Origin of the sequence: Paraburkholderia nemoris (assembly GCF_905221015.1) — a bacterium.
GTDB lineage: Bacteria > Pseudomonadota > Gammaproteobacteria > Burkholderiales > Burkholderiaceae > Paraburkholderia > Paraburkholderia nemoris.
In genome coordinates this window covers 112,425-340,073 of the sequence record NZ_CAJNBO010000003.1, presented here as the reverse complement: position 1 = coordinate 340,073, position 227,649 = coordinate 112,425, and the positions used below count along the sequence as shown (strand labels likewise).

Genomic DNA, 227,649 nt, shown 5'->3' with positions numbered 1-227,649 from the left:
GCGGCGATCGCGCCCATTGAATAGAGCAGCATGCAGCCGGCGACGTAGCGCCGGTAACCGAAACGCTCGACCCACCATTGCTGCTGCAGGATGCCGAGCACGGCCGCCACCGCGTAGGCGCTCGACGCCCATACCAGTTCATCCGGCGACGCATTGATGCCGCCCGCGATGTAGCTGGTGAAAAACGAAAAGATCGCGTTGTCGAAATAGTCGAGGCCGGTGACGACGGCCAGCACCCACGGGAAAAAATCGCCGCGCAGTTTCGCGGCACTAAACAGCGGTACGCGAGAGGACGTGGCGCTCATGCGGATTTGTCTGGCTCTGCGGCGCCGGGTGCTGCTTCATCTTGGGTCTTCCGGCGTTTCGCGGACGGACCCGCCGCCGCTGCGGCGCGTGCGTTGCGTCGTTGCTCGAGCAGAACGTCGGCGTTTTCTCCCGCGAGGCGGCGCTCTAGATAGTCGAGATCGGGCGCCAACTCGGTCCGCAGCTTCTGTGCTTCCTTGAGTTCGCGGCGCATCGCTTCGATGCGCGTGTCGAGGGCGCTGACCTGTTGCGCGAGGGCGTCACGAATCTGCTGCAGCGATTCCTGCGAGTAACGGTGGCCGCCCTCGACTGCTTCGAGTGGGCGTTTGAGCATCTCGGTGACGCCATGCAGCGAGAATCCGAGTGAGCGCAAACGCAAAATGCGGCCGAAGCGTTTGAGATCTTCTTCGTCGTACAGCCGGTAACGGCCTTCGCTCCGGCTAGGCGAAACGAGGCCTCGCTCCTCGTAGTATTTCAGCGTGCGCGGCGTGACGCCGAGGCGCTCGGCGGCGTCTCGCACGGTCAGCAGAGTGGGCGAGTCCTTTGACATAGGAGTTGGCGGGTTGGATAGATTAACCGCATTATAGTGCAACGTGTACGTTCACGTTTAGGTTGGCAGGGCCGCTTGCATTTGAATGAGCGCGGTGCTTGTATGTCATTGCAGGTGCTACAGACGAAAAAAAACCGCTCGTTTGCGGCGAGCGGCTTTCTTGTGCGGTGCGGTTGCTTGCTTCTGGTGCAGCCTTGGGGCTTAAGCCTTAGCTGCCGCCGCCACGGCGCATCATGTCGAAGAACTCGGAGTTGCTCTTCGTCTGGCGAATCTTGTCGAGCAGGAATTCCATCGACTCGACTTCGTCCATGTCGTGAATGAACTTGCGCAGCACCCAGATCTTTTGCAGCACTTCGGGCTTGATCAGCAGTTCTTCACGGCGCGTGCCGGACTTGTTGAGGTTGATCGACGGATAGACGCGCTTTTCAGCAAGGCGACGCTCCAGGTGCACTTCCATATTGCCGGTGCCCTTGAACTCTTCGTAGATCACGTCGTCCATGCGGCTGCCGGTTTCGATCAGCGCCGTACCGATGATGGTGAGCGAACCGCCTTCCTCGATATTGCGCGCCGCGCCGAAGAAGCGCTTCGGACGTTGCAGCGCGTTGGCGTCGACACCACCCGTCAGCACCTTGCCCGAGGCCGGCACGACGGTGTTGTACGCACGCGCGAGACGCGTGATCGAGTCGAGCAGAATCACCACGTCGTTCTTCATTTCGACGAGGCGCTTGGCTTTTTCGATCACCATTTCGGCGACTTGCACGTGACGCGCAGCCGGTTCGTCGAACGTGGAGGCGATCACTTCGCCGGCCACCGAACGCTGCATTTCGGTCACTTCTTCCGGGCGTTCGTCGATCAACAGCACGAACAGCACGACATCCGGGTGGTTCTGCTTGATGGCGTGCGCGATGTGCTGCAGCATCACCGTCTTACCGGACTTCGGCGATGCAACCAGCAGGCCGCGCTGGCCCTTACCGATCGGCGCGATCATGTCGATGATTCGGCCCGTGACGTTTTCTTCGCCACGCATTTCACGTTCGAGCAGCAGCACCTTGTTCGGGTGCAGCGGCGTCAGGTTTTCGAACATGATCTTGTGCTTCGAGGCTTCCGGCGGCTGGCCATTGACCTTGTCCACCTTGACCAGCGCGAAATAGCGTTCGCCGTCTTTCGGCGTGCGCACTTCGCCTTCGATCGTATCGCCCGTGTGCAGGTTGAAGCGGCGGATTTGCGACGGGCTGATGTAAATATCGTCCGTGCTGGCGAGATATGAGGTTTCCGGCGAACGCAGGAAGCCGAAGCCGTCCGGCAGCACTTCGAGCGTGCCGTCGCCGAAGATCGTGTCGCCCGTTTTGGCTCGTTTTTTTAGAATGGCAAACATCAATTCCTGCTTGCGCAGGCGGTTTGCACTTTCGATCTCGAGGCCATTGGCCATCTCGATCAATTCGGACACGTGCAGAGTCTTAAGCTCGGATAAATGCATACGGAGAACCCGCAGGAGAAGGTGCGACGAAATGAAATCTGGGAGGAGAGTGAGCGGAACCGCTCAAGGACTTACACGTCTTTTCGACGTTTTGCGGATTCTAGCATAGCACACGCCAAATTCCGTCAGTACGACGGTTTGGCATCTTTCTTATTAGGCGTGTTGTCGCTGGACAACACGCCTATAGCAGCGCACCTGAAGGTCCCGAGGGCATCACGCGCGCCAAGGCGACCGTTTTACAGGTTGCCGTCGAGGAACGCGGTGAGTTGCGACTTCGACAAAGCGCCGACCTTCTGCGCGGCGACAGCGCCGTTCTTGAAGAGGATCAGCGTAGGGATGCCGCGCACGCCGAACTTGACCGGCGTCGATTGATGTTCGTCGACATTGATCTTGGCGATTTGCAGGCGATCGGCGTAATCCTTCGCGACTTCGTCGAGGATCGGCGCGATCATCTTGCACGGACCGCACCATTCAGCCCAGAAATCGAGCAGCACGGGTTTATCGGATTTCACGACGTCCTGTTCGAACGATGCGTCGCTAATATGCTTGATTGATTCGCTCATTGTATGAATACCTCTATCGGTTCGAGGCCCGCCTGAATTGCTCGCCACGATACGTCAAAATCTAGGGAAACTTCCGTTCGCTTTGCCGCAATCGGAGCCTTACCTGCACACGCCTGAAATGGTCCAAAGACCCATTCCGGAATGCGCGGAAAGCTCGCGTCTGCGGGTCATCCGTACCGGAGTTTAGCTTAATTCGCTATGCGTTGCCGGTGGTGATAGTACTCATCAAGGGCAGTGGGGCCAACGGCTGCCGGTGAAGCACCGCTACGTTCTGATAACCGCGACGCAGCTTATCTGGTGGCGGGCAGCGCAAACTCAAGTGACCCGGACGCGTCATTCGAGGGGATTGTCTATATGGTACGAAGCGCCTGATTCGGCGCGTCGATGTCGGTTTGGTCGTATTAACAGTCGCGCGACGGGCCAAGCGGTGATAGAATGTTTCGTGACGGGCCTCCTCGCATGGAGGGATGGTCAACCTGGTCAGGTCGGGAACGAAGCAGCCACAGCCGTTTTCCACCAGTGCCGAGGGTCAGGCTCGTCACCTTCCTTTTTTCTGTTTTTCCTCTGCCGTACGCCCCATCTTCTGTTTACCCCAAGCGCTCTCTCACAGACGCCGCGGTGGCATTTCTCGCGCGCTTCATCTATTTTTTCTATCGGTCCGTTAGCCTGTTTCAATGAAGCGGCAACACGCGTTCGCGCGCCGTCTCGATTCGGTTTTGCGCGCCATCGTTACTGATACAATTTCCGGATGACCTATCAAGTTCTCGCACGCAAATGGCGGCCGAAGGATTTCGCTTCGCTCGTCGGACAGGAGCACGTGGTGCGCGCGCTCACGCACGCGCTCGACGGTGGCCGTCTGCATCATGCCTATCTGTTTACCGGCACTCGCGGCGTCGGCAAAACCACGCTGTCGCGCATCTTCGCCAAGGCGCTGAATTGCGAAACCGGCGTGACCTCCACGCCGTGCGGCGTGTGCCGCGCGTGCCGCGAGATCGATGAGGGCCGTTTTGTCGATTATGTCGAGATGGACGCGGCGAGTAACCGCGGTGTCGACGAAATGGCGGCGCTGCTGGAGCGTGCGGTTTACGCGCCGGTCGACGCGCGCTTCAAGGTCTACATGATCGACGAAGTGCACATGCTGACCAACCACGCTTTCAACGCGATGTTGAAGACGCTGGAAGAGCCGCCTTCGCACGTCAAATTCATTCTTGCTACCACCGATCCGCAGAAGATTCCGGTCACGGTGCTGTCGCGCTGTCTGCAGTTCAATCTGAAGCAGATGCCGGCCGGGCACATCGTGTCGCATCTCGAGCACATTCTTGGCGAAGAGAAGGTGCCGTTCGACGCCCAGGCATTGCGCCTGCTCGCGCGCGCGGCCGACGGCTCGATGCGCGACGCGCTCTCGCTGACCGACCAGGCGATTGCCTATTCGGCCAATCAGGTGAATGAAGAAGCGGTGCGCGGCATGCTCGGCGCGCTCGATCAAAGCTATCTGATTCGCCTGCTCGACGCGCTTGCCGATGGCGACGGCGCCGCCGTGCTGTCGGTCGCGGACGAGATGGCGTTGCGCAGCCTGTCGTTTTCGACGGCGTTGCAGGATCTGGCGAGCCTGTTGCACCGAATCGCGTGGGCGCAGTTTGCGCCGTCGTCGGTGTTGGACGAGTGGCCGGAAGCGGGTGATCTGCGTCGTTTTGCGGAAGCGCTGAGCGCCGAGCAGGTGCAGTTGTTCTATCAGATTGCGACCATCGGCCGAAGCGAACTGGGTCTCGCGCCTGACGAATACGCCGGTTTCACGATGACGCTGTTGCGCATGCTGGCGTTCGAGCCCGCGCCCACTGGTGGTGGGGGCGGCGCGGCTGCGGCGCGAGCGGCAGGGCCGGCGGGGGCGGGTGGCGCTAAACGCACCGGCTCGCCGGCAGTCGCTGCGCAACAGGCGGTGGCGTCGTCGCGTGCGGTTGACGCGGCCGCCGCCGTGCCGGTGCGTTCGGCAAATCCCGTGGCGGAAGCGAAGCCTGCGATGCCGGATACGCAGCACGTGGCGTCGGCGGAGCCTGGTGAAAGTGTTGACGCGCTGAAACCAGCTATTGGTGAGGCGCCGATTGTTTCCAAGTCTGTATCCTCGCCAGCTTCTGGCGAAGCGAGCACGGCGCCTGACGTCACCGCCGCATCGGCTTTAGCGCCGTGGCAGGAAGAAGCGCCCGCCGAACCGGTTCTGAGCGATTCGGCACCTGCACCTGCGGACACGAGCGTGCCCCAAGCGGCACCGATGCCCGAAGCGATGTCCTCGGCACCGGCGGCCGAAGCGACGGAAATTATCACAGCAACAAAAGTAGCGGCTGTGCCGGTGACCGAAGCGGCCGAATCGACCGCAGCAACGAAAGCAGCAACGAAAGCAGCAAATGCACCGGCCTTGGCACCGTGGGACGACGCGCCCACCGAGCCAGCCTGGAACGAAGCACCCGCTGCCGCCGTGCCTCAGGAATCGGCGCCCGCGTCTCCGCTCACTGCCCCGGCCGCTGCCGCGTCCGCGCGGGCAGAAGAGGCCGCACCCGCGAGAACATCGCAAGAATCGCAGCCCGCAGCCGATATCCCGCCGCGCCGCGCAGGCGGCGCGAGCGACGCGCTCAATGTATTGCGCAGCGCCGGCCTGAAAGTGTCGTCGGACCGTGGCCGCGCTACATCAGCAGCCTCCACCGCCAAACCCGCAGCAGCCCCAGCCACGCCTAAGCCCGCCGCCCCCCGCGTGGTCGTCAATGTGCCGACACCGGGCGCCCCGCGCCGCGCGCCGCAACAGGACGCCGCTCCGGCGGCACGTGCGCCGTCGCCGCAAGCCCAGGAGCAGAACGGCTCGTCGAGCGCACCGTGGGACGACATGCCGCCGGATGAATACATGCCGCTCACGGCCGCGGACGAAGGCTATTACGGCCTGCCGGACGACAACTACATGCCGGTGTTCGACAGCGGACCCGACGACGTTCGCGTGAACGCCACGCCTGCGTCGGCCCCCGCACCTGTAGTCGACAAGCGGCCGTTGCCGCCCGCCGTGCCGCTCGATCCGCTGGGTTTCCAGGGCGACTGGCCCGCGCTCGCCGTCGACCTGCCGCTCAAGGGTATTTCGTATCAGCTCGCCTTCAACAGCGAACTGATGGCGCTCGAAGGCAGCACGCTGAAACTGAACGTGCCTGTGCCGCAATACGCGGAAGCCTCGCAGGTCGCTAAACTGAAAGTCGCGCTCGCGGAAAAGCTCGGCCAGAACGTCGACGTCCTGGTCGAAGTCGGCCCGGCGCGCCGCACCGCGGCCGCGCACGACGCAGCCATGCGCGCCCAGCGTCAGCAGGAAGCCGAGCGCGAAATCGGCGCCGATCCGTTCGTGCAGTCGCTGATCCGCGAGTTCGGCGCGAGCATCGTGCCCGGCTCGATCCGCCCGATTACGCAGGACGCCGGCCCGAACGGCGCGCCGTCCGCTCACTGATTCGCCGCGCCGTGCGGCGCACCCGATTTTTCGGATTTCACGCTTTCAAGAAGGAGCATGTCCATGATGAAAGGCCAACTCGCCGGGCTGATGAAGCAGGCCCAGCAGATGCAGGAAAACATGAAGAAGATGCAGGAGCAGCTTGCATTGATCGAAGTCGAAGGACAGTCGGGCGCCGGTCTCGTCAAGGTGACGATGACCTGCAAGAACGACGTGCGCCGCGTATCGATCGATCCGAGCCTGCTCGCCGACGACAAGGACATGCTGGAAGACCTGGTCGCCGCTGCGTTCAACGACGCCGTGCGCAAGGCCGAAGCCACCGCTCAGGAAAAGATGGGCGGCATGACCTCGGGTCTGCCGCTGCCGCCGGGCTTCAAGCTGCCGTTCTGAGCGTCGGCGCTGCAAGAAGGGGCTCATGCCGCGGCTTTGAGCGCGGCATGAGTTGAATACGCGAGCCGGGCTCGTTCCAATACCTGCTCGGTTCGCAGTTCCCGGTGCGTGCAAGTTTCGCATCGGTGCAGTTCAGGTCGGTCACCGAGCTGATAGCAATAACCAGAAACAACCGCATCGCCACCCGCATACCGGGCCATACCGGGCAACACCCACTTCGACACCGCCGATCCGCATGAAACAACCTTCCGCCTTGTCGGCGCTCGTCGAAGCGCTGCGCGTGCTCCCCGGTGTCGGGCCTAAATCCGCGCAACGCATGGCGTATCACCTGATGCAGCACGATCGCGACGGCGCCGAGAAGCTCGGCCGTTCGTTGCTGTTCGCGACTGAACATCTGCAGCACTGCGAGAAGTGCAACACCTTTACCGAAGCGCAGATCTGCGAGGTCTGCCTTGATGAGGAACGCGATCCCGCGTTGTTGTGCGTCGTCGAGACGCCCGCCGACCAGATCATGCTCGAACAGACGATGACCTATCGCGGCCTCTATTTCGTGCTGATGGGGCGGCTCAGCCCGCTCGACGGCATCGGCCCGAAGGAGATCCATTTCGACCGCCTGGTCAAGCGCGCGTCGGATGGCATCGTCAAGGAAGTCGTGCTCGCAACTAATTTCACGAACGAAGGCGAGGCCACCGCGCATTACCTGGGGCAGACGCTCAAGGCGCGCGGTCTTGCCGTGACGCGCCTCGCGCGCGGCGTGCCGGTGGGCGGCGAACTCGAGTATGTCGACGCCGGCACGATTGCCCGCGCGATGCTCGACCGCCGCTCGATGTAGCACGACGTGACCGGCAGCGGCATGCCGCGGCGCCTGCAATACCTGAACGCGCCGGGCTGGACCGCTCCGCGGTGCGTCCAGCCGTGCCGCGCCAAGGCAAGCACAGAACACAGAGGAGACACATGAGCGTCAATCCCGATCCCAACGCCACCGCCACGCCGAAAGGCCCGCTCGCCGGCGTCAAGGTACTCGAGCTCGGCACGCTGATCGCCGGCCCGTTCGCCGCGCGCTTTCTCGGCGAGTTCGGCGCCGACGTCATCAAGATCGAAGATCCCAAAGGCGGCGATCCGCTGCGCAAATGGCGCAAGCTTTATCCGGAAGTCGGCGGCACGTCGCTTTGGTGGGCCGTTCAGGCGCGCAACAAGAAATCCGTCACGATCAATCTGAAAGCCGAAGAGGGCAAGGAGATCGTGCGGCGTCTGGCGAAAGAAGCCGATATCGTCGTCGAAAATTTCCGGCCGGGTTTGCTGGAGAAGCTCGGGCTCGGTTATGACGTTCTGTCGGCGGAAAACCCCGGGCTCGTGATGGTGCGTCTGTCCGGCTACGGCCAGACCGGACCTTATCGCGACCGGCCAGGATTCGGCGCGATCGCCGAATCGATGGGCGGCTTGCGCCATATCACCGGCTATCCGGATTTGCCGCCGCCGCGCATCGGCATTTCGATCGGCGATTCGATTGCCGCGCTGCACGGCGTGATCGGCGCGTTGATGGCGCTGCATCACAAGCAGGTGAATGGCGGCAAGGGGCAGGTCGTCGACGTCGCGTTGTACGAAGCGGTTTTCAACATGATGGAGAGCGTGGTGCCGGAGTACGGCGTGTACGGCATGGTGCGCGAGCGCACCGGCGCGTCGCTGCCGGGGATCGTGCCGTCGAACACCTATCCGTGCCGCGACGGCAGCATCGTCATCGGTGGCAATAGCGATCCGATCTTCAAGCGCCTGATGATCGCTATCGAACGCGAAGATCTGGCGAACGATCCGGCTCTCGCGCACAACGACGGCCGCGTGCCGCGTACCCAGGAAATCGACGGCGCGATCGCCGCGTGGCTCGCGACGCGCACCATCGACGAAGCGCTCGCCGTGCTGAACGCCGCCGACGTGCCGGTCGGCCGGATTTACAGCGTCGCGGACATGTTCACCGATCCGCAATACATGGCGCGCCAGATGATCCAGCGCTTCAAATGGCAGGACGGTCAGGAGATCACGCTGCCGTCGGTGACGCCGAAACTCTCGGAAACCCCCGGCGAGACGCGCTGGTTAGGCCCGGAACTGGGTGAACATACCGATGAAGTCCTTCAATCACTGGGTTATGATTCTGACCACATTGCAAGGTTGCATGCGCAACAGATTGTGTAAGTGAGCGCGCGGCAAAAAGACAACAAAAGTTCGGAGACTAGGGACCATGCAACGCAGAACCTTCCTCGCCGGTGGCGCGGCGCTCGCGGGCGCCACGTTCGCCGCCACGCCGTTCGCTTTCGCACAGGGCAAGCCCGAAACCACCAAGGTGGCGATCGCAGTCGGCGGCAAAAACCTGTTTTATTACTTGCCGCTCACGATTGCCGAGCGCCGCAATTACTTCAAGGACGAAGGGCTCGACGTCGAAATCTCGGATTTCGCCGGCGGCTCGCAAGCGCTGAAGGCGGCGGTGGGTGGCAGTGCGGATGTGGTCTCCGGCGCGTTCGAACACACCTTGCTGTTGCAGGCGCAAAAGCAGTCGTTCCGCGAATTCGTGCTGCAAGGGCGTGCCCCGCAGATCGTGCTCGCGGTGTCGAAGAAGGCGATGCCGAACTACAAGTCGATCGCCGATCTGAAAGGCAAAAAAATCGGCGTGACCGCGCCGGGTTCGTCGACCTCGATCATGGCGAGTTTCGTGCTGGCGAAAGCCGGGTTGACCGCGAAAGACGTTTCGTTCATCGGCGTGGGTGCAGGGGCTGGCGCGATTGCCGCGCTGCAGTCGGGCCAGATTGACGCCATCGCCAATCTCGACCCGGTGATGACCAAGCTCGAACGCACCGGCGAGATTCGCGTTGTGTCGGACACGCGCACGTTGGCCGATACGCGCAGCGTGTTCGGCGGCGACATGCCGGCGGGGTGTCTGTACGCGTCGCAGAGCTTCATCACGAAGAATCCGAACACCACGCAGGCGCTGACCAATGCAATGGTGCGCGCACTCAAGTGGCTGCAAACGGCGACCGGCAGCGAGCTGATCAATACCGTGCCGGAAGGCTATCTGCTCGGCGACCGCGCGGTGTATCTGGACGCGTGGCAGCACGTGAAGGAAGCCATGTCGCCGGACGGTCTGATGCCCGCCGATGGCCCGGCCACGTCCCTGAAAACCCTGCAGGCGTTCGACCCGAACGTGCAGGGCAAGCCGATCGATCTGTCGAAGACGTGGACCAACGACTTCGTCAAGAAAGCGCTGACGACGGTCAAGGCCTGAGTGCTGTCAGTCACTATGGGGCGAAAGACAGCACGTGCCGCATTCGCCTCGACCACCGTCGTCATGACGACGTGACAAACCGAAATCGATCTTCGAAGCGAGTCGAACGATGACCGTTGCCGCCCTGGCGCTCGACAACATCACCTGCACCTTCGCTGCGCGGGACAACCGCGCGCAGCGCTATACAGCGGTCAAGGACACGACCTTGCGCATCGCGCCGGGCGAATTCGTCTCGGTGGTCGGTCCGACCGGTTGTGGCAAATCCACTTTGCTGAACGTCGGCGCGGGTTTGCTGGAGCCGTCGTCGGGAACGGTCAGTGTGTTCGGCGAACCGCTCAAGGGCATCAACCGGCGAGCCGGCTATATGTTCCAGGCCGACGCGCTGATGCCGTGGCGCTCGGCTATCGACAACGTGATGGCCGGGCTCTCGTTTCGCGGCGTGCCGCCGGCCGAAGCGCGCAGCAAAGCCGACGAGTGGTTAAAGCGCGTGGGACTCGGCGGTTTCGGCGATCGCTATCCGCATCAACTGTCGGGCGGCATGCGCAAGCGCGTCGCGATGGCGCAGACGCTGATCCTCGATCCGGACATCATCCTGATGGACGAGCCGTTTTCCGCGCTCGATATCCAGACACGTCAGCTGATGGAAAATGAGTTGCTCGACCTGTGGGCCGCCAAACGCAAAGCGGTGCTGTTCATCACGCACGATCTCGACGAAGCGATCTCGATGTCCGACCGCGTGGTGGTGCTGTCGGCGGGGCCGGGCACGCATCCGATCGGCGAATTCACAATCGACCTGCCGCGTCCGCGCGACGTCGCCGAAATTCGTGCGCATCCGCGTTTCGTCGAGTTGCATGCACAGATCTGGAGCGTGCTGCGCGATGAGGTGCTCAAGGGTTATCAGCAGCAACTCACGGCTGTTTAAGCAGGGCGCGTAGTTGCGTTGCGTACTTGCGTTACGAAGTGACGGCACGTACGAATATCCGTAGTTAAGTCCTGTTTGTTGCGTCCAGTATTGGCGTCGATCAATCGTCTAAGGCAAACCGAGTCATGTGGAAGACGTTGCGCCCGAACCGGGCGAACCTGGTGATCTGGCAGTGGCTGCTGCTCGTGCTGTGCTTCGTGCTCTGGTACGTGCTGACCAGTCCGACCTTGCTGCCGGCGTTCTATTTCGACGATCCGAACAAGGCCGCGTTCTTCTTCGGCGAGCCGCAGAAGGTGCTGCAGCGCATCTGGGAGTGGTTCACGGGCGGCGAAATCTATCTGCACCTGTGGATCACGCTGGTCGAAACGGTGCTCGCGTTCGTGCTCGGCACTGCGCTCGGGCTCGGCGTCGGTCTGTGGCTTGCACTGTCGCCGCTCGCGAGCGCGCTGTTCGATCCGTACATCAAGGCCGCTAACTCGATGCCGCGCGTGATTCTCGCGCCGATCTTCAGCGTGTGGTTTGGCCTCGGCATCTGGTCGAAGGTGGCGCTGGGCGTCACGCTGGTGTTCTTTATCGTGTTCTTCAACGTCTACCAGGGCGTGAAGGAAGTGAGCCCGGTCGTGCTTGCCAACGCGCGCATGCTCGGCGCGAATCGCAAACAGTTGCTGCGTTTTGTGTACCTGCCTAGTGCGATGAGTTGGGTGTTTTCGAGCCTGCACACGTCGGTGGGCCTCGCGTTCGTCGGTTCGGTGGTGGGGGAATATCTTGGCTCAGCGCGCGGCGTCGGCTACCTGATTCTGCAAGCCGAAGGCACTTTCGATATCAATACGGTGTTCGCCGGGATTCTGGTGTTGACCGCGTTCGCGCTGATTCTCGACGCCATCGTCGGGATTGGCGAGCGGCGGCTGATGAAGTGGCAGCCGAAGTCGGGTGATACGGAAAAGCTGTAGCCCCACATTCCTGAAGGCTCAACAAAAACGGCGTGCGGTTTAGAACCGCACGCCGTTTTCCGTTTTCTTGCCGCTCGAGGGAGCGGCTGCGTCACCGCATGGTGCCTAAGGCGTAATCACTATCTTCCCGATTACTCGGCGCTCCGCCATATCGCGCAACGCGCGGCCAGTGTCTTCGAGCGAATAACGTTCCGACACATAGGGCTTGAGCTTGCCCGCGCCGATCCAGCCGGTCATCTGCTCGAACGCGGCGTGATTATGTTGCGGCTCGCGTTTCGCAAAGTCGCCCCAGAACACGCCGACCAGACTCGCGCCTTTGAGCAGCGTCAAGTTGAGCGGCAACTTCGGGATCTCGCCGTTCGCAAAGCCAACCACCAGATAACGCCCGCGCCAGCCGATGCTGCGAAACGCCGGTTCCGCATACACACCGCCGACCGGATCGTAGATCACGTCCGGACCCTTGCCGTCGGTCAACGCCTTGATACGTTCGCGCAGGTCTTCGGTGCTGTAGTTGATGGTGGCGTCGGCGCCGTGCTTCACGCAGGTGGCGAGCTTCTCGTCGGTCGACGCCGCCGCGATCACGCGTGCGCCGAGCGCCTTGCCGATTTCGACCGCGGCGAGTCCGACGCCACCCGCCGCACCCAACACCAGCATCGTCTCGCCGGCCTTCAATTGCCCGCGATCGACCACCGCGTGATGCGACGTGCCATAGGCCAGTGTGAACGCGGCGGCCAACTCGAAGTCGACGCCGTCTGCCAGCGGCACGCACGCCGTGACCGGCGCCAGCGCCTGCTCGGCAAAGCCGCCCGAGCCGGTGAACGCGACCACGCGTGAGCCCGGCTTGAACTGCGTTACACCGGCGCCGACTGCGCGCACGACGCCCGCGACTTCCGAGCCGGGCGTAAAGGGCAGGGGCGGTTTGAACTGGTATTTGTTCTCGATGATCAGCACATCGGGAAAGTTGACGGCCGCGGCCTTGACGTCGATCACGACGTGGCCGGGCGGCGGCTCGAGGTCAGGCAGATTTTCGACGACCAGGCTCTCCGGCGGCCCATACTGATTACAGCGAATCGCGCGCATCGTGTCTCCATATCGATCAGGGGTTCGCAACTATTCTGAGTGTAAAACAATCCGCACGACCGTGCGTTTTTATTGTTCGAAGCCGGTTCGTGCGCGATCGATACCCATCGGCGCGGGGCCCGGCGCGTGCGCTTTGCATGGGATGCGCGCATGGCCTGCCGTGTCGTTCGCGTGCCTTCTTTCCTCGGTTACAATCGCCGGATGCGAATCCTACTCAGCAATGACGACGGTTATCTGGCGCCCGGCCTTGCCGCGCTTTACGAAGCGCTCAAGCCGATCGCGGACGTCACCGTGATGGCCCCCGAGCAGAACTGCAGCGGCGCGTCCAATTCCTTGACGCTGTCGCGTCCGCTTTCGGTGCTGCGCTCGGCGAACGGTTTCTACTATGTGAACGGCACGCCAACCGACTCGGTGCACATCGCGCTGACCGGCATGCTGGACCACACGCCGGACCTGGTTGTCTCGGGCATCAACAACGGCCAGAACATGGGCGAGGACACGCTCTATTCAGGCACCGTCGCAGCCGCCACCGAAGGCATCATGTTCGGCGTGCCGGCCATCGCTTTCTCGCTGGTCGACAAAGACTGGGTGCATCTCGAAGACGCTGCGCGCGTGGCCGCCGAGATCGTCGCGCACTACCTCAAGCAGCCGTTGCCGGGGCATCCGCTCCTGAACGTCAATATTCCGAACCTGCCGTATGAGCAACTCGACGGCTGGCATATCACGCGTCTTGGCAAGCGGCATCCGTCGCAGCCGGTGATCCGCCAGACCAACCCGCGCGGCGAACCGATCTACTGGATCGGCCCGTCGGGCAGCGCGCGTGACGCGAGCGAAGGCACCGATTTCCACGCTGTCGCCAACGGCCAGGTGTCGATCACGCCGTTGCAGCTCGACCTGACCCACACGCAAATGCTGCCCGCAGCGCGCGACTGGGCGCGCGCCGGTAGCGGCGCTTCATGACGAGCGAGCGCGCAAAGCGCTTTCCGCTGGGTCTCGAGGACCTGGTGCGCGAGCCGCGCCGGCCCGAAGGGCGTCCGGGCGAAGTGCGCGCAGCGGCACTTGCCGCGAGCGCGGCGCTGAACGCACGCCAGCAACCGGCGAAGAACTCGCCGCTTGGCTCTGCGGGGAAGACTCCGGCGAAGTCGCCGGCGAGAGCGCAGACCCAACCGCAAGCGACATCGCAAGCAAAGGCGAAGGCGCCGATCAAGGCGCCGGTGAACCCGACGCTGAAACCGGCTGTCAGCACCCAGGCCAAGCCGCAAGCCAAACCACACGCAACAACCGTCGCGCAAGGGTCGCCTGCGCGCGCCGCGCCAAAACCGGCGCCGGTGAACAAACCCGCCGCCAAACTCAACGAGCGCGCCTCCGTGCCGAACGTCGCATTGAACGGCGCTTTGGCACTGACTTCGGAACGGGTTCGCGAACGGATGGTCGAACGCCTGCGTGCGAATGGCGTAACCGATCAGCGCGTGTTGAATGCGATGTCGGTGGTGCCGCGCCACATGTTCGTCGATCCGGGCCTCGCGGCCCAGGCCTACGAAGATGCCGCGCTGCCGATCGGCCATCACCAGACGATCTCCAAGCCCTCCGTGGTCGCGCGGATGATCGAGCTGGCGGCCGCCGGCCGCGCGTTGAACACCGTGCTCGAAATCGGTACCGGTTGCGGCTATCAGGCGGCGGTGCTGAGCCAGGTCGCGCGCGATGTTTACTCGATCGAACGCATCAAGCCGCTGTCCGAACGCGCGAAGACAAACTTGCGTCCGCTGCGCATTCCGAACATCCGGCTGCACTACGGCGACGGTCGCCTGGGGTTGCCGTCGGCGGCGCCGTTCGACGCGATCGTGATCGCCGCAGCAGGACTCGATGTACCGCAAGCATTACTTGAACAACTCGCGATCGGCGGCCGTCTGGTCGCGCCGGTCGGCTCGCAGGAAGGCCAGAACCAGGTGCTGACTCTGGTCGAACGCCTCGGACCCGCGCAGTGGCGCGAGTCGCGGCTTGATCGCGTTTTCTTTGTACCCTTAAAATCCGGAGTGATTTGACACCGATGAGTATGTTGCGCGCGATGCAAAGAACCAGACTGACTATCCCTATGACCGTAACCCAGCGTAGCGTGTGCGTGCTCGCCTTGTCCCTGTTGATGTCGGCCTGTGCGACCCGCCTCGATCAGGCGCCGGTCGTCGACCGTTCCGGCAGCGGTGCGCTCGGCACGCAAGCCGCGCAACAGCCGGCCGTGCCGCTCGGACCGCCGCCGCCGGGCTACTACCGCGTGAAGCCGGGCGATACGCTGTATCGGATCGCGTTGGAGAACGGCCAGAACTACCGCGACATTTCGACGTGGAACAATCTCACTAACCCGAATCAGATCGAAGTCGATCAGTTGCTGCGCGTCGTGCCGCCAGGCGCGAACACCGCCGCGCTGACGCCGGGCGTGTCGACGGCGCCGATTGGCGGCGGTGGCGCGGTGCAGAGCGCACCGCTTGGCAGCACGCCGCCGACGGCAGGCGTCGCGGCGCCGCCGATTTATGGTTCGGGTGCGAACAACGCCTCGCTGACGCCGCCGGCCAACCCGGGCGCAGCGAGCGACTCGAGCGCCGGCGCGTCAGGCAACGTGGCGTTCTCATGGCCGGTGCGTGGACCGATGCTCGGCACATTCAACGATTCGACCAACAAGGGTATTAATATCGGCGGCGCGGCTGGCGACCCGGTTAAGGCTTCTGCGGATGGGCGCGTGGTTTATGCCGGAAATGGGCTGCGTGGTTACGGCAATCTCATTATCATCAAGCATGATGCAACTTATCTCACGGCGTATGCACACAACCGCGCTTTGATGGTAAAAGAGGGAGATGCGGTAACCAAAGGGCAGAAGATCGCCGAGATGGGCAATAGCGATTCCGACCGCGTGATGTTGCATTTCGAAGTTCGCCGCCAGGGTAAACCTGTCGACCCACTGAAGTATTTGCCGCCGCAATAAGCGATACGACCATGCCGAAATCGAAGCGCCGCCTGCCGCAAGCCGAGTCTGAGACGATTAGCCGCGTCACGCCCGCTTCGGTGGAGGAAAGCGGCGCTTCGGAAGTTGAAGAAGAGATCGCAGAGGAGCGCGACCTCGACGAACGTCAGGGCGGCGCGGAAGAACCCAGCGAGGCCCGCGAAGTCCCTGCCGACGCAGACGACTTCCGCGCGCTGCTGCAAGCCGAGCTGACGGCCGACACGATTCAGCACTACCTGAATCGTATCAGCGTCAAGCCGCTCCTGACGGTCGAGGAAGAGCAGAAGTATTCGCGTCTGGCGAAGGCGGGCGAGTTCGAAGCGCGGCAAGTGATGATCGAGCGCAATCTGCGGCTCGTCGTCAGCATCGCAAAGGGTTACCTGAACCGCGGCGTGCCGCTGCTCGATCTGATCGAAGAGGGCAATCTCGGCCTGATGCACGCCATCGAGAAATTCGATCCCACGCGCGGCTTCCGTTTCTCGACCTATGCCACATGGTGGATTCGCCAAAGCATCGAACGCGCGATCATGAACCAGGCGCGCACGGTGCGTTTGCCGGTGCACGTGATCCGTGAGCTCAATCAGGTGCTGCGCGCGAAGCGCCATTTGGAAAAGAATTCGATGAATTCCGGCGAGGCCGCCGAGCGCCGCGACGCCAGCATCGACGACATTGCCTATCTGACCGGCAAGACCACAGACGAAGTTACCGACATTCTCGCGCTGAACGAGCACACCGCGTCGCTTGACGCGCCGCTCGATCTCGACCCGGCGAGCAGCTTGCTCGACCTGCTGTCCGACGACCAAAGCCAGTCGCCGGATGCCGAAGTGCAGCACCGGGAGCTGGAAACGCTTACACGAGCGTGGCTCGCGCGGCTGTCGGACAAGCATCGTCATGTGATCGAGCGTCGCTTCGGGCTGAATCACATCGAGCCCGCCACGCTCGAAGAGCTGGCTGATGAAATGGGCCTCACGCGCGAGCGTGTGCGCCAGATCCAACAGGAAGCGCTGGTGCGGCTGAAGCGCTTCTTTGCCTCCAACGGTGTTCGGAAGGACGCCGTTCTATAACCTGATGACACCGATTCTTGTTTTCGACATCGAGACGATTCCCGATGTCGCCGGCATTCGCCGCCTCGAAGATCTGCCCGCCACGCTAAGCGACGCCGAAGTCGCCGAGCACGCTTTTGCCGCGCGCCGCGAAAAGACCGGCAGCGATTTCCTGCCGCACCACCTGCAGCGGATCGCCGCCATTTCCTGCGTGTTCCGCGACAACAACGGTTTCCGTGTGCGCTCGCTCGGCACGCTGGAAGACGGCGAAGCCGCGCTCGTACAGTCGTTTTATCGCGTGATCGAAAAATACACGCCGCAGCTCGTGTCGTGGAACGGCGGTGGGTTCGACCTGCCAGTCCTGAACTATCGCGCGCTGGTCAACGGCATTCCCGCCTCCCGTTTTTGGGACCTCGGCGAGGACGACCGCGAGTTCAAGTGGAACAACTACATCAGCCGCTATCACTCGCGTCACACCGATCTGATGGACGTGCTGGCGATGTATCAGGCGCGCGCCAATGCGCCGCTCGACGCGCTCGCGAAGATGTGCGGCTTCCCCGGCAAGATGGGCATGGACGGCAGCCAGGTATGGAACGCTTACCAGGAAGGCCGCATCGAGGAAATTCGCAACTATTGCGAGACGGACGTCGTCAATACGTACCTGCTGTATTGCCGCTTCCAGCTGATCCGCGGCGCGTTTTCGGCCGAAGAGTATGCTGACGAGATCAACCTGGTCAAGAATGCGCTGGCGCTGGAGGCGGCGCCGCAATGGGCCGAGTATCTGGCCGCATTCGATCAGTAAGCGGTTTGCTCATCAGTCTCGTTGTAGCGAAACCGTTCGCCGCACACTAACGCGGTTGAGCGTCTGACGGCAGCCGCCTTAGTGTGAAGTCGGGCGCAAGCGCCAGGGTTCGCCGTATGCTAATCGTGATCGAAGCGATCGGTGTGCGCGGCGCTTCGTCTACAATCTCGCCTTTCCCCAAGTTTGTCAGGAAGTCGCAGGTGTCCCGAACTGCCCCCCAACGCCGCTCGCCGAAGCGCCAGAAGGCGCCCGCTCCGGCGAAAGCGCACGTCATTACCGGCAATGAGCCGATCATCGAAATCGTTTCGCTCGACATGGAAGCGCGCGGCGTGGGCCGCATCGAGAGCGAAGACGGCACGCCCGGCAAGGTGATTTTTGTCGAAGGCGCGTTACCCGGCGAGCGTGTCAGCTACTCGACGCATCGCAGCAAGCCGAAATTCGAGCAGGCTGAGGTCGTCCAGGTGTTCCGCGAAAGCGTGCTGCGCACCAAGCCGAAATGCACCTACTTCGATATCTGCGGCGGCTGTTCGATGCAGCATCTCGACATCCGCGCCCAGATCGCCGTCAAGCAGCGCGTGCTCGAAGACAACTTCCAGCATCTGGCGAAGCTGCGCCCGGAGACCGTGTTCCGGCCGATTCACGGGCCGGCCTGGGGATACCGCTACCGCGCGCGCTTGGCTGTGCGCTACCTGCCGGAAAAGGGCGGCATGCGCATCGGCTTCTACGAGAAGAAGAGCAGCTACATCTCGGACATGAAGACCTGCGAGATACTGCCGCCGCACATCTCGGCGATGCTGATGCCGCTGCGGTTCATGGTCCGCAAGCTGTCGATTTACGATCGTATGCCGCAGATCGAGCTCGCGGTCGGCTCGTCGGTCACCGCGCTGGTGCTGCGCAATCTCGCACCGATCACCGCCGCCGACGAGCAGGTACTGCGCGATTTTGCCGACGAACACAAGATCCAGTGGTGGTTGCAGCCGGGCGGTCCTGACACGGTTGCGCCGTTCTATCCGCTCGACGCGCAGCTCGACTACACGCTGCCCGAATACAACATCCGGATGCCGTTCAAGCCGACCGACTTCACCCAGGTGAATCACGCGATCAATCGCGTGCTGGTGAGTCGTGCGCTGCGTCTGCTGGCCCCGTCCAGCACGGACCGGGTGCTCGACCTGTTCTGCGGAATCGGCAACTTCACGCTGCCGCTCGCGCGGATTTCGAAAGAAGTGATGGGGATCGAAGGCAGCGAAGTGCTGACTTCGCGCGCGCTTGCCAATGCCGAGCTGAACGGTGTGGCGGGCCATACGTCGTTCGCTTGCCGCAACCTGTTCGAAGTCACCGCCGACGACATTCGCGCGCTCGGCCATTTCGACAAAATCCTGATCGACCCGCCGCGCGAAGGTGCGCTGGCTGTCGCCAAGGCGCTCGCGGAGATTGCGCAGAGCGGCAATGGGCCGTTGCCCAAGCGTATTGTCTACGTGTCGTGCGCGCCCGCCACGCTCGCTCGCGATGCGGGCCTGCTGGTGCATGAGGCCGGCTATCGGCTGGTGGGCGCGGGTGTGGTGAACATGTTCCCGCACACCTCGCACGTGGAGTCGATTGCGTTGTTCGAGCGGGACTGAGGGCGCGGGTTGCCGGCTGGTGCTGCACAGGCTGACGGCGACTGCGGAAACAAAAACGCCACGACCGAAGTCGTGGCGTTTTTGTTTAAGGCAGCTAGTCGAGGCTTAGAACTGCCACCACGACTTTTCCTTACCGGGCCTTGCGTGACCCGTGATATACGGGCTGTCAGGGAAGGTGCCGGCCAGAATGCGCTTCGTGTCGTCAGCCAGTTGCGGCTGGTTCAGCTTCTCATACGACAGCATCATGATGTGCAGTGCGTCTTCGATAGCCGGTGCGTTCTTGTATTCCTTCAACGCCAGTTGCGCGCGGTTGATCGCGGCGACATACGCGCCACGGCGGTAGTAATAATCCGCCGCGTGGACTTCGTGCGACGCCAGCGCGTTCACGATATAGCGCATGCGTTGCGCGGCGTCCGGCGCATACTTGCTGTTCGGGTACTTGTCGACCACGACCTTGAACGCGTCATACGACTCGCGCAGCGACTTCGGATCGCGCTCGCTCATGTCCTGGCCGGAGAAGCGGCCGAACAGACCGAGGTCGTCGTTGAAGTGGATCATGCCCTTCAGGTAGTACGCGTACGCGATGTCCGGGTGATCCGGGTGCAGCTGGATGAAGCGGTCGATCGCCTGGTCGGCGGCGGCGTTTTCGTTATCCTTCCAGTTGCAATACGCGACGTTGATCTGCGCTTGCTGGGCAAAGTGGCCGAACGGATCGCGGCCTTCGAGCATCTCGAAATACTTGGCGCACTTGCCGAAATCACCACCGGTCAGAGCGTCGTTCGCCTCCGTATATAATTTGTTGTTGTTCCACGTAGCCGTCTCGTCGGTCTTTTCCGGCAGGCCGTGGCAAGCCGCAACAACGGCGACGGCTGCGGCGCACGCAATGTATCCGGCCACTTTCCGGGCCATCTTCTTGATGACCGCCAAATTGATCGCCGCTTTAGTGATGGTGTTCAAGGCTCGCATTTTCCAGTCTAGCTTTACGTCCAGGTGACCCAGACTCAATGACCCGCTCAAATACTCCAGGCGCCGCAACCGGTGCCGGGAATAGCAACAAAGATTATAGCGTAAGCGCTGACCCCTCCGACGCGTTGGGCGTCGATTCACTCGACGACGATCTCGGCAGCGACGCGCTTGCGGCCGCCGGCCCGGACAGGGTGCCAACCGTGGCGAGCCCCGTGGCGGACGAGTCGCCGCGCAGCGTCGTCGTGCCCGACGAACTGGCCGGCGAACGCCTCGACAAGGTGCTCGCCCGAATCTTTCCGGAGTTTTCACGTAACCGGCTGCAAAGCTGGATCGAATCGGAGCGGGTGCGCATCGACGGCAAACCGGCCAAAATCCGTCAGCCGGTGCCGCTTGGGGCCACCATCGAGCTCGTGCCCGATCTGCTGCCTGAGCAACTCGCGTTCACGCCCGAGCCGGTGCCGCTCGAGATCGTCTACGAGGACGACACGCTGGTGGTCATCAACAAGCCGGCCGGCATGGTCGTGCATCCGGCGGCCGGCAACTGGAGCGGCACCGTTCTCAACGGCCTGCTGTACCGCTATGGCGACGCCGCGGCAGGCCTGCCGCGCGCCGGTATCGTGCATCGGCTCGACAAGGAGACGTCCGGTCTGATGGTGGTGGCGCGCACGCTCGAGGCGCAGACGGATCTGGTGCGCCAGCTGCAGGCACGCACGGTGAAGCGCCGCTATCTCGCGCTGGTGTGGGGCAACATGCCTGAAGAGGGCACGATCGACGCGCCGATCGGCCGCGATCCGCGCGAACGCACGCGCATGGCGGTGGTGACGAGCGCATCGGGCAAAGCGGCGCGCACGCATTTCCGGCGCGTGGACACGGCGATCTGGCAGCGTCAGCCGGTCACCGCGATTCATTGCGATCTGGAAACCGGCCGCACCCATCAGATTCGCGTGCATTGCGCGCATATCGGCCATCCGTTGCTCGGCGATCCAGTTTATGGGCGTGCACGCGGCAAGCGCTCGGTGACGCCGCTGCCGGACGGTTTCGCGCGTCAGGCGCTGCATGCATGGCGTCTCGGTCTGATCCACCCGAAAACCGGCCGGACCATGCAATGGCGCGCCGATGCACCGGAAGACATGCAGGTGCTGTCGGCGGCGCTTGGCCTTGGGCGTGACGATGCGGGCGAGTTTGACGAGACGTACTACGAGGAAGACGACTACGACGCTTCGCTGGACGACGACGTCGATGAAGACGGCGATCACGACGAAGACCAGGATCACGACGACGAACACGACGAGGACGATCACGCATGAGCTTGCCCGAGCTGAGCTTTGCCGATGTTGTGCAACCCGCATGGAACGTGTCGCCACGTGTGCGCGCGCTCGTCACCACGCGCAACGGCGGCGTGAGCGAGCCGCCGTTCGGCCGCTGGCAGGATGGAGCAGACCAACCCGGCGGGCTGAATCTGGGGATGAAAAGCGGTGACGATCCCGCCGCGGTCGCAAGCAATCGCGCACGCTTGCTGAGTCTGGCAGGCGTAGGCGAGGCCGCGTGGCTCGAACAGATTCACGGCGCCGGCATCGTGCGCGCGGAAGATGCACTCGCGCAGACTCAGGCAAGCGGTACGCCGACACGCGCGGACGCCAGCGTCACCGATCGGCCCGGCACGGTGTGTGTCGTGATGGTCGCCGATTGCATGCCGGTGCTGTTGTGCGACGAAGCGGGACGCGCGGTCGGCGCGGCCCATGCTGGCTGGCGCGGTCTGGCAGCGGGTATCGTCGAACAGACCGCGCAGCGCGTCGCCAGTCTCGCCGGTGTGGAGTCCGCATCGTTGCATGCCTACCTGGGTCCGGCGATCGGACCGGGTGCATTCGAGGTAGGTGCAGATGTGCGTGACGCCTTCATGAACGGCGTGGACGGCGCACAACGCGAAGCCACCGCGAATGCATTCATTACGCATCCGCAAAACCCCGGCAAATATCTCGCCGATCTCGCGGCGCTGGCGCGCTTGCGCTTGCAACGGATTGGTGTGACTCGCATTGTCGGCGGCGATCTGTGTACGGTCACGCAACGTGAACGTTTCTATTCCTATCGCCGTGATCGCGAGACAGGGCGCATGGCCGCGCTGATCTGGCTGGACGATCAGGCCACGCGTTAGTCATTCACTCAATCATCCACGCACGGCCGCATGATGGCGCTTTGTTTTGTCAGCGCAATCATGCGGCCGTGGCGCTTCTCGCTGTTGCCTCGGCCGGCGCGACGTTTTCCTGCGAGCATCCGTATGAGGGTTTATTCGGAGGTGCGTTGCGTGCTTTTGCTGCGCTGCCGGAATTTGTCGCGCGTGCGTTAATCTGCCGCTAAAAGTGCGCGCGAGTGAACGGATAAATGCGCATAAATATGCATAAGGCCATGCAATATGGGAGCTTTCTTTGCTTATGCCGGCACTTATCAACCCATGTTCCAAAAGCGCGATCTGCTATACAGGGAAAACGATAATTAAAAAACTATCGCACTGCGGCAAAATCGGGAACAAGCATTGACATGCCTTGCGATGGGGAGCAAGAATGTTCCTCACAGCTCCTCGTACATGGGACAGGGCGTGACGAGGTCGCGAGCAATCGCCCACGTGCGCATGAACCTGCCTCTCAACCCGTCCGCAAGGACTCACCGGTCAAAAGCAGGTATGGCAGCATCACATTCCTCAGCTTCTCCCAGCACGGACTCCTCGACGGAGCACACGCAGCAGGCCGGTACGAGCGGCGCATCACCAGCCGCAGGCATGCAGCAGTTATTGGACGCCTGGATGAACGCATGGCGTTCGCTGGGCACGCCGCCCGGCGGCAGTGGCATGCCTTTCCAGATGCCGCAGGTGCCCCAGATGCCGTCAATGGGCTTGCCGCAGATACCGTCGTTCCCCGGCATGCCTGACTTCAGCAAACTGGCTGCGGGATCGCTGCCGTCAATGCCGTCATTCGCCGGACTCAACATTCCGAGCGCCGCGATTCCATCGGAGCGTCTGCAAAAGCTGCAAGCCGATTATTCGCGCGAGGCGATGGAACTGATCCAGCAGGCAACGACCTCCACGACGAAAGCCCCCGAACTCAAGGACCGCCGCTTCAGTTCCGACGCGTGGAGCGCGACGCCGGCCTATGCATTTACCGCTGCGTGGTATCTGTTGAACGCGCGCTATCTGCAGGAAATGGTCGACGCGCTCGAAACGGAACCGAAGATGCGCGAGCGCGTCCGGTTCGCGGTTCAGCAATGGACCGCAGCCGCATCGCCGAGCAACTTCTTCGCGTTGAATCCGGAAGCGCAAAAGACCTTGCTCGATAGCAAAGGTGAGAGCTTGCGCCAGGGCGTGATGAATCTGCTGGGCGATATGCAGCGCGGCAAGATTTCGCAGACGGACGAATCGCGTTTCGTGGTCGGCGAAAATCTCGCGAACACCGAAGGCTCGGTGGTGTTCGAGAACGACCTCATTCAGTTGATCCAGTACAAGCCGCGCACGGCCACCGTGCGTGAGCGACCGCTGCTGATCGTGCCGCCTTGCATCAACAAGTTCTACATTCTCGATCTGCAGCCGGAGAATTCGCTGGTCGCGCACGGACTCGATTCGGGTCATCAGGTGTTTCTGATTTCGTGGCGCAACGCGGACGCATCGATCGCAGGCAAGACGTGGGACGACTACGTCAGCGAAGGCGTCCTCAAGGCGATCGAAACGGTCAGCAAGATCAGCGGCCGCGAGCAGATCAACACGCTGGGTTTCTGCGTGGGCGGCACCATGCTCGCTACGGCGCTGGCGGTGGCGGCCGCGCGCGGCGAGCATCCGGCTGCGTCGATGACCTTGCTCACCGCGATGCTCGATTTTTCGGACACGGGCGTGCTCGACGTATTCGTCGACGAGGCGCATGTGCAGATGCGCGAGCAGACCATCGGCGGCAAGAACGGCGGCAAGCCAGGCTTGATGCGCGGCATCGAATTCGCCAACACGTTCTCGTTCCTGCGGCCGAACGATCTGGTGTGGAACTACGTCGTCGACAATTACCTCAAAGGGCGCACGCCGGTGCCGTTCGATCTGCTGTACTGGAACAGCGATTCGACGAGTCTGCCGGGCCCGATGTATGTCTGGTATCTGCGCAACACGTATCTCGAGAATCGTCTGCGCGAGCCGGGCGCGGTGACCACCTGCGGCGAGCCGGTCGACCTCTCGAAGATCGATGTGCCCACCTTCATCTACGGTTCACGTGAAGACCATATCGTGCCGTGGCAAACCGCCTATGCGTCGGTGCCGCTGCTCGCCGGACCGCTGAAGTTCGTGCTCGGCGCGTCGGGTCATATCGCTGGCGTGATCAATCCGCCGGCGAAGAAAAAGCGCAATTACTGGGCGCTGGAAGGCGATGTCAAGACGTTGCCGGAAAGCCCGGACGAATGGCTCGACCAGGCGACCGAAGTGCCCGGCAGCTGGTGGCCCGAATGGACCACGTGGCTCGATCAGTATGGCGGCAAGAAAGTGAAGCCGCGCGCCACGGCCGGCTCCGCCGAATTCCCGGTGATCGAACCGGCGCCGGGGCGTTATGTGCGGCAACGGGAGTAGGCTTCAGCGCGCCTGAGGGCGCGGTGGTGTGGCGGTATGAGTGCGCGTCCTGTTATATGCAAGGGCGCATTGGCAACAAGATTTTTAACTTGACGGGCAGCGGCGTATTTAGCCGATGTCCCGGAGGATATGGAAATGACTGATGTTGTGATCGTATCGGCCGCCCGTACGGCAGTTGGCAAATTCGGTGGGTCGCTGGCGAAGATCGCTGCGCCCGAACTCGGCGCTACTGTGATTCGCGCCGTGCTCGAACGGTCTGGTCTGAAGCCTGAGCAGGTCAGCGAAGTCATTCTGGGGCAGGTGCTGACGGCAGGCTCGGGGCAGAACCCGGCGCGTCAGTCGCTGATCAAGGCGGGGCTGCCCACCGCGGTGCCCGGCATGACGATCAACGTGGTGTGCGGCTCGGGCCTGAAGTCCGTGATGCTGGCGGCCAACGCGATCATCGCGGGCGACGCAGACATCGTGATCGCCGGCGGTCAGGAAAACATGAGCGCCGCGCCGCACGTGCTGCCGGGCTCGCGCGACGGTTTCCGCATGGGCGACGCCAAGCTGATCGACTCGATGATCGTCGACGGCCTGTGGGACGTCTACAACCAGTACCACATGGGCGTGACAGCAGAAAACGTCGCCAAGGAATACGGCATCACGCGCGAGCAGCAGGATGCGTTCGCGGCGCTGTCGCAGAACAAGGCGGAAGCCGCGCAGAAGGCGGGCCGTTTCAACGACGAAATCGTGCCGGTCGAAATTCCGCAACGCAAGGGTGAGCCGCTGCGTTTCGCAACGGACGAGTTCGTGCGTCACGGCGTGACGGCTGAATCGCTGGCGGGTCTGAAGCCGGCATTCTCGAAGGAAGGCTCGGTGACAGCGGCCAATGCGTCGGGTCTGAACGACGGCGCGGCGGCGGTGCTGGTGATGTCGGCGAAGAAGGCCGAGGCTCTCGGCCTCACGCCGCTCGCGCGCATCAAGGCTTACGCCACCTCGGGTCTGGATCCGAAGGTAATGGGCATGGGCCCGGTGCCGGCCTCGCGCCGTTGTCTCGAACGCGCGGGCTGGACGCCGGCCGATCTGGACCTGATGGAAATCAACGAAGCGTTTGCCGCACAGGCGTGCGCCGTGAATCAGCAAATGGGCTGGGACACGTCGAAGATCAACGTGAACGGCGGCGCGATCGCGATCGGCCATCCGATCGGTGCGTCCGGCGCCCGGATTCTCGTCACGCTGATCCATGAAATGCAGAAGCGCGATGCGAAGAAGGGTCTGGCGTCGCTGTGTATCGGCGGCGGCATGGGTGTGGCGCTGGCGCTCGAACGCGCTTGATGGACCTTCAGGTCTTGAGGTCTCAAGCAGATTCAGACAGGTTTTAGCAGGCGGTAAGCAGGGTTGCCGCGCGCCACATTGCAGCAGGTAGCGCGCGGTGAGCAATGGCCTCGTCGGCCGGTCGCCCGGCGGCAGCGGAGATGAAGCACAGGCGAGGGAAGAGGTAGCCGGTCGGCACCTCGAAAACGAAAAACGGAGTGTAGTTTATGACACAGCGAATTGCGTACGTAACGGGCGGGATGGGTGGCATCGGCACAAGCATTTGCCAGCGTCTGCACAAAGAGGGCTTCAAGGTGGTCGCCGGCTGCGGCCCGAACTCGCCGCGCCGCGTGAAGTGGCTCGAAGAGCAGAAGGCACTCGGCTACGATTTCATTGCGTCCGAAGGCAATGTCGGCGATTGGGAATCGACCAAGGCGGCGTTCGACAAGGTCAAGGCCGAAGTCGGCGAGATCGACGTGCTGGTGAACAATGCCGGTATCACGCGCGACGTCGTGTTCCGCAAGATGACGCACGAAGACTGGACGGCGGTGATCGACACCAACCTGACCAGCCTCTTCAACGTCACGAAGCAGGTGATCGACGGGATGGTCGAGCGCGGCTTCGGGCGGGTCATCAACATTTCGTCGGTGAACGGCCAGAAGGGGCAGTTCGGCCAGACCAACTACTCGACCGCGAAGGCCGGCATTCACGGCTTTACGATGTCGCTGGCGCAGGAAGTGGCCACCAAGGGCGTGACGGTCAACACCGTGTCGCCTGGCTACATCGGCACCGATATGGTCAAGTCGATCCGCCCGGACGTACTGGAAAAGATCGTTGCGACGATCCCGGTGCGCCGTCTCGGTCAGCCGCAGGAAATCGGCTCGATCGTGGCATGGCTCGCCTCGGACGAATCGGGTTTCTCCACGGGCGCGGATTTTTCGCTGAACGGTGGTTTGCATATGGGCTGAGTCACCGGCGCGCCGCTCACAAGGCAGCGCGCTTCGACTCAGATGGTTCCGGCGGCGTCCCGGTTGCACAATTGCCCGATTGTGCGCCGGCATGACGCCGTTTCCGCGCTCAACTCGCGCTCAAAGGCGTTACATGACCACTACTACAAAGAAAACAGCCGAACGATTGATCAAGAAGTATCCGAATCGCCGGCTCTACGATACCGAGACAAGCACGTACATCACGCTGACGGACGTTAAGCAGCTCGTGCTGGATCAGGAGGATTTCAAGGTCATCGATGCGAAGAGCAACGAGGACCTGACGCGCGCCATCCTGTTGCAGATCATTCTCGAAGAGGAGAGCGGCGGCCTGCCGATGTTCTCGTCCTCGATGCTGTCGCAGATCATCCGTTTCTACGGCCATGCCATGCAGGGCATGATGGGCACGTATCTGGAGAAGAACATCCAGGCCTTCATCGACATTCAGGCGAAGCTCGCCGACCAGTCGAAGAATCTGTACGAAGGCAAGGCGATGAACCCCGAGGTCTGGTCGCAATTCATGAATATGCAGGCGCCCATGATGCAGGGCATGATGACCAGTTACATCGAACAGTCGAAGAACATGTTCGTGCAGATGCAGGAGCAGATGCAGAACCAGGCGAAATCGATGTTCGCCACCTTCCCGTTCACGCCGGGTGGTCCGGTGAATGCGGCAGGCGGACCGGCCACGCCGGCTACGCCGCAAACCAATCCGGAGCCGGAGAAGAAGTAACGGCGCGACGCTGCGCGGTGGGCGCGTCTTTACGCGTCGGCCCCATGGCCAAACGGCGCAGGAGTGGTGTGCCCGTCGCGTGATGGAGCGGCGGGTGGACCACGGCGTCCTGCGCGCCGGGTGCAAGCGGAGGGGCACGGTACAATCACGGGTTGCTTGCGCTGGCTTGGTTGCGGGGCGTGGTCCTCGTGATCGTTTTGGTCCCGTTACCCCTCAGGCCGAGTCGCAGCGTTCCATTTGTCGCCGTCGCTACCGCTGTATCCCAGCCCCATCTATGTCGCAGACCCGTTTCCCTACTGCCCCCACACTTTCGATTCCGAAGACCGGATTTGTCAGCTTTGGCTGACCGTAAGATTCGCAGAAACAGCTTGGGCGTCGTTCCCACATGAGCCAGCTGTTTCTTGCGCCCATGGAAGGGCTCGCGGACTACGTATTGCGCGACGTGCTGACCAGCACGGGCGGATTCGACGGGTGCGTGTCCGAATTCGTCCGGGTGACGGGCTCGGTGCTTCCCGAACGTGTCTACGAGAGGGATACACCCGAAGTCCTCCACGGAGGACGCACACCCGGCGGCACGCCGATGGTGATCCAATTGCTTGGCAGCGATCCTGAATGGATGGCGCTGAATGCGGCCCAGGCAGCCAGTTTGTCGCCGCATGGACTCGATCTGAACTTCGGCTGTCCCGCCAAAGTCGTCAACCGGCACGGCGGCGGTGCGATGCTGCTCGCGCACCCTGAACAACTGAACCGGATTGTTTCTGCCGTTCGCGCCGCGGTGCCTGCCGGCATCGCCGTGACAGCAAAAATGCGGCTCGGCGTGTCCGATACGTCGCTTGCGATCGACTGCGCCACGGCATTGGCGGAGGGCGGCGCGGCCTCGCTCGTCGTGCATGCCAGAACGCGCGACCATGGCTACCGGCCGCCGGCCCACTGGGAGTGGATCGCGCGTATCGACGACGCGGTGGATGTGCCGGTCACAGCCAACGGAGAAGTCTGGACGGTGGCTGACTGGGAACGGTGCCGGGCGGTCAGCGGCTGTGCGGACGTAATGATCGGGCGGGGCGCCGTGTCCGACCCTTTCCTGGCTTTGCGTATACGCGGACTGATGGAGCAGACGGCTTCCGGCGAGGAATGGCCGGCCGTGCTGGGTTTGCTCGCCGACTATCTGAGAAAGTTGCAAGCCCGCGTCGCGGCCCGCCATGAGCACGGGCGCGTCAAGATGTGGCTCAGCTATCTGAAGCGGACCTGGCCGCAGGCTGCCGAGCTGCATACGGCCATCCGGCGCCTGCATGATTCGCGCGACATTCTTGACGTGATCGAGCGCGCCCAGGCACTCAATGGCTTGATCCCGATGCCGGCGCATCAATACGCGGCCCATGACCTGGCCGATCCGGCAACGCCCCGCTACCTGGCCGACTGCACGGTCGCCGGCGCGGTACAATAAAGGGTTGCGTGCGCGGGACGTTGTCCGGGCTGTGGTCTGACTGACCATCGGCCCTTGGCCTTGCCGCACCGTCCCCATTTGTCGCCATCGTCACCGCTATACGCCGGACCCATCCTATGTCGCAGACCATTTCCCCCGCCGTGCCGACCCCTTCGACTCCGAAGGTCGGATTCGTCAGCCTCGGCTGTCCTAAAGCGCTTGTCGATTCCGAGCAGATCATCACGCAGCTGCGTGCCGAGGGCTACGAGATCTCCGGCACGTACGACGGCGCGGACCTCGTCGTCGTCAACACGTGCGGCTTCATCGACGAAGCGGTGCAGGAAAGCCTCGACGCGATCGGCGAAGCGCTCAGCGAAAACGGCAAGGTGATCGTCACGGGTTGCCTCGGCGCCAAGCAGAGCGCGAGCGGCTCGAATCTGATCGAAGAAGTGCATCCGAAGGTCCTGGCCGTGACCGGCCCGCACGCGCTGGGCGAAGTGATGCAGGCGGTGCACAATCATCTGCCGAAGCCGCACGATCCGTTCATTGATCTGGTGCCGGCTGCCGGCGTGAAGCTCACGCCGCGTCACTACGCTTACCTCAAGATTTCCGAAGGCTGCAACCACCGCTGCACGTTCTGCATCATCCCGTCGATGCGCGGCGACCTCGTGTCGCGCCCGGTCGCCGACGTGATGCTCGAGGCGGAGAACCTGTTCAAGTCCGGCGTGAAGGAATTGCTCGTGATTTCGCAGGACACGAGCGCATACGGCGTCGACGTGAAATACCGCACTGGCTTCTGGAACGGCAAGCCGATCAAGACGCGCATGACCGATCTGGTCGGCGCGCTCGGCGAACTCGCGGCGCAATACGGCGCATGGGTACGTCTGCACTACGTCTATCCGTATCCGAGCGTCGACGAAGTCATCCCGATGATGGCAGAAGGTCCGTTCAAGGGCCACGTGCTGCCGTATCTGGATGTGCCGTTCCAGCACGCGCATCCGGAAGTACTCAAGCGCATGAAGCGCCCGGCCAACGCCGAGAAAGTGATGGAGCGCGTGAAGGCGTGGCGTGAAATGTGCCCCGATCTGACGATCCGCAGTACGTTCATCGCCGGTTTCCCGGGCGAGACTGAAGAGCAATTCCAGACGCTGCTCGATTTCATCCGCGAGGCGGAACTGGATCGGGTCGGCTGCTTTGCCTATTCGCCGGTCGAAGGCGCAAGCGCCAACGAACTCGACGGTGCGTTGCCCGACGAAGTGCGTGAAGAACGCCGCGCGCGTTTCATGGAAGTGGCCGAAGAAGTGTCGGCCAAACGGATTGCGAAGAAGGTCGGCAAAACGCTGAAAGTTCTGGTGGACGAGATCAATGCCGACGGCGGCATCGGCCGCACCGCGGCAGATGCGCCCGAGATCGACGGTGTCGTGTATATCGCACCGGCCACCAAGGCCTCCAAGCGTTATAAGGTCGGCGATTTTGTCTCGGTGAAAATCACCGGCGCCGACGGTCACGATCTGTGGGGCGAGGTCTAAGCCATGACGGTGAGCACGGCCGGCACGCCGGAAGGCCGGACCCCGGCAACCCAGCGCCTGGAGAGCCGGCATCCGGAGATCCTCGCGCTCGGCGAGGCGATGATCGAATTCAATCAGTCGGCTAAAGATCAGCCGAACTATCTGCAAGGCTTCGGCGGCGATACGTCGAACTTCTGCATTGCGGCAGCACGGCAGGGCGCGAAGACGGGTTTCGTGTCGGCGGTGGGCAGCGACCATTTCGGGCGTCTGCTGATCGATCTGTGGGAACGCGAGCAGGTTGAGACGTCGCTCGTGCGCATCGATTCGCACGCGCCCACCGGCGTCTATTTTGTCTCGCACGGTCCCGCAGGTCACGCGTTCGACTATCTGCGCGCGGGTTCGGCCGCGAGCCGCTACGCGCCGCACGATTTGCCGCTCGATGCGATCGCCGCGGCCAAAGTCATCCATTTGTCTGGCATTAGTCTCGCGATCAGCTTAAGCGCCTGCGACGCCGCATTGGCGGCGATCGAACATGCGCGCGCGAACGGCGCACGCGTGAGTTTCGACACCAATCTGCGTCTGAAGCTCTGGCCGCTCGCAAGAGCGCGCGCGGTGATGCTCGAAGCCATTCGTCACACCGACATTTGCCTGCCGAGCTGGGACGACGTCACCGAGCTTACCGGCTTGACCGGCCGCGACGAGATCGTCGACTTTCTGCTGTCGCACGGTCCGCGCGTCGTAGCGCTCAAGCTCGGCAAGGAAGGTTCGTATATCGCCACGCCAGATGAGCGGCGCGTCGTGCCGGGTCACGTCGTCAACGCGGTCGATGCAACCGGCGCGGGGGACTGCTTCGGCGGCGCGTTTATCGCGCGAATCGTCGCGGGTGACGATCCTTTTCAGGCGGCGCGTTATGCGAACGTCGCCGCGGCGCTGTCCACGCAAGGTTACGGCGCGGTCGCGCCGATCCCTTCGCGCGCGACGGTCGAACACATCCTGGCCGGCTGACAGTAACGCGCTGCGAGGCGCGCCCCGCAGTCCGCCAGGACAAGATTATCTTGAGACACTAAACAGGAGCGAGCGATGCAACGAGACGTAGTGGTGGTAAGCGGCGTGCGTACGGCGATCGGCGGTTTTGGCGGCAGTCTGAAGGATTTTCCGCCGACCGATCTGGGCGCACGCGTCGTGCGTGAAGCGCTGGCGCGCGCGAGCGTGTCGGGCGACGAAGTCGGTCACGTGGTGTTCGGCAACGTCGTGCATACCGAACCGAAAGACATGTATCTGGCCCGCGTTGCCGCGATCAATGGCGGCGTCGCGCAACATGCGCCCGCGTTGACGGTCAACCGCCTGTGCGGTTCGGGTTTGCAGGCCATCGTCTCGGCCGCGCAAAGCGTGCTGCTCGGCGACGCCGACATCGCGATCGGCGGCGGCGCGGAAAACATGAGCCGCGCGCCGTACTCCATGCCGGCTGCGCGCTTCGGTCAGCGCATGGGCGATGCGCGCCTCGTCGACATGATGGTCGGCGCGCTGAACGACCCATTCCAGTCCATCCATATGGGCGTGACCGCTGAGAACGTCGCCCGCAAGTACGACATCTCGCGCGAAACGCAGGATGCACTCGCGCTCGAATCGCATCGCCGAGCGGCCAACGCGATTACGAACGGCTACTTCAAGGACCAGATCCTGCCGATCACGATCCCGTCGAAAAAGGGCGACGTCGTGTTCGATACGGATGAACACACGCGTATGGACGCGACGGCCGAAGACTTCTCCAAGTTGAAGCCGGTGTTCGCCAAGGAAAACGGCACGGTGACGGCCGGCAACGCCTCGGGCATCAATGACGCCGCCGCGGCGGTCGTGCTGATGGAGCGCAGCGTCGCCGAAAAGCGCGGGATCAAGCCGTTGGCACGGCTGGTTTCGTACGCGCATGCGGGCGTCGATCCGGCCTACATGGGCATCGGCCCGGTGCCCGCAACCCGCAAGGCGCTCGAGCGCGCCGGTCTGACGGTCGCTGATCTCGATGTGATCGAAGCGAACGAAGCGTTTGCCGCTCAGGCGTGCGCGGTCAGCAAGGAACTCGGTCTTGATCCGGCCAAGGTCAATCCGAACGGCTCGGGTATTTCGCTCGGCCATCCGATCGGCGCGACTGGCGCTCTGATCACCGTCAAGGCGTTGTATGAGTTGCAGCGGATTGGCGGCCGCTATGCGCTGGTGACGATGTGTATCGGCGGCGGGCAGGGCATCGCGGCGATCTTCGAACGGATCTGAAGCTGAGGCTGAGGCTGAGGCTGAGGCGGGATAACGTGACGCCATGCGAGGCGTCACGTTATCCCCGTCGAACTGAGCCCGGTCGCAAGCGGGTAGCGAACCAGTATCGAGCAGTATCAGGCAACAAGGAAAGAACGAATGCAGGGATCGAAAGCGATGAAGGGTGCGATGCATCGGCGCGGTTGGGCAGTCCTCCAGGGGCACGTCCTGCGGGGCGTAGTGAGCGCGGCCGCATTGCTGTGTGTCGGCGCCGGGGCTGTGCTGCCCGCGCAGGCATGGGCGGAAAGCGACGCGGTGAAGGCGTTGGCGGCGCCCCCGCCGATTCAGTTGCCGCTCAAGCCGAACCCCGAATTCGCGAAGTTTCCGCGCTACGCCGGCATGCTGGGCTCGCGTCAGATCGTGTTGCGTCTCGGCGCGAAAACCGACGATCCGGCCGGCGTGCACGGCGAGTATCAGTACACCGACACCGGCGAGGTGATCCTGATCGCGGGTGACCGCGACGGCGACACGCTCGAAGTCGAGGAATCGAACGACGGCACGCATATCACCGGCAACTGGGTGGGCAAGTTTGCCGCCGACGGTTCGGTGGCGGGCGACCGGATGAACGTCGACGATTCCGACCCGCAGCCGTTCGATCTGAAACCGCTGGCAGCGGGGCAGGCTGTACCGGCTGCATCAGCGAGTGCAGGTGCGGCCGCCAACAAGGCTGCGGCCGCGCCGCAGCCGTCCGCCGGCGGCGCAACGGTGCCCGCCTCGGCGGCAGGGGGTGGTCACGCCGTTGGCGGGGTGAGCAACCTGCAAACCGGCGAATAAAGTCTACCTACACCATGACCCAATCCAAACTCAAACGCGGCCTGCAAACTAGCATCGTGCGTCACGAAGACCAGCTTACGCCGGGCTTCGAATCCTTCTCGATGCCGGTGACGCGCGCCTCGACCGTCGTGTTCCCCGATCTCGCGACGATGCGCGCGCTCGACTGGAAAAACGACGCGCAATGGCGCTATGGCCTGCACGCCACACCGACTTCGCTCGCGCTGGCGCAGCGGCTTGCCACCATCGAAGGCGGTAATCACGCGTTATTGCAGCCGTCGGGTTTGTCGTCGATTTCGAACGTGTACTTCGGCCTCGTGAAGGCCGGCGACGACGTGCTGATTCCCGATAACGTCTACTCGCCGAATCGCGATCACGGCGACTGGCTGGCGCACGATTTCGGCATCACCGCGCGCTACTACGATCCGATGATCGGCGCGGGTATCGCGGATCTGATCCAGCCGAATACGCGTCTGATCTGGCTCGAAGCCCCCGGTTCGGTCACGATGGAAGTGCCTGACGTGCCGGCCATCACCGCGGTGGCCCGTGCGCGCAACGTCGTTACGGCAATCGACAATACGTGGTCCGCAGGGCTCGGTTTCCGGCCGTTTGACCATGGCGTCGATATCTCGGTGCAGGCGTTGACCAAGTACCAGTCCGGCGGTGGCGATGTGCTGATGGGCGCGACGATCACGGTCGATCGCGAACTGCATCTGAAGCTGAAGGCCGCGCGCATGCGCACGGGTATCGGTGTGTCGGTGGATGACTGTTCGCTGATTCTGCGCAGTCTGCCGAGCATGCGGCTGCGTTTCGAACAGCATGACCGTGCAGCACTCGGCCTCGCCAACTGGCTAAAAACGCGTCCGGAAATCGCCGCGGTCCTGCACCCGGCGTTGCCCGACTGTCCCGGGCATGAGTTTTACAAGCGCGACTTTACGGGGGCGGGCGGACTGTTCTCAGTGGTGTTCGACGCACGCTACAGCGCGGCGCAAATCGACACGTTCTGCGAGTCGCTCGAGCTGTTTTCGCTCGGCTGGAGCTGGGGCGGTGCGCACAGTCTCGCGATGCCGTACGACGTCGCCTCGATGCGCACGGAAGGCCAATGGCCGTATCGCGGTACGCTGGTACGGTTCTATATCGGCCTGGAAGAAGAGGCCGATTTGCGCGCGGATATCGAACAGTGTCTGGCAGCGCTGGGCTAAGCGTCTGAGCGCTGGTTGCTGATTACCGACGATTGCTGAAGGTCGAGAAAGCCCATTGTGACGCGTTCATGATGGGCTTTTTGTTTTGTCAAGATAGCCAGTAAACCTAACCATTCGGCCGAATGGCCGACGCCGGATCTCGACGCTACGATGGTGCGCACTTTACTAACGGTAGCCGCACTATGGTGAGTTCCGATGAATCTATTTTTCTGGATGTTACTGAATCTTGGCGTGCCGATTGTCGGCCCGATCTTTACGCTAGCGCTCGTCGCACCCACGCACGGCTGGCGCGTCGCGAAGGCGTTGATCGCCGCATCAGTGAAAGACGGCCAACTGTTCTGGTGTGCGATCGGGCTGTGCGCGGCCGCGGTTTATGAGGCGGTGACTGCGCTGGAGCGGGGAAGTGGCGTAGAGCCTATGCTGGAGGGCGCCATTGCTGGATTCTGCATCCTGGCATTCGCCTGTTCGAATATCGTGATGTCGTCTTTGGTCAGTACACGCCATGATCAGGCGGCTACATGCATTCGTGACGGGCAGAAACGGTTTGCTACGGGGGCATTGTCGCGTGTGGCAATTGCGTTTTCGATTCTTGCAACATCTCTTGCAGCTACTCTGTTTGTAATCCTACACGTGCGTATGATTTAGATTTTTTAGATAACGCAGCTCTTATACTGATCTCCTTTTAGGAGGCGCTCATGCATAAACTATTCACATTTCTGGAATCTGAAGAAAACTACGCCCGTTTTCTGAAGTGGAATGGCGTCGTGATCGGAGTCACTGGAATCTCCATGTTGGGCATGTTCCTGATTGCTTACCTCACCAAACAATTCTCGTACCGGCGCTGGCCGCCAATGCATCGGCCAGCGCAAGCCAGGTTTCAGAACAGGCGCAGCAAGCCGTCCAGGCCAACGTGGTTGAACGCCACACTGGCTGCTTCGCGCACCACCGGCTTCGCACGGAACGCTACGGAAAGTCCGGCAGCCGCCATCATTTTCAGATCGTTCGACCCGTCGCCCATCGCAATCGCGCGGGTCGGCTCGATGCCCAGTTGGGCGCATGTCTCGCGCAACGTGCGTGCCTTCACGTCGGCGTTGACGATCTCGCCGATTACGTTGCCGGTCAACTTTCCATCCACGATTTCGAGCGTGTTCGCGTGCGTGAAATCGAGGCCGAGCCGGGCCTTCAGTTTTTCGGTAAAGAAGGTGAATCCGCCTGACACCAGCAGCGTTTTCAATCCCGCCGCTTTTGCGCCGGCCAGCATTCGCTCGGCGCCCGGCGAGAGTTGCAGCCGCTCTTCATAAACGCGTTCGAGCGCACCGGCATCGAGCCCCTTGAGCAGTGCCACGCGGCGCGTCAGGCTCTCGTTGAAGTCCTTGATTTCGCCGCGCATCGACGCTTCGGTGATCGCGGCGACTTCTGCTTTCAACCCGCAGAAGTCGGCGATTTCGTCGATGCATTCGATCGTGATCAGCGTCGAATCCATGTCCATCGCGACGAGGCCGAAGTCACGCAACTGGCGGCCGGGTTCGACAAACGCGTAGTCCAGTTCATGCGTGCTGCAATAGACCTCAAGGTCGCCGCGCTGCGCAACGTTCGCGTCGGCGATACGAATCGCGTTTGCGTCGATGACAGCGGCGTGTGAGCCGCGCGCAAGCGCGACGAGCGTTTTGTGGTGGTCGGCGGAAAGAGGCTCGGTGCTTTGGATAACGAGGTTCATGGACGACGCATTGACGCGGAAAAGGGCGCGCGCGAGGCGCGCGGAAAATTCCGTCATTGTAACGGTTCGGCGGCATGCGGCCCGCAGGGGCCGCCGACAACGGGCAACAGGGATCCCCGAGTGGCATCAAGCGGACGGGCAGCAATTGGCCAATAGACAAACAAACGACCCGCCAGGAAGCCCATCGCCTGGCGCATCGCTATACATTCGGGCAATCCACCGTGCAACGATCAGGCGCCCGCGTCATACTGGCGCTTCGAACGACGCCCCGCAGACTATCGAACCCGCCGAGCCCATCGCGTCCAAAAGCCGCGCAGCGCACCCGCACGTGGCACGCATCGGCGAGGTATCGGCACCCATGACGAGGCGCGCCACTACGGAGACAAGCAATGCCCTCTGCGACAGTCAGCGACGCGCCCACCCTCGCACGCGATTTCGATCTGCGCCAGCTGAGTCCCGCGTTCTACGCCGACCCATACCCGGTCTACCACGCGCTGCGCACCTATGAACCGGTCAAACGCATGCCGGACGGCTCGCTGTTTTTGACGCGTTTTCGCGACGTGCAGGCGGTCTACCGCGACCCGAAAACTTTCAGTTCCGACAAGACCGTCGAATTCAAACCGAAGTACGGCGACTCGCCGCTCTACGCCCACCACACCACCAGTCTCGTCTTCAACGATCCGCCGCGTCACACGCGGGTGCGCAAACTGATCGCCGGCGCGCTGACGGCGCGCGCGATCGCGGCCATGGAGCCGGGGCTGATCCGCCTCGTCGATGGTTTGCTCCATGCAGCCGCCGCGCGTGGCCGGATCGATCTGATCGGCGAGTTCGCGTCGGCGATTCCGGTGGAGATCATCGGCAATCTGCTGGATGTGCCGCACGCTGAACGCGAGCCGTTGCGCGACTGGTCGCTGGCGATACTCGGCGCGCTGGAGCCGTCGCTGAACGAGGTGCAACTCGAACGGGGCAACCGGGCGGTCACGGAGTTTGTCGAGTATTTGCGCGATCTGGTGGCACGGCGCCGGCGCGAGCCCGGCGATCCGCAACACGACGTGCTGACGCGCCTGATTCAGGGCGAACAAGGCGAACAGGGCGGCGAGAAGTTGTCGGAAGCGGAACTGCTGCAAAACTGCATCTTCATTCTGAACGCCGGTCATGAGACCACCACGAATCTGATCGGCAACGGTCTCGTTACGCTCACCGCCTGGCCGGAACAGCGCGCGGCGTTGCTGCGCGAACCATCGCGCGTCGAGTCGGCGGTCGAAGAGTGTTTGCGGTTCGAGAGCTCGAATCAGTTAGGCAACCGGATGGCCACCGTCGACACGGAGATCGGCGGCGTCGCGGTGGCGAGCGGTACGCCGGTCACGCTGTGCATCGGCGCGGCCAATCGCGACCCCGAGCAGTTCGCGGAACCGGACCGCTTCGACATCCGCCGCGATCCGAACCGGCATCTGGCGTTCGGCTTCGGCATTCACCAATGCGCGGGGTTGTCGCTCGCGCGACTCGAGGCGCGGATCGCCATCGGACGCTTCGTGCAGCGCTTTCCCACGTATCGGCTCGACGGCGAGCCAACGCGTGGCGGACGGGTGCGGTTTCGCGGCTTCGCCGCGGTGCCGATCGAACTCGAACCGGCGAGCGGCGGTTGAAGATCGGCGCTTGCCGAACACCATTGGACGAGCCCGCAAGCGCCGTATCTTTTGCCGACATGTCGCAAGACTTACAGCCGATGCCCTTGGCAAGCGGCCCGGCCCCACGGCGGCAATAATGGCCAAAACCGTGGCAGCCACCGCCGCACGGAGCCGGGAATAGCGCGCAAAACCGTGGCACGCTTGCTGCTTCACCGAAGGTCTCAGGCCTTGGGGAGCGCACAATGGCACACATGATCTGGAAGGGCGCAATCAGCTTTGGCCTCGTCCACGTTCCGGTGCAGTTGTATCCGGCGACGCAATCGGAGAAAGTTGGCTTCAATCTGCTGGACAAGCGCTCGATCGATCCGATCGGCTACAAGCAGATCAACAAGCGCACCGGCAAGGAGGTGGCGCGCGAGAACATCGTGCGCGGCTTCGAGTACGAAAAGGACAAGTACGTCGTCCTCTCGGACGACGAGATTCGCGCGGCCAATCCCGAGTCGACGCAGACGGTCGATATCCTCGCCTTCATTGACGCACCCGACATCTCGTTTCTCTATCTCGACACCCCGTATTTCCTGACGCCTGACCGCAAGGGCGAAAAGGTGTACGCGCTGCTGCGCGAAGCGATGAAAGCGTCGGGCAAGATCGGCGTGGCGAGTGTCGTGCTGCACAACAAGCAGCATCTCGCGGCGCTGATTCCAGTTGGGCCGATGCTGGCGTTGAACACTCTGCGCTGGGCCGCCGAGGTGCGCGATTTCGACGAATTCAAACTCCCGCCGGAGGGGATGAAAGCGGCCGGCGTGACCACGCGTGAACTCGACATGGCGAAAAAGCTGATCAACGACATGAGCGACAAGTGGGATCCATCGCAGTATCACGACACGTTCCACGACGACATCATGGCGCTGGTCGACCGAAAGATTCGCGCGGGCAAGACCGAGGAAATAACCGAGGTCGAGGCGCCGCGCGAATCGCGTCAATCTGCCGACATCCTCGATCTGTCCGATCTGCTCAAGCGCAGCCTCGGCCGCGGCAAAGGCAAGCCGGCGACGGGCGCGCGCAAGCATGCCGCGGACGATGACGAGGAGGGCGACGATGCCGACTCCGGAACAGCCGCGCCAGCCCGCAAGAAGCCGCGTGCGGCGCGCTCTGCGGCAACGAGCCGCAGCGGTGGCAAGACCAGTGGCGCCAGCGCCAAGTCAGCCCCGGCTGCTCGCAAACGGCGTGCGGCCGCCTGATCGCTCGCTTGATCGATAGCACCGCACCAGCTCGATCCACGACGAGTTCATCTCCATGAACGACAGGCTCGATCTCTACAGTCGCAAGCGCCGCTTCGACGAAACACCGGAGCCATTGGGCACAGCTGCGCGGAAGAAAGCTGGCCGCAAGAGCGCCGCGCGCGTATCGAACGAGGCGCTGTCGTATGTGATTCAGGAGCACGACGCGCGGCGCTTGCATTACGACTTCCGCCTCGAACTGAACGGCACGTTACTGTCGTGGGCGGTGCCCAAGGGGCCGAGCCTCGACCCGTCGGTGAAACGGCTCGCGGTGCATGTCGAAGATCATCCTGTCGAATATGGCTCTTTCGAAGGTGAGATCCCGCCTGGCAACTACGGCGCGGGGACTGTGATCGTGTGGGATCGCGGGACGTGGGAGCCGGTCGGCGGCGCGGCGGAGGCGGAGGGATCGTACAAGGCGGGCAAGCTTAAATTCCGGCTTTTTGGTGAAAAGCTGCACGGTGGCTGGACGCTGGTGCGCAGTCATATGCGCGGCAGTGGCGACAAGGAGCAGTGGCTGCTGATCAAGGAGCGCGACGCGGAAGCACGCGATCAGAACAACTACGACGTCCTGAAGGAGTGCCCTGGCAGCGTACTCGAGGGCAGCGGGTCGGCGGGCAAGCGCGCAAAGGCCACGAGAACCGCGACAAAAACGGCTGCGAGCGAGTCGACACGCCAGAGCGCAAGCAAGACCGGAGCGAGGACTGCAATCAAGGCCGCCAGGACTGCAATCAAGACCGCCAGTGCCAAAGAAACAGCATCGAACTCGAACATCACTGGCAGGAACCGCGCGAAAGCCAGCTCTTCAAGCCGTCCCGACCCGAAAAAAACCGACATCGTGTCGACCCGCAGCACGCAGTCACTGCGCGAGCTTGCCGCATCGCCCTCGATTGAAGGCGCGGTCAAGGCCGCGTTGCCCGCCACCTTCAAGCCGCAACTGGCGACGCTCGTCGACGCCGCGCCACCCGGCGATGAATGGGCATACGAAATCAAGTTCGACGGCTATCGCGTGTTGACCCGCATCGATCGAAACGCAAAGACCCGTACGCTCAAGGTGTTCACGCGCGCAGGCAACGACTGGACCGCGAAGTTCGGCAAGCAGGTGAAGGCGTTCGAACGACTCGACATCGAAAGCGCCTGGCTCGACGGCGAAGCGGTGGTGCTAGACGACAACGGCGTACCGAGTTTTCAGGCGCTGCAAAACGCGTTCGATACGGACCGCCCGCAGGACATCGTCATCTATCTGTTCGACGTGCCGTTCCTGAACGGCTACGACTTGCGGGACGTGCCACTTGAACAACGCCGCGCGATTCTGCGTGCGTTGTTGGAAGGGGTGGATGGGCATGATGACAGCGTACTGCGCTTCTCGAACGACTTCGCGTTCAGCGCCGACGATCTGCTGAAGAGCGCGTGCGACATGGCGCTCGAAGGCATCATCGGCAAACGGCGCGATAGCGGTTACACCTCGGGGCGTTCGTCCGCATGGATCAAATTGAAATGCCGACGCCGCCAGGAATTCGTGATCGGCGGCTATTCGGAGCCGGCGGGTAGCCGTGCGGCCTTCGGTGCGTTGTTGCTTGGCGTCTACGACGACAAAGGCAAACTGCAATACGCCGGCCGTGTCGGCACGGGTTTCGACGCGGCGTTGCTGCGCTCGCTCAAGAAGGAACTCGACGCGCACGCCACCAGCCGCATGCCTTTCGCCAGCACGCCGCGCGAGCGCAGTCGCACGCCGGTGCATTGGGTCGAACCGGTGCTTGTCTGCGAATGCAATTTCGCTGAATGGACGAGCGAGGGCATTGTGCGGCAGGCGTCGTTCGTGAGTCTGCGCGATGACAAACCGGCGCGGCAGATCGTCAGGGAAGCATCCCGTAAAGGAGCCGATGTGCAGGAGCAAACCGATACCGCATCCGACACCGTGGCGAAGAAGCGCACGACGAAAACGCCAGCAACCAAAACCGCCACAACGAAATCTAAACCCGCTACAACACCAGCCGAAGTCGCCGGCGTTCGCGTATCCCATCCCGACCGCGTCATCGACAAAAGCACCGGCACCCGCAAAATTGATCTCGTGCGCTACTACGAATCGGTCGCCGACTGGATGCTGCCGCATCTTCAGGACAGGCCGGTGTCATTGGTGCGCGCGCCCGAGGACATCGGCGGCGAGCTGTTTTTCCAGAAGCATAGCCAGAAGCTGTCGATCCCCAACGTCACACAGCATCCCGGACTCGATCCTGGTCATCCACCGCTGATTACCGTCGATACGCTCAAGGCGCTGGTCGGCGCCGCACAGATGGGCACGATCGAATTTCACACGTGGAATGCCGTAGTGTCGAACATCGAAAAACCCGATCGCATGGTGTTCGATCTCGACCCGGACGCATCGCTCGGTTGGGAGCGGATGATCGAGGCCGCGCAACTGACGCGCTCGCTGCTCGAAGAACTCGGTCTGACCTCGTTCTGCAAGACGAGTGGCGGCAAGGGGTTCCATGTGGTGGTGCCGCTCGCTAAACATGCCGGCTGGGACGAGGTGAAGACCTTTTCGCAAGCCGTCGCGCAGCATATGGCGACGACGTTGCCGAAGTACTTCAGCGCGAAGATGGGCGCCCAGAATCGAAAGCAGAAGATCTTTGTCGATTACCTGCGCAACAACCGCGGCTCGAGTACGGTGGCCGCATTCTCGGCACGCGCCCGACCGGGGCTGGGCGTTTCAGTGCCGCTCTCGTGGGACGAAGTCGCCACCACCACGAGCGGCGATCAATGGACCATCGAAAACGTACATGAGCGTCTTGCAGACCTCAAGCGCGACCCGTGGGCGGACTACGCAAAGACACGTCAACGCATCACCGCAGCTATGAGAAAGCGTCTGGATGAAGCGGAGTGACCGCGACCCAGCCGGCCTGATTCAACTTGAAAAAGGAGCAAACCATGAAGACCTCAGCGCAATCGTCCGACGGCGAGAAGCAGGCCGACCCGCATGCAAAGAAGTCTCCGCGTTCACGCGAGGAGGCGTCGGCGCCGCTGCCGCATGAAACCGATCAGGACCCGGAATCGCAACACGAAGACGCTCCGCGTCGTGTCGGCAAACAGGCGCATCGCGACATCGAGCGCGGACTGAAGGACACGGACCGCCGCGGCGGTGACGAGTATCAGCAAAAGACGCAGAACGATGCTCACGTGGACGTCAACTCCGATGGCAAAGCAAGTGGTGGCAGGCCCGGCAAGCGCTGATGTTAGGTGCGCGCCGATCCGCGTAAAAGGTTGCGTTGTGCTGGTCCGGCGTGTCCGCAAATGAGCCGTCGCGGCCGCACTTTGAACCGGATCCTATGCGCTCGCACCGAGGCCATCGGTGATCACTCAGCGCCTTGGTGCGGCCCAGCGTTTGGCCCACCGGCTCACCCCGGCTCCACATCCCAGTAAGGCGGATCGCCAAAATGCGCGACAAGGAACTCAATAAACGCGACCGTCTTCGGCGGCACGAACGCACGGCTTGGATAGACCGCCCAGATCGCCACTTGCTCCGCGAGCGGATAGGTGTCGAGCACGCTGACCAGTTCGCCGCTGCGCAAATACGGCGCCACGTCCCAGGTCGACTTGAGCGCGATGCCGAAACCGGCCAGCAGGGCGTCGCGAATGACTTCGCCGTTATCGACGACGAGGCGTCCGCTCACGCGCACCGTAAGCGGTCCGGCCGGCGTCACGAATGCCCAGTCGCGCTGGTCTGACAGGATGATGCATTCGTGCTGGGCGAGGTCCGAAGGATGGTGCGGCGCCCCACGCGCGGCGAGGTAAGCGGGCGCGGCGCATAGCACGCGGCGGTTGACGGCGAGGCGCCGCGCCACCAGCGACGAATCCTTGAGCACGCCGACACGGATCGCCACGTCGATACCCGCGTCGACCAGATCGACCATCTGATCCGTCAGACGCAGATCGACGCTCACGCCGGGATAGCGGCGCAGAAATTCGCTGATTACTGGCGATACGTGCTGCCGCCCGAACGACGACGGCATCGACACCCGCAAGCGCCCCTGCGGTTCGGCCTGCGCGCGGCCCACCGAGGCGCGCGCGGCATCGGCTGCGTCGAGCAGCGCCTGAGCGCGTGTCATGAACACTTCGCCGTCCTGCGTGAGACTGATGCGACGGGTGGTCCGATGCAGCAGCCGCGCGCCGAGGAGCCTTTCCAACTGCGCGATACGCGAACTCGCCACCGCCGCCGACAGGCCGAATTCGCGGCCGGCCGCCGACACGTTGGCGAGCAGGGCGGCCCGCACGAACAGGGCGACGTCTAGCAGATCGAGTCGTTCCCGTTCGCCGGATGAGGACTTGACGGCGGGTTCCACGGGGTCGGCAGGATGGTCCATTCTTCTGAAATTCAAAAAGATGTTTCAGTCATTATGATGCTTTTATGAGAATAAGAACCGCCTTAGGATGACGGCAATGCGATCGACTAGTCCCGCACAGCGCGAGGCGCCGCCGGCACCGATCGCCGGTTTCTCAACCTCATCAGAAAGAACAGGAGCTGTGATGAAAGCCGTAGGTCTCTATCGTTACTTGCCGATCGATCAAGCCGAGTCGCTGGTCGACGTCGAAATTCCCAAACCCGAAGCCACGGGCCGCGACCTGCTGGTGAAGGTGGAAGCCATCTCGGTCAATCCGGTCGACGCCAAGGTGCGCGCCCCGAAAGACACCGTCGAGAAAGCACCGCGGGTGCTCGGCTGGGACGCCGCCGGCACGGTGGTGGCGGTTGGCCCCGACGTCACGCTGTTCAAGGTCGGCGACCCGGTTTTCTATGCGGGCAGCATCACCCGGCCGGGTGCGAATAGCGAGTTCCATCTGGTCGACGAACGCATTGCCGGGCGCAAGCCGGCGTCGCTTGATTTCACACACGCGGCTGCTTTGCCGTTGACCGCGATCACCGCCTGGGAAGCACTCTTCGACCGCCTCGGTGTGTCGCCGCAAGGCGCGGATGAAGGCCGCACGGTACTGATCATCGGCGGCGCGGGCGGCGTCGGTTCGATCGGCATTCAGCTGGCCAAGCAACTCGCGAAACTCAAAGTGATCGCGACCGCCTCCCGCCCTGAATCGGCGAAGTGGGCGACGGAGTTGGGCGCGGATCATATCGTCGATCACTTCGACCATATGCCCGCGCAGTTGAAAAAGCTTGGCATCGACCAGGTCGATTACGTGTTGATCTTCAACGATACCGACAAGAATTTCCCGGCAGCCGCTGAATTGGTCAAGCCGCAGGGCGGCATCTGCACGATCGTCGAAAACAGCCAGCCGGTGCCTGTCGAACTGCTGAAGGCGAAAAGCGCCGCGTTCCACTGGGAGTTCATGTTCACGCGTTCGATGTTCAGCACGCCGGACATGATCGAGCAGCACAAGCTGCTCACCGAGGTGGCGCGTCTCGTCGATGCGGGCACGTTGCGCACGACGGTCGGCCAGAATCTCGGCACGATCAACGCCGACAATCTGCGCCGTGCGCATCGGCTGCTCGAAGAGGGGCGCGCGATCGGCAAGCTGGTGCTGACGGGCTTCTAGACTGCGCGGAGTTTGGCATTCCTGTCACGTCGCACGCGCAGAAAACGCCTCAACGCAAGCGGGGTAACACCCGATTCGTATGAAGCGCGCACGGCGCCGCTTGGCGGTAGACTGGTGGGGCATCATGCTAAAACAGTTGCGCGTCTCGCGGCTCGTCTGGCAGGGCCTCAGCCAGGTGTTTACCAGGTGCTACCAGGTATTCACCAGGCGTGAACTTGGCTCCAGTCAGACGGTGCATTGGCAGTAGCGCTTGAGCGGGCGCGCAGCGGTACAACAACGAGGTGACAGTATGAGCTCCAGCTTCAAACTCTCCGCCGTTTCAGTTGTTGCTTCTCTCGCATGCGCGCTCGCGCCCGGCATGCTCGTGACGCCAGTTCACGCAGCCACGCCGATCACGGTGACATCGCAGTCCGCCCTCGACGGTCCGATCCGCTATACGGTCCGCGTCACGTCGAAACAGTTCGGCAATTCACAGGAAACGCGTACGATCCGCTCCGGCGAATCAGACGACTTCACGTGGAAGACGGTGCCGCCAGGTGGCCCTGTGCCCGCGACGGATAGCTGCCCGAATTACTCGTCGCTGCCAACCGATACCAACGGCGCGATGATTCGCCAGACGCAGATCCGTTTTGCGCCGGTCGTCGCCGGAGACGGCACGGCGTCAGTGCAATTGAGCTTCCAGGCGCAGACGCCGCATGGCGTCAAGACGGTGACGAGCGGTGGCAAAACGCTCAAGTGTCCGAACAGCGTGGCCGTCAGCCAGATTCTGCGTTTTACGATGCCGACCAACGGCAGCACGAAAACGCTGACGCTTAGTGACGGCACCGAAGTGGCGGTCACCGCGAAACGCTGAAGGCCACGCGTGAAGTCTGCGCGCGGCCGATGAGACTAACCGCGAACGGGCGACGCCAGCCGCGTCGCCCCGTGCATGCTGTTTGCCCCATCAACGCTGCGCCGCGGGCCGCTCCACCAGCCGCGCCGACAGAAAACGGTGTTCCGCCGAGAAGAGCCGCCGATATGTGAGCAACACCGCACCCACCGTCCCCAAGGCGGAGGCGGCCGCGATCAGGAACATGATCACGATCTGATAACGCACTGCCTGCAACGGCGACTGACCGGCCAGCACCTGCCCGGTCATCATGCCGGGCAAACTCACCACACCGACCACGGCCATCTGATTCAAGGTGGGCATCATGCCCGCGCGCACCGCCTGGCGCGCCGGCGCCTGCGCCGCTTCCCAACGGGTTGCGCCGAGCGCGAGCGCCATATCCACACGGTCGCGTCGCGCGGTCAGTTCCTCGGTCATCCGTTCGATGCCGAGCGACACGCCGGTGAGCGTATTGCCGAGGATCATGCCGAGAATCGGAATCGCGTACTGCGGCTCGTACCATGGGTGAATGCGGATCACGACGAAGAGTCCGACCGCGGCCACCAGCCACGAACTGACCCAGATCGCAAGCACACTGTCCGCACGCTGCCCGGCATAGGTGCGGCTGCCGCGCTGCGCCCCCGCGAAGCCGGCGATCAGCGTCATCACGATCATCAAGGGCAGCACCACGAACCAGTGGTCATAGCGAAACACCCAGCCGAGCACATAGCCGATCGCCAGCAATTGCACGACGGTGCGTACCGCCGCCCACGCGAGCTTGCGTTCCAGATCGAGCTTGAGCGCCACCGACACCACGCCATTCACCACGATCAGCAACGCGGCGATCGCGACGTCCCAGAGACTCAGGTTTTGCAAGGTCATTGGCCGAGCCCCTGATGCGCGGGCGTCACTGAGGATTCGTCGAGCACGCCGGCGCGCATCGTGAGGTGCCGCTCGCTCATGCGCGCCGCTTGCGCCGGATCGTGCGACACCCACATCGACGCATGCCGGCCGGGTTCGGCCGCGAACCACGCATGCACCAAAGCCTCGATCGCATGCGACGACTCCGGGTCGAGCGAAGCGGTGGGTTCATCCAGCAGCAGCACTTCGGGTGCGAGTTGCAGAACGCGAATCAGCGCGGTGATCTGCGCTTCTCCGCCGGACAACTCGCTCGCACGTTTGTCGAGAAAATCGTCACCGCGGCCGGCCTGAGCGGCGAGGCTTGCCGCGCGTGCGCGATCGAAGCGCACGTCGCGGTAGGTCCGCAATTCGAACGGGTAGCGCAGGTTGTCTTCGACGCTGCCGTCGAGCAGCGCGGGCCGCTGCCGGATATACGCGACGTTGCGCCGGTAACGCGGAATGGCGGCGCGCTCGACCGCCGCGCCGTGCCACATGATGCGTCCGGCATCGAGCGGATCGAGCAGGGCGAGGGCGCGCAGAAACACGCTCTTGCCCGAACCCGACGGCCCGGTGACCGCGACGCGGTCGCCCGCGCAGAGGGCGAAGGTGGTCGGCTGCAGCAGCGTTTGCCCGCGCAATGCATCGCGCCGGGCGATACCGTCGGCGAGGACGAAAGGAACATCTGGCATGAGTTCGGTCGTGGTGGATTTTTGCGTGGATGCGGGGGCCGCCATGACATTTCCTTACGTTTTTATGGCTGGGAAATCTGTGCCGGAGTGGTGCGGCATGATAAAACGACCCCTATTAAACAATACTACCAGGCACGATACGTGCTGGCCCCATGCACAACGAAGAACAAAGGCGGAGCTTTTCAATGGCAGTGTCGAGCACGATTGGAAGACGGATAGGAAAAATCATCGCATGGCTGCTGGCGATCATCGTCATTCTGATTGTCGCCCTGGCAATCTTCATCCTGACCTTTGACTGGAACCGGGCGCGCCCCTACATCGACGACAAGGTGACGCAGGCGATCGGCCGGCCGTTCGCGATCAACGGCGATCTGAAAGTAGGCTGGCAGCATCCGGTCGGCGAAACCGGCTGGCGTGGCTGGGTGCCCTGGCCGCGTTTTTCGGCGGCCAATATCACGGTCGGCAATCCCGACTGGGCTAAACAGCCGCACTTCGCGACGCTGGACGAAATCGACTTCCAGGTCAAGGTGCTGCCGCTGCTCGCGCACGACATCGTGATCCCCGCGATCAACCTCGTGAATCCTTCCGTCGACCTCGAACGACTGCTCGACGGGCGCGACAACTGGACCTTCAAACTGGCGTCTTCGAGCGGACCTTCCGAATGGAAGCTCGATCTGCACGACATCGCCTTTGCCAAAGGCAATATCGCACTGTCGGATCAGCAGAAGAAGGTCGAGATGCAGATGGCCATAGATACGCTCGGCCAGCCAATTCCGATCGGCGAGGTGATGAAGCAGCAGGAGACGGCGTCGCGCAGCGCATCGGCGGAGGCGGTCGGTAAAGCGGGGGCGAGCAAGCTGACGGCACAGGCTAACGCGCAGGCGGCATCGGAAGCGGCGGCAGCGTCCGCGGCGGCGGCTTCTGGCGCTTCGTCGACGGATATCACCGCGTCCGGCGCGACGGCAGCGAATGGCGTGTCGGGTGCGCTGGTTGCCGGCGGGGCGAACGGCGCGAGCGAGGGTGCAAGCGGCGCCGCGGTAGCCTCGGCGTCGAACGCCAGCGAGGCAGCCACGGCGAACGGCGCAAAGCCGGCGATCCCGCCGTACGCGATCGCCTGGACCGTCAAGGGCACCTACAACAAGACGCCGGTATCCGGCAGCGGCAAGGTAGGCGGCGTGCTGGCGTTACAGGACGCAAACCGCCCGTTCCCAGTGCAGGCAGACGTGAAGGCCGGCGATCTGCGCGTCGGCCTCGTGGGCACGATCACCGATCCGGCGCATCTTGCCGCGGTCGATCTGCGTCTCTGGCTGCAAGGCAACAGTCTGGCGCGGCTATATTCGCTGACGGGCGTCACCTTGCCCGACACGCCGCCGTATGCAACCGAGGGGCGTCTGGTCGGCCAGTTCAAGCCCGGTGCCAACGTCTTCAAGTATGAAAATTTTACAGGCCGGGTGGGCGGCAGCGATCTGAATGGCTCGCTGACCTACACGGCACGTGAACCGCGTCCGCTGTTGCAGGGCGAACTCGTATCGCATCTGCTGCAATTCGCCGATCTGGCGCCGGTCATCGGCGCGGACTCTAATGCCAGCAAGGCCAAGCGCGGCGATGCGACCGCGCAGCCCGCCAACAAGGTCCTGCCGGTCGAAGAATTCCGCACCGACCGTTGGAATGCGATCGACGCCGACGTGAAGTTCACCGGCCGCCGTATCGTCAAGGACACCAATCTGCCGATTACCGACCTGTACACGCACGTCGTGATGACCGACGGCGTGCTGTCGCTCGAGCCGCTGAAGTTCGGCGTGGCGGGCGGCTCGCTGTCATCGGATATTCATCTGGACGGCAGCACGACGCCGCTGAAGGGCCGCTTCGCGACCTCAGCACGGCATCTGAAGCTCAAGCAACTGTTTCCGAACTTCAAGACGATGCAGAACGCGCTCGGCGAAATCAACGGCGACGCCGCGCTGACCGCGACCGGCAACTCGCCGGCGGCATTGGCGGCAACGTCGAACGGCGAGGTGAAGGCCTTGATCACCGACGGCACGGTAAGCCGCCTGCTGATGGAAGCCGCGGGCCTGAACGTGGCGAACGTGGTCTATGAAAAGCTGTTCGGCAATCGCGACGTGAAGATCAACTGCGCGGCGGCGGATTTTGTCGCGACGAACGGTGTGCTGGATTCGCGTGTGTTCGCGCTCGACACGGACGACGCGGTCATCAATATCGACGGCAACGTGAATCTGCGCGACGAATCGATGGATCTCGGCGTGCATCCGCATACCAAGGGCTTCCGGGTGTTTTCGCTGCGCTCGCCGCTGTATGTGAAGGGGACGTTCAAGGACCCGCACGTCGGCGTGAACGCGACAGCGCTGGCGTTGCGAGGCGGCGCCGTTATCGGACTCGGGTTGATCAATCCGTTTGCGGCGCTGATTCCGCTGCTCGCGCCTAGCAATAACAAACCGCTGCCGTGCGGGGAGTTGCTGGCACAGGTTCGTCAGGCGCCGACCGCGCCGGCGCCGGGTATGAAGCAACAGCCCAAGCCGGCCATTTCCCTCGACGGTGTGCCGGTGAACAAGTCTTCCGCGGGCGCTTCCTCACCGGCTGCGGCCGACAAAAAGCCTGCGGTCATGTCGCCGCCCACGGGAGCTGAATACAAGGGGAGTTAATGTTTTCTGCCGCGTCTGCAGACTGGTGGAGCTGGCTCTTCGGGTCCGGCCTTGCCTTTATTTTCTTGTGGCTGATTAGCGTTCCCCCAATACGGGGCGAACACTAATCAGTCGCGACAGGCAAAGGAAAGAAAAGAACTACCGTAGCGAGCGCGGAGCGGCATCTCCCGCCGCATCCTGCCTGCGAACGCCGCGCCGGGCGCCGCCAACGCGGGTGGCGCCAAACTCCGTCAGAATCTTGCCTCGGGCCCGGCTGGCAAAGACCAGGAACCCGAATCCGTCGGCTTCATACCAATACCCGCCGTTCTCGAGACCATCGAGCGGCTGTTCCAATGCATTGGTAATGGATTCGATACAACGCCGCCGCAATTCGGCGGGCGCGGGATAGGGCGGCTGGGCGCCGCGTACGCTGCACAGGAGAACGTCGAGCCCGGGCAGCACATGTGCATAGAGTACCGGCTCGTCCTGCGCGCGAGCGCGCGCAATTTTGGTGTCGAGCTGACCGAACGGCTTGAAATGCCGTAGTACCGCGAGGAACGACTCATCGCCGTCCACCTTCGCGCGTCTACGCTTTTTCGGGAAGGACATAAAAATTCGCCTGAAAAAGAATTGCAAGAAACGCAGCGTCCTCATGCGACAACTCCCGGCTTCGCGCGCCGCACGTCGATCTTTTATAGCATACGACAAGGCCGGATTCACGATGATTCGGCTTCTACGCCGTTCTCACCGCCTCCCGCACGAATCATGCCGAACCGCCTCGCCGCGCGCTTTCGCTTCCCAGCACATCTGTCTCCATCATAGACGCACGCGCCGCCGAAAAAACAACTCGTATCAATAAAAAAGTCATTTTTATGTGGGCGAGCGCATCTAGCCGCTACGTTGAAATATCTCACATTCACGTCGATAATGGCCCGTCCGGCTGCACCGCGGCGTGCTGGCCAGTCCTGCACCGCAACGGCCCGCCCGCATGCCGAGGCGAGGCGCGTGGTCCGTGCGTACCGCTGCGGCTTGAACGACCCTTCGGGCGAACATGAAACTATTCACCAAGGGTCTGCTGCTGATTGCAGTGCCGAGCGTGGTCGAGCTGGCGCTTCTGGGCGTCGTCTTCGATACCCAGGAGCAAACAGCACAGGCCGCGCGGTGGGTCAGCAACAGCAAGCAGATCCTTTATCAGTCGTCGGCCATTGTCGATCCGCTGCTGCGTCAGGCCGCGCGGGTCCGCACGGGCATGGCCGTCGGCGATCCGTCGTTTGTCGACCGCCACACCGTATGGGTCGATCTCGGCGACCGGCTGTCGAATCTGGAAGCGCTGGTGGCCGATACGCCGCAACAGGTCGCGCGGGTGCGCAAGATGCAACAGGCGATCGACGCGTATCGCCTGCAGGCCACCGCGATCTCGCAGGCGCTGCGCGCTGGGCACAACCTGAACCCGTTTGCCGCGCTGGACACGGGCGCGCTGCCCCAGCAGATCGCACTGTTTCGCGATCAGCTCGCCGAGTTCAGCAATGAGGCCTCGCGGCTCGACGCCGAGCGCGGCGCGGCTCTCGCACGGCGCCGCGAACGCCAGCAATATGCGCTGATCGCCGCGGTGTTGGGCTCGATGCTGATCTGGGCGGCCACTGCTGTCGTGTTCGCGCGCAGCATCGGCCGGCGGCTGGAAGTGTTGACCGGCAATGCCGAGCGCCTGGGCAGCGGGCGGCAGCTTGCGGCGCCGCTCTCCGGCAGCGACGAAATTGCCGCGCTCGACGCGGTGCTGCATCAGACGGGCGAACGCCTGCGCGAGGCCGAAGGCGAGCAGGCCAAGCTGAAAGTGCGGCTCGAAGCGCGCGCGCGGGAACTGGCCGGCGTCAACGAGGAGCTGCGCCAGGAGACGCAAGACAACGAAATGTTCATCTACAGCGTGTCGCACGATCTGCGCTCGCCGCTGGTGAATCTGCAAGGCTTTTCGAAAGAATTGCAGGTGTCGTGCGACGAACTGGACAGCCTCGTCGAGGCGGCGAAACTGCCGGAAGCCGAACATCGGCGTATGACGCATATTCTTGACGGCGACGTGCGCGAGTCTCTGCAATATCTACGCACGGCGGTAACGCGGGCGGCGGCGATCATCGACGCGCTGTTGCGGATTTCACGCGCCGGGCGGCTCGAATATCAGTGGCAGCGGGTGAGCGTCGGGCGGGTGGTGGGCAAAGTGGTCGATGCGCTGCAAGGCGCCATCAGCCAGCGCGGGACGGTGGTGACCGTGCGCGAGTTGCCGCCTGCATGGGGCGACCCGGGTGCGATCGAGCAGATTTTCGGCAACCTGATCGGCAACGCGCTCAATTATCTCGACCCGGCGCGCAACGGGCGCATCGAGATCGGCGCGCTGGAGCCGGAACCGGTCGACGAAACAGAGCCGCGCGCGTTGCGTACGCGTACCTACTATGTGCGCGACAACGGACTCGGAATTCCGGCGGCGTATATGTCGAAGGTGTTCCGGGCGTTTCAGCGCCTGCACGGCGACGTTGCGAACGGAGACGGCATCGGCCTCGCGGTGGTGCGGCGTATGGTAGAACGGCATGGCGGCCGCGTTTGGGTCGAGTCGGCGGAAGGCGCGGGATCGACTTTTTTTGTCGTGTTACCAGAACAGCCTGCGCGCAATTGAACCGCGACCGGCGCGAGAGAAAACGGTGGGGATAGTTAAAAGCATGATGCAAAAATGGATTGTCAGTACGGAGGGCATATGAGTCACGGGGAAACGGTCAGTATCGTGCTGATCGAAGATGACGACGGCCACGCCACGCTGGTCGAGCGCAATCTGCGCCGCGCCGGTATTTCGAACGGTTTCGTGCGCTTTCGCGACGGCCAGCAGGCCCTCGATTACTTCTTCGGTCCGGCGCCGGCGGACCCCGCTGCCAGTCCTTACCCGCCTCGCGAAGATCTGACGAATTTCGTCGTGCTGCTCGATCTGAAAATGCCGCGCGTGGATGGCTTCGAGGTGCTGCGGCGCCTGAAGGATTCGCCGCAGACAGCCGCGGTGCCCGTGATCGTGCTGACCACGACCGACGATCCGCGCGAAATCGCGCGTTGTTACGAACTCGGCTGTAACGTCTATATCACCAAGCCGGTCGAATACGACGCGTTCATCGAAGCGGTGCGCCGCCTCGGCTTCTTCCTGCAGGTGGTGAAACTGCCGTCGGGCCACCGGCTGGCCGCGCCGTGACAGACGATTCATATGAAGGCGCTCCGAAAGCGACCCATGACAAGATAACCACACCAGACCTAGCCAGAGAAGACTCCGCATGACCGAAGACGTGTCCACGCAGCCCGCCGCGTATGTGCTGGTCGTCGATGACGACGAAGGCATCCTGCGGCTCGCGCGCAAGTCGCTCGAACGCGCCGGCTGCCGGGTTGCAATCTGCGCGCAGGTCGAAGCGGCCCGCGCGCGCCTCGCTGCGGGCGCACCCGATCTGCTCGTGCTCGACTACCAGCTCAGCGGGCCGGAGACCGGCCTCGACTTCTTTCGCCGCTTGCGCGCGGAAGGCGTGCGGATCCCCGCCATCCTCGTGACCGGTTTTACTGACGAATCCCGGGTGATCGAAGCCTTGCGCGCAGGCGTGTCCGACGTGGTGCCGAAGTCCGGCGACTACCTCGATTACCTGCCCGAGGCGGTGGAGCGGGTGCTCTCCCAGGTACGTTTGCAGAAGGCTTCGGACGAAGCCTTGTTGCTACGCGATCGCGAACAGCATTACCGAACCTTGTCAGAGGCGTTGCCGCATCTCGTGCTGACCTGCAACGCCGCGGGAGATTGCGATTTCCTCTCGAAGCAGTGGTTCGACTACACCGGGCTGGCGGAAAGCAGTTCGTATGGTCTCGCGTGGCTCGAAGCGGTGCATCCCGACGATCGCGAAGAGATTCGCCGCACCTGGCTCAAGGCGGTGACGGGGGGCGCCGGTGACTACCGGCACGAACTGCGGATTCGCCGCCATGATGGCGCCTATCGCTGGTTCGATATCCGCGCGGTCGCCATGCGCGATGCTGAAGGCAATGTCAGCAAATGGTTCGGCAGTTGCACGGACATTCATCCGCAGCGCGAGGCCATCGAGGAACGCGAACGGCTGCTTGCCTCGGAGCAGGCCGCCCGCCAGATCGCTGAGGAAGCCAATCGTGCGAAAGACCGCTTCCTCGCCATGCTGTCGCACGAATTGCGCACACCGCTCACGCCTGTTCTGGCAGGGGCTAGCGTGCTGGAGATGATCCCGGGTCTGCCCGATCAGGCGCGTGCGAGCGTGCGCATGATTCGCCGCAACGTCGAACTCGAAGCGCGCCTGATCGACGACCTGCTCGATCTCACGCGCGTGGCGAACGGCAAGCTGCGTTTGTCGCTCGAAACCGTCGACGTGCACGAGGTGATCGACAGCGTGCTCGAACTCTTTCGCAGCGAGATCCAGGTCAAGCAGCAGGACGTGCACGTCTGCACGAATGCGCAGCACCATTACGTGCTCGCCGACCGCGCACGGCTGCAACAGATGCTATGGAACCTGATTCGCAACGCCGCCAAGTTCACGCCGGACGGCGGCCATATCTACGTGCGCACGCACGACGAACGTATGCATGTGCAGATCTCGGTCGAGGATACGGGCATCGGCATCGAGCCCGAGCAGATCGGCAAACTGTTCAACGCGTTCGAGCAGGGCAACCAGAACATGACGCGGCAATTCGGCGGCCTGGGTCTCGGTCTCGCGATCACCAAGGCCCTGACCGATGTGCACGGCGGCACGGTGGTCGCACAGAGCCCGGGCGCGCACTGCGGCGCGACTTTCACGATCACGCTGCCGACCGCCGCCGCGCCTGAGGAGCTCACGCCCGTTGCAGCGCCTGATGAGGTGCGTCATCACGCCCAGCTGACCATTCTGCTGATCGAAGACCACGTGGATACCGCCGAGGTGATGGCGCAGCTGATTCGCAGCCTGGGTCACGACGTGACCATGGTGGGCCGTGTGGACGATGCGCTCGCCGCCACCCAGTCGCAGACATTCGATCTCGTGATCAGCGACGTGGGCTTGCCCGACGGCACAGGCCTCGATTTCGTCAAAGCGTTCCGCGAGCGTTCGGATGCGCCGGCGGTCGCGTTGACCGGCTTCGGCACCGATGACGATGTGCGCCGTTGCCTGAGCGCCGGCTTTACTTCGCATCTGACCAAGCCTGTCAATTTCGGACAGCTCGAGACGATGATCGAAAGCGCGGTGAATCTGAAGGCAGGGAAGGACGAGGGGAACGAAGGGGACGAAAAGAACGCTTAGTGTGTCCGCCACGTCGACTCGACTCGGGCGACGTAATCTGCACGCGGTATGAAAAAGGCCTGTGGCGATTTCCTCGCGACAGGCCTTATTTATTTGCGCCGCTTAATGTGTCGACGCGAATGTTTAACGTGATTCAGATTGACCCAACCTGGGTGACTTAACCCGGCCGGCTCAGCGCGGCGACGAGCTCTTCAGCGAATCGCGGATTTCACGCAGCAGCACGACCTCTTCCGGCGTTGGCGCCGGTTCTGCCGGCGCGGCTTCAGCCGGCTTACGCAGATTATTGATGAACTTGACCATCAGGAAAATGATGAACGCGAGGATCACGAAGTTGATGGCGACGGTGATAAACGAACCATAACCGAACACTGCCACGCCTGCCGTCTGCAAGTCTTTATACGACTCGGGACTGCCTTTGAAGCTGGCGGGAATATCGCCCAAGCGAACGAACTTGTTGGAGAAATCGAGGCCGCCGGTGGCAACGCCGACAACCGGCATGATCAGGTCTTTAACAATTGAATTGACGATGGTGGAAAATGCGCCGCCGATAATCACCCCGACGGCGAGATCCATTACGTTGCCTTTGAGGGCAAATTCCTTGAATTCCTTGATCATGCTCATATACGTTCCTCCCAGAAGTCGATTATCGAATCATACCAATCTGAGAAGGATAGGCTAGTCTTTTGGCACGGCAAAGGCGGATTGCTTTTATTCTGGAAACTGTGACTGGCTATGACGCGCCTGTTCGATATGCGCAGCAAAGCTGACCGGATCGGTGTTGGTGCCGCACAGCAGCACGCCCACGCGTTTGCCTTGCAGTTTTTCGCGCAGCGGTCCGAGCAATGCTGCCGTAGCGGCGGCGCAGGCGGGCTCGACAGCTAGCTTCAGTTGTCCGAACAAGGTCAGCATCGCCGCGCGCAACTGGTCGTCGGATACCGTGACGAGCTGGTCGATATGGCGACGGCACAACTCGTAGCTGTATTCCTCGGTATGCGGCGATGCCAATGAGTCGGCGATGGTGTGCATATGGCCCATCTTGACCGTGTGATTGGCGGCAAAGCTTTTGCCCATCACATCCGAACCTTCCGGTTCGACGCCGTAGATGTGCACCCGCGGATTCGCGAGCCGCATGGCGGTGGCCACGCCGGCAGCGAGACCGCCGCCGCCGATCGGCACGATCACCGCTTCGAGGTCGGGCGTTTGCGTGGCCCATTCATAGCCGAGCGTGGCTGAGCCGAGCACGGTGCGATAGCCGTTGAACGGATGCACGAAATAACGGCCTTCCTCCGCCTCGATACGGCGCACAAGCTCGAAGGCTTCGGCAATGTTTTCCGCGAAGACGATGTCGGCGTGATATTGCCGGCACAAGGCGACGCGTGCCGGATTGGCGGCGCGAAACAGCACGACCTTCGCGCTAACGCCAAGACGCATGGCGGCGTACGCGACCGCCACCGCATGATTGCCGCCCGACACGCAGGTGACGCCCGCGCTGCGTTGCGCTTCGTCGAGCGCGAGCAGGTTAGTGAACGCGCCGCGCGCCTTGAAGCTGCCACCCGCCTGCAGCAACTCGAACTTGAAGTTCACCACCGTGCCTTCCAGCGACGGAAAGTCGAGCCGGTCGAACACCGGCGTTCTCGTCACCCACGGCGTCAACGCAAAATGCTGCGTGGCGATGTTGTCGAGAGTGGGGATCGGCTCGCCGTTGATCGTATGGTCGGTGTGCTGCGGTGTGGCGGTTGACATGGCGTGGGCGTGTTTTTCCTCGATATGGCTAAGACCGTTTTTATCGCGCTCAGTTTCAGTGCGCGTGCGCTTCCACCGACATGCTGTGGATGAATTTTTGCAGGAAGCGCTCGCATGCCACGAGCTGATCCAGCGCGACGAATTCGTTGGCTTTGTGTGCCTGCTGGATGTCGCCGGGACCGCACACGATGCTCGGAATGCCCGCCAGCGAGAACAGCCCCGCCTCCGTGCCGTACGCGACCTTGCGCTTGTCCTGGTCCGCGGTCAGCGCACGCACGAGTTGCGTGATCGCGGCTTGTTCAGACGAATCGAGGCCGGGCGCCGCGGCGATCTTCGTGATCTCGATGGCGGCAGATGGATGCTCGCGCAACATTTTCGGCAGCAGCGTTTCGCGTGCGTATTGATCGATGCGCTCGAAGATCGGTTCGGGATCGAGCGTGGGCAGATTGCGGAATTCGAACTGGAACTTGCATTCGGCCGGTACGGTATTGATCGCATTGCCGCCGATGATCGTGCTGGTTTGCGCGGTGGTGAAGGGCACGTCGTACAGTTCGTCGAACGGGCCTTGTGCGCGGAATTGATCGGCCATATCGCGGATGTAGCAGATCAGACGCGCGGCGTATTCGATCGCGTTCAAGCCCTTCGGAGTGAGCGACGAATGCGCCGCCTGGCCGCGCACGCAGCACTGATACGCGTTGATGCCTTTGTGCGCCACGATCGGGCGCATGCTGGTCGGCTCGCCGACGATGCAGCCGTCCGGCTTCACACCACGCTTCATCAGATCGGCAATCAGGAGCGGTGCGCCGGCACACCCCACTTCCTCGTCAAACGACAACGCGAAGTGAATCGGCCTCGCGAGCCTGGTGCGCTGCATCTCGGGCACGAGTGCAAGCGCCGCGCCGATGAAGCCTTTCATGTCGCAGGTGCCGCGGCCGTACAGTTTGTCACCGCGAATTTCCGGTTTGAACGGATCGCTGTCCCATTGCTGACCGTCTACGGGCACGACATCCGTATGGCCCGACAGCACGACGCCGCCGTTGGTCTCACCGTCGTGTGCGGGAATCGTTGCGAACAGATTCGCCCATTTGCCGCTTTCGTCGTGAGTGAGCGTGGCTTCGATGCCGACTGCGCGCAATTCGTCGCGTACGGTTTCGATCAGACCGAGATTCGGATTGCGGCTCACCGTGTCCATCGACACGAGACGGGTCACCCACGGAAGCGAGGCAGGCAGCGATGCTGGTGAGGAAGAATTCGATTCAGAGGCGGGCGTTTGCGAGGACTGCGCTGTTTCAGCGACGTGAGACATGACAAGACTCCGGCATTTGAGTCTTTCGATCATACCCAAAAAAAACGCACCCGTATGCTGCGGCGCGCGTTTGCGCACCGCAGCATAAACAAAAAACGGCTAGACGTACTCCGTTTTTTTAATGGCGCCGCCACGACACCGGCGCGCGAGCACGCAACGGTGCGCCGTGTTAGCGCGCGGCAGCCGTGGCCGCCGTGCCGCGGCTGGGGGTGCCGAGTGCGCGCAAGGTTTCTTTCACCGTCGCTACACGCACGGCCAGATCCGGGCTGCGCGTTTCAATGCGCAGCTTGTCCTGGCCCGCGAGCTTGATGTGTTTGTGTTTCTGCACCATCTCGATGATCCGCATCGCGTCGATGGGCGGATTGGGGATGAACTGCAAGCCGATCACCGTTTCGCCTGCATCGATCTTCGAAATGCCCAAGGGTTTCGCCGCCAACCGCAGGCGATGCGTCTCGACAAGCGCATGCGCTTGCGGCGGCAACTTGCCGAAGCGGTCGATCAACTCTTCCTGAATGCTGTCGATCGAATCGTTGTGTTCGCAATTAGCGAGGCGCTTGTAGAGCGACAGGCGTTCCTGCACGTCGCCGCAATAGTCCGCCGGCAGAATCGCGGGGGCGTGCAGATTGATCTCGGTGGTCGCCGCGAGCGGTGCGGTGAGGTCCGGTTCCTTGCCTTCCTTGAGCGCCTTCACGGCGTCGTTCAGCATATCGGTGTAAAGCTGGAATCCGATCTCCTGAATCTCGCCCGATTGCTTGTCGCCGAGCACTTCACCCGTACCGCGAATTTCGAGGTCGTGCATCGCGAGATAGAAGCCCGAACCGAGTTCCTCCATTTGCTGGATCGCTTCGAGACGGCGCTGCGCCTGCTTGGTCAGTCCTTGCGGGTCATGCACCAGCAGATACGAATACGCCTGATGATGCGAGCGGCCCACGCGGCCACGCAGCTGATGCAATTGCGCGAGGCCGAACTTGTCGGAGCGGTGAATCAGGATCGTGTTGGCGCTCGGCACGTCGATACCGGTTTCGATAATCGTCGTGCACAGCAGAACGTTCGCGCGTTGCGCAACGAAGTCACGCATCACGCGTTCGAGTTCGCGCTCATGCATCTGTCCATGGGCAACGGCGATACGTGCTTCCGGCACGAGCGCTTCAAGCATCTGCCGGCGATTCTCAATCGTTTCGACTTCGTTGTGCAGGAAGTACACCTGGCCGCCACGTTTCAACTCGCGCAACATCGCTTCGCGTATCACGCTGTCTTCTTCGCGGCGCACGAAGGTTTTGATCGCGAGGCGTTTTTGCGGCGCCGTGGCGATCACGGAGAAATCGCGCAAGCCTTCGAGCGCCATGCCAAGCGTACGGGGGATCGGCGTCGCAGTGAGCGTGAGCACGTCGACTTCGGCGCGCAATGCTTTCAACGCCTCTTTCTGACGCACGCCGAAACGGTGCTCCTCGTCGATGATTACGAGCCCCAGCCGCTTGAACTGCACATCCGACGACAGCAGCTTGTGCGTGCCGATCACGATATCGACCGTACCTTCGTTGATCTGCTGGATCGCCGCGTTGACTTCCTTGGTCGACTTGAAGCGCGACAATTCGGCGATCCGCACCGGCCAGTCGGAGAAGCGATCGCTAAAGGTTTGCGTGTGCTGTTCGGCGAGCAGCGTGGTGGGCGAGAGCAGCGCAACCTGCTTGCCGCCCATCACCGCGATGAATGCCGCACGCAACGCCACTTCGGTCTTGCCGAAGCCGACGTCGCCGCACACGAGGCGATCCATCGGTTTGCCGCTCGTCATGTCGCCGATCACGGCAGCAATCGCCGCGGCCTGGTCCGGCGTTTCTTCGAAGCCGAAGCTCTCGGCGAACTTCACATAGTCTCTCGGTTCGAGCGCGAATGCATGGCCTTCGCGCAGGGCGCGCCGGGCGTACAGGTTCAGCAACTCGGCCGCGGTGTCGCGGATCTGCTGCGCGGCTCTGCGCTTGGCCTTTTCCCACTGGCCCGAGCCGAGCGAATGCAAGGGCGCGCTTTCCGGATCCGCACCGCTGTAACGCGAGATCACGTGCAATTGCGCGACCGGCACGTAGAGCTTGCTGTCGCCCGCGTATTCGAGGTGCAGGAACTCAGTTTCGCCTTCGCCGAGATCCATCGTGACGAGGCCCATATAGCGGCCGATGCCGTGCTGCGAATGCACGACCGGATCGCCGAGCTTCAGCTCGGACAGATCCCGCACCATCGAATCGACGTTGCTCGCCTGCTCCTGGCGCCGCCGCCCCGTGCGACGCGCGAGCGGGCCGTAAAGTTCGGTCTCGGTGATGATCGCGATGCCGTCGACAGGCACCGCAAAGCCGTTCGCCAAAGGCGCGACGCCTAGCGAAAAACGTTCGTCGCTCGTGAGCCAGTCCTGGAAGCTGTCGCTCGAGACAGGCCGGAGGTGATTGTCGGCCAGCAGTTGCAACAGCGTTTCACGACGGCCTGCCGATTCTGTCGCGAACAGCACGCGGTTCGGCGTGGTCTCGAGATAGGTACGCAAGGCCGAGACCGGATCTTCCGCGTGACGGTCGATCGCCAGATCCGGCAGCGGGGTCGACCAGCCGCCGCCCGCGTTGGCGGGCAAGGCGAGCCGCGCGAACGGCTTGGCGAACGCAAAGAAATCCTCGTCCGAGAGGAACAGACGCTGCGGCTCCAGAATCGGCCGGTCGCGATCGTGCGAGAGGAAGTTGTAGCGCTGTTTGGTGTCGTTGGTGAAGCGCCGGATCGCTGCGTCCAGATCGCCGACGAACGCCAGTTGCGCACCTTCGGGCAGGTAGTGGAACAGCGTCGCCGTTTCTTCGAAGAAGAGCGGCAAATAATATTCGATGCCCGCCGACGGCACGCCGTTGCCGATGTCCTTGTAAATCGACGCACGGCTCGGATCGCCCTCGAAGGTCTCGCGCCAGCGGCTGCGGAAAGCCGTGCGCGCCGCTTCGTCGAAGGGGAATTCGCGGCCGGGCAACAGACGCACGTCCTTTACCGGATAGAGGCTGCGCTGGGTGTCCGGGTCGAATGCACGGATCGAGTCGACCTGGTCGTCGAACAGGTCGATCCGGTACGGCAGGGGCGAGCCCATCGGGTAGAGGTCGAGCAGCGAGCCGCGCACGCAGTATTCGCCCGGACGCACCACCTGGCTCACGTGCTCGTAGCCGGCGAGCGTCAACTGCGCTTTGAGCTTGGCCTCGTCGAGGCGTTCGCCTTGTGAGAAGGAGAACGTGTAGCCCGCCATGAATGAGGCGGGCGGCATCCGGTACAACGCGGTGGTGGCCGGTACCAGCAGGATGTCGCAGCGGCCTTCGCCCAGATCGTGCAGCGTGGCGAGGCGCTCGGAGACCAGATCCTGGTGGGGCGAAAAGGTATCGTAAGGCAGCGTTTCCCAGTCGGGCAGCAAACGCACGCGTGCCTCGGGCGCGAAAAAGCTGATTTCCTGCGCCAGCCGCTGCGCGTCGACGGCGCTTTCGCAGACGACCGCCAGCAGCGGCACCTTCTCGCGGTAGGCGAGATGGTAGCGGGCGATCAGCAGCGCGTCGGACGAGCCGTGCGTGCCGTCGAAGGCGAAACGCTGGCCGGCCTTGACGAGCGCGACGGGCGGGGAGTACTGCGATGATGCGGCGATGTCTGGCATAGAAGAGAAAAAGCGGCCTCGGGCTCACACGTGATCGGCAAGTTTACGCGTGTCGGGGCGTAGATGCGAAGGACCTATTATAAAATCCGTCCTTTACTTTGACCTCGCGGCATCCGCACTCGTGACTTCCCGTCTATTTGCCCTGATTCCGTGCGCTGGCACCGGCAGCCGTTCCGGCGCCGCGATGCCCAAACAATATCGCACTGTAGCCGGTCGCGACATGTTGCATTACTCGCTGGCGGCGTTCGACGCCTGCAGCGAATTCGCGCAAACCCTTGTCGTGATTGCCCCCGACGACCAGCACTTCGACGCGCGCCGCTTCAGCGGCCTGCGTTTCGCCGTGCGCCGCGCCGGTGGGGCGTCGCGCCAGGCGTCGGTGCTGAACGGGCTACACGCGCTGGCCGAGTTCGGCGCGCGCGACGACGACTGGGTGCTGGTGCACGACGCCGCGCGGCCGGGCATCACGCCTGGCTTGATCCGCACGCTGATCGGCGCGCTGAAGGACGACCCGGTGGGCGGCATCATGGCCTTGCCGGTGGCGGATACCTTGAAGCGGATCGACTCGGCCTCGTCGGACGGGCGGATTGCCCGCACCGAGGCGCGCGATGGCCTGTGGCAAGCGCAAACGCCGCAGATGTTCCGCATCGGCATGTTGCGCGAGGCGATTTTGCGAGCGCAGGCGGACGGCCACGATTTGACCGACGAAGCGAGCGCGATCGAGTGGCTGGGGCACGCGCCCCGCCTGGTGCAGGGGAGTTTGCGTAACTTCAAGGTCACTTATCCGGAAGACTTCGATCTGGCCGAGGCGATTTTGTGCCGGCCTGCGGCTTCCTGAATGGATAAATCAGATTTTAATCAATGGGCTTGAGGACTTGACGCATATGGATTTCAGAATTGGGCAGGGTTATGACGTGCATGCGCTGGTGCCGGGACGTCCGTTGATTATCGGCGGCGTGACGATTCCTTATGAGCGCGGGCTGCTCGGGCATTCGGATGCGGACGTGCTGTTGCATGCGATTACCGATGCTATTTTCGGCGCTGCCGCGATGGGTGATATTGGGCGGCATTTCTCCGATACGGATGCGAAGTTCGCCGGCGCGGATAGCCGGGTTTTATTGCGCGAGTGTTTTGCTCGCGTTAAAGCTGCCGGGTTTTCCATTGCCAATGTGGATAGCAGCGTGGTGGCTCAGGCGCCCAAGCTGGCGCCGCATATCGAAGGGATGCGGGCTAATATCGCTGCGGATCTTGATCTGCCGGTCGAGCGGGTTAATGTTAAGGCCAAGACCAATGAGAAGTTGGGCTACCTCGGGCGAGGCGAGGGCATTGAAGCGCAGGCAGCGGTTTTGTTGATCAAGAATTGATATTGGGTTTTTGTGTTTGCGGTGCATTCACAAAAACCATGAGCGCGCAGCGAAAAAAACTTAATCCCGCTGCGCGCGGAAAACCCCTGTTCACCTTCAGCAGCAATACACGGCTTACAGCGTTGTGCCGCCAATCGGGCGGTTGCACGGGCACTCTTCGTCCGTTTGCAGAGCGTCGAGAATACGCAGCACTTCTGTCGGGTTGCGGCCGACGTTAAGGTTGTTCACCGAAACGTGTTGAATCGTATTGTCCGGATCGACGATGAACGTTGCGCGCAGCGCCACGCCGGCTTCCTGGTCGCGCACACCGAGCTGGTCGATCAACTCGCCCTTCACGTCACCAAACGAATAGTGATTTAGCCTGCTCAGGTCCTTTTGCTCGCGGCGCCAGGCCAGCTTGACGAATTCGTTGTCCACACTGCCGCCGAGCAACACCGCGTCGCGCTCTTCGAAATCCTTGACCAGCTTGTCGAACTCGATGATTTCAGTCGGGCACACGAACGTAAAGTCCTTTGGATAGAAGTAGATGATTTTCCACTTACCCGGAAACGACTGCTCCGTGATCTCTTCGAACGCGGACACACCGTTTTCTTCATGGTTGTTGAAGCCCGGCTTGGCCGCAGTGACGGTGAACGCTTCGACTTTATCGCCAACGGTTTTCATGCAAGAGCTCCTTCGTGAGATGGGAAAGCAGCATGTTTGACGCTATCAGCTCGTCGTAACAGGCACGTTGCATGTTTTCGAGTATGGTCCTATGAAGGTATCCGCTCAATAGTCTTTGGCTAGTGCCTTGGAACGATATGACTGAACGCGGCCGACGTCCGCACGGCCGACGCAACGCGCCGGCCGGTCAAGCGCCTTTTGCCAGCGGAAACTCGATCGTGACCTCGAGGCCCGGACCTGGTGTGCGATTGCGCAGACGCAGCGCGCCGCGATAACGGCCTACCAGCCGCTGCACAATGGCCATGCCGAGGCCCGTGCCGTTCGCTTGGGTGCGCGCGGAATTCACACGATAGAAAGGTCGCGTGACAAGCGCCAATTGGTCTTCAGGAATTCCAGGCCCTTCATCGACCACGGACAATTCGACCCGCGAGTGCGATACCCGTGTTTCCAGAATCACGTGCGGGATGCCGTCGCCGTCGCTCAAACCGTACTTGCGCGCGTTCTCCAGCAGATTGCCGACCACGCGCCGCATGTCGGTCTCATCCGCCTCGATCACCGCCGACGGCGCGAGGCGCGTGATCAGCCGCATGCTGTCCTCGCTTTGCATCCGCGCGGCAAGCTCGCCTGCGATCACCGACAGGTCGACGGGCTCCGGTACCCGTTGCACCGGACGCGCGTAATCGAGGAACCGGCCGATGATCATGTCCATCTGCTCGATGTCGTCGACCATCGCGTCTTTCGTGGCCTGGTCGGACGGGCTCATTTCGGTTTCGAGCCGCAGCCGCGCGAGCGGCGTGCGCAGATCGTGCGAGATACCGGCGAGCATCAGCGCGCGGTCGGCCTCGAGTTGTTCGAGGTCCTGCACCATCTGGTTGAAACTGCGATTGGTCTCGGCGGCCACGCCCATGCCGCGCTCGGGCAAGGGCTCGGGCGACTGGCCTGAGCCGACCTTGCGCGCGGCCATGGCGAGCCGGGCGAACGGACGGTTCACGAGACTGGTGATGAAGGCCGCGCCGAACAGTGAAAGCGCCAGCGCGAACACGCCCCAGCCGGCCCATTGCAGGCCCGTCGCGTTGTCGAGTTGATCGCGGTCGAGCGCCACCCAGTAATCGTCGTCGTCGATCTTGAAGCTGATCCAGACGCCGGGGATGTCGTTGACGCTCTGCGCAATCACCGTGTCGTCGCCGAGGCGGCCGCGAATGTCGTGTTCGATCAGCCGGTTCAGGGATTCGTCGGGCTGGAGCTTGTACTTGTCGGTGGTTTCGCGCGGGTACACGCGCACCCCTTCATTGCTCTCCAGATCCTGCAGCAGAGCGCGCCGCAGGTCAGGATCGGAATAGAGGAGTGCGGTACGCGTGAGCTTGACGATGGCGACCAGTTGCAACGCCACGCGCTGCGCGCGCGGCTCGCGTTCGATCACCCGAAAGCTCTGGAACCACGCGGCGAGACTGACTGCGATCAACAGCGCGATCAACAGAAAGGTCCGCCAGAAAAGGCCGCCGAACGCGAGCGTCAGGAGGCGCCGGTCGATCCGCATGGGCCCTTCTTATCTGGAACTAGCTTGTATGGGACCGGAGTAGTCGCGCTGGCGCGCGAACTCTGGTCGACCGCTTTGCATGGGACCAGAGATAAGGCGCTAAAGCGCCAACTCTGGTCGACACTGGGGTGTGAGAGCAAACTCAGGCTGCACCGTCAGGAATGAACACGTAGCCGAGGCCCCAGACGGTTTGGATGAAACGCGGGCTGCCCGGATCCGGTTCGATCAGCTTGCGCAGACGCGAAATCTGCACGTCGAGACTGCGGTCGAACACTTCGTATTCACGGCCGCGCGCCAGTTCCATCAGCTTTTCACGCGACAGCGGCTGACGCGGATGACGCGCAAATACCTTCAGCACCGAGAACTCGCCGGTGGTGAGCGGTATTTCCTGGCCGGCCTTGGTGAGTGTGCGGGTGGCGAGATTCAGCGCGAACTCGCCGAACTCGAACACCTCGGTGGTTTCGGACGGCGCCCCAGGCAACTCCGACGGCGATTGCCGGCGCAGCACCGCGTGAATCCGTGCGACCAGTTCGCGCGGGTTGAACGGCTTGGGCAGATAGTCGTCGGCGCCCATTTCGAGGCCGACGATACGATCGACGTCTTCACCCTTGGCCGTCAGCATGATGATCGGCGTGCGGTCGTTGCTGCCGCGCAGGCGGCGGCAGATCGACAGGCCGTCTTCGCCTGGCAGCATCAGATCGAGCACCAGCAAGTCGAAGCGCTCACGCACCCAGAGCTTGTTCATGGACGGCGCGTTCTCGGCAACGTAGACATTGAAGCCCTGTTCACCGAGGTAGCGGCGCAGCAGATCGCGCAGGCGCGGATCGTCGTCGACGACGAGGATTTTCGAAGGGTTTTTGGTTTCCATGGTCGGCATCTTAGCGCGATTAGAAAGTAGCGCGCGGTTGCATCATTTATCGGGTTACAGTCAGTTACAAAATTTACCCGCACTGTGGCACGACGTAAAGCACGGGCAGGTAGACTCCTTTACTGAATGCGGCTGTTCGGTGGATACTTCACTCGACTAAAACTCTCGCACCCGGCTCGCTACCGGGGTTTGTATACGCATTTGAGGTAGCCGGTTGCCGCGCCACGAAGGGAACAACATGAAGGGAGGGGTTTGGCCGAATGTGCGCCTGAGCGTAATTGCACTGGCGATTGCCGGTACGCTTGCAGGCACACTAGGACCAACGCTCGCCCACGCCCAGCCTTCGGCGGACAGAGCTGCGAGCGAACGCGCGCCCAAGCCGCCAAATCCCAAAGCGAGTCGCCACAACGCCAACGTCACTAACGACCGCGCTGCGTCAGACGTGATGTTGCGCACTGCAGTTCCCCCCGATCTCGATCAACGCCGTCGTGATGGTCATATGACGCCCGACGAACGGCGTCTGTTACGGCAGCACATCGAAGACGCTGTCCGCGAGCTCTATAAACGGTAGCTATTTTCGTGCCTGCTCCAGGGCACGCTGGTCGCCGATCCCCGGCGCGTGAAAGATTTCGTTGCACTTCCCCCGTCAACTTTCCCGTTCCATCTGCCGTTGAGTTGCCAGAGCACAGCGCGTGCATAGAGCGTTTTTCCATGCGCGAATGCCTTTCCGTGACGCCCCGCAACCGGATGACCGATGATGAAAGTGCTGACAGGCGATAAAGGTGGGCGCTGGCTGACAGTCACAGTCACGGCCTTAGCGGCCGTGACGTGGTGTGCACCGGCGCCAGCCGTGCAGCAGCAGGGCGCCTCTACCTCTCATGCTCCCCACAACAAGCATCGCGCGCCGTCTGCCGCGCCTGCCGTTTCCGCGGCCGACCAGGACATCCTCGACGCCGACGACGCCCGCTTCTTCCTGACGCGCGTCGGCTTTGCGCCCGATAGTGGCGAGGTCGCGCAATACGTCGGCCTCACACGCGAGCAGGCAGTGGACAAGGTGCTCGCGACAGCCCGAACCGAATCCGTCACGCCGCTGCCGGACTGGGTGCTCGAACCCATCCCGACGCGCGACATTCGCAAGACATGGACGGACGATCAACGTCGCGACGAGCAGCGGTTGCGCGGCCAGCGTTACGAACTATTACGCGCATGGTGGGTGCGCGAGATGTTGAGCACGCCGTCGCCGCTGACCGAACGCATGACGCTCTTCTGGCACAACCATTTCACTTCCGGCCAGGACAAGGTGCAGTATCCGCAGCAGATGGCGCAGCAGAACATGCTGTTGCGCCGCGACGCGCTCGGCAACTTCGGCGAACTGTTGCACGACGTCGCGAAAGATCCGGCGATGCTGCAATACCTCGATGGCGCGAGCAATCGTAAGGGCAAGCCCAATGAAAACTTCGCGCGTGAAGTGATGGAGCTGTTCACGCTGGGCGAAGGGCACTACACGCAGCGCGACGTGTCGGAAGCCGCGCGTGCCTACACAGGGTGGAGCCTCGACCCCGACACCCAGGCGTACGTGTGGCGCGCCAACCAGCACGATGATGGCGACAAGACCGTGCTCGGTCAAACCGGTCCGTTCGACGGCGATCAGGTGCTCGATATCCTGCTTGCGCGACCGGAAACCGCGACCTTCGTCACGACCAAGCTGTGGCGCGAGTTTGTCTCCGATACACCGGACCCCGCTCGCATCGCCCCGATCGCCGCCCAATTCCGCGCAAGTCATTACGATATCAAGGTCGCGCTGCGCGGCCTTTTCATGAGCGACGCGCTCTGGGACGACGGCGATCGCGGCGTGCTAGTGAAATCGCCGGTGGAATTCGTGGTCGGGACACTGCGTGCGTTCGACATCGGCTACGACAACACGGCGCCGTTCGCCGCGCAGATCCGCACGCTTGGCGAGAACCTGTTCTACCCGCCCAACGTCAAAGGATGGCCGGGCGGTACGATATGGATCAATAGCTCGACGCTGCTGGCGCGCAAGCAATTCGTCGAGCAACTGTTTCGCGCGACTGAAACTGCCCGTCCGCAGCGGATGAACAATCCGGTGGGCGCAAAGATCGCGGCGAGTGGCGCACCTGGCAATATGCAGGCGAGTCCGCCGATGCAGCGCGCGATGGCGCGCGTCGGCCCGGCCGGCCAGGGTGGCGTACGCTTTGACATCGACACGTGGCTTGCGCATTACAACACCGCGCCGACGGCGAAGCCGGGGCTGTCGGCGGAGCTTCAGTTGCAGCATGCGGTCTTGCCGCTCACACCGGTCGACGCGATAGAAACCGATTCGACCGCCAGCGCTTATCTGGAGGCGTTGCTGATGGACCCGGCGTATCAATTGAAGTGAGGAAGTGAGCAGTGCGGGCAGGCGACGGAATTGCGCCGCTCGACCGTGTAACGCCGATGAGCAGCGCAAATGAACGATCCGTCGACGGCGGCACGACACGCGCCGTGACAATCGAACGAGGTGCAGGATGAAAAGACGCAGCTTTCTCTCGATGGGCGCCGCCGCCGGCGCGACGCTCTGGTTGCCACGCGCGTTCGCTGCGCAGACGGCAGAAGTGGGTGGCTCAACGAATCGAGGCTACGGCAACCTGCTGATCCTCGTCGAACTGAAGGGCGGCAATGACGGTTTGAATACCGTGATTCCGTTTGCCGATCCCACCTACTATCAGCTACGTAAAAACATCGGCATCAAACGCGAGCAGGCGATCCAGCTCGACGAGCGCACCGCGCTGCATCCGTCGTTACAACCGCTGATGCCGCTTTGGCAGAGCCAGCAACTGGCGATCGTGCAGGGCGTTAGCTACGCGCAACCGAACCTGTCGCATTTCCGCTCGATCGAGATCTGGGACACCGCCTCGCGTGCGGATCAATATCTGCGCGAGGGCTGGCTCACACGTGCGTTCGCGCAGGCGCCGGTGCCAGCCGGTTTTGCCGCCGACGGCGTGGTGATCGGCAGCGCCGAAATGGGACCCCTCGCCAACGGCGCACGCGCGATCGCGTTGGTCAATCCGGCGCAGTTCGTCAAGGCTTCCCGCCTCGTCACGCCGGTGTCGCTGCACGAGCGCAATCCGGAATTGGCGCACATTCTCGACGTCGAGAACGACATCGTGAAAGCCGCCGATCGTCTGCGTCCCACACAAGGTCAGGCGCAATTGAAGACGGTGTTTCCCGGCGGCGCATTCGGCGGTTCGATCAAGACGGCGATGCAGGTGCTCGCGGCTGGAAATACGCCGCAAGGTCAGCCGAAGAGCGGGCAGGGTGTCGCGGTGATCCGTTTGACGCTGAACGGTTTCGATACGCACCAGAATCAGCCGGGCCAACAGGCGGCGCTGCTCAAGCAACTGGCCGATGGGTTTGCGTCGATGAAATCGGCGCTGGTGGAACTCGGCCGCTGGAACGAGACGCTGGTGATGACCTATGCCGAGTTCGGCCGGCGCCCGCGTGAGAATCAAAGCAACGGCACCGACCATGGCACCGTGGCGCCGCATTTCGTCATGGGCGGGCGAGTGCGGGGCGGTTTGTACGGCGTGCCGCCGGTGCTCGCGCGGCTCGACGGCAATGGCAACTTGCCGGTCGGCGTCGATTTTCAGCAACTCTACGCGACCGTGCTCGGGCCGTGGTGGGGGCTCGACGCGTCCGCGATCCTGCAGCAGCGGTTCGAGCCGCTGCCCTTACTACGCGTCTGATGTCGGACGGCGTTGCCTCATCAGCATGAGGTGGCGGCCGTTGCGTCGCGCGCTTACTTCGCGCGCCACGCGATCCAGAGTTTGCGGATCGGCGTCAACGCAATGCGCTGATGCAGCACGTGATAGCCGTCACGTTCGATTTCATCCAGCAGCGCCAGGGCGAGCGCTGCCTGCGCCACCAGCGTGCGCTGTGAGCGGCGCTCATTCGCGGGCATGGCGGCGAGCGCTGCTCGCACCGCGTCGCGTGCCCGCTTGGTCTCGAAGCGCATCAGCTCGGTAAACGCATCGGAGTATTTACGATTGATCAGATCCGCAGCGGTGACGTTAAAGCGCTGCATTTCATCGATCGGAATATAGATGCGGCCGTGGCGCGCATCATTGCCGGCTTCGGCGACGAACTGCGCAAGCTGCAGCGCCTCGCCGAGCGACGCGGACCAGTTCGACGCCTGCGCGCTGTCCTTCGCCGAAGCACGCGCGACCAGCGACGCGAAGGTGCCGCCGACGCCCTGCACATAGCGTCGCAGATTCGGGTAGTCGAGATAGCGCGCCTGGTCGAGGTCCATTTCGAAACCGGCGAGCAAAGCCTGCAACGCGGGGTATTCGGCTTCTACGTTCGGCAGATAAGCCGCCAGCGCCTTGGAAACCGGATGTGACGGTGAGCCCGAAGCCAGCGCGGCGAGCTCGTTTTGCCACCACGCGAGTTTGGTGCGGCCGATGGCCGGATCGCTGGTTTCCTTAACGGTTTCCTCGAACTCGCGACGCAGCGCGAACAGCGCGGTCAGGAGCGGTTGGCTTGCCGCGGGCGCCTGCCGAAGCGCATAGTAAGTGCCCGATCCGGGCGGCGCCGCTTTCTGCTGGCAGTATTCGTCGAAATTCACGGGATAGGAATGTGGGAAGGGCAGGCAAACAGGGGCACGTCGTGCGTGCGGTTAGCCAAAAATTGTAGCATCGACGCCCCGTGAGCCGATGCACGAGCAAATGCAGACAAGTGCGAATCAATCGGTTAGAATCTCGCGCTTACGCTTTCGGGCGCGGGTTTTAACGCGGCCGTAGGCATGCAGGACATCGGGCAGAACGCACAGCGCTTTGCCCGGCTGCGAGGGTGGCGAAATTGGTAGACGCACCAGGTTTAGGTCCTGACGCCCGCAAGGGTGTAGGGGTTCGAGTCCCCTCCCTCGCACCAACAAATTTGTAGCAGAGAACCCCGTTAAGTCTTTGGACTAACGGGGTTTTTTGTTTTTCGTGTGACCTGGCGGGCAGCGCCTTGCGTGCCCGGCAACACTCAGGCATCCGGTGCCGGCGGTTGCGGTTCGGTTTGTGTGCCCGGCAACTCGGCTTGCACGGCGCCTTCGAGAAAGCGGCGGGTCGATTCGAACGCCTGCAGCATCGGATCGGGCCACGGCGTTTGCAACATGACTGCCTGGTGGTTTTCGAACGCCGACGACAACAGTTTTGCCAGCTCAGGCGAGCGCAGATGACGCAGCACCACGCTGACGGCGATCGCCGTCGCCTGGCTCGCGCCGGCGGTTTGAAGTTCCGAGGCGGTGAGGGCCGCCACCTGTTTGTTGATGTCCACTGAAGCTTCCCTGGATGAAATGGGGGTGACTGAAGGCCTGTTGGCCGATCCCGAATTTTGACATGGTTGGCGGGTTGTCGCGAACGCGGCTGCCTCGCTGGGTCTGCTGTGTTCGAAGCGGGACGATGGTTTTCAGCGCACTCAGGCTATTAAGCAATATCGAGTTGGATACCGCTGCTGGATTTGTTCTGGACGGTCTGCGCATTGGCTATGATGATCTGGGCAACGCGCCAGGCGAGCCGGATATTCTGGTTCATCGGCGGCGGCCTGCTGGCGGCAACCGTCGTCAAGCTGTTCCTGTTCGATTTGTCGCACGTGACGGGTATCGAACGGATTGTGTCGTTCATCGGTATCGGTCTGATGCTCCTGCTGATAGGTTACTTTTCGCCGTTGCCGCCCAAAGCGGCCGTTCTGGAAACTGAGCAATGAAGCGTGTCCTGATAGCGACGGGGTGGTGTCTTGCGATCTCGTCTGTGTGGGTATCGACGGCGGCCGTTGCGGCCGATCGTTTTGCCCAGCGTTTTGCGCTCGAACTCGAAAGCGGCGCCGCCTATTACAGCGTGCCGCTGCCGGCTGCCGTCTATGCTGCCAGCCAGCGCAACGATCTCGGCGATGTGCGCGTATTCAATGGCGCCGGCGAACCCGTGCCTTATTCGCTCGACGCGCCACGTGAGTCGGTCCGCGCGCCGGCCACATTGCGGCCGGTGCGCTGGTTTCCCTTGCCGCCCGCCGCTGCCGGCGGAACTGGTGCACCACTCGGCGTGACGATTGCCGCTGACGGATCGCTGCGGGCAACCTCGGCGCCGCCCGACCGTTCACAACATGACACCGACCTGATCGACGTCACGCGCGAGGCGCGGGGCGAAGCTCGGGTCGATGCGTTGGTCGTGCATGTGCGTGACGACAATTACCAGGGGCGCGTCAGCGTCGAGTCGAGTGACGATCTGCGCAACTGGCAACCCGCAGGCGAGGCGCAACTGCTCAAGGTCAGCTACAACGGCAGCACGCTGAGCCAGGATCGCATCGAGCTCAACGGGATGCGCGCGCGTTATCTGCGTTTGCACTGGCTCGACGGTGCTCCGTATGTCGAATCGATCGACGCTCAGGTGCAGGTGGCCAGCGTCGGCGCGGCGCAGCGCGCGGATATGCAACGGCAATGGCGCGAAGGGATCGTCGCCCATCCGGGGCCGAAAGCCGGCGAGTATTTCTTCGAAACCGGTGGACCTTATCCGATCGATCGTTTACGCCTGAATCTCCCGCAGCCGAATACGGTGGCGCCGGCCGTCGTCTATTCGCGCTCGGGTCTGGAGGCGGCGTGGCGGGAGGTCTCGAGCGCGACATTGTTCCGCTTGCATAACGGCACGGTGGAGCAGAGCAATCCATCGCTTGAAATGGCGCCCGACACGGACCGCCACTGGCGTGTGGTAGTCGACACGCGCAATGGCGGTTTGGGAAGCGGTGCGTTGATTGTCGCCGCGGGCTGGCGTCCGGCGACGCTCACTTTCGTCGCGCGCGGCGCTGCGCCGTTCACGTTGGCGGTGGGGAGTGCGGCTGCGGTGTCGTCGGCGCTGAGCCGGGCGGATCTGCTGATGGGCGCTTCGTCGGTTGCCGTGGCGGCGCGGGTGGGTGAGGAATTGCCCGTTGGGCAGGAGGCTGATGCGCAGTCATCGGGCAAAGACCCCGATGCGATGCGGCGCTATATGTTGTGGGCCGCTTTGTTGCTGGCCGTCGGCTCGCTCGGTGCGATCGCCTGGCGGCTTGTGCGTGGCGCTCAGAGCCAGGCTCAGGCTGGGGGAGTGGCCGACGGTGGCGGTGGAGCGGCCGGCGCTGGTGGATTGGCGGGCGATGCGCTCGGCGGGTCAGGCGCGGCGAGCGCTACAACTAAGGACGCAGGCACCGCCAGCGCTGACGGTCAAAGCACCGAAAAGAAGTAACTTCAACGCGGGCGTATTTCGGCGTAGAGGTTTGCAGGAATCCGTGGAGTTGGAACGTGCCGAAGGTACGCACTGCAACCGCGCGATCGCTCCGCACAGAGTGATCGCGCGACGCCAGGGGATTGCACGACGCGCGTACCTCGCGGCAGCACGCCGTTACTTACTCCTCCCGCTCCGACATCGTATTGATGATCTTGTCCAGCGCTTCGCCGAACGCGAGTTTTTCCTGTTCGTCGAGGCAGTCGAACATATCCCCGTTCCACTTGCGCGCAATCGGCATCACCTTGCGATAAAGCGCGCGGCCTTCAGGGGTCAGTGACACCAGCACGACGCGGCCGTCTTCGGCGCTCGGCTCGCGCTTCACAAGTCCTTGCTTGATCAACGCCTCAGCCGCGCGGCTCGCCTGACTCTTGTCGAGGTTGGCGTGCCGCGCCAGTTCCATGATCGAAAACGGTCCGAACGAGCCCACCGACGCCACCACCCTTGCTTCAGGCAAGGTCACGCCCAGTTTGTCCTGATAACGCTCGCTGATGCCACGCTCGGCGAGTTTGTTCAGGACGTGCAGACGGTAAGTGAGGAACTGTTCGAGTCCGGTTCTGGCGGATGCCTTCATTGTCTTCCCGTGGTGAGTGGGTGCGGTCGTGGCGCTGTGATTGTTGCCGCAACCGTTCCGCCGGTCAACGCGCGCCGTATTTCAGGCGCGTCAACTGTTCGGCCGCGTCCGCCAGCAAACGCGCCGCGTCGCGAATCGCAACCTCGAGCGTGATCGGCCCTGGAGCCGGAGAGAAGCAGCCACTGAAGTATTCGGCGAGACGCGGTAGCGCGGCGGAGTCGACCGCGCCGGAAAGCAGCGTGGCCGGTACGCCCGCCGCTTGCGCATGACGGCAGGCAATGAACGGCGCCTTGCCGTGCAGCGTTTGTACGTCCGAGCGGCCTTCGCCGGTGATCAGCCAGTTCGCGCCCTCGAGCGCAGCGTCCAGACCGATCTGGCGCGCGACGGTTTCCGCGCCCGGCTCGAACTGCGCGCCGAGCATGTGCAGCGCAAAGCCGAGGCCGCCGGCCGCACCCGCGCCGGGTTGGTCGCGTGCCGTGCGCCCGAGCGCTGCCTCGAGCAGATCGGCGAAGCGGGCGAGGGCGGCGTCGATCGCAGCAACCTGTTCCGGCTTCACACCCTTTTGCGGACCGAACACCGCGGTTGCACCGTGATCGCCGGTCAGGGGGTTATCCACGTCCGACATGCCGACGAATTGTGTGTCCGCGAGGCGCGCATCAAGTTGCGACACGTCGAGGCGCGCCACGCGCGCGAGTTGTTCGGGTGTGGCGTCGAGTTCTTTGTCTTGTGCGTCGAAAAGTTTCAGCCCGAGGCCGGCCAGCAGGCCGGCGCCGCCGTCGTTCGTGCTGCTGCCGCCGAGCGCGACGAAAAAGCGCCGCACGCCGGCATCGAGCAGCGCGCGAATCGCTTCGCCCATGCCGCGCGTGCTGCGCGCCTCGACCGGTACACCCATCCCGACCGGATCGGTAATGCCGACGATTTCCGCAGTTTCGATGATCGCACTGCCGTCTGCCAGCAGGCCCGTGAGTGCCTCGCGCATCGGACCGGCCGCGCCGCGCACGCTCAGCTTGCGGCGTTCGCCGCCGCTCGTGAGCATGGCGTCGAGCGTGCCTTCCCCGCCGTCGGCCATCGGACAGATACGCACGCTGGCGTCCGGCCGGGCGCGCTGGATGCCGGACGCAATCGCCTGCGCGACCTGTTCCGCGCTGAGCGAACCTTTGAAGGAATCGGGAGCAATGACGACGACAGGCGAGGACGGCAAATTCGGCATGGTGTCTCTGAATGGTTGGAGTCGTTGCGAGGGCGGGTGAATTGACCAGATGCGTGCGCAGCCCCGAGCGCGTCCGTAAGCTTATCAGCATGGGCGCGCCGACTGAATATGTCGAACGGCATAGCCGGGATTGTCCGTGGAGGGGCGTGCGGAATCCATCCGTGTGAACGCGGGCGGCGGGCTCGCCGCATATCGGTTATGCGGGCGCTTCCGACGCAAGCGTGGCAGGGAAATGGGTCGTTAAAATGCCGTAAGTGGGCTGAAAACTGGCAGGGGATGGGCCTGAAGCGGCCAACGAACAGCCGCCAGGCAACCTGCAAACAAGCGAAAAACAGCGCGGAAAACGGCTCGAACGCCGATAAAAGCGCGCGCAATCATCGAATCCCGGCTAAGCGCTCAAATAGTTTGCTAAAATATTCGGCTCTTTGGACCCAACCGTGCTGCCGGTGGCCTGCAAGCCCGCGGCGCAGGCGCGCAATCGATGCCAGACGACGCAAATGCGACATCGGCGACATCGAAAAGCGGCACGGAGAAGATAACTGATTCGCTCGAATAATTTTAGGACGATTGAAGCCATGGCTAACGTTGTTGAAAACCTCGGCAAGCTCGAACGCCGCGTAACGATTTCCCTGCCGAAGGACGCCGTGCAGAAGGAAGTGGACTCGCGTATCCGCCAACTGGCAAAGAACGTGCGCATGCCGGGTTTCCGCCCGGGCAAGGTGCCGCTCAAGATGGTGACGCAACAGTATTCGGGCCAGGTTGAAGCTGAAGTGCTGAGCGACAAGGTCGGCAAGGAATTTTTCGACATCAGCCGCGCCGAGAACCTGCGCGTTGCCGGTCAGCCGAGCTTCGCGCCGAAGGCCGACGCTGCTGAAGGCGATTACGCGTTCGACGCGACGTTCGAGGTGTATCCGGAAGTGAAGCTGGGCGACGTCGCCACGGCTGAAATCGAACGCACCACGACCACCATCAGCGAAGCGGAAATCGACCGCACGCTGGACATCCTGCGCAAGCAGCGCGTGCACTTCCACGCTCGCGGCGAAGCCGGCGAGCACGGCGACGGCGGCGCGGACACGGCGGCTAAAGACGGCGATCGCGTGACGGTCGACTTCGTCGGCAAGATCGACGGTGAAGTGTTCCAGGGCGGCAGCGCTGAAGATTTCGCTTTCGTGCTGGGCGAAGGCCGCATGCTGCCGGAATTCGAAAAAGCAGCGCTGGGCCTCGCGGTCGGCGCATCGAAGGAATTCGACCTGGCTTTCCCGGCTGACTATCACGGCAAGGATGTCGCTGGTAAGACTGCGCAATTCACGATCACGATGAAGAAGATCGAGTGGCCGCATCTGCCGGAAATCGACGCCGAATTCGCCAAGTCGCTCGGTATCGAAGACGGCGATCTGGTCAAGATGCGCGCTGAGATCAAAGACAATCTCGAACGCGAAGCGAAGCGCCGCACGCAAGCCATCGTCAAGAATCAGGTGATGGACGCGCTCTTGAAGATTTCGGAACTCGACGTGCCGAGCGCCTTGATCGCACAAGATCAGGAACGCCTCGTCGGCATGGCGCGTCAGGACCTCGAGCAACGTGGCGTGCCGAACGCCGCCGACGCACCGATCCCGGCTGAAATGTTCAAGGAGCAGGCTGAGCGTCGCGTCAAGCTGGGCCTCGTGCTGGCCGAGCTGGTTAAGGCCAACGAACTGCAAGCCAAGCCGGAGCAGATTCGTGCCGAAGTTGACGAATTCGCGAAAAGCTACGAAGACCCGAAGGAAGTCGTCCGCTGGTATTATTCCAATCAGCAACGTCTTGCAGAAATGGAAGCGTACGTCGTTGAAGCCAACGTCGTCGATTTCGTCCTCAGCAAGGCCAAGGTGACGGACAAGGAAGTAAGCTTCGAAGAACTGGCAAGCGCAACGGCGCAAGCGTAAGCGTCGCTGCAACGGCGTGCCGGCTGTCGGAGCGACGGCCCGCACGCCGTTTTTTTGTGCTGTGAAAGTGCAGTGCGTTTTGCATGGCGTGTTTCACACTGCGTCGCACGCCGCGCTCGCATTGATCGGGCACTTGAATACGGGCTCGCCGGCCACACCTGTCTAGCATCTAATATTTAGAATATTTCCAGACAAGGATCCATTGCATGACCTTTCGCGCCCAAATGCTGGACACGTTGACCTCCCAGTCGTCCCGGGATCTCGAAGCGCAGGCGCTCGGACTGGTGCCGATCGTCGTGGAAACGAGCGGCCGGGGCGAGCGCTCGTATGACATCTATTCGCGTCTGCTGAAGGAACGAATCGTGTTCCTGGTCGGCGAAGTGAACGACCAAACGGCCAACCTCGTCGTCGCGCAGATGTTGTTCCTGGAAAGTGAAAACCCGGACAAGGACATCAGTTTCTACATCAACAGCCCGGGCGGTTCGGTTTCGGCCGGGATGGCGATCTACGACACGATGCAGTTCATCAAGCCGGACGTGTCGACGCTGTGCATGGGTCTCGCGGCCAGTATGGGCGCGTTCCTGCTGGCGGCGGGCGCGAAGGGCAAGCGCTTTGCGCTGCCGAATTCACGTGTGATGATTCACCAGCCGCTGGGCGGGGCGCGCGGCCAGGCGTCGGACATCGAAATTCAGGCGCGTGAAATTCTGTACCTGAAGGAACGTCTGAATCACCTGCTCGCGCACCACACCGGCCAGCCGGTCGAGCGTATTGCACGCGACACCGACCGCGACAATTTCATGTCCGGCGATGACGCGCAAGCTTACGGTCTGGTTGATCAGGTGGCGCACAAGCGTCCTTGAAGTGTCCTTGAAACGCCGGTGCGGTCTTGCCCCAAAATGGGGCGAGACTGTCGTCGGATCGGTTGTGAAATAATCAAGACTCGTCCGAGTGCCTGCGGCAAACGCCGTCACCTTGGCTCAAGCCCTGCCGCGCCCAAACTGCGAGGCCGGGGCAAACGGCGTATCATGTAATCGAGTGTCCGGAGGCTCACACATCTATGGCGGACAAGAAAGGTTCTAACAGCGAAAAGCTGTTGTATTGCTCGTTCTGCGGCAAGAGCCAGCATGAAGTCAAAAAACTGATTGCCGGCCCGTCGGTGTTCATCTGTGATGAATGTATCGACCTGTGCAACGAAATCATCCGCGATGAGGCTGCAGGTGCGGGCATCGAGGCGGGCTTGTCCAAGTCCGATCTGCCGAGTCCGCAGGAAATCCGTGAAATCCTCGACCAGTACGTGATCGGTCAGGAACGCGCGAAGAAGATTCTCGCGGTCGCGGTGTACAACCACTATAAGCGCCTCAAGCACCTCGACAAGAAGGACGAGATCGAGCTGTCCAAGAGCAACATTCTGCTGATCGGCCCGACCGGTTCCGGCAAGACCTTGCTCGCGCAGACGCTCGCGCGCCTTCTGAACGTCCCGTTCGTCATTGCCGATGCAACGACGCTGACGGAAGCCGGCTATGTCGGCGAAGACGTCGAGAACATCATTCAGAAGCTGTTGCAGAATTGCAATTACGAAGTCGACAAGGCTCAGCGCGGCATTGTCTACATCGACGAAATCGACAAGATCAGCCGCAAGTCCGACAACCCGTCGATCACCCGCGACGTATCGGGCGAAGGCGTGCAACAGGCCCTGCTGAAACTGGTTGAAGGCACGATGGCGTCGGTGCCGCCGCAAGGTGGCCGTAAGCATCCGAATCAGGACTTCATCCAGGTCGACACCACCAATATTCTGTTCATTTGCGGTGGCGCATTCGACGGCCTCGAGAAAGTCATCGTCGACCGTACCGAGAAAACCGGTATCGGCTTCGGCGCAAGCGTGAAGAGCAAGCAGGACCGCGACGCCGGCGAAGTGCTGCGCGAAGTGGAGCCGGAAGATCTGATCAAGTTCGGCCTGATTCCTGAACTGATCGGCCGTCTGCCGGTGGTGGCTACGCTCGGCAAGCTCGACGAAGTCGCGTTGATGAAGATCCTCGTCGAACCGAAGAATGCTCTGGTGAAGCAATACCACAAGCTGTTCAATATGGAACGCGTCGAGCTCGAAATTCGCCCGGCTGCGTTGCAGGCTGTTGCACGCAAGGCGATCCGTCGCAAGACGGGCGCTCGCGGTCTGCGCTCCATCCTGGAACAGGCGTTGCTTGATGTCATGTACGATTTGCCGCAGATGAAAGGTGTTAGCAAGGTCATCATCGACGACAACGTGATTGACGGCGACGGGAAACCCCTACTGATCTACGAAGACGCGCCCAAAGTGGCGGGTTCGAACTGATCGGCTTTCGGGTTCTGCAAAAAAAGCCGTTCATGGCAACGTGAACGGCTTTTTTCGTTTATCGTGTGGTCAGGATGGTTGTTTTCACTATGGAGTCACTGAACCTTCGGAGTCACTGAACTTTTCCCACACGCGGAGGCTTGCAATCTTTTCTGCTGGCCTCACCTATCGAACGAACTGATTCCACTCATGGGGAAATGAAATGTCAGGAACCCAACTCCTTCCGCCGGAACGCATTACGCTCCCGCTGCTCCCGCTGCGTGACGTAGTCGTCTTCCCGCACATGGTGATTCCGCTCTTCGTAGGCCGCCCGAAGTCGATCAAGGCTCTCGAAGCAGCGATGGAAGGCGGCAAGCACATCATGCTCGTCGCCCAGAAAACGGCTGCGAAAGATGAGCCGACCGAAAAGGACATGTACGAAGTAGGGTGTATCGCCAACATCCTGCAAATGCTGAAGCTGCCCGATGGCACCGTTAAGGTGCTCGTCGAAGGCTTGCAGCGCGCGAAAACGCTTTCCATCGAAGAACAGGAAACGCAGTTCTCGTGCGAAGTCATGCCGCTCGAACCCGACCACGCCGACAGCGCTGAAACTGAAGCGCTGCGCCGCGCGATCGTGTCGCAGTTCGACCAGTATGTGAAGCTGAACAAGAAGATCCCGCCGGAGATCCTGACATCGCTGTCGGGCATCGACGAGGCTGGCCGCCTGGCTGACACGATCGCGGCGCATCTGCCGCTCAAGCTCGACCAGAAGCAGCACATCCTCGAAATGTTCCCGGTCATCGAGCGCCTCGAGCATCTGCTCGCGCAACTCGAAGCCGAGATCGACATCCTGCAGGTCGAAAAGCGCATCCGTGGGCGTGTGAAGCGCCAGATGGAGAAGAGCCAGCGCGAGTACTACCTGAACGAACAGGTCAAGGCGATCCAGAAGGAACTGGGCGAAGGCGAAGAAGGTGCGGATCTCGAAGAACTCGAGAAGCGCATCACGGCTGCCCGCATGCCGAAGGAAGCCAAGAAGAAGGCCGACGCCGAGCTGAAGAAGCTCAAGCTGATGTCGCCGATGTCGGCTGAAGCGACCGTCGTGCGCAACTATATCGATACGCTGATCGGCTTGCCGTGGCGCAAGAAGAGCAAGGTCAACAACGACCTCTCGAATGCGGAACGCGTGCTCGACGAAGACCACTTCGGTCTCGAGAAAGTGAAGGAACGCATTCTCGAGTATCTCGCGGTCCAGCAACGTGTCGACAAGGTGAAAGCGCCGATCCTGTGCCTCGTTGGGCCTCCGGGTGTTGGTAAGACGTCGCTGGGTCAGTCGATCGCTCGCGCTACGAACCGCAAGTTCGTGCGTATGGCGCTCGGCGGCGTGCGCGATGAAGCCGAGATTCGCGGTCACCGTCGTACGTACATCGGTTCGATGCCCGGCAAGATTCTGCAAAGCCTGACCAAGGTCGGCGTGCGCAATCCGCTCTTCCTGCTCGACGAAGTCGACAAGATGGGCCAGGATTTCCGCGGCGATCCGTCCTCGGCTCTGCTGGAAGTGCTCGATCCGGAACAGAACCATACGTTCGCCGATCACTACGTCGAAGTCGACTTCGATCTGTCGGACGTGATGTTCGTGGCAACGTCGAACTCGCTGAACATTCCGCCGCCGCTGCTCGACCGGATGGAAGTGATCCGTCTGTCGGGTTACACGGAAGACGAGAAGGTCAGCATCGCGCAACGTTATCTTTTGCCCAAGCAGAAGAAGAACAACGGCCTCAAGGATGGCGAGGTCGATGTGACGGAAACCGCGATCCGCGACATCATTCGTTACTACACGCGTGAAGCGGGCGTCCGTTCGCTCGAGCGTGAAATTTCGAAGATCTGCCGCAAGGTCGTGAAGATGCTTCTGCTGAAGAAGGCGGAAGGCGCGGTAACGGTCGACGGCAGCAATATCGACACGTTCCTCGGCGTGCGCAAGTACGACTTCGGTCTGGCCGCGAAGGAAAATCAGGTTGGTCAGGTCACGGGTCTTGCGTGGACGGAAGTGGGCGGCGATCTGTTGACCATCGAAGCCGCGGTGATGCCGGGTAAGGGCAATGTGATCCGCACGGGTTCGCTTGGCGACGTGATGAAGGAATCCGTCGAAGCTGCGCGCTCGGTGGTCCGCTCGCGTTCGCGCCGTCTGGGTATCAAGGACGAAGCGTTCGAGAAGCAGGATATTCACATTCACGTGCCGGAAGGCGCGACGCCGAAGGACGGTCCGTCGGCCGGTATCGCGATGACGACCGCGCTGGTGTCGGTGTTGACCGGTATCCCGGTTCGTGCCGATGTCGCGATGACGGGCGAAATCACGTTGCGTGGTGAAGTCCTGCCGATCGGCGGCCTGAAGGAAAAACTGCTGGCGGCGCATCGCGGCGGTATCAAGCTGGTGCTGATTCCGGAAGAAAACGTCAAGGACTTGACGGAGATTCCGGACAACGTGAAGAACGCCATCGAAATCATGCCGGTCCGCTGGATCGACAGGGTGCTCGAACTGGCGCTCGAGCGTGTGCCGCAGGCGTTGCCGGACGAAGAGCCCAAGCCTGCTGCGCCTGTCGCGGCGGCTGAACCGGGCAAAGACGCTGGTGCAACGGAAGTCGTGAAGCACTAAGCTGGTCAGTAGCGAAAGCTGTTTGCTGTATAAAAACCCGCGGCCTAGGTCGCGGGTTTTTTATTGCCTGCGAGATGCATGAAATCACGCCTGGAACGCACTCAATCCCACTTTTTGAGTAAAGGACGTTCTGAGCCGGCGACTGGTTGTGCGCGCATCGATCTGTAGCAAGATTTGGTGACAGAGGGCACTACCCAGAAGTGCTTAAATCAGGCTCAACCCCGCTTGACACAAGGGTTTCGGCCAATTCTAATGAGTCGGCTCGGCGTTACCCGCCGGCCGCGTGATGCCAGGCGCTACAGAGCGCCGTCACGGTTGCCACAAACATTCTCGGGGGTTGGAATGAATAAAACGGAATTGATCGATCACATTGCACAGCAAGCCGATATTTCGAAGGCGGCGGCAGGTCGTGCACTCGACGCGGTGATCGGTGGGGTCAAGGGTACGTTGAAGAAGGGCGGTTCGGTGACGCTGGTGGGTTTCGGTACCTTTGCCGTGGGCAAGCGCACCGCGCGTACGGGGCGCAATCCGCGCACCGGCGCCGCCATCAAGATCAAGGCAGCGAAGGTCCCTAAATTTAGGCCTGGCAAAGCTCTGAAGGATGCGCTAAACTGATGGGCTTGCTGCTTGAGGAATTGCAGATTCGTTAGAAAGAAGTGCAACGAATTCTGCGTGATCTATGTGACTTGACGTCGCACTAGTTGATACGCAAGTTGATCAATCAGGCAGCAAAAGCAGGAGCACGCTGAATCGCGAAACGGGTGCTTAGCTCAGTTGGTAGAGCGGCGCCCTTACAAGGCGTAGGTCGGGAGTTCGAGCCTCTCAGCACCCACCAGTTTCAGATTCGGCATAGTGGTTCTGTTTAGTACAAGTGCAGTATAAGGAGTGGTAGTTCAGTCGGTTAGAATACCGGCCTGTCACGCCGGGGGTCGCGGGTTCGAGTCCCGTCCACTCCGCCAGTATCCACGAAAGGCGAACTCCGGTTCGCCTTTTTTATTGCCCGCTGTTGTAAGATCGGGCGTTCTGTTTTTGGCACTCCCTCACGCATGCTCGATTTTTTCCGCAATCACAAACGCCTGATGATGTTCATGCTCATCCTCGTCATTGTGCCGGGGTTGGGTTTTGTGGGTATTCAAGGCTTCCGCGGCTTCTTTGACGAAAGTGCAAACGTCGCCAGCGTCAACGGCCACAAGATTACTCGCGCAGAGTATGACAACGCGATGCGTCAGCAGCTCGACCGCGCCCGTCAAATGCTCGGTGCGCAGTTCGATATGAAGTCGTTCGATACGCCTGCGCGTCGTAGCGAAATGCTCGACGGTCTGATCGAGCAGCGCGTGCTGGCCGACGAAACACAGCGCCTGCATCTGACTGCATCAGACGACGCCGTGCGCCGTGTGCTGCTGAACGATCCGGTGATCTCGTCGCTGAAGAATCCTGACGGCTCGATCGACGTCGATCGCTACAAGCAGTTGCTCGCGATGCAAGGCATGACGCCCGATCAATACGACGAACGCGTGCGTTACAGCATTGCCACGCAGCAGTTGCCGGCAAGCATTCAAGGCAGCGCCTTCACGTCGAAGACGCTCGCACAGCATCTCACTGAGCTCGCCGAACAGCAGCGCGAAGTGCAGGGTATTGCGTTCCATCCGCGCGACTATGCAGCGAAGGTGCAGCCTACGGACGCGCAACTTCAGGCGTATTACGACGCGCATCGCAACGACTTCGCCACGCCCGCCACGGCAACGATCCAGTACCTTGTGATGTCGCCGGCAACGTTGTCTGCCGCCGTGCAGCCGAGTGATGCTGATCTGAAAAAGTACTACGACGACAACATCGCGCATTACCGCACGGATGGTCAGGTGCGCGCGAGCCACATCCTGATCGCCGCGCCGAAAGATGCAAGCGCGGCCGACAAGGCCAAGGCAAAGCAGAAGGCCGATGAGGTGCTCGCACAGGTCAAGGCACATCCGGACCAGTTCGCGCAGATCGCGCAGCAGAATTCGCAGGATCCGGGTTCGGCGTCGAAGGGTGGTGATCTGGGTTACTTCGGTCGCGGCATGATCGCTGGTGGCCAGGCCTTCGACGATGCCGTGTTCGGTCTCAAGAAAGACGAAGTCAGCGGCATCGTGCAGACTGACTTCGGCTATCACATCGTCAAGGTCACGGACGTGAAGCCGGCCGTCACCAAGCCGTTCGAAGAAGTGAAAGATCAGATCGCAAAAGACCTGAAAACGCAGTTGGCGAGCAAGGCATTCAGCGACGACTCGGAAGGCTTCACGTCGATCGTTTACGAGAAGGCGAAGAGCCTGCAGCCCACTGCCGACAAGTACAAGCTGCAACTGCAAACGGCCACGGTCACGCCGCAGCCGGATCCGAAGCTGCCGCCTGACAGCCCGCTGAACAACGCGAAGTTCCTGGCTGCCGTGTTCGCAAGCGACGCAGTCACCGCGCGCAACAACACGCAAGCGATCGACGTTGGCGGTAACGCACTGATCGCAGCGCGCGTGACGGATTACAAGGCTGCTGCCGTGCCGGCGCTCGACGCTGTCAAGGACGCAGTGCGTCAGAAAGTGATCGCGGCTCAGTCGAACGAGGCCGCTCACAAGGAAGGCATTGCGAAGCTGGCGGAGCTCGACAAGTCGAAGGCCACGACGGGCTTCTCGTCGCCGCTGAAGGTTTCGCGCAACGACGCGCAAGGCGTGCCGCCGGTTGCATTGAGTGCAATCTACAAGGCAGACGCGCAAAAGTTACCTGCGTACGTCGGTGTGGACCTCGGCGACGACGGTTATGCGATCTATCGCGTGAACGCGGTGGTTGCAAGCGCACCGATCGATCCGCAGCGTCTGGCTGCTGCGCAGCAGCAGATTGCCCAAGTCGATGCGCAATCCGATGCCGAGGCTTACGTCGAATCGCTGCGTGCCCGTTCGAAGGTGAAGTTCTACAGCTCGCTCGACAGCGGCAATGCTCAGGCGAGCGGCGAATAAGCGCAGGCGCAAGCGCGCAAGCAGGTAAAGCTCTCAGCCACAAAAAAGCCCCGCAATTGCGGGGCTTTTTCATTTGGCGCGTGCAAGCGCGTCAAACGGTCTGCGCTGGGAGCGCGGCTTGTTATGCCGTCAGCCGCCTACAGGCAAGCGCTGATCGAACTGGTGGCATCGCTGCCCGCAGCGCCATTGGGGCGGAAGCCGACCCACGATCCCGGGCCACTGTACGAGGGGCGTACGACGGCGGCTGCGCCGCTAGGCGGCTGTTGACCCGGCACATAGACATCCATTGCCTGATCGTTAGCCATGACGTCTTGCGACACGACTTGTTGTTGCGAGCTATCGGCCCACTTGTGCGCGATGCACGCAGCGACGGCCTTGGGCGGCTGCTGGCTTTGGCCCACGGATTGGACACCTGCCGGCGGTTGAGCGGCGCATGCAGAAATTGCCACGGTCAAAGCGATTAACGGTAAATATTTCACGTTATCTCCTCAGAAGTCGCTCAGAATCGAGCCGGGTTGCGCGGGATTACGAAAGTTGGAGCGATCTTGCCGATCCGCGCTCCCCAATTACCGGAAACAAGTTGTTAGCGAGCTTTTCAGTGCGGCGAACTTGTGCGAAGGAGTGGCTTGATAGCCGGCCACACGTTGTTGAGTAGCACTGGCTGTGCCTGCTGCGTGGGATGGATCTGATCCGCCTGAAACATTTCCGGTTTGTCGGCGATGCCGGCCAGCAGGAAAGGCACCAGCGGCACGCGCAATTGCTTCGAGAGTTCGCCATACAGGCCGTGGAACTTTTGCGTGTAGTCGGGGCCGTAATTGGGTGGTACGTACATGCCGACCAGCACGACCTTCGCGTGGCCTTGTTGAGCCTGTTCGATGATCGTGCGCAGGTTGTCTTCGGTGGTGGCGAGCGGCACGCCGCGCAACGCATCGTTGGCGCCGAGCTCGACGATCACGATACTCGGCTTGAGCCGCTGCAGGAGCGCCGGCAAGCGGGCCCGGCCACCGCTCGTGGTGTCGCCGCTGATGCTCGCATTGGCGACGCTATAATCGATTCGCTCATCGGTGAGGCGCTGGCGCATCAAGGCAACCCAGCCGGTGTCGCGGGGCAAGCCGTACTCGGCCGAGATGCTGTCGCCGAGCACGACGATCACCGGCTTGGCCTGTTCGGGCGGGTTGGCCGCATAGGCCGGGAAGGGCAACGAAAACAGGGTTGCGGCCAGCACGGCCGGGCCGAACGCAGTAGTCAGCGCCGTCGCTACGGCGCGCACTTTCAACCTACGCTTCACCATGCTAAACAAAACTGATCCAGTCATTGAAGTGCGGGGTTTGTGCAAGAAGGTTAAGGATGCAACAGGTGAACTGACGATTCTCGAGGACATCGATCTTGCTATCGATGCCGGCAGCAGTGTGGCGATCGTCGGTGCATCCGGGTCGGGCAAGTCTACGCTGCTCGGCTTGCTCGCAGGATTGGACAGCGCGAGCTCGGGCTCGGTTCGACTGCTCGGGCGCGAGCTCACCGAACTGAACGAAGACGAGCGCGCCGCGTTGCGCAGCGGCTCGGTCGGTTTCGTGTTCCAGTCGTTTCAACTGATGCCGCATTTGACGGCGCTCGAAAACGTCACCCTTCCGCTCGAACTGCAAGGCGGCATCGGTACGCGTGAGGCCGCGGCGCGTGCGCGCGGATTGCTGGAGCAGGTGGGACTCGCCAAACGGACAGCGCATTATCCGAAGCTGCTGTCGGGTGGCGAACAGCAGCGGGTCGCGCTCGCGCGAGCCTTTGTCACCCATCCGGCGATTCTGTTCGCCGACGAGCCGACCGGCAGTCTCGATGCAGCCACTGGTCACGCGGTGATCGATTTGATGTTCGAGATGAACCGCGCGAACGGCGCCACGTTGATTCTCGTCACGCACGACATCGAGCTGGCGCGCCGCTGCGATACGACGGTGACCATCGAAGCGGGACGTCTGGCCTGAGAAGCGTGCCAGCCACGCGTCACTCGTTCTCGGTCGTATAAAGCAAAGCGGGCCACAAGGGCCCGCTTTGCTTTTCATCTCACGCAACTCGACAACGCAACGTCGCTAACCACGCGTGCGTGAGCAATCAGCGCATGCGGCACGAGCAAGCGCGCCGCTCACGCTCATCGCTTCAAGGCAGCACGCGCCCGCGCGATCAACGCCGACGTCGACGAGTCATGCTTCTTCTCATCGACGCTTGCCGACGTCAGATCCGCCTCGACCACCTTGCCGAGGATCTTGCCCAACTCGACGCCCCATTGATCGAACGGATTGATGTCCCATACCGATGCCTGCACCAGCACTTTGTGCTCGTACAGCGCGATCAATGCGCCGAGCGAACGCGCGGTGAGTGCATCGACCAGCAATGTGCTCGTCGGACGGTTGCCCGGAAACACCAGATGCGGCGCCAGTTCCGGCTTGTCCGCGCCGGCCACCTTCTTCGCTTCTTCGAGCGTGCGGCCGAGCATCAGCGCTTCGCTTTGCGCGAAACAGTTCGCCAGCAGCTTCGGATGATGGCTGACGAGCGGATGCTCCGGCGTCAACACGGCGATGAAGTCGATCGGCACGATCGTTGGGCCTTGATGCAGCATCTGGAAGAACGCATGCTGACCGTTCGTGCCTGGTTCGCCCCAGGTCACGGCGGCGGTCGGATAGTCGACCATCACGCCATCCAGCCGCGCCGACTTGCCGTTGCTCTCCATTTCGAGCTGTTGCAGATACGACGGCAGGAAATGCAGCGCTTCCGAATACGGCGCGACCAGATAGCTTTGCGAGCCGAAGAAGTTGCGATACCAGATGCCGATCATGCCGAGCAGCACCGGCAGATTCTTCTCAAGCGGCGCGTCGCGGAAATGCTGGTCCATCTCGTTGGCGCCGGCCAGCAGTTCGTCGAACTGTTTCGGGCCGATCGCGATCATGATCGAGAGACCCACTGCCGACCACAGCGAATAACGCCCGCCGACCCAGTCCCACATCTCGAACACATTCTCTTTCGCGATGCCGAACCTGACCACCTCGGAAGGATTGGCCGACACGCCGACGAAGTGCTTCGCCAACGCACTCTCCGGGCAGCCTTTCTCGATGAACCAGTCGCGCAGCGAGCGCGCATTGGTCATCGTTTCGAGCGTCGTGAACGTCTTGGAGACGATGATCGCGAGCGTCTCTTCGGGATCGATCTGCTGCATCACGTTGTACAGATCCGCGCCGTCCACGTTCGAGACGAAGTGCGTGGTGATCTCCGGCGTGGCCAGGTGATGCAGCGCGTGCACAACCATCTTGGGCCCGAGGTCCGAGCCGCCGATACCGATGTTCACGACGTAGCGAATCCGTTTGCCGGTATAGCCGGTCCACTCGCCGCTGCGGACCTTGTCGGCGAACGCGGCCATCTTGGCGCGCTCCGCCTGGATTTCCGCATGGAACGGTGCCTTCGGATCAGTGGCGCGCAGCGCGGTGTGCAACGCGGCGCGGCCTTCGGTCGGGTTGACGACTTCGCCCGCGAACATCGCGTCGCGGCGTTTCTCGACGCCGGCTTCGCGCGCGAGTTGCACCAGCAGTTTCAGGGTTTCGTCGGTGATGCGGTTCTTCGAAAAATCGGCCGCGAGACCGCCGCCCGCGAACGCAAAGCGCTCAGCACGGGTAGGGGCGGGGTCGTTCTCGGGGGCGAACCAGTCGCGCATGTGCGCATCGCGAATCTTCTCGTAATGCGTTTGCAGCGAGGACCAGGAGGGGAGCGAGTTCTGCGTCATAGCGTCCGTCTAACGAAGGGGCACGAAGAATGGCACGCGCGTGAAGCGCTGCCGAGGATGATGCAACGATGCTGTTAGAGCGATGCCGCGCGGTGGGGTTCGTAGTGGGTTGCGGGGAAACTTTGCGAGTCCGCCCGGAGATCGAACGGTCCACCGAAATTTCGCCGTAACCCGCGATGAATCCGACGGGCGGCGCAGTCAACCAGTATAACGGCCTTGTGTGACGGGTGGCAGCGGTTTGGGCGTCCCGTGCAAACTGTGGGATGAGGCGTCACGTTCAGGACACCGCGGTTGATGCGCTGCATGGGGCGCTTCATTCACCCGCTGATTCATACACCGGTTGCCGGATAGAACATGCGGTTGAGCAAAGTCCGCACCATCGGGGCAAGTTCTCCCGCCGTCAAACCGGCTGGGCCGTGGCCTTGCGCGCTCAGCGTGTCGGCGGCGAGGCCGTGCAGGTAGACGCCTGCCAGCGCGGCTTCGTAACGCGGCAGATGCTGGGCAAGCAGTGCGCCGATGATGCCGCCGAGCACGTCGCCGGTGCCGCCCGTAGCAAGTGCGGCGTTGCCGGTCGGATTGATCGCGACGCGGCCGTCCGGCGCGGCGATAACCGTGCCCGTGCCTTTCAGCACGACTACCGCGGCAAAGCGCGCAGCCAATGCCCGCGCTGCGGCGAGGCGGTCGCGTTGCACGCCGCGCGCATCCGTGCCGAGCAGGCGCGCGGCTTCCAACGGATGCGGCGTGAGCACGCAAGGATCGCCTTGTCCGCCGCGCGCGGTGACTTCGGCCGCGAGCGACGGGTCTGTCGAAATCAGATTGAGCGCGTCGGCGTCGAACAGTTTGGGTACATCGAGTTGCAGCACGTCGTGCATGACGCGTGTGGCGATGTCGCGCTGACCCATGCCGCAACCGACGGCGAGCGCGTCCATTTTGTCGAGTGGCAGATCGTCGACTGCATGCAGCATCAGTTCGGGATGTGGCGGATCGTAGGGCGGGGCGCCGTCGCCGAGCAGGGCAACGTGTACTTTGCCCGCACCGGTGTAGAGCGCCGCGCGCGAGGCGAGGATCGGCGCGCCGCACATGCCGGTGTCACCACCAACCACGGCGAGGCTGCCGAAGGTGCCCTTGTTGGTGGCAAAGTCGCGCGGCGGCAGGAAGTCGGCAAACAGCGCCGGCGCGTTGAGTTGCACGGCCGTGCGGGAGGTGCTGTCAACGCCGATCGGCGCCACCGTTACCGTACCGGCAAGATCACGGCCCTGCGCCGTGAAGAGGCCGGGCTTGGCGCCGATGAAGGTGATCGTGTGGGTGGCGTGAACTGCGACATCGTCGTTCTGGCCTGCGGCTTGGTCCAGTTTTTCGCCGACGACCGTCCCGGTGTCGCTGTCGAGGCCGCTCGGCGTATCGAGCGCCAGGACGCCGCCTCGTCTGGACTTTGCTTTCGTGCGTTGTGAAAGCTGGCGGGCGATGGTGGCAAAGACGCCTTCCAGAGGACGGGTCAGCCCGATGCCGAACATGCCGTCCACCAGCCATGTGTAGCTTTCCAGCGAAGCCGGCGGTGTCGATGTGATGGCCACGCCTGCCGCACGGGCGGTGTCGAGCGCCCAGCGGGCGTCGTCCGGCTTGACTTCAAGCGGCATGCAAAGGTCCACGGCGATACCTGCCTGGTGGAGCTCCGCGGCCACGATCAATGCGTCGCCGCCGTTGTTGCCCGGGCCGGCTACGACCCATACCTTGTGCTTCGATTTTTCGATCGAGGTATCGCGGGTGATCAGCTCTTGCAGGTAGCTCGCGGCTGCTTTGCCGGCGCGAGACATCAGGGTGTGCTGAGGCAGTGCCGCCGCGGCCTGGGTTTCAAGGATGCGCAGGTCGGTGAGCGAGAGCAGCGGCAACGCCCGGTTATGCGGGCTGATTAGCGTCGGGAGCGAGGATTCGGGCACTGTCATGGCGAGGCTTGGAGTTCACCTTGGGCAAGGTGAGGAAGCGTTGGGAGCCACTATGGTAGTGCCGATACGCTCCCGCCGCGCCAATTACTGAAAGCGGTCCGCGCGCAGTGCCGCCAGCGTGTCCGCGGGGACGTCAGGGGTCTTGTCCGAGATCAGGTCGGCGATCAGTTTGCCCGCCCCGCACGCCAGGCCCCAACCGGCCGGCCCGTGGCCGGCGTTCACAAACAGGCGCGGATGAAGCGCATTGCCGATGACCGGCAAACCGTCCGGCGACAGCAGTTTGACGCCTTCCCACGGCAAAGCCGCGGAGATCCGGGCCGCGCCCGGAATCCAGTCGTGGGTTGCCTGGCCCAGCAGCGCCAGCGCTTCCTTCGTCAATGTTTCGCCAAGCGGTTTGTCGATCTGCCCGGCGCTCTGCAAAACCGCGCCACCTGCAATCCGCAGGCGATGATTCATGCGGCTGACGGTAATCCGTTTGACCGCGTCGACAATCGCGACGTGCGGCGCGCATTCCTCGTGCGCAATCGGCGCCACCAGGTTATGCAGACGCAGCGGATGCAGCGGTAGCCGCAGTCCCAGGCGTTCGAGCAGCGGCAGACTGCCGTAACCGGCAGCAACGACGATCGCGTCGGCGTTGATCACGTCGACTTCGCGTGAACGCGATGCCATGCCGGGCCGCGGCGCCAGTTCTACCGCCGGGCGCTGACCGTCGAGGCGGATTGCCGAGACTTCGCAGCCCAGCATGAATTGCACGCCGCCTTGCGTATCGAGGGTCTGCTTGATCAGTTTCGCGAAAAGCGGGCAATTGGCCGTGCGTTCGTGGTCGAACAGCACGCCGCCGGCGAATTCCGGCTCGGTCCGCACGGAATGCTCGAACGCGGCGCATTCGGCCGACGTGAGCACATGGTGCGGGACTTCGTATTGGCGCAGCAGCTCGAGCGCGGTCTGGGTCTGCTGCCACTCCTGCTCGGAACGCACCAGATAGAGCAGGCCGCTCGCCTGTTCGAATTCCAGCCCGAAGCGCGCTTCGACGTCGGCCATCGCCTCGCGCGATGCTTCGATCAACGGACGCAGCCGCGCGTACTGGCGGCTGAACGCCTCCGGCTCCTGCAAAGCGGCCAGTTGCTTGACGAACTGGCGCGCCGGCCCGTTAAAGCCGGTCTTGCTGATCACGCCGTTTTTGGCGGCCTGGCGGCTCGCCATGAAAGTCGGGCCGAACCAGACGTCGAGCGGCGTTGGCAGCACGGTGCCGCCGTGCCCATAGGTCGCGCCTTGCGCGACCGTTGCGTGACGCTCGACGACGCATACCCGGTGACCGGCCGCGCGCAGTTGATAAGCGGTGGCGACGCCCACAATCCCGCCGCCAATGACGATGACATCCATGATCTGATTCGATTTGCCGGCGGGACGCCGAAACGCCGCGTTCCCGTTAAGCGTGGCATGCGGCGCACTGCCCGGGATTGCTCAGGCTGCGCGCGCCGATCTGGTGAAAGGGCGAATGATAGCAGTCAAAACGGCAGACCGGCCACGCAAACCCCGCCAAAACCCTGGTGCGACGCCCGTTGGAGGGCCGTTCCCGGGGTATAATCTCGGACTTCCTTTCCGCCTCACGTCGCCTTCACGCGCGACTCATCGGCATCATTAGCGACGCAACGTCAAGTCCATGGCCCACTTCTCGTGTTTCCCCGGCGCTTCGGCCCTTTCCGATTTCCGTCAAACCCGCCTGCTCGAGACGCTTACGCGCATCGACGCCAACATCACCGGCGTGCGCGGGCAGTATCTGCACTTCGTCAATGCGCAAAATCCGCTGTCCGCGGAAGACAACGCGAAGATCGAAGCGCTGATGCACTACGGCGATCCGCTCGAAGAAACCAAAGAGCGCGGCGCGGCCGAAACCTTCCTCGTGGTGCCGCGCTTCGGCACGGTGTCGCCGTGGGCCAGCAAGGCAACCGATATTGCCCACCTCTGCGGTCTCACGCAGGTGCGCCGTATCGAGCGCGGCGTCGAATACACGGTCACGCTGAAAAGCGGTCTGCTGGGCGGCAAGAAGGCGCTCTCCGACGAAGCCCGCGCGGCCGTTGCCGCAGCGCTGCACGACCGCATGACCGAAAGCGTGGCGCCCTCGCGTGACCACGCGCTGCATCTGTTCGACGAACTGCCGGCCAAGCCGCTGCAAACCGTCGACGTGTTGAGCAACGGCCGTGGCGCGCTGGAAGTGGCGAATACGGAACTGGGTCTTGCGCTCGCCGACGACGAAATCGACTATCTCGTCGACGCCTTCACGAAACTCGGCCGCAACCCGACTGACGTGGAACTGATGATGTTCGCGCAGGCCAACAGCGAACATTGCCGCCACAAGATCTTCAACGCGGACTGGACGATCGACGGCGAGAAGCAGGACATCTCGCTGTTCAATATGATCCGGAACACGGAGAAGCTGAACCCGCAAGGCACGATCGTCGCGTATTCGGACAACTCGGCGATCATGGCGGGCGGCGTGGCTGAGCGCTGGTTCCCGCGCACGCCGGCTGAACCCGGCGCGCTGCCCGAACACTACCGCCGCAACGTCGAACTGACGCACACCTTGATGAAGGTGGAGACGCACAACCACCCGACCGCGATCTCGCCGTTCCCGGGCGCCTCGACCGGCGCGGGCGGTGAAATCCGCGACGAAGGCGCGACGGGTCGCGGTGCGCGTCCGAAGGCGGGTCTGGCGGGCTTCACGGTGTCGAATCTGGAATTGCCGGACGGCGTCGAAGCCTGGGAAAACGCCCGTGACGCCGCGCAGCCGCTAGCGCACCGGAACCCGGACGACAAGCACGAAGCGTATGGCCGTCCTGACCGCATCGCGTCGCCGCTGCAAATCATGATCGACGGCCCGCTCGGCGGCGCCGCGTTCAACAACGAATTCGGCCGGCCGAATTTGGGTGGCTATTTCCGGGCGTACGAGCAGAACGTTGCGGGTCTGGTGCGCGGTTATCACAAGCCGATCATGATCGCCGGCGGCATCGGTAATATTTCGGATCAACATACGCACAAGCACGATCTGCCGGAAGGCTCGCTCCTGATCCAGATCGGTGGCCCGGGTATGCGCATCGGCATGGGCGGCGGCGCTGCCAGCTCGATGGCGACCGGCACCAACACGGCCGAACTCGACTTCGACTCGGTCCAGCGCGGCAACCCGGAAATCGAGCGCCGCGCGCAGGAAGTGATTAACGCGTGCTGGCAACTCGGCGAGAAGAACCCGATTCTGAGCATTCACGATGTGGGCGCAGGTGGTCTGTCGAACGCGTTCCCGGAAGTCGTGGACGGCGCCGGCAAGGGCGCGATCTTCGATCTGCGCAAGATCCAGTTGGAAGAGAGCGGTTTGTCGCCGCGCGAAATCTGGTCGAACGAAGCGCAGGAGCGTTACGTTCTGGCGATTGCGCCGGCCGATCTGCCGGCCTTCGAGGCCATGTGCGAGCGCGAGCGCTGCCCGTTCGCGGTGGTCGGCACGGCTACGGCCGAACGTCAGTTGAAGGTGATCGATTCCGAATCGAACGAGGACGCGGCGCACGAGCCGGTCGACATGCCGATGGAAGTGCTGCTCGGCAAAGCGCCGCGCATGCATCGCGACGTCAAGCGCGTCGAGCAGAAACTCGAGCCGGTGGATGTCACCGGCATCGCCGTGTCGGAAGTGGCGGTCAGCGTGCTGCGTCACCCGACGGTTGCCAGCAAGTCGTTCCTGATCACGATCGGCGACCGCTCGGTGGGCGGCACGACCGCGCGCGACCAGATGGTCGGCCCGTGGCAAGTGCCGGTGGCCGACGTCGCAATTACGACGATGGACTACGCCGGCTTCCGCGGCGAAGCGATGACCATGGCCGAGCGTACGCCGCTCGCCGTGATCAACGCGCCGGCATCGGGCCGCATGGCGGTCGGCGAGGCGGTCACCAACATCGCGGCGGCGCCGATTGCGTCGCTCGATAAGCTCAAGCTGTCGGCCAACTGGATGGCCGCATGCGGCGCAGCGGGCGAAGACGCCGCGCTGTACGACACGGTCAAAGCCATCGGCATGGAGTTGTGCCCGGCGCTCGGCATCAGCATTCCGGTGGGCAAGGATTCGCTGTCCATGCGCACCAAGTGGGAAGACCGTGGCGTCGCGAAGGAAGTCGTCGCGCCGGTCTCGCTGATCATCTCAGCATTCGCGCCGGTCGAAGATGTGCGCAAGCACCTCACGCCGCAACTGCGCAGCGCGAGCGAGGTGGGCGACTCCGTGCTGATCGCGATCGACCTCGGCCGCGCCAAGCATCGTCTGGGCGGCAGTATCCTCGCGCAAGTCACGCAGCAGGTAGGCGACACGGTGCCGGACGTCGACGACCCGGAAGATCTGAAGCGTTTCTTCACCGCGATCCAGGCGCTCAATAGCGACGGCAAGCTGCTCGCGTACCACGACCGTTCGGACGGCGGCCTGTGGGCGACCGTTTGCGAAATGGCGTTTGCGGGTCACGTCGGCGTGTCGCTGAATGTCGACATGCTGGTGCTCGATCCGAACCATGAATCCGACTACGGCGACGCGAAAGACTGGGCAAAGCAGACCAGCGGCCGTCGTGAAGACCGCACGATCCGCGCGCTCTTCACCGAGGAACTCGGCGCCGTGATTCAGGTGCGCGCAGCGGACCGCGACGCGGTGCTGGGCGCGTTGCGCGAACACGGTCTGTCGGCATGCTCGCACGTGATCGGCAAGATCAACGATCGTGACACGATCGAAATCTATCGCGACGCGAAGAAGATCTACGACGCACCGCGTACCGAATTGCATCGCGCGTGGAGCGAAGTGAGCTGGCGTATTTCGCGTCTGCGCGACAACCCGGCCTGTGCCGATGCCGAATACGACGCGCTCTCAGATGCCGCCGATCCGGGCATCTCGCCGGTCCTCACGTTCGATCCCACGGAAGACGTCGCCGCGCCGTTCATCGGCAAGGGCGCACGTCCGCGTGTCGCGATCCTGCGTGAGCAAGGCGTGAACTCGCACCTCGAAACGGCTTATGCATTCGACCGCGCCGGCTTCGACGCGCACGACGTGCACATGAGCGACCTGCTGGCCGGCCGCGCCAACCTGGCGGATTTCGCCGGCGCGGTGGCGTGCGGCGGCTTTTCATACGGTGACACGCTGGGCGCCGGTGAAGGCTGGGCGAAGGCGATCCGTTTCAACTCGCAACTCGCCGATATGTTCGCTGCGTTCTTCGGTCGCGAAGACACGTTCGCGCTGGGCATCTGCAATGGCTGCCAGATGATGAGCAGCCTCGCGTCGATGATCCCGGGTGCTGAAGCCTGGCCCAAGTTCACGCGCAACAAGTCGGAGAAATTCGAAGCGCGCTTCTCGCTGGTGGAAGTGCAGGCTTCGCCGTCGATCTTCTTCGCCGGCATGGAAGGCTCGCGTATTCCGGTTGCGATCGCGCACGGCGAAGGTTACGCGGACTTCTCGCAGCAAGGCGATGCGTCGAAGGTGGCGGTGGCGATGCGTTACGTGGATCACCGTGGCCAGGCAACGGAGCAGTATCCGTTTAACCCGAACGGTTCGCCGGACGGCATTACGTCGGTCACGACGCCTGATGGCCGCTTCAGCGTGCTGATGCCGCACACCGAGCGCGTGCATCGCGCGGTGCAAATGAGCTGGCATCCGGAAGGCTGGGGCGAGGGCAGCACGGACGCGAGTCCGTGGCTGCGCGTGTTCCAGAACGCACGCCGCTGGCTGGGTTGAGGGTGAGACGGGGACCGCCGCTCGTCGCGGTGCTCCCTTGCTGTAGCGGAAGCGAAAGAAAGCCGACCCCGCAGAAACAAAAAAACCGCCCAAAGGCGGTTTTTTTATTCCAACGCAGCAGCGCAAAAACCGCTTACTGAATCTTCGCGTTCTTACGCAGGCCTTCTTCGAACGCCTGCAGCTTTTCCTGCTGGATCTGCTGCACGATCTGCGGACGCACTTGCTCGAGCGGCGGCGGCGTGATGTTGCGCACGTCGTCGACACGGATAATGTGCCAGCCGAATTGCGTATGCACCGGCGTGTCGGTCATCTGACCTTTCTGCAGATGCGTGGCCGCGTCCGCGAATTCAGGCACGTAAGCCTTCGGGTCCGACCAGTCCAGGTCGCCGCCGTTCTTGCCCGATCCCGGGTCCTTCGAGAATTGCTTGGCGAGGTCTTCGAAGCTTGCGCCGGCCTTGATCTTGGCGATCAGATCCTTCGCTTGCTGTTCGTTGTCGACCAGGATGTGGTGCAGGTGATATTCCTTGCCGCCCGCGTCCTTGATCAGCGCGTTGTAACGCGCGGTGACTTCGGCGTCAGTCGGCGTGTTGTTCTTCACGAAGTCTTCGATCAGCGCGCGCAGCACGACGGTTTGTTGCGCGACGGCGATTTGCGCCTTGATGTCCGGACGATTCGGCAGGCCGCGGCGCAGCGCTTCCTGCATCAGGATTTCGCGGTTCACCAGCTCTTCGCGCACGGCCATTTGCAGTTGCGGCGTGTTTTGCTGGCCTTGATGAACCAGTTGATCGATCAGCGCGTCGGCGCGTGCTTTCGGAATCGGCGTGCCGTTCACGACGGCGATGTTCTGTGCGAATGCAGGTGCGGCCGCAAATGCAGCCAGCAATACCCAAAGGCGGGTTTTCTTCAAGGTCATCGAAAGGTTTCCTAGCGGGGCAACAAAGCAAATTCTTCGGGCGTATACGCCGTGATTGCAAGGGCGTGAATGCCGCGCTGCATGGCATCGGCCAGCGCATCATACACCATGCGATGCCGCGCCACGCGGGCTTTCCCGGCGAATGCGGCAGCCACGATCGTGACAGAGAAATGACCGCCGGCGGACGCACCGGCGTGGCCCGCGTGCTGCGCGCTGTCATCCGTGATCCGGATCGAGGCGACCGGCGCGAGCGCCGCGGTAAGACGCGCCTCGATCAGCGCGGCGCGCTCGGCGGTCGTGGCGTGCATGAACACATCGCTCGTCATGTCATTCTTCCTTCATATACTTCGACAGCCACAAACTCTGTCCGACGATGAATACCACCAGGCACCCGGTGGCGCCGAACAGCTTGAAATTGACCCACTGGTCGGTCGTGTAGTTGTACGCGACGAACAGGTTCACCAGCCCCAGCAGCACGAAGAAAATCGCCCAGACGATATTCAGCTTGCCCCAGATCGCGTGCGGCAGCGTGATCTGCTTGCCCATCATCGCTTCGATCAGGTTCTTGTTGAAGGCCAGTTGCGAGACGATCAGCGCGACCGAAAATGCCCAGTACAGCACGGTCGGCTTCCATTTGATAAACGTGTCGTTGTGCAGCACGAGCGTCGCACCGCCGAACACGGTGACGACGCCGAGGCTCACCCACAGCATCGGATCGACCTTGCGGTGGCGGAATGCCACCCACGCGATCTGCACCAGCGTGGCGACGATCGCCACTGCCGTCGCCGTAAAAATGCCCCAGATCTTGAAGGCGACGAAGAACAGGATGATCGGGAACAGATCGAACAGGAATTTCATTATCTGGTCGGGAATTCGGAGAGTGGGTTGGAGAGTTGGAGAATTGGGGACGCGGCGCGCCCGGTGGCAGGGATGCTGCTTGAAACCCGCCGCGGCAGCCGGGGACGGCGCATTGCGCTGTTCGTAGCATGATTGCCGCGCCGGGTCGACCGCCGGGTGACCGCCGGGGTGGCCGGATTGCAAGCCGGATGAAGGGTGTCGCGGCCGGCGCGCGCCTGATGACAGACGCTGGCCGCGCATCATTCAACGGGCGCCGGACTCCGCGCTGCGTTACTTGGGCTCGAATTGTAACGCAGCCGAATTGATGCAGTAACGCAGACCGGTCGGCGCCGGTCCGTCTTCGAACACGTGGCCAAGATGCGCGCCACAGTTCTTGCACTGCACTTCGATGCGCAGCATGCCGTGCGTGCGGTCGGTTTTCTCGGCGATCACTTCGCCGTTGATCGGCTTGAAGTAGCTCGGCCAGCCGCAGCCGGCGTCGAACTTGGTGTCCGATTCGAACAGCGGCGTGCCGCAGCAGACGCAGTCATAGATGCCGCGGTCCCAGTGGTCGTGATAGCGGCCGGTGAAGGGGCGTTCGGTGGCCGCGTGGCGCGTCACCTGGTATTCAATGTCGGAGAGCTGATTGCGCCACTCGGCGTCGTCTTTCTGCACGGCGGGGGCGGCGGTGTTCAGGTCGTCGGGCTTGTTCATGGTCGGGGTTCCTGTCTCAAGATTGTTCTGGGGGCTCGTCACGAAGAGCAACTCACTTCCAGCGAGCTCGCCCAATCCGGCGGCAGCCCCGCATACGCTTCGTTTTCCGGTTGCTCGTCGAACGGACGGCGCAGGACGGCTGCCAAATGTTCCACTTCGGAGAAGTCCTTCTCTTTCGCTCGGCGGATCGCTGTTTCTGCCAGATGATTACGAAGTACGAATTTGGGGTTCACACGGTTCATTGCAATGGCGCGCGCGGCGTCGTCGCGTGTTTCTTCGGACAGTCGCGCGCGGTAGTCGTTCACCCACGCGTCGAATGCGGCGCGGTCGAGGAACAGGTCGCGCACCGGCGCGTCGCCGCTCGCATCGTGCTTCGAAATACGCGCCAGATTGCGGAAGGTGAGCGTGAAATCCGCACGGTTGGCGTGCATCACTTCGAACAGACGGTTGATCAAGGTATCGTCGCCGTCGCGCTCGCTTTCGAGGCCGAGCTTGGCGCGCATGCGTTTTTCCAGCGCCGGCGCGAACCGCTCCTTGAAGCCGCCGAGCACGCGCTGCGCGTCTTCGATCGCCTTATCGCCGCGCACGCTTTCTTCATGCTGGACGCCCAACAGCGGCAGCAGCCCTTGTGCGAGGCAAAACAGGTTCCAGTACGCAATCTGCGGCTGCATCTTGTACGCGTAGCGGCCTTGCGAGTCCGAGTGATTGCAGATGTAGCCGGCGTCGAAGCCGTCCATGAAACCGAACGGGCCGTAGTCGATCGTGAGACCGAGAATCGACATGTTGTCGGTATTCATCACGCCGTGGCAGAAGCCCACGGCTTGCCATTCGACCATCAGATCGGCGGTCGAATTCACGGCTTCGTTCAGCAGCGCGAGATACGGATCGTCGGCTTCGCGGCAATGCGGATAGAAGCGTTCGATCACGTGATCGGCGAGCGCGCGCAGTGCATCGACGCGATCGTTCGAATAAAAATGTTCGAAGTGCCCAAAGCGCACGAAGCTCGGCGCCACGCGTGTGACGACCGCCGCGGTCTCGACTTCCTCGCGGCGCACCGGCTGGTCGGAGCCGATCACGCACAGCGCGCGCGTGGTCGGAATGCCGAGGTGATGCATGGCTTCCGAACACAGATATTCGCGGATCGACGAACGCAGCACCGCGCGGCCGTCGCCCATGCGCGAATAGGGTGTGCGGCCCGCGCCTTTGAGCTGCAGCTCGAAGCGCTGGCCATTGTGTTCGACCTCGCCGAGACCGAGCGCGCGGCCGTCGCCGAGCTGGCCCGCCCACACGCCGAACTGATGCCCCGAATACACCGACGCATACGGCAGCGCTTCGGAAGGCCATTCACGCGTGGCGTTGCCCGAGAACAGTTCGGCGAAGCCCGGATCATTCTGGAGCCCGGGCTCTAAACCGAGCAACGCGGCGGTCTCTGCGGAGAACCCGACCACGTATGGCGCACTCAGCGGCGCCGCGGGCAGCCGCGTCAGAAACACGCTGCCGAGCCGCGCGAATGCGCTTTCGGGCGAGGTGATCAGTGCGTCGGAAAGAGCCGCTAAAGGCCCGGATAACCCTGCAATGCTTGGGGAAAACGACATGTTGAGCGCCTCTGGATTAACCGATATTGTAAGTCCGCGCCCGCGGCGGTGCTGGCCGGCTGTTAGTCCGAGGTTTGGCCAGACATGCGCCTGCGTGCCGGACGTCTCCTGACGGAGCGCTTGCGCGCCGTTTCAGAGCACGCATGGCGAGCGGCCGGAGCGTCCCTTGCGGACCCACCGAAGCGTCGCGCGCGACGCAGCGGAGTGCGCGCGGCCCCCGAGCTACAACCCCAACGACGCAAACAAGGCGAGGAGACCATTCTTTATGACGACGCCGCTGCTTGGCCAGATGATGGACGTGCCGCTCACCGTGTCCTCGTTGCTCGCGCATGCCGCGCGGCATTTCGGCGACACCGAGATCGTGTCGCGGCGCATCGAAGGCGACGTGCATCGCTACACCTACCGCGACTGCGAAAAGCGCGCGAAGCAGCTGGCGCAGGCGCTGATCGCGCTCGGCGTCGAACCCGGCGAGCGGGTGGCCACGCTGGCCTGGAACGGCTACCGGCATCTGGAAGCGTATTACGGCACGACGGGCTTCGGCGCCGTGTGCCACACGATCAATCCGCGGCTCTTCCCCGATCAGATCGCCTACATCATCAATCACGCCGACGACGCCTACGTGCTGTTCGACACCACGTTCGCACCGCTCGTCGATGCGCTCGCGCCGCAGTGTCCCAAAGTGCGCGGCTGGATTGCACTGGCCGACGAAGCGCATCTGCCGGCGATGCAAACGCCGGTGTTGAGCTACGAAACCTTGGTGGAAGCGCAGGACGGGCATTACGACTGGCCGGCCATCGACGAACGGCAGGCATCCTACCTTTGCTATACATCCGGCACCACCGGCAATCCGAAAGGCGCGCTGTATTCGCATCGCTCGACCGTGCTGCACGCATTCGGTGCAGCGCTGCCCGACGCAATGAGTCTGTCCGCGCGCGATTCCGTGCTGCCAGTCGTGCCGATGTTCCATGTGAACGCCTGGGGCATTCCGCATTCCGCGCCGCTGACGGGGGCGAAGCTGGTTTTTCCCGGCAAGGATCTCGACGGTAAATCGCTGTATGAATTGATGGAAAACGAGCGCGTCACGTATTCGGCCGGCGTGCCGACCGTGTGGCTCGGCTTGCTCAACTACCTGCGGGAAGCCAAGGTGCGTTTCTCTTCGCTCAATCGCACGGTGATTGGCGGCTCGGCTTGTCCGCCGGCCATGCTGCGAGCCTTCGAGGACGAATACGGCGTACAGGTGATTCATGCATGGGGCATGACGGAAATGTCGCCGCTCGGCACCTTGTCGAAACTGACGTGGGAACAGAGTCAGCGACCCCTGGCAGAGCAGCGCAAATTGCTCGAAAAGCAGGGTCATGTGCTGTATGGCGTCGATATGAAGATCGTCGGCGAAGACGGGCGCGATCTGCCGTGGGACGGGGTGGCGTTCGGCGATCTGCATGTGCGTGGGCCCTGGGTGATCGACCGCTATTTCCGCAAGGACGATTCGCCGCTGGTGGACGGCTGGTTCCCGACTGGCGACGTTGCCACCATCGACCGCGACAGCTTCCTGCACATCACGGATCGCTCGAAAGACGTGATCAAGTCGGGCGGCGAGTGGATCAGTTCGATCGATATCGAGAACGTCGCGATCGCGCACCCGGCGGTGGCCGAAGCCGCGTGCATAGCCTGCGCGCATCCGAAATGGACCGAGCGGCCGTTGCTGGTGATCGTCAAGCGGGCGGGTTTCGACGTGACACGCGAGGAACTGCTAGCGTTCTACGACGGCAAGGTCGCCAAATGGTGGATTCCCGACGACGTCGTCTTCGTCGACGAACTTCCGCATACGGCCACCGGCAAGCTGCAGAAACTCAAACTGCGCGACATTTTCCGCGACCACATTCTGCCGTCCGCGCTCGAAGACGAGAAGGATTGCCCTCTGACTCCGCTTGCCAGGGGAAACCCCGTCTAACGATAAATTGAACGAGCGTGCTTTTTTGTGTATTCTGCCTGCTGACCCCGGGGAAATCGGCGCTAAAGTCGGACAATGAGCCGACTCGATCAACCGGACAGGCGGCGCGCCATGCGCCGCCTCATCGCACGGAGGCAGGCAGATGGCAGTGGACTACACAACTCATGACGGCGTGGCCGTCATCACGCTGAACAATCCCCCCGTAAACGGGCTCGGCCTCTCGACTCGAGCCGGCATCGTCGAAGGGATCGAGCGCGCGCAGAACGATCCGGCCATCAAGGCGATCGTGCTGACGGGCGCCGGCAAAGCCTTCTCGGGCGGCGCCGACATCACCGAATTCAATACGCCGAAGGCGACCCAGGAGCCGACGCTCCATACGGTTATCAAGGCCGTCGAGGGCAGCGCCAAGCCGGTTATCGCCGCGATTCACAGCGTCGCGATGGGTGGCGGGCTGGAACTGGCGCTCGGCGCGCACTACCGCATCGCCGCACCCGGCGCGCAGATCGCGCTGCCGGAAGTGAAGCTCGGCATCCTGCCGGGCGCGGGCGGCACGCAGCGTCTGCCGCGCGCAATCGGCCTCGAAGCCGCACTCAACATGATCGTCTCCGGCGCGCCGGTGCTGTCGGAAAAGCTCGCCGATTCGGGCCTGTTCGACGAAGTCGTGGAAGGCGATCTGGCGGAAGCCGCGCTCGCGTTTGCCCGCAAGGTCGGCGCGAAAACGGGCCCGCATCCGAAGGTGCGCGACCGCAAGATCGAACATCCGAATGCCGCCGGTTTCATCCAGTTCACGCGCAATACCGTCGGGGCGATGGCGAAGAATTTCCCGGCGCCGCTGAAGTGCATCGACGCGGTGGAAGCGGGCGTCCAGAACGGTTTCGACAAGGGCCTCGCGTTCGAACGCGAATGCTTCGTCGCGCTTGTGCAGACGCCGGAAAGCCATGCGCTGCGTCATGCGTTCTTCGGCGAACGCGCTGCGAGCAAGATCCCTGACGTGCCGTCGGACACGCCGGTGCGCGACATCAAGCAGGTGGCCGTGATCGGCGCCGGCACGATGGGCGGCGGCATCGCGATGAACTTCATCAACGCGGGCATTCCGGTCACGCTGCTGGAAACCAAGCAGGAAGCGCTGGATCGCGGCCTTGCCACGATCCGTAAGAACTACGAAGCCACCGTCAAGAAAGGCAAGCTCAAGCCCGAAGCGTTGGAACAGCGCATGGCCTTGATCACGCCGACGCTCTCCTACGACGACCTGAAAAACGCCGACCTGATCGTCGAAGCGGTGTTCGAAGAACTCGGCGTCAAGGAGCAGGTGTTCAAGCGTCTCGACGAAGTGGCGAAGCCCGGCGCAATCCTGGCCTCGAACACGTCGACGCTGGATGTCGACAAGATCGCCGCTTTCACGAAGCGTCCGCAAGACGTGGTCGGCATGCACTTCTTCAGCCCGGCCAACGTGATGAAGCTGCTCGAAGTGGTGCGCGGCAAGGACACGGCGAAAGACGTGCTCGCCACCGTCATGAAACTCGCCAAGAAGATCAAGAAGACCGCGGTGGTTTCGGGTGTGTGCGACGGCTTCATCGGCAACCGGATGATCGAGCAGTACGTCCGCCAGGCGCTCTTCATGCTCGAAGAAGGCGCATTGCCCGCGCAAGTGGACAAAGCGATCGAGAAGTTCGGCTTCGCGATGGGCCCGTTCCGCATGAGCGACCTGGCCGGTAACGACATCGGCTGGGCGATCCGCAAACGCCGCTATCAGGAACATCCTGATATGCACTACTCGAAGATCGCCGATCGTCTGTGCGAGACGGGGCGTTTCGGGCAGAAGACCGGTGGCGGCTGGTACGACTACAAGGCGGGTGACCGTACTGCGTATCCGTCGAAAGTGGTCGACGAGATGATCACGTCGTTCTCTAAGGAAGCCAACGCCGAGCGCCGCAAGATCAGCGACGAGGAAATCGTCGAGCGCCTCGTGTTCGCGCTCGTCAATGAAGGCGCGAAGATTCTCGAGGAAGGCATTGCATCGAAGGCGTCGGATATCGACATGGTCTATCTGACCGGCTACGGCTTCCCGCTCTATCGCGGCGGTCCGATGCTGTATGCGGATACGGTCGGCCTCTATAACGTCGAACGCGCGATTCGCCGCTATGCATCGCGCCCGAATGGCGATGCGTGGCAATTGGCGCCGAGCATCGCGGAGCTCGCGGCGAAGGGCCGTGGGTTCAACGGCTGATTGGCCGCCACTTCGGCGACATAAGCGAAATGAATGAAGTGGGGCGACTGAGCGATCCGCCAGCGCACCCACCATCACCATCTGGAAGGACCAGCCAACTGGCATGGGACCCGAGTAAGAGCTTTGCATGGGACCCGAGTAAGCGCTAAAGCGCCAACTCGGGTCGACAGCTAAAGCGCCAACTCGGGTCGACCGCTTTGCATGGGACCCGAGTAAGCGCTAAAGCGCTAACTCGGGTCGACATAGGAGAGATGTATGACTGATGCCGTAATCGTATCGACCGCCCGTACGGGCCTCGCCAAATCATGGCGCGGCGGTTTCAACATGACGCACGGCGCGACGCTAGGCGGCCATGCGACACAGGCCGCTGTCGAGCGCGCGAAGCTGGATCCGGCGCGCATTGAAGACGTGATCATGGGTTGCGCGAATCCGGAAGGCGCGACGGGCATGAACATCGCGCGCCAGATCGCACTGCGCGCCGGTTTGCCGGTTAGCGTGCCGGGCATGACGGTGAACCGTTTCTGTTCGTCCGGTTTGCAAACCATCGCACTGGCCGCGCAACGCGTGATTGCCGGTGAGGGCGACGTGTTCGTCGCGGGTGGCGTGGAATCGATCTCGTGCGTGCAGAACGAGATGAACCGCCACATGGTGACCGAAGGCTGGCTCAGCCAGAACAAGCCGGAAATCTACTGGTCGATGTTGCAGACCGCCGAGAACGTCGCGAAGCGCTACTCGATCTCGAAGGAGCGTCAGGACGAATACGGCGTGCGCTCGCAACAGCGTGCCGCAGCCGCACTCGAAGCCGGCAAGTTCAAGGACGAGATCGTGCCGCTGACGGTGCTGGCCGGCGTCGCCGACAAAGCGAGCGGGCGTCTCTTCACGAAGGAAGTCACGGTCAGCGCCGATGAAGGCATTCGTGCCGACACGACGCTCGAAGGCGTGTCGAAGATTCGTACCGCGATGCCGGGCGGCGTGATCACCGCGGGCAACGCGAGCCAGTTCTCGGACGGCGCGTCGGCTTGCGTCGTGATGAACGCGAAGGTCGCGGAGCGCGAAGGACTGCAACCGCTCGGTATTTTCCGCGGCTTTGCGGTGGCCGGTTGCGAGCCGGACGAGATGGGTATCGGTCCGGTGTTCGCGGTGCCGAAGCTGCTCAAGCAGGCGGGCCTGAAAGTCGAAGACATCGACCTGTGGGAGCTGAACGAAGCGTTCGCGGTGCAGGTGCTGTATTGCGCGGACAAGCTCGGCATTCCGCAAGACCGTCTGAACGTGAACGGCGGCGCGATTGCGGTGGGCCATCCCTATGGCGTGTCGGGGGCGCGTTTGACCGGCCATGCGCTGATCGAAGGCAAGCGGCGCGGGGCGAAGCTGGTCGTCGTGACGATGTGTATCGGCGGCGGCCAGGGGGCGGCGGGCTTGTTCGAAGTGGTGTGATCAGGCGCGAAAGCGGGCTTGATTAAAAGCGGGTGTCGTGTGGTTCGGTGCGATGTGACGTGCAGGCATTGAATCCACGGCACCCGTTTTTTATATGTGTGGGTCGGGCTTGTTTAGGTTTCCGGCGTGCATCACGAGCACAGCGACTGGCGGCGCGAACCGGGCCAGATCAGGGCAACGCCATACCGAGCGCCGGCAGGCTCAACGTACCCTGATCGACGAAGCGTGTCGTGCTTGTCAGGCCGCCCGCAAGCTTGCCGCGCAAGATGTACGGTATCTGTCCCGACTGCGCGGCGCCTGCGAAGGCGAATGCCTGACGAACCGCGGCGAAGGCGGGCACCGTCAGCGGTACGTTGACGACCGTTTCGCCGAAGCGCGGCACGGTGCCGCTCTGATCGCTGACACCGCTGGCGAACGGCTTGCCGTTCAGTTCGAGCGCAAGCGACACGCCGTCGAAGTTGACAGCGGATTCATTGGGGTTCTGTACGCGTAGTTTGACGTTGAAGCGCATCTCCAGGCCCTGACCGTCGACTGGCTCGATGCCGGCCACGCTCACACGCAAAGGGTCGCCGCCGAACAGACCGGCGCAGCCGTTGAGCGTCAGCGTGATGACGGCGAGGATCGCGGCCAGACGGGCATAACGGGCATCAGGGCGGGACAGCAGTACGCGGAAAAAGGGCATGACCGGCACCTCGAAGGAAACGGCTTGGGTCATGCATTGTAGCGGGCCGTTGTGCGCCGGTAGCGACGTTTCAGGTAGCGCGCTGCAGCCGCGTTTTCACGAGGCTTGTCAGCTTGCGTACGGCTTGACCGATGAAAATGGAGCGTTGCCATTCGCGTTCAGCGCGCCATGGCTCGACGACGAACACGGCGGATTTCGCATGCGCTGTGCTGATCGACACGACGCTGCGCTGCGGCGTGACATAGCGTTCGCCTTCATGCAGCGTGACCGACGTGACCGGCACGGCGTCTCCGAGCCACGCAAGAGAATGATCGCGGAAGGCCAACTGCAGATCGCCTTCGACGGCTGCGATCGAAGTTCGTGCGCACAGATCGTGCACGGCCATCTGACCGGTGGCAACGCGTGAGGTGGTGGCATCGTGAGGCAAACCGGCGCGAGGTTGAGTGATGGGCATGACCGATTCCTTTAAACCGTTTTCATGCCACACAGCTTATTGAGTCCGTCCAGGTGAAAACAGGCGCAATAATGGACAATGTGAACCGGTACAAGGCGAGGTTTAAACATGCTGTATCGGTTGGAATCTCGCGGATGTGTATCTGTCGCCACGCCCTAACTATCCGCACCATCGGCTTATGAGCACTTCTACCTCGATACCCGACGCACAAGCGGCAACGTGCACGGAAGCGCCACCCGCCGACTGCCGCCCCCTCTACCGCCAACTGGCCGACCAATACCGCCGCGCGATCGATAACGGCGTGTTGCGTCCCGGCGACCGCATGCCATCGATGCGCGCCTTCATGCAGCGGCACGGCGTGAGCCTCGCAACCGCGACCGAGAGCTATCGAACCCTGGAACGCGCCGCGCTGATCGACGCCCGGCCACGTGCCGGCTTTTTCGTGCGCGCCCGTCAAACGGCGGCGCTGCCCGCGGCAACCGAGCCCGACCTTGCGGTCGTGCCCGGCGCCGCGCAGTTCGTCGGCATCCATTCGGCGATTTCGGCAATCGTGTCGAAATTCCAGCGCTATCCCGACGCGCTGAATCTCGGCGGCGCGACTGGATCGCCCGATCTTTATCCCACCGACGCTTTGCAAAAAGCCGCGCTGCGCGCTTTGCGCCGACGGCCGACCTTGCTGACCGCGGCCGGACCCGATCAGGGCGATCCTGAGCTGCGCGCCATCATCGCGCGCCGTGCGCTCGACGCCGGCATCCAGATCGGCATGGACGATGTGATCATGACCCACGGCGGCATCGAGGCCGTGAACCTGGCCTTGCGCGCGGTCACGCAGCCTGGCGACACGGTCGCGGTGGAATCGCCGTGCTTCTTCGGCTTGCTGCAGGTGCTCGAAAGCCTCGGTCTGCGCGCGCTCGAAATTCCGGCCAGTCCGACCACCGGCATTGCCATCGAAGCGCTGGCGTTCGCGCTGCAAACGCATCCCGACATCAAGGCGGTCGTGGTCGTGCCGAATTTGCAGAACCCGCTCGGCAGCGTGATGCCCGACACGCACAAAGCACAGCTCGTCGAACTCTGCGCGCGAGCGGGCATTCCGTTGATCGAAGACGATCCCTACCGCGAACTCGCCGACGCCGCGCAGCCGCCCCGATCGTTGAAGGCCTGGGACACCGACGGCACGGTGATCCATTGCACGTCGTTCAACAAGACACTCGCACCCGGCATGCGGGTCGGCTGGATCAACGGCGGACGCTGGCATCCGCGCATCGGCATGCTCAAGTTCGCGCAGTCGCGCCATAACGAGCAGTTGTCGCAGGTCGTGCTTGCCGAATTTCTGGAAACGAATGCGTATGAACGGCATCTGCGGCGTTTGCGCGACCGTCTGCGGATTCAGCGCGAACGGATGGCTGCAGCAATCGCCGCTTCGTTTCCCGAGGGCACGCGCTTTACGCCGCCGGGCGGGGGCATGTTTTTCTGGATCGAGCTGCCGCGTGACGCGTCATCGGCTGCTTTTTTCGATGCGGCTCTGGATGAAGGCATTCGCGTCATGCCGGGCACGGTGTTTTCGAACGCTGGGCGCTTCGATCATTTCATTCGTCTGAGTTGCCCGAGTACGGATCTCGATCAGGCCGACGACGCGGTGCGCAGGTTAGGGCGTCTGGCGGCACGGAGGGCGGCGCATGCGTGAACGCCCTAGCGGTTATGATTTCCTGCTGTGCCAAGTCCCGGTCCAACGAAACGAATCGAAGAAGGTGATCCCGTGATCCGTCATATTGTGATGTGGAAACTCAAAGAACACGCCGAAGGTGCCTCGCGCCCCGAAAACGTCCTGAAGCTGAAGGAAAAACTCGAAGGCTGCCGCGACATTGTTCCGGGCATGCTCAAGCTCGAAGTCGGCATCGCGGCGCCGGGCCTCGAATCGACTTACGACATCGTGATGGTGTCGGACTTCACCGACAAAGCCGCGCTCGACGCCTACCAGGTCCATCCGAAGCACCAGGCGCTGAAGGGCTTCACCGGTGCGGTGCGCGAATCGCGTGAATGTGTCGACTACGAAATCTGAAATCCGCAATGACAGACTCATCCTCATCTAAAGCGAGCAGCGCGACGCTGCCCGAAAGCCCGTTCGTCGACCGGCTCGGCGCGCAGTTGTTGTCGGCGGCGGACGGCGCCAGCGAAGTCGTGTTGCCGCTGCAACCCGATCACATGAACACCTGGGACGTCGCGCACGGCGGCGTGACCATGACACTCGCTGACGTCGCGCTCGCGATGGCCGCGCGCAGTCTGGCCGGCGATGGCGTCGGCGTGGTCACCGTCGAGATGAAGGTCAACTTCATGCAGCCAGGCCGCGGCGAATTGCGCGCCACCGGCCGCGTGCTGCACCGCTCGACCACCATGGCCTATTGCGAAGGCGAGATCCGCGACAGCGAAGGCCACTTCGTCGCCAAAGCACTCGGCACGTTCAAATATATGCGGCGCCTCGCCGTGGGCCGCGACGTGACGCAACAGCGTCTGCGCAGCGATCCTTCGGCGAAACCCGGCCCAAGCGACGGTTAATCGCCGGATGAATAGCGCGCGTGTCGAGCGTCGCGCGCGCTGACTCCTCTTTAGCAGACGCTGTTGGTTCGAACTATTCGCCGATCACATCGGTAACTCATGGAGACGATCGTCATGCCCCAGATCAACCGTCAACTCGTGCTGGCTTCGCGTCCGCAAGGCGCTGTTACGCCCGATAACTTCAAGCTTGTCGAAACGCCGCTGGCGCCGCTTGCCGATGGCGAATTCCGCGTGCGCAATCACTTCCTGTCGCTCGACCCGTACATGCGCGGCCGGATGAACGACAGCAAGTCGTACGCAGCGCCACAGCCGCTGAACGAAGTGATGATCGGCGGCACGGTGGGCGAAGTGGTGGAGTCGAAGAATCCGAAGTTCGCGGTCGGCGATAAGGTTGTCGCGATGTTCGGCTGGCAGGAGTACGGCACCTCGAATGGTGCGGGCGTACAGAAGGTCGACGATACGCATGTGCCGCTGTCGGCCTATCTCGGCCCGGTCGGCATGCCGGGCGTGACGGCCTGGTACGGCCTGAACAAGATTATCGTGCCGAAGGCGGGTGATACGGTGGTGGTCAGCGCCGCGAGTGGCGCCGTGGGCAGCGTGGTCGGGCAACTGGCGAAACTGGCCGGTGCGCGCGCGGTCGGTATCGCGGGCGGCGCGGATAAGTGCCGCTATGTGGTCGAGACACTCGGCTTCGACGCCTGCGTCGACTACAAGGCCGGCAATCTGTATCAGGAGCTGAAAGCGGTGACGCCGGACGGCGTAGATGGCTACTTCGAGAACGTCGGCGGCGAAGTGCTCGACGTGACGCTTGCGCGCATGAATGCGTTCGGCCGCATCGCGTTGTGCGGGTTCATTGCGGGCTATGACGGCCAGCCGATGCCGCTCAAGCATCCGTCGCTGATGCTCACGCAGCGGTTGCTCGTACAGGGCTTCATTGTCAGCGAGCACATGGACGTGTGGCCTGAAGCGCTCAAGCAGCTCGGCACGCTGGTGGCGCAGAAGAAGCTGCAATATCGCGAGACCATCGCGCAAGGGCTCGATGCGGCGCCCGAGGCGTTTATCGGCCTTCTGAAGGGCAAGAACTTCGGCAAGCAGCTCGTCAAGCTGATCTAATCTCGGCGGTTGTCGAGCCGCGCATGCAGGGGATGTCGCTGGGGTTCAGCCGATAGACATATCGGCTGAGACGGTTCCCAGCAGATAATCCCCGACCGCTAAATCCAGGAGAGGAAGGATGTTCGAATTTGAAGGCAAGGTGGCGGTGATCACCGGTGCGGCAAGCGGTTTCGGCCGGGCGTTCGCGGAGAAGGGCGCGTCGCTCGGCATGAAGCTCGTGCTGGCCGATGTGAATCCCGAGGCGCTCGCGCAAGCCGTCGACGCATTGCGCGCGGGCGGTGCGGAGGCGATTGGCGTGCCGACCGACGTGTCCGACGCCGCCCAGGTCGAAGCGCTCGCGCAAGCGGCGCTCGACGCCTTCGGTAAAGTCCATCTGCTCTTTAACAACGCGGGCGTGGGCTCGGGCGGCTTCCTCTGGGAAAGCTCGGCGAACGACTGGGCGTGGGTGTTCAACGTCAACGTGATGGGTGTCGCGCACGGCGTGCGCGCCTTCACGCCGATCATGCTGCGGCAGAACGAACCCGCGCATATCGTCAACACGGCGTCTGTGGCGGGCTTGTTGTCGCCGCCCGCGATGGGTATCTACAACGCATCGAAGCATGCCGTCGTGTCGTTGACGGAGACGCTTTATCACGACCTGCAGTTGGCGCAAGCCGGGCAAACGGAGGGCGGCGCAGTAGGCTGTTCATTGTTGTGCCCGGCCTTCGTGCCGACCGGCATCGCCGACGCAGAACGCGCGCGGCCGGCGGATTTGCGCAACGATAGCCGGCCGACCCGCTCGCAGATCGCCGCCGGCAAGCAACTGCAGCGCGCGGTGCAATCGGGCAAGCTGACCGCGGCCGACGTCGCCGAGATCACGTTCGAAGCGATTGCGGCGCGGCGTTTCTACATCGTCACGCATCCGGGCATCATGGCGACGGTGAAGCTGCGTCATGAGGACATCGAGCAGTTGCGCAACCCGACTGATCCGATGTCGTTGAAGCCCGAAGTGAAGAACGCCAGCTAGGCGCTGTTTCCCCACTTTTGATCCACTAACTTGACCCACTAACCTTCGCCGCCCACGCGCCACTCGACGCCCAATGCCGCTGAACCCGAAAATCGAGCAGGTGCTCGACATGATCGCGCGCGCGAAACGCCCGCAACTTCACGAGTTGACTCCGCAACAGGCGCGCGCGTCCTACGAAAAAAGCGCGCCGATTCTGGAGATCGCGAGTGCGCCAATGTTCACGGTCGAAGACCTGCACGTGCCGACGCGCGACGGCGCGACGATTCGCGCGCGTCTTTATCAGCCTGTTGAACCGAGTTGGGCCGAGCCTGCGCCGGCGCTGGTGTATTACCACGGTGGCGGTTTCACGGTCGGCAGTGTCGATACGCACGATGCTTTGTGCCGGATGCTCGCGCGCGATGGCAAGTGCACGGTGCTGTCGGTCGATTACCGGCTCGCGCCCGAGTACAAATTCCCAACCGCGGTTGAAGACGCGTTCGATGCGTTGACCTGGCTGCACGCGCACGCTGCTGAGTACGGCATCGATGCGGAGCGGCTGGCCGTGGGTGGCGATAGCGCGGGCGGCACGCTGGCAACGGTGTGCGCGGTGTTGGCACGCGACGCGGGTATCAAGCTTGCGCTGCAATTGTTGATCTATCCGGGTACCACGGGCTATCAGCAAACCGATTCGCACTCGCGGCTCGCCAACGGCTTCCTGCTGTCGGGCGACACGATTCAATGGTTTTTCGATCAATACGTGCGCGATAAAAGCGACCGCGACGACTGGCGTTTCGCGCCGCTCGACGGGACGCGCGGCGCGCCGGATTTCGGCGGCCTTGCGCCGGCATGGATCGCGACCGCCGAATATGATCCTTTAAGCGATGAAGGCGATGCGTATGCGGAGAAACTGCGTGCAGCGGGAAATCGGGTCACGCTGAAACGTTACCCGGGCATGATTCACGAGTTCTTCAAGATGGGTGGCTACGTGCCTGACGTCGCAGAGGCGCATGCGGATGCCGCCGCGGCATTGCGGGCGGCGTTCGGCGTGGAGTAGTCTGCGCTCTGTATAGGCCGTCTGGGAGATCGTGCGATTGATCACCGACTGCACCATGGCGAGGCGGTCATTAAGTGATCGTCAGGCAGTGAATGGCCGGGCTAGTGGCCAAACGTTCGTCAGGCAATGTCGCGCTCGACATTGAACGCGAAGCTGCGCTCGAAATCGCCGGGTCGCACGATCCGATGCGAGCCGTTGTCATCGCTGCGTTCGGCGGCCGCTACGCTGATCACCTCGCCATTCGCGACCACGCGCACCGCGGTCGTGCCGCGCGTGCCGTACTCCGGCGTCTCGATAAACGCCGCCGACAACGCCCGCTCCCGTTCGAGCGGAATACCGGTAGACGGCAATTCGTCATCGCGCGCGAGGTGCGGATCGCGCATCAGATCGATCAGGCGCTCAAGCGGCGGCATCGCATCACGGGCGAGCATGGCGCCCAGTTCCGCACGCTTTTTAACCAGCTTCGGCCAGGCGGTATCGAGCACCGCGTTCGAGATACCGTGCGTGCCGGACTCGAGCAGTGTGGGCGCGGTGTTCGACCGGTTGCAGTACCAGCCGAGCTCGCGGCGCGTCCAGTCGCCGACGAGCAGATTGAAGCCGTTGTAGATGTCACCGGTTTGCGCGACGCGTTGCAGATAGTCGAGCGGGGTTTCGTGCGTCCCGTTGTCCGAGCCGTTTGCGGCGCCACTGAGCCAGTCGCTGACAAGCGTGCCGCGGGTCGGCGCATCGGCGCGCATTTCGTGCGGCGCGCGGTAATTGGTCAGCGCGGCGAAGCGGCCGTCGCGCGACATGCCGAGCCACGTGCCGCCGCCCACCAGATCGCGTCCGGCCAGTACGGTCGGCGCGTCATGCCACCAGCTGATCGGCTCCGCGGTGCGGCGAAAAAATTCGTCGCGATTCGCGGTGAGCGTGAAGAGCGGTCCGTCGACCGCATCGGGCCGCCAGTCGAAAACGATCAGGCACATCGGCGGGAGTCTCCCGGTGGGGACGGTGGAGGAACAGAGGCAGATGCCATGAAAAAGCGGCGCTCGATTGCGCCGCTCTGGTTCGGGAGCTTAAACCTCAGTCGGCAACCCATACGGCAACGCCAGGAACGTCAGCACCGGACCCTCCGCCGCGCCCAGATGCACCGTGCCGCCTTCGAGCGCCGCCAGCTTGATCTCCACCAGCACATCGACACCGCCCTCCGGCGCCGACGCCGCATTCACCACCATACCGCACGGTTGGCCGGGATCGGCTGAGTGGAACAGTTCGGCACCGGCCTTGACCGTTTCAAGTTCGCCCGTCACGTTCGCGAGCGAGGTGCGCCGCTTGATCGTGCCGCGATACTGGCTGCGCGCCACCACTTCCTGACCCGGATAGCAGCCTTTGCGGAAATTGACTGCGCCGAGCACGTCGAAGTTGACCATCTGCGGCACGAACTGCTCGACCACCGGTTGCGTGATGCGTGGTTCGCCCGCGCGAATGTCGAGCCAATCCCACACTGCCGGCGACACGCGCTTGAGCTTTTCATCGAGCAAGGGCAGGCGTGCCTCGACCGCCGCCTTCGGGCCGACCCACAGATAGCGCAACCGGCCGAGCGCGTCCGGAACGCGAATCAGCGACCCCGCCGTGCTGTCCACCTGGACGTGCACGCCGTCGGGCAACGCATCGAACACGCCGGAAAGCGCTTTGCGCACGTCGCCCGCGAGGCCCACCACCGCCAGTTCGCCGCTCGCATCAACCAGCTTGGCCTTGGCGCGCAGAACGAACATGGAGAGTCGTTTCTGCACGGCGGCCTGCACGTCCTTCGACACCAGCAAGCGAATCGTCTCGCCGGTGCGCCACGTCAGGAACGACGCCAGCAGCCGGCCCTTGGCCGAGCAATAGCCCGCAAGCCGCGCGTTGGCGGCGTCGAGGTGCTGGGTGTCGTTGGTCAACTGGCCGTGCAGGAAGCTCGCCGCGTCGTCACCGGTTGCGTCGATCACGCCGAACTGCGTCAGCGGCATGTAGGCGCCTTGCCCGATGACTGCGTCGAATTCGTCAGCGGCGGGGCGCGGCAAGACTGGAAGTCCGACGGGCGCGGAAGCCTGTGCCGTGGCAGCGGTGCCCGTGTGAGCAACTGCGGGCGCAACTGAAGGCGTGCCTGAAGCGGTAGCGAGCGGTGTGTTCATGGATTCCGGGAACAGTCAATTCTGACTTTAGCTAAGGCAAACAAGTATTATATGAGGTCCAACCCAGCCCAGTTTCGCATGACCCTGGTGAAATAAGGCTTTCGCAGAGCCTTATGCCGCAAGGGTTTGCACGTTTCCTGCATCCGGTTGTGCCCATATTGTGACCATGTTGGCGTGCTCTGCCAGATGATCCGGTGCAAGGTGGGCATACCGGAGAACGTGCTCATACTTCGCCCATCCTCCCAACTCCATCAGCCGGTTTAACGGCGTCCCTGCCTGCACGTGCCAGCTTGCCCACGTGTGGCGCACATCGTGGAACCGGAAGTTCTCGATTCCGGCGCGAGCGCATTGTCTGTCCCATTGCGCGCTGCACCAACTGGTCACCGGGATCGGTTTTTTGTTCCGCACGAATACAAACCGCTCATGTTGGCCGATCCATCGACGAATCGCTTCCACCGCATCATCGTTCAATGGCACGCCAATGGGCTTGCGCGCCTTGGCCTGGTCCGGATGTATCCATGCCCGCCGACTCACTAGATCGATCTGCGACCACTCCAGACCAAGGAGGTTGGCGCGGCGCAGCCCGGTGGAAAACCCGAGAATCGCCACATCCCGCATCCAGTCGGCCCGGATGGTGCTGATCAGCCGCTGTGCTTCCGTCTTCGTGATCCAACGGATGCGCCGGTTCGCCAGCTTCAGATCTTCCAGCTTTGGAGCCCGATCGATCCATTCCCATTTGTCGGCTGCCAGTTTCAGCATGATCCGCATGGTCGCGAGGTATTTGTTTTTCGTCGCACGCGAGACGGGTTTCTGCTCGGTCTTGCACCGCTGATCCCATTCCGGCAGCGCCGCGACGATTTCATCGCGGGTTATCGATGAGAGTTCGCGGCCTGTGAAGAACTTCCGGAAGTGCCGTAGGTGGATAGCCCGATTGTCGCAGTCCGCGAGGTCCGCGCTTTCCTTCAACATCCTGACGGCAGCATCATTCCATGTGTGCGCCGGCCGCTCTCCCATCCTCTCGATTCGCCAAAGCTCATGCTTCAGCTTGTCGTGATACTCCTGAGCCTCCTTTCTGTTGGCCGTTCCAGTAGTCTGTCTAATTCGTTTTCCACCCGGTGTGCGGATGTCGACGTGCCAAAGGTCCGAGCCTTCGCGCTTACGGATTGACATTTTGTGTTCTCCTGTTCCGTCCGCGCCGGTCGGTTGGAATTGTACTCTGTGGCTGATTTCAGACTGCCAGGCCAGATGCGCCACTGATTTCCGATCTGGAAGAAACCCATTTCTTCCTTGTGGGCGTAGACCGTCGAGTAGGAGACGCCGAGCAGCGCGGCAGCCTCCTTGAGGGAGAGAGCCTTTTCGCTCATCCCACCCTCCGCAACGTCATGCAAAGCTGTTGCCGCCGCGCAATCTCCGCGTCATAGCCTGATAGCAGGCCAGTCAGCACCGCATAGGTCCGCGGCTGCGCGACCGTCTCCGGGTCGATCTGCGGCTTCGGGCCGGCCTGTTTGCGCATGTGCTCGGTGCCAGCCATGATAAAGCTGACGCGCTTGTGCGGCTGCGTGACCCTCAACGTTCCGCATGCGACCATATCGAGCAGCATCTTTTTGACTTCCGCTGACGGCCATCTGATCAGGCGTGCGAGGTTGTGCGGTGCGTAGACCTGACCTGGCTTCATCAACTCGAGCAGAATTTCCGGCGTAGGCGCTTTCATTGCGTGTGGCATTGTCACATCTCCATTCTGAGCGGCCGGCGTTCGTCGGTAAGGCCGCATAGCCAGTCCAGCGAAACGTTCAATGCACGTGCGAGCTCGCACAGGTTCCAGAAGCTCGGTAGCGTGCCGGTCTCGTATTGGGATATCTCGCTCTTGCATTTCTTGATGCGCGCGGCGACTTCTTTCTGCGTCAGGCCCAGTTCCTTGCGGGCTTTGCGAAGGCGTTGGGCGAATGACTCGTAAGGCTCGGCGGGAGCTGGCGAATAGGTAATGAGTTCGGGCGTCATCATTTGGCTCCGGTTGCTGACTGCGCAGCGGTCAGATGGGATATCGTCTCTTCGACTAAGGCCAGATACCTCTGTCGAGTGGCGTCTGACTTGTCCTGTTGCCTATACGAATCGCTATCGGCCTGTTGCCAGTATGTCTGGCCGAGTTGCCATGCTTGCGACATGGCTTTGCGCAGAGCCGATTCCGTCAGCGCCACCCGTGTCTGTGCTGGCGGGGCGGCGTAGAGCAACGTTCCAATCGGCAGACTGTCCCAAGGCACTTTTGCTTCCATGTGGAAACCATGGATGTTGTCGCGCTGAATGTTCCCTACCGGCTCCGACGATTGCGCTGGCGCGGCATCTACCAACTTTCCCGGCGTCAACTTGCCAAGTAGCCGCTTTGCGTCCTCACGCACCGCTGCAACCTGTTCTTTCGTCCAATACTCTGCTGAGGGCACTACCCCCAACATCGCGTTGTACCCGGCGTTCAGCCGCTCGAAGTCGCCGCGCTGCGAATTGGCTTCGAACGCATCGTAGAATGCGCGCATCATTGCATCAGTAAGACCGGCGCGGCCTTCGTGCTTAGCGGGAGCCAACTTCCACCCTTCGGGCGCGACAGGCTTGCATGCAGATAGCAGGGACTCGACGAACGTAAGCAGTTCGGCATCCATCGTCTCGAAGTCGAGTCCGCTTGCGAGCGCGATCTGTTTGATTTGGTTGGGTGTCATAGTGTGGTCTCGAAAAGGTCGCCGATCGCTTTGCGCGTTCATACGAATCTCCAAAGCTCGCCATTACGATTCGATGCTGGGCGCGTATTCATCCACCGTCTTGCCGAATGACCAGGCAGCGCCGGCATGTGCAGTGCGCGTATCAGGCGGCACTCGAAGAAAGTACTCCTTGAACAACGGCTCATCCGGGACCGCTACGCCGATCGCGCGCATGGTGTTTAGCCGACGCATTACCGCATCCTCGCCGAACGCTTCTGCGGCCTGTGCGCGCGTCAGCTTGCCATCCGGTTCCGGCGTGCTATTGAGCACGCGGATCATCACGATCGGTTCATCGCCAGCCAGTTCCTTTCGATAGAGAATGCCGTAATCGTCCCGCTGGACCTGATGCGCGCCGGAATCGAGCAGATAGCGTGCGGCGTCGTATCGCTCGATCATCACGCGGCGCACCTCCGCGTTTGTCTCTTTGCCAATGCGCTCAACCGTTACCGATTCCGGATTCTCGATGATGTCGGCCGGCACGTTCACGCCGTGCACGTAGTAGAGCTTCCAGCCATCGCGATATGCGATCGCGGGACCATCTTCGCAGTGCAGCCGATGGCGTGCGTCGCGATTGATGATCGCGGGACGGTCCGAAATCGCCAGCACGTTTTCATGCCACCATACCCACCCGCACGATTCGGCCAGATCCTGCTCAATGCTGAATTTCGCGTCGACGGTCACGCCGACCACATCACGCATGAACGTTGCGAATGCAATCCATCCGGCGTGATAAAGCTGACCGCCGTATTCATTCCACCGTCCATCGCGAGCAAGGCGAGTGATTTCGTTTTCCTGAGCCCTGACCTGATCCCCGACCTGATCCCAGACCTGATCCCAGACCTGATCCCAGACCTGATCCCTGACCTGATCCCTGACCTGATCCCTGACCTGATCCCTGACCTGAGCCCTGACCTGATCCCTGACCTGATCCCTGACCTGATCCCTGACCTGAGCCCTGACCTGATCCCCGACCTGATCCCCGACCTGAGCCCAGACCTGATTCCCGACCTGAGCCTCGACCTGATCCCAGACCTGAGCCCCGACCTGAGCCCCGACCTGAGCCTCGACCTGATCCCAGACCTGAGCCCCGACCTGAGCCCTGACCTGAGCCCTGACCTGAGCCCTGACCTGAGCCCAGACCTGATCCCAGACCTGATCCCAGACCTGATCCCTGACCTGAGCCCTGACCTGAGCCCTGACCTGAGCCCCCAAGTCTGGTGCCTTCATGTTTTTCAGCATCCAGAAGGCGAGTGCGCCGCCGAAGGTTGCCGCGTATGGACTTCCCATGCGCAATATCACCATCGGCTTTTTCAGATTGAGCAGTTCATAGGCGCGCAGCGCTGCGGCATTGGCTTTCTCGAAGTCAGCCGACTCGGTGCTAAGGCCGATCTTCAGATAACGCTCAACCCATTCGCCGAAACGCGCCTGTTGCTCTGCGGTCAGGGATTCGATCTTTTTCATAGTGTCTCTCGGGGCGGTGATTTGGGGTTCTGGTCAGTCGGCGACGCTGCGAATTTCTTCGGGTGAATATTCACGCTGCGTACCAGCGCCGAATTTCGAGATTCGATAGACGCCAGGTGTGAGCGGAATCGCACCGTGTTCTTGATGTTGCAAGGTGGTCTTCTGCATAACCTGAAGAAAGCGCTCTGCGCCCACATCCCAGAGTTTTGCGGGGATCACGCCGGCCTCTGCAAAAATTGAATGATGATGACCAGTTGCCTCACCCAATGCGAGCGTGATTCGGTCCCCGGTCGGATCAACCTCTTTGGCATCCGAAGGGATAACGAATCCTTCAATGAGTTCGCAAAAAACGTCGCCTTGCCGTACTTGTCCTGCTTTCATTTGCTTCTCCTTTGCTCTACGTACACGCTCACGGGCCGCGTGTTTGGCCTTAGAAATCGGGTTCTTCTTAATCTTCTTTTGTGTGGCTCGTTCACAGGTTCTGCATCTGCGTCGACCATCACGCCTTACGAACAAATTCTCTCCAAATAGCGGATGCCCTTTATGGCAATGCGTTTTACGCCAGTTCTCGCGAACAATCGTTTCTCCGCGCAACACATTCACGCGACCTGTCACCGGTTCAACGTGGGAAGGATTTACACAACACCGGACCCGGCATAAATGGTCGAGTTCAAGTTCCGGCTCCACTGGTCCGGCGATCTCTTCATAAATCGCCCGGTGCGCAACTTGATCTTTACCGTCGCGTTTGACTCGCGCATATCCGCTGTTTTCGAATAACGCCCCAATCCATATCCAACAGCCGCACTCTGGGATGCGCTCGACTCTGGATTCGATCAACTCGTCAAGCGAAATGCGACGCGACATTGCTGTTCCTGCGAATAAAAAGAGAGCGCTATGCGAGCCGCCCTTAAACACGCCGCGCGGGAGACCACCGCGCAGGCTCCGGGGTTAGTCACTTGCTTCGGTCTGAGCTAAGTCAGATCCTTCGAACGGATCGCGCTCGTCGTTCTGCTCATCCGGTTGTCCATCAAACAGCGTCGGGATGTGATCCGGCGGCGTCAGGTCGATGAAGATTTCCTGCTGGAGACGCGTGGCAATCTTGCCGTGGTCGACCTCATCCTTCGGATGCGCCGTCACCTTGAAGCCGATGCCGACTGAGCCGCCTTCCTGCGCGACGAAGCGGATGTCTTTCAGGCCGCATTCCGCGAGCAGCACGTCTTCTGCGCCGGTAGCACCGATGCGGAAACGCAGTGTGTACCCGGCATACTTACGCGACCATGCAAAATCACGCATGAACGGGAAGCGCAGTTCCGTGAGGTCGGTATGATCCATAGGCAGTTCGCCAGGTGTCGGCTGAGGACGACGCCAGATCATCGGCGCCAGCGCGATATCAAAATCGTCAAGCAGCCATTGGGAGCCGACCAGATAGAGGCCAATCGAAAGAGCTGCGACGCGCTCTTTACCGTGCTTCTCGGCGACGTTCGTGCATGACACAATCTTGCAAAGCTGGTTCTGAAGCGTGAACATGGGTTCTCCTTGGGTTAGGCGAAGTGCTTGCTATGCAGCCGGTCGAGCGTTTCTACTTGGCACTCAGTGAGAGCGGTTACCTGACCTTCAGCCAGCCGCCGCTGCAATGACTGGACGAAGCCGGTTTCCCACTCAGACAGATCGGCGGTGCCGAGCATGCCGACTAGCCGCTCTATCATCGAAGAAGTGCTGACGTGGCGCATTACGCAGCCCTCTCCTGAAGTCGTTTGATCATCGCCTGCACCTCAGCCTCAAACTGCAACAGGCCGGGCAGCAAAACGCCGTTGATATACGCGTCGTCACGTGCGATGCGCTGGGTATAGAGCCGATACGGATCAGGCACGCGCGGATCGTAGGAGGCAAACAGCCACCACTTGCGGCCAGTGACCAGCATCCCGCCTTGCACCTGCGGGATATGGTCATCAGGCATGCCGGTGAGCAGCGTGTTGATGTGCACCGCCTCATCCATCGGACACTTGGACTCGTAGCCGCCGTCTGCTGCAATCAGGCCGTCAGGTGAGGCGCCAATGAACGCATAGCGGTCATGCGTCACGAAGTGGCCCGGCATGATGATCAGGCCCGTCTCCAGCTCGGCAGCATCCTTTGCGTACGACTCGATATCGGTTCCCCATTGCGTCGCGCGGCCACCGACTTCATGGCGCGGCGTGTCGGCGAGGCGTTCGAACACGATCTCGCGCATGTACTTCTCACGCGCGGCCGTTGGTGTGCGCGGCTTGGGATTGCCTTTCTTCGGACCGCTCTTGTACACGTCGCCGGGCTCGCCGCCAGAGAAGGCGATCGCATCACCGAATCGGCTTGCCGTGAGCTTTCCCGCTCGCGCCGCGCGCCATTCTTCGGTGCGCTGTTCGATGGCGTCACTCATCGTCTGCCCCCGGTTGGCGCTCCGCTTCTTCCGTCACCGGCTCGGCTTCCTGCTCAACCTCTGCCGCTTGCGTCTCGCCAACTGCGGCAATCTGCTTAAGGCGCGTCAGTTCAGCCGGGCCGATCGCCTTGCGATCTTCCTTCGTGAGCTTCGCCCATGATTCGGCAAGAGCTTCAGAACCGTAATTTCCGGCGACCGCTTCGAGGCCGAGAATCAGGCCCGTATGATGATCGGTAAGCGCCGGCCGCGCGTTGTCGGCAGCGGCCTGTGCGATTTGTACGGGCGTTTGCTTGGTCGGAGTAATGTCCTTTTCAGGCGGAATATCCATCACTTCTTCCGCGATCTGGATGCCCTTCAGCACGTCGGCGAAGTTGTCACGCAGCGTGAACGCGCGGGCGCGCATCTTTTTCATTCGCTGCGGATACTGAGCCCACGGGCCTTGCTTACCTACCAGGCCCGCTTTCTTCGCTTCCTCGTCGCCGAAGTGCTGGATATCTTCCGGCTTGCCGCGCCGCTTCACCTTGCAATAGGCGGTGCCTTTTTCTTCCCACTCCTGCACGTATTCGCAAAGCGGGGAGGCCAGCACCAGCGCAAGCACTGCGTCGCCCCATAGTGACGGACGGCCATTGATGACGGCGATGTTCTGCATGGCCTGCATCGGCTTCAGGCCAAGCTCCATGCCCCACTGGATAGCGACCAGCACGTTACCGGGCTTGCCGATGAAATCCTTCGGCACGATGCTGGAATCAGACAGGATTTCCGCGAGCTTCATGGCTTCATCGAGCGAGCGGGGCGACAGGTCTACGAGGTCATTCATTTAAGGCTCCATGCCCGAGACTCAGCCGGGCGTTAGGAATTCAAAAGGGGAGGTCTTCGTCTTCGAGTTGCGGTACTTCGAGAAAATATTCGGCACCGGCTTCGTCAATCGCGGTGCGCAATTGACTGGCGCATTTGAGATTGGGGCATTCGGTTAAAGCAGCAATACAGGCATTCAGTAGTAAATGCGCGGCGTTCCGGATCTTGGTGTCGGCCTCATCACGTATGCGACGCACTTCCGCTTCGTGTTCCGCTTGTTCACGAGCAGCCTTCGCTGCGGCAAGATCGGCTTCACGCTGCTTCGCTGCTGCTGCATCAGCTTCAGCACGGCGCTGCGCAGCAAGTTCGTCCTGCTGGCGCTGGAGTTCGGCGCGCGCTGCAGCCTGCTCGGCGTCGATCTTCTGTTGGCGTCGGCGCTGCTCGGCTGCGGCTTCTTCCTGCTGCCGCTGCATTTCTGCACGCTCGGCCGCCATGCGCTTTTCGTGTGCTTCGCGCTCGGCGCGGATCGCGTCGTCGGCCTTGCGCTGGGCTTCACGGCGGGCAGCGTCTTCAGCTTCGCGCGCAGCACGAATTTTCTCTTCTTGCTCGGCGCGTGAAGCCGCTGCGATGCGATCGCGTTCTTCCTGCTCGGCGCGCAGCTTCGCCAGTTCAGCGCGTTCTTCAGCCAGGCGCTTTGCTTCGGCTTCCTGCGCGAGCGCTGCGGCGTGCAGGCTGCGGAGCTTGTCGAGCGTCGCGCCGCGCGCCATTTCGGCCTCGCCGGTCAACTCAGCGAAACGCGGCACATCGATCAACAGTGCGACGAGATCGGTGATTTCGATCTCGATTTCAGCAGCCGATCGCCCGGTGGCGCGCACAGCGATAGTGCGGATATCTTCGATATGCTCGCGGATCAACGCGATGCGCCGCGCTTCCGCTTCGGCCTTCGCGCGCTTCTCGGCCTCGCGCGCTTCGTCCCACGCGTCGCGCAGTGTTAGCAAGCGCGTTTCTTCCGGTTCGATGATCGAGACCAAGCGCTTTTCTTCAGCGATCACCGCTTTGGAAAATGCGTTGGCATCGTCACGTGCGGACTTACCCGCTTTCGTAATGTCGGTGCGTGTATTGCGCAACGCCATCAATGCGCCGTGGGCTTGATCACGCGCGGCACCGTTCTTGATCTCTACGATCGTGACCGACTGTGCGACGAGTTCGCGCACATTGGCTTCACGTTCGGATGTCCCGAGCGCAACCGCAGCGCGCTCGATAACGGTCAGTTCGGTGGATTTCTTTGTAGTCACGGCATGCTCCAGTAAAGGGTGATTGCGGCTGCCACGATCGCAATGGCGAAAGCGATGTGGGGATGCTTCTCATAGAAACGGTCGAAGGCGCGGATCACGACTTCACCAGCACGATCAGATACCACCCGGCACCGACTGCCGCGAACAATGCGAACGCGAGGATCTTGTCGCGCAGTGGCGTCTTTGGCGGCTCGACGTGGAGCTTCGCGTATGGCCCGAAGGCGTCGTTGAGCGTGCGTGGCACGCGATCGCGGTGTTTCATTACCTCAGTCTCCAAATAAAAGATTCACGAAGTCCTGACCGAGCAGCGCAACGAGAATGATCAGGACAGTGAAGATTCCAGCCAGCGCGCAGTGGATGCCGATCATCGCGTCGGCGTGCATCAGATCGTCCAAGGTCGGGCGTGCGCGCTTGTCTCGCCACTGTCTGCGTCTGTGGAGGGTGACCATCACGAGCACCCTCCGATATAGGTCATCAGCAGTGCGCAGCCGTCGATCAGCAGAACGAGTAAGCCGAGGATGAGGAGGCCGGTCATGTCAGTTACTCCACGCCGCGACTTCGCGATCGATCCGATCAAGCCAGTCATGCGCCATGACTTCGCTGTCCTGTTCGATGAACATATGCACCAGCGCGCGGGCCATCACGCCGAACACCTGCATATTCCCGGCGAGCAGATGAGCGCGCATTGCCTCTGCGGCGCCTTCGTTCGCGCTCTGCAGGCCCGCGACGATATCGATAGGGGCCATGGCAGCCATGCGCTGAACGATCAGTTCCTGCGTGCGTTTGGCGATGAGTTCGTCTCTGGCTTCCTCGGCATCGATCGCGTTGTCCATCTTCGACTTGGCGCGCTCAGTCGCGTGTTCCGACATAGCCGCGGCCTGTTTCGCGCAATAGGTGAGAGTGCTCATACCTCGTCTCCACATTCAGAACAGCAGTTGCGCATATCGACGTGCACGCCGCGAGCGCCCCAATATTCGTAAGCGCCGATGCCGCAGTCACGCTTCACGATCACGGCGTCTTCACCGCAGCTCTCGCAGACGATGTGCTCGCCGGTGGGTTCGTCAAGATCGATGTAATCAGGTTCGTCGAGGTTCATGTTCAGCCCCAGACAAAGTTCTTCGCTTGCCAATCGATGGTTTCCGTCCGGACATGCATCCGGTGACCATCCGGGCAAACATATTCGGTGAGCACCATGAACGCATACTGCAGCGCGAGGAAGGTGCAGACATAGCCGGTGATCTTCATGACGATCTCACTTGCCCGCGTAGGGCGTGAATTCAGCTTTCTGGAACTGGGCCATTTCGGCTTGCGGCCATGGCTGGTAGTTGTCGACCATCGAGTACCGGCTACCATTGCCGCTCTGCCCAGCTGCCGCGCTCGACGAGCCACCGAACGCGCCCGGTGCGGCGCCGAGAGCACCACTGTTGCCGCCGCCGTGGTGCCCGTGGCTGGCCGATGTGTTCGCCGCGTGAGCCGAGGTGGCCAGCGCGAGGAGGAGGATTGCGGTGATGGGTTTCATGGTGGTCTCACTGAGTGTGGTTCGTGGGTCAGTGAGATAAATATAAGACACGTATGTCTAGGTGTCAAGACAAAGATGTCTAATTTTTCGCGAGCGAAAACGGCGCGGGGGTGCGCCGAAAATCAGAGAGACTGCTGCGCGTGCAGAACCTGGACGATTGCCATTGCGAGGCCGGTCAATAGCGCGGTCGCATCCTCGTGGGTGAGTATGCGTAGCGTATTTTCTCGGAGGCGCCCATGTTCGGCTTCCAGAACGATCGCGGAGCCGTTATTGAATGGTCGAGGGCCCTCCTGAATCGGCCCTTCGTTCTTGATTAGATATAGGTCCGGCCTTGCCGCATCGCCCATGGTGCAACCCTCGGAATGGGATGGAGCTTTAATCGCTCCGAATAGGGCACTTACGGCCCCTTACAAAGATGGGCTTATTGTGCAGCTTTTTTTTCTTCCGGGATACGGGGGGGCGCATCGGGCATAGCGATGGCTAACATTGAGGTCAGGATCGCAATCGTTTGATCTGTAAGCTTTCCTTCATTCTCCAGATCAATCAAACGCTCGATTAAGGCTGCTAATGGGCCTTTGATCCGCGGTTTGATCGCGAGTTGATCCGGCGTCATACCAGGGCAAAGCAGTAGAGGCTCCGCGACGCGCAGTTTCTCTGCGATCTCGGAAAGAGTATCGAGTTTTGGTTCGATATCGCGATTGACGATTCGGCCGGCTTGACGTTGCCCGATCCCCGTTTCTTTTCCAAGTCGCTCCTGGGTCCATTCGTTTTTTTCCGCGAGCGCTCTCAGGTTGTCACTGAGGACCACCAAGGCGCGGGACGGCGTTTTTCTGATTGGTTTAGACATAGTGTGGAGGCTACCCATAAGGTTCAGTCATGTGTGACTTGCGTTCTAAGACAGACATGTCTAAAATGAAATCGCCCCAATCCAACCCGTAGAGCGAAGACGCCATGGATGAACTTCAAACCCTCCGCGAGTGGCTTTCGAAACAGCCGCTCACGCCGCTTGCTCAGGCGACCGGCCTTAACCGCCGCACGCTGCAACGGATCGCCACGGACAACTACAACGTGAAGGTCGACAAATACCTGATCCTGAAAGCCGCCATGGAACGTTCCCTCCAGGAACAGGCGACCGTCTGATCGAGTTTCCCGAAGGCGCTCTTGTGGCGCCTTTATTTGGCCATTTTTGGCCTCTCAACACCACACAACTTGCTTGCGAACCGATGAGCACACAGGCCGGAATCCCCGTAGAGGTAACGATCAGAGAGATCGAGCGCGAAAAGACGCTAGGCGGCGCAATCAGTCTGTGCGCGAAAGCGGCCGGCTATGAACTCGACAAGGAATTGCAGCGCGAACTCGACGTAGACAAGGCCCAATTCTCCCGCTGGCAGTCAGGGCAGGAGGGCATCGTGTGGCCGAAGCTGGTCCGGCTTATCTCGGTGTGCGGCAACGATGCGCCCGTGCTGTGGATGCTCTATCAGCTCGGTTATGACCTTTCCAGCCTGCGCAAACGCGAGACTGAAACCGAACGGATGCTGCGCGAGGCCATGGAAGAAATTGAATCACTGCGCAACGAGCGCGAAGTCACGATGCGCGTGTTGCGCGAGATCCGGAGCGCAGCATGACAGTCGCAGAACTCATCGAGGAATTGCAGAAGTTCCCGCCGCATCATCCGGTCGTCATTGAATATCCGGGCGATTGCGAGGATTTCACAGCCCCGGCTTTCGAATTGGGATCGATCGAGGATGCGCGCGAGAAGGCCGTGTTTGCTCATCACCAACCTCTCGTCGTTCTGTCGGCAGCAGGGTGGTGCAAATGAGCGACGTTCTCACCCTCAGAATGCTGCTGGTTATCGTGCTGGCGTTCGTCGGCGCGTGGAGGATGGTTTGATGTCCTGGATAAAAATGCGTGACGAATTGCAGACGCATCCGAAAGTTGTCCGGATTTTGTCCGCAACCAAATCTGACAAGTTTCGCGTCGTCGGTGGTTTGCATGCCGTGTGGTGCATTTTCGATCAGCACAGCATCGACGGGGTGCTTGTCGGATACACACCTGAAACTCTCGATCACATCATCGGTTGGAAAGGGTTCGCTGACGCCATGATTTCAGTTGGATGGCTCACTCATGACGGCTCTGAAACCCTTGTGTTACCTGAGTTCGAAGAACATAACGGCCAGTCCGGAAAGCGACGCGCTGAAGACCAAAAACGGAAAAAAGGCGAACGAAAAGCGGACAAGATGAATGAGTTTTATGGACAAGAGTCCGTAAACGATTCGGACAAAAGTCGGACAGAAAGTGGGACGCGAGGTGGAGTAGAGAAAGAGAAAGAGAAAGATAAGAGTAAACCTAAAAACATACGCTTCGATGCTCTCGCTCATCTCGAGTCGCTGGGTGTCGAGCAAAAAATCGCATCGGACTGGCTGGCGCTTCGCAAGGCGAAAAAGCTCGCACCGACCGAGACCGCCTTTGCTGGCGTTCTGCGACAGGCAGAGCGGGCTGGGATTTCGATGAACGACGCCGTGCAGACCTGCTGCATCCGCGGCTGGGGAGGGTTCGAAGCCGCGTGGCTGAAAGATCGCCCGGCAACTCCCTCGAGCGGTTCATCCGTTGCCGACGAATACGCCGACCTGATGCGAGGTTCCCTGTGAATCCCCTGCCGCTCAATGCCCAATCGTTGCTCGAGCTACGCGCACACGGTCGCATTCCCGAACTGCCGGTGCTGGTGTCGCTGATCGGCAAGCTCGAGTTCACGAATCTGACGCTGCATGCACAAGCGGGCGAATCGTGCGACTGGCATTGCATCGCTGCGCTCGAGGTCGAACTGTTCGTCTCACTCGCTGTGCCGTTCCCGAAGCTTCTTCGCACGCTGGCCGATATCGCCGCTGCGGTGCCGAAACGCATGATCCTGACCTTCGCTGAAGGCGCTTGTGTCGATTGCGGCGAAATGCGCTCGGTAACGGACTTTGCGTTATTCGACTGGTTCCCGATGGTGGTCACACCGCGCCGCGCAAAGCCGGCCGACCACATCCGCGCATGGAACGACGGTGAGATGATCGCCCGCAAGCTCTGGAAGGCGCTCGGTGACACGCTGCCGATCCCGTACGACAAAGCCATGGATCTGGTTGTGCAGATTGCCGCGGAGAACCAGCCGTGCGCCTGATTCCTGACAACATCGATTTCGCCGCCTACGTGCAGGATGAGGACGACGGCCGTGCTGACGTGCGCCGCGCATCGGAATGGGCTGACGCCGTAGCGAAGTATTTCCATGGCGAGGAAGAACAGGCGCTTGGACAGGCTACGCCATGGTCAAAAGTCGAGAACCGGCTGATGTTCCGTCCGGGCGAGGTCACGTTGTGGGCCGGTGTCAACGGCCATGGCAAGTCCGGTGCTATCGGCTACGTCATGCTTAACGCCATGGTCGACGCCGCTCGAGCCTGCATAGCGTCGTTCGAAATGGCGCCTGAGGCAACCATGAGCCGCATGTGTCGGCAGGCTGCCGGGTCGCATCTGCCAACGCTCGAGCTGATCGACCAGTTTCACCGCTGGACGGACGATCGCCTGTGGATTTACAACCACCGCGGCCGCGTCACACCAGACCGGCTGATAGCCGTTTCGCGCTACTGCCGCAAGGAACTTGGCATCGATCACATCGTCATCGACAGCCTCATGAAATGCGGTCTGGCGCCTGACGACTACACCGGCCAGAAGAATTTCGTCGACTCGCTATGCATTCTCGCTCGAGATACCGGGCTGCATATACACCTCGTGCACCACATGCGCAAGGGCGAGCGCGAAACCGATATGCCGGACAAATTCGGTATCAAGGGCGCGGGCGAGATCACCGATCTGGTCGACAACGTGCTCGTGGTATTCCGGAACAAGCGCAAAGAATCGCAACTCGAGGCCGAAACCGATCCGGCCAAGCTCGAGGATATCGCCAAGATTCCCGATTCATTCCTGATCTGCGCCAAGCAGCGGCATTTCACGTGGGAAGGAAAGATAAGCCTGTGGTTCGACAAAGACAGCCAGCAATTGCTCGAGCAGCCGGACCGTACACGCCGTTACATCGACTTTGGAGCAGGGAAATGGAAACAGGAGTGGAAGCGATGAACGACCAACCCATCCGCGATCAGGCCCGCGCCATCCGCGAGCAGCACGACGCGCGGCCCGTAGCGCCTCAGGAATCGCCGAGAGAGGCACGCTACAGGGTCGAGCGCGAGAAGGCGCAGGCAGAGGCTAAGGCGCAACCACATCGGGGGTATTGAGCATGAACTGCAAAATCGGAGATATGGCGATTGTGGTTTTTGGCGGGTTAGGTCCACAAACACCCGGAATCGTTGGATGTGTCGTTGAGATCATTCGTCAGGTTGAACCGTGCGAATACTTCACGAGCGTTTGTGGAAACCAGATGCGCAGAAAAAGCAGCATCCCAGCATGGCTTGTTCGCAGCTCGCGGCCGCTGCCTTGGTTGGTATCTCGCGGGCCTAACTCCGGAGAGATTTTTTACTTTACAGAGCGTCCCATTGCCGACCAGAACCTTCGCCCTGTCTCAGGACTTCCCGTCATCGACGAAGTAACCGAGAAACTGAAGGAGCCAGCATGAACACCACTACCCACGCCCGCGCGCGCGAATTAACCGGCTGGTTTCCGGCTGATGTCAAGCCGGTGCATGTCGGTGTTTATCACGTTCGATATCCATCAACTATGCCCAGTCTTGGAAAATTCCTATGGGCGCGATGGAATGGTGAATTCTGGACCGCTGCGGAAGAGAAGTTCATTTGGGTTGAGGAGGAAATGAATCCAGGCGGCGTGCAATGCAAAGAATGGCGCGGCCTGACGGAGGCAGCATGACCGAGACGACCAAACGCGACATTCGCTACGTCACCATCGAGCCGGGCCGCATCTCCCTGCACGGCATCGCCCTCACTGACGGCGAATACGCGGTGCTGCGCGGGATCGCGGAGAGGATGAAAGTGCGGCATTGGAGCGATTGCGCGACGCATAACGAGCCTGCCTATCGCAACGGCCCGTGTGACTGCGAGGAGAGTGCGCCATGCTGATCGCCATCGACCCCGGCATCAAAGGCGCGCTGGCGTTCTTCAATCCGCATGGCTGCATGGGTGTGCACGACATGCCTGTGCGCACCAAGCCCGGCACCAGCAAGATTCGCAACGAGGTTGATCCGAAGGCGTTGCAGGCGATCCTTCGACGCAATGTGCCGCCCGACGAGAAAGGCCTTGTCGTCATGGAATCGCTTAACGCCTTCATGGGCAGCGGCGAGGAACGGCACGGCTCGATGGCGTCTCAAGCATCGCTGGCCGCCACCAAGGCCGTGATCTGCACCGTCTGCGAGCTCAGCGGCTTCGATATGGCCTTCGTATCGCCCAAAGCCTGGCAGTCTTTTTTCGGTATCAAGGCCACGCGGACGGAGACCACTAAGCAGCAATCGCTGCGGCTGGCGCGCTCTTTGTTCGGCATGGAGTACTGCCCGTTGCAGAAGCACGACGGGCGTGCGGATGCGCTTCTCATTGGCCGCTACGGTCAGCGGCATCTGGTTTAACGCAAGGAGAAAACGGACATGTGCTCAGAAATCGACGAACGCACGCGCGAGAACCCGGAAGGGGCGATGAGGCATACCGAGTTGCTTGACGTCCAGTTGCATGAGATGCAGAAGGCCCGCGCTCAGGAGCTAGCGCGCATTCAGGAAATATGCGGCATGCCTGGCGATGAGCGCTATGAGGCTCGCACAAAGGCGGCTGCGCAGGCCTATAACTCGGCATGGCCGTGGCCGGTGGGCGTCAAGGAGGTGGCTTTGGAGCACAACGCACTGGTTCAGCGACTCCGTGAGAATGCGGGCGTAGAGCCAAAACCGGAAGCGCAGCACTTCGACACCGAGGCGCACCGGGCGTTTATGCGGGGGTTGGGATGACCACGAAACTCTGCAAGGACTGCAAGCACGTGAAGCTTCCGCATCCACTGGCTAACTTCGCTTATGGTCACGTAGTCGCTTTCCCGATGTGCGCTCATCCCACGGCAACGGTTGATCCGGTCTACGGGCACACCGTCGAGAAGTGCGAGATGGCGCGAATGGGTCCGAATTGCGGGCCTGATGCGAAGCTGTTCGAGCAAGCGCCCCCATATGAGCCGCCAAAGTTGGTTCCGCTCGAACCTGTCGAGCCGATCCGCACCGGCTTTCTCGAACGCATCTTCGGGAGGTGGTTCTGATGTTCTCGACTTTGGGTAATGAGCGGCCTAATCGCTGCGAGAAATGTCGGCACGCAGTCACGGAGAAGCGCGCGCAACCGGACTATCCGCGCTGCAATTCTGACGCATATACGCCCGGCGGCAGCTATCCTCAGCCTTACATTCAAGTCGACGTATTGGTTTGCAAGCGCATGCCGCCGACGCCCAACAAGGACGGCAATGGAATGTCGCCGGTGGTTCTGAAAGGCGACTACTGTGGCGAGTTCGAAAGCGCCGATTGATCACCATCAACGGGGGGGGGAAGGATGGACTTGCGAGCGCTCGAACTGAGGCTTGAGAACTGGTCGCGGGCGCAACGCTCGGGCGGTGGCGGCAAGGGCGGCGCATGCAGCGCTGAGGGCATGTATCGCCGGCCGGGCGTGATGTACCGGGACGCGCCTTCCAGCCTGCCATCGGTCGATCTGGCCGACGCCAACCTCGTCAATGAGGCATGGAAGCGCCTGATGCCGCTAGACAAGGACGTGCTGATGCTCCACTACGTCTGGCGCGCGCCGTCGTCGTTCATCTGCCGTCGGCTGAGGCTGAAGCAGGGGCGCGGGCATGAACATGTATGGGACTTCGCGCTATGGCATGCTCAAGAAAGTATTGACAAGAGATTGAAAAAGGTGGCAGACATTGCAAATCCAATAAGAGCAGCCTATACTCTGCGCCAACTGATTACCGATTCCGTCGATTGACGAGTGAACTGGCCTGAAGGTCCGGGCCAGCTTCACTCCGAGATTCCGAGCCCCGCCGAGCGCAAGCTTCGCGGGGCTTTTGCTTTTGGAGCCCGAAATGGCCAAGCTTTCCGCAGCACAGCGCAAGTCCATGCCCGCCAAGGAGTTCGCTGGCGGCAAGCCGAAGGGCGACGCGACCGGCCGTTTCCCGCTCAATGACAAGAAGCACGTCGCGGCGGCTGAATCCTACGAGCGCTTCGCCACGCCGGCTGAGAAGGTCAAGATCGACGCGGCAGCGAAGAAAGCATTCCCGGGCCGCGGCGAACGCACCGCGACGCACAACAACACGAAGCATCCCGACTCGCACGACGCCTGGGAAAAGCTGGGCTCCTGACATGCCCGCTGCTCTCGGTTGGCTCGCCGGTTTCTGCGCGGCGGCCGCGATCACGTTCGTCCTGACGCTGGCGGTCAAGTGGGCCGTCTACCTGATCCGCGTGGTCCGGAGGCGTCATGGCCGGTAAGAAAGGGCAGGCGCCGCGTGTGGAGTTCTCGCAAGGGCTATTCGACGGTATCTGCAAGCGCATTGCCCTTGGCGGCAGCCTGCGCTCTATCTGTGCTGAAGACGGAATGCCAGACCGCGCCACTTTCAACGGTTGGCGCAAGCTCACCGACGCTTTGCAGACCCAATACGACCAAGCATGCAAGGACCGCGAGGATCATTATTTCGAGCAGATCGTCGACATTGCCGATGAATGCCGCGTGGGTATCAAAAAGACCACGAAGGCCAATGGCGACGTTGAGACGGTCGAGATTGATATGGTCGAGCGCGCCAAGGTGCAAATCGATGCACGCAAGTGGGTGCTTGCCAGGATGAATCGGAAGAAGTTCGGCGACCGCGTGACCAATGAGCACGTCGGCGAGGACGGTAATCCCATCGCACTGCTGCTCCAGCACGTCGAAGGCACGACGCTCAAACCCAAAGGTAGTGCGTGATGGATCCGCGCCTGAAGCTCGAAGACTGGAAAGACCCGGTCTGGCGGCTTCACAACCTGTACTGGATCACAAACAAGCGCAACGAGGTCGTCAAGTTCACGCCGAACGCGGAACAGGCCGATTTCCTCGAAGCGCTGCACTACCGCAACGTCATCCTGAAGGCGCGGCAGCTTGGCTTCTCGACGCTGATCCAGCTGATCTTCCTCGACGCGTGCGTATTCAGCTCCAACGTGCGCGCGGGCGTGATCGCTGACTCGCTGGAAAACGTCACGACGATCTTTCGCGACAAGATCAAGTTCGCGTACGACCGTCTGCCGGATGGCATCCGTGCCGAGCGCTATCCAGTGCAGGACAGCACGAGCGAACTGCTGCTCTCGAACAACTCCAGCGTCCGCGTGGGCACGTCGATGCGCTCCGGCACGCTGCAATACCTGCACGTGTCGGAGTTCGGCAAGATCTGCGCGAAGCATCCGGAGAAGGCGCGCGAGGTCATGACGGGCGCTATACCGGCCTTGGCTCAGGATGGCTTCCTGTTCATCGAGTCAACCGCGGAAGGCCGCGAGGGCGCGTTCTACGACATGGTGGAGCGTGCCCGCAAGCGCGCTGACCGTCACCACCTGCCGATCGAGGAAAAGTTCCACTTCTTCCCATGGTGGGGCCGCGACGAGTACGAGGCAGATCCCGGCACAGTCACGCTGTCGCCGAACGATCACAAGTACTTCGAGAAGATCGAGCGCGAGACTGGCGTCCCGTTGAATGACCGCAAGCGCGCCTGGTACGTGGCGACGCGCATGGTTCTGATGGGCGACATGAAGCGGGAGTATCCGAGCACCGCAGCGGAGGCATTTGAGGCTTCCAACGAGGGTGCGTGGTATCGCGAACAGTTCGACATGCTGCGCCGCGACCGGCGCCTGTGCCGCGTGCCGTATGAACCGTCCGTGCCAGTCAACACGTTTTGGGACTTGGGCGCGAATGACACCACGGCGATCTGGTTTCACCAACTTATCGGCCCGGAACATCGCTTCCTGCGCTTCTACGAAGCCAACGGTCGCACGCTCGATCACTTCGTCAAGTTCCTGACGGACACCGGCTACAACTTCGGCAAGCACTATCTGCCGCACGACGGCGACCACAAGCGGCTGCAAACCGGATTCCAGAATCGCAGCATCAAGCAGATGCTCGAAGACCTCTCTGTGCGCAACATCGATATCGTGCCGCGCATCGACGATGTGACGCTCGGCATCAACCAGACGCGCATGGCCCTGTCGAGCGCCTATTTCGACGAAGAAAACTGCAAGGAAGGCCTCGACCACCTTGAGAAGTACTCGAAGGAATGGGATCTGACGCGCGGCTGCTGGAAAGACTACCCGCGGCATGACTCGCACTCCAATGCGGCCGACGCGCTGCGGCAGTGGGGCCAGAAACAGAAAAATCTCGCTACCAAGATAGATTGGGGCGGTCCTCTCAACTACGGGAAAATGGCGATCGCATGAGCATTGCACTGGAAGCGAAGATTCACGCGCTGGAAGCGGCATTCGTCGAGTTCAAGCGAATGACTGCGGAGCAGAACGCGAAAATCATGGAGCGTTTGATCGCGCTTGAGCAGGCGAATGCCAGCAAGACGGTGCAGAAGCCGGGGCGCAGCAATGGCTAAGGGCGAGCGCATGACCGACGAGGAGTTGCTGGCGCAAATCGGCATGTACGAGAAGTCCGCCCTCGGCTCCAGCGTCTCTGTCGGCCCGAGTGTGGGCGGCAGCGTCAAGCCGGCGTCGCAGAGCATGACAACGCTCGAAATCGACCGATACAACGCGCTGAATGCCTACTACGCGCGCCCGCTCGGCAACGAGATCGACGATCGCAGCCAGATCGTCATGCCTGAGTTGCGCGATACCGTCGAATGGATCATGCCGACGCTCATGGAGATCTTCGTGGGCAGCGGCAAGCCGGTGCAGTTCGATCCGCAGTCGCCGGATGACGAAGATCAGGCCGAGATCGAGACCGAGGTCGTGAACCACGTGTTCATGCGCCAGAATCCGGGCTTCTTCATCCTGCACGACTACTGCAAGGACGCGCTGCTGCTGCGCAATGGCTACATCAACTCGTACTGGTTGAAGAAGCGCAAGACGAGCGTCGAGAGCTACACAGGGCTGGGCGAGACCGAACTGACGAAGATGTTGCAGGACGCCGAGCAGAAGGGCGACGAGATCGAGATTCTGGAGCAGCGCGAGGAACAGACGCTCGTCATGCCTGCATCGGGAATGCAGCCACCGCCTGGTATGCCACCGCAAGGCGCACCTGGCCAGCCGTCCATGCCTCCGCAACCGCAGATGCAATCCACGTTCGATATCAAGCTGCGCCGCACGTCCATGGTGGGCCAAGCCAAGGTCGAATGCGTGCCGCCGGAAGAGATGCGCGTGTCACCGCAGGCGCGGCATGGTCTCGAAGAAGGCCCGTTCGTCGAGCACGAATGCAAGAAATCGCGCTCCGACCTGAAGGAAATGGGCTTCGATCCGGAAGTTGTCGACAGCATCAGCATCGCCACGCCAGATTGGCTCGACCTGATCTCGCTGGCTCGCGATGAAGTCACCGACCAGTTGAGCGAGGAAGAGCCAACCGATCCGGCAAGCCAGCAGGTCAGCCTGCGCACGGTGTACATCCGCGTCGACTTCGACGGCGACGGCATCACGGAATTGCGCCGCGTCATGGTGGGCGGCGACAAGATCCTCGACAACGATGAAGTCGAGGAAATGAGCTTTACCAGCGGCTCTCCGATCCGCATGCCGCACCGGCACGTCGGCATCAGCTACTACGACCTGCTGTACGACCTTCAGGTCATCAAGACCACGCTGTTCCGCCAAGGCCTCGACAACCTCTACATCGCGAACAATCAGGGCTACGCGGTCGATTGGCAGAAGGTGAATATGGGCGACCTGCTCACCTCGCGCCCCGGTCGCATCGTGCGCACGGACGGGCCGCCGGAAGGCGTCATCATGCCGCTCTCGATGCAGTCGAACATCATGGCGCAGATCGTGCCCGCCATGGAGTACTGCGACCTGCAGCGCGAAATGCGCACCGGCATTGGCAAGGACACGATGGGCGTCGATGCGGATGCGTTGCAGGACGTGACCAAGGGCGGCCAACTGGCATCGATGGCCGCCGCGGCGAAGAAGGTCATGCTGGTGGCACGCCTGCTCGCTGAAGGCCTGAAAGACACCTTCGAGAAGATTCACGGCCTGTTGCGCCGGCATCAGCAGCAGGACATGACAATGAAGCTCACCAACGGTCGCTGGCTCACTGCCAACCCGGCCGACTGGAAGGAGCGTACTGAATTGCTGATCAACGTCGGACTCGGTTCCGGCACACGCGAGGAAGCGCGCCAGAACATCATGCTGCTCGGGCAGGCTCAGAAGGAACTGGCGCCGTTCGGCCTCGTCGGCCCGAAGCAGGGCTTCAACACGTTCCGCAAGGTCTGCCATCTGCTCGGCGAAGAGAACGCCACGCAGTACGCGATGGACCCGGATTCGCCCGAATATCAGCAGTACATGCAGCAGCACAAGCCGCAGCCGAACCCGGCCGTGCAGGTTGCGCAGATCAAGGAACAGGGCGCCATGCAGCGCGCGCAGATGGATGCTCAATCCACCGCGCAGCAGACGCAGAGCCAGCAACAGATCGAGCAGGCCCGCAGTCAGGCCGATCTTGCCAAGGCGCATGCCGAACAGATCACTGCGCAGGCCGAAATCATGCACGGCACGCAGCAGGCCGGCATGGACCGCGACGCGCAAATGGCGCAGATCAACTCGCAGGAGTGGCAGACGCTGGTCAAGGTCATCGGCCAGATCGTGGCGAGCCAACTCAAGCAGAACGCGGCGGCCGATGCTGGCGCGATGGTCAATCAGGATGTGAGCGAGGTGCAGCGTGGATCATGATACTCAAGCCAAACAGCCCATGACGCTCGCCGATCAGGTCGAGATCCTTAAGGACGCTCGCGCTGGACTGCACATGTGGAAGATGGACACCAGCGGTGTCGATCGGATGCTCGCGCAACACGGCGTCGATGTCGACACTCTACCGAAGCACGACTATTCGAAATGCGATTACAGCACGCAAGGAGCGCAAAACCGTGGAGCATGACGAACAGGCGGAAATCATCCGTGGCGGCAAAGCGGCGCTGGTGCTTGATTCGACCGTGTTTCTCGAAGCCAAGCAGCACGTGCTCGAGGGCATCCAGCGCCAGATGCGATCGGTGCCGCTGTCCGAGCAGAACATGCACACGCGGTTGATCCTCGCGCTTCAGGTGTGGGATCAGCTTGAGAAGTATCTGGAGAACGTCAAGCAGACCGGCGAGATTCGCCAGTTCCAGATCGCGCAGGACGAGGAGCGTAAGGCGCGCTTCAAGATTTTCGGGTGACATAAGTGAAAACATTCCCGATCCTTGACTCCTGCGTGCGCCGGTGCCGCGAGCAACATTTCTCATCGCCGCTGGTCGTCTCGTTTGACCTTGTGAAACGCCATGAAAAGCAGGCAATGACGAATCACAGCCAGACTATCGAGCGACTTGCAGAGCGCGGCGGCTTGTCGTGGTTCGAACTGCTCATGGTGATGACGGACAAAGGTCCGACAGATGAGTATTGGACCCGCATCGAAGGTATGAAACTTACCGAAGGAGAAATCTTTCGGATTGTCTCGATCAACCTGATGCACGAATTCAGCGCGGCATACGCGGCATAACCCAACCATTTCCCGTCACAAGGGCCTCCATCGCGAGGCCCTTTTTTATTGAGGCCATCAAATGAGCGACGTAGCAGCAGCGACCACCCAAGAGGGCGCCGCATTACCCAGCAGCGCACCGCAGTTCGACAGCTTTTTCGCGAGCCATAGCATCGCCGACGAACCGCCGCCGCGTGAGTTGGGTACTGAAGCGTCGCAAACAGCCCAGCAGACCGAACAGGAAGCCGCTGGTGACGATGCCAGCAAGTTTGCGGCCCAAGAGAAGGGGCAGGAAGCCGAAGGGCAGCAAGAGGCTCCTGCCTATGCCAGCCTCAACGAACTGCTCTCGGCTCACAAGATCGATCCGGAATCGGTCATGGGCCTGCACGTCACGACCAAGGTCGATGGCGTCGAGAAGGCGGTACCGCTCGCCGAGGTGCTGAAGTCGTACCAGCTCGAAGGCCACGTCAACAACAAGTCGATCGAGCTTTCGAACCAGCGGACCGCGTTTGAGCAGGAGCGCGAGGCCGTGCGCACGCTCGCACGCCAGCAGCTTCAGCACAACCAGGGCTTGGGCAATCTTGCCATGCAGATGCTCAATGCGGACTTCCAGAAAGTCGATTGGAACTCGCTGCGCGTGCAGAACCCGGCTGAATTCGCGGCGCTGCAAGCCGAGTTCCAGAACCGCCAGGGCCAGATTCAGGGCTACATGAACCAGTTGCAGCAGCAGACCGCATTCGAAGCGCAACAGCAGCAACAGACCCTTCAGCAGAACCTCGCGCAGGAGCGCGAAAAGCTCTACAACGCGATTCCCGACTGGCGCGACCCCGCAGCCTTCGAGAAAGATCGCGGCCAGATTTCGCAGTACGCCCGCAACCTGGGATTTCAGGACGCCGAGCTCAACCAGATATTCGACCACCGCTTCATGCGAGTCCTGCATGACGCGACGCGATACCAGGCGCTCCAAGCGGCGAATCCCGAAGTGTTGAAGAGGGTCCGGCAAGCGCCTCCGATGGCCGCCCCGGGATCCCGGACGGATGTGAACCCCACGGAGGCGAAGCGACGCGCAGTCGTTGAGCGCCTTAATCGGAATCCTCGCGACGAAGATGCGCAGGCCGCAGCCTTCGACTTCTTCGCGAAATAAGATACGGAGTAAATCATGTCGGTCCCGTCAAACACGTACCAGACGTACACCCAGACCAACATTCGGGAAGACCTCTCGAATCTCATTTTCAACGTCGACCCGTACAAGACTCCGCTCTTGAACATGTCGAAAAAGAACCGCGCCACACAGGGCAATCACGAGTGGGATACCGACTCGCTGGCTGCTCAGAACCTGGCCAACGCGCAGGTTGAAGGCGACGATCCGGCCGCTCAGGTTCTCACGCCGACCGCGCGCATGGGCAACTACGTTCAGACCTCGAACAAGGTCGTCCAGCTCTCGGGCAAGGGTCAGGCAGTCATTGCGGCCGGCGGCTCGAACAAGATGGGCTACCAGCTCATGAAGAAGTCGAAAGAGCTGAAGCGCGACATGGAAGGCATCCTGACCTACAACTCGGCGAAGAATGCCGGTTCGTCGGCAGTTGCTTCCACGACGGCGGGCCTGCCTTGCTGGCTGTACACCAACACGGTGTTTCAGAACGGCAACGGCGGCGCGAACCCGTCGCTGAACGCCAACGGCTGGACGGACGGCACGAGCACGCGGACCTATGACGGCACGCCGGTGGCCATCACCGAAGCTCAGGTGAAGAGCGTGTTGCAGAAGATCTTCAAGTCTTCGGGCGAATCCCCGGAATATGCGCTGGTTTCGCCCGCGAACAAGCAGAACATTTCCGGCTTCAGCGGTCCGGGCACGCGTTTCATCACGGTCGAGGACAAGGTTCTGAAGACTGCGGTGGACGTGTACCAGTCGGACTTCGGTGACGTGAAGATCATCCCGGACATTTTCCTCGCGCATTCGGCAGATTGCTTCTTCATGAACCCGAACTATATCCGCGTGGCGTATCTGCGGCCGTTCCAGACCATTCCGCTCGCGAAGACCGGCGACAGCGACAAGAAGATGCTGCTTGTCGATTACGCGCTCGAAGTCGGCAACGAGCATGCCCACGGCGCGATCTTCGACACGCTCGGGTAAAGGTTAAAAGCGTCTCCACGGCGATTCGGGGCGGCTTCGGTCGCCCCATCTTTTTCCGGACACAGGTTCAAGGAGCATCAAAATGGCTGGTTCAATCATCACGGCAGGCACCACGCGCACGCAAGCGGGTGCCACGCAGATCACGGCGGACATTACGACCGTCAACACTTCCACCGCAGCGACCGCCGGCACGAACAATGGCGACGGCGTTGCGCTTCCGCAGATCGGATCGGGGACCGATAAGGTCTTCCTGGTCAACAACACCGCGAATCCGATTCAGGTCTACAGCTTCAACGTGGCTTCGGGTACGGCTGATACGATCAATGGCGTAGCTGGCGCCACTGGCGTCGCACTGCCTCCCTATAGCGCCGCGACGTTCATTGAGGCCAATCCGGGCGCATGGCAGGTGCTGCTCGATTCGCCGCCGGCCGCAGGCTATACGGCCAACGCGGCGACGACCGCAGCCACTTTGACGGCGGCAAGTGTTGCGAGCGGGGTTGCATCCGTCGATATCAACATGACCGGCACGCTAGGCGCTGGTGCAGCGCTGACACTGCCGACCGTCGCAAACATGGTCAAGTCCATGTATGGCCCTAGCATCGGCTCGTCGTTCCGTATGCGCATCCTCAATTCGGGGGGCGGTGCTTTTTCATGGACAGTGACCACGAACACCGGCTGGACGCTATCCGGCGCCACTCAGACGGTTGCGCAGAATACGTGGCTGGAGGGCATCGTCACGCTCACGAGCCTCACGGCTGCGACGTGGCAGACCGTCGCACGCGGCACCTACAGCTAATCCACCCTTTTCAGGCGAGAGTTTGGGCACCTTTCGGGGTGCCCTTTTTTATTGGAGAACGAAATGGGATGGATGCCAATAGCGCCGTGGCGGCCGATTTCCGGCCAAGGCCAGAACCTGACTTTCGGCGCGGCGTCGGTCGCTTCGACCGTTATCGGAAATAACGTTCAGGCTGTTCAGATCTCCGCGTTGACCTCCAACTGTCATGTGGCTGTCGGCATGAATCCGACCGCAGTAGTCACCGACATGCTGGTGAAGCCTACCGATCCGCCACTCGTCATCCTGATTGCACCCGGCGAGCAGATCGCGGTTATTGAGGACACGGCGACCGGCACGCTGAACGTCGTACCCGTCACACACTGATCATGACCTGGATGCCCGTTCTCCACGTCAAGCGCTGGACATGGTGCGAAGACGTTGACTACGTACGCATTGAACCCTGGTGGACCATGCAATGAACCCGAATATTCCAGATAGCCCGGACGGCATGCGCACGACGTACCACGAGGAAGGCGACAAGATGGTCGTCAACTACACGCAGGACGTGGAAGGTGTAATGAAGCATGCGCACGAGGCGCGCGCCGCGGAGGGTGCCTTCGACAAGACGCCCGACATGAAGCGCGTCATGAGCGTGCCCACAGTCGTGATGCTTGAGATCCTCAACAAGTATGGCTGGGACTATATGAACAAGGAGCACTGGCCGCACGTGATGAAGATCCTGAAGGGACCGGAGTATGCGGCCTTCCGGACGACCAACAAGGTGATCTGATGCAGCAATATCAGAACAGCGTCGCGAACACGGCGACCGGGTTGCCGCTGGTTGCGGCCACCGTGCAGGTCAACACGTACCCAGGCGGCGCACCGGCCACGATCTATTCGGACAATGGCATCACGCCGATTCCTGGCGGCACGCTGACGACAGATTCGAACGGCCGCTTCTCGTTCTACGCTGCCGATGGTCATTATCAGATCGTCGTCAGCGGTTCTGGCATCACGACTCAGACCATCAACGACGTAATTCTCGTCGACATTCTCCCTGCGGATCTGCCTACGGCTTTGCCCAGCTCGGCGGGCAAGCTGTGGAATGACGGCGGCGTGATAAGCAGTAGCTGAGGAAAACATGCTCAAAAAGATCAAGCTGGGCCTAGTAGCGCTACTGCTGCCATTGCTGGCGTTCGGCCAGAGCTATCCGTCGCCGACGTTCAACAACCTGACCGTCAATGGGACTTTCACCTCGACGGGAAATATCGGCCTCGCGAGCCTCGCCAAGCAGGCGGCCAATACCGTCGTGGCGAATGTGACGGGTTCGACCGCTTCGCCCACTGCGTTTGCAATGCCGAGTTGCAGCACATCGGCCAGCGCGCTGAACTGGACGACGAGTACCGGATTCACGTGCAATACCGCAGTCAATGCGGCGCAACTGAATGGAGCGACGTTCGCCGCACCAGGCGCGATCGGTGGCACGACGCCAGCGGCGGGCACATTTACGGTGCTCGCGGCGACGCTGACGAATCATGCTGTCGTGATTGGCGGCGGCACAAGCGCAGCGCTCGGCACTGCTGCGCCTGTGTCGGCTGGCGATGTGCTGACAGACAACGGTCCCGGCAACAGCCCAACGTTTCAGGCGATCAACGGCATCTCTGGCAAGAATCGCATCATCAATCCGGCGATGGCGATCGACCAGCGCAACAGCGGCGCGGCGCAGACGATTACAGCGGGTGCCGCGCTCGCATACACGGTCGATCGATGGTACGGGTACAGTACCGGCGCCAACGTCACCGGGCAGCGCGTAGCGGGTTCCAGTGCATCACAGTTCCGGTATCAATACACCGGTGCCGCGAGCGTCACAGGCATCGGGTTCGGGCAGCGTATCGAGCAGTTGAACTCGTACGACCTGAACAATGCAACCGCGACGCTCTCGGTTGATCTCGCGGACTCGCTGCTGACCACGGTCACATGGACCGCGTATTACGCGACCAGCGCCGACAGTTTCGGTACGCTCGCGTCACCTACGCGCACGCAGATCGCTACCGGGACATTTACCGTCACCAGCACGGTTACTCGTTATTCGACGCAGATTTCAGTTCCATCGGCAGCGACAACCGGCATTGAGATCGTTTTTTCGGTGGGCGCGCAAACGTCTGGAACGTGGACGATCGGCAATGTTCAGCTTGAGCCAGGAAGCACCGCAACCACGTTCGAAAGACGCCCATACGGGCAGGAATTATTGCTGTGTCAGCGCTATCTTCCGGCGATCAATACCACAGGAGCCGGCGATATAGCGGTTGGGATTACGACTTCAACGTCTGGCGGCATTGTTTTCTATTCTTTCAAGACGACGCCGAGGGTTCCTCCGACAGGCATTACGACGGCAAATATCGCCGATTTCAGCGCCACGACAGCGACGAACTCCAGCGTCGCGACGGCAATTTCCATGTCAAATGCTGGGACGGATGGCGCGCGCATATCCGTAACCGGCACGGGAACGCCTTATACCTCAAATAACACGTTTATTCTTTTCGGCAATACCGCGGGCGGGGTGATTCTCTTTATGGGATCGGAGCTATGACCATCTTCGTCCCGGCCTCTTACCCATCCAGCTACCCCTCAGATGCTATACGCGACTACCCGACGCTTCAAACCGCGATTCAGAACTGGTTCGCGCGCTCGGACATTGGCACCTACATCGATTACTTTATCCAGGTTGCGGAAGAGCGCATCTATCGCGACATCTTCACGATGAACCAGGGGGCAGGCGTCGCACCGCTTGAGACCGCCATCAACACGACGATCAATGCGAATGGCGTTGTACCGTTGCCGGTCGGCTACCTCGGGGTGAAGCATCTGCTGGTGAGCCTGAATAACTGCACGTTCGAACTCGTGCGCAAGAATGCCGAGTTCATCTACACCAAGCATGCGTTCCGGGCTCCCGGCAGCGCGCCGGAGTACTTCGCACGCGAAGGCACGAATTTCATCTTCGGACCGTTTCCGGACAGCGCATATGCAATAAGCGGCATCTACTGGCAGCGCTTTCTGCCGCTCTCGGCGACCAATCCGACGACATGGATGACGCAGTTGACGCCGCTCATGCTGCTGCAGGCGTGCAATGCGGCGGTCGCTGGTTTCCTGAAGGATTCGGCAATGATCCAGTTCTGGGAAGCGGAGTACTCGCGCACCATCCAATCCTTCCTGATGGCCGACCGCGCCGAAGCGATCTCGGGCTCATCTCTTGCGATGACGACCGCCTGACATGATGCTCCCTATCGCTGACTTCGCCCCGGACCTTCCGCCGAACAACGCAGAGGGCGCGTCCGCGAACGTCGTCAATCTGTTTCCGCGCACGCATGAATCATGGGGGCCGGTCGGCACGCTCGTGCCGCTGGGTGGTACGGGGCTCGCCGCGCAGTGCATCGGCGCGATTACGGCCATCGACATTGGCGCGAACAACTATATTTTCGCTGGCGACAAGACGAGCCTGTATCTGCAAACACCGGGTAGCACCGGGTTTTCAAATGTCAGCAAGAGCGGCGACTACACGGTCGCGGCCGGCGAGCACTGGAACTTCACGCAGTACGGACAGAGCATCATCGCCGCCGGCTGGGGTAACGCGCTTCAGTCGTACACGCTGAATTCGTCCAGTCTCTTCGCGAACCTGTCGTCATCCGCCAACGTGCCGACCGCGCGCTACATCGCGACGATCCGTGACTGGGTGATGGTGTTCAATACGAACGATTCGATCAATGGCGAGCAACCGCAGCGCGTCCAATGGTGCGCGATCGACGATCCGACCACATGGCCGCAGTTCGGCAGCAACACGGAAGCCCAGCTTTTGGCGGGGTCGCAGATTATCCCTGGCGATCAGGGCTGGGGAATGGGCATTGTTGGCAACCTTGGCAACGCAGACGGAGCGCTCTTTTTTGAGCGCGCGATCTGGCGCGTGGTGTATCAAGGCTCGCCCACGGTCTTTGGCTTTTACATTGCGGAAGGCGCGCGCGGCACGCCGGCCCCGAAAAGCATCGTTCAGGTCGGCGCGCTCGCTTACTACCTCGGTGAAGACGGCTTCTACTCGTTCGACGGCTCCAATTCCATGCCGATTGGACTGGATAAGGTCGACAAGACCTTCTGGGCTAACGTCAACGACTCCTATCTGAACAACGTCATTGCTGGCGTCGATCCGCTGAACCGGCTGGTGATGTGGCTCTATCCGTCGAATTCGTCGGCGAATGGCACGCCGGATTCGTTGCTGGTCTATCACTGGGCGCTTCAGAAGTGGGGCTTCGCACAGGTCAATGCCGAGTACATCTTTCGCGCGATCACGCAGGGTTACTCGCTGGATTCGCTCGACAGTACCGGCTATACGCTCGATACGCTGCCGTTCTCGCTCGATTCGCGCGTGTGGGCTGGCGGACAGGTGCTGATGGCGGCCTTTACGCCGACGCACGGCCTCGCATATTTCACTGGGGCGCCGGCCAATGCAACCGCTGATACGGTCGAGATTGAGCCATTCGCCAGCGCTGGCAAGCATGCATTCCTGTCGAGCACGCGCCCAATGGTCGACGGTGGCTCGCCCACGGTCCAGATCGGCATGCGTAACCGCCTGATCGACACGCCGACCTTTACGCCCGCCAGCGCGATCAACGCGAATGGCGAATGCCCGGCGCGCGCCGATGCGCGGTATATGCGCGCTCGCATTCAGACGAGCGGCACCTTCACGAATCTGCAGGGCCTCGAAGTTCCCGAGGACAGCATCAGCATGTCGGGGCGCAGATGACAACGCAAGGCTATCCGCTCGCGCCGCAGACCTTCCCGAATGAGAAAGAGCACCGGCGCCTCATCGCGTCGGCCGCCAATCTCGCATTGCAGGGCAAGCTCAATGCGGTGACGAAGGTGACGCTTGCGGCGAGCACGACGACCACCACGCTCACCGATGCACGGATCGGTGCAAACACCGGCATTTTCTTCTCGCCGCTGACGGCCAACGCCGCAGCGGCGCTCGGTGGCCTCTACGTCTCGGCACAGCAGAAAGGTCAGGCGACGCTCACGCATGCGAGCAGCGCTTCGGTTGACCGAACTTTCAGCGTCCTCCTGATCGGATAACCCAATGCTCTACGGCATCCAGCCCGCTGAAATCAACGCGGTCTGGGAAGACGTGCGCGCGCTGATCGAAGCGGCATGCGAAACAACCCGCGGCAAGTTCGACGCGGAAGACATACGGGCGGGTCTTTTGACGGGTGAAGACCAGCTCTGGATCTGGAGAACGTCTACCGCCTTTGCGGTGGGTATCACCCGTCTCGCGAACTACCCGAAACAGCGCGTTTGCACGCTTCGGATCGTCACCGGCACAAACATGGATGAGTGGTTTTTGCCATGTATCGAGACGATTGAAGCATGGGCGAAGGCGAATGGATGTCACGCGATGGAGTTTCAGGCGAGGCCTGGCTGGGAGCGATTTCTTCGCCACCGCGGCTACGACAAAACCCATGTTTATCTTGAGCGTGCCATATGATCCGCAATCCTCGACAAGTCCATCTGCTGCGCCTCGGGCTTCCCGTCATTCCAGCGAATGGCGGCGGTGGCAGCGGCAGCACCACCAGCAATTCGGTCTCCACGCCGTGGACGGGCCAACAGCCCTATCTCAGCAGCGTATTCGGCGGCGCGCAGAACACCTATAACCAGTACGCAGGCAATCCTGCGTCATCGGTTGCGGGCTTCACGCCGATGCAACAGCAGGCGATGGGCAATACGCAGCAGGTCGCCAACGGAACGAATTTCGGCAACGCTGCGTCGCTCAATAACAACGCAAGCAGCTACACCAACAATCTGGTCAACGGCCAGTATCTGAACGCGAATCCAGCGAATGCGGCGCTCTCAAGTATCGCCAATGGCTCGCAACTGAACCCGGCCAGCAATCCCTACATGCAGGGGATGGCGAACGCAGCGAACACGAACATCATCAACGCGTACCAGACCGCGACCGCACCGCAGAACACGAGCGAGTTCGAGGGCGCCGGCCGGTATGGCTCGGGCGCGATGATGAACTCGCAGAACATGGCGCAGCAGGGCCTTGCGACGCAGCTCGCGAACGCACAGAACAACCTCTACGGCTCGATGTACCAGACCAACGAGGGCAACCAGCTCAACGCCGCGCAGCAACTCGGCAGCAATTACAACACCGCGGCGCAACAGCAGCTTCAGGGTTCGTACAACGCGCCGAACATGGTCAACTCGGTCAACGCGGCGAACAGCAACCTGTACAACACCGGCGGCAACCAGCAGGCCCTGAGTCAATCGCAGATCAACGCGCCGTGGCAACTGCTGAACAACTACTCGAACCTGATTCAAGGCCAGTACGGCGGCAACACGTCGACCACGACGCCGTACTACACGAACACCGCAGCTGGTGCCATGGGCGGCGCGATGGGCGGCGCGGCACTCGGCAGCGCGATCAGCGGTGGCTCAGGTTACGGGAGCGGGCTGGGTGCGGCGGCAGGCGGCCTGCTGGGCGCATATTCCGATCGACGCCTCAAGCTGGATGTCGAGCCGACCAACGAAAGACTCGGGAACGGTCTTCCGCTCTATCGCTACCGCTACCTGTGGGATGAACCGAATGTGCGCCGCACTGGCGTCATGTCGGATGAAGTGCGCCGGATCGCGCCGCACGCGGTATCGACCGATCCATGCGGCTTCGATATGGTGAACTACGAAGCTATCGGGGGCGCACATGTCCTTTCTCGGTAGCATTTTCGGCAACATCCTGCCGTTCGTTGGGGACAGCCTCGGCGAGATCGGCAGTCATCCGTTGCAGGCGCTGGGCGCGGCGGCAGGCGTCCCCGGTTACGACCCATTCTTTGGCGGCCTGCTCAACAACAAACCCGGCGGCGCGCTGCTCAGCCCGACTGGCAACTTCACGTCGAGCGCGTGGCAGAACATGTATCAGAACGATCCGGGCAGCACCGGCGCGCTCAACATGTTCAACGGCATCAACAGCGTGGCCGACAAGGTTGCGCCCGCGATTGCTGGCGCATATGCCGCTCCGGGTCTCGGCGCGGCATTCGGCGCGGGCGGCTCTGGCTCTGCGGGCGCGCTCGGCGCCATGGGCACGACCGGCGCAGCGGATGCAGCAGGATCGGCTGGCGCGGGCCTGGGTGGCGCAGGAATGGGTACCGGCGCCGGTCTCGGCTCAGGTCTCGGCGCTGGCGCGACGTGGGGTGGTGCTTCGGCTGCTCCGGTGATCGGCAGCGGTACGTCTGGGCTGTTCACTTCAGGCGCGGGCGCAGGCGGCATAGGCGGTCTGCTCGGCGGTCCTGCTGCGGTCGGCGATGCTGGCCTGACGGGCGCGGTCGGTGCGGGCGGCTCAGGCCTCGGCAGTCTCATGGGTGGCGGCGCTGATCTTGGCGGCGCGCTCGGCTCGGCTCCTACTGGCCTGTTCAGCGGCTTGCTTCCCGGCGGCGGCATGTCCGGCACGGCGAGCGGCGCGCTCGGCGGCGGCCTGTCTGGCGCAACGGCCGGCGCTTCGCCACTCGGCGGCGCGACGATGGGCGGCTTCACGCCTTCCGACGCGAGTTCAACGATGAACCAAGGCCAGAAGTTGCTCCAGATGCAACAGCAAATGCAGCAACAGCAACAACAGAATCAGCCGCGCATGGCCGCGCCCGTGATGCAGCAGCGTTTCGGAAATCCGGCGATGCGGAACGGAAACATGCAACTCGGCCCGTCGATGTCCTACGCGAGCATGCCGATGAATAACCAGTTTGGTTTCGGGGGTTGATATGGCAGGCCTTCTGGATTTTCTCAGCGGCTCGGGCGGCGGCGATCCGTCGCAGGCTCAGGGCGGCATGGGTCTCATGAACCTGTACGCCAACCCGCAACTCGCCGGCATGCTTGGCATGTCGCAAGGGCTGCTCTCAGCTTCCGGCCCGTCGCGCATTCCGGTGTCGATGGGGCAGGCGATGGGCGCGGGGCTCGGCGGCATGCAGCAAAGCGCGGGCAACGCATTGCAGATGCAAATGCAAATGGCGAAGATGCAGGCCATGATGAACCCGTTCGGCCCTCCTTCTGGAGGTCAGGGCGCACCGGGCCAGATGCAGCAGCCTCAACAGCCGCAGCAGCCCAATCCTGCAATGGCGCAAGGTGCGCCGGTCTCTGGCGGTGCTAACGTGGGGCCAATGTCGGGGCTCTCAGCCGGCATGGGTGGCCTGATGCAGCCTCAGCCTCAGGGCGGCCAGCCGCAAGCCGCTGCCGCGCCTAGCGCAACCGATCCGTTCTCAGCGATGTTCGGTGGCCATACGCCGCAGGAAGTGATGATCGCGGGCGCACGCGCGGCGGCGCTCGGCAATCCCGCCGGCCCGAAGATGATGGAGATGGCGGCGCAGTACGATCCGTCTCTGCAAGCCATGCTGCCGACTGACATCACGAAGATGGGCACGCAAGCTGGCATGACGCCAGCGCAACTGCAGGCGGCCAACGCTGCCGGCGTGCAGAAGGCCACCGCGGTGCCGATCCGCCAGGGCGGCGGCGTGATGGTTGGCAACCAGATCACGATGACGCCGGGAGCGGCAGCACCGGGCTTCATGAACGTGCAGGACCCGAGCAGTCCGAGCGGATGGTCTTCGCTACCGGTGCAAGGCGGTCTCAATGCGATCTCGTCGAGCGCCGCAGCGCAAGCCGGCGGCAAGGCTCAATATCAGGTTCAGCAGGTTTGGGACCCTGCCGCGAACAATGGCCAAGGCGGCTTCGTCAAGCAGACCACTGCGAATGTGGCCAACGCAGCGAACGGCAACGCCGCGCCGGTCGGCATCCGCAACAATAACTTCGGCAATATCAAAGGCTCGAACGGACAGTTCGCCCAATACGACACGCCTCAGGCCGGCGTGAACGCAGCGGATCAATTGCTCTCGACCTACGGCAACAAGTACGGGATCAACACGCTTTCGGGGATCGCAAACCGATGGGCACCGCAAGGGGACGGCAACAACAACCCGGCGGCGAAAGCAGCCGCAATGGCGGCGGCGAGTGGCGTCGGAGTGAACGAGCCGGTCAATCTGGCCGATCCCGCGACGCGTGCGCGCATCCTGCCGGCCCTGTTCGACACGGAAACTCCGGGATGGCGCAATGCGATTCAAGGTGGTGGTACGGCGTCGGCACCGAGTGGCGCGCGCGGCCCGATGGCTGCACAGCCTCCGATGGGCGCTCAAAACGCCGCAAACGCATCGCAGGGTGCGCCCAGCAAGCAGATGGCCGATGCGTATAGCGCGCTATCAGGATCGGATGCGAACTATCAGGCATCGCGCACAGCCCTTCAAAGCATGATGGATATCGCAAACAAAAATGCACCGGGCGACGCGGTCGCGCGGTTGCTTCCACAGGAATGGGCGACGAGGTTGAGCGACGACGCAGCAGAATACGAGAAGGCACACGCCAATTTCATTTCGCTTCAGGGGAAAGCACTTGGCGCTGGAGGCACTGATGCTTCCCGGGCCAATCAGGCCGAGTCCGTTCCTGACTTCACGAAACCTCAGCAGGCAAAAGTGAACGGTTTGAATGCGCAACTTCAGCAACTCGACATGAACCATCTGAAAACGCAGTTCATGACGCCGGTTTATCAGCAAGGCAACGAGAAGACATATACGACTCAAAACGCGGCATTCGATCAGAACGTCAAGCCGGCGATGCTGCCAGTCTTGCAATTGTCTGGCCCGCAACAGCAGGCTGCGGTGCAGGCGGCAATCAAGGCCAATCCAGCGCTGCGCCCGAACTTCGAATGGGCGTTCAACAACGGGTTGCTGAAATGAGCGCCTTCGACGATTACCTCAAGGCACCGGTCGCCCAAGGTGGGCCGTCGTTCGATACTTACCTTGGCGCCGCGCCTGCTCCGGCATCCGCTCCGGTCCCGGCGTCGGCAGCGGGCGGCACGGGAGCCGCGGCACCTCAGACCGCTGCCGGGCAACCTGGTGCGCTCGCGTCGGCCGCTGTCGGCTTTGGCAAAGGCCTCGGCAATGTCGCATCGGGCATCGAACAACTGGCCGGCAAAGGCGCGAGTGCGGTCGGTCTGAACACGGTCGGCAACTACCTCACGAATGATGCGAACTATGGGCTGAACGCTGCGCAACAGGGCGCTGCGCCGTATGCGGCCGCGCATCCGATCGCGACCGGCGCCGGCCAGATCGCAGGCAACATCGTCGGCACCGCGCCAGCGATGGCGCTTGGTCCTGAATTCGCCGGACTCGGCACGATGGGGCGCATGGGCGTCGGAGCGATGCAAGGCGCAGCCGGCGGCGCAATGATGCCGGTCCAGAATCCGGGCAATGACTTCTGGATGCAGAAGGCTGAGCAGGCTGGCGTGGGAGGTTTGCTCGGCGGTGCAGTGCCAGCAGTTGCGGCTGGTGCCAGGGCAGCGGGCAGAGGTCTTTGGAACGCGATTCAGCCCGTCGTGCAACCGGGACGCTTTGTCGGCCAGGGTCTGGCTGGCGCAATGGACCCGGCAGAGGCTGCGGCGGCAGCGCAGAACATTCGCGGCGCGCAACAGTTCGTACCCGGCTCGATGCCGACAACTGCGCAGATAGCACAGACGCCGGTGATGGTGCAGACCGAAAAGGCGGCGGCGAATGATGTTACTCCATTCAAGACGGCGCTGATGCAGCGCGCGATTGGCAATAACGATGCGCGGTGGCAGGCGCTGATGGGCGTTGCTCAGGATCCGGCTGCATTGCAGGCCGCGCAGGCCGCGCGCGCACAGACCGTGCAACCGCTCTATGACGCCGCGCATAGCGCGACGGCGAACATAGGCCCCGGCTTCATGCGCAAGGCGCAGATCCCTGAGATGCAGCAGGCCATGCAGCAGGGTGAAGACCTGGCTCGTTTGCAGGCGCAGACCGGGCGCGGTGTGCCGGCTGTGTGGCCGACGGCACCGACGCCGGGCGTATCCGGAACCGGTTCGAAGGCCATCAACGGCGCGGCACTAGATTATACGAGCCGGTCATTGGGCGACATGATCAACACGGCGAGCAGCACGGGGCAAACACAGAAGGCCGGCGCGCTCTCCGATCTGAAAAACTGGGTTGATAGCTGGGCAGGCCAGTATGTCCCAGGCGTGCAGCAGGCGCGGCAGGCCTATCAGCAGGCCAGCGTACCAATCAACACGATGCAGGTAGGCCAGCAGATCGCCAACGGCCTCGGCACACGCGCGATGAACGCAGGTGGAGCGCCAGAAATCGGATTGATGCCGTTCCGTTCAGCTCTCACGAGCGCGATGAATAGCGGGGATGCAGCGAAGTTCGGCATCGATGCAGGGGCGCTCAATACACTCCAAGGCATCGGCCAAGACCTACAACGCGCGACCGTCTCGAATTCGATCAAGTCACCCGGCAGCGATACCGCGTACAACCTCGCGGCGAATGGTTGGCTTGCGCGGCAGTTATATGGGCCGTCATTCGGCGGTGCGGGCAATGTGGCAAAGGCCGTGGGCGCGCTCGGCGCGACGGCGCTGGGTCATCCGATGGTGGGGCTTGGGATTCTCGGCGGTGCGAACAGGGTCGGTCAGATGATTGGCGGCCGCCTTCAGGATCGGTTATCGGGCCTTCTTATGAATCCGGATACGGTCTTGCCGTACCTCGATGCTCGTGCTGCCTCGGCGGCGCAAGCGGGCCCAGGCGCGCTTATGCAAGGGCTCCTGAACTATGGGCGTCCAGCCGCCGTACAAGGGCTTCTTGGCGGCTTCAATAATGCCGGCAATAAATGAAATGACCGCGACGATACCCAACTTGACCAGTCCGACGACCAGAACGTCGTGCATGCGAAACCTCCGACCCCGCCACGTGCGGGGTTTTCATTATAAGGCGAACTGAAATGCCCCTCTATCAGTGGTCCACAACCCCGGCAAGCAACGCGAGCGCGGGCGCCATCGACTGGGCCGAAGGCCAGCCGCCGAGCACGGTCAACGACTCCGCACGGCAGATGATGGCCGACGTGGCGACGTGGTTCCAGTCGCCCGAATGGCTAAATTATGGTCTCACGCCGACGTATGTCAGCGCGACCCAGTACACGCTGGTGGGCAACCAGACTGCGATCCATTCAGTCGGGCGCCGCGTGCGCGCCACTGTGACGGCAGGTACGATCTACGGAACGATCAGTGCATCGGCCTTCACATCGCTGACGGCAGTTACCGTTGCGTGGGACTCGGGCAGTCTTGACAGCGGTGTATCAGAAGTCGATGTTGGAATCCTGAATCCGGTTAACCCATCGGTTTCTACCCTCCCCCAACTGACATTATCCGGAAATTCGATAAGCGGAAGCCTTTTTTTTACCGCGTCCGGTTATATGCCGTCTATCCGCAGTAATAACGCTGCGGCGCGTCTCGAATTTGTGAATAGTGCAAATTCTTCATATATGATGCTGGTAGACAACTCCGGCAATTTGACTGCTTTTGGCAATATCACCGCCAATTCCGACGAGCGCCTAAAAACCGATTGGAAATCTCTGCCAGTCGATTTTGTTGAACGCCTCGCGGCGGTCAAAAGCGGCACCTATACACGTGTCGATATGGATCAAAGGCACGTTGGCGTTGGCGCGAAATCGCTTCAGCCGCTGATGCCCGAAGCGGTAATTGAAAGCGCCGAGGGCGTTTTGTCGGTTGCATACGGGCAAGCTGCACTTGCGGCGTGCGTCGCGCTCGCCAAAGAGGTTATGCGTCTGCGCGCATTGCTGGAGCCGGTCAAATGACACTGCCGACCGGCTCTCTTTCAATGTCGCAGATCGCTGCTGAGCTCGGCCTTTCTCTGCCGCTTAGCCTGCAACATTCGTGGGTACGTGCGCTTGCGCAAGTCGGTGGGGCTGCATGCGACTTCAATAGCTTGCGTGGCAAGACCGGAACCTTCAACGGCGGATGCCCCAGTAACGTTCCCGCCAGTTTTATAACGTTTCCGGGAAACCCGCCATGGTTTGGCGGAACCCTGTCAGAAATGGATGCGTTCGCTGCAGGCCAAGGCAATCAGTTTCAATTGAATTTTGCAAGTGCGCCTAATTGGTCAGGAAACATCAGGGTCACTAATCAGACGACGGGGATTAGCGCCTTATTTAATGTCAAAGCTTCTTCTACTCAGTGGCAGGCAACACCATTTCAAGCCAATTTGATTCGATCAAATGTAACTGACACTTTCTTGATAAGACCTTCCAGCTAACGGGGAAACCATGGACCAACACATGACCGCAATTGTGGAATTGCGCGAGCGCGTTCGTGCGCACGACGAAGATATCGCGCGGCACGATCAGCACCTCGCCAAGCTTGATGAAACGGTCGTCGAATTACGCATGGCGATTGTGACTGTCGCGACGAAAGACGATATCGCGAAGCTCAGCCGGAACATCGATGAGAAGTTCAATCAGCAGTTGAAGGATGCGCACAACTCCATCCCGACAAAGATTGGACTGCTGCTCACGGCCGGTTCCGTGCTGGTCGCCATCATCGCGCTGTTTTTGCACCATGGATGACGATCTGCTCGAGCAGCGCTTCGATCTGGTCGACGACCGGCTCGAGCATCACGGCGAGCGGATTGATGCATTGGAGGGCGCGCGTGATCAGCGCCATGGGCGAAGGCTCGAATGGATCGTGATTGCACTGGTCGCGCTCGAGGCCGTGTTTGAAGTCCTCATGTACTTCCATCCCCATGCTTAAACGCATCTACCTCAAGTTCCGCGAGGAAAGGGTCTTCCTGCGCGCGCTGTGCGTGTTCGTCGGCACGGCGCTAACGCTCCATTACACGATCGGCTATGACTCGGATTGGGGCGGCACGAACCTGACGCTATCCATCGAAGCCGCGATCGCGAGCGCCGTGATCATGATGGAACAGAAGCGCTCTGGCGACGTTCAGCAGAAGCTGCTTGAGGCCATCCTGAATATGGCCGAAGCCCAGCGCGACATGCTAGCAGACCACACAGCGCTGCTGCGTTCCATTCGGGAGTCCGATGATCGGCTCCTGAAAATACTCACCAAAGGAGAAACCGAATGACCCGACTCGACATGGCGATGGCTCTCGCCAAGGAGTTTGAAGGATGCCGTCTGGAGGCGTATCCGGACCCGGTGTACGGCTGGAAGGTGGCCACAATCGGCTTTGGCGCAACCGGCCCAGCAATCAGCCAAGGCGTCGTCTGGACGCAGGCGCAGGCCGATGCTGATCTCGCGCGCAGGATGACTGCCATCGCGCAAAGCGTTGACCGCCTCGTGACGATCGCGCTCAACGACGAGCCCAAGGCCGCGCTCGACGACTTTGCATACAACGAAGGTCTCGGCAATCTGGCGCGCTCGACGCTGCTCGCACGGCTTAACGCTGGCGACATTCAGGGCGCGGCCGATGAGTTCGGCAAGTGGGATCTCGCTGGTGGGCAAGAGCTTGAAGGGCTCGTGAAGCGCCGCGATGCCGAGAAGGCGCTGTTCCTGCTCGGCGCCAATTTCCATGGAGCGGCCGGCCCGGACGATACCCCGCTGGGGGAACCCGTAACTCAACCGGAGACCGCGCAATGAATCAGATATCTCCGTATGCAACCGGCGCCGCCACCTTCACCGCGACGCAGCTTGAGCCGCTCGTTTCATGGGCCATTACCGGATTCAAAGCGCCGATGCCAGTTTCCGTTCCCGGCGTCATTGCGTCGCTGTTGGTAATGGCTGCACACGCCATTGGCAATCTGATCGGCGCGCGTCTCAGCAAGTCCCCCGAAGTTCCCAAGCCGTAACCCTCCCGTAACTCCCAAGGAATCGTCATGAAAAAGATGCTGCTTATCGCGGCAGGCGTAGCCCTGTCCGCTCTCGTAGGTTGCGCCAATGCTCCCGCGCTGCCGTCTCTGCAACAGCAATTCACCCAAATGTGTCCGGTCGTGAATGCAGATCTCGGCGTGCTCGCTGCGTCGCCGACGCTCACCGTCGCACAGCAGGACTCAATCAAGCAGGTTCTCGCCGCAAACCAGTTGATCTGCTCGACCGGTGCCGAACTGAATGTCACGAGTCTCCGCGCGTTCCACGACTCGCTTCTGCCGGTCGCGGTGGCTGTCGTGCAAGCGACGCCAGCAATTCCGAATCAGCCACTGGTATTGCTTGCGCTGCAACTCTTCGGGCCGGTCGTTCAGGGCATGGTCGACCAGCTCATCACCGCGGCCACGCCGACTGCCTCGGTCCCTGCTGCGAAATGAACTGGCTGGATGTAGCCAGCGTGGTCTTCCTGATCGCGCTGGCTCTGCTCGCCCTGTATCTGGAGTGAAACCATGGGCCAAATAGTGATGCAGTTCGCCGGCAGTGATTCGTTCACTTCTCAGGCGATTCAATGGTTCGATCACGGCGAGTATGCGCACGTGGATACGGTCATGCCGGACGGCTTGCTGCTCGGTGCGCGCAACGATGTGATGGCCGGCTTTCCGGCGGGCGTCCAGCTACGCGCCGCGGATTACCAGCAGGGCTATACGCTCAAGCGCGTCACGCTGCCGTGCAGCGATGATCAGCAGAAAGCGTATTACGATTTTGTGCTGGCGCAAGTGGGGAAACCGTATGACTCGAAAGCTATTGCCGCCTTTGTTGTGGGCCGGGACTGGCGCACTCCTGACGCTTGGTTTTGCAGCGAGCTATGCGCTGCTGGCCTTGAAGCGAGCGGGGTGGTTCCACCGCTGAGCGCGTCGTGCAACAAGATCGCGCCGGATGACCTCCTGCTCGTTCTTTCGGCGCTCACCGATATCACTTCACCCGCGTAAGCTCAAACACACCATCCGGTGTCGTGATCTGGATCGGCACTACCCTCCCTCCCGCCCTCATCAGGTTCGCGCAGGTTTGCGGCATGTTCTGCAGGCCTGCGCGGATAGACTCCTTCATCTGAGACGCGATCAGCGCGTCGACGTGCCCCAAGTTCTGGTTCGCCGCTTCCAGCGTCCCGATCCGGGATCGCGCTGACAGGTAGGATGTGCCGGTCCATGCAAGCCCAGCGGCCAGCACGACAATCGCGGCGATGTAAGGCGCATGTCTCTTCATGTTTTCCTCGCGGCGTTTCGTCTGTTTATTGGATATCGGCACGATACACCGATTTCTCGAGGGCGTGCCCAAAGCGTGACCGCATCGGTACAATAAGGCCCGCAAAAGGCCGAAACGCCTGCAAACTGTCAAAGCCTCAAAGCTGACCGGCGCGAGACTTTTGTGTTGAAAATCAGTTGGTTACCGCTCTAACTACTAACCTTCCTTGCCGTGACCCTTCTGAAGAAATGTTTCGTCGCCGGCTCAATCGTCATTGTGCTGGCCGCAGCCGCAATCGCAGGCGGATATCACTGGGCCACCAGCCCGCTCGATTTGACCCCCGCGCAACTCGATGTCACCGTCAAGCCGCACAGCAGCTTGCGCAGCGTCACGCTGCAGCTCAACCGCGGCGGTGTGCCGGTCGAGCCTGAACTGTTCGTCATCATGACGCGGCTGCTCGGTCTGCAAAGCGATCTGAAATCGGGCAACTACGAGTTCAAGACGGGCATCACGCCGTACGAAGTGCTGCAAAAAATCGCCCGCGGCGACGTCAACGAATATGTGGCGACCATTATCGAAGGGTGGACTTTCAAGCGCATGCGCGCCGAGCTGGACGCCAATCCTGCGCTCAAGCACGACACGATCGGCATGAGCGACACCGATCTGATGAACGCGATCAACGCGCCGGAAGCGTCGATCGGCAACGGCGAGGGGCTGTTTTTCCCGGACACCTATCTGTTCGACAAGAACACCAGCGATCTGGACGTGTACCGCCGCGCGTACCGTCTGATGCGGTTGCGTCTGGACGAAGCGTGGACCGCGCGCGCGCCGAACCTGCCGTATAAGACTCCGTATGATGCGTTGACGATGGCGTCGATCATCGAAAAGGAAACCGGCAAGAAATCGGACCGGCCGATGGTGGCGGCCGTGTTCGCGAACCGTCTGCGCGTGGGCATGCCGCTGCAAACCGACCCCACCGTGATCTACGGCATGGGCGATAGCTACACCGGCCGCATCAGGAAGAAAGACCTGCAGACGGACACTCCCTACAATACCTACACCCGGATGGGGCTTCCGCCAACGCCCATCTCGCTGCCCGGTGTCGCATCGCTGCAGGCGGCGATGAACCCGGCGCAATCCACCGCGCTGTACTTCGTTTCGCGCGGCGACGGCAGCAGTATCTTTTCTGACACCCTCGGCGATCACAACAAGGCCGTGGACAAATACATTCGAGGGCAATGATGGCGCGGGGCAAATTCATCACGTTTGAGGGCATCGACGGTGCCGGCAAGACCACTCACCTGGGCTGGTTTCGCGAACGCCTCGAAGAGAAAGTCGCGAGCACCGGCCGCTCGGTCGTCATGACGCGCGAGCCGGGTGGCACGCCGCTCGGCGAACAGATCCGCGAAATCGTGCTGCATCAGAAGATGGACCTCGAAACCGAGGCATTGCTGATGTTCGCGCTGCGCCGCCAGCATCTGGCCGAGGTGATCGAGCCGGCGCTTGCGCGCGGCGACTGGGTGCTGTCCGATCGCTTCACGGACGCGACCTTCGCCTACCAGGGCGGCGGCCGCGGCCTGCCGCGCGATAAGCTGGAAACGCTGGAGCGTTGGGTGCAGGGCGGTTTTCAGCCGGACCTGACGGTGCTGTTCGACTTGGCGCCGGAGGTCGCCAGCGAACGGCGCAGCGCCGCGCGCGATCCGGATCGGTTCGAAAGCGAGTCGGAGGCATTTTTCAACCGCACCCGTGCCGAATATCTGCGCCGCGCGGAAGAGGCGCCGTACCGGTTCGCTATCATTGACTCTTCGCAGACCATCGTGCGAATTCAGAAGCAGCTCGAAGAGTTGATCGCAGTTCTTTGATTTTAAAAGAATATAATCCTGAGTTATGACGGATGACGAAGTTCGTGTGATGCCTCATCAAGCGTCGTCAACCGATTGATTTTAAAGAGAAGCGATGATTTATCCGTGGCAAGCCGATGACTGGAATCGCCTGCAGCAGTTGCGTGGGCACTGGCCGCATGCCTTGCTGCTGCATGGGCAGGCGGGGATCGGCAAGCTGCGCTTTGCGCAGCATCTCGCGCAGGGGCTTTTGTGCGAAGCCCAGCAGGCCAACGGTGAGCCGTGCGGCGCCTGTGTCGCCTGCAACTGGTTCACGCAGGGCAATCATCCCGACTATCGGATCATCGTGCCCGAAGCGCTGGCCGCCGAAGCCGGACTCGCTAGCGCCGCGGACGAAAAAGCCGAGAAGGCCGACGGCGACGAGGGCAAGAAGACGCGCGCGCCCAGCAAGGAGATCAAGATCGAGCAGATTCGTGGCTTGCTCGATTTCGTCGGCGTCGGGTCGCACCGAGGCGGTGCGCGCGTGGTCGTGCTGTATCCCGCCGAGGGGCTGAACATCGCCGCGGCTAACGCGCTCCTGAAAACGCTCGAAGAGCCGCCGGCCGGCGTGGTGTTTTTGATGGTGTCGGCGCGCGTCGACCGCCTGCTGCCCACCATCATCAGCCGTTGCCGCCAATGGCCGATGACGATGCCCGTGCCGGAAGTCGCCACGAAGTGGCTCGCCGCGCAAGGCGTCGCCGATGCGCCCGCGCTGCTCGCCGAAGCCGGCGGTGCGCCGCTCACGGCTCTCGCTCTCGCGAGCGACGAGAACCGCACGCTGCGCGACTGGACCTTGAAGCAACTGGCCGCCGGCGCCGAATGCGATGCCTTCGCTTGCGGCGAGGCGCTGCAGAAGCTGCCGGTACCGCTCGTGCTCGGCTGGCTGCAGCGCTGGATGTACGATTTGCTGGCGCAGCGCACAGCCGGCGCGCCGCGTTATTTTCCGCAGGCGTCGACTGCCTTGACGCGCTGCGCGTCGCAAGCCGACGCCAGCGCGTTCGCGCGCTTCATGCGTACCGTGACGCGCCAGCGGGCTGTCGAGAACCATCCGCTGAATGCGCGGCTGGTGTTCGAAGAACTGTTTATCGGCTACCGCGAGCTGTTTGCATAAATCAACTTTGATGGCCGACGGTGTGTGCAAGGCTGGCGTGCCTTAACCCGCCGCGCTGACCCATGCATCCGTCCGCTGATTCGCCTTCCATCTCACGTCAAAGCACTATGAGTCTTTCCTACCGCGATGCCACCCTCGACGATCTGCCCTCGATCGTCGCCATTTACAACTCGACCGTGCCGTCGCGGCAAGTCACGGCCGATCTCGAGCCGGTGAGCGTCGAAAGCCGTCTGGCGTGGTTTCATGCGCATGGGCCGCACAAGCGTCCGCTGTGGGTGGTGGAAGATCCGCAGCAGTCCGGCCGCGTGATCGCGTGGTTGAGCTTTTCGGATTTCTACGGCCGCCCGGCCTATCTGCGCACCGCCGAAGTCAGCATCTATCTGGACGAAAGCGCGCGTGGCAAGGGTCTCGGCAAGCAACTGCTGGCCGCCTCGCTGGAAGTGGCGCCGACGCTCGGCATCGACACCGTGCTGGGCTTTATCTTTGGCCACAATGACGCGAGCCTGCGCCTGTTCCGCGGCTTCGGTTTCGACACGTGGGGGTCGTTGCCGCGCGTCGCGGTGCTGGACGGCGTGGAGCGCGATCTGGTGATCCTCGGCAAACGGCTCGAGCCGGCCGCGGCCTGATTTACGGCCACGATTTACAGCCACGATTTGCGGCCAGACTCACACCCAGCTACTTATCAGCAGGACATCATCATGTTTGTCGATTCGCACTGCCATATCAACTTCGAAGGACTCGCCGACCGCCTGCCGCAGGTGCTCGAGAACATGCGCAGCCATTCGGTCACGCATGCGCTGTGCGTATCGGTCGATCTGGAGACGCTGCCGTCCGTGCTGGCGATCGCCAACCAGTACGAGAACGTCTACGCGTCGGTTGGCGTGCATCCGGATCACGAGGACATGCGCGAGCCGAGTCTCGCCGAACTGATTGAGCTGGCCGACCATCCGAAGGTGGTCGCGATCGGCGAGACCGGTCTCGACTACTACCGTCTGGAAGGCCGCACGATCGCCGATATGGAATGGCAGCGCGAGCGCTTTCGCACCCATATCCGCGCGGCGCACGCCACGCAGAAGCCGCTGATCATCCACACCCGCTCGTCGTCGGAAGACACGCTGCGCATCATGGCCGAGGAGCGCGCGAGCGAGCCGGGCGGCGTGATGCATTGCTTCACCGAGCCGTGGGCGGTTGCCGAGCAGGCGCTGGCGCAGAATTTTTACATTTCGCTGTCGGGCATCGTCACGTTCAAAAGCGCGACCGACGTGCAGGACGTCGCGCGCCGTGTGCCGCTCGAGCGTTTGCTGATCGAAACCGACTCGCCGTACCTCGCGCCCGTGCCGTATCGCGGCAAGCCTAATGAACCTGCGTACGTAAGTTATGTCGGACGCTTCATCGCGCAACAGCGCGAGATGCCGGATACGGTGCTGGCCGCCGCGACGACACAAAACTTCTTCCGGCTCTTCAAGATTCCCGCGCCGGCTAGTGTTTGACCGGTAAAGCCAATAAATATCAAATGGATAGGGAAGTTTCCTAAAGTAAAACATGACAAATTATTCGACTTCGACGGCAGCTGTTCAAGAGACCTCAGCAGCGCAAACGGCCTTCGGTTCAGCTCGCCGCAGCGTGTCGCGCCTTGCGCTGGCCGCTGCGTTTGCCTGCGCCGCGCTGACTTCGCTGGTCGCGGCGCCCGTTCAGGCCGCGCCGATCGACTCGCTCATCAAGTCGGTGAAATTCGACGACGTCGACGGTGTCAACAAGCTGCTCGCCAAGGGCATGGACCCGAACAGCGTCGACAACCAGGGCATCCCGCTGCTGGTGCTCGCCGCGCGTGAGAAATCGGACAAGGTGGGTGCCGCGCTGCTCGCCAATCCGAAGACCGATATCGAGATCCAGGACAAGGCCGGCGAGAACGCGATGATGATGGCTGCCCTGGCCGGCGACCTCGACTTCGTCAACCTGCTGATCGCGAAGGACGCCGAAGTCAACAAGAAGGGCTGGGCGCCGCTGCACTACGCGGCTGCGAACGGCCACGACGATATCGTCAAGGTGCTGCTCGACCATTCGGCCTACGTCGATGCCGGCTCGCCGAACGGCACCACGCCGCTGATGATGGCCGCGCGCGGCGGTCATGTGTCGACGGTGAAGCTCCTGCTCGACAACGGCGCGGACCTCACGGTCAAGAACCAGATCGGCCTGACCGCGCTCGATTTCGCGAAGACCTACAAGGAACCGGACGTGGTTGAAGGCCTCACCGCGCGCCTGCAGCAGATGCAACAGAAGTGAACTGCGAGAAAATCAGGAGAACCGGCTGCCGGATAGTCGGTTCCCTGGACCACAAATTTGCCTGAAGATAGCACCTGCTGGCATGCCTGCGGCTTCGCAAAACAGTGCAGAATGACGACTTGGCGCGTTGCGAGGCGCGCCGGTTCGATGCGGCGCAAGACCGCCTGATAAACGACCCTGGAAAGGAACACCATGCTGCGGGCTTTGATTTTCGCCAGCGCGCTTGCCGTACCGCTATCGGCAGCCGCGTTTACGGGAGGCGACCTCAACAAGCTGTGCACGAAAACCGATGTGGCATCGCGTAGTGCGTGTGCCGCGTATATCGAGGGCGCCGCCGACGGCATCTTCAATACGATCGACGCGATCGGTGGCACCACGGGGCCGCGCGTCGGCCAGTACTACTGCCTGCCGCCGGACGCGCGCTCGGCGCAACTCACCGACGCGGTACGCAAGTACATCGCCGAAAATCCGATCGTCGCGGGCTACAACGCCAGCACGGCGATCTCGCTCGGGCTTGGCAAGGCATTTCCTTGCAAGAGCGGTAGCTGATCGCGTAGTTGATTTTGGCTCAAACCCGGCCGCATTCAGAATGCCGCCGGCTTGAGCACCTTTCCCTGGTCTTGGCGGATGAACGCCTAAGATGTCCGCAGGCATGCCGCGCCGCAAGCATCGAACCCTGGCCGGCGTGCCGCTGTTTCAGTCAGTGTCATCAGCGGGGCGTGGCATTCGCGCTCATTCCCGCTCCCTCGGCGCTTTGCCGCCTGGTCGGCCGATAGGTGGCCCGATGGCTCCGCCCGCGTAGCGCCCGCCCACGCAACGCCACCGTCGCGCTTCGGGCTGGCGATCCCCGTTCACCTTCGAACCAAGAGGAACACGCCCTTCATGCCAACTCCCGACGACCTCAGCCGTATCGCCGAAGCCCCGCTGCATACGTGGCTCGGCGCGTTGATCGTCTCGGTCATCGCGATGGTACTGGCCCTGGGCATCCATCGAGTCGGCGCGCGTATCGTCACGCGAATCGCGCGGCCGTATCCGCTCACCAGCGTCGTGCTGCGCTATATCGACAAGCCCTCGCTTTTCGTCCTCGTGATCCTGATGCTGGAGGCGGTGTGGTGGGAGGCGCCTGACACGCTGACCTTCATTACGCCGCTGCGTGACGCCGCCGCGATTGCGCTGATCGGCGCAATCACGTGGCTCTCGGTGCGTTCGGCGGCGGCGATCGGCGAGGCGATCATCCAGGCCCATCCGCTCGATACCGCCGACAACCTGCAGGCGCGCCGCATCCATACGCAGGCGCGCGTGCTGGCGCGCTCGGTGATGCTGGTGATCGTGATCGTCGGCGTGGGTGGCGCGCTGATGACGTTCCCGAATGTACGGCAGATCGGCGCGAGCCTGCTGGCGTCAGCGGGCGTGGCCGGCCTGGTTGCCGGTATTGCCGCGCGGCCAGTGCTCGGCAATCTGATCGCCGGTTTGCAGATCGCGCTCTCGCAGCCGATCCGGCTCGACGATGTCGTCGTGATTCAGGGCGAGTGGGGGCGTATCGAGGAAATCACCGGCACGTATGTCTCGGTGCGCTTGTGGGATCAGCGCAGGCTGATCGTGCCGCTGCAATGGTTCATCGAAAACCCGTTCGCCAACTGGACGCGCAGCAGTTCGCAGATCATCGGCACGGTGTTCCTGTACGTCGACTACCGGATGCCGCTAGCGCCGTTGCGCGAAGAGCTTGCGCGCATCGTCGAAGCCGCGCCCGAATGGGATCGACGCGTGCAGGTGCTGCAGGTCACCGACGGCACCGAGCGCGCGATGCAGTTGCGCGCGCTGGTCAGCTCGCTCGATTCCGGCCTGAACTGGGACCTGCGCTGCCGCGTGCGCGAGGGGCTGCTCGACTTCATCCAGCAACGCTATCCGCAGTATCTGCCGCGGGCGCGCGCCGACGTGTCGGCCGAACTCGAAACCGGCAAGGGCGAACCGCCCGACTGGGTACCGCGCAGCACGCAGACGCCCGCTGGCAGCACCGCCGCGCACACCGAGGCCGATCCCGTGGCAAGCCGCGCCGGTCGTCATCAGGCGGGCGATCCGTTGCCGCAGGTCAAGGAAAAGGTGTAGCGCCGCATGCCCCGCAGATCAGATGAGTGCAACTGATCCGACAACCATGTGGTCGAACCGTCCATCTGACTCACGAACCTGGCACGGTATCGCGTGTTGTTCGGCCGCTTGACGTCATCGAAGTGTTGCAACGCTCGAGGCGTCACAAGCCGCTGAAGCGCGAACGCCGCGCCGTGCGAACCAAGGGGGACTACCAACATGGGCCGACTGATCGTCGTGTCGAATCGCGTCGCAACGCCGACGGAAACCAAGGGATCGGCGGGCGGCCTCGCTGTCGGCGTGTTCGGCGCGCTGAAGGACGCGGGCGGTGTGTGGTTCGGCTGGAGCGGCGACGTGGTGAGCGAGACCGTCGCCAATGCCGGGCCGACGCTGGAGCAGGACGGCGCGGTCACCTTTGCGACCGTCGGACTCACGCGCAAGGATTACGACCAGTACTACCGCGGCTTCTCGAACGCGACGCTGTGGCCGGTGTTCCACTACCGCAACGACCTCGCGCGCTACGAGCGCGAAGAATACGCGGGCTACCGCCGCGTCAACGCATGGCTCGCGCACAAGCTGATCAAGCTGCTCGAACCCGACGACGTGATCTGGATTCACGACTACCATCTGATCCCGTTCGCCGAAGCGCTGCGCTCGGAAGGCATCACGAACCGCATCGGCTTCTTCCTGCACATTCCGTTTCCTGCACCGCAGATCCTGCTCAACATTCCGCCGCACGAAGAGCTGGTGAAATCGCTGTCGTGCTACGACCTGCTGGGCTTCCAGACCGCCACCGATGAACTCGCTTTTCACGACTACGTGACGCGCCACGCGCGCGGCACCGTCAGCGAAGGCAATCATGTCGAAGCATTCGGCCGCAAGCTCCGCACGGGCGTCTATCGGATCGGCGTGTTCCCCGATGAAATCGCCGAACAGGCCAAGCGCTACGAAAGCCGCCAGCACGTGCTCGATCTGAAGCAGAGTCTGGAGGGCCGCAAGCTGATCATGAGCGTCGACCGGCTCGATTATTCGAAAGGGCTCGTCGAACGTTTTCGCGCCTTCGAGCAGTTGCTGGAACGCTCGCCCGAATGGCGCGGCAACGTCACGCTCGTGCAGATCGCGCCGCCGACCCGCTCGGACGTCGCCACCTATCAGAAGATCCGCCAGGATCTCGAATACGAAGCAGGGCGCATCAACGGCCGTTACTCGGGCCTCGACTACACGCCGATCCGCTATCTGAATCAGCAGTACGACCGCTGGAAACTGATGTCGCTGTTTCGCGAATCGCAGATCGGCTTCGTCACGCCCTTGCACGACGGCATGAATCTGGTCGCGAAGGAATATGTCGCCGCGCAGAATCCGGAGGATCCGGGCGTACTGGTGCTGTCGATTTTCGCCGGTGCGGCGGCGGAGTTGAGCGGCGCGTTGCTGGTCAATCCGCACGATGCAATTGGCATGTGCGAGGCCTTGCAGCGCGCGCTGCAAATGCCGCTCGATGCACGCCAGCGGCGTCACGAGATCAATATGGCGGCGCTGCGCAAGAACGATCTCGGCGTGTGGCGCGATACCTTCCTGAACGATTTGCGCAGTGTGCCCGTGCAGACGCCGGGCAAGGGCGGTGGGCATAAGTGATGGTGCGTTTGAACAGAATGGTTTTACAGAGCGCCCGGCAACGCGCGTTTGATCGAAAGGTGGGCGCATGCTGAGGACGTTGGCTATCGCGGGGTATCGGTCGCTGCGCGAGTTGATCGTGCCGCTTGGGCAGTTGAATGTCATCACGGGGGCGAACGGCAGCGGCAAGTCGAGCGTATATCGCTCGTTGCGCTTGCTGGCCGAGACGGCGCGCGGCGGGGTGATTACATCGCTTGCGCGTGAGGGTGGTTTGCAATCCACCTTGTGGGCTGGGCCTGAACGTTTCTCGCGCGCGATGCTTGCCGGGGAAATGCCCGTGGAGGGCACGCGTCGGAAAGAGCCGGTGAGTCTGCGGCTTGGATTTTCCGGCGATGAGTTCGGCTATGCGATCGATCTCGGCTTGCCGCCGCTCGACAGGGCCACCCGCTTCCCGCTCGACCCCACCATCAAACGCGAGTGCATCTGGAGCGGCCCGGTGCTGCGGCCGTCGGCCTTGCTGGTCGACCGGCATGGCGCAGCGCTGCGTACGCGCGACGAGCAGGGGGAGTGGCAAACCATCCCTCAACCTGTCGCGAGTTTCGACAGCATGATGACGGAGTTCTCCGACCCACGAACCGCTCCCGAGATGATCACGGTGCGCGAGCAGATTCGTTCGTGGCGCTTTTACGACCACTTCCGCACCGATGCAGAAGCGGCCGTGCGTTTGCCGCAGATTGGCACGCACACCCCGGTGCTCTCGAACGACGGCGCGGACCTGGCCGCGGCCTTGCAAACCATTCGTGAGATCGGCGACCCGGTTGCGCTCGATGCCGCCATCGACGACGCCTTTCCCGGTTCGCGCCTCGACGTCGCCTCGTCGGAGGACGGTCGCTTCGAAGTATCGATGCAGCAGCACGGCCTACTGCGGCCGTTGAAGGGCGCGGAGTTGTCGGACGGCACCTTGCGTTATCTGTTGCTGGTGGCCGCGTTGCTCACACCGCGTCCGCCGGCGTTGCTGGTGCTGAACGAACCGGAGACGAGCTTGCATCCGGACCTGCTGCCGGCGCTGGCGCGCCTGATCGCGCGGGCTTCCGCGCATTCGCAGGTGCTGGTGGTGTCGCACGCGGCGCGGCTGATCGCGGCGCTCGAACGGGAGGACGGTAGCCAGTCGATCGTGCTCGAGAAGCACTTCGGCGCCACGCGCATCACCGACGCGGACGATCGCGATCTGCCGCCGTGGAAATGGCCCGCGCGATAGCCGTGGCCAGGGGATCTGGTTAGGGGCAATGGCCAAGCAAGGTACCGAGGCAATGTACCTAAGCTACATACCTAGGCGGATAATAGGCCCGCCAGCGGATGTAAGCTGAATGTAACAGCGCGCAGGAATTGCAAGGCCAGGGGCTTTTTGTTCCACCCTGGTGAATAATGGTGTGATGCGGATGGTGCAGGCGGACGCCCGGCGTTCACTGCATTGACGGAGAAGGACCGGCGCTGTCATAAGCAGCGCCGCTGACGTGCACCGCCATTGGCGCGAGCCGTCAGTTCACGGAGACAAAATATGAAGATTGCGCAGATCGCCCCTTTGACCGAATCGGTGCCGCCGAAGCTTTACGGCGGCACGGAGCGCGTCGTGTCCTATATCACCGAGGCGCTGGTCGAACTCGGCCATGACGTGACGCTGTTCGCGAGCGGCGACTCCGTTACGAGCGCAAAGCTCGAACCCGTCTGGCCGCGCGCGCTGCGCCTGGACCCAGGTATCCGCGACCGCATTGCGCCCCACATGCTGTTGATGGAACTGGTGCGCCGCCAGGCCGAAAACTTCGATGTGCTGCATTTTCACCTCGACTATTACTCGTTTTCGGTCTTCAAGCGCCAGGAGACACCCTTCGTCACGACGATGCACGGGCGCCTCGATTTGCCCGAGCAACAGCCGGTGTTCGACACCTTCAACACCGCGCCCGTGATCTCGATTTCGAATTCACAGCGTCATCCGTTACCGCAGGCCAAGTGGCTCACCACGGTCTATCACGGTCTGCCGGAACAGCTCTACACGCCGCAGCCGGTCGAGCAGAAGTACCTCGCGTTTCTTGGCCGTATTTCGCCGGAAAAGCGTGTCGATACCGCGATCCGGATTGCCGGACGCTGCGGCATGCAGATTCGCATTGCCGCGAAAGTGGACTCCGCCGACCGCGAATACTTCGAGCGCGAAATCCGGCCGTTGCTGGACTTGCCGCATGTCGAATTCATCGGTGAGATCGCGGATAACCAGAAGGCCGAGTTTCTATCCGGCGCGCATGCGCTGCTTTTCCCGATCGACTGGCCGGAGCCGTTTGGCCTCGTCATGATCGAAGCGATGGCGTGCGGCACGCCGGTGATTGCGTTTAACCGCGGTTCGGTGCCGGAAGTGTTGGACGACGGCGTGACGGGCTTTATTGTCGAAGATGAGATCGGCGCGGTGGCGGCGGTCAATCGCCTGCATAAGATGCCGCGGGCGGGCGTGCGGCAACGCTTCGAAGAGCGCTTCACGTCGCACCGGATGGCGCAGCAGTATGTGGATGCGTATCAGTCGGTGATTCGCGCGCAGAAGCGGTCGCGCTTCAAGGTGATTGATACATCGGGGAGTTGAGCAGTGTAAAACCGGCCCACACGGCGGTGCAAAAAAAACGGCGATGTGCACAACGCATCGCCGTTTTTTTATTGCCGCCGTGCCTCGGGCCGGCAATCGATTCGCGCGAGACCGCGCGGGACCGTGCGCCTAGATCTTCAGGCGCGTTACCTTGGTGCCCTGCAGCGAGACATCGGCCATCAGGCCGGCATTGGTCAAAATGAATACTTCGACCGGGGCCGTTGCCGTGGTCGTGTCGATCGCGCCGTTGGCGCCCATCTTCACCAACGCGACGGAGGCGTCGCCGCCCGCCGACCAGCCGTCGGCATTGCGGAATGAGTCGAGCGAGTCTTGCGTCATGAACAGGAAGATGATGGCCTTCGATTGCGCGCCTGCCTGCAGACCGAACGAGCCGGAAACCGTGCTGTAGTAGCCGACCGTGCCGCCGCCTACGCGCAGCGCACCTTCGCCATACTGGCCGCCGACGATGAAGCCCACTTGCAGTACCGACGGGAACACCAGGACGCCGCGCGCCTTGGATACGAGTTCGCGCGAACCCTTCACGGTCGTGAACAGGCGCGACATGGTGCCGTCGACGCTGGCGTCGATCGACTGGCGTTTGGAGGCATCTGTGGAGGGGGTGCTGGGGTTGCCGCTGTTAGTCGTACAACCAGCGAGTGCAAGGCCTCCGAAAGCGAGCGCAGCGGTAGTCTTCAGCATGAAGTTTCGTCTTTGCATCGTTTTTCTCCATCATGGTTCCTGGGCGCAACCTCATATGGTGTTGCCGGGCTGCTTTTAAGTTATATCACACGCAAGCCTGAAGAGCGTACTTCGTCGTTCGGCGAAAAGCCTTGTGGGGCGGGGGTTTGCGAGCTATCGCAACGCACGTTGCTGTAATTTTGACCGGTGGTGGGAGGGCGTTGAAAGACGCTCGGACAGCGCCTTTGAATGGGCTTCCGGCGAATCGAACCGCGCACGAACCGGCCCGTACGCGGCTGGGTTGAAACCATATCGAAGACCGGTTTTTACCGATTTTTCGCGCTCACGATTCGCATTGAAATCGGATTGAAAGTGTTGCCTCGACGCTGCATCCGCGCCCGTATCCTCACCCATGGTTTGCCGGACTTTTGACCGGCGGCGGGCGCCGCAGCACACGGCGAATCATGCCGATCAATACGCCGATCAGGAACAGCGTGACGGCCGGCACGATCCAGTAGCCGACGAACGCATGCCAGAGATAACCCATGAGCGTAGAGCGGCGCACGCTGTATTCGTTGCGGGCGTCCTGCTGGCGGGGCGCATTGGCCGCCAGCACATCGGCCGGACAGCCGGCGGCTTGCGCCTCGTCGGGCTTGCCGTGGCAGCGCGCGGGCGCGCCGGCGGCGCGTTGTGCGTCGGTGAAATTCCAGGTGGTCAGCGCACGGTCGAGGTCGACGGCGTTATACGCCATTTCCTCCCGGATCTCGCTGACTGCAACGATCGCCACGGGCACCGCCCAGAAAATGATGACGACCAACCACCGCCTCAACCAGCGGTTTTTATGCTTCGATACCATCCTTGCCTCCGATCGATGCTCTGCAGCACCAACGACAAGATGGCGGCCCGTCTAATGTTGTGTATGGGGGTGGGCCGTCTCCGCAGCCATCATAGAAGAAAAACGGCGCGTTCGCGCGGGTGGACTGCGAAGGGAGAGGTCGTGCGACGGCGGCTGCCGGGAAATAAGCGACGACGCAAAGCAGGAGTCGGAACAGAAGGGAGAACCGGGCCGCGCCGGAAAACGGCGCGGCCCGGTTCGAGCAATACGCGGCGAGACGCGCGGCGTGTGGCCCGCGCCGCTTGCCTCGTGTTTAGTTAGCGGGCGTGGACGACAGGCAGGTCTTCATGAAGGCCTTACGGTCGTCGCCTTTCTTGCCGGTGGCTTGCGTGTTACACGCCTTCATCTTGTCCTGCTGGCTCATTGGCGCTGCGGCGGCCGGCTTCGCGGACAGGCAGGTCTTCATGAAAGCCTTGCGGTCGTCACCTTTCTTGTCGGCAGCCTGCTTGTTGCAGTCGGCCATTTTCGTTTGCTGGCTGTTCTGCGCGAACACCGGCGAAACGAGGACAGTACCCAGCACCAGCGCAGCGATAGCGGATTGGATTTTCATGTGACACTCCATCGGTGGTGAAAACGTTTTTGGTCGTTCATGCGCGTGGGCGTCAACGGCGTCCAGGACCCCTCGGCACGTCCATTATGGCAAATGCTGTCTGCCAGAACGGACGGAATGCCATTCCGGTTGACAGGCGAGCACGCTGGTTTTCCCCTACGCAGCGGGGTTGGCGGTGCTTCGGGGGGATAAAACGGCCGAATCGCAGCAATGCAAAAATATGTTATGCAATCCGGATTAATTGGTAAGGCGTATGCAAATGAATTAGGCCGCCGTCATTCCATATGGACGATCAAATTCTACACATCCAATTTGCATTGCTGCAGGTGCAAATGAATAGGAAATCGGCAGAAAATCCCGTTGAAGATCATAGGGGTAATCTTGACTGGAATTCCTGCGCCGATGCGCGGCCCGTCGTCTCAGTCAAGCAAGCCAAAGGAGGCTCGCCATGCACTACCTGTTGATGTATGACCTCGTGCCGGACTACCTCGAGAGGCGCGGCACGTATCGCGACGCTCATCTGGCGCTCGCCTGGGCGGCAGTGGAGCGCGGTGAATTGCAACTCGCCGGGGCCTTGACCGAGCCTGTGGACACGGCCGTGCTACTCTTCAAAGGCGGCTCTTCCGAAGCCGCCGAAGCCTTTGCCAGAGCGGATCCGTATGTACTCGCGGGGCTCGTGACGCGCTGGCGCGTACGCCCATGGATGACCGTGGTGGGTGAGCGCGCGGCGAATCCCGTGCGCTAGAAGCAAGCCGCACCGCCGCGCTCGCGCGGCGTCGAGAGGAATGCGAACAGCATGAAGAAGTGCTGTGGTCGCTTCGACGGCAAGCGCGCTTCGATGTCACTCAGGTGCTGTCAAAATTCTGCGCCCAGGCATTCCGCAGCCAGGCGTAAATGCCATCAAAATGCATGGAAATGCGTTGTGGCTCAAATATAAATTTCGTAAACGCTATTCGCCGTCGTTGCCACACCGTTGTGCTGTGCAGCAGCGTCTTTCAGCGCCGGAACCGACGGCAGTTCTGTTACGGCAATACGAGAAATGACGCAGCAAAAAGGACAAGATTGTTTCCATCCGTAACACTTGTCTCAATCATATTCACGCAAACCCTGGTGGTGGTATGCTTCGTGCACAAATTCTCCCATGCACGAGTGAGACCACGTTTTGTGCTTCGCAATAGGGACAAACCGCACTAAGCCAGTGCGCTATTGACCCGCAAACAGAACGTACAAAACATATTTGTGCAACCGCGGGCTGCACACGGATCGTGAAAGTTGAATCCGTGGCCGCCCAAAGCCGCGGCCCGGCCAGGCTGCGTGGAGAAAACCCAATGTTTTTCGATGAGCTAAGCAATGACGAATGGGCGCTGCTGGCAGCGCTTGTCTCTGATGAGCCGGCCGTCCGTCTGAACCGACGCGGCCGGCCCCGCGCCGAACCGCGTATCGTGGCGAATGCCGTTCTGTGGATCCTGACAACTGGCGAACCCTGGTCGAAACTGCCGGGCCGCTATCCGTCGGGTCCGACATGCCGGCGCCGTTTTGAAGAATGGCAGTTAAACGGCACGCTGCTCGAGATGGTTCGGCTGTTGTCCAAAACCGGACGTACCTTCGCGTACGTCCCGCAACCGGCGCCGCCCGTCGCGGCCAAACCGGCAGCACCGGTAGCCGAAACCCCCAGCGTGCGCGACGAAGGTCTGCGCGGTGTGTCGTGGAAGAGCCCCGAATCCTGGCAGGCGCCCGGCGTATCGAGCAGCCTGAGCAACTGGCGTTCGGCGGATCCGTTCGCCGATATTACGCGCCAGTTGTCCGGAATGACGACGGGTATGACAAACGCGCCGCCGGTCTCGCGTACGCGTTCGGCCCCCTCGATACCTGCATCACCCGCGGCACGGCCTGCCATGCGCGCCGGTCTGCAAGGCATGGATGAAGCGCGAGCGGTGGACACGGCAATGCATGGTCTGGATTCGGCTATCGCGTCGGCACGCCGCGCGCAACAGCTTGAAGATCAGCAGCGCAGTTCGCTATCGATGAGCCTCGCGCCACGCGGCACGCAAGTCGCCGACCGGCGCGGCTATGTGATCTACGTTGCGGCAGAGCAGGTGCCCAACGCCATGTATCGCGCGTGGGCGGAGATCATGCAGGACGGCAAACGCGTCGAGCGTTCCGGCCTCGTCGGTCCGCGCTTTGCCGAGGCCGACGCGGCGGAGGAATACGCGCTCGAATGGGCGCGGCAGTGGATCGACCGTGAATGCCGTACGCAGGCTGCAGCCGAGGCCACACCTGCAGTTAATGCCACTGCGGCCACTGCGGCCACTGCGGCTGCTGCTGCAGCGGCGCGTCCGTTGCCGGCCATGCGTCATGTGCCGGAGCCGGTCGCGGTGAATCACGGTGGGCCTTTGCACGGTCCGCTCAATGCATTCCGTGGACCGCTGCGCCGTTACCCGAGCGAACCGGCCGCACCTGCAACCGCAACCGAAAGCAGTGCATCAGATCGTTTTCCGTCCTATCCAGAACTCATCTCCCATGCGGGGTGAGCACGGCGGTTAGCGATACAGCAATACCCCCGCGGCCGTCAGGAGCAACAGCCGCAGGTTCCCGCTTCATTCGTTGTGAATCATTGACGTCCATACGTATCGTCGAAGCGCACGATATCGTCTTCGCCGAGATACGAGCCCGACTGCACCTCGATCATTTCGAGCGGCATCTTGCCCGGATTCTCGAGACGGTGGGTGACGCCCAGCGGAATATAAGCCGATTCGTTTTCGGAGACGATAAAGCGCTCTTCACCCCGCGTGACGAGCGCCGTGCCGCGCACGACGATCCAGTGTTCCGCGCGGTGATGATGCATTTGCAATGAGAGCCGGGCACCCGGTTTCACGACAATGCGTTTGACCTGGAAGCGCTCGCCGGTATCGACGGAATCGTAGTTGCCCCACGGGCGATGCACCTTGCGATGGTTGGTCGCTTCCAGTCCGCCATCGTTGCGAATCCGTCCGACGATCTTCTTGACGTCCTGCACGCGCGATTTATCCGCGACCAGAATCGCATCGGCCGTTTCGACCACCACGAGATCCTGCGTGCCGACGCAGGCGATCAGGCGTCCTTCCGAATGTGCAAAGGTCGAGCTGGCCCCTTCGAACATCACGCGGCCGCGCCCCACGTTCCGGTCGGCGTCTTTCTCCGAAATGTCCCAGATCGCGTCCCACGAACCCACGTCCGACCAGCCCGCTTGCAGCGGCACAACCACGCCGGATGCAGCGGTCTGATCGTTACCCAGTTGCTCCATCACCGCGTAGTCGATCGAATTCGACGGCGAGGCGCTGAATGCATCGCGTTGCAGGCGGAAGAAATCGCCGTCCGCTTTGCCGCCTGCGAAGGCCGCGTCGCAGGCTTCGTAAATCGCCGGCTGGAAGTGGCGGATCGCCTTCAGCCAGGTCGAGGCGCGCATGATGAAAATGCCGCTGTTCCACCAGTATTCCTGCGATTCGATATACCGCTGCGCCAGTTCCAGATGCGGTTTTTCGACGAAGCGATCGAGCTTGTGCGCGCCGATCTTGCCGGCTGCATCGGTGTCCGTTGCGCGAGCGTCATTAGGCGTGCCAAGCGCCGCGCCAATGCGGATGTAGCCATAACCCGTTTCCGCACGGGTCGGCACGATGCCCATCGTCACGATATGGCCGGCTGCCGCATGTTGCACGCCGGCCGCTACCGCTGCACGAAACCCGTCGCTGTCGGTGACCGCGTGATCGGCGGGCATCACGACCATGATGCCGTCCTCGTCCTGCGCGGCGATCGAAAGGGCAGCCACCGTCAGCGCCGGCGCCGTATCGCGTCCGGCGGGCTCGAGAATCAGCCGGGTCGGCTTGCCGCTCGTGCGCAATTGCTCGGCTGTGGTGAAGCGCTGTTCTTCGTTGGCCACCACGACGAGTTGCTCCGCAAGCGGATGGCCCGTTTCGAGCCCGTCGAGCCGGCGCGTGGTCGACTGCAGCAGCGAGTCGTCGCCGAGCAGGCCAATCAGCTGTTTCGGATGCTGCTCGCGCGACATCGGCCACAAGCGTGTACCGGAGCCGCCCGCCAGAATCACGGGATGAACTTTGAGCTTGACGTTTAGGTGCATAGCTTGCGTGGACCGGGTGTCGGCAGGTGTGGCCGTAACCGGAGCTGTCATGATGGACTCCTCGAGGCTGGGTGAATGCGTCGAGTTTTATCACGAAGTAAAGAATCAATAAAAGCGCGTTAAATAGAAACTATATAAACCGTCTAATAAAATTGGCTGTTTCGTGAAGAAAAAATGTCCGGCCAATTTTTAAAAAAGAAAAATTACCCGAAAAAAATCACAGGTAATTTTTTTATCCGATGGAATGACGCAGAATGGGGACGAAAGGCGGGGCGTAAGTTTCGTAGGAAAACGGACGGACTGGCTCGCATCCCCTTCCAGAAAGGCGCGAAACCGGCCTCTCAAACGCAAATTCGGTAACAATTGCCGCACAAAATTCCGAAAAAATATCGAAAATTTGACCGATACATTTTGAGATATTTTGCTGTCTTGCAGTCCGAATTTTAATACCGCTTTATCTATACATGTACAAGGGTATTCACTCACTTCGACACCTGTTTTCCGGATCGTCCGTTCAGGAATTTTTTTAATCCGGAAAGCGGCAGGGCAATTAACACCGGTTCAATCAGTTTCGCGCCGCGCATCGTCTGCAGGCGCGAATAGCGGCGTTGCTCTCCCGGTGGCAGGACGTGATGAGTGTGACGGGAATTTAACCAACCAACGGATGGCACTTGACTGACGAACTGAGGGGCAGCTCATGCTGAGCGTTCTATCGAGAATCATCGACATCGCCATGGTCGCGCTCGGCGCGGCTATTGCGACGGCCGTGCACAACGGGAAATTGGTGTGGCTGGACGACGTCCAAAGCGTGTCGCTCGCATTCGACTGTCTGCTCGTGGTGGTGTTCTTTCCTGCGCTCGGGATCTATCAGTCGTGGCGCGGCAAGCCGCTGTACGACCTGCTGTGCCGCGTGGCGGGCGGCTGGGTGATGGTGGAGATCACCGGCATCCTGATCAGCTTCAGCCTGCACCGTTCGGACAGCCTGTCGCGTCTGTGGCTGTTTTACTGGGCGATCGCCACGATCGTGCTGCTGATCGTCACCAAGGTGATCGTCTATTCGATCCTGCGCGGACTGCGCCGCGAAGGCTTCAATCAGCGCGCGGTGGCGATCGTCGGCGGCGCGCCGTATGGGCGCTTCCTGATCGAACAGATGCGCAGCCGCCCGGAAGCTGGCTTCAGCCCCGTCGTGCTGTTCGACGAGGAGGGCACGATCAACCCGTATGAAGATCCGGATGCGAGCGATGCGATCGAAGGCGTGCCGGTCGAACGCGATTACTCGCGGATGCTGCAACTGGTGCGTCAGCGGGCGATTCGCGAACTGTGGCTCGCGCTGCCGATCTCGAAGGAGAAGGCGATACATCGCTTCGTGATGGACCTGAAGAACGACTTCGTGAACATCCGCTTCATTCCGGACGTTCGCAGCCTCACGCTCTTCAATCAGCCGATGGTGGATCTGCTCGGCGTGCCGGCGATCAACCTGGCCGCCTCGCCGATTACCGATCTGCGCGTGCTGCCCAAGCGCATCTTCGACCGGCTGTTCGCATTGGCGGCATTGACCGCGCTGTCGCCGGTGATGCTGGTGATCGCTGTGATGGTGAAGGTGAGCTCGCCGGGTCCGGTGTTCTTTCGCCAGAAGCGCAAGGGCATCGACGGCAACCAGTTCGAGATCTACAAGTTTCGCTCGATGAAGATGCACAAGGAAGAGGCCGGCAAGATCACCCAGGCGACCCGGCGAGATCCGCGTATCACCGCGGTCGGCGCGTTCCTGCGGCGCACCAGCCTCGACGAATTGCCGCAGTTCATCAACGTGTTGCGCGGCGAGATGTCGGTCGTGGGTCCGCGTCCGCACGCGCTCGAACACGACGACATCTACAAGGATCTGGTGAAGGGCTACATGCACCGTTACCGGATCAAACCGGGCATCACCGGGTGGGCGCAGATCAACGGCTATCGCGGCGAAACCGACCGCATCGAAAAGATGATGGGCCGCGTCAAGCTCGATCTGTACTACATGCAGCACTGGACCTTCTGGCTCGACATCAAGATCGTCGTGCTGACGCTGTGGAAGGGCTTTGTGGGCAGCAACGCATATTGAGGCGCAGCCGCGCAACGCGCGGCCGCTCTCCTGAATCAACTCCATTTTCCGAGGTGTAATACATGAACCTGACGATCATCGGTAGTGGCTACGTAGGCCTCGTGACGGGCGCATGTCTCGCCGACATCGGCCATGACGTGTTCTGTCTCGACGTCGATCAACGCAAGATCGACGTGCTCAACAACGGCGGCGTGCCGATCCATGAACCGGGTCTGCAGGAAATCATTGCGCGCAATCGCAAGGCCGGCCGCCTCAAGTTCTCGACCGACATCGAGGCCGCGGTCGCGCACGGCGACATCCAGTTCATCGCGGTGGGCACGCCCTCCGACGAAGACGGTTCCGCCGACCTGCAATACGTGCTCGCCGCTGCGCGCAATATCGGCCGCCATATGACGGGCTTCAAGGTCATTGTCGACAAATCGACGGTGCCGGTCGGCACGGCTTCGCGCGTGCGCGACGTGATCGCCGAGGAACTGGCCGCGCGCAACGCGAGCCACATGTTCTCCGTCGTGTCGAATCCGGAGTTCCTGAAAGAAGGCGCGGCTGTGGAAGACTTCACGCGCCCTGACCGCATCGTGCTCGGCTGCGACGAAGACGTGCCTGGCGAAAAAGCGCGTGAGCTGATGAAGCGTCTCTACGCGCCGTTCAACCGCAATCGCGAACGCACGCTGTACATGGACGTGCGTTCCGCCGAGTTCACCAAGTACGCGGCTAACGCGATGCTTGCCACGCGCATCTCGTACATGAACGAGCTCGCGAATCTGGCCGACCGCGTCGGCGCGGATATCGAAGCGGTGCGCCGCGGCATCGGTTCCGATCCGCGCATCGGCTACGACTTCCTGTATGCCGGTTGCGGCTACGGCGGCTCGTGCTTCCCGAAAGACGTGCAGGCGCTGATTCGCACGGCAGCCGACCACAAGGCCAATCTGCGCATTCTCGAAGCGGTGGAAGCCGTCAACGACACGCAGAAAAAGATCCTCGCGCAGAAGATCGTCGATCGTCTGGGCGAAGACCTGTCGGATCGCACCTTCGGCGTGTGGGGCCTCGCGTTCAAGCCGAACACCGACGACATGCGCGAAGCGCCGAGCCGTCCGTTGATTGCCGAACTGCTGCGTCGTGGCGCACGCGTGAAGGCCTACGACCCGGTCGCGATCGACGAATCGAAGCGCGTATTCGCGCTCGATCTGAAGGACGTGCCGCAACAGCATGCGCGCCTGTCGTTCGTGAACGAAGAGATGGAAGCGGCCGAGGGCGCCGATGCACTGGTGATCCTCACCGAATGGAAGGTCTTCAAGAGTCCGGATTTCGGATCGCTCAAGGAGAGCCTCACCACGCCGCTGATTTTCGACGGCCGCAATCTGTACGAACCGGACGCGCTGCTCGAACTCGGTATCGAGTATCACGCGATCGGCCGTCAGCACGCGCTGCGCAATGCGCCGGCGAAGGTCGGCGCAAACGGTCTGCCGGTCACGGCAGACGCGGCCGATACCGTCGAGGCCGGCCAGTAAGTTGGCCAATGAGTTGGCCAATGAGTTGGCCAATAAGCCGCCGCGCAGCCAAAGCCTCACTAAGGAGCCCGCCATGTTCGCCAACGTTCTGATCGTTTGCCACGCCAACGTGTGCCGTTCGCCCGCAGCCGAGATGCTGTTCAAGGCCCGGCAGCGCGCGCCGTCGCGGCCTTCCTCGGCGCCGATCGCGTTTCATTCGGCGGGTCTCCGCGCCACCAACGGCCACGCCATGGACCCGGTGATGCGGCGCCTGCTCGCCGAGCAGGGCGTCGCCTCCGGCATCCACTATTCGCGGCGCCTCGACCGCCATCTCGTGCGCGCAGCGGATCTCGTCCTCGTCAGCGAGCGCGCGCAGGTGAGCGCGGTCGAAGCGCTCGATCCGGCTTCGCGCGGCAAGGTCTATCCGCTCGGCAAGTGGGAAGACGATTCCGACGTCGCCGATCCGCACGGCGGCAGGGAAGTCGACTATAGGGAGAGTCTCGTGCTCATCGAACACCTGGTCATGGGATGGCTGAAGAAAATATGCTGATGAAAAAACGCACTGCACACACATTCGCGAACGTTAATTCGACGGGTTTCAAATCGAAATTCGCCGCCACGCTTTTGCTGACGTCCTTTCTGTCGGCCTGCGCTACCGCACCTGGCAATTACCTCGACACGTCCCGTCTGAAAGACGACGGCCAGCACCAGGGTCAGCAAGCTAACGAAACCTATCCGGTTCATCTGATCGACGGCCCGCTGGTTGCTGCGCAAGCTGAGGCGCAAGCCACTGCCGCGCAACAGGCGCTGCCGGCTTCGCACTATAGCGATCCGTCGCAGTACGTGTACCGGCTCTCGCCGCAGGACATTCTCGGCATTACCGTGTGGGACCACCCGGAATTGACCACCCCGCAGGGCAGCACGCTGTCCGCGGGCGGCAACACCACGCAGTCGATCGGCGGCGCCTTGCAGCAGCCGTATACCGCCGCGCTGCCGGGCCAGGCCGATCCGTACGGCCAGACGATTGCCCCCGACGGCACGATCTTTTTCCCGTTCGTCGGCCGCATCAAGGCCGCGGGCAAGACCGTGGGCGAAGTGCGCGATCAGTTGAGCGCCGGCCTCGTGCGCTACATCCGCAATCCGCAGGTCGACGTGCGCGTGCTGTCGTACCGCGGCCAGAAAGTGCAGGTGACCGGCGACGTGAAGACGCCGGGCCCGCTCGCCATCAGCGACGTGCCGCTCACGCTGGTCGACGCGATTACGCGCTCGGGCGGCACCAACAGCGACGCCGACATCCAGCGTGTGCGCCTCACGCGCAACAACAAGCTCTACGTGCTTGACGCCAACCGCATGCTCGACCAGGGCGACACCACGCAGAACGTCATGCTGCAAAACGGCGACGTGATCAACATCCCGGATCGCAGCGACAGCCGCATCTTCGTGATGGGCGAAGTGAAGACGCCGATCCAGCTGCCGATGCTGAAGGGCCGCCTGACGATCGCCGACGCGCTCACCCAGTCGGGCGGCATTCTCGACACGGACGCCAATCCGCGCCAGATCTTCGTAATGCGCGGCATGCGCGAGCATCCGACCACGCCGGACGTGTACCGCCTCGACATGACGCAGCCGGACGCGATCATGCTGTCGTCCCAGTTCCAGTTGCAGCCGATGGACGTCGTGTATGTGGGTACCGCCGCTTCGACCACGTTCAACCGTGTGTTGCAGCAAGTCCTGCCGACCATCCAGACGCTGTTCTACCTGAAGCAGTTGACGAAATAACTGTCTGAGCCGTCGACAGGCCCGCGCCGCTCTCACAGGGCGCGGGACCGAAGCAAACGCCGAGGCAAACGCGCAAGCCCATGCCAGAGCACACGCTGAAGCCCACGCCGAAGCAACCGAAACGGGATCGAATTGTGAGCAACCAAATCTCTCCACACATGGCCGGTCCGATCAAGACCGAAGAAGAGGACGTCGTCCTCGGGCAACTGGTGCAGGTGATCCTCGACGACATCTGGTGGCTGATCGCGATCGCCGGCGTGATCGTCGCGCTGGCCGCCGCGTACTGTTTCCTCGCCAAGCCTATCTATTCGGCCGATGCGCATGTGCGGGTCGAGCAGTCCGACAACACCTCGCAGGCGCTTACGCAGACGCAAACGGGCGCGGCCATTACCACCGGCTCGACTTCGCTGCCGACCGATGCCGAAATCGAAATCATCAAGAGCCGTGGTGTAGTCGGCCCGGTGGTCCAGCAACTGAAGCTGAACTTCAGCGTCGTGCCGAAGACGATTCCGCTGCTCGGCAGCATCGCCGCGCACCTGGCGACGCCAGGCCAGCCGGCGCCGCCGTGGCTGGGTCTGGCTTCATACGCCTGGGGCGGTGAAGAGGCCGACATCGATACGCTCGACGTGGTGCCCGCGCTCGAAGGCGAGAAGCTGACGATGAAGGTGTTCGACGAACAGCACTACGAGCTCTACGCAAAGAACGGTGCGCTGCTGCTGCGCGGCCAGGTCGGCCAGCAGGAGCAGGGCGGCGGCGTGACGATCCTCGTGAACAAGCTGGTGGCCCGGCCGGGTGAAGAGTTCACCGTGACGCGCTTTAACGACCTCGACGCGATCACCGCGTTCCAGTCGGCGATCACCGTGCAGGAGCAGGGCAAGCAGACCGGCGTGATCCAGATCTCGCTGGAAGACAAGAGCCCTGAGCACGCCGCACTGGTGGCCAATGCGCTCGCGCAGTCGTATGTCCGTCAGCACGTGTCGAACAAGCAGGTCGACGCCAGCAAGATGCTCGACTTCCTGAAGAGCGAAGAGCCGCGCCTGAAGTCCGATCTCGAACGCGCCGAAGCCGCGTTGACCGCTTATCAGCGTCAATCCGGCTCGATCAATGCGAGCGACGAAGCCAAGGTTTACCTCGAAGGCAGCGTGCAGTACGAACAGCAGATCGCCGGTTTGCGTCTGCAGATGGCGCAGTTGACCGAGCGTTACGGCGACGACCATCCGATGCTGGTGGCCGCGCGTCAGCAGATGGCCGAACTGGAGGCGCAACGCGCCAAATACGCTGACCGCTTCCGCGATCTGCCGGCAACCGAAGTGAAGGCCGTGCAGTTGCAACGCGATGCGAAGGTGGCCGAAGACATCTATGTGCTGCTGCTCAACCGTGTGCAGGAGTTGTCGGTGCAGAAGGCCGGTACCGGCGGCAACGTGCATATCGTCGATCAGGCGATGCGCCCGGGCGCGCCGGTCAAGCCGAAGAAGGTGCTGATTCTTTCGGCGGCCGTGATTCTGGGCCTGATCTGCGGCACCGGTTTCGTGTTCCTGCGCCGCAATATGTTCAAGGGCATCGACGACCCCGACCATATCGAGCGCGCGTTCCATCTGCCGGTGTACGGTCTCGTGCCCTTGAGCGCCGAACAGGCTTTGCTCGAAAGCGGCTTCCAGCGCGGCGGCGAACGCCTGCGCTCGGTGCTGGCGAATGCGCGGCCGAAGGACGTCACGATCGAAAGCCTGCGCAGCCTGCGCACGTCCATGCAGTTCACGATGATGGACGCGAAGAACCGCATCGTCATGCTGACCGGCCCCATGGCCGGCGTCGGCAAGAGCTTCCTGACGGTCAATCTGGCGGTGCTGCTCGCGAACTCGGGCAAACGCGTCTTGATGATCGACGGCGATATGCGGCGCGGTGTGCTCGAACGTTATGTGGGCGGTACGCAGGACAACGGCCTGTCGGAATTGCTGAGCGGGCAGATCTCGCTCGAAGAAGCGATCCGCGCTTCGAATGTCGAAGGCCTGAGCTTCATCTCGTGCGGCCGCCGTCCGCCGAATCCGTCGGAACTGCTGATGTCGCCGCGCCTTCCGCAATACCTGGAAGGCCTCGCCAAACGTTACGACGTGATTCTCATCGACACGCCGCCGGTGCTGGCCGTGACCGATGCATCGATCATCGGCGCCTATGCCGGTTCGACCTTCTTCGTGATGCGTTCGGGCGTGCATAACGAAGGCGAGATTGCCGAGGCGTTGAAGCGCCTGCGCGCCGCCGGCGTGCACGTGCAGGGCGGCATCTTCAACGGTATGCCGGCGCGCTCGCGCGGCGGCTACGACCGTGGCTATGCGGCGGTCCAGGAATATCTGAGCACCTGAGCCACAAGACTGAGCCCAGTTTGCTGACGCCAGCGCAAACACGTTAGAAAAGGACATCACGATGAAAGTCACCGTACTGGTTCCGACTTACCGCCGCCCGGCCGACCTGGCGCGCTGCCTCGCGGCGCTGCAACGGCAGTCGCGCGCGCCGGACGAAGTGGTGGTGGTCGCGCGCGCCGACGACGAAGCGACCCACACCTGCCTGCGCGATCCGGCCGTGCCCGGCAGCTTGCCGTTGTCGGTCGCGCTCGTGGAAGTGCCCGGCCAGGTCGCGGCCCTGAATCGCGGACTGGACGCGGCCAATGGCGACGTGATCGCGATTACCGACGACGACGCCGCGCCGCACGTCGACTGGGTCCAGCGTATTGCTGCCGCGTTCGAAAGCGATGCGCGCCTGGGTGCGTTGGGCGGCCGCGACTGGGTGCATGAAAAAGGCCGCGTGCTCGACGGCGAGCGGCCGCTGGTCGGCAAGGTCACGGCGCACGGCAAGATCATCGGCAATCACCACCTGGGTGTGGGCGGCGCACGCGAAGTCGACATCCTGAAGGGCGCCAACATGAGCTACCGGCGCGACGCGATTCGCACCATCCGTTTCGATCAGCGCCTGCGTGGTGCGGGTGCCCAGGTTCACAACGATATGGCCTTCAGCCTTGCCGTGAAGAATGCCGGCTGGAAGCTGATGTACGACCCGCGTGTGGCCGTCGACCATTTCCCGGCCGAACGTTTCGACGACGACCGTCGCGACGCGCAAACCATGGCGGCGTTGCGTAATGCCGCCTTCAACTTCCACCTGATCCTGCGCGACCAGTTGCCGCCGCTGCGCCGTGAAACCGCGTGGTGGTGGTGGACGCTGGTGGGCACGCGCGTCTATCCGGGCCTCACGCACGCCGCACTTGCTCTGGTTTCGAAGCAGGCGAGCCTGAGGCTGTCGCGCTGGCGTGCGGTGCGCACCGGCGCGCACGAGGCGCGCCGCGCGTTGTCGCGGACCGCGTGAAGCCCGCGAGCGCTCACGTGTCCCCAACGTCCTGCACGTTCGTGCATCGGCACTGGCGCCTGCTCGCGCAGGCCGATGCCCCTTTCCACCGGCAGAGCGGAGTGTCTGCATGAGTACGAAAGTTCACGTTCATCTGTTTTACGGCGCCGACCCGCGCTTTTACCGGCCGGGCGACAACATCGGCTGCCTGTACGGCTATCACCATGCCGAATCCGCTGCGTTCAAGCTGACCTATTCGCAGGACGCGCGCGAAAGCAAACCGGTGCGTTTGCTGCGCCGCGCGCTGAAGGCGGCGCTCGGGTTCGACTTCATCCATACGTGGCGCAACCGCGACGAGATGCTGCGCTCGGACGTCATCTGGACGCATACCGAGCAGGAATGGCTGTCCGCCGCGCTGATGCTGCTGCTGAGCGGCCGCAAGGCGGGTGCTGATGCCAGCCCCTTGCTGTTGGCGCAAAGCGTGTGGCTGCTCGATAAATGGCCTTCCTATGGGATTCTGCGTAGCTGGCTATATCGCAAGCTGATGAAACGCGCCGACCAGTTGACAACCCTTGCCACTGAAAACGCCGAACTGTGCCAGCGTTACTTCAATCGCGACGCGAAGCCGCTCCTGTACGGCCTGAACACGCAGGACTTTCCGGTGAAGACGCCGACCGAGTGGACGCCGCACACGCCGATCCGCATCGCGGCGATCGGCAACGATCGCGACCGCGATTGGGAAACGCTTATCAAGGCTTTCGGCAACGATGCGCGCTACACGGTGAAGCTCGCGACACGCCGGCGGATTCCCGCCTCGCTGCGCGCGCCGAACGTGGAGATCGCGTTGTTCTCCGGGATCAAGAAGCAGCACGAACTCTACGACTGGGCCGACGTGATCGTCGTGCCGCTGCGGCCGAATTCGCACGCCTCAGGGATCACCGTGATGCTGGAAGCGGCGGCGGTCGGCAAGCCGATGGTGGTCACCAACGTCGGCGCGTTGCAGGATTATTTTCCGGCGGGCGAGGCGGCTTACATCCCGCCGTTCAATCCGCAGGCGTTACGCGAGGCGGTGGACCAGCTCGCCGCTTCGCCCGCGGATGCGTTGCACCAGGCACAGGCGGCTGCCGCCGGTTTGCTGTCGCGCGATCTGACCACGCAGAACTATGCGATGCAGCACGTGAGAATTACGCAGGAGATGCTGCGGGCGCGCGCAGCGTCGCGCGGACGTGTGGTGGCCGGTGCCGCCGACGCCGATGCCGTGGCAACGGCGCCGCGTGCCGCGGTGAACCAGCCGGCGCGAGTTCGCGCGGGCAGCCAGGGGCAAGGCCAACGCCCTGGGCCGCGCGAATCACGCGGAGGTCTCTAAACGATGTCGACGATTGCGCGAGGCGGCGACAACGCGGAGCGGGTACTGTCCGGCGCTCGCAAGGAGTGGCTGCCGGAGGCCTTACTGTGGCTGATCACCGTGATGTTGATCATCGCGCATCAGGGCACGGTGCTTACGCTCGGATTCCCGGTGCTCGCGATCCTGACGGGCCTGTGGCTCTACTTCAAGAGCCCGGCGCGCTACATCGGCTTCATGTGGTGGCTGTGGTTCCTGAGCCCGGAAGTGAGGCGTCTTGCCGACTGGTCCAAAGGCTCGTTCACGCCGACCAGCCTGATCCAGGTCGCGCCGCTGGCCGTGACGATGATCAGCGCCTTTTCTTTGCTGCGCTACTACAAGCTGCTTTCGCAGCGGCGCGGCCTGCCGGTGCTGCTGGTTCTGATGGGGCTTGCCTACGCGTTCATGATCGGTGTGATGTCGAGCGGGCCGCTCGCCGCGACCTATGACCTCGCGAACTGGCTCTATCCGATCCTGATAGGTTTTCACATCATGGCGCACACGCGCCAGTACCCGAAGTATCGCGACACCATCGTGAGTACCTTCATCTGGGGCATGCTGGTGATGGGCGGCTACGGCCTGATCCAGTTCTTCATCATGCCGCCATGGGACGCGCTGTGGATGCTCGGCTCGCAGATGAATTCGCAGGGCGATCCGGTGCCGATGGGCGTGCGCGTGTTCAGCACGATGAACTCGTCGGGACCGTTCGCGTTCGCGATGATGGGCGCGATGGTCTATGTGATGGCGGCGACGCACCGCGTGCGCTGGGTTGCTGCGGCGCTGGGCTTCTTTGCTTTCGCGCTGAGCCTCGTGCGTTCGACGTGGGGCGGGTGGGTGATCGCGCTCCTGATCCAGCTGGTCAAGGCGAACAACAAGGTGCGCGTGCGGATCGTGGCGAGTGCGGTGCTGCTCGCCGGTCTTTGCGTGCCGTTGCTCACGGTCGGCCCGGTCGCCGAGCGGATGCAGGCGCGCCTGAACACGCTCGTCAATCTGAGCGACGACCAGAGCTATGCCGCACGTAACGAGTTCTACGCGACCTTCGCGAAGACGGCCTTTACCGACGTCTCCGGCGAAGGCATGGGCGCGACCGGCACCTCGACCAAGCTCTCGAACGACGGCGGCCAACTCGGCCAGTACGGCAACTTCGACAGCGGCGTGATGAACATTCCGTTCGTGCTCGGCTGGCCCGGCACCTTGCTCTACATGTCCGGCATCGTGTGGCTGGTGGTGCGGGCGGCGCTCGCGTCGTTCAAGCTGCGCAACGACAAATTCGTGTCCGCCTGCCTGAGCCTCAGCCTCGCGACCTTCGCGATGCTGGTGTTCACCAATTCGCTGGTCGGCACCGGCGGGCTGCTGCTTTTCATGAGTGTTTTTTCGATCCTATCCGCGGTGCACTACGAAAAGATGAACCGCAGACGCACGCTACTTTTCCACGGAGGCACTGATTGAGAGTCGCCATTGTCACGCACGTCGTGCGCCATAACGACGGCCAGGGGCGCGTCAACCACGAGATTGCGCGCGCCGCCCTCGAGGAAAACATCGCTGTGACGCTGGTTGCGTCGCACGTTGCGCCGGATCTGCTCGCGCATCCGAACGTCCGCTGGGTGCCGATGAAGATCGGCCGCTGGTGGCCCACCAATCTGTTGCGCCAGCAGGTGTTCGCGTTCAAAAGCGCAATGTGGCTGCGCGCGCATCGCCGCGAATTCGACGTGCTGCACGTGAACGGCTTCATCACGTGGGTGCCCGCCGACGTCAACACCTCGCACTTCGTGCATAGCGGCTGGTTCGGCAGCAAGTACTACCCGTTCGGCCTCACGAAGGGCGTGTGGTCCGCGTATCAGTCGGTCTATACGCGCTGCAACGCGTTGCTCGAACGTTGGGCTTACCGGCGCTCGAAGGTGATCACGGCGGTGTCGCAAAAGGTCGCCGATGAAATTCGCGCGATCGGCTTGACGCCTGATAACCGGGTCGATGTGATCTACAACGGCGTCGATACGCAAGGCTTCGCGGCTGCCACGGGCGACCGCACGAAGTTCGGCTTACCGGCGGACGCGTTCCTGCTGCTGTTCGTCGGCGACTTGCGCACGCCGCGCAAGAACCTCGGCACGGTGTTGCAGGCGCTCAAGCATCTGCCCGAGCATGTGCAGATCGCAGTGGCCGGGTTTCTGCCGGGCAGCCCGTATCCGGAACAGGCGAAGGCGCTCGGCATTGCGCATCGCGTGCATTTTCTCGGGCTGGTGAAAGAAATGCCGGTGCTGATGCATTCGGTCGACGCGTTCGTATTCCCGTCGCGCTATGAGGCGATGAGCCTGTCGTTGCTCGAAGCGATGGCCGCGGGCCTGCCGGTGGTCACGGCGCGCACGGCGGGCGGCGCGGAAATAATCACGCCGGAATGCGGCATCGTGCTCGACGATCCGGACGATCCCAAGGCATTGGCGGGCGCTATCGCACGTCTTGCGGAAAACGACGAAGCACGCCGCGCGATGGGCGTCGCCGCCAACGAACTTGCGACCGGCTTCGGCTGGGCGCGGATGGCCGCGCAATACATCGCGCTGTACCGGCAACTGGCGGGGCAGCAGAAGGACCGCCGACGCAGCGAAGTGGAAGCCGCGGTGGTCGCCAAGACCGACGCGCTGACGCTGAACACGCTAGCCGGGCAGACAATCCACCACAACGCTCAGAACGCTCAGGGACAACAACTATGACCTCAAGATCAATCAAATCGCTGCAGATCGGGATGCACTGGTTTCCCGAACGCGCGGGCGGCCTCGACCGCATGTATTACTCGCTGGTCGGCGCATTGCCGGGCGCGGGCGTCGCGGTGCGTGGCGTGGTGGCCGGCTCGCCCAAAGTGGCCGCGGACACCGGTGGCGCGATCAACGGTTTTGGTTCCGCCGCGCAATCGCTGCCCCTGCGCTTGATGGCGGCACGCCGCGCGCTGCGCCAGGAGATCAGCACCTCGCGTCCCGATGTGATTTCGTCGCACTTCGCGCTGTACACGTTTCCGGGCCTCGACGTGACGCGCGGCATTCCGCAGGTCTCGCATTTCCAGGGACCGTGGGCCGACGAGAGTCATGTCGAAGGCGCCGATTCGCTCGGCCAGCGCGCCAAGCGCTATCTGGAACAATCGGTGTATGCACGCTCGTCGCGGTTGATCGTGTTGTCGGAGGCTTTCGGCAAGATTCTGACTTCGCGCTATCGCATCGCGCCGGATCGCGTGCGCGTGGTGCCGGGCTGCGTCGATGTCGAGCAGTTCAATCTGCCCATCACGCCGGCCGAGGCGCGTCTGAAACTGCAACTGCCGCAAGACCGGCCGATCGTGCTAGCCGTGCGGCGTCTGGTGCGCCGCATGGGCCTCGAAGATCTGATCGATGCGGTGAAGCTGCTCAAGCGCACCGAGCCCGATGTGCTGTTGCTGATCGCGGGCAAGGGGCGGCTTGAAGGCGAGTTGCAGGCGCGTATCACCGAGGCGGGCCTCGAGGACAACGTGAAGCTGCTGGGCTTCGTGCCCGATCAGCATCTGGCTGCGTTGTACCGTGCGGCGAATATCAGCGTGGTGCCGACGGTGGCGCTGGAGGGTTTCGGGCTGATTACCGTGGAATCGCTGGCTTCGGGCACGCCGGTGCTGGTGACGCCGGTGGGCGGTTTGCCGGAAGCGGTGGCGGGTCTGTCGCCGAATCTGGTGTTGCCGGAGACGGGGGCAAAGGCAATTGCTGAAGGTCTGGCGGGCGCATTGAACGGCTCACTGAAGTTGCCGGATGCCGATGCCTGCCGCCGCTATGCACGCGAGAACTTCGATAATTCGGTGATCGCAAAGCGTGTGGCGTCGGTGTATAGCGAGGCGATCGCGGCGGGTGGAGTGCACTAAAGGCTTCTTGACGCAATAGAAAAAGGCCTGAATCATTGCGATCAGGCCTTTTTTTCATGGAGTGACGACTGCCCACACAGCCGACACTCAGGACAGCATTAGAACGTCTCGTGATGTTCATTCCGGCCCAAGTCCGCATGAACCATCATGTGGCACAGTTGTTCAAGCGTGGTTTCCGGCTTCCAGCCGAGCTTCTCGTGCGCCTTGTCCGCGCAGCCGATCAGCAGATCCACTTCCGCCGGGCGATAGAACTTCGGATTCACGCGCACCAGCGTCTTGCCGGTTGCCACGTCGATACCCGTTTCACGCTCTTCCTTGCCTGACCATTCGATCTGATAACCCGCGGCGGCAAACGCCATGCGCACGAAGTCGCGGACCGTCTCGGTGCGGCCGGTGGCGAGCACGAAGGTATCGGGTTCATCGGCTTGCAGCATGCGCCACATGCCTTCCACGTATTCGAGCGCGAAGCCCCAGTCGCGCTTGGCGCTCAGGTTGCCGAGTTCCAGCACGTCCTGTTTGCCGAGCTTGATCTTCGCGACGGTGTCCGTGATCTTGCGCGTGACGAATTCGCGGCCACGCAGCGGCGATTCGTGGTTGAACAGAATCCCGCTGCTCGCAAACAGGTTGTACGACTCGCGATAGTTGATGGTCGACCAGTGCGCGAACAGCTTGGCCACACCATACGGGCTGCGCGGATAAAAAGGCGTGTCCTCGCGTTGCGGCACTGCCTGCACGAGACCGAACATTTCCGACGTCGACGCCTGGTAAAAACGGGTCTTCGGATTGAGAATGCGGATGCCTTCGAGCAGATTCAATGCGCCGATGCCGGTCACTTCGGCGGTTGTCACGGGCTGGTCGAACGAGACACCCACGAAGCTTTGCGCGGCGAGGTTGTATAGCTCGTCGGCCTGCGCGCCTTCGAGCAGGCGCAGCGTTGAGCCCAGATCGGTCAGGTCGTGTTCGACCAGACGCAGATTGGGATGATCGAGCACGCCGAGCTCACGAATGCGCCAGAAGTTGACCGAACTCGTGCGCCGGTAGGTGCCGGTCACGTGGTAGCCCTTGTCGAGCAGCAGTTTGGTCAGATAGGCGCCGTCCTGTCCGGATACGCCGGTGATGATCGCTTTGCGTGGTTGGCTCATAGCTTGCCTTCGATATTGGTAAAAGAGAAAGAGAGGTGCACCTGAAAAAAGAGCTTCAAAGCGTGCCGTCCAGTAGTCGCCGCACCAGCGGATCGACGACCTGAAAATCCTGTTCTGCCTTGAGCCGGTACAAACCCGGCTTGGGATGCGCGCCGTCGGACATCAGCGTCTTCCAGTCCGGCAGATTGCTGACGTACGCGAACTGATCGACGAGCGGCACCTGCTGTTCGGCGGCCACCCGGCGCGTCATCGCGACCATCGCGGCGAGCCGCGCGTTCAGGTGGTTGTCGGGCATCGGGTTCGAGGTCTGTAGAACCGGCTCCTTGCCAAGCGCGCGGGCGGTTTTCACGAGCGTCGTTTCCGCTGCGTAAAACTGCTCGGGCGTCTGGTTCTGCATCACTTCATTAATGCCGTAGTTGATCAACACAATCTGCGCGGACGAAGCGGCCAGCCGTTCCTGCCACGGCAGGCCGGCGGTCGGGCCGGCGCGGCGGTTGCCGGTGCCGTCGCGCAACTGGCTCGCCATCGTGCCGCCCACGCCGTAGTTCGTGACGTGCACCTTCTGGCCGTACCTGGCTTGCAATTCGTCCTGCAGATACGACACGGCGTTTTGCGCCTGCGGTCCGCAGTGGCCCTCGCTGCACGTAATGCCGAGCGTGGTCGAATCGCCGTAGGCGTCCACCAGCACCTGCGACGCCGGTCCGCTGGCGTACGCATCCACTGTCAGCGAAATCAGCACCGACGCAACAGCCGACACGCTCGCAGCGAGCCACGCGCGGCGCCTCATGCGCGGCTTTGCGGCGCTCGCGACGCGCCCCCCGACACGCTGCCGGCCGGTGCATGCGCTTTGTCTGCCGAGCCGAAGATCAAACGTTTTTCGAACGCGAACCACGTGATGCTGGCGTAGGCGAGGGTGATCGCGAGTGCCAGCGCCGCCGTCAGATAGCGGTTCAGATGCAGGGGCCACAGCGTGTACAGCACGCTCAGGTGAATCAGATAGATCGTGTAGCTGATGGTGCCGATATAGACCAGCACGGGGTTGCACAGCAGCCGCTTGACGATGCCCTTGCTTTGCAGGGCGATGACCACGACCGAAGTACAAAGCACCAAGGAAACGCTGTAGAGCGCGGCGTTCGATAGCGGCGTATTGGCCGCCCGGAACCGCGGATAGTGCAGATGCAGCCACGCCAGCACGGCGAGCGCGGCAAAGAAGCCGAGCACGGCGAGGCCCTTGAACGGCTCGAGTGCGTTGCGATCGCGCCGTACGGCGACGGCGAGCAATGCGCCGGCCGCCAGCAGGTCCATGCGGAACGGCGTGAGGTAATAGATCGGCCAGAACGAATCGAACCAGGGCGTGGCGACCGCGCGCAGCACCGGCACCAGTACGATCAACGCAGCCGCCACATAGCCGAGCACGCGCTCGGGCAGCAGCAGGATCACGAACGGCCAGAAGATATAGAACTGCTCTTCGACCGCCAGCGACCACAGCACATTCAGGCTGTCGTGACCGCTTTGATTGAGCGCGTCGCCGATATTGGTCGCGAAGAACGCATACCACTGCCAGTGCTGCGCCCAGCCGAAGCCGAACAGAATCGACGACATCACCATCAGCAGCAGATAAGGCGGCAGGATGCGCCGCGCCCGGCGTGCATAGAAATAGCCGAAATACGACTGCTGACGCGCCTTGCGCTCGAGCAGGATGCCGGTGATCAGGAAACCGCTCAAAACAAAAAACAGATCGACGCCCATCCACAGCGGCGCTTTCAAGGCGTGCTGGGCGAATACCGCGAGCACGGCGATGGCGCGCAAGCCGTCGAGCTGCAGGATGCGGCGAGAGTGAGAAGGCGCTAAGGGCAGTGCGCTAGCAGTCATGAACCGTCCATGGTGTGAAGCGGATGGGCCGGGCGAAGGATCGCGCGAGCCGTCTCAAGTCAGGAACAGGGCTTGAGGGCAGGAGCGCGCTCGCTTCGCATCGCAACGGAAGTGCATTCGATTCTAGGGAAAATAAATTGATGAAAAAACGGGAATGAAATGGATAAATGAATCAGATTGCAACAGGGTGTTTCGTTATCCATTCTCAATAGATTTTTATGCTTGTGTCTTGTGGCTGTCGCAATCTGTAAGAAGTGCAGCCGGAGTCAGGTTGCATCGGTAAGGATGGGGCGCAACGGCACTGCGGGACGCAGCCGTGCAGGTCCATTTTCATTTAATCGATTTTTAAATCATTTTCTTTCACGACGCTTAAAGCGTCGAATATTTTTGAATTATTTTCGATTTTCGTCACGGCATTCTTTCCGCGTAATGTGAGCCGTGTGGACGGGGGCCGGGGATGGCGCGTGCGTCACGCGCCCGGCGTTCGTATTCGATCGGGTTCGCGCTGCGGTTCTGCGGTGCTGCGGCGAGCCTGCTCTCAAAGCCCCGCTTTATACGTCGTGTCTTGCGGGAATCAGTCTCGTGTTCTTGCGCCGCTTCTAGCGGCGTCAGCCGTCATCTCATTGGATTTTGCATCCGCGCGGGCTTTTACCCCATCGCGGCACGGCCCTGATTGGAGGAATAACTTTGGCCCGTTTCACGTTCAAAACCTGGTTTGCTGTGTTTGCCTATGCGGCCGGAATGACGGCCGCATCGGTCAGCTTCACGGCATCCGCGGAAACCGTCTTGAACGCGAAAAATTCCTGGATCGGCAATACCTTCGGTTTCGGCGATGGCACGTGGACGCAGATCAACATCACCGCCATCGCGGTCGCGCCCGACGGCAAGGTCTATACGAACGCGCCGTGGGACGAAAGCGGTGCCGAAGCGAGCGTCTACCAGAACGGCAAGATGCTCGGCTTCGCGGGCGGCACGCATGGTTGGGGCAACGGCGGCGGCAGCGCGGTCGCGGTGAATCGCAAGTACGCCTTCGTGGCGATCGAAGTCGGCAACGAGAAAGGACGTCTGGTCGAGCAGGGCGTGTGGCCGGAGAAGGGCAAGCAATGGTTCGGCATTTCGCGCAGGCAGGTCGCCGATCCGAAGCGCGCCGCGCCGTTCCAGCCAGCCGCGAAAAGCGCTGACCCGCATGCGCAACTGGCAGCGGGCTTTCTGATGATGAACGAAGTGCCAACCGGCACGAGTGCCGAAATCGGCGGTCTGGCGGCGAACGACACCACGCTTTACGCGGCGAACACCGCGCGTGATCGCATCGAGGTGTATGACGCGGAATCGATGCAGCAGAAAACAACCTGGACGGTGCATGAGCCGGGCCGTATCGCGTTAGCGCCTGACGGCACGCTCTGGGTTTTGACCGGCACGCGCAACGATAAGACGCCGCAGGTGGAGCACTACACCGCCGCGGGCAAGCGCATCGACGAAACATTCACGCTGCCCGCCGATACGGTCGCGGTCGATATCGCCCTGGATGCACAAGGCCGGGTTCTGATCGCGGACAACGGCCCGCGCCAACAGGTGCTGTTTTTCAGCAAAAACAACGGCCGTTATGCGGAGTCGGGTTCGCTCGGTGAACGCGGCGGCATTTTCAGCGGTACGCCGGGCAAGCCGGGACCGCAGCGCTTCAATGGTTTGACCGGCGTGGGCGTGGATGCACGCGGCAACGTCTATGTGTCGACCAACGGCATCGGTCCGCGTTACGACCCGATCGGCGCGGGCCTCGGCGCCACGCTCGAGAGTTATGCGCCGGACGGCAAACAGAACTGGCAGGTGCAAGGCTTGTTATTCGTCGACGGCGCATGGATCGATCCGTCGCGTCCGGACAGCGTTTATACCGGTAACAAGCGCTTCGAACTCGATCTCTCGAAGCCTGCGGGGCAGGACTGGAAATACGCGGGCTTTCTGTCGAACCGCTTCAAGTATCCCGACGACCCTGTCTTTCACACCGACCAGTATCCCGGCTTGCCGATCGCTCGCAAGCTCAAGGGACGCACGTTCCTGTACCTGACCGACATGTATGCGGATCACCTGAAGATCTATCGCTTCGATCCGCAGCATGACGGCGAGACGGCAATTCCTTCGGGCTTCATCGCCGGGCGTGAGCGCGCGGTCGCCAAGGTGCCGAATGCGCCGCCGGGCGGCGACTGGATCTGGCGTGACGTGAACGGCGACGGCAAGTTCAACACGGACGAATTCACGCTCAACACGAGCGGCACGAAGCTCGCGGGCGGCTGGGGCTGGTGGGTCGATAGCGCCGGCGATATCTGGCGCACCCGCGATAGCAAGGGCATTTACCGCTTCCGTTTTGGTGGTCTCGATGCCAAGGGCAACCCCATCTACTCGTATTCGAACCTGACGCAGTACCCGGTGCCGCAGCCCTTCACCGAACTGCATCGGGCGATCTATGAGCCCGACACCGACACGATGTATGTGACCGGCTATACGCCCGATACGCCGGTGGATCGCGGCTTCTGGAAAGAAGTGGGCCGCGTGCTGGTGCGTTATGACAAATGGTCGAGCGGCAATCCGGTGCAGCGCTATTCGATCACGCTGCCGTGGACCACGCAGACCAAACCCATCGCCACAATTATCGGCCTCACGGTCGAAGGGCAATACCTCTTCGGCGTCGAGCCGGTCGGCGCGGTGCACGTGTGGGACAAGGACAGCGGCAAGGAGATCGGCGTGATCCGCCCGGGCCCGGAAGTGGGCAGCGCGTCGGGTTGGGTCGACGTACCCAACGGCATCAGCGCCGCGAAGCGCAGCAATGGCGAGTACCTCGTGTTCGTCGAAGAAGACGCGCGCGGGAAAGTGATGATGTATCGCTGGAAACCATGACACAACGTATGGCATGACCGCTTTCTTCGCAATACCAGGCAAATGTAGTCAAACCCAAGGCATCCGATGGACAAAGGCATTCTCAAGAACGTAGCGATCAACTTCTTCGGGTTGGTGCTGCCGACTTTCGTCTCGCTCGTGACCGTGCCGTCGTATATCAAGCTGCTCGGCGTCGAGCGCTACGGCGTGATCAGTCTCGTGTGGACCCTGATCGGCTACTTCGGGATTCTCGATCTCGGCATGAGCATGGCCGCGCAGAACCACATCTCGAAGGCGCGGGCCTCGGGCGACAAGGGCGAGAGCGCGCGCGTGTTCTGGAGCGCGACATGGCTCAATCTCGCGACGGGTGTGATCGGCGGCCTGATCATCTATTTCGGTGCGTTTCTGTACACCGCGTACTTCACCAAGGTGTCGCCCGAGTTGCAGCATGAAGTCTATATGGCGCTGCCGTGGCTCGCGGTGGCGATTCCGATTGCCAACGTGTCGTGGGTGTTCGCCGGTGCAATCAACGGCGCGGAGCGCTTTGGTGTCTACAACACCAATCAGACGATTGGCACCTTCCTGTTCCAGTTGCTGCCGCTCGGCGCGGCGCTGTGGCTTGGGGCGACCTTGCAGAACGTGCTTGCCGCCGCAGTGTTCGCGCGGATTCTCGCGGCGATTCTGCTGGGCCGCTCCGCGCTGAAGGTGCTGGAGATCCGCAGTGTTTTGCCGCCGCAACTCGGCGTGGCGAAGGGGCTCTTCAACTTCGGTGGCTGGATGCTGATTGCGAGTGTCACCAACATGATCGCCGAATCGCTCGACCGCGTAATGCTGGGCACGAGTCTCGGTGCGCGCTTCGTTACGTACTACACGGTGCCGCAGAACCTCGTGACGCGTCTGAATATCGTGCCGACCGCGCTGGTGCGCACGCTGTTTCCGCGCCTGTCTGCCGTGGGCCGCGCGGATGCGGACACCATCACGCAGCAGTCGCTTGAATTCCTTAACGGCGTGTTCACGCCGGTCGCCCTGGTCGCGATGCTGGTGCTCGAGCCGTTTCTGCATCTGTGGGTCGGCAATGAGATCGCCACGGTGGCCGCGCCGGTGGGCCGGATCATGATCGTCGCCGTGTGGCTCGTCGGCCAGGCGAACGTGACGCGGATTCTGATCCAGTCACAGGTCAACCCGGCCACCGCCGCGCGTGTCGGCCTCTTTGAATTGCCTTTGTTTGCAGGGGCATTGTGGCTCGGCATTACCCATTTCGGTTTGACGGGCGCCGCGATGGCCGTGGCCGGCAGGGCGCTGTTCGATTACGTCGTGCTGCTGCGCCTGTCGGCGATTCGCGCCCGCCAGATCGCGCTCGACATGCTTGCCCACCTCGCTTTTCTGCTGGCCAGCCTGTGGCTTGCCAGCTTCCTGCCGAGTCTCGCTCTCGCGATCGTCGCCGGCCTGTTGATGGTTGGCGCGAACGTCGCCTGGTCGATCACGATGACACCCGCTTTGCGCGATCTTGCGCGTTCACTGCTGTTGCGACTGAATCCGAGGAAAAGCGCATGAACCACGAAGTCCTTGAAGAAGCCGTGCTGCAACCCGCGACGCGCAGCGCACTGGCTGAACTCACCACCGTACCCGGTGCTCAGGCGCCGTCGCGCCGTTCGGCGTTGCGTAGCGACAAGACGGTGCGTGTCGCGATCGTGCACGACTGGCTCGTTACCTATGCGGGCGCCGAGAAGGTGCTCGAGCAGATCGTCGCCTGCTTTCCGGACGCGGACCTGTTCAGCCTCGTCGATTTTCTCGACGATCGCAGCTTTCTGCGCGGCAAACCGGTCACGACCTCGTTTATCCAGAAACTGCCGCTTGCACGGACCAAATACCGCACGTATCTGCCCTTGATGCCGCTCGCAATCGAGCAGCTCGACGTGTCGGCCTACGACGTGGTGATCTCGAGCAGCCACGCCGTTGCAAAGGGAATTCTCACCGGCCCCGATCAGGTGCATATCAGCTACGTGCACTCGCCGATTCGCTATGCATGGGATCTGCAGCATCAGTACCTGCAGCAGTCGAAGCTGACCGCCGGGCCGAAGTCCGCGATGGCGCGGCTGATTCTGCACTACATCCGCAACTGGGATATCCGCACGTCGAATGCGGTGGACGGCTTTGTTGCAAATTCCGATTTCATCGCGCGACGGATCAAGAAGGTCTATCAGCGCGAAGCGCAGGTGATTTTTCCGCCTGTCGATGTCGAAGCGTTTGCGCTATGCACCGACAAGGATGATTTCTATCTGACCGCCTCGCGGATGGTGCCGTACAAAAAGATCGATCTGATCGTCGAAGCGTTCGCGCAGATGCCGGAGCGCAAGCTGGTGGTGATCGGCGATGGCCCCGACATGCAGAAGATCCGCGCAAAGGCAGGCCCGAATGTCGAGATCATGGGCTACCAGCCGTTCAAGGTGCTCAAGGAAAAGATGAGCCGCGCGAAGGCGTTCGTGTTCGCCGCGGAAGAAGACTTCGGTATTTCGGTGGTCGAAGCGCAGGCCTGCGGCACGCCGGTGATCGCCTACGGCAAGGGCGGGGCGCTTGAAACCGTGCGCGATCTGTCCGAGTCGAAACCTACGGGCATGTTCTTCGACGAGCAGAACGTCGAGTCGATCATTGCGGCAGTCGAGCGTTTCGACGGCCACGTGAAGCGTTTTTCGCCGGTGGATTGCCGCGCGAATGCCGAGCAGTTCTCGGCCGCGAATTTCCGCGAGCGTTTCTTCGCTCACGTGCGGGCTTCGGTGCCGGCATTGCGCTCGGCGACGTTGCCGTCGTACGTTCCTTATAAAGCAGAGCCGGGCGCCAACGCGCCGCGCATTCTCGCGGTCGACCAGAGCGGCGTGCTCGGCGGCGCCGAGTTATCGCTGCTGGAAATCGTTAAAGCTCTGCGCTCGCGCATCGAAGTCGTGCTGTTCGACGACGGCCCGTTCCACACTGCTTTGGCCAAGGCTGGCGTGACCGTCAACGTGCTGGACGCCGGCGCATTGCGCAATGTCCGCAAGCAGGGCGGTTCGCTGCCGAAGGGCCAGGCGCTCAAGGGCTTGCTGTCGCTTGTGCGCGCCACCGCGAAACGCGCGCGCGACGCCGAGGTGATCTATGCGAACACGCAGCGCGCGATGGTGATCGGCGCGATTGCCGGCAAGCTCGCGAGGCGGCCGGTGGTCTGGCATCTGCGCGATATCGTGAGCTCCGAGCATTTCGGCGGCAAGCAACTGGCGATCATCAAGTGGTGCGCGCGCCTCGGCCTCACGCACGTGATCGCCAATTCGGCGGCCTCCGCTCACGCCTTCGCGGAACTCACGCACTTCGATAAAAAGCGTATCGACGTGGTGTTCAACGGTATCTCCGCGACGCCGTTCGACGCCTTGCGCACAGTCCCGCAAGCGACGCTGCGCCAGCGCCAGCGCCTGAACCTGCCGCAGGATGCGTTTCTGGTCGGTTCGTTCAGCCGCCTCGCGCGCTGGAAGGGCCAACACGTGCTGCTCGAAGCGATGGTCCTCAATCCGCAGATGCATGCCGTGCTGGTGGGCGCACCGCTGTTCGGCGAGGACGCGTACGAGTTCGAGCTGCATGCGTTCGTCGCCGCGCACAACCTGGGTGGCCGGGTGCATTTCCTCGGCTTCCAGCACGACATTCCGGCTTGCATGTGCGCGGTCGATGCCGTCGTCCATACGTCGATCACGCCGGAGCCGTTCGGTCGCGTGATCGTCGAAGGGATGCTGGCGCAGCGGCCGGTGGTGGCGGCACGCGCGGGCGGCGTGCTGGAGATCATCGACGATTACGAGAACGGCGTGCTATGCACCCCCGGCGACGCGCATGGCCTCGCCGACACGCTCGCCGAGTTGCGCTCGAACGACGACCTGCGCAACAGGCTGGTTAGAAACGGCTATCAGACGGCGCTGAGCCGGTTCGGGACGGCAACGTATGTGGAAGGTGTCGAACGGATTCTGAAGCGCGTGGCGGGGCGTTGAGGGGCTTGCGCGGGGCTTCTTAAGCAGATGAACGTGCGAAGTGATTTAACGCGGGGGTAGGCAGGGACTCGGCCGGTCTTTGTCGTTAGCGCAGCGGAGCGAAAGTCCTGAGGACTTCCGCTCCGTTTTTTTCGCGCCACACACCGGCTATGCAACCGGGTTGTACAACGTGGTCCCGGCGGCACGGCTTGCTTACATTGTCGAAGGAGAAACCTGTTTCTGAACTGAACAGTGTGTTTCTCCGACCTTTCTATTACATCGCTCTCAGGCTGGCTTCACTACATCCTTCGGTTTGAAACTCGCGGACCACTTCATCGCCGGCAGTTCGACCAGCCGGTAGAACACGTAGGCCACCGGCACGGCCACCAGCATGTAGCCGAACGACGGCCAGATCGACATCTGCAGTGACGAACGGAACAGGATCGACGACAGCAGCACGAAGATGGGCAGATGGATCAGATACAGCGAAAAGCTGAAATCGCCGAACCGTGACAGGAGGCGCACGCCCGGGGTATCGGCCTTATCAGCGTTAGGGCGCTCCAGCGCCTTGTACAGGTAGAAGGCAAAGCCGACCGCCCAGAGTTGAAATGCCCCGTACTGGCCGAAATGAAACGCCGCGCAGCCGAGCGCGATGAACGCGGCGGCGAGCACGTAGAGCCAGACCGATGAACGCGCCTCCGGCGTGCTGCGGGCCTTGGCGTCGGCGATCCACGCGCCGAGCGTCCACGAAAACCAATAGGACGTGAAGAACTGCAGATCGTGGCGTTCGAGCACATAGGCGGACACCACATTGATCACCGCGACGATCGCCAGCACCGAGGTCATGCCCAGGCGTCGGCGCAGCGCGAACAGCAGCGGATAGATCGCGTAGAACTGCACTTCGAGCGATAGCGTCCAGAGCGCGCCGTTCGACCCAAACGTCTTGCCGGCTACCCCTTGCAGCGAAAACAGGTTGACGAGGAAGGCCTGCAGGCCGATCTCGCGGATCTTGTGATTGACCGGCGGCAACTGCAGGCTGACCCAGTCGAGTGCAAAAGTCAGTACGAGCGCGGCCAGCAATACCGGATAAATACGCGCGAAACGGCGGATCCAGAAATTGCCGGTGTCGAGCCGGTAGTCGGGATTTTTTGCCAGACGTAGCGCGCCGCCGCGATGGATGCAGTAGCCGCTGATCACGAAGAAAATCGGCACGCCGGCCGAGCCCCACGCGATCGGGAAGGTCAGGTAGGCGGCGATCGTACTCAGACTGAACGAATGGCCGACGCTCTGGTGAAAGGTCTGCATGCCCACCCATTCGACCTGGCGGCAATGAAAATACGCGACCAGAAGCGCGGCGAAGCCCCGCATGGCGTCGATTACATGTTCCTTGCCAGCGCCCTCGGCGCGCGCTTCGCTCTGCGCGCGCGGCGCGGCGGCCGCTCGTGACGGGGAACGGGGCAGGGATGAGCCGGCGGCATCCAGTGCTGAGTCGCTCATGCGCGGTCCTTAATCTGAAAGAAGAAAAAGCTTATTCCGCGGGCACGCCGTGCGCGCCCGCGGTGCATCACATGCTAGTGCACCGCGGAGGTAAAAAATCGATAAAAAATTGCGTGGCAAATCGAATTAAATGGCGATTTTGTGACGAAGTGTAATTCCGCATAAGTACTTGCTACATCGAATTATTTACCGCTTTTGTTGTGCTAATTTAAGTCACGGATTCTCTTGACCAGAGGTGAAGTCATGAACCTGCATTTACTCGCCGGCATTGCCGTGCTGCTGATCCTTGTCGCCGCCTCCGCCTACCGCGAGGCGCTGCGCAACGAGCCGATCCGCCGTTTTCGGATGAATCCGGGCAAGCTGCCCCAGCTCGACGAGAACGAATGAGCGGTGTCCGGGGCGCTTGGTGCATTCACGAGACGCTCCCGGACGCGCTTGAGATGGCCCGCGGTCCGCTTCGCCGGATACGTAAAATTTTCAGAATTCCAGAAAATAATTCGCTGCCGGTACGTAATTGTTTCCTGCTGCATGCCACGATCCGGCATATCGAAAGCGAATCGAATTATTTATTTGAATCGAGAAAAAATTAACGCACGAAATGGATTAATTTTTTTGTTAGTCTTTTCGGCGAAATCGAGTGGCCGCGAGGCCCGCGAACACACTAATTTCTAACCGATGTGGGAATGCCTACCATGCTGAAAGTCACCAAAGCCGTGTTTCCCGTAGCGGGCCTCGGGACACGCTTTTTGCCGGCTACCAAAGCAAGCCCCAAGGAAATGCTGCCGATCGTCGACAAGCCGCTGATTCAATACGCGGTTGAAGAAGCGATTGCCGCCGGCATCACCGAGATGATCTTCGTGACGGGCCGCAGCAAGCGCGCGATCGAAGATCATTTCGACAAGTCTTACGAGATCGAAGCCGAACTCGAGGCACGCAACAAGCAGAAGCTGCTCGACCTCGTGCGCAGCATCAAGCCGGCCAACGTCGACTGCTTCTATGTGCGTCAGGCCGAAGCCCTCGGTCTGGGTCACGCGGTGCTGTGCGCCGAGAAACTGGTGGGCGACAGCCCGTTCGCCGTGATTCTGGCAGACGATTTGCTGCACAGCTCGAAGCCGGTGATGAGCCAGCTCGTCGACACCTTCAACCACTATCACAGCTCGGTGATCGGCGTCGAAACCATCGCGCGCGAAGACAGCCGTTCGTACGGCGTCGTGGATGGCCGCGAGTGGGAAGACAATGTGATCAAGCTGTCGGGCATCGTCGAAAAGCCGGCGCCGGACAAGGCGCCGTCGAACCTCGGAGTAGTGGGCCGCTACGTGCTGATGCCGACCATCTTCAAGCATATCCGTGCGCTCAAGCCGGGCGCGGGCGGTGAGCTGCAATTGACCGACGCGGTGCAATCGCTGCTGACCGAAGAGCAGGTGCTCGCGTATCGCTACTTCGGCACACGCTTCGATTGCGGCAGCAAGCTGGGCTATCTGAAGGCGACCGTGGAATTCGCGCTGCGTCATCCGGAAGTGAAGGCGGAATTCGAAGCGTATTTGCAAACCTATATGCAGGCGAATATGTCGGCCGGCGTGCCGGCGCAGTACACGGCTGAAGCAGCTTAAGGTGTAGGAAACTCGGTGTAGGAAACTCTTCACGCAGAAGCAACGCGCAGTACTATCGCGCAAATTAAAACGGGCGCCGCGTGATGCGGCGCCCGTCTTTCTATCTGGCGTGGTTTGGGGCTGAGACCCAGGCCACGTGCAAGAAGCCTTTACTGCGCCTTCTTCACTTCCAGTCGGAACTTGTGCAGCAACGGTTCCGTGTAGCCGCTCGGCTGTTCACGTCCTTCGAACACCAGCGCCTGCGCAGCCTTGAACGCCAGCGTGTCGAAGCCCGGCGCCATCGGCTGGTAGTGCGGATCGCCCGCATTCTGCTCGTCGACCACCTTCGCCATACGCTTGAAGGTCTCTTCGACCAGCTCGCGCGTGACCACGCCGTGATGCAGCCAGTTCGCAATGTGCTGGCTGGAGATACGCAGCGTTGCTCGGTCTTCCATCAGACCGACGTTGTGAATGTCCGGCACCTTCGAGCAGCCCACGCCCTGATCGACCCAGCGCACCACGTAGCCGAGAATGCCTTGCGCGTTGTTCTCGACTTCGCTGCGGATCTCATCCGCGTTCCACTGCGCTTCGGCAACGACCGGAATCGTCAGCAGGCCGTCGAGCAGTTCGTCGCGCACCTTTGAGTAGTCCGTGCGTTCGAGTTCCTGCTGAACCGCCTGCACGTCGACCTGGTGATAGTGCAGCGCATGCAGCGTTGCGGCGGTCGGCGAGGGCACCCATGCGGTGTTCGCACCGGCCTTCGGATGCGCGATCTTCTGTTCGAGCATGGCGTGCATCAGGTCCGGCATCGCCCACATGCCCTTGCCGATCTGCGAGCGGCCACGCAGGCCCGCGCTCAAACCGACCAGCACGTTGCTGCGCTCGTACGCGGCAATCCATGCGCTCGACTTCATGTCGCCCTTGCGCATCATCGGGCCGGCTTCCATGGCCGAATGCATTTCGTCGCCGGTGCGGTCGAGGAAACCCGTGTTGATGAACGCGACACGTTCGGACGCTTCGCCGATACAGGCGAGCAGGTTGACGCTGGTGCGGCGCTCCTCGTCCATGATGCCCATCTTGATCGTGTTGCGCGGCAGCTTCAGCAGGTCTTCGACGCGCGCGAACAGTTCGCTCGCGAACGCGACTTCGGCCGGGCCGTGCATTTTCGGCTTCACGATATAGATCGAACCGGTGCGCGAATTCAGCTTGTGCTTGCGGTCGTGCAGCGCGCACAGCGTGGTGATGACGCCATCGAGAATGCCTTCCGGAATCTCCTTGCCGTCTTTCGTCAGCACGGCCGGATTCGTCATCAAATGGCCGACGTTGCGGACGAACAGCAGCGAGCGGCCATGCAGCACAACCGGCGCCGTGCCGTTCGCGGCGGTGTACACGCGATCGGCGTTCAGACTGCGTGTGAAGGTCTTGCCGCCCTTCGTGACTTCTTCCGTCAGGGTGCCGTTCATCAGGCCGAGCCAGTTGCGATAGAGCTGGACCTTGTCGTCCGCATCCACGGCTGCAACGGAGTCTTCGCAGTCGATGATCGTGCTCACCGCGGCTTCGACCAGCACATCCTTCACGTGCGCCGAATCGGTCTTGCCGATTGAATCGTTCGCGTCGATCTGGATTTCGAAGTGCAGGCCGTTGTGCTTCAACAGCACGGCGGACGGTGCGCTCGCCTCGCCCTGATAGCCGATGAACTGCGCCGGCGTTTTCAGTTCGGTCTTGCCGCTCTTCAGCGTGACGACGAGCTTGCCGCCTTCGACGCTATACAGCGTGGCGTCGACATGCGAGCCGTTTGCGAGCGGGGCGGCCTGGTCGAGAAACTTGCGGGCATAAGCGATCACCGCGGCGCCACGCACCGGGTTGAAGGCCTTCTGCTTTTCCGCGCCGTTGGTCTCGGGGATCGCATCGGTGCCGTACAGCGCGTCGTACAGGCTGCCCCAGCGGGCGTTGGCCGCGTTCAACGCATAGCGCTGATTCGACAGCGGCACGACGAGCTGCGGGCCGGCCTGTTCGGCGATTTCGGTGTCCACTTGGTCGGTCGTGGCTTTGACGCTTGCCGGCGACGGCACGATGTAGCCGATGCCTTCGAGGAAGGCACGGTACGCGCGCAGATCGCGCACCGGACCCGGATTGGCGCGATGCCACGTATCGAGTTCGGTTTGCAGGCGGTCGCGCTCGGCCAGCAGCGCACGGTTTTTCGGCGCCAGCTCATGCACGAGTGCGTCGAAACCTGACCAGAATGCGGCGCTGTCGATTCCGGTGCCGGGCAGGGCTTCGGTTTCGACGAACTGGTCGAGGTTGGCGGCGACTTGCAGTCCACCGCGCGTGTTCATCTGAGTCATCGACTGCTCCATCCTTGAATGGGACCGATGAGGGGGCATCGGTCCGTGTTGTGTTTCGTTTTTATTGCCGCCGCGTTGAACGGATTCCGAATGGATCCGGACTTAAGCAGCGATTGCCTGAATCCCCGCCTTGGCGATTTGCGCGTCCTGATCCGACTTGACGCCCGATACGCCGACCGCGCCGACCACCTGGCCGTCGACGATCACCGGCACGCCGCCTTCCAGCGTGCCTTGCAGCGGCGCGCTCAGGAATGCCGTGCGGCCGTTGTTGATCATGTCTTCGTATACCTTGGTTTCGCGACGGCCGATCGCCGAAGTGCGGGCTTTTTCCGTCGCGATGTACGCGCTGGCCGGCGCGCTGCCGTCCAGACGCAGCATGCCGAGTTGATGGCCGCCGTCGTCGACCACCACGATGGCCACAGCCCACTGGTTCTTCTCGGCCTCCGCGCGGGCGGCTTCGAGGATTCGGGTCGTTTCGGCAACGGTCAACACGGGTTTGCTCAGCATAATGAATTTCCTGTTTCGTTTATGGTAGGGATGCTTCTACAAGTTCAATCCTGTAACGCACCGGAGTGTGCCCGGCGCCGGCCCTGTCTTTGCCCGAGCGGTTCGATTGGGGATTTTACGTCCAAGCGTGGCCGGAAGAAACGACCGCATCGTCCGGCCGGTTTCAGGCAGCATGGCGAATCCCGCCGGATTCGCGATCGCGCGGCGCAAACTCTTGCGCAGCAGGCGTTCCGGGGCGGGCTGCTCAATAGAAAGGCTCAAGTTCGGCCCGACCGATGCCCGGCAGCACGCGCCAGCGCTTTACAATCGGAGTTCAACACAAAATGCGCGTGTTTCCCACACCACCCACACTATGCCTACCATCAGCGAGCTTTTTGTCTATCCGATCAAATCCTGCGCCGGCATTGCGTTGAACGAGGCACGCCTGCTCGCCACCGGCCTCGAATACGATCGATACTGGATGGTCACCGACCCGAGCGGCGCGATGCTCACGCAGCGCGCGTATCCGCGCATGGCGCTGATCAGCGTCGAGCTCGGCGAACATGAGCTTGTGATCCGCGCGCCGGGCATGAGCGAGTTGCGTACACCGCTCGAGGCAGCCGAGCTCAGCGCTCCGCACAAGGTGCAAACCGTGGTCTGGCGCGATGCGGCCTACGGCCTCGACACCGGCGAAGAGAGCGCAGCGTGGTTTTCGGCGTTTCTCGGCGTGCCGTCGCGCCTTCTGCGCTTCGATCCCGAACGCGAACGACAGGTCGATCCGGACTACACCGCTAGCGTCCCCGGGTCCACCACGTATTTCGCCGATGGTTTTCCGCTGCTGGTGATCGGCCAGGCCTCGCTCGACGATCTGAACGTGCGCCTGAACAGTAAGGGCGCGCCGTCCATTCCGATTGACCGGTTTCGCCCGAACGTCGTGCTGACAGGGCTCGAAGCGTACGAAGAGGACTATGTCGAGAGTCTGAGTGTCGGCGGTGCGGCGGAGGAGGCCGTGGAACTGAAACTGGTCAAGCCGTGTGCGCGCTGTCCGATGCCGACCGTCGATCAGGCAAAGGGCGCGCCGGATCCCGATTGGCCGAACGAACCTACGGATACGATGAGCGTCTACCGGGCGAATCCGCAGCGGGATGGGGCGGTGACGTTCGGCAACAATGCGCTCGTCGCGCGCGGGGCTGGGGCGTGGCTGCGCGTCGGTCAAACGGTCGACGCTGAATTGGGCTTTGGCGATTAATGCTGGCCACGCCCGGTCAGCGCCGCGAGGATCACCGGCATCGGCACGGGTTTGACGAAATGATGATTGAATCCGGAGCGTAACGACTCGCGCCTGTCCTCGTCGCGCGCGAGGCCGGTCACAGCGACCAGCATGGGCGCCGGCGTGTCGGCCTCATGGCGGATGCACCGGGCGACCGCACGACCATCGAGACGCGGCATTTCGACGTCGAGCAGCGCGGCGCCGGGGTGCCACGCGCAATACTGCGCGAGCGCGTCGAGGCCGTTGCGCGCGGTCCGGATGTCGAAACCGTGTGCGCTGAAATAGAGTACGTAGGCGGCCAGCAGATCCGGATCGTCGTCGGCGATCAGGAGGCGGGCGGCATCATCAATGGACATCCGGCTTCTCCAGGTTGCGTACCTTGTATTGAGCAATTTGAGGTCCCGATAGAATCGAAGCTCACTAGTCTGTTTTTTTCGCGCATTCCGGCACGGTATCTGGCGCGGCTTTCTTACGAATGAGTTACCGCTCGGGGACGATGAGGAAGCGCGAATCGCACTGGATAGCGAAGCGGGCAGCCGCATCCACTGTGTGTTCTTGATCCTGCGTCTGATCGGCAAGAGCACCGGGATGGGCTTTGCCGCCGCCTGTCTATCAGGGCCGCCGCACAGGGCGGATCTACAACCTGGGTAGGTACATTTCCGTGTCGATCGGTCAGATCGCGCACGGCGAGCGTCGCTAAGCGCCGCGAAACGCTGCCCGCACGTACACGGTGCTGCGTCGCACCATCCCTGTGCCTCGCTGCATCAAGACACGCCACATCCTCCACTGGCAGCAGACCCAGGTCATATGCCGCAAAGCCCCGTCACACAGCGCCACAGCGGGAATTTCTCTCGATTGGCACAACCTTTGCATTAAGCCCTGCCAGCGGATCAACGTGGATCCGTCGCGAGTGCAACAACAAAGTACTCGCCGCAGCACAGGTCAGGACAACGGCGTCCCCCGAATTCAGTCATCGACTGGGTTCGCGGGACGCCGTTTTTATTTCCGGAATCGCTTTCGCGCAGCAGCCAGCCGGCAGCGATTCGAGCCCAGCACATTGAGGAAGCCGCGGTCATGAAAATCATCGTTATCGGTCACGGGATGGTCGGCCACAAACTGGTCGAATGCCTGGCGCAAGACGCCGCGCATGGGCTCGACATCACCGTGCTGTGCGAGGAATCACGCCCTGCGTACGACCGTGTGCATCTGTCCGAATTCTTTGCGGGCAAGACGGCGGACGATCTGTCGCTCGTCGAACCGGGTTTCTTCGAGCGCCAGAATGTCTTGCTGAAGCTCAATGCAAAAGCCGTGGCGATCGATCGCGACGCCCGCACCGTAACGGTATCGACCGGCGAGACTCTGCCGTACGACAAGCTGGTGTTCGCTACGGGTTCCTATCCATTCGTGCCGCCCGTGCAAGGTCGCGAACGCGCCGACTGCTTTGTCTACCGCACCATTGACGATCTGGAAGCGATGCAGGAATGCGGCGCCCGTTCGAAGACCGGCACCGTGGTGGGCGGCGGCCTGCTCGGTCTCGAATGCGCGAAGGCGCTGCGCGACATGGGGCTGGAAACACACGTGGTCGAGTTCGCGCCGCGTCTGATGGCGGTGCAGGTGGACGAAGGCGGCGGCCGCGTGCTGCGCGCCAAGATTGAAGAACTGGGCGTGACGGTGCACACGCAGAAGAACACCTCGGCGATTGTCGATGGTGAGACGGCCACGCATCGCATGCAATTCGCCGACGGCACTCACCTCGACACGGACATGATCGTGTTCTCAGCGGGCATTCGGCCGCGTGATGACCTCGCGCGCCAAAGCGGCCTTGCGCTCGGCGAACGCGGCGGCATCGTGATCGATAACGCGTGCCGCACCAGCGACCCGCACATCTACGCGATCGGCGAATGCGCGCTGTGGGAGGGCAAGCTGTTCGGTCTCGTCGCGCCCGGCTACGAGATGGCGCGCGCGGTAGCGAAGCAACTGCACGGCGACTCGGCGGAATTCGCCGGCGCCGACATGAGCACCAAATTGAAGCTGATGGGCGTGGACGTCGCGAGCATCGGGGACGCGCATGGCAACACGCCGGGCAGCCGCGCCTATCAGTTCAGCGACGAACGCAAGCAGATCTACAAGAAGCTGGTGGTGTCCGAATGCGGCAAGTATCTGCTCGGCGGCGTGATGGTCGGCGATGCGAGCGAATACGGCACGCTGCTGCAGATGATGCTAAACCGGATCGAGTTGCCGGCGTCGCCCGAATTCCTGATTCTGCCGTCGTCCGACGGTCAGGCGAAACCGGCGCTCGGCGTCGAGGCCTTGCCCGCCGGCGCGCAAATCTGTTCGTGCAACAACGTCTCGAAGGGCGACCTGTGCGCCGCCGTGTGCGCGGGCGCGACCGACATCGGCGCGTTGAAGTGCGCGACCCAGGCCGGCACGTCGTGCGGCGGCTGTGTGCCGCTCGTCACGCAGGTGATGAAGGCCGAGATGAAAAAGCAGGGCCTCGCGGTCAACAACCACGTGTGCGAGCACTTCCCGTATTCGCGCCAGGAGCTGTATCACCTCGTGCGAGTAGAGGGCGTGCGCAGCTTCGGCGAATTGCTGGCGAAGCATGGCCACGGCCTCGGCTGCGATATCTGCAAACCGGCGGTGGCGAGCATTCTCGCGTCGTGCTGGAACGAATTCGTGCTGAAGAAAGAGCACGCGGCGCTGCAGGACACCAACGATTACTACCTCGCCAACATCCAGCGCGATGGCACTTACTCGGTTGTGCCGCGCATGGCGGGCGGCGAAGTGACGCCTGATGGCTTGATCGCAGTCGGTCAGGTCGCGAAGAAATACGGTCTCTACACGAAGATCACCGGCGGTCAGCGAGTCGATCTGTTCGGTGCCCGCGTCGAGCAACTGCCGTTCATCTGGGAGGAACTGATCGCGGCCGGCTTCGAATCGGGGCATGCGTACGGCAAATCGCTGCGCACGGTGAAGTCGTGCGTCGGTTCGACATGGTGCCGATACGGCGTCGGCGATTCGGTGGGCCTCGCGGTCGAACTCGAGAACCGCTACAAGGGCCTGCGCACGCCGCACAAGATCAAGTTCGGTGTATCCGGCTGCACTCGCGAATGCGCGGAGGCACAGGGCAAGGACGTCGGCATCATCGCCACCGAGAAGGGCTGGAATCTCTACGTGTGCGGCAACGGCGGGATGAAGCCGCGCCATGCCGAATTGCTTGCCTCGGACCTCGATAAGGAAACGCTGGTGCGCTATATCGACCGCTTCCTGATGTTCTACGTGCGCACGGCGGACCGTCTGCAACGCACCAGCGTGTGGCGTGACAACCTCGAAGGCGGACTGGACTATCTGATCGACGTGGTCGTCAACGATCGTCTGGGCGTTGTTGCGGAGCTCGAGGTGGAAATGCAGCACGTGGTCGACACCTACGAATGCGAATGGAAGCGGGCCGTGACCGATCCCGAGACGCGAAAACGCTTCCGTCACTTCGTCAACAGTGGCGAGCCGGACAGCAATGTCACCTTCGTCGAGGAACGCGGCCAGATCCGGCCCGCGACGGTGGCCGAGCGGCTATCGAAGCTCACTTCGATTCCTGTGGTTGTCGAGACTGTTTGATTTTCTTTGCGCTATTCACTGAGGACTTCCGCCATGAACCTTGACCGCCTGCCGCTCGCCTGGACGCCCATTTGCCCGCTCGACGACATCGTCCCCAATACGGGCGTCTGCGCGCTCGTCAACGGCGAGCAGGTAGCGGTATTTCACGTAAACAACGGCGACGCGGACGGCGCCGTGTACGCGATCGAAAACTACGATCCGGGCTCCCAGGCCGCGGTGCTCTCGCGCGGACTGATCGGCAGTCTCGGCGAACGCCTCGTAGTTGCCTCGCCGATCTACAAGCATCACTTCGACCTGCGCACCGGCGAGTGCCTCGAAACACCGGCGTATTCCGTCAGCGCGTTCGCCGCGCGGGTGGAAGACGGGCAGGTGTGGGTCGCGGCCTGAGTTGCCGATTTCTCTTTGTATTTATTCGAACGACGTCGCGCTCCATGTCCTCCGCTAACGTAAAAACCGTGTGCCCCTACTGCGGCGTTGGCTGCGGAATGGTGCTGCACGTCGAGGACGGGCAGGTCGTCAAGATCTCCGGCGATAAAGAGCATCCAGCTAACTTCGGGCGGCTCTGCACGAAGGGCCAGTCGGCGCATGTCGCGTTGCGCAAGTCTGGCCGTCTGGAAGGCGCGTTCGTGCGTCATGCACGCGACCAGGATCCGACGCCGCTGCCGATGGCGCAGGCGATCAGCACCACGGCGGCACGCTTGCGCGGCCTGCTCGACGCACATGGACCGGACGCGCTGTCGTTCTATGTGTCGGGGCAGATGTCGATCGAGGCGCAGTACCTCGTCAACAAGCTCGCCAAGGGCTTTGTCGGCACCAACAACATCGAATCGAATTCGCGTCTTTGCATGGCGAGCGCGGGCAGCGGCTACAAGCTTTCGCTTGGCGCGGACGGCCCGCCGGGATCGTACGAAGACATCGATCATGCCGACCTGTTCTTCGTGATCGGCGCGAATATGGCCGACTGTCACCCGATTCTGTTCCTGCGCATGATGGATCGCGTGAAGGCGGGCGCGAAATTGATCGTGGTCGATCCGCGCCGCAATACGACGGCTGACAAGGCCGATCTCTTTCTGCAGATCAAGCCGGGCACCGATCTGGCGTTGCTGAATGGTTTGCTGCATCTGCTGCACGAAAACGGCCATACGGATGCGGTCTTTATTGCAGACTTCACCGAAGGCTGGGACGGAATGCCCGCTTTTCTCGCGGACTACACGCCGGAGAAAGTGTCGAAAATTACGGGCCTTTCTGTAGAAAACATCCGCCAGGCCGCGCAAATGATCGGCGCCGCGCCGGAGTGGATCAGCTGCTGGACCATGGGCCTGAATCAAAGCACGCATGGCACGTGGCACACGAATGCGATCTGCAATCTGCATCTGGCGACCGGCAATATCTGCCGCCGCGGCAGCGGTCCGTTTTCGCTGACCGGCCAGCCCAATGCAATGGGTGGCCGTGAAATGGGCTACATGGGACCCGGTTTGCCGGGGCAGCGTTCGGTGCTGGTCGAAGAAGACCGCGTGTTTGTCGAAGACCTGTGGGGCATTCCGAAGGGTACGCTGAAGACTGAAGTCGGCAACGGCACGATCGATATGTTCACTCGCATGGCTGCGGGCGAGATCAAGGCGTGCTGGATCATCTGCACGAATCCCGTGGCGAGCGTTGCGAACCGTCAGAACGCGATCGCCGGACTGCGCGCGGCCGAACTCGTGATTTCACAGGATGCCTTCCTCGACACCGAGACCAACCGTTACGCCGACGTGCTCTTGCCTGGCGCATTGTGGGCCGAAGCCGAAGGCGTGATGATCAACTCCGAGCGCAACCTGACGCTGATGCAAAAGGGCATCGAACCGCCGGGCGCCGCGTTGCCGGATTGGCAGATCATTGCGCGTGTCGCGGGTGAAATGGGTTTCGCCGATGCGTTTACCTATGCGAGCGCTGAGGAGGTGTTCGAAGAGATCACCCGTGCATCGAATCCGAAAACGGGTTACGACCTGCGCGGCGCGAGCCATCGCCGTCTGAAGGAAACGCCGTTGCAATGGCCGCTCGGCGCTGACGCCGCCGCCGACCGCAATCCGGTTCGCTACATCAACGACGGCGTCAGCCAGACGCTGAAGCAACTACCCGACGGCGGTCTTCCGCGGCTCGTGTTTCCGACCGCAAGCGGCAAAGCCGTGTTCTTCGCGCGTGCGTTTGCAGCCCCGGCCGAATTGCCCGACCGGGAATTTCCGATCGTGTTGAATACGGGTCGCTTGCAGCATCAATGGCACACCATGACCAAGACCGGCAAGGTCGCGATGCTCAACAAGCTCAACCCTGGGCCGTTCGTCGAGATTCATCCCGAAGACGCTGCCACGCTCGGCATCAAGGCAAAAGATCCGGTTGAAATCCGTTCGCGGCGAGGGCGTGCCGTGTTGTCGGCGGTCGTTACGGAGCGTGTGCAAGCAGGGAACTGCTTCGCGCCGATGCACTGGAACGACGTTTTTGGCGACGACCTGTGCATCAACGCCGTCACCAGCGATGCAATCGATCCGATCTCGCAGCAACCCGAACTCAAATTCTGTGCGGTCGCGCTGAGCCCGGTTGCACTTGATGCCATCGAGCCGGTTTCTAATGCGGGTGACGAGACGCTCATCGATGGGCCTGCCGCTGCAGCCGACCCGGCGACAGCAAGTGCCATATCGGCGAACACCGAGGAACTGGAAATGCCCCGCATCAATGCATTGACTAACCTGTTGCAGCTTCCGCAGACATCCGCGCCTTCGTTTACGGAAACCGAGCGGGCGTATCTGGCCGGTTTCGTCAGTGGTTTGCGTTCGGCTGAAGGACAGGGCATCCACGGCGTGCCGGTCCTGCCGGCCGGCGCACCGTTCGATCCGGTGAACCGCTTGTATGTGGACGGTTTGCTGGCCGGACTTTATAGCCGCAGCGGAACCGATGCGGCCGCGCCGGCAGGTGCGCTTGCCGCACCGCATTTCGAAGCGGCGCATGCATCCAGTGTGCGCATCTTGCGCGTGCGACCCAAAGTGACCTTGCTATGGGCCTCGCAAACCGGCAACACCGAATCGCTGACCGAGCGTTATGCCACGCGTCTGATGGAGTCGGGCTTCGAAATCCGCACGTCGTGTATGGCGGACTACCAGGTGTCGGCGCTCGCGAAAGCGCAATACGTGCTGCTGATGTCGAGCACTTTCGGCGACGGAGATCCGCCCGACAACGCACAAAGTTTCTGGAGCGAACTGGTCAGCGACGCAGCGCCTCGTCTCGAAGGTTTACGCTACGCGGTGCTCGCGTTAGGCGATCGCAACTATGATCAATTCTGCGGCCACGGCCGCCGCCTGGATGAGCGTCTCGCTGCGCAAGGCGCGCTGCGTTTGATGGATCGCGTCGACTGCGACAGCGAGTATCAGGAGAATGCAGACGCGTGGCTCGAAAGCATCATCGTGCGTATCAAGGAAGAAGATGCGGCGCTGCATGCAGTGCCGCCGGGCGGCATGATCAACGCCGTGGTGCCCGGCGCCGTGCCGACCAAAACGCGTCCGGCCGCATCGCGTCTCGTCAGGAACCTGCAACTGAACAAGCAGGGCGCTGCCAAGGATACGCGCTACTTCTCCTTGAGCACAGGCGACTCGGGCCTCGAATACGAAGCCGGCGATGCGCTGGGCGTATGGCCAAGCAATTGTCCCGAACTGGTCGACGAATTGATCAGCCTGAGCGGCCTGAGTGCTGACGCTGCGGTCACTGTGTCCGGCGCGGGTGAAATGCACCTCGCCGACGCACTTGCCAGACACTATGAGATCGCGCGTCCCAGCCCTGACGCGCTCGCGTTCATTGCCGCGCGCAGCAACAACGGAGCACTACGCGATCTGCTTTCTGCAGAGCGCAAGGCCGATCTCAAACAATGGTTGTGGGGCCAACAACTTGCCGACGTGCTCCACGAATTTCCCGTCAACCTGACGGCAACCGAATTGACCGGCATGCTCAAGCGTTTGCAACCGCGGTTGTATTCGATTGCGTCGAGCCCGAAGGCGCATCCGGGCGAAGTTCATCTGACGGTTGCGGCGGTTCGCTACAACAATGGCCGCCGTCATCGCAAGGGCGTGTCGTCGACGTTCCTCGCCGATCGAGCCGGGGATGTCGCTGTGCCGGTATTCGTGCAGAAATCCGCACATTTTCGTCCTCCTCATAGTTCTGACACGCCGATCATCATGGTCGGTCCGGGAACCGGCGTTGCACCGTTTCGCGGCTTTCTGCACGAGCGGCGTGCACGCGGTGACAAGGGGCGCAACTGGCTGTTCTTCGGCGAGCAACATGCGGCCACGGATTTCTACTATCGAGACGAATTGGAAGCGATGCGCGACAGCGGTCTGCTGACCCGCCTCGATGTCGCTTTCTCGCGCGATCAAACGGAGAAGGTCTACGTGCAGGACCGCATGCGCGAGCAGGGTGCGCAACTGTGGGCATGGCTCGAAGAAGGTGCGCATTTCTACGTTTGCGGCGACGCAAACCGGATGGCAAGAGACGTCGACGCGACGCTCAAACATGTGGTTGCTCAGCATGGGGGGATGAGCGATGAAAAAGCCGCCGAGTATGTGGGCCGCTTAGCGCAAGAAAAGCGCTATGCACGCGACGTTTATTGATTTTTGAAGCGTCCGGCTCAGACGCGGCATCACGGTTTCAGAGAGTACGAAGTCAAGCTTGAAAGAAGGACCCGGATGGCATGGAGATTGCGTGTCAAACCGGTATTCAACATCGTGACCATTCCGGTGCGCGGCGCCTCAGCGTCATGTACCAGGCAAGCGAACAACCAGTCAATGTGAGGATATCTAATGAAAAACGTGATGAGCTCTCTAAAGAGCGGGGATTGGCGCGCGCTAGTGGCGTGTTTCCTCTATTTCGACACCGGCTTCACTGTCTGGGTGCTATACGGGCCGCTCGCGCCGTTCATCAGCAAAAGCATTGCGATGACGCCTGCGCAGCAAGGTTTGCTGGTCGCCGTGCCGGTGCTGTCGGCAGCGATCCTGCGCGTGACGCTCGGTAATCTGTATCAATCCGCGCATGGCAAGCGCATCGCGCTGATGGGCGTCTTGCTGTCCGCGGTGCCGACGATCGTGCTGCCGTTGTTGCCGTTCGTGCCGTCGTACACCTTGCTGCTGGTGCTCGGTGTATTCCTCGGCGTGGGTGGCGCGAGCTTCGCGGTGGCGCTGCCGATGGCCGGCAGCAACTATCCGCCGAAGGTGCAGGGCCTGGTGCTGGGTCTTGCCGCCGCCGGCAACATCGGTGCGGTGCTCGACGGCTTCCTGTTCCCGCAACTGGCGACGCACTACGGCTGGCAACTGGCGACCGCCGGCGCACTGCCGTTGCTCGCGATCGCCGCGATCACGCTGTACTTCTGGGCCAACGATTCCGGTATCAAATCCGGCAGTGTGCTGCGCGCGTTCGGCAGCTTCGCGGTGACGCTCGTCGGCTTGATCGTGCTCGTTTTGCTGGTCGAAGCGGGCATGTTCGGTTCCGGCAAGACGGGTGTGCTGCTGTTGCCGGTGATCGGCGCGCTGCTCGCGATTGCTGTGCTGCCCAAACGCTATCGCTCGGTGCTGTCTGAGCGCGACACGTGGGCGATCATGCTGGTGTACAGCATCACGTTCGGGGGTTTTGTCGGCATGTCGTCGTATGTTGCGCTGCTGCTGACCAATCTGTATCAACTGTCGAAGATCGACGCGGGCCTGTTCATGGCGCTGCTTGCCGCAACCGGCGCGATCGTACGGCCGCTCGGTGGTCTGATCGCAGACAAAGTGTCGGGCGTGCGCGCGCTGACCTTCCTGCTCGCGGTCATTTCGCTGTGCGACTTCGTTTTTGCTGCCGCGATGCCGTCGATGGTGGGCGGGATTGTGCTGCTGCTGTGTCTGTATGTGGCCTTCGGTCTGGGCAATGGCGCGACCTTCCAGCTGGTGCCGCATCGCTGGGCCGGCCGCACCGGTTTGATGTCGGGCATCGTCGGCGCCGCGGGCGGCATCGGTGGATTCTATCTGCCGGTCGTGATGGGCATCGCGAAGGAAAGCACGGGCAGCTATCAGATGGGCTTCGCGACCTTCGGCGCGCTGGCGGCTTGCGCGTTCCTCGCGATCGTCGCGCTGCGCCGTCCGTGGATGGCGTGGTCGATGCATGCCAACGTGATGCATGCGCACGCAACGGAGTAATGCAATTCGGCATCCATAACGCTGCGTGCCTGCCGATGGCGCTCACGCAGCGAGGATGCCGGGAGGAGCGAAAGGGTCAATCGAATCATAAGCAGAAGACATGAGCATCACGAAAGATCGGGTTCAGGCACCACAGTCCGAAGCGGACGTCTCCAGCGAGGTATTGAGCTCGTTGATCAACATGGCAGGGCGTCAACGGATGCTGTCGCAGCGCATCGCGTTGCAGTCGATGTTGGCGTTTCAACAGTTCGACGGTGCGTTGGCGATTGCGCAGGAGACCTTGCGTACGTTTTCCGACAGCCATACGGCGCTGGTGCAAGGCCGCGATGGCTTGCCCGGACTATTCTCGCCGGCGTTGCACGAAGCTTTTCACGGCAGCGGGAATGTGGCGAAGAAGATCACAGACTTTATCTCGCTGGCCTCGGTAGCACTAGAGGCGATCGAACGCGGCTCGCCGCGCGCCAATGAAGCACTAAACGCGTTAATCGGTTCCGTCGATCCGTTGCTGACGCATCTGCACGCCGTGACCGCTGTCTACGAGCAGGAAAGCCGGCGCATTGCGCGGGCGCAGAAGAAAGGCCAGCAGGATCTCATCGAGCGGATCAAAGCGATCGCAAAAGAAGCGCATATTGTCTCGTTCAACGGTCAGATCGTGGCGAGCCGCTCGAATGTGACCGGCCGGGAGTTCGCCGTGATTGCGGGCGTAATGACTTCCATCACCAAGGAACTTGAGGCTGTGGTGAGCGCGTTTGTGCAGAAGACGTCGGCGGGATAAGCAAGCGCCTGTGGCGATCTGTTTCGCCGTCCTTCAGTAGAAGTCAGGGCGCTGCCTGAAAATACGCAGGCAAATACTTGCAGGTTGCCAGTTGCGAGCCTAATATGCAGTCAGGAGGCTGCATATGACGATCTCATCTGACACACCCAATAACGCGTCGACTGACCGCATCGAAAAACAGATCCTGCTGAAGGCGCCGCGCTCTCGAGTATGGCGCGCGGTGTCGAACGCCGAGGAGTTCGGCAAATGGTTTTGCGTGGATTTCAGCGGCAAACAGTTCGTCGCCGGTCAATCCGTGCAAGGCAACATCACCTATCCGGGCTACGAGCATCTCGTCATGGACGTACTGGTAGAGCGCGTCGAGCCCGAACATCATCTGTCGTTTCGCTGGCATCCGGCCGCGGTCGATGTGTCCGTCGACTACTCACCCGAGCCCACCACGCTAGTCGTATTCGAGCTGAGCGAGGTCGACTCGGGCACGTTGCTGCGGGTGGTCGAATCGGGCTTCGATCAAATTCCCGCTGCACGCCGCGCGGAAGCGTTCCGCATGAATAACGGCGGGTGGGAAGAGCAGTTGATCAACATCGAAAAGCATGTCGCCAAGGGATAAGCCGGCAGTGGGCAATGCGCGAGTGAAGGCGGCCATGCTGCGAAGTTCCGCGCAGATTTTTGCGGCGCTCGGCGACGAAACGCGGCTGCGTCTGATCGCCGTATTGTGCGCGGGCAGTGCGATGTCGATTGCGCAGTTGACCGCCGGCACTGAGATGACGCGGCAGTCGGTCACGCAGCATTTGCAGGTGCTTGCCAATGCGGGCCTCGTGCGCGACGTCAAGGTGGGCCGTGAACGCCTATGGGCGTTCGAACCGGCGCACCTCGACGAAGCGCGGCGCGCGCTTGAGGCGATCTCTCAGCAGTGGGATCACGCGTTGCTGAGGTTGAAGGCGGCGGTGGAGGGCGAATGATGCGGTTGGCGGTCGCCCGCGTTCAGAAAATCAGAATGTATACGCAACGTGAACATCGCAAAAAATTGAACACCTATGGCCTGGAGCCGCTCACCGCGCGGCTCCAGCGCAGCAATCCCCTAATCCTCAGAACTTGTGCCGCAGCGCGAGCCGCACGGCCACCTGATTCCCCGTCGACGACGGCGCCTGCACCCCCGGAATGAACGCGTTGTCGAGAATCGAGTGGGTGGAGTCGCCCGCGACCTTCTGATACTCGCCCTGCACATACACGTCAGTGCGTTTGGACAGGTTGTAATCCGCCATCACACCGACCGAGTGAATCTTCGGCTTCACGCTGCCCGTCGACGCATCGTAGTTCTCCATCGTGTACACATACTGCGCGCCGATAAAGAAGGCCGGCGTGAACTGGTATTTGCCGTTCACTTCGAAGTTCTGGTACTTCAGTGTATTCAGGCTGACACCCGATGCCGCCAACGGGATGCCGATATAGCCGTTGCCGGTCGGGTCCTTATAGTTGGAGTTGGTGTAGGCAAAACCGGCGGTCGCCGAACCGAACGTGTAGTTGATGCCGGCGCCGAACACCCGCATGCGCCCGGCGATAAAGCTCGCGTCGTTCGCGGTGATCGCGCCGGTGGAACCCGCGCCCGGATTGTTCGCCTGCAGGTACGCGGCCGCAATCAGCAGGCCGCCGTTCGCGTACTGGCCGCCGAAGCTATAGGCGCGGTTGTTCGCGAAGTTCGTGTCGTTGCTGAAGCTGTACACGCCGCCGAACTGGAAGCCCGCGATGTCCGGGCTCGCGTACTTCACGCTGTTGCCGAGACGGAACGAGTTGTCCGTGTTGTCGTTGTCATACGGGTGCGCAAACAGGTAGCCGGCCCAGTTGCCGTTGGCGGTGGTCTGCGCAAGGTAGTCGACCACCGAGTCGTACTGGCGCCCGAGCGTGACCGTGCCGAACCGGTTGTCGCTCAAGCCCACATAGGCCTGGCGGCCGAACATGCGGCCGCCCTGGCCGAGCCGCCCCGAACTCACGTCGAAGCCGTTTTCCAGCTGGAACACGGCCTTCATGCCGCCGCCCAGATCTTCCGAACCCTTCATGCCCCAGCGGCTGCCTTGCGCATAGCCGCTCGCCATTTCCCAGACCGCGCCGCGCCCGGCATTGTTGGTGTAGTCAATGCCTTCATCGAGCACGCCGTACAGGGTCACGCTGCTTTGTGCGAAGGCGCACGGGGCCGCCAGCGAGGCAAGCGCGGTGAATGCTGCGGTGGCGATGACATTCTTTTTCATTGTGAGCTCCAGACTTTGGTAATGAGTGACCCCAGACGGTCGAAACGGGGTTCGACCGTCTGTAAAGGCCGCTGCTTTTGGCAAAGCCCGGATTCTGCTATTCGAGATGGGATTCGCGTGTGAGGCACATCCCTGGATAAACGTGATTTTTTCGAATGTTTGTCCCGCGAATTATTCGCTTGTGGTGCGCCGTGCCCCAGAGAAAAATTCCGTCCATGCACCTTTGGCATGAAGGCGATAGCCGAAGGCAATGCGCCACCGCACCAGGTTTTCAGGAGACGAGATGCGACTCGATCGAAATTTTGCTAACGGCCGCTTTATCGACGCGGCAAGCGACGAGCTCATCGCCGTCACCAACCCCGCTACCGAAGCCGTGATTGCCGACGTCACGGGCGCCACCGAAGCCGAGGCTATCGCCGCGGTCGACGCCGCAGCCGCCGCGCAGAAGGGCTGGCGCAAGCTGCCTTCGGCCGAGCGCGCGGTCTATCTGCACAAGCTCGCCGACGCGCTCACCGAATGCGCGCCCGCCATCGGCGCAGCGCTCGCGCTGGAGTCGGGCAAGAGCGTCGCCGATGCCACCAACGAAGCGATCTATGCCGGCCAGATCACCCGCTACCACGCCGAATGGGCGCGCCGCATCGAAGGCGAGGTGATTCCGAGCGACACGCCCGACGAAAACCTCGTGCTGCATCGCGAGCCGATCGGCGTGGTGGCGTGCCTGATCCCGTTCAATTACCCGGTCTATACGTTCATGCGCAAGGTGGCGCCCGCGTTGATCGCCGGCAATACCGTGGTGGTGCGCCCCAGCAACAACACGCCGACCTCCGCGTTCGAGATCGCCAGGGCAGTAGAGAAAGCAGGGCTGCCGGCCGGCGTCGTGAACATTCTCGCGATGAATCACGCAACCGCCGAGGCGCTTTGCACGCATCCGAAGGTCGGCATGATCACGCTGACCGGCAGCGTTGGCGCGGGGCGCAAGGTGCTTGAATACTGCAAGGCGAACATCGCCAAGCCGTCGCTCGAACTCGGCGGCAAGACGCCCGCCATCATCGAGGCGGATGCCGATCTCGAGAAGGCCGCGCGCGACCTGGTCGCATCCAAAACCACGCACTGCGGGCAGCTTTGCACGGCGATCGAACGCGTCTACGTGCAGGAAAGCGTGCATGACCGTTTCGTCGCGCTGCTGAAGAAGCACATGAGCGCGGTGGAAAGCGGCGATCGTGCCGAACAGCCTTCGCTGATGGGGCCGCTTGTCAACGACGCGTCGCGCCAGTCGATTCACGGGATGGTCGAACGCGCGATCGCTGCGGGCGCCACGCTCGAAACCGGTGGCCGGCTGCCGCAAGGCAAGGGCTTTTTCTATCCGGCGACGTTGCTGTCGAACTGCCGTCAGGACATGGAAATCATCCAGGAAGAAACCTTCGGCCCGATCATGCCGGTCGTCAAATACCGCACGCTCGACGAAGCCCTGGAGATGGCCAATGACCATCAGTTTGGTTTGTCGTCGGTGCTCTATACCGAGAACTATCGCAGTGCGATGAAGATCGCCAACGGTATTGAGGCAGGCGAGTTGTATGTGAACCGTACGCCGGCCGATCCGTATCAAGGTTTCCATGCAGGCTGGAAACGCTCGGGGCTCGGCGGCGACGACGGCAAGCACGGCATGCTCGAATTCACACAGACCCGTCTCGTGGTCATGAAGTACTAAAGCTGAAAAGCTGCAACCGGCGCGTGCCGCGCGACTCGGAGTAGTCGGCACGCGTTGTTTTGAAACCCGCAGAAACGCAGCAGATCCGCTGCACTTATAAAAATATTTGAAGACCCGGCGGCCCGGTGAACCGGCGCTGTGTCTTCCAGGAGCGCTCACGTGTCATCTCAGCCCGTTCAAACCGCCGCTTCGCTCGCCTCGAGCGCCGCGGAAACCGCATTGCAAGCCAACAAGGCTCAACGCTACATCCAGCTCATGTTGCTGGTCGTGGCGGCTGGAGCGATTTATCCGATTCTGTATCTGCGGCAGGTCTATCAGCCGACGATGCTCGAAGTGTTTCACATCACCGATAGTCAGCTCGGCTATCTGTATTCGTCGCTCGGCACGATCTTTCTGCTGAGTTACTTGCCGAGCGGCTGGCTCGCCGACCGGATCGCGCCACGCCTCCTGATCTGCTTTTCGCTGATTGCAACCGGCGTGCTAGGTCTGTGGTATTCGACTGCGCCGTCGTTCCAGATGTTGATGCTGATCTTCGGCGGTTGGGGTTTGACGACTGGATTGACCTTCTGGGCTGCCGTCATCAAGCGCGTGACGATGATCGCCGGCACGCACGAGCAGGGCCGCTTCTTCGGTTTGCTCGACGGCGGACGCGGCTTGATCGAAGCGATGCTCGCGACCATCGCGATCACGTTGTTCGCGTGGTTCACGCAGACCAAAGGCGAACCGGTAGCGGCTGGTTTCAGGCTGGTCGTCTACATGTACGCGTTTCTGTGCATCGCACTGGGCGTGGTGCTTGCGCTCGTCAAAGATCCGCAAGGCGCTAAGGACGCGGCGGCCAACCGCGCCACGAAAAAACGCAGCAACGTGCTGGTCGATCTGAAAACGCTCGCGTCGATTCCTGAGTTGTGGCTGGTCGCGGCTATCGTGTTCTGCGGTTACCAGGTGTTCTGGGCTACTTACAGCTTCTCCGCGTATCTGCACGAAGGCGAGATCGGCTTGACGGTGGTGATGGCCGGCACGATCACGACGCTCAAGCTATGGATGCGTCCGATCGGCGGCATTGGCGGCGGCTTTCTCGGCGACCGTTATTCGAAGGTCTCGGTGCTGGTGATCGCGCTCTTTCTCGCCGCATTGTCGCTGCTGGGTCTGATGGCGGCGCCGCGTATCTCGAGCCATGTGCTGCTGGTGTTCCTCGTGCTGTTCATCGGCATTCTGACTTACGCGATCCGCGGGCTGTACTGGTCGCTGCTGGATCGCTGCAATATCCCGGTCGAAACGATGGGCCTCGCGATCGGCCTGATCTCCGTACTCGGCTATTCGCCCGACGTGTTCCTGCCGTTGATCAACGGCTATCTGACGCAGAACTTCCCGGGCGTCTTCGGTTACCAGCTTTACTTCGGCTATGTGGCCGGAATGGCGGCGCTCGGCGGCTTTGCCGGCCTCGCGCTGAGAAACATGCTTAGCAAAAAAGGGGTTGCGTAAATGAAAGTCGTCTCGCTCGAAACGCATATCGTCGCCGTACCGCCGCCGCACGTGGGCGGCATGTACTGGATCTTCGTCAAGCTCAAGACCGATTGCGGTATTGAAGGCGTTGGCGAAATCTATTCGGCGACGTTCCATCCGAAAGCGATGACCCACATCATCGACGATGTATTCGGCCGCTATCTGCTCGATCACGATCCACACCATATCGAGCGGCTCTGGCGCCAAGCGTATTCGAGCGGTTTCACGCAACGTCCCGATCTGACGATGATGGGCGTGGTCAGCGGGCTGGAAATGGCGTGCTGGGACATCATCGGCAAGGCGGCGAACAAGCCGGTGTACGAACTGCTCGGCGGCATGGTGAATCAGCGTCTGCGCTCGTACACGTACCTGTATCCGAAGAACAGCCGCGGCGAATACGACTACGACGATCCCGATCTCGCCGCCGAATGTGCCGTTGAGAACGTGAAGCGCGGTTTCACTGCGGTGAAGTTCGATCCGGCGGGGCCGTATTCGGCTTACTCGGGCCACCAGTTGTCGATGGAAGTGCTCGACCGTTGCGAGACCTTCTGCCGCCGCATTCGCGAAGCTGTCGGCAGCAAGGCTGATCTGCTGTTCGGAACGCATGGGCAGATGGTGCCGTCCTCAGCGATCCGGCTCGCCAAGCGCCTAGAGAAATACGATCCGTTGTGGTTCGAGGAACCGGTGCCGCCCGGACAGGAAGGCGCGATGGCGCAGGTCGCGCAGCACACGAGCATTCCGATTGCCGCGGGCGAACGCCTGACCACCAAGTACGAATTTTTCAAGCTGCTCGAAGCGGGCGCAGCGTCGATTCTGCAACTGAACGTGGCGCGTGTGGGCGGCCTGCTCGAAGCGAAGAAAGTCGCGGCGATCGCCGAGGTGTATTACGCGCAGATCGCGCCGCATCTGTACAACGGTCCGATTGGCGCAGCCGCCAGCATTCAGCTCGCCGCCTGCACGCCGAACTTCCTGATTCAGGAAAGCATCGGCACGTGGGACGGTTTCCACGCCGAGGTGTTGAAGAAGCCGATTCAATGGGAAGACGGCTACATCATTCCGTCGCAGGAACCGGGTCTGGGCGTGGAGTTGAACATGGACGTCGTTCGGCAGCACACGCCGTACACCGGCGAGCGTCTGCATCTGCAGATGGCAGCACTTCCTGCCGACGTGAAGGATCTCGCGCCGGCCAAGGGTTGAGCCTGGCGGATTCAGCTGTTTTACGCATTCAATGGATTGGGCGCCGCTTGGCGACATAGAGCATGAACTACGATTACATCATCGTCGGCGCGGGTTCGGCGGGCTGCATTCTCGCCAATCGCCTCTCGGCGTCGGGCCAATATTCGGTGCTGCTGCTCGAAGCGGGCGGCAAGGACAGCTCGTTCTGGTTCAAGATCCCGGTGGGTTTCACCAAGACGTACTACAACGAAACCTATAACTGGATGTACTACAGCGAGCCCGAAAAGGAACTCGACAACCGGCCGATCTATTGTCCGCGCGGCAAGGTGCAGGGCGGCTCCGGCTCGATCAACGCGATGATTTACGTGCGCGGCCAGCCGCATGATTTCGACGACTGGGCCGCGGCGGGCAACCCGGGCTGGGCGTTTCGCGACGTGCTGCCGTTTTTTCGCAAGCTCGAATCGCATCCGCTCGGCAACACGGAGTATCACGGCGCGGACGGCCCGATCCGTATCTCGCCGATGAAGGATGCCGTCCATCCGATCTGCCACGTGTTCCTGAAAGGCTGCGACCAGGCCGGCTACAAGCGCAGCGACGACTTCAACGGTGAACGATTCGAAGGCGCGGGTATCTACGACGTGAATACGCGCAACGGGCAGCGTTCGTCGAGCAGCTTCGAATATCTGCATCCGGTGTTGACGCGCAAGAACCTGACGGTCGAGCGTGACGTGCTCGCCAGCCGCGTGCTATTCGACGGTAACCAACGGGCCATTGGTGTGAGCGTGACGCAGAACGGCGCGACACGGCAGTTCATGGCGAACCGCGAGGTGATCCTGTCGGCGGGCGCGGTCGATTCGCCCAAGCTGCTGCAACTCTCGGGTGTAGGCGATAGCGCATTGCTGGCGAAGCATCGCATTGCGATGGTCAAGGAACTGCCCGCTGTGGGGCAGAATCTGCAGGACCACCTGTGCGTGAGCTTCTACTATCGAGCGAACGTCAAGACGTTGAACGACGAATTACGCCCGTTGCTCGGCAAGCTCAAGCTCGGCCTGCAGTATCTGCTGACGCGCAAGGGGCCGCTCGCGATGAGCGTGAACCAGTCGGGCGGGTTCTTCAAGGGAAGCGATCAGGAAGTGCAGCCGAATCTGCAGCTCTACTTCAATCCGCTGTCGTACCGGATTCCGAAGAGCAACAAGGCGAATCTGGAACCCGAGCCGTATTCGGGCTTCCTGCTGGCATTCAACCCGTGCCGGCCGACGAGCCGCGGTTCGATCGAGATCGCGTCGAACCGTGCGGAAGACGCCGCGAAAATCCGCATCAACGCGTTGACCACGGAAAAAGATATCGACGAAGTGATCCAGGGTTGCCAACTGGTGCGCAAGGTGATGGCTTCGCCGGCGTTGAAAGAGATCACAGTCGAGGAAATCTCGCCGGGGCCGCAGGTGAATACGCGTGAGGGCTTCCTACAGTATTTCCGCGAGCAATCGGGTTCGATCTATCACCTGTGCGGTTCGTGCGCGATGGGCGACGACCCACGCACCTCAGTGGTCGATGCGCGCTTGCGGGTGCATGGCGTTACCGGCTTGCGCGTGGTCGATGCGTCGATCTTTCCGAACATCACGTCGGGCAATATCAATGCGCCAACGATGATGGTCGCGGAGAAGGGCGCTGAGATGATTCTCATGGATGCTGCCGTTGAAGCGGCTTTTAAACCCGAAGCGGCGGAGCTGGCTGCTGCCGCCTGAGTTCGCCCGGCTCAGCCCGCTTCACCCAACTGCGCCGACTCGGACGAATCGAGCGCGCGCTCGGTCAACCAGATCTCCTGCTGCAACCACTCGCGGAACAGTGCGACGTGCGGCAGCTCGTCCTGTTCCGCGCGCGTAACGAGCCAGTACGACTGGTGGCCGTCGACGTGCACGTTAAGCACCTGCACGAGTTGGCCTTCCGCGAGTTCACGCCCAATCATGTGGCGATCGGCGATGGTCACGCCGAGTCCGTCGATAGCGGCCTGGATCGCGTGATCGAGCAGATCGAATTCGTAGCCGCCGCGGGTGTCGACGTTTTCGATGCCGGCGGCTTTCAACCAGTGCTGCCAGGTCAGATAGCGCTGATCGGCGCTCGCGAGCACGTGCAGCAGCGTGAACTGATTCAGATCGATGGCCGCGCGACCGGCCTGGCGCGCGAGCAACGCGGGCGCGCAGACGGCGATGTGCCGTTCGTTCATCAGCAGACGATTGTCGAAACCTTCCCACTCGCCGTTGCCGAAACGGATGGCGCAATCGAGCACACCCGATTCGGCGAGATTGTCGTCGACGCGGGTCGACAGGCTGAGTTCGAGATGCGGATGCGCGTCGCGCAGACGTCCGAGACGCGGCATCAGCCAGCGGCTCGTGAAGGTGGGGGGCGCGTTGATACGCAGACGGTTGCGATGGGTTTTCTCCTGCAGGCTGCGAACCGTGAGTTCGATCCGGTCGAATGATTGTTGCAGTGCTTGCAGGAGGATGCGGCCGGCGGCCGAGAGTTCGAGGTGGTGATGGTGACGCTGGAGCAAGGTCTCGCCGAGTTGGGCTTCCAGTTGCCGGACTTGCCGGCTGACCGCGCTTTGCGTCACGTTCAGCAGTTCTGCTGCGCGCGTGAAGCTGCCCGTGCGGCCGGCGACTTCGAAGGCTTTGAGCGCGTTCAGCGCGGGCATTTTGCGTTTCAAGGTGGGGCACCCAAGGGTAGGCTGACGCGCAGCGGCGCGGGTGCCCGCTATTTTACTGTGTTGCCCTCGCGGCGCTACAGGTCCGCACGTCTTGTGGCGGCGATGTGTTCGTGCCGCAAGACGTGCAGAGACCGACCGGTCAATACGCGATGCAGACCGACTTGCTCTCGGTATACGCATCCACAATGGCCTTGCCGTGCTCGCGTCCGATCCCCGAGGCCTTGAATCCGCCGAACGGCATCGCGGGGTCAACCATGTTGTGCGTGTTGACCCAAACGGTTCCGGCTTCGATGCCGTCGACCAGTCGCAGCGCCTTGTCGAGTTGGTTCGTCCACACACTCGCGCCAAGGCCATATTCCGATGCGTTGGCCTGAGTCAGGACCTCGTCGATATCGTCATAGGGCATGGCCACCAGCACTGGTCCGAATATCTCTTCTCTGACCACGGAAAGCGGCTTGCATGCGCGATTGGCAATGACCGTCGGGCGGACAAAGAAGCCATCCGCATCTACGGCCGCGTCACGTGACAGGATCTCGCCGCCTTCCTGCCGGCCTTGCGCGATCATTCCCATGACCTTGTCGCGGTGCCGTGCGGAAACCATGGGGCCCATCTGCGTTGCGGGATCGAAGCCGGAGCCTAATGCGATTCCATCGGCCACGGCGGCGATACCTTGCACCACTTCGTCGTAGATGGAGCGCGCAACGTACAGGCGGGAACCTGCGGTGCAGACCTGTCCGTGGTTGAAGAAAATCGCGCCGGCTGCGCCTTCGATCGCTTTCTTCGGGTCACAGTCGTCCAGCACGATCACGGGGCTCTTGCCGCCCAGTTCCAGCGATGCGCGTTTCAGATCGTTAGCGCATTGGCGGCCGATGATGCGGCCTACTTCGGTCGATCCTGTGAAGGTGACCTTGTTCACGAGCGGGTGCTTGACTAGCGCTGCGCCAGCGGTTTCGCCGCGGCCTGTGACGACGTTGAGTACGCCTGGTGGGAAGCCGGCTTCATGGGCCAGTTCGGCGAGGCGGATTGCCGTCAATGGCGTTTCTTCCGCTGGTTTCAGTACGACGGTGCAGCCGCATGCGAGGGCTGGGGCGATCTTCCAGACCGCCATCAGGAGCGGGAAATTCCACGGGACGATTGCGGCGACCACGCCTGCTGGGACGCGTTTTGTTGAGGCGTTGTAGCGGGTGCCGGGT

General features: G+C 62.0%; 215 protein-coding genes, 3 tRNA genes, 1 other RNA gene and 1 pseudogene (2 of these 220 running past the window's edge). 150 read left to right on the top strand and 70 right to left on the bottom strand.

Annotation, left to right across the window (positions count from 1 at the left end; translation table 11 throughout):
- The 4 genes from KHO33_RS06360 to trxA all read right to left on the bottom strand — a co-directional run.
- Positions 1 to 305, bottom strand: partial view of an MFS transporter gene (locus tag KHO33_RS06360; protein WP_054039464.1) — the start only. 1,252 nt of this gene lie to the left of the window's left edge; 305 of the gene's 1,557 nt are visible here — the first part of the coding sequence; the start codon lies at positions 303 to 305; its stop codon lies off the left edge, out of view.
- Positions 302 to 853 carry a MerR family transcriptional regulator gene (locus KHO33_RS06355; RefSeq protein ID WP_054039466.1) on the bottom strand — a complete coding sequence of 184 codons (552 nt, stop codon included), beginning with the start codon at positions 851 to 853 and terminating at the stop codon, positions 302 to 304. Before KHO33_RS06355 ends, KHO33_RS06360 begins: the two co-directional genes overlap by 4 nt.
- Before the next feature lie 208 nt (positions 854 to 1,061).
- Positions 1,062 to 2,330 (bottom strand): transcription termination factor Rho, encoded by a 1,269-nt coding sequence (gene rho / locus KHO33_RS06350; RefSeq protein WP_006048863.1) that lies wholly within the window; start codon positions 2,328 to 2,330, stop codon positions 1,062 to 1,064.
- Positions 2,331 to 2,566: 236 nt separating this feature from the next.
- On the bottom strand, positions 2,567 to 2,893 hold the full coding sequence (gene trxA, locus KHO33_RS06345; protein WP_054039468.1) for a thioredoxin TrxA: 327 nt from the start codon (positions 2,891 to 2,893) through the stop codon (positions 2,567 to 2,569).
- A gap of 444 nt (positions 2,894 to 3,337) precedes the next feature.
- Here trxA and ffs point away from each other — a divergent pair.
- The 8 genes from ffs to KHO33_RS06305 all read left to right on the top strand — a co-directional run bounded on the left by ffs (position 3,338) and on the right by KHO33_RS06305 (position 11,898).
- Positions 3,338 to 3,436: signal recognition particle sRNA small type (gene ffs / locus KHO33_RS06340), an RNA gene on the top strand.
- Positions 3,437 to 3,641: 205 nt separating this feature from the next.
- On the top strand, positions 3,642 to 6,365 hold the full coding sequence (dnaX, locus tag KHO33_RS06335) for a DNA polymerase III subunit gamma/tau (protein WP_200564508.1): 2,724 nt from the start codon (positions 3,642 to 3,644) through the stop codon (positions 6,363 to 6,365).
- A 63-nt stretch (positions 6,366 to 6,428) separates the two neighbouring features.
- Entirely contained in the window at positions 6,429 to 6,755 is a 327-nt protein-coding gene (locus KHO33_RS06330) for a YbaB/EbfC family nucleoid-associated protein (protein WP_007182071.1), read from the top strand.
- 235 nt (positions 6,756 to 6,990) lie between these two features.
- The gene (gene recR / locus KHO33_RS06325; protein WP_063496327.1) at positions 6,991 to 7,587 is read left to right on the top strand and encodes a recombination mediator RecR; all 597 of its coding nucleotides are present in this window, start codon (positions 6,991 to 6,993) and stop codon (positions 7,585 to 7,587) included.
- Between the two features lie 122 nt (positions 7,588 to 7,709).
- On the top strand, positions 7,710 to 8,942 hold the full coding sequence (locus KHO33_RS06320) for a CaiB/BaiF CoA transferase family protein (RefSeq protein WP_093632646.1): 1,233 nt from the start codon (positions 7,710 to 7,712) through the stop codon (positions 8,940 to 8,942).
- A 46-nt stretch (positions 8,943 to 8,988) separates the two neighbouring features.
- Positions 8,989 to 10,026 (top strand): ABC transporter substrate-binding protein, encoded by a 1,038-nt coding sequence (locus tag KHO33_RS06315; RefSeq protein WP_054039472.1) that lies wholly within the window; start codon positions 8,989 to 8,991, stop codon positions 10,024 to 10,026.
- Between the two features lie 109 nt (positions 10,027 to 10,135).
- Entirely contained in the window at positions 10,136 to 10,948 is an 813-nt protein-coding gene (locus KHO33_RS06310; protein WP_054039474.1) for an ABC transporter ATP-binding protein, read from the top strand.
- A 125-nt stretch (positions 10,949 to 11,073) separates the two neighbouring features.
- Complete coding sequence (locus KHO33_RS06305; protein ID WP_200564509.1) at positions 11,074 to 11,898, top strand: ABC transporter permease; 825 nt, start codon at positions 11,074 to 11,076, stop codon at positions 11,896 to 11,898.
- Between the two features lie 105 nt (positions 11,899 to 12,003).
- Here the strand turns inward: KHO33_RS06305 and KHO33_RS06300 are convergent, their stop codons facing one another.
- On the bottom strand, positions 12,004 to 12,978 hold the full coding sequence (locus tag KHO33_RS06300) for an NADPH:quinone oxidoreductase family protein (protein WP_200564510.1): 975 nt from the start codon (positions 12,976 to 12,978) through the stop codon (positions 12,004 to 12,006).
- A 201-nt stretch (positions 12,979 to 13,179) separates the two neighbouring features.
- Between KHO33_RS06300 and surE the strand changes: the two genes are divergently transcribed.
- The 6 genes from surE (at position 13,180) to rlmD (ending at position 19,434) form a co-directional block, all read left to right on the top strand.
- Positions 13,180 to 13,938, top strand: a complete 759-nt coding sequence (gene surE / locus KHO33_RS06295) for a 5'/3'-nucleotidase SurE (RefSeq protein WP_054039538.1) — start codon at positions 13,180 to 13,182, stop codon at positions 13,936 to 13,938.
- Positions 13,935 to 15,020, top strand: coding sequence for a protein-L-isoaspartate(D-aspartate) O-methyltransferase (locus tag KHO33_RS06290; protein ID WP_200564511.1), 1,086 nt, complete (start codon positions 13,935 to 13,937; stop codon positions 15,018 to 15,020). The genes surE and KHO33_RS06290 overlap by 4 nt, the downstream gene beginning before the upstream one ends.
- Before the next feature lie 5 nt (positions 15,021 to 15,025).
- Positions 15,026 to 15,952: a peptidoglycan DD-metalloendopeptidase family protein gene (locus KHO33_RS06285; RefSeq protein WP_093632652.1), complete on the top strand. Its 927-nt coding sequence runs from the start codon at positions 15,026 to 15,028 to the stop codon at positions 15,950 to 15,952.
- 11 nt (positions 15,953 to 15,963) lie between these two features.
- On the top strand, positions 15,964 to 17,034 hold the full coding sequence (gene rpoS / locus KHO33_RS06280) for an RNA polymerase sigma factor RpoS (protein ID WP_054039479.1): 1,071 nt from the start codon (positions 15,964 to 15,966) through the stop codon (positions 17,032 to 17,034).
- Between the two features lie 4 nt (positions 17,035 to 17,038).
- Positions 17,039 to 17,815: a 3'-5' exonuclease gene (locus tag KHO33_RS06275; protein WP_200564512.1), complete on the top strand. Its 777-nt coding sequence runs from the start codon at positions 17,039 to 17,041 to the stop codon at positions 17,813 to 17,815.
- A 200-nt stretch (positions 17,816 to 18,015) separates the two neighbouring features.
- Positions 18,016 to 19,434, top strand: coding sequence for a 23S rRNA (uracil(1939)-C(5))-methyltransferase RlmD (rlmD, locus tag KHO33_RS06270; RefSeq protein ID WP_200564513.1), 1,419 nt, complete (start codon positions 18,016 to 18,018; stop codon positions 19,432 to 19,434).
- A 105-nt stretch (positions 19,435 to 19,539) separates the two neighbouring features.
- On the opposite strand, the gene KHO33_RS06265 is transcribed toward rlmD, so the two are convergent.
- Entirely contained in the window at positions 19,540 to 20,343 is an 804-nt protein-coding gene (locus KHO33_RS06265) for an outer membrane protein assembly factor BamD (protein ID WP_172737781.1), read from the bottom strand.
- A gap of 95 nt (positions 20,344 to 20,438) precedes the next feature.
- Between KHO33_RS06265 and KHO33_RS06260 the strand changes: the two genes are divergently transcribed.
- The 13 genes from KHO33_RS06260 to KHO33_RS06200 all read left to right on the top strand — a co-directional run bounded on the left by KHO33_RS06260 (position 20,439) and on the right by KHO33_RS06200 (position 35,856).
- Positions 20,439 to 21,707 (top strand): RluA family pseudouridine synthase, encoded by a 1,269-nt coding sequence (locus KHO33_RS06260; protein ID WP_200564514.1) that lies wholly within the window; start codon positions 20,439 to 20,441, stop codon positions 21,705 to 21,707.
- Positions 21,704 to 22,552, top strand: a complete 849-nt coding sequence (gene pgeF, locus KHO33_RS06255; RefSeq protein WP_054039483.1) for a peptidoglycan editing factor PgeF — start codon at positions 21,704 to 21,706, stop codon at positions 22,550 to 22,552. The genes KHO33_RS06260 and pgeF overlap by 4 nt, the downstream gene beginning before the upstream one ends.
- Positions 22,553 to 23,173: 621 nt before the next feature.
- Complete coding sequence (phaC, locus tag KHO33_RS06250) at positions 23,174 to 24,988, top strand: class I poly(R)-hydroxyalkanoic acid synthase (RefSeq protein ID WP_200564515.1); 1,815 nt, start codon at positions 23,174 to 23,176, stop codon at positions 24,986 to 24,988.
- A 135-nt stretch (positions 24,989 to 25,123) separates the two neighbouring features.
- Complete coding sequence (locus KHO33_RS06245; protein ID WP_200564516.1) at positions 25,124 to 26,305, top strand: acetyl-CoA C-acetyltransferase; 1,182 nt, start codon at positions 25,124 to 25,126, stop codon at positions 26,303 to 26,305.
- Positions 26,306 to 26,511: 206 nt separating this feature from the next.
- Positions 26,512 to 27,252 (top strand): 3-ketoacyl-ACP reductase, encoded by a 741-nt coding sequence (locus KHO33_RS06240; protein WP_054039485.1) that lies wholly within the window; start codon positions 26,512 to 26,514, stop codon positions 27,250 to 27,252.
- Positions 27,253 to 27,385: 133 nt separating this feature from the next.
- Complete coding sequence (phaR, locus tag KHO33_RS06235; protein ID WP_054039487.1) at positions 27,386 to 28,003, top strand: polyhydroxyalkanoate synthesis repressor PhaR; 618 nt, start codon at positions 27,386 to 27,388, stop codon at positions 28,001 to 28,003.
- Positions 28,004 to 28,388: 385 nt separating this feature from the next.
- Entirely contained in the window at positions 28,389 to 29,447 is a 1,059-nt protein-coding gene (locus KHO33_RS06230; RefSeq protein ID WP_200564517.1) for a tRNA dihydrouridine synthase, read from the top strand.
- A gap of 116 nt (positions 29,448 to 29,563) precedes the next feature.
- On the top strand, positions 29,564 to 30,955 hold the full coding sequence (gene rimO / locus KHO33_RS06225) for a 30S ribosomal protein S12 methylthiotransferase RimO (RefSeq protein ID WP_054039491.1): 1,392 nt from the start codon (positions 29,564 to 29,566) through the stop codon (positions 30,953 to 30,955).
- Positions 30,956 to 30,958: 3 nt separating this feature from the next.
- Positions 30,959 to 31,939: a sugar kinase gene (locus KHO33_RS06220; RefSeq protein ID WP_200564518.1), complete on the top strand. Its 981-nt coding sequence runs from the start codon at positions 30,959 to 30,961 to the stop codon at positions 31,937 to 31,939.
- A 75-nt stretch (positions 31,940 to 32,014) separates the two neighbouring features.
- Positions 32,015 to 33,199 (top strand): beta-ketothiolase BktB, encoded by a 1,185-nt coding sequence (bktB, locus tag KHO33_RS06215; protein WP_200564519.1) that lies wholly within the window; start codon positions 32,015 to 32,017, stop codon positions 33,197 to 33,199.
- Between the two features lie 138 nt (positions 33,200 to 33,337).
- Entirely contained in the window at positions 33,338 to 34,012 is a 675-nt protein-coding gene (locus KHO33_RS06210; RefSeq protein WP_200564520.1) for a hypothetical protein, read from the top strand.
- A gap of 14 nt (positions 34,013 to 34,026) precedes the next feature.
- On the top strand, positions 34,027 to 35,211 hold the full coding sequence (locus KHO33_RS06205; protein ID WP_054039493.1) for a cystathionine beta-lyase: 1,185 nt from the start codon (positions 34,027 to 34,029) through the stop codon (positions 35,209 to 35,211).
- 195 nt (positions 35,212 to 35,406) lie between these two features.
- A complete protein-coding gene (locus KHO33_RS06200) occupies positions 35,407 to 35,856 on the top strand; it encodes a hypothetical protein (protein ID WP_054039495.1) in 450 nt (149 codons plus the stop codon).
- Positions 35,857 to 36,088: 232 nt separating this feature from the next.
- Here the strand turns inward: KHO33_RS06200 and serB are convergent, their stop codons facing one another.
- A complete protein-coding gene (gene serB / locus KHO33_RS06195; RefSeq protein ID WP_054039543.1) occupies positions 36,089 to 36,928 on the bottom strand; it encodes a phosphoserine phosphatase SerB in 840 nt (279 codons plus the stop codon).
- A 389-nt stretch (positions 36,929 to 37,317) separates the two neighbouring features.
- On the opposite strand from serB, the gene KHO33_RS06190 reads away from it, so the two are divergent.
- The 4 genes from KHO33_RS06190 to KHO33_RS06175 all read left to right on the top strand — a co-directional run bounded on the left by KHO33_RS06190 (position 37,318) and on the right by KHO33_RS06175 (position 43,067).
- Positions 37,318 to 38,574 (top strand): cytochrome P450, encoded by a 1,257-nt coding sequence (locus KHO33_RS06190; RefSeq protein ID WP_200564521.1) that lies wholly within the window; start codon positions 37,318 to 37,320, stop codon positions 38,572 to 38,574.
- A 224-nt stretch (positions 38,575 to 38,798) separates the two neighbouring features.
- Positions 38,799 to 39,797 (top strand): non-homologous end joining protein Ku, encoded by a 999-nt coding sequence (ku, locus tag KHO33_RS06185; protein WP_054039497.1) that lies wholly within the window; start codon positions 38,799 to 38,801, stop codon positions 39,795 to 39,797.
- Positions 39,798 to 39,852: 55 nt separating this feature from the next.
- Entirely contained in the window at positions 39,853 to 42,720 is a 2,868-nt protein-coding gene (gene ligD, locus KHO33_RS06180) for a DNA ligase D (protein WP_200564522.1), read from the top strand.
- A 44-nt stretch (positions 42,721 to 42,764) separates the two neighbouring features.
- Positions 42,765 to 43,067: a hypothetical protein gene (locus KHO33_RS06175; RefSeq protein ID WP_054039499.1), complete on the top strand. Its 303-nt coding sequence runs from the start codon at positions 42,765 to 42,767 to the stop codon at positions 43,065 to 43,067.
- Positions 43,068 to 43,231: 164 nt separating this feature from the next.
- Here the strand turns inward: KHO33_RS06175 and KHO33_RS06170 are convergent, their stop codons facing one another.
- Entirely contained in the window at positions 43,232 to 44,197 is a 966-nt protein-coding gene (locus tag KHO33_RS06170; RefSeq protein ID WP_200564523.1) for a LysR family transcriptional regulator, read from the bottom strand.
- 163 nt (positions 44,198 to 44,360) lie between these two features.
- On the opposite strand from KHO33_RS06170, the gene KHO33_RS06165 reads away from it, so the two are divergent.
- Both KHO33_RS06165 and KHO33_RS06160 read left to right on the top strand, forming a co-directional pair.
- Positions 44,361 to 45,377, top strand: coding sequence for a zinc-binding alcohol dehydrogenase family protein (locus KHO33_RS06165; protein ID WP_200564524.1), 1,017 nt, complete (start codon positions 44,361 to 44,363; stop codon positions 45,375 to 45,377).
- Positions 45,378 to 45,666: 289 nt separating this feature from the next.
- Complete coding sequence (locus tag KHO33_RS06160) at positions 45,667 to 46,230, top strand: DUF6013 family protein (protein ID WP_054039501.1); 564 nt, start codon at positions 45,667 to 45,669, stop codon at positions 46,228 to 46,230.
- Between the two features lie 90 nt (positions 46,231 to 46,320).
- Here KHO33_RS06160 and KHO33_RS06155 read toward each other — a convergent pair whose 3' ends face one another.
- Together KHO33_RS06155 and KHO33_RS06150 are read right to left on the bottom strand one after the other, a co-directional pair.
- Positions 46,321 to 47,127, bottom strand: coding sequence for an ABC transporter permease (locus tag KHO33_RS06155; RefSeq protein WP_200564525.1), 807 nt, complete (start codon positions 47,125 to 47,127; stop codon positions 46,321 to 46,323).
- Positions 47,124 to 47,834: an ABC transporter ATP-binding protein gene (locus KHO33_RS06150; protein WP_054039545.1), complete on the bottom strand. Its 711-nt coding sequence runs from the start codon at positions 47,832 to 47,834 to the stop codon at positions 47,124 to 47,126. The genes KHO33_RS06155 and KHO33_RS06150 overlap by 4 nt, the downstream gene beginning before the upstream one ends.
- 185 nt (positions 47,835 to 48,019) lie before the next feature.
- On the opposite strand from KHO33_RS06150, the gene KHO33_RS06145 reads away from it, so the two are divergent.
- On the top strand, positions 48,020 to 50,494 hold the full coding sequence (locus tag KHO33_RS06145) for an AsmA family protein (RefSeq protein ID WP_200564526.1): 2,475 nt from the start codon (positions 48,020 to 48,022) through the stop codon (positions 50,492 to 50,494).
- A gap of 138 nt (positions 50,495 to 50,632) precedes the next feature.
- On the opposite strand, the gene KHO33_RS06140 is transcribed toward KHO33_RS06145, so the two are convergent.
- A complete protein-coding gene (locus KHO33_RS06140; protein ID WP_028196609.1) occupies positions 50,633 to 51,127 on the bottom strand; it encodes a hypothetical protein in 495 nt (164 codons plus the stop codon).
- A 397-nt stretch (positions 51,128 to 51,524) separates the two neighbouring features.
- Here KHO33_RS06140 and KHO33_RS06135 point away from each other — a divergent pair, with 397 nt between their 5' ends.
- From KHO33_RS06135 to KHO33_RS06125, 3 genes are all read left to right on the top strand, one after another.
- Entirely contained in the window at positions 51,525 to 53,135 is a 1,611-nt protein-coding gene (locus KHO33_RS06135) for a sensor histidine kinase (RefSeq protein WP_054039503.1), read from the top strand.
- 78 nt (positions 53,136 to 53,213) lie between these two features.
- Positions 53,214 to 53,693 carry a response regulator gene (locus KHO33_RS06130; protein WP_054039505.1) on the top strand — a complete coding sequence of 160 codons (480 nt, stop codon included), beginning with the start codon at positions 53,214 to 53,216 and terminating at the stop codon, positions 53,691 to 53,693.
- Between the two features lie 79 nt (positions 53,694 to 53,772).
- A complete protein-coding gene (locus KHO33_RS06125) occupies positions 53,773 to 55,773 on the top strand; it encodes a hybrid sensor histidine kinase/response regulator (RefSeq protein ID WP_200564527.1) in 2,001 nt (666 codons plus the stop codon).
- A 171-nt stretch (positions 55,774 to 55,944) separates the two neighbouring features.
- On the opposite strand, the gene mscL is transcribed toward KHO33_RS06125, so the two are convergent.
- The 4 genes from mscL to mfd all read right to left on the bottom strand — a co-directional run bounded on the left by mscL (position 55,945) and on the right by mfd (position 62,474).
- Positions 55,945 to 56,394: a large conductance mechanosensitive channel protein MscL gene (mscL, locus tag KHO33_RS06120; protein ID WP_054039506.1), complete on the bottom strand. Its 450-nt coding sequence runs from the start codon at positions 56,392 to 56,394 to the stop codon at positions 55,945 to 55,947.
- 87 nt (positions 56,395 to 56,481) lie between these two features.
- Entirely contained in the window at positions 56,482 to 57,516 is a 1,035-nt protein-coding gene (locus KHO33_RS06115) for a pyridoxal-phosphate dependent enzyme (protein ID WP_054039508.1), read from the bottom strand.
- 55 nt (positions 57,517 to 57,571) lie between these two features.
- Positions 57,572 to 58,822 (bottom strand): acetylornithine deacetylase, encoded by a 1,251-nt coding sequence (gene argE / locus KHO33_RS06110; protein WP_175052279.1) that lies wholly within the window; start codon positions 58,820 to 58,822, stop codon positions 57,572 to 57,574.
- A 169-nt stretch (positions 58,823 to 58,991) separates the two neighbouring features.
- Positions 58,992 to 62,474: a transcription-repair coupling factor gene (mfd, locus tag KHO33_RS06105; protein ID WP_200564528.1), complete on the bottom strand. Its 3,483-nt coding sequence runs from the start codon at positions 62,472 to 62,474 to the stop codon at positions 58,992 to 58,994.
- Between the two features lie 121 nt (positions 62,475 to 62,595).
- Here mfd and ispD point away from each other — a divergent pair, with 121 nt between their 5' ends.
- Positions 62,596 to 63,309 (top strand): 2-C-methyl-D-erythritol 4-phosphate cytidylyltransferase, encoded by a 714-nt coding sequence (gene ispD, locus KHO33_RS06100; RefSeq protein ID WP_200564529.1) that lies wholly within the window; start codon positions 62,596 to 62,598, stop codon positions 63,307 to 63,309.
- Between the two features lie 46 nt (positions 63,310 to 63,355).
- A complete protein-coding gene (ispF, locus tag KHO33_RS06095; protein WP_054039510.1) occupies positions 63,356 to 63,835 on the top strand; it encodes a 2-C-methyl-D-erythritol 2,4-cyclodiphosphate synthase in 480 nt (159 codons plus the stop codon).
- Positions 63,836 to 63,949: 114 nt separating this feature from the next.
- Here the strand turns inward: ispF and KHO33_RS06090 are convergent, their stop codons facing one another.
- The 3 genes from KHO33_RS06090 to ompR form a co-directional block, all read right to left on the bottom strand.
- Positions 63,950 to 64,498 (bottom strand): peroxiredoxin, encoded by a 549-nt coding sequence (locus KHO33_RS06090; RefSeq protein ID WP_200564530.1) that lies wholly within the window; start codon positions 64,496 to 64,498, stop codon positions 63,950 to 63,952.
- 187 nt (positions 64,499 to 64,685) lie between these two features.
- A complete protein-coding gene (locus tag KHO33_RS06085; protein WP_054039512.1) occupies positions 64,686 to 66,035 on the bottom strand; it encodes an ATP-binding protein in 1,350 nt (449 codons plus the stop codon).
- 142 nt (positions 66,036 to 66,177) lie between these two features.
- Positions 66,178 to 66,912, bottom strand: coding sequence for an osmolarity response regulator transcription factor OmpR (gene ompR, locus KHO33_RS06080; RefSeq protein ID WP_006048917.1), 735 nt, complete (start codon positions 66,910 to 66,912; stop codon positions 66,178 to 66,180).
- 229 nt (positions 66,913 to 67,141) lie between these two features.
- Here ompR and KHO33_RS06075 point away from each other — a divergent pair, with 229 nt between their 5' ends.
- The 3 genes from KHO33_RS06075 (at position 67,142) to KHO33_RS06065 (ending at position 70,646) form a co-directional block, all read left to right on the top strand.
- Entirely contained in the window at positions 67,142 to 67,474 is a 333-nt protein-coding gene (locus KHO33_RS06075) for a hypothetical protein (RefSeq protein ID WP_054039513.1), read from the top strand.
- 183 nt (positions 67,475 to 67,657) lie between these two features.
- The gene (locus KHO33_RS06070; RefSeq protein WP_128576614.1) at positions 67,658 to 69,301 is read left to right on the top strand and encodes a DUF1800 domain-containing protein; all 1,644 of its coding nucleotides are present in this window, start codon (positions 67,658 to 67,660) and stop codon (positions 69,299 to 69,301) included.
- Positions 69,302 to 69,428: 127 nt separating this feature from the next.
- Positions 69,429 to 70,646 (top strand): DUF1501 domain-containing protein, encoded by a 1,218-nt coding sequence (locus tag KHO33_RS06065; protein WP_054039515.1) that lies wholly within the window; start codon positions 69,429 to 69,431, stop codon positions 70,644 to 70,646.
- Between the two features lie 53 nt (positions 70,647 to 70,699).
- Here the strand turns inward: KHO33_RS06065 and KHO33_RS06060 are convergent, their stop codons facing one another.
- Complete coding sequence (locus tag KHO33_RS06060) at positions 70,700 to 71,524, bottom strand: squalene/phytoene synthase family protein (RefSeq protein ID WP_054039517.1); 825 nt, start codon at positions 71,522 to 71,524, stop codon at positions 70,700 to 70,702.
- Positions 71,525 to 71,742: 218 nt separating this feature from the next.
- On the opposite strand from KHO33_RS06060, the gene KHO33_RS06055 reads away from it, so the two are divergent.
- Positions 71,743 to 71,829 (top strand) — tRNA-Leu (locus tag KHO33_RS06055).
- A 99-nt stretch (positions 71,830 to 71,928) separates the two neighbouring features.
- On the opposite strand, the gene KHO33_RS06050 is transcribed toward KHO33_RS06055, so the two are convergent.
- Entirely contained in the window at positions 71,929 to 72,222 is a 294-nt protein-coding gene (locus KHO33_RS06050) for a hypothetical protein (protein WP_054039519.1), read from the bottom strand.
- A 177-nt stretch (positions 72,223 to 72,399) separates the two neighbouring features.
- Here KHO33_RS06050 and KHO33_RS06045 point away from each other — a divergent pair.
- Positions 72,400 to 72,651, top strand: a pseudogene (locus KHO33_RS06045) (DUF2339 domain-containing protein); the annotation flags it as partial.
- Complete coding sequence (locus tag KHO33_RS06040; protein WP_054039523.1) at positions 72,648 to 74,156, top strand: DUF3999 domain-containing protein; 1,509 nt, start codon at positions 72,648 to 72,650, stop codon at positions 74,154 to 74,156. The pseudogene KHO33_RS06045 and the gene KHO33_RS06040, both read left to right, overlap by 4 nt.
- 160 nt (positions 74,157 to 74,316) lie before the next feature.
- On the opposite strand, the gene KHO33_RS06035 is transcribed toward KHO33_RS06040, so the two are convergent.
- On the bottom strand, positions 74,317 to 74,769 hold the full coding sequence (locus KHO33_RS06035) for a MarR family winged helix-turn-helix transcriptional regulator (RefSeq protein ID WP_054039525.1): 453 nt from the start codon (positions 74,767 to 74,769) through the stop codon (positions 74,317 to 74,319).
- Between the two features lie 64 nt (positions 74,770 to 74,833).
- The gene (locus tag KHO33_RS06030) at positions 74,834 to 75,979 is read right to left on the bottom strand and encodes a glycerate kinase (RefSeq protein ID WP_093632689.1); all 1,146 of its coding nucleotides are present in this window, start codon (positions 75,977 to 75,979) and stop codon (positions 74,834 to 74,836) included.
- Positions 75,980 to 76,554: 575 nt separating this feature from the next.
- Between KHO33_RS06030 and tig the strand changes: the two genes are divergently transcribed.
- The 8 genes from tig to KHO33_RS05990 all read left to right on the top strand — a co-directional run bounded on the left by tig (position 76,555) and on the right by KHO33_RS05990 (position 85,843).
- Complete coding sequence (gene tig / locus KHO33_RS06025) at positions 76,555 to 77,901, top strand: trigger factor (RefSeq protein WP_054039527.1); 1,347 nt, start codon at positions 76,555 to 76,557, stop codon at positions 77,899 to 77,901.
- A gap of 206 nt (positions 77,902 to 78,107) precedes the next feature.
- Positions 78,108 to 78,761, top strand: a complete 654-nt coding sequence (gene clpP, locus KHO33_RS06020; protein WP_007182010.1) for an ATP-dependent Clp endopeptidase proteolytic subunit ClpP — start codon at positions 78,108 to 78,110, stop codon at positions 78,759 to 78,761.
- Between the two features lie 197 nt (positions 78,762 to 78,958).
- Entirely contained in the window at positions 78,959 to 80,230 is a 1,272-nt protein-coding gene (clpX, locus tag KHO33_RS06015) for an ATP-dependent Clp protease ATP-binding subunit ClpX (RefSeq protein ID WP_007182009.1), read from the top strand.
- 202 nt (positions 80,231 to 80,432) lie between these two features.
- The gene (lon, locus tag KHO33_RS06010; protein WP_054039529.1) at positions 80,433 to 82,859 is read left to right on the top strand and encodes an endopeptidase La; all 2,427 of its coding nucleotides are present in this window, start codon (positions 80,433 to 80,435) and stop codon (positions 82,857 to 82,859) included.
- Positions 82,860 to 83,111: 252 nt separating this feature from the next.
- Positions 83,112 to 83,474: an HU family DNA-binding protein gene (locus KHO33_RS06005; RefSeq protein WP_266210673.1), complete on the top strand. Its 363-nt coding sequence runs from the start codon at positions 83,112 to 83,114 to the stop codon at positions 83,472 to 83,474.
- A 144-nt stretch (positions 83,475 to 83,618) separates the two neighbouring features.
- Positions 83,619 to 83,694: transfer RNA gene (locus KHO33_RS06000), tRNA-Val, on the top strand.
- A 47-nt stretch (positions 83,695 to 83,741) separates the two neighbouring features.
- Positions 83,742 to 83,818 (top strand) — tRNA-Asp (locus KHO33_RS05995).
- A gap of 87 nt (positions 83,819 to 83,905) precedes the next feature.
- Complete coding sequence (locus KHO33_RS05990) at positions 83,906 to 85,843, top strand: SurA N-terminal domain-containing protein (RefSeq protein WP_054039530.1); 1,938 nt, start codon at positions 83,906 to 83,908, stop codon at positions 85,841 to 85,843.
- A 137-nt stretch (positions 85,844 to 85,980) separates the two neighbouring features.
- Here KHO33_RS05990 and KHO33_RS05985 read toward each other — a convergent pair whose 3' ends face one another.
- A complete protein-coding gene (locus KHO33_RS05985; protein WP_054039533.1) occupies positions 85,981 to 86,322 on the bottom strand; it encodes a hypothetical protein in 342 nt (113 codons plus the stop codon).
- 116 nt (positions 86,323 to 86,438) lie between these two features.
- Positions 86,439 to 87,134 (bottom strand): arylesterase, encoded by a 696-nt coding sequence (locus KHO33_RS05980; RefSeq protein WP_054039535.1) that lies wholly within the window; start codon positions 87,132 to 87,134, stop codon positions 86,439 to 86,441.
- Between KHO33_RS05980 and KHO33_RS05975 the strand changes: the two genes are divergently transcribed.
- Positions 87,133 to 87,819 (top strand): ABC transporter ATP-binding protein, encoded by a 687-nt coding sequence (locus KHO33_RS05975; RefSeq protein WP_200564531.1) that lies wholly within the window; start codon positions 87,133 to 87,135, stop codon positions 87,817 to 87,819. The genes KHO33_RS05980 and KHO33_RS05975 overlap by 2 nt on opposite strands.
- Before the next feature lie 164 nt (positions 87,820 to 87,983).
- On the opposite strand, the gene pgi is transcribed toward KHO33_RS05975, so the two are convergent.
- The 3 genes from pgi to KHO33_RS05960 form a co-directional block, all read right to left on the bottom strand.
- Positions 87,984 to 89,606: a glucose-6-phosphate isomerase gene (pgi, locus tag KHO33_RS05970; protein WP_200564532.1), complete on the bottom strand. Its 1,623-nt coding sequence runs from the start codon at positions 89,604 to 89,606 to the stop codon at positions 87,984 to 87,986.
- Positions 89,607 to 89,935: 329 nt separating this feature from the next.
- Entirely contained in the window at positions 89,936 to 91,549 is a 1,614-nt protein-coding gene (locus tag KHO33_RS05965) for an NAD(P)H-hydrate dehydratase (RefSeq protein ID WP_200564533.1), read from the bottom strand.
- An 84-nt stretch (positions 91,550 to 91,633) separates the two neighbouring features.
- Entirely contained in the window at positions 91,634 to 92,932 is a 1,299-nt protein-coding gene (locus KHO33_RS05960; RefSeq protein WP_200564534.1) for an FAD-dependent oxidoreductase, read from the bottom strand.
- Between the two features lie 280 nt (positions 92,933 to 93,212).
- On the opposite strand from KHO33_RS05960, the gene purL reads away from it, so the two are divergent.
- Entirely contained in the window at positions 93,213 to 97,292 is a 4,080-nt protein-coding gene (gene purL, locus KHO33_RS05955) for a phosphoribosylformylglycinamidine synthase (protein WP_200564535.1), read from the top strand.
- A 133-nt stretch (positions 97,293 to 97,425) separates the two neighbouring features.
- On the opposite strand, the gene KHO33_RS05950 is transcribed toward purL, so the two are convergent.
- From KHO33_RS05950 to KHO33_RS05930, 5 genes are all read right to left on the bottom strand, one after another.
- Positions 97,426 to 98,205 carry a peptidylprolyl isomerase gene (locus KHO33_RS05950; protein WP_054042673.1) on the bottom strand — a complete coding sequence of 260 codons (780 nt, stop codon included), beginning with the start codon at positions 98,203 to 98,205 and terminating at the stop codon, positions 97,426 to 97,428.
- Positions 98,206 to 98,216: 11 nt separating this feature from the next.
- Positions 98,217 to 98,531: a BolA family protein gene (locus tag KHO33_RS05945; RefSeq protein ID WP_054042675.1), complete on the bottom strand. Its 315-nt coding sequence runs from the start codon at positions 98,529 to 98,531 to the stop codon at positions 98,217 to 98,219.
- Position 98,532: 1 nt separating this feature from the next.
- On the bottom strand, positions 98,533 to 99,063 hold the full coding sequence (locus KHO33_RS05940) for a septation protein A (protein ID WP_054042677.1): 531 nt from the start codon (positions 99,061 to 99,063) through the stop codon (positions 98,533 to 98,535).
- 270 nt (positions 99,064 to 99,333) lie between these two features.
- Positions 99,334 to 99,756, bottom strand: coding sequence for a peptide-methionine (R)-S-oxide reductase MsrB (gene msrB, locus KHO33_RS05935; protein ID WP_054042679.1), 423 nt, complete (start codon positions 99,754 to 99,756; stop codon positions 99,334 to 99,336).
- A 38-nt stretch (positions 99,757 to 99,794) separates the two neighbouring features.
- The gene (locus KHO33_RS05930; protein WP_200564536.1) at positions 99,795 to 101,351 is read right to left on the bottom strand and encodes a protein adenylyltransferase SelO; all 1,557 of its coding nucleotides are present in this window, start codon (positions 101,349 to 101,351) and stop codon (positions 99,795 to 99,797) included.
- 265 nt (positions 101,352 to 101,616) lie between these two features.
- On the opposite strand from KHO33_RS05930, the gene KHO33_RS05925 reads away from it, so the two are divergent.
- The 3 genes from KHO33_RS05925 to KHO33_RS05915 all read left to right on the top strand — a co-directional run bounded on the left by KHO33_RS05925 (position 101,617) and on the right by KHO33_RS05915 (position 106,963).
- Positions 101,617 to 103,302, top strand: a complete 1,686-nt coding sequence (locus KHO33_RS05925; protein WP_054042681.1) for a 3-(methylthio)propionyl-CoA ligase — start codon at positions 101,617 to 101,619, stop codon at positions 103,300 to 103,302.
- Positions 103,303 to 103,444: 142 nt separating this feature from the next.
- Positions 103,445 to 105,529 (top strand): 3-hydroxyacyl-CoA dehydrogenase NAD-binding domain-containing protein, encoded by a 2,085-nt coding sequence (locus KHO33_RS05920; protein ID WP_200564537.1) that lies wholly within the window; start codon positions 103,445 to 103,447, stop codon positions 105,527 to 105,529.
- 255 nt (positions 105,530 to 105,784) lie between these two features.
- Positions 105,785 to 106,963 carry an acetyl-CoA C-acyltransferase gene (locus tag KHO33_RS05915; protein WP_054042682.1) on the top strand — a complete coding sequence of 393 codons (1,179 nt, stop codon included), beginning with the start codon at positions 105,785 to 105,787 and terminating at the stop codon, positions 106,961 to 106,963.
- A 169-nt stretch (positions 106,964 to 107,132) separates the two neighbouring features.
- Here KHO33_RS05915 and KHO33_RS05910 read toward each other — a convergent pair whose 3' ends face one another.
- A complete protein-coding gene (locus tag KHO33_RS05910; protein WP_054042716.1) occupies positions 107,133 to 107,645 on the bottom strand; it encodes an LEA type 2 family protein in 513 nt (170 codons plus the stop codon).
- A gap of 70 nt (positions 107,646 to 107,715) precedes the next feature.
- Positions 107,716 to 108,099, bottom strand: a complete 384-nt coding sequence (locus tag KHO33_RS05905) for a hypothetical protein (RefSeq protein ID WP_054042719.1) — start codon at positions 108,097 to 108,099, stop codon at positions 107,716 to 107,718.
- 178 nt (positions 108,100 to 108,277) lie between these two features.
- Between KHO33_RS05905 and KHO33_RS05900 the strand changes: the two genes are divergently transcribed.
- The 6 genes from KHO33_RS05900 to KHO33_RS05875 all read left to right on the top strand — a co-directional run bounded on the left by KHO33_RS05900 (position 108,278) and on the right by KHO33_RS05875 (position 113,804).
- Positions 108,278 to 109,783, top strand: coding sequence for an aminotransferase-like domain-containing protein (locus KHO33_RS05900; RefSeq protein ID WP_054042684.1), 1,506 nt, complete (start codon positions 108,278 to 108,280; stop codon positions 109,781 to 109,783).
- A 72-nt stretch (positions 109,784 to 109,855) separates the two neighbouring features.
- The gene (locus KHO33_RS05895) at positions 109,856 to 110,158 is read left to right on the top strand and encodes a Dabb family protein (protein WP_054042687.1); all 303 of its coding nucleotides are present in this window, start codon (positions 109,856 to 109,858) and stop codon (positions 110,156 to 110,158) included.
- A gap of 8 nt (positions 110,159 to 110,166) precedes the next feature.
- A complete protein-coding gene (locus KHO33_RS05890) occupies positions 110,167 to 110,652 on the top strand; it encodes a PaaI family thioesterase (protein WP_054042689.1) in 486 nt (161 codons plus the stop codon).
- A gap of 114 nt (positions 110,653 to 110,766) precedes the next feature.
- Positions 110,767 to 111,765 (top strand): NADP-dependent oxidoreductase, encoded by a 999-nt coding sequence (locus KHO33_RS05885; protein ID WP_200564538.1) that lies wholly within the window; start codon positions 110,767 to 110,769, stop codon positions 111,763 to 111,765.
- 118 nt (positions 111,766 to 111,883) lie between these two features.
- Entirely contained in the window at positions 111,884 to 112,771 is an 888-nt protein-coding gene (locus tag KHO33_RS05880) for an SDR family oxidoreductase (RefSeq protein WP_200564539.1), read from the top strand.
- Between the two features lie 73 nt (positions 112,772 to 112,844).
- Entirely contained in the window at positions 112,845 to 113,804 is a 960-nt protein-coding gene (locus KHO33_RS05875; protein WP_200564540.1) for an alpha/beta hydrolase, read from the top strand.
- 119 nt (positions 113,805 to 113,923) lie between these two features.
- On the opposite strand, the gene KHO33_RS05870 is transcribed toward KHO33_RS05875, so the two are convergent.
- The 21 genes from KHO33_RS05870 to KHO33_RS05775 form a co-directional block, all read right to left on the bottom strand.
- The gene (locus tag KHO33_RS05870; RefSeq protein WP_054042691.1) at positions 113,924 to 114,769 is read right to left on the bottom strand and encodes an NRDE family protein; all 846 of its coding nucleotides are present in this window, start codon (positions 114,767 to 114,769) and stop codon (positions 113,924 to 113,926) included.
- Positions 114,770 to 114,859: 90 nt separating this feature from the next.
- Positions 114,860 to 115,957: a CAF17-like 4Fe-4S cluster assembly/insertion protein YgfZ gene (ygfZ, locus tag KHO33_RS05865; protein ID WP_054042693.1), complete on the bottom strand. Its 1,098-nt coding sequence runs from the start codon at positions 115,955 to 115,957 to the stop codon at positions 114,860 to 114,862.
- Positions 115,958 to 116,068: 111 nt separating this feature from the next.
- Positions 116,069 to 117,082, bottom strand: coding sequence for a tyrosine-type recombinase/integrase (locus KHO33_RS05860; protein ID WP_407946166.1), 1,014 nt, complete (start codon positions 117,080 to 117,082; stop codon positions 116,069 to 116,071).
- Positions 116,998 to 117,321, bottom strand: coding sequence for a helix-turn-helix domain-containing protein (locus KHO33_RS42895; protein ID WP_407946163.1), 324 nt, complete (start codon positions 117,319 to 117,321; stop codon positions 116,998 to 117,000). Before KHO33_RS42895 ends, KHO33_RS05860 begins: the two co-directional genes overlap by 85 nt.
- A complete protein-coding gene (locus tag KHO33_RS05855) occupies positions 117,318 to 117,680 on the bottom strand; it encodes a hypothetical protein (protein ID WP_211629208.1) in 363 nt (120 codons plus the stop codon). The genes KHO33_RS42895 and KHO33_RS05855 overlap by 4 nt, the downstream gene beginning before the upstream one ends.
- A 2-nt stretch (positions 117,681 to 117,682) precedes the next feature.
- Positions 117,683 to 117,958, bottom strand: coding sequence for a helix-turn-helix domain-containing protein (locus tag KHO33_RS05850; RefSeq protein ID WP_211629207.1), 276 nt, complete (start codon positions 117,956 to 117,958; stop codon positions 117,683 to 117,685).
- Positions 117,955 to 118,662 carry a hypothetical protein gene (locus KHO33_RS05845; protein ID WP_211629206.1) on the bottom strand — a complete coding sequence of 236 codons (708 nt, stop codon included), beginning with the start codon at positions 118,660 to 118,662 and terminating at the stop codon, positions 117,955 to 117,957. The genes KHO33_RS05850 and KHO33_RS05845 overlap by 4 nt, the downstream gene beginning before the upstream one ends.
- 63 nt (positions 118,663 to 118,725) lie before the next feature.
- Complete coding sequence (locus tag KHO33_RS05840; protein ID WP_211629205.1) at positions 118,726 to 120,162, bottom strand: DUF6745 domain-containing protein; 1,437 nt, start codon at positions 120,160 to 120,162, stop codon at positions 118,726 to 118,728.
- Between the two features lie 33 nt (positions 120,163 to 120,195).
- Entirely contained in the window at positions 120,196 to 121,026 is an 831-nt protein-coding gene (locus KHO33_RS05835) for an HNH endonuclease (RefSeq protein ID WP_211629204.1), read from the bottom strand.
- Between the two features lie 84 nt (positions 121,027 to 121,110).
- On the bottom strand, positions 121,111 to 121,689 hold the full coding sequence (locus tag KHO33_RS05830; protein WP_211629203.1) for a hypothetical protein: 579 nt from the start codon (positions 121,687 to 121,689) through the stop codon (positions 121,111 to 121,113).
- A 14-nt stretch (positions 121,690 to 121,703) separates the two neighbouring features.
- Positions 121,704 to 121,892 (bottom strand): hypothetical protein, encoded by a 189-nt coding sequence (locus KHO33_RS05825; protein ID WP_211629202.1) that lies wholly within the window; start codon positions 121,890 to 121,892, stop codon positions 121,704 to 121,706.
- Complete coding sequence (locus KHO33_RS05820) at positions 121,892 to 122,572, bottom strand: lambda exonuclease family protein (protein WP_211629201.1); 681 nt, start codon at positions 122,570 to 122,572, stop codon at positions 121,892 to 121,894. Before KHO33_RS05820 ends, KHO33_RS05825 begins: the two co-directional genes overlap by 1 nt.
- The gene (locus tag KHO33_RS05815; RefSeq protein ID WP_211629200.1) at positions 122,565 to 123,389 is read right to left on the bottom strand and encodes a hypothetical protein; all 825 of its coding nucleotides are present in this window, start codon (positions 123,387 to 123,389) and stop codon (positions 122,565 to 122,567) included. The genes KHO33_RS05820 and KHO33_RS05815 overlap by 8 nt, the downstream gene beginning before the upstream one ends.
- A 40-nt stretch (positions 123,390 to 123,429) precedes the next feature.
- Positions 123,430 to 124,662, bottom strand: a complete 1,233-nt coding sequence (locus tag KHO33_RS05810) for a coiled-coil domain-containing protein (RefSeq protein ID WP_211629199.1) — start codon at positions 124,660 to 124,662, stop codon at positions 123,430 to 123,432.
- 94 nt (positions 124,663 to 124,756) lie between these two features.
- Complete coding sequence (locus KHO33_RS05805; protein WP_211629198.1) at positions 124,757 to 124,924, bottom strand: hypothetical protein; 168 nt, start codon at positions 124,922 to 124,924, stop codon at positions 124,757 to 124,759.
- Positions 124,925 to 124,928: 4 nt separating this feature from the next.
- Positions 124,929 to 125,114, bottom strand: coding sequence for a hypothetical protein (locus KHO33_RS05800; protein WP_211629197.1), 186 nt, complete (start codon positions 125,112 to 125,114; stop codon positions 124,929 to 124,931).
- 84 nt (positions 125,115 to 125,198) lie between these two features.
- Positions 125,199 to 125,570 carry a hypothetical protein gene (locus tag KHO33_RS05795; RefSeq protein ID WP_211629196.1) on the bottom strand — a complete coding sequence of 124 codons (372 nt, stop codon included), beginning with the start codon at positions 125,568 to 125,570 and terminating at the stop codon, positions 125,199 to 125,201.
- Positions 125,567 to 125,758, bottom strand: coding sequence for a hypothetical protein (locus KHO33_RS05790; protein WP_211629195.1), 192 nt, complete (start codon positions 125,756 to 125,758; stop codon positions 125,567 to 125,569). The genes KHO33_RS05795 and KHO33_RS05790 overlap by 4 nt, the downstream gene beginning before the upstream one ends.
- 2 nt (positions 125,759 to 125,760) lie before the next feature.
- A complete protein-coding gene (locus KHO33_RS05785) occupies positions 125,761 to 125,907 on the bottom strand; it encodes a hypothetical protein (RefSeq protein ID WP_211629194.1) in 147 nt (48 codons plus the stop codon).
- A 7-nt stretch (positions 125,908 to 125,914) separates the two neighbouring features.
- Positions 125,915 to 126,181 carry a hypothetical protein gene (locus KHO33_RS05780; protein WP_211629193.1) on the bottom strand — a complete coding sequence of 89 codons (267 nt, stop codon included), beginning with the start codon at positions 126,179 to 126,181 and terminating at the stop codon, positions 125,915 to 125,917.
- A 421-nt stretch (positions 126,182 to 126,602) separates the two neighbouring features.
- On the bottom strand, positions 126,603 to 127,028 hold the full coding sequence (locus tag KHO33_RS05775) for a helix-turn-helix domain-containing protein (protein ID WP_211629192.1): 426 nt from the start codon (positions 127,026 to 127,028) through the stop codon (positions 126,603 to 126,605).
- A 104-nt stretch (positions 127,029 to 127,132) separates the two neighbouring features.
- On the opposite strand from KHO33_RS05775, the gene KHO33_RS05770 reads away from it, so the two are divergent.
- The 46 genes from KHO33_RS05770 to KHO33_RS05550 all read left to right on the top strand — a co-directional run bounded on the left by KHO33_RS05770 (position 127,133) and on the right by KHO33_RS05550 (position 157,460).
- Positions 127,133 to 127,321, top strand: a complete 189-nt coding sequence (locus tag KHO33_RS05770) for a hypothetical protein (RefSeq protein WP_211629191.1) — start codon at positions 127,133 to 127,135, stop codon at positions 127,319 to 127,321.
- Positions 127,322 to 127,404: 83 nt separating this feature from the next.
- Entirely contained in the window at positions 127,405 to 127,806 is a 402-nt protein-coding gene (locus tag KHO33_RS05765) for a hypothetical protein (protein WP_211629190.1), read from the top strand.
- Positions 127,803 to 128,000, top strand: coding sequence for a hypothetical protein (locus tag KHO33_RS05760; protein WP_211629189.1), 198 nt, complete (start codon positions 127,803 to 127,805; stop codon positions 127,998 to 128,000). The genes KHO33_RS05765 and KHO33_RS05760 overlap by 4 nt, the downstream gene beginning before the upstream one ends.
- Positions 127,948 to 128,829 carry a hypothetical protein gene (locus tag KHO33_RS05755; protein WP_211629188.1) on the top strand — a complete coding sequence of 294 codons (882 nt, stop codon included), beginning with the start codon at positions 127,948 to 127,950 and terminating at the stop codon, positions 128,827 to 128,829. The genes KHO33_RS05760 and KHO33_RS05755 overlap by 53 nt, the downstream gene beginning before the upstream one ends.
- Complete coding sequence (locus tag KHO33_RS05750) at positions 128,826 to 129,341, top strand: histidine ammonia-lyase (protein WP_236074660.1); 516 nt, start codon at positions 128,826 to 128,828, stop codon at positions 129,339 to 129,341. The genes KHO33_RS05755 and KHO33_RS05750 overlap by 4 nt, the downstream gene beginning before the upstream one ends.
- Positions 129,332 to 130,291 (top strand): AAA family ATPase, encoded by a 960-nt coding sequence (locus KHO33_RS05745; protein WP_211629187.1) that lies wholly within the window; start codon positions 129,332 to 129,334, stop codon positions 130,289 to 130,291. The genes KHO33_RS05750 and KHO33_RS05745 overlap by 10 nt, the downstream gene beginning before the upstream one ends.
- Before the next feature lie 157 nt (positions 130,292 to 130,448).
- Positions 130,449 to 130,784, top strand: a complete 336-nt coding sequence (locus KHO33_RS05740; protein ID WP_211629186.1) for a hypothetical protein — start codon at positions 130,449 to 130,451, stop codon at positions 130,782 to 130,784.
- Positions 130,781 to 131,032, top strand: a complete 252-nt coding sequence (locus KHO33_RS05735) for a hypothetical protein (RefSeq protein WP_211629185.1) — start codon at positions 130,781 to 130,783, stop codon at positions 131,030 to 131,032. The genes KHO33_RS05740 and KHO33_RS05735 overlap by 4 nt, the downstream gene beginning before the upstream one ends.
- Entirely contained in the window at positions 131,029 to 131,241 is a 213-nt protein-coding gene (locus tag KHO33_RS05730) for a hypothetical protein (RefSeq protein ID WP_211629184.1), read from the top strand. Before KHO33_RS05735 ends, KHO33_RS05730 begins: the two co-directional genes overlap by 4 nt.
- The gene (locus KHO33_RS05725; RefSeq protein WP_211629183.1) at positions 131,235 to 131,741 is read left to right on the top strand and encodes a RuvC family protein; all 507 of its coding nucleotides are present in this window, start codon (positions 131,235 to 131,237) and stop codon (positions 131,739 to 131,741) included. The genes KHO33_RS05730 and KHO33_RS05725 overlap by 7 nt, the downstream gene beginning before the upstream one ends.
- Before the next feature lie 18 nt (positions 131,742 to 131,759).
- Positions 131,760 to 132,110 (top strand): hypothetical protein, encoded by a 351-nt coding sequence (locus KHO33_RS05720; protein WP_211629182.1) that lies wholly within the window; start codon positions 131,760 to 131,762, stop codon positions 132,108 to 132,110.
- On the top strand, positions 132,107 to 132,406 hold the full coding sequence (locus KHO33_RS05715; RefSeq protein ID WP_211629181.1) for a hypothetical protein: 300 nt from the start codon (positions 132,107 to 132,109) through the stop codon (positions 132,404 to 132,406). The genes KHO33_RS05720 and KHO33_RS05715 overlap by 4 nt, the downstream gene beginning before the upstream one ends.
- A 290-nt stretch (positions 132,407 to 132,696) precedes the next feature.
- On the top strand, positions 132,697 to 133,122 hold the full coding sequence (locus KHO33_RS05710) for a hypothetical protein (RefSeq protein ID WP_211629180.1): 426 nt from the start codon (positions 132,697 to 132,699) through the stop codon (positions 133,120 to 133,122).
- A 97-nt stretch (positions 133,123 to 133,219) separates the two neighbouring features.
- Entirely contained in the window at positions 133,220 to 133,495 is a 276-nt protein-coding gene (locus KHO33_RS05705; RefSeq protein ID WP_211629179.1) for a hypothetical protein, read from the top strand.
- 1 nt (position 133,496) lies between these two features.
- Positions 133,497 to 133,622 (top strand): hypothetical protein, encoded by a 126-nt coding sequence (locus KHO33_RS42590; protein WP_268963243.1) that lies wholly within the window; start codon positions 133,497 to 133,499, stop codon positions 133,620 to 133,622.
- Complete coding sequence (locus tag KHO33_RS05700) at positions 133,612 to 134,094, top strand: terminase small subunit-like protein (RefSeq protein WP_211629178.1); 483 nt, start codon at positions 133,612 to 133,614, stop codon at positions 134,092 to 134,094. The genes KHO33_RS42590 and KHO33_RS05700 overlap by 11 nt, the downstream gene beginning before the upstream one ends.
- Positions 134,094 to 135,587, top strand: coding sequence for a terminase (locus KHO33_RS05695; protein WP_211629177.1), 1,494 nt, complete (start codon positions 134,094 to 134,096; stop codon positions 135,585 to 135,587). Before KHO33_RS05700 ends, KHO33_RS05695 begins: the two co-directional genes overlap by 1 nt.
- Positions 135,584 to 135,748 (top strand): hypothetical protein, encoded by a 165-nt coding sequence (locus KHO33_RS05690; protein WP_211629176.1) that lies wholly within the window; start codon positions 135,584 to 135,586, stop codon positions 135,746 to 135,748. Before KHO33_RS05695 ends, KHO33_RS05690 begins: the two co-directional genes overlap by 4 nt.
- A complete protein-coding gene (locus KHO33_RS05685; protein ID WP_211629175.1) occupies positions 135,741 to 138,020 on the top strand; it encodes a portal protein in 2,280 nt (759 codons plus the stop codon). The genes KHO33_RS05690 and KHO33_RS05685 overlap by 8 nt, the downstream gene beginning before the upstream one ends.
- Positions 138,010 to 138,225 carry a hypothetical protein gene (locus KHO33_RS05680; protein ID WP_211629174.1) on the top strand — a complete coding sequence of 72 codons (216 nt, stop codon included), beginning with the start codon at positions 138,010 to 138,012 and terminating at the stop codon, positions 138,223 to 138,225. Before KHO33_RS05685 ends, KHO33_RS05680 begins: the two co-directional genes overlap by 11 nt.
- Complete coding sequence (locus tag KHO33_RS05675; protein WP_211629173.1) at positions 138,215 to 138,502, top strand: hypothetical protein; 288 nt, start codon at positions 138,215 to 138,217, stop codon at positions 138,500 to 138,502. The genes KHO33_RS05680 and KHO33_RS05675 overlap by 11 nt, the downstream gene beginning before the upstream one ends.
- A 5-nt stretch (positions 138,503 to 138,507) precedes the next feature.
- Complete coding sequence (locus KHO33_RS05670) at positions 138,508 to 138,822, top strand: hypothetical protein (RefSeq protein WP_211629172.1); 315 nt, start codon at positions 138,508 to 138,510, stop codon at positions 138,820 to 138,822.
- 61 nt (positions 138,823 to 138,883) lie between these two features.
- Positions 138,884 to 139,945: a hypothetical protein gene (locus KHO33_RS05665; RefSeq protein WP_211629171.1), complete on the top strand. Its 1,062-nt coding sequence runs from the start codon at positions 138,884 to 138,886 to the stop codon at positions 139,943 to 139,945.
- A gap of 15 nt (positions 139,946 to 139,960) precedes the next feature.
- Positions 139,961 to 140,935, top strand: a complete 975-nt coding sequence (locus tag KHO33_RS05660; protein ID WP_211629170.1) for an SU10 major capsid protein — start codon at positions 139,961 to 139,963, stop codon at positions 140,933 to 140,935.
- An 82-nt stretch (positions 140,936 to 141,017) separates the two neighbouring features.
- A complete protein-coding gene (locus KHO33_RS05655; RefSeq protein ID WP_211629169.1) occupies positions 141,018 to 141,731 on the top strand; it encodes a hypothetical protein in 714 nt (237 codons plus the stop codon).
- A gap of 63 nt (positions 141,732 to 141,794) precedes the next feature.
- The gene (locus KHO33_RS05650) at positions 141,795 to 142,094 is read left to right on the top strand and encodes a hypothetical protein (RefSeq protein ID WP_211629168.1); all 300 of its coding nucleotides are present in this window, start codon (positions 141,795 to 141,797) and stop codon (positions 142,092 to 142,094) included.
- 91 nt (positions 142,095 to 142,185) lie between these two features.
- Positions 142,186 to 142,500 (top strand): hypothetical protein, encoded by a 315-nt coding sequence (locus KHO33_RS05645; RefSeq protein WP_211629167.1) that lies wholly within the window; start codon positions 142,186 to 142,188, stop codon positions 142,498 to 142,500.
- Complete coding sequence (locus KHO33_RS05640) at positions 142,500 to 142,844, top strand: carboxypeptidase-like regulatory domain-containing protein (protein ID WP_211629166.1); 345 nt, start codon at positions 142,500 to 142,502, stop codon at positions 142,842 to 142,844. The genes KHO33_RS05645 and KHO33_RS05640 overlap by 1 nt, the downstream gene beginning before the upstream one ends.
- 7 nt (positions 142,845 to 142,851) lie before the next feature.
- A complete protein-coding gene (locus KHO33_RS05635) occupies positions 142,852 to 144,300 on the top strand; it encodes a hypothetical protein (protein WP_211629165.1) in 1,449 nt (482 codons plus the stop codon).
- Positions 144,297 to 144,980 carry a phage adaptor protein gene (locus KHO33_RS05630; protein WP_211629164.1) on the top strand — a complete coding sequence of 228 codons (684 nt, stop codon included), beginning with the start codon at positions 144,297 to 144,299 and terminating at the stop codon, positions 144,978 to 144,980. Before KHO33_RS05635 ends, KHO33_RS05630 begins: the two co-directional genes overlap by 4 nt.
- A gap of 1 nt (position 144,981) precedes the next feature.
- Entirely contained in the window at positions 144,982 to 146,502 is a 1,521-nt protein-coding gene (locus KHO33_RS05625) for a hypothetical protein (RefSeq protein WP_211629163.1), read from the top strand.
- A complete protein-coding gene (locus tag KHO33_RS05620; RefSeq protein ID WP_211629162.1) occupies positions 146,499 to 146,828 on the top strand; it encodes a hypothetical protein in 330 nt (109 codons plus the stop codon). The genes KHO33_RS05625 and KHO33_RS05620 overlap by 4 nt, the downstream gene beginning before the upstream one ends.
- 4 nt (positions 146,829 to 146,832) lie before the next feature.
- Entirely contained in the window at positions 146,833 to 147,237 is a 405-nt protein-coding gene (locus KHO33_RS05615; protein ID WP_211629161.1) for a hypothetical protein, read from the top strand.
- On the top strand, positions 147,234 to 148,469 hold the full coding sequence (locus KHO33_RS05610; protein ID WP_211629160.1) for a tail fiber domain-containing protein: 1,236 nt from the start codon (positions 147,234 to 147,236) through the stop codon (positions 148,467 to 148,469). Before KHO33_RS05615 ends, KHO33_RS05610 begins: the two co-directional genes overlap by 4 nt.
- Positions 148,453 to 149,499, top strand: coding sequence for a hypothetical protein (locus tag KHO33_RS05605; RefSeq protein WP_211629159.1), 1,047 nt, complete (start codon positions 148,453 to 148,455; stop codon positions 149,497 to 149,499). The genes KHO33_RS05610 and KHO33_RS05605 overlap by 17 nt, the downstream gene beginning before the upstream one ends.
- A gap of 1 nt (position 149,500) precedes the next feature.
- Entirely contained in the window at positions 149,501 to 151,522 is a 2,022-nt protein-coding gene (locus KHO33_RS05600) for a hypothetical protein (protein WP_211629158.1), read from the top strand.
- The gene (locus KHO33_RS05595) at positions 151,492 to 153,468 is read left to right on the top strand and encodes a hypothetical protein (RefSeq protein ID WP_211629157.1); all 1,977 of its coding nucleotides are present in this window, start codon (positions 151,492 to 151,494) and stop codon (positions 153,466 to 153,468) included. The genes KHO33_RS05600 and KHO33_RS05595 overlap by 31 nt, the downstream gene beginning before the upstream one ends.
- Positions 153,469 to 153,575: 107 nt before the next feature.
- Positions 153,576 to 154,448, top strand: coding sequence for a tail fiber domain-containing protein (locus KHO33_RS05590; protein ID WP_211629156.1), 873 nt, complete (start codon positions 153,576 to 153,578; stop codon positions 154,446 to 154,448).
- Positions 154,445 to 154,906: a hypothetical protein gene (locus KHO33_RS05585; RefSeq protein ID WP_211629155.1), complete on the top strand. Its 462-nt coding sequence runs from the start codon at positions 154,445 to 154,447 to the stop codon at positions 154,904 to 154,906. The genes KHO33_RS05590 and KHO33_RS05585 overlap by 4 nt, the downstream gene beginning before the upstream one ends.
- A gap of 22 nt (positions 154,907 to 154,928) precedes the next feature.
- Positions 154,929 to 155,216, top strand: a complete 288-nt coding sequence (locus KHO33_RS05580) for a hypothetical protein (protein WP_211629154.1) — start codon at positions 154,929 to 154,931, stop codon at positions 155,214 to 155,216.
- A complete protein-coding gene (locus KHO33_RS05575; protein ID WP_211629153.1) occupies positions 155,209 to 155,400 on the top strand; it encodes a hypothetical protein in 192 nt (63 codons plus the stop codon). Before KHO33_RS05580 ends, KHO33_RS05575 begins: the two co-directional genes overlap by 8 nt.
- On the top strand, positions 155,393 to 155,734 hold the full coding sequence (locus KHO33_RS05570) for a DUF1003 domain-containing protein (RefSeq protein WP_211629152.1): 342 nt from the start codon (positions 155,393 to 155,395) through the stop codon (positions 155,732 to 155,734). Before KHO33_RS05575 ends, KHO33_RS05570 begins: the two co-directional genes overlap by 8 nt.
- Positions 155,731 to 156,246 (top strand): lysozyme, encoded by a 516-nt coding sequence (locus KHO33_RS05565; protein ID WP_211629151.1) that lies wholly within the window; start codon positions 155,731 to 155,733, stop codon positions 156,244 to 156,246. Before KHO33_RS05570 ends, KHO33_RS05565 begins: the two co-directional genes overlap by 4 nt.
- Positions 156,243 to 156,455: a hypothetical protein gene (locus KHO33_RS05560; RefSeq protein WP_211629150.1), complete on the top strand. Its 213-nt coding sequence runs from the start codon at positions 156,243 to 156,245 to the stop codon at positions 156,453 to 156,455. Before KHO33_RS05565 ends, KHO33_RS05560 begins: the two co-directional genes overlap by 4 nt.
- A 27-nt stretch (positions 156,456 to 156,482) precedes the next feature.
- Entirely contained in the window at positions 156,483 to 156,908 is a 426-nt protein-coding gene (locus tag KHO33_RS05555; protein WP_211629149.1) for a hypothetical protein, read from the top strand.
- Between the two features lie 87 nt (positions 156,909 to 156,995).
- Complete coding sequence (locus KHO33_RS05550; RefSeq protein WP_211629148.1) at positions 156,996 to 157,460, top strand: C40 family peptidase; 465 nt, start codon at positions 156,996 to 156,998, stop codon at positions 157,458 to 157,460.
- On the opposite strand, the gene KHO33_RS05545 is transcribed toward KHO33_RS05550, so the two are convergent.
- Positions 157,444 to 157,734, bottom strand: coding sequence for a hypothetical protein (locus tag KHO33_RS05545; RefSeq protein ID WP_211629147.1), 291 nt, complete (start codon positions 157,732 to 157,734; stop codon positions 157,444 to 157,446). The genes KHO33_RS05550 and KHO33_RS05545 overlap by 17 nt on opposite strands.
- Positions 157,735 to 157,944: 210 nt before the next feature.
- Here KHO33_RS05545 and mltG point away from each other — a divergent pair, with 210 nt between their 5' ends.
- From mltG to KHO33_RS05490, 11 genes are all read left to right on the top strand, one after another.
- Positions 157,945 to 158,955, top strand: a complete 1,011-nt coding sequence (mltG, locus tag KHO33_RS05540; protein ID WP_054042695.1) for an endolytic transglycosylase MltG — start codon at positions 157,945 to 157,947, stop codon at positions 158,953 to 158,955.
- The gene (tmk, locus tag KHO33_RS05535) at positions 158,955 to 159,575 is read left to right on the top strand and encodes a dTMP kinase (protein WP_054042698.1); all 621 of its coding nucleotides are present in this window, start codon (positions 158,955 to 158,957) and stop codon (positions 159,573 to 159,575) included. Before mltG ends, tmk begins: the two co-directional genes overlap by 1 nt.
- Positions 159,576 to 159,669: 94 nt before the next feature.
- Positions 159,670 to 160,704: a DNA polymerase III subunit delta' gene (locus KHO33_RS05530; protein ID WP_200564541.1), complete on the top strand. Its 1,035-nt coding sequence runs from the start codon at positions 159,670 to 159,672 to the stop codon at positions 160,702 to 160,704.
- A 107-nt stretch (positions 160,705 to 160,811) separates the two neighbouring features.
- The gene (locus tag KHO33_RS05525) at positions 160,812 to 161,330 is read left to right on the top strand and encodes a GNAT family N-acetyltransferase (protein ID WP_200564542.1); all 519 of its coding nucleotides are present in this window, start codon (positions 160,812 to 160,814) and stop codon (positions 161,328 to 161,330) included.
- A gap of 72 nt (positions 161,331 to 161,402) precedes the next feature.
- Positions 161,403 to 162,194 (top strand): TatD family hydrolase, encoded by a 792-nt coding sequence (locus tag KHO33_RS05520; protein WP_054042700.1) that lies wholly within the window; start codon positions 161,403 to 161,405, stop codon positions 162,192 to 162,194.
- Positions 162,195 to 162,246: 52 nt separating this feature from the next.
- Complete coding sequence (locus KHO33_RS05515; RefSeq protein ID WP_054042702.1) at positions 162,247 to 162,987, top strand: ankyrin repeat domain-containing protein; 741 nt, start codon at positions 162,247 to 162,249, stop codon at positions 162,985 to 162,987.
- 192 nt (positions 162,988 to 163,179) lie between these two features.
- Positions 163,180 to 163,536: a Rap1a/Tai family immunity protein gene (locus tag KHO33_RS05510; RefSeq protein WP_054042704.1), complete on the top strand. Its 357-nt coding sequence runs from the start codon at positions 163,180 to 163,182 to the stop codon at positions 163,534 to 163,536.
- A gap of 333 nt (positions 163,537 to 163,869) precedes the next feature.
- Entirely contained in the window at positions 163,870 to 165,093 is a 1,224-nt protein-coding gene (locus tag KHO33_RS05505; RefSeq protein ID WP_054042706.1) for a mechanosensitive ion channel family protein, read from the top strand.
- A 198-nt stretch (positions 165,094 to 165,291) separates the two neighbouring features.
- Positions 165,292 to 166,704, top strand: a complete 1,413-nt coding sequence (otsA, locus tag KHO33_RS05500; protein ID WP_054042708.1) for an alpha,alpha-trehalose-phosphate synthase (UDP-forming) — start codon at positions 165,292 to 165,294, stop codon at positions 166,702 to 166,704.
- Between the two features lie 67 nt (positions 166,705 to 166,771).
- A complete protein-coding gene (locus KHO33_RS05495) occupies positions 166,772 to 167,941 on the top strand; it encodes an AAA family ATPase (RefSeq protein ID WP_054042710.1) in 1,170 nt (389 codons plus the stop codon).
- A 300-nt stretch (positions 167,942 to 168,241) separates the two neighbouring features.
- Positions 168,242 to 169,309 (top strand): glycosyltransferase family 4 protein, encoded by a 1,068-nt coding sequence (locus KHO33_RS05490; RefSeq protein WP_054042712.1) that lies wholly within the window; start codon positions 168,242 to 168,244, stop codon positions 169,307 to 169,309.
- A 129-nt stretch (positions 169,310 to 169,438) separates the two neighbouring features.
- On the opposite strand, the gene KHO33_RS05485 is transcribed toward KHO33_RS05490, so the two are convergent.
- The 3 genes from KHO33_RS05485 to KHO33_RS05475 form a co-directional block, all read right to left on the bottom strand.
- On the bottom strand, positions 169,439 to 170,026 hold the full coding sequence (locus tag KHO33_RS05485) for a BPSL1445 family SYLF domain-containing lipoprotein (RefSeq protein WP_054042714.1): 588 nt from the start codon (positions 170,024 to 170,026) through the stop codon (positions 169,439 to 169,441).
- Between the two features lie 367 nt (positions 170,027 to 170,393).
- Positions 170,394 to 170,843, bottom strand: coding sequence for a hypothetical protein (locus KHO33_RS05480; protein WP_200564543.1), 450 nt, complete (start codon positions 170,841 to 170,843; stop codon positions 170,394 to 170,396).
- Between the two features lie 292 nt (positions 170,844 to 171,135).
- Positions 171,136 to 171,432, bottom strand: coding sequence for a PsiF family protein (locus KHO33_RS05475; RefSeq protein ID WP_054037598.1), 297 nt, complete (start codon positions 171,430 to 171,432; stop codon positions 171,136 to 171,138).
- A gap of 448 nt (positions 171,433 to 171,880) precedes the next feature.
- On the opposite strand from KHO33_RS05475, the gene KHO33_RS05470 reads away from it, so the two are divergent.
- Positions 171,881 to 172,177 (top strand): YciI-like protein, encoded by a 297-nt coding sequence (locus tag KHO33_RS05470; protein WP_054037596.1) that lies wholly within the window; start codon positions 171,881 to 171,883, stop codon positions 172,175 to 172,177.
- A 583-nt stretch (positions 172,178 to 172,760) separates the two neighbouring features.
- Positions 172,761 to 173,963 (top strand): transposase, encoded by a 1,203-nt coding sequence (locus tag KHO33_RS05465; protein WP_200564544.1) that lies wholly within the window; start codon positions 172,761 to 172,763, stop codon positions 173,961 to 173,963.
- Between the two features lie 80 nt (positions 173,964 to 174,043).
- On the opposite strand, the gene KHO33_RS05460 is transcribed toward KHO33_RS05465, so the two are convergent.
- Positions 174,044 to 175,597, bottom strand: coding sequence for a mannose-1-phosphate guanylyltransferase/mannose-6-phosphate isomerase (locus KHO33_RS05460; protein ID WP_054037595.1), 1,554 nt, complete (start codon positions 175,595 to 175,597; stop codon positions 174,044 to 174,046).
- 646 nt (positions 175,598 to 176,243) lie between these two features.
- Between KHO33_RS05460 and KHO33_RS05455 the strand changes: the two genes are divergently transcribed.
- From KHO33_RS05455 to KHO33_RS05410, 10 genes are all read left to right on the top strand, one after another.
- A complete protein-coding gene (locus KHO33_RS05455) occupies positions 176,244 to 177,641 on the top strand; it encodes an undecaprenyl-phosphate glucose phosphotransferase (protein WP_054037593.1) in 1,398 nt (465 codons plus the stop codon).
- Positions 177,642 to 177,703: 62 nt separating this feature from the next.
- On the top strand, positions 177,704 to 179,149 hold the full coding sequence (locus tag KHO33_RS05450; protein ID WP_200564545.1) for a UDP-glucose dehydrogenase family protein: 1,446 nt from the start codon (positions 177,704 to 177,706) through the stop codon (positions 179,147 to 179,149).
- 73 nt (positions 179,150 to 179,222) lie between these two features.
- Complete coding sequence (locus tag KHO33_RS05445; protein WP_200564546.1) at positions 179,223 to 179,678, top strand: arsenate reductase/protein-tyrosine-phosphatase family protein; 456 nt, start codon at positions 179,223 to 179,225, stop codon at positions 179,676 to 179,678.
- Positions 179,672 to 180,907, top strand: coding sequence for a polysaccharide biosynthesis/export family protein (locus tag KHO33_RS05440; protein ID WP_054037591.1), 1,236 nt, complete (start codon positions 179,672 to 179,674; stop codon positions 180,905 to 180,907). The genes KHO33_RS05445 and KHO33_RS05440 overlap by 7 nt, the downstream gene beginning before the upstream one ends.
- A 158-nt stretch (positions 180,908 to 181,065) precedes the next feature.
- The gene (locus KHO33_RS05435) at positions 181,066 to 183,264 is read left to right on the top strand and encodes a polysaccharide biosynthesis tyrosine autokinase (RefSeq protein WP_200564590.1); all 2,199 of its coding nucleotides are present in this window, start codon (positions 181,066 to 181,068) and stop codon (positions 183,262 to 183,264) included.
- Between the two features lie 61 nt (positions 183,265 to 183,325).
- Positions 183,326 to 184,258, top strand: coding sequence for a glycosyltransferase family 2 protein (locus KHO33_RS05430; RefSeq protein WP_200564547.1), 933 nt, complete (start codon positions 183,326 to 183,328; stop codon positions 184,256 to 184,258).
- 109 nt (positions 184,259 to 184,367) lie between these two features.
- Positions 184,368 to 185,603, top strand: coding sequence for a glycosyltransferase (locus KHO33_RS05425; protein WP_234480510.1), 1,236 nt, complete (start codon positions 184,368 to 184,370; stop codon positions 185,601 to 185,603).
- Positions 185,604 to 185,606: 3 nt separating this feature from the next.
- On the top strand, positions 185,607 to 187,067 hold the full coding sequence (locus KHO33_RS05420; RefSeq protein WP_054037590.1) for a glucose-6-phosphate isomerase: 1,461 nt from the start codon (positions 185,607 to 185,609) through the stop codon (positions 187,065 to 187,067).
- Complete coding sequence (locus tag KHO33_RS05415; protein WP_054037588.1) at positions 187,064 to 188,323, top strand: glycosyltransferase family 4 protein; 1,260 nt, start codon at positions 187,064 to 187,066, stop codon at positions 188,321 to 188,323. The genes KHO33_RS05420 and KHO33_RS05415 overlap by 4 nt, the downstream gene beginning before the upstream one ends.
- A complete protein-coding gene (locus KHO33_RS05410) occupies positions 188,320 to 189,486 on the top strand; it encodes a glycosyltransferase family 4 protein (RefSeq protein WP_054037586.1) in 1,167 nt (388 codons plus the stop codon). The genes KHO33_RS05415 and KHO33_RS05410 overlap by 4 nt, the downstream gene beginning before the upstream one ends.
- A 98-nt stretch (positions 189,487 to 189,584) precedes the next feature.
- Here KHO33_RS05410 and gmd read toward each other — a convergent pair whose 3' ends face one another.
- The 3 genes from gmd to KHO33_RS05395 are packed head-to-tail and all read right to left on the bottom strand — an operon-like array spanning position 189,585 to position 192,500.
- On the bottom strand, positions 189,585 to 190,628 hold the full coding sequence (gene gmd / locus KHO33_RS05405) for a GDP-mannose 4,6-dehydratase (protein WP_054037584.1): 1,044 nt from the start codon (positions 190,626 to 190,628) through the stop codon (positions 189,585 to 189,587).
- 55 nt (positions 190,629 to 190,683) lie between these two features.
- The gene (locus tag KHO33_RS05400; RefSeq protein ID WP_200564548.1) at positions 190,684 to 191,415 is read right to left on the bottom strand and encodes an SGNH/GDSL hydrolase family protein; all 732 of its coding nucleotides are present in this window, start codon (positions 191,413 to 191,415) and stop codon (positions 190,684 to 190,686) included.
- Positions 191,412 to 192,500 carry an acyltransferase family protein gene (locus tag KHO33_RS05395; RefSeq protein WP_054037582.1) on the bottom strand — a complete coding sequence of 363 codons (1,089 nt, stop codon included), beginning with the start codon at positions 192,498 to 192,500 and terminating at the stop codon, positions 191,412 to 191,414. Before KHO33_RS05395 ends, KHO33_RS05400 begins: the two co-directional genes overlap by 4 nt.
- 687 nt (positions 192,501 to 193,187) lie before the next feature.
- Between KHO33_RS05395 and KHO33_RS05390 the strand changes: the two genes are divergently transcribed.
- From KHO33_RS05390 to KHO33_RS05380, 3 genes are all read left to right on the top strand, one after another.
- Positions 193,188 to 195,389 carry an NHL repeat-containing protein gene (locus tag KHO33_RS05390; RefSeq protein WP_054037580.1) on the top strand — a complete coding sequence of 734 codons (2,202 nt, stop codon included), beginning with the start codon at positions 193,188 to 193,190 and terminating at the stop codon, positions 195,387 to 195,389.
- 66 nt (positions 195,390 to 195,455) lie between these two features.
- The gene (locus KHO33_RS05385) at positions 195,456 to 196,922 is read left to right on the top strand and encodes a flippase (RefSeq protein ID WP_054037577.1); all 1,467 of its coding nucleotides are present in this window, start codon (positions 195,456 to 195,458) and stop codon (positions 196,920 to 196,922) included.
- Positions 196,919 to 199,372 (top strand): glycosyltransferase family 4 protein, encoded by a 2,454-nt coding sequence (locus tag KHO33_RS05380; protein ID WP_054037575.1) that lies wholly within the window; start codon positions 196,919 to 196,921, stop codon positions 199,370 to 199,372. The genes KHO33_RS05385 and KHO33_RS05380 overlap by 4 nt, the downstream gene beginning before the upstream one ends.
- 264 nt (positions 199,373 to 199,636) lie before the next feature.
- Here KHO33_RS05380 and KHO33_RS05375 read toward each other — a convergent pair whose 3' ends face one another.
- Positions 199,637 to 200,848 (bottom strand): acyltransferase family protein, encoded by a 1,212-nt coding sequence (locus KHO33_RS05375; protein WP_200564549.1) that lies wholly within the window; start codon positions 200,846 to 200,848, stop codon positions 199,637 to 199,639.
- 243 nt (positions 200,849 to 201,091) lie between these two features.
- Between KHO33_RS05375 and KHO33_RS05370 the strand changes: the two genes are divergently transcribed.
- Positions 201,092 to 201,235, top strand: coding sequence for a hypothetical protein (locus tag KHO33_RS05370; protein WP_165923841.1), 144 nt, complete (start codon positions 201,092 to 201,094; stop codon positions 201,233 to 201,235).
- A gap of 305 nt (positions 201,236 to 201,540) precedes the next feature.
- Positions 201,541 to 202,458: a UTP--glucose-1-phosphate uridylyltransferase GalU gene (gene galU, locus KHO33_RS05365; RefSeq protein ID WP_093634048.1), complete on the top strand. Its 918-nt coding sequence runs from the start codon at positions 201,541 to 201,543 to the stop codon at positions 202,456 to 202,458.
- A 149-nt stretch (positions 202,459 to 202,607) separates the two neighbouring features.
- Here the strand turns inward: galU and KHO33_RS05360 are convergent, their stop codons facing one another.
- The gene (locus KHO33_RS05360; RefSeq protein WP_054037629.1) at positions 202,608 to 204,782 is read right to left on the bottom strand and encodes a malate synthase G; all 2,175 of its coding nucleotides are present in this window, start codon (positions 204,780 to 204,782) and stop codon (positions 202,608 to 202,610) included.
- A 102-nt stretch (positions 204,783 to 204,884) separates the two neighbouring features.
- Entirely contained in the window at positions 204,885 to 205,289 is a 405-nt protein-coding gene (locus KHO33_RS05355) for a heme-binding protein (RefSeq protein WP_054037573.1), read from the bottom strand.
- A gap of 352 nt (positions 205,290 to 205,641) precedes the next feature.
- Between KHO33_RS05355 and KHO33_RS05350 the strand changes: the two genes are divergently transcribed.
- Complete coding sequence (locus KHO33_RS05350) at positions 205,642 to 206,517, top strand: MOSC domain-containing protein (protein WP_054037571.1); 876 nt, start codon at positions 205,642 to 205,644, stop codon at positions 206,515 to 206,517.
- Here KHO33_RS05350 and KHO33_RS05345 read toward each other — a convergent pair.
- Positions 206,514 to 206,894, bottom strand: coding sequence for a response regulator (locus KHO33_RS05345; RefSeq protein WP_054037570.1), 381 nt, complete (start codon positions 206,892 to 206,894; stop codon positions 206,514 to 206,516). The two genes, KHO33_RS05350 and KHO33_RS05345, sit on opposite strands and share 4 nt — an antisense overlap.
- A gap of 718 nt (positions 206,895 to 207,612) precedes the next feature.
- On the opposite strand from KHO33_RS05345, the gene nirB reads away from it, so the two are divergent.
- The 7 genes from nirB to KHO33_RS05310 all read left to right on the top strand — a co-directional run bounded on the left by nirB (position 207,613) and on the right by KHO33_RS05310 (position 218,081).
- Positions 207,613 to 210,153: a nitrite reductase large subunit NirB gene (nirB, locus tag KHO33_RS05340; protein WP_054037568.1), complete on the top strand. Its 2,541-nt coding sequence runs from the start codon at positions 207,613 to 207,615 to the stop codon at positions 210,151 to 210,153.
- Positions 210,154 to 210,186: 33 nt separating this feature from the next.
- Complete coding sequence (gene nirD, locus KHO33_RS05335; protein WP_054037565.1) at positions 210,187 to 210,540, top strand: nitrite reductase small subunit NirD; 354 nt, start codon at positions 210,187 to 210,189, stop codon at positions 210,538 to 210,540.
- Positions 210,541 to 210,584: 44 nt separating this feature from the next.
- On the top strand, positions 210,585 to 214,787 hold the full coding sequence (locus KHO33_RS05330; protein ID WP_054037563.1) for a bifunctional nitrate reductase/sulfite reductase flavoprotein subunit alpha: 4,203 nt from the start codon (positions 210,585 to 210,587) through the stop codon (positions 214,785 to 214,787).
- Positions 214,788 to 214,976: 189 nt separating this feature from the next.
- The gene (locus KHO33_RS05325; RefSeq protein ID WP_200564550.1) at positions 214,977 to 216,344 is read left to right on the top strand and encodes an MFS transporter; all 1,368 of its coding nucleotides are present in this window, start codon (positions 214,977 to 214,979) and stop codon (positions 216,342 to 216,344) included.
- Between the two features lie 100 nt (positions 216,345 to 216,444).
- The gene (locus KHO33_RS05320) at positions 216,445 to 217,119 is read left to right on the top strand and encodes a type IV pili methyl-accepting chemotaxis transducer N-terminal domain-containing protein (protein ID WP_054037561.1); all 675 of its coding nucleotides are present in this window, start codon (positions 216,445 to 216,447) and stop codon (positions 217,117 to 217,119) included.
- A gap of 124 nt (positions 217,120 to 217,243) precedes the next feature.
- Positions 217,244 to 217,729, top strand: a complete 486-nt coding sequence (locus tag KHO33_RS05315) for an SRPBCC family protein (RefSeq protein ID WP_054037559.1) — start codon at positions 217,244 to 217,246, stop codon at positions 217,727 to 217,729.
- Complete coding sequence (locus tag KHO33_RS05310; protein ID WP_200564551.1) at positions 217,713 to 218,081, top strand: ArsR/SmtB family transcription factor; 369 nt, start codon at positions 217,713 to 217,715, stop codon at positions 218,079 to 218,081. The genes KHO33_RS05315 and KHO33_RS05310 overlap by 17 nt, the downstream gene beginning before the upstream one ends.
- 126 nt (positions 218,082 to 218,207) lie before the next feature.
- Here the strand turns inward: KHO33_RS05310 and KHO33_RS05305 are convergent, their stop codons facing one another.
- A complete protein-coding gene (locus KHO33_RS05305) occupies positions 218,208 to 219,365 on the bottom strand; it encodes a porin (RefSeq protein ID WP_200564552.1) in 1,158 nt (385 codons plus the stop codon).
- 283 nt (positions 219,366 to 219,648) lie between these two features.
- Here KHO33_RS05305 and aldA point away from each other — a divergent pair, with 283 nt between their 5' ends.
- The 4 genes from aldA to KHO33_RS05285 all read left to right on the top strand — a co-directional run bounded on the left by aldA (position 219,649) and on the right by KHO33_RS05285 (position 225,497).
- Positions 219,649 to 221,073 (top strand): aldehyde dehydrogenase, encoded by a 1,425-nt coding sequence (gene aldA, locus KHO33_RS05300; RefSeq protein ID WP_200564553.1) that lies wholly within the window; start codon positions 219,649 to 219,651, stop codon positions 221,071 to 221,073.
- Positions 221,074 to 221,232: 159 nt separating this feature from the next.
- Positions 221,233 to 222,555 (top strand): MFS transporter, encoded by a 1,323-nt coding sequence (locus KHO33_RS05295; RefSeq protein ID WP_054037555.1) that lies wholly within the window; start codon positions 221,233 to 221,235, stop codon positions 222,553 to 222,555.
- Positions 222,556 to 223,773 (top strand): mandelate racemase/muconate lactonizing enzyme family protein, encoded by a 1,218-nt coding sequence (locus KHO33_RS05290; protein WP_054037553.1) that lies wholly within the window; start codon positions 222,556 to 222,558, stop codon positions 223,771 to 223,773.
- 62 nt (positions 223,774 to 223,835) lie between these two features.
- Positions 223,836 to 225,497 carry a GMC family oxidoreductase gene (locus KHO33_RS05285; protein ID WP_200564554.1) on the top strand — a complete coding sequence of 554 codons (1,662 nt, stop codon included), beginning with the start codon at positions 223,836 to 223,838 and terminating at the stop codon, positions 225,495 to 225,497.
- An 11-nt stretch (positions 225,498 to 225,508) separates the two neighbouring features.
- Here KHO33_RS05285 and KHO33_RS05280 read toward each other — a convergent pair whose 3' ends face one another.
- Entirely contained in the window at positions 225,509 to 226,444 is a 936-nt protein-coding gene (locus KHO33_RS05280) for a LysR substrate-binding domain-containing protein (protein WP_200564555.1), read from the bottom strand.
- A gap of 151 nt (positions 226,445 to 226,595) precedes the next feature.
- Positions 226,596 to 227,649 carry the 3' portion of a phenylacetaldehyde dehydrogenase StyD gene (gene styD / locus KHO33_RS05275; RefSeq protein WP_054037551.1) on the bottom strand. The gene runs 425 nt beyond the window's last position, so only the last 1,054 of its 1,479 coding nucleotides appear in the window; its start codon lies off the right edge, out of view — the gene reads right to left on this strand; the stop codon is at positions 226,596 to 226,598.

What these genes read in the sequence shown, in the direction of transcription:
- KHO33_RS06130 (WP_054039505.1), top strand. Translation starts at nt 53,214, where the DNA reads ATGAGTCACGGGGAAACGGTCAGTATCGTGCTGATCGAAGATGACGAC.
- KHO33_RS06315 (WP_054039472.1), top strand. Translation starts at nt 8,989, where the DNA reads ATGCAACGCAGAACCTTCCTCGCCGGTGGCGCGGCGCTCGCGGGCGCC.
- KHO33_RS05805 (WP_211629198.1), bottom strand. Translation starts at nt 124,924, where the DNA reads ATGAAACACCGCGATCGCGTGCCACGCACGCTCAACGACGCCTTCGGG.
- KHO33_RS06305 (WP_200564509.1), top strand. Translation starts at nt 11,074, where the DNA reads ATGTGGAAGACGTTGCGCCCGAACCGGGCGAACCTGGTGATCTGGCAG.
- KHO33_RS05320 (WP_054037561.1), top strand. Translation starts at nt 216,445, where the DNA reads ATGAGCATCACGAAAGATCGGGTTCAGGCACCACAGTCCGAAGCGGAC.
- KHO33_RS06320 (WP_093632646.1), top strand. Translation starts at nt 7,710, where the DNA reads ATGAGCGTCAATCCCGATCCCAACGCCACCGCCACGCCGAAAGGCCCG.
- otsA (WP_054042708.1), top strand. Translation starts at nt 165,292, where the DNA reads ATGGGCCGACTGATCGTCGTGTCGAATCGCGTCGCAACGCCGACGGAA.
- KHO33_RS05685 (WP_211629175.1), top strand. Translation starts at nt 135,741, where the DNA reads ATGGCTAAGGGCGAGCGCATGACCGACGAGGAGTTGCTGGCGCAAATC.
- KHO33_RS05505 (WP_054042706.1), top strand. Translation starts at nt 163,870, where the DNA reads ATGCCAACTCCCGACGACCTCAGCCGTATCGCCGAAGCCCCGCTGCAT.
- KHO33_RS05570 (WP_211629152.1), top strand. Translation starts at nt 155,393, where the DNA reads ATGCTTAAACGCATCTACCTCAAGTTCCGCGAGGAAAGGGTCTTCCTG.
- KHO33_RS05815 (WP_211629200.1), bottom strand. Translation starts at nt 123,389, where the DNA reads ATGAATGACCTCGTAGACCTGTCGCCCCGCTCGCTCGATGAAGCCATG.
- KHO33_RS06355 (WP_054039466.1), bottom strand. Translation starts at nt 853, where the DNA reads ATGTCAAAGGACTCGCCCACTCTGCTGACCGTGCGAGACGCCGCCGAG.
- KHO33_RS05310 (WP_200564551.1), top strand. Translation starts at nt 217,713, where the DNA reads ATGTCGCCAAGGGATAAGCCGGCAGTGGGCAATGCGCGAGTGAAGGCG.
- ispF (WP_054039510.1), top strand. Translation starts at nt 63,356, where the DNA reads ATGGATTTCAGAATTGGGCAGGGTTATGACGTGCATGCGCTGGTGCCG.
- KHO33_RS05525 (WP_200564542.1), top strand. Translation starts at nt 160,812, where the DNA reads ATGAGTCTTTCCTACCGCGATGCCACCCTCGACGATCTGCCCTCGATC.
- pgeF (WP_054039483.1), top strand. Translation starts at nt 21,704, where the DNA reads ATGAGCTTGCCCGAGCTGAGCTTTGCCGATGTTGTGCAACCCGCATGG.
- ligD (WP_200564522.1), top strand. Translation starts at nt 39,853, where the DNA reads ATGAACGACAGGCTCGATCTCTACAGTCGCAAGCGCCGCTTCGACGAA.
- KHO33_RS06125 (WP_200564527.1), top strand. Translation starts at nt 53,773, where the DNA reads ATGACCGAAGACGTGTCCACGCAGCCCGCCGCGTATGTGCTGGTCGTC.
- KHO33_RS06040 (WP_054039523.1), top strand. Translation starts at nt 72,648, where the DNA reads ATGAAGCGTGTCCTGATAGCGACGGGGTGGTGTCTTGCGATCTCGTCT.
- KHO33_RS05610 (WP_211629160.1), top strand. Translation starts at nt 147,234, where the DNA reads ATGATCCGCAATCCTCGACAAGTCCATCTGCTGCGCCTCGGGCTTCCC.
- KHO33_RS06220 (WP_200564518.1), top strand. Translation starts at nt 30,959, where the DNA reads ATGACGGTGAGCACGGCCGGCACGCCGGAAGGCCGGACCCCGGCAACC.
- KHO33_RS05375 (WP_200564549.1), bottom strand. Translation starts at nt 200,848, where the DNA reads ATGAGCGACTCAGCACTGGATGCCGCCGGCTCATCCCTGCCCCGTTCC.
- KHO33_RS06200 (WP_054039495.1), top strand. Translation starts at nt 35,407, where the DNA reads ATGAATCTATTTTTCTGGATGTTACTGAATCTTGGCGTGCCGATTGTC.
- clpP (WP_007182010.1), top strand. Translation starts at nt 78,108, where the DNA reads ATGACCTTTCGCGCCCAAATGCTGGACACGTTGACCTCCCAGTCGTCC.
- KHO33_RS05975 (WP_200564531.1), top strand. Translation starts at nt 87,133, where the DNA reads ATGCTAAACAAAACTGATCCAGTCATTGAAGTGCGGGGTTTGTGCAAG.
- KHO33_RS05785 (WP_211629194.1), bottom strand. Translation starts at nt 125,907, where the DNA reads ATGAAGATCACCGGCTATGTCTGCACCTTCCTCGCGCTGCAGTATGCG.
- KHO33_RS05940 (WP_054042677.1), bottom strand. Translation starts at nt 99,063, where the DNA reads ATGAAATTCCTGTTCGATCTGTTCCCGATCATCCTGTTCTTCGTCGCC.
- KHO33_RS05770 (WP_211629191.1), top strand. Translation starts at nt 127,133, where the DNA reads ATGGATGAACTTCAAACCCTCCGCGAGTGGCTTTCGAAACAGCCGCTC.
- KHO33_RS06275 (WP_200564512.1), top strand. Translation starts at nt 17,039, where the DNA reads ATGACACCGATTCTTGTTTTCGACATCGAGACGATTCCCGATGTCGCC.
- KHO33_RS05515 (WP_054042702.1), top strand. Translation starts at nt 162,247, where the DNA reads ATGACAAATTATTCGACTTCGACGGCAGCTGTTCAAGAGACCTCAGCA.
- KHO33_RS05900 (WP_054042684.1), top strand. Translation starts at nt 108,278, where the DNA reads ATGAGCACTTCTACCTCGATACCCGACGCACAAGCGGCAACGTGCACG.
- KHO33_RS05555 (WP_211629149.1), top strand. Translation starts at nt 156,483, where the DNA reads ATGAAAAAGATGCTGCTTATCGCGGCAGGCGTAGCCCTGTCCGCTCTC.
- KHO33_RS06330 (WP_007182071.1), top strand. Translation starts at nt 6,429, where the DNA reads ATGATGAAAGGCCAACTCGCCGGGCTGATGAAGCAGGCCCAGCAGATG.
- KHO33_RS05285 (WP_200564554.1), top strand. Translation starts at nt 223,836, where the DNA reads ATGAACTACGATTACATCATCGTCGGCGCGGGTTCGGCGGGCTGCATT.
- KHO33_RS06155 (WP_200564525.1), bottom strand. Translation starts at nt 47,127, where the DNA reads ATGACCTTGCAAAACCTGAGTCTCTGGGACGTCGCGATCGCCGCGTTG.
- nirD (WP_054037565.1), top strand. Translation starts at nt 210,187, where the DNA reads ATGAACCTTGACCGCCTGCCGCTCGCCTGGACGCCCATTTGCCCGCTC.
- clpX (WP_007182009.1), top strand. Translation starts at nt 78,959, where the DNA reads ATGGCGGACAAGAAAGGTTCTAACAGCGAAAAGCTGTTGTATTGCTCG.
- KHO33_RS05585 (WP_211629155.1), top strand. Translation starts at nt 154,445, where the DNA reads ATGACACTGCCGACCGGCTCTCTTTCAATGTCGCAGATCGCTGCTGAG.
- KHO33_RS05645 (WP_211629167.1), top strand. Translation starts at nt 142,186, where the DNA reads ATGAACCCGAATATTCCAGATAGCCCGGACGGCATGCGCACGACGTAC.
- KHO33_RS05345 (WP_054037570.1), bottom strand. Translation starts at nt 206,894, where the DNA reads ATGTCCATTGATGATGCCGCCCGCCTCCTGATCGCCGACGACGATCCG.
- KHO33_RS05635 (WP_211629165.1), top strand. Translation starts at nt 142,852, where the DNA reads ATGCTCAAAAAGATCAAGCTGGGCCTAGTAGCGCTACTGCTGCCATTG.
- KHO33_RS06190 (WP_200564521.1), top strand. Translation starts at nt 37,318, where the DNA reads ATGCCCTCTGCGACAGTCAGCGACGCGCCCACCCTCGCACGCGATTTC.
- phaC (WP_200564515.1), top strand. Translation starts at nt 23,174, where the DNA reads ATGCAGCAGTTATTGGACGCCTGGATGAACGCATGGCGTTCGCTGGGC.
- KHO33_RS05835 (WP_211629204.1), bottom strand. Translation starts at nt 121,026, where the DNA reads ATGTCGCGTCGCATTTCGCTTGACGAGTTGATCGAATCCAGAGTCGAG.
- KHO33_RS05640 (WP_211629166.1), top strand. Translation starts at nt 142,500, where the DNA reads ATGCAGCAATATCAGAACAGCGTCGCGAACACGGCGACCGGGTTGCCG.
- KHO33_RS05830 (WP_211629203.1), bottom strand. Translation starts at nt 121,689, where the DNA reads ATGTTCACGCTTCAGAACCAGCTTTGCAAGATTGTGTCATGCACGAAC.
- KHO33_RS05545 (WP_211629147.1), bottom strand. Translation starts at nt 157,734, where the DNA reads ATGAAGAGACATGCGCCTTACATCGCCGCGATTGTCGTGCTGGCCGCT.
- KHO33_RS05845 (WP_211629206.1), bottom strand. Translation starts at nt 118,662, where the DNA reads ATGACACCCAACCAAATCAAACAGATCGCGCTCGCAAGCGGACTCGAC.
- KHO33_RS05410 (WP_054037586.1), top strand. Translation starts at nt 188,320, where the DNA reads ATGACCTCAAGATCAATCAAATCGCTGCAGATCGGGATGCACTGGTTT.
- KHO33_RS05790 (WP_211629195.1), bottom strand. Translation starts at nt 125,758, where the DNA reads ATGAACCTCGACGAACCTGATTACATCGATCTTGACGAACCCACCGGC.
- KHO33_RS05905 (WP_054042719.1), bottom strand. Translation starts at nt 108,099, where the DNA reads ATGCCCATCACTCAACCTCGCGCCGGTTTGCCTCACGATGCCACCACC.
- KHO33_RS42895 (WP_407946163.1), bottom strand. Translation starts at nt 117,321, where the DNA reads ATGAGCGAAAAGGCTCTCTCCCTCAAGGAGGCTGCCGCGCTGCTCGGC.
- KHO33_RS05395 (WP_054037582.1), bottom strand. Translation starts at nt 192,500, where the DNA reads ATGACTGCTAGCGCACTGCCCTTAGCGCCTTCTCACTCTCGCCGCATC.
- ompR (WP_006048917.1), bottom strand. Translation starts at nt 66,912, where the DNA reads ATGCCGACCATGGAAACCAAAAACCCTTCGAAAATCCTCGTCGTCGAC.
- KHO33_RS05840 (WP_211629205.1), bottom strand. Translation starts at nt 120,162, where the DNA reads ATGAAAAAGATCGAATCCCTGACCGCAGAGCAACAGGCGCGTTTCGGC.
- ku (WP_054039497.1), top strand. Translation starts at nt 38,799, where the DNA reads ATGGCACACATGATCTGGAAGGGCGCAATCAGCTTTGGCCTCGTCCAC.
- KHO33_RS05440 (WP_054037591.1), top strand. Translation starts at nt 179,672, where the DNA reads ATGCTGATGAAAAAACGCACTGCACACACATTCGCGAACGTTAATTCG.
- KHO33_RS06115 (WP_054039508.1), bottom strand. Translation starts at nt 57,516, where the DNA reads ATGTCAACCGCCACACCGCAGCACACCGACCATACGATCAACGGCGAG.
- KHO33_RS05560 (WP_211629150.1), top strand. Translation starts at nt 156,243, where the DNA reads ATGAATCAGATATCTCCGTATGCAACCGGCGCCGCCACCTTCACCGCG.
- KHO33_RS05360 (WP_054037629.1), bottom strand. Translation starts at nt 204,782, where the DNA reads ATGACTCAGATGAACACGCGCGGTGGACTGCAAGTCGCCGCCAACCTC.
- KHO33_RS05730 (WP_211629184.1), top strand. Translation starts at nt 131,029, where the DNA reads ATGACCGAGACGACCAAACGCGACATTCGCTACGTCACCATCGAGCCG.
- mfd (WP_200564528.1), bottom strand. Translation starts at nt 62,474, where the DNA reads ATGCCAGACATCGCCGCATCATCGCAGTACTCCCCGCCCGTCGCGCTC.
- KHO33_RS05385 (WP_054037577.1), top strand. Translation starts at nt 195,456, where the DNA reads ATGGACAAAGGCATTCTCAAGAACGTAGCGATCAACTTCTTCGGGTTG.
- KHO33_RS06140 (WP_028196609.1), bottom strand. Translation starts at nt 51,127, where the DNA reads ATGAGGACGCTGCGTTTCTTGCAATTCTTTTTCAGGCGAATTTTTATG.
- rho (WP_006048863.1), bottom strand. Translation starts at nt 2,330, where the DNA reads ATGCATTTATCCGAGCTTAAGACTCTGCACGTGTCCGAATTGATCGAG.
- KHO33_RS05450 (WP_200564545.1), top strand. Translation starts at nt 177,704, where the DNA reads ATGAACCTGACGATCATCGGTAGTGGCTACGTAGGCCTCGTGACGGGC.
- KHO33_RS05960 (WP_200564534.1), bottom strand. Translation starts at nt 92,932, where the DNA reads ATGGATGTCATCGTCATTGGCGGCGGGATTGTGGGCGTCGCCACCGCT.
- KHO33_RS05420 (WP_054037590.1), top strand. Translation starts at nt 185,607, where the DNA reads ATGTCGACGATTGCGCGAGGCGGCGACAACGCGGAGCGGGTACTGTCC.
- KHO33_RS05480 (WP_200564543.1), bottom strand. Translation starts at nt 170,843, where the DNA reads ATGGTATCGAAGCATAAAAACCGCTGGTTGAGGCGGTGGTTGGTCGTC.
- KHO33_RS05445 (WP_200564546.1), top strand. Translation starts at nt 179,223, where the DNA reads ATGTTCGCCAACGTTCTGATCGTTTGCCACGCCAACGTGTGCCGTTCG.
- KHO33_RS05350 (WP_054037571.1), top strand. Translation starts at nt 205,642, where the DNA reads ATGCCTACCATCAGCGAGCTTTTTGTCTATCCGATCAAATCCTGCGCC.
- KHO33_RS06085 (WP_054039512.1), bottom strand. Translation starts at nt 66,035, where the DNA reads ATGCGGATCGACCGGCGCCTCCTGACGCTCGCGTTCGGCGGCCTTTTC.
- tmk (WP_054042698.1), top strand. Translation starts at nt 158,955, where the DNA reads ATGGCGCGGGGCAAATTCATCACGTTTGAGGGCATCGACGGTGCCGGC.
- KHO33_RS05630 (WP_211629164.1), top strand. Translation starts at nt 144,297, where the DNA reads ATGACCATCTTCGTCCCGGCCTCTTACCCATCCAGCTACCCCTCAGAT.
- KHO33_RS06030 (WP_093632689.1), bottom strand. Translation starts at nt 75,979, where the DNA reads ATGCCGAATTTGCCGTCCTCGCCTGTCGTCGTCATTGCTCCCGATTCC.
- serB (WP_054039543.1), bottom strand. Translation starts at nt 36,928, where the DNA reads ATGAACCTCGTTATCCAAAGCACCGAGCCTCTTTCCGCCGACCACCAC.
- KHO33_RS06075 (WP_054039513.1), top strand. Translation starts at nt 67,142, where the DNA reads ATGAAGGGAGGGGTTTGGCCGAATGTGCGCCTGAGCGTAATTGCACTG.
- KHO33_RS06160 (WP_054039501.1), top strand. Translation starts at nt 45,667, where the DNA reads ATGAGCTCCAGCTTCAAACTCTCCGCCGTTTCAGTTGTTGCTTCTCTC.
- lon (WP_054039529.1), top strand. Translation starts at nt 80,433, where the DNA reads ATGTCAGGAACCCAACTCCTTCCGCCGGAACGCATTACGCTCCCGCTG.
- KHO33_RS05465 (WP_200564544.1), top strand. Translation starts at nt 172,761, where the DNA reads ATGTTTTTCGATGAGCTAAGCAATGACGAATGGGCGCTGCTGGCAGCG.
- bktB (WP_200564519.1), top strand. Translation starts at nt 32,015, where the DNA reads ATGCAACGAGACGTAGTGGTGGTAAGCGGCGTGCGTACGGCGATCGGC.
- KHO33_RS06290 (WP_200564511.1), top strand. Translation starts at nt 13,935, where the DNA reads ATGACGAGCGAGCGCGCAAAGCGCTTTCCGCTGGGTCTCGAGGACCTG.
- KHO33_RS05355 (WP_054037573.1), bottom strand. Translation starts at nt 205,289, where the DNA reads ATGCTGAGCAAACCCGTGTTGACCGTTGCCGAAACGACCCGAATCCTC.
- KHO33_RS05715 (WP_211629181.1), top strand. Translation starts at nt 132,107, where the DNA reads ATGACCACGAAACTCTGCAAGGACTGCAAGCACGTGAAGCTTCCGCAT.
- KHO33_RS05690 (WP_211629176.1), top strand. Translation starts at nt 135,584, where the DNA reads ATGAGCATTGCACTGGAAGCGAAGATTCACGCGCTGGAAGCGGCATTC.
- gmd (WP_054037584.1), bottom strand. Translation starts at nt 190,628, where the DNA reads ATGAGCCAACCACGCAAAGCGATCATCACCGGCGTATCCGGACAGGAC.
- KHO33_RS05370 (WP_165923841.1), top strand. Translation starts at nt 201,092, where the DNA reads ATGAACCTGCATTTACTCGCCGGCATTGCCGTGCTGCTGATCCTTGTC.
- recR (WP_063496327.1), top strand. Translation starts at nt 6,991, where the DNA reads ATGAAACAACCTTCCGCCTTGTCGGCGCTCGTCGAAGCGCTGCGCGTG.
- KHO33_RS06150 (WP_054039545.1), bottom strand. Translation starts at nt 47,834, where the DNA reads ATGCCAGATGTTCCTTTCGTCCTCGCCGACGGTATCGCCCGGCGCGAT.
- KHO33_RS05760 (WP_211629189.1), top strand. Translation starts at nt 127,803, where the DNA reads ATGACAGTCGCAGAACTCATCGAGGAATTGCAGAAGTTCCCGCCGCAT.
- KHO33_RS05590 (WP_211629156.1), top strand. Translation starts at nt 153,576, where the DNA reads ATGCCCCTCTATCAGTGGTCCACAACCCCGGCAAGCAACGCGAGCGCG.
- KHO33_RS42590 (WP_268963243.1), top strand. Translation starts at nt 133,497, where the DNA reads ATGCCCGCTGCTCTCGGTTGGCTCGCCGGTTTCTGCGCGGCGGCCGCG.
- KHO33_RS05595 (WP_211629157.1), top strand. Translation starts at nt 151,492, where the DNA reads ATGGGCGTTCAACAACGGGTTGCTGAAATGAGCGCCTTCGACGATTAC.
- KHO33_RS06310 (WP_054039474.1), top strand. Translation starts at nt 10,136, where the DNA reads ATGACCGTTGCCGCCCTGGCGCTCGACAACATCACCTGCACCTTCGCT.
- trxA (WP_054039468.1), bottom strand. Translation starts at nt 2,893, where the DNA reads ATGAGCGAATCAATCAAGCATATTAGCGACGCATCGTTCGAACAGGAC.
- KHO33_RS05890 (WP_054042689.1), top strand. Translation starts at nt 110,167, where the DNA reads ATGACAGACTCATCCTCATCTAAAGCGAGCAGCGCGACGCTGCCCGAA.
- KHO33_RS05625 (WP_211629163.1), top strand. Translation starts at nt 144,982, where the DNA reads ATGATGCTCCCTATCGCTGACTTCGCCCCGGACCTTCCGCCGAACAAC.
- KHO33_RS05990 (WP_054039530.1), top strand. Translation starts at nt 83,906, where the DNA reads ATGCTCGATTTTTTCCGCAATCACAAACGCCTGATGATGTTCATGCTC.
- rimO (WP_054039491.1), top strand. Translation starts at nt 29,564, where the DNA reads ATGTCGCAGACCATTTCCCCCGCCGTGCCGACCCCTTCGACTCCGAAG.
- KHO33_RS05700 (WP_211629178.1), top strand. Translation starts at nt 133,612, where the DNA reads ATGGCCGGTAAGAAAGGGCAGGCGCCGCGTGTGGAGTTCTCGCAAGGG.
- KHO33_RS05380 (WP_054037575.1), top strand. Translation starts at nt 196,919, where the DNA reads ATGAACCACGAAGTCCTTGAAGAAGCCGTGCTGCAACCCGCGACGCGC.
- KHO33_RS05780 (WP_211629193.1), bottom strand. Translation starts at nt 126,181, where the DNA reads ATGAAACCCATCACCGCAATCCTCCTCCTCGCGCTGGCCACCTCGGCT.
- KHO33_RS05705 (WP_211629179.1), top strand. Translation starts at nt 133,220, where the DNA reads ATGGCCAAGCTTTCCGCAGCACAGCGCAAGTCCATGCCCGCCAAGGAG.
- KHO33_RS05520 (WP_054042700.1), top strand. Translation starts at nt 161,403, where the DNA reads ATGTTTGTCGATTCGCACTGCCATATCAACTTCGAAGGACTCGCCGAC.
- KHO33_RS06005 (WP_266210673.1), top strand. Translation starts at nt 83,112, where the DNA reads ATGAGTCGGCTCGGCGTTACCCGCCGGCCGCGTGATGCCAGGCGCTAC.
- KHO33_RS06135 (WP_054039503.1), top strand. Translation starts at nt 51,525, where the DNA reads ATGAAACTATTCACCAAGGGTCTGCTGCTGATTGCAGTGCCGAGCGTG.
- mscL (WP_054039506.1), bottom strand. Translation starts at nt 56,394, where the DNA reads ATGAGCATGATCAAGGAATTCAAGGAATTTGCCCTCAAAGGCAACGTA.
- msrB (WP_054042679.1), bottom strand. Translation starts at nt 99,756, where the DNA reads ATGAACAAGCCCGACGACCTGAACACCGCCGCCCCCGCCGTGCAGAAA.
- pgi (WP_200564532.1), bottom strand. Translation starts at nt 89,606, where the DNA reads ATGACGCAGAACTCGCTCCCCTCCTGGTCCTCGCTGCAAACGCATTAC.
- KHO33_RS05580 (WP_211629154.1), top strand. Translation starts at nt 154,929, where the DNA reads ATGACCGCAATTGTGGAATTGCGCGAGCGCGTTCGTGCGCACGACGAA.
- KHO33_RS05510 (WP_054042704.1), top strand. Translation starts at nt 163,180, where the DNA reads ATGCTGCGGGCTTTGATTTTCGCCAGCGCGCTTGCCGTACCGCTATCG.
- nirB (WP_054037568.1), top strand. Translation starts at nt 207,613, where the DNA reads ATGAAAATCATCGTTATCGGTCACGGGATGGTCGGCCACAAACTGGTC.
- KHO33_RS05475 (WP_054037598.1), bottom strand. Translation starts at nt 171,432, where the DNA reads ATGAAAATCCAATCCGCTATCGCTGCGCTGGTGCTGGGTACTGTCCTC.
- KHO33_RS05600 (WP_211629158.1), top strand. Translation starts at nt 149,501, where the DNA reads ATGGCAGGCCTTCTGGATTTTCTCAGCGGCTCGGGCGGCGGCGATCCG.
- KHO33_RS05325 (WP_200564550.1), top strand. Translation starts at nt 214,977, where the DNA reads ATGAAAAACGTGATGAGCTCTCTAAAGAGCGGGGATTGGCGCGCGCTA.
- KHO33_RS05855 (WP_211629208.1), bottom strand. Translation starts at nt 117,680, where the DNA reads ATGCCACACGCAATGAAAGCGCCTACGCCGGAAATTCTGCTCGAGTTG.
- KHO33_RS05315 (WP_054037559.1), top strand. Translation starts at nt 217,244, where the DNA reads ATGACGATCTCATCTGACACACCCAATAACGCGTCGACTGACCGCATC.
- KHO33_RS05825 (WP_211629202.1), bottom strand. Translation starts at nt 121,892, where the DNA reads ATGCGCCACGTCAGCACTTCTTCGATGATAGAGCGGCTAGTCGGCATG.
- KHO33_RS06300 (WP_200564510.1), bottom strand. Translation starts at nt 12,978, where the DNA reads ATGCGCGCGATTCGCTGTAATCAGTATGGGCCGCCGGAGAGCCTGGTC.
- KHO33_RS05575 (WP_211629153.1), top strand. Translation starts at nt 155,209, where the DNA reads ATGGATGACGATCTGCTCGAGCAGCGCTTCGATCTGGTCGACGACCGG.
- KHO33_RS05695 (WP_211629177.1), top strand. Translation starts at nt 134,094, where the DNA reads ATGGATCCGCGCCTGAAGCTCGAAGACTGGAAAGACCCGGTCTGGCGG.
- KHO33_RS06265 (WP_172737781.1), bottom strand. Translation starts at nt 20,343, where the DNA reads ATGGCCCGGAAAGTGGCCGGATACATTGCGTGCGCCGCAGCCGTCGCC.
- KHO33_RS05965 (WP_200564533.1), bottom strand. Translation starts at nt 91,549, where the DNA reads ATGACAGTGCCCGAATCCTCGCTCCCGACGCTAATCAGCCCGCATAAC.
- KHO33_RS05885 (WP_200564538.1), top strand. Translation starts at nt 110,767, where the DNA reads ATGCCCCAGATCAACCGTCAACTCGTGCTGGCTTCGCGTCCGCAAGGC.
- rpoS (WP_054039479.1), top strand. Translation starts at nt 15,964, where the DNA reads ATGCCGAAATCGAAGCGCCGCCTGCCGCAAGCCGAGTCTGAGACGATT.
- KHO33_RS05460 (WP_054037595.1), bottom strand. Translation starts at nt 175,597, where the DNA reads ATGACAGCTCCGGTTACGGCCACACCTGCCGACACCCGGTCCACGCAA.
- KHO33_RS05455 (WP_054037593.1), top strand. Translation starts at nt 176,244, where the DNA reads ATGCTGAGCGTTCTATCGAGAATCATCGACATCGCCATGGTCGCGCTC.
- KHO33_RS05980 (WP_054039535.1), bottom strand. Translation starts at nt 87,134, where the DNA reads ATGGTGAAGCGTAGGTTGAAAGTGCGCGCCGTAGCGACGGCGCTGACT.
- surE (WP_054039538.1), top strand. Translation starts at nt 13,180, where the DNA reads ATGCGAATCCTACTCAGCAATGACGACGGTTATCTGGCGCCCGGCCTT.
- KHO33_RS05850 (WP_211629207.1), bottom strand. Translation starts at nt 117,958, where the DNA reads ATGATGACGCCCGAACTCATTACCTATTCGCCAGCTCCCGCCGAGCCT.
- dnaX (WP_200564508.1), top strand. Translation starts at nt 3,642, where the DNA reads ATGACCTATCAAGTTCTCGCACGCAAATGGCGGCCGAAGGATTTCGCT.
- KHO33_RS05880 (WP_200564539.1), top strand. Translation starts at nt 111,884, where the DNA reads ATGTTCGAATTTGAAGGCAAGGTGGCGGTGATCACCGGTGCGGCAAGC.
- KHO33_RS05280 (WP_200564555.1), bottom strand. Translation starts at nt 226,444, where the DNA reads ATGCCCGCGCTGAACGCGCTCAAAGCCTTCGAAGTCGCCGGCCGCACG.
- aldA (WP_200564553.1), top strand. Translation starts at nt 219,649, where the DNA reads ATGCGACTCGATCGAAATTTTGCTAACGGCCGCTTTATCGACGCGGCA.
- KHO33_RS05430 (WP_200564547.1), top strand. Translation starts at nt 183,326, where the DNA reads ATGAAAGTCACCGTACTGGTTCCGACTTACCGCCGCCCGGCCGACCTG.
- KHO33_RS05435 (WP_200564590.1), top strand. Translation starts at nt 181,066, where the DNA reads ATGGCCGGTCCGATCAAGACCGAAGAAGAGGACGTCGTCCTCGGGCAA.
- KHO33_RS06245 (WP_200564516.1), top strand. Translation starts at nt 25,124, where the DNA reads ATGACTGATGTTGTGATCGTATCGGCCGCCCGTACGGCAGTTGGCAAA.
- KHO33_RS05820 (WP_211629201.1), bottom strand. Translation starts at nt 122,572, where the DNA reads ATGAGTGACGCCATCGAACAGCGCACCGAAGAATGGCGCGCGGCGCGA.
- KHO33_RS05740 (WP_211629186.1), top strand. Translation starts at nt 130,449, where the DNA reads ATGAACTGCAAAATCGGAGATATGGCGATTGTGGTTTTTGGCGGGTTA.
- KHO33_RS05400 (WP_200564548.1), bottom strand. Translation starts at nt 191,415, where the DNA reads ATGAGGCGCCGCGCGTGGCTCGCTGCGAGCGTGTCGGCTGTTGCGTCG.
- galU (WP_093634048.1), top strand. Translation starts at nt 201,541, where the DNA reads ATGCTGAAAGTCACCAAAGCCGTGTTTCCCGTAGCGGGCCTCGGGACA.
- KHO33_RS05655 (WP_211629169.1), top strand. Translation starts at nt 141,018, where the DNA reads ATGGCTGGTTCAATCATCACGGCAGGCACCACGCGCACGCAAGCGGGT.
- KHO33_RS05605 (WP_211629159.1), top strand. Translation starts at nt 148,453, where the DNA reads ATGTCCTTTCTCGGTAGCATTTTCGGCAACATCCTGCCGTTCGTTGGG.
- argE (WP_175052279.1), bottom strand. Translation starts at nt 58,822, where the DNA reads ATGTCTCACGTCGCTGAAACAGCGCAGTCCTCGCAAACGCCCGCCTCT.
- KHO33_RS05530 (WP_200564541.1), top strand. Translation starts at nt 159,670, where the DNA reads ATGATTTATCCGTGGCAAGCCGATGACTGGAATCGCCTGCAGCAGTTG.
- KHO33_RS06070 (WP_128576614.1), top strand. Translation starts at nt 67,658, where the DNA reads ATGATGAAAGTGCTGACAGGCGATAAAGGTGGGCGCTGGCTGACAGTC.
- KHO33_RS05920 (WP_200564537.1), top strand. Translation starts at nt 103,445, where the DNA reads ATGGCAGTGGACTACACAACTCATGACGGCGTGGCCGTCATCACGCTG.
- KHO33_RS05620 (WP_211629162.1), top strand. Translation starts at nt 146,499, where the DNA reads ATGACAACGCAAGGCTATCCGCTCGCGCCGCAGACCTTCCCGAATGAG.
- KHO33_RS05485 (WP_054042714.1), bottom strand. Translation starts at nt 170,026, where the DNA reads ATGCAAAGACGAAACTTCATGCTGAAGACTACCGCTGCGCTCGCTTTC.
- KHO33_RS05910 (WP_054042716.1), bottom strand. Translation starts at nt 107,645, where the DNA reads ATGCCCTTTTTCCGCGTACTGCTGTCCCGCCCTGATGCCCGTTATGCC.
- KHO33_RS05290 (WP_054037553.1), top strand. Translation starts at nt 222,556, where the DNA reads ATGAAAGTCGTCTCGCTCGAAACGCATATCGTCGCCGTACCGCCGCCG.
- KHO33_RS05915 (WP_054042682.1), top strand. Translation starts at nt 105,785, where the DNA reads ATGACTGATGCCGTAATCGTATCGACCGCCCGTACGGGCCTCGCCAAA.
- KHO33_RS05925 (WP_054042681.1), top strand. Translation starts at nt 101,617, where the DNA reads ATGACGACGCCGCTGCTTGGCCAGATGATGGACGTGCCGCTCACCGTG.
- KHO33_RS05735 (WP_211629185.1), top strand. Translation starts at nt 130,781, where the DNA reads ATGAACACCACTACCCACGCCCGCGCGCGCGAATTAACCGGCTGGTTT.
- tig (WP_054039527.1), top strand. Translation starts at nt 76,555, where the DNA reads ATGGCTAACGTTGTTGAAAACCTCGGCAAGCTCGAACGCCGCGTAACG.
- KHO33_RS06145 (WP_200564526.1), top strand. Translation starts at nt 48,020, where the DNA reads ATGGCAGTGTCGAGCACGATTGGAAGACGGATAGGAAAAATCATCGCA.
- KHO33_RS05795 (WP_211629196.1), bottom strand. Translation starts at nt 125,570, where the DNA reads ATGAGCACTCTCACCTATTGCGCGAAACAGGCCGCGGCTATGTCGGAA.
- KHO33_RS05615 (WP_211629161.1), top strand. Translation starts at nt 146,833, where the DNA reads ATGCTCTACGGCATCCAGCCCGCTGAAATCAACGCGGTCTGGGAAGAC.
- KHO33_RS06240 (WP_054039485.1), top strand. Translation starts at nt 26,512, where the DNA reads ATGACACAGCGAATTGCGTACGTAACGGGCGGGATGGGTGGCATCGGC.
- KHO33_RS06090 (WP_200564530.1), bottom strand. Translation starts at nt 64,498, where the DNA reads ATGAAAACCGTTGGCGATAAAGTCGAAGCGTTCACCGTCACTGCGGCC.
- KHO33_RS05930 (WP_200564536.1), bottom strand. Translation starts at nt 101,351, where the DNA reads ATGTCGTTTTCCCCAAGCATTGCAGGGTTATCCGGGCCTTTAGCGGCT.
- KHO33_RS05660 (WP_211629170.1), top strand. Translation starts at nt 139,961, where the DNA reads ATGTCGGTCCCGTCAAACACGTACCAGACGTACACCCAGACCAACATT.
- KHO33_RS06165 (WP_200564524.1), top strand. Translation starts at nt 44,361, where the DNA reads ATGAAAGCCGTAGGTCTCTATCGTTACTTGCCGATCGATCAAGCCGAG.
- KHO33_RS05305 (WP_200564552.1), bottom strand. Translation starts at nt 219,365, where the DNA reads ATGAAAAAGAATGTCATCGCCACCGCAGCATTCACCGCGCTTGCCTCG.
- KHO33_RS06230 (WP_200564517.1), top strand. Translation starts at nt 28,389, where the DNA reads ATGAGCCAGCTGTTTCTTGCGCCCATGGAAGGGCTCGCGGACTACGTA.
- KHO33_RS05470 (WP_054037596.1), top strand. Translation starts at nt 171,881, where the DNA reads ATGCACTACCTGTTGATGTATGACCTCGTGCCGGACTACCTCGAGAGG.
- KHO33_RS05725 (WP_211629183.1), top strand. Translation starts at nt 131,235, where the DNA reads ATGCTGATCGCCATCGACCCCGGCATCAAAGGCGCGCTGGCGTTCTTC.
- KHO33_RS05330 (WP_054037563.1), top strand. Translation starts at nt 210,585, where the DNA reads ATGTCCTCCGCTAACGTAAAAACCGTGTGCCCCTACTGCGGCGTTGGC.
- phaR (WP_054039487.1), top strand. Translation starts at nt 27,386, where the DNA reads ATGACCACTACTACAAAGAAAACAGCCGAACGATTGATCAAGAAGTAT.
- KHO33_RS05775 (WP_211629192.1), bottom strand. Translation starts at nt 127,028, where the DNA reads ATGTCTAAACCAATCAGAAAAACGCCGTCCCGCGCCTTGGTGGTCCTC.
- KHO33_RS05490 (WP_054042712.1), top strand. Translation starts at nt 168,242, where the DNA reads ATGAAGATTGCGCAGATCGCCCCTTTGACCGAATCGGTGCCGCCGAAG.
- KHO33_RS05945 (WP_054042675.1), bottom strand. Translation starts at nt 98,531, where the DNA reads ATGACGAGCGATGTGTTCATGCACGCCACGACCGCCGAGCGCGCCGCG.
- KHO33_RS05550 (WP_211629148.1), top strand. Translation starts at nt 156,996, where the DNA reads ATGCAGTTCGCCGGCAGTGATTCGTTCACTTCTCAGGCGATTCAATGG.
- KHO33_RS06065 (WP_054039515.1), top strand. Translation starts at nt 69,429, where the DNA reads ATGAAAAGACGCAGCTTTCTCTCGATGGGCGCCGCCGCCGGCGCGACG.
- KHO33_RS06285 (WP_093632652.1), top strand. Translation starts at nt 15,026, where the DNA reads ATGAGTATGTTGCGCGCGATGCAAAGAACCAGACTGACTATCCCTATG.
- KHO33_RS05720 (WP_211629182.1), top strand. Translation starts at nt 131,760, where the DNA reads ATGTGCTCAGAAATCGACGAACGCACGCGCGAGAACCCGGAAGGGGCG.
- KHO33_RS05875 (WP_200564540.1), top strand. Translation starts at nt 112,845, where the DNA reads ATGCCGCTGAACCCGAAAATCGAGCAGGTGCTCGACATGATCGCGCGC.
- KHO33_RS05870 (WP_054042691.1), bottom strand. Translation starts at nt 114,769, where the DNA reads ATGTGCCTGATCGTTTTCGACTGGCGGCCCGATGCGGTCGACGGACCG.
- KHO33_RS06170 (WP_200564523.1), bottom strand. Translation starts at nt 44,197, where the DNA reads ATGGACCATCCTGCCGACCCCGTGGAACCCGCCGTCAAGTCCTCATCC.
- KHO33_RS06035 (WP_054039525.1), bottom strand. Translation starts at nt 74,769, where the DNA reads ATGAAGGCATCCGCCAGAACCGGACTCGAACAGTTCCTCACTTACCGT.
- KHO33_RS06175 (WP_054039499.1), top strand. Translation starts at nt 42,765, where the DNA reads ATGAAGACCTCAGCGCAATCGTCCGACGGCGAGAAGCAGGCCGACCCG.
- ygfZ (WP_054042693.1), bottom strand. Translation starts at nt 115,957, where the DNA reads ATGAACACACCGCTCGCTACCGCTTCAGGCACGCCTTCAGTTGCGCCC.
- KHO33_RS05950 (WP_054042673.1), bottom strand. Translation starts at nt 98,205, where the DNA reads ATGACCTTGAAGAAAACCCGCCTTTGGGTATTGCTGGCTGCATTTGCG.
- purL (WP_200564535.1), top strand. Translation starts at nt 93,213, where the DNA reads ATGGCCCACTTCTCGTGTTTCCCCGGCGCTTCGGCCCTTTCCGATTTC.
- KHO33_RS06210 (WP_200564520.1), top strand. Translation starts at nt 33,338, where the DNA reads ATGCAGGGATCGAAAGCGATGAAGGGTGCGATGCATCGGCGCGGTTGG.
- KHO33_RS05425 (WP_234480510.1), top strand. Translation starts at nt 184,368, where the DNA reads ATGAGTACGAAAGTTCACGTTCATCTGTTTTACGGCGCCGACCCGCGC.
- KHO33_RS05565 (WP_211629151.1), top strand. Translation starts at nt 155,731, where the DNA reads ATGACCCGACTCGACATGGCGATGGCTCTCGCCAAGGAGTTTGAAGGA.
- KHO33_RS06260 (WP_200564514.1), top strand. Translation starts at nt 20,439, where the DNA reads ATGACCCGCTCAAATACTCCAGGCGCCGCAACCGGTGCCGGGAATAGC.
- KHO33_RS05765 (WP_211629190.1), top strand. Translation starts at nt 127,405, where the DNA reads ATGAGCACACAGGCCGGAATCCCCGTAGAGGTAACGATCAGAGAGATC.
- KHO33_RS05650 (WP_211629168.1), top strand. Translation starts at nt 141,795, where the DNA reads ATGGGATGGATGCCAATAGCGCCGTGGCGGCCGATTTCCGGCCAAGGC.
- KHO33_RS05495 (WP_054042710.1), top strand. Translation starts at nt 166,772, where the DNA reads ATGCTGAGGACGTTGGCTATCGCGGGGTATCGGTCGCTGCGCGAGTTG.
- KHO33_RS05665 (WP_211629171.1), top strand. Translation starts at nt 138,884, where the DNA reads ATGAGCGACGTAGCAGCAGCGACCACCCAAGAGGGCGCCGCATTACCC.
- KHO33_RS06205 (WP_054039493.1), top strand. Translation starts at nt 34,027, where the DNA reads ATGACCCAATCCAAACTCAAACGCGGCCTGCAAACTAGCATCGTGCGT.